Source organism: Sphingomonas sp. SUN039, assembly GCF_024758725.1.
Taxonomy (GTDB): domain Bacteria; phylum Pseudomonadota; class Alphaproteobacteria; order Sphingomonadales; family Sphingomonadaceae; genus Sphingomonas_O.
The window spans coordinates 1939754-2167767 of the sequence record NZ_CP096972.1 but is presented as its reverse complement, the minus strand read 5'-3'; the positions used below and the strand labels follow the sequence as shown (position 1 = coordinate 2167767).

Below are 228014 nucleotides of genomic sequence, written 5' to 3'. Positions count from 1 at the left end.
GATGAGCGGGTACTGAGGATGGCCCTCGACGCAGAAACCTTCGACGCGCTGATCGACATGATCCAGCGGTTTGTGGCGGAGAAACTGCGTCCGCGTGAAGCCGAGGTGGCCGAGAGCGACGATGTCCCCGCCGATCTGGTTGCGGGGATGAAGGAGATGGGCCTGTTCGGCCTGTCGATCGCCCCCGAATATGGTGGCCTCGGCCTGTCGATGCTCGAAGAGATCAAGGTTGCGATCGAGCTGGGCAAGACCAGCCCCGCGATGCGTTCCACCTTCGGCACCAATGTCGGCATCGGGTCGCAGGGGCTGGTGATGGCGGGAACGCCCGAGCAAAAGGCGCAGTGGCTGCCCCGGATTGCGACAGGCGACATCATCACGAGTTTCGCGCTGACCGAACCCGACATCGGGTCCGACAGCGCGAACGTCAAAACCCGCGCCGTCCGCGACGGCAACCAGTGGAAGCTGACCGGGACCAAGCGCTACATTACCAATGCCGACCGTGCCTCGCTGTTCACGGTGATGGTGCGGACCGGCGAGGAGGGCGCGCGCGGGGTGTCGGCGTTCCTCGTACCTGCGGACTCGCCGGGCCTGACCATCGGCGCGCCCGAAAAGAAAATGGGCCAGCAGGGCGCGCATGTCTGCGACGTCAATTTCGACAATGTGCCGGTGCCGCCGGAGAATATGCTCGGGGCCGAGGGCGAGGGCTTTAAGGTCGCGATGCGCGTGCTCGACCGCGGGCGGCTGCATATCGCGGCGGTTTGCGTGGGCGCGGCCGAGCGGCTGATCGCGGATTCGGTCGCCTATGCCAATGAGCGCATTCAGGGCGGCAAGCCGATTGCCCAGCACCAGCTGATCCAGGGCATGATCGCCGATATGAAAACCGAATGCCTCGCGGCAAAGGCACTGGTGCTCCAAACTGCGGCAGCGAAGGATGCGGGCGAAGGCGTGGTCATGGAAGCCGCTGCGGCCAAATATTTCGCGTCCGAAATGGTCGGCAGGGTTGCGGACAAGGCCGTCCAGATTTTCGGCGGCGCGGGTTATGTGGCCGATTACGGGATCGAGCGCTTCTACCGCGACGTCCGGATTTTCCGGATCTACGAGGGCACGAGCCAGATACAGCAGCTGATTATCGCCCGCGAGACGTTGAAGCGCGGCGGGTAGGGGAGAAAGTCATGGACACCAGCAAACTCTTCCGCCTCGACGGGCGGGTCGCGCTCGTCACCGGCGGGTCGCGCAATATCGGCAAATGGATTGCCGAGGGCTTCATCGCGCAGGGGGCGAAGGTCTATATCTCGTCGCGCAAAGCCGATGCGTGCTTTGCCACGGCCGAAGAACTGGGGCCGAACTGTATCGCACTGCCGCAGGATGTGTCGACCGTCGCCGGGTGCAAGGCGCTCGCGGCGCAGTTTGCCGAGCACGAGAGCAAGCTCGACATCCTCGTCAACAATGCCGGTGCGGCTTGGGGCGGGCCATTCGACAGCTTTCCCGAAAGCGGCTGGGACAAGGTCATGGACCTGAACGTCAAATCGCCGTTCTTCCTGACGCAGGCGCTGTTCGAGCCGCTCAAGGCCGCCGCCTCGCCCGCGCAACCGGCCAAGGTCATCAACATCACCTCGATCGACGGCCAGCGGCTGAACCCGTGGGAGACCTACAGCTATCAGACGTCGAAGGCGGCGCTGATCTACATGACCAAGGTGCTGGCGGCGCGGCTGGTCAAGGACGGCATCAACGTCACGTCGATTGCACCGGGGGCCTATCCGTCGGAGATGAACCGGGCGGCACGCGACCACGGCGAGGAAGTGGCCAAGGGCATTCCGTCGCAGCGGCTGGGCGTGCCCGAGGATCTGGCGGCGGCGGCAATCTATCTCGCGTCGCGCGCGGGAGATTATGTGGTCGGCGATACGATTACCGTCGACGGCGGGCTGGTGCACGGGGCGACAGGGACGTCGATCGACGCTTAAGAAGGGCGCACCACCAGAAATTTCAGCGTCGCGGTTGCAATCGGCTTGGCCTCGTCCTCCTGCCAGGCGGTCGCCGCGACATTGGCGATGCGGCGGCCCATCCGGACGATCCGGGCAGAGGCGTGCGCGTCCTCCATCTTGCCGCCGCGCATGAAGTCGACCGTGATGCCGACCGGCTTGATCGCCGCGCCTTCGTCGAGCGCATCCATGACCGCGACCCAGGCAGCGTAGTCGAGCAGGCCGCCGATCGCCCCGCCATGGAGGAACCCCGGTCGACCCGCGACGCCCTCGCCCGGTGGCATTGTCACGACGATGCGCCCGCTCTCACGCACCTGCGTGAGCCCGAGCGTGCGGGCATAGGGCGAAGCGAACTCAGCCATCGGTGAACATATAAGTACCGGCGACATGCGCGAGCGGGCGGGCCGGGTCGCCGTCGTGCGCCTCGCCCCGGACAAAGGCGATGCTTTTCGTCACCTTGTAGCATTCGCCGCGCCCATAGACGGTTTTGCCGGGTCCGGCGGGGCGAAGGTAATCGACGCGCAGGTCGAGTGTCGCTTGCGGGCGGAATTTCTTCGTCGCCAGCCACACCGAGATGCTCGTCGCCGAATCCATCATCGTAATGATCGGCCCCGACGCGATGATCCCCGATGCGGCATCGCCGACCAGGTCGTCGCGGTACGGCAGGCACAGCTCGCACCAGTCGTCGCCGTGCGCGCTGTACTGCGTGCCGAGCAACCCGTTGTGGTTGCGACCGGTCATCATCGCGATCAGCATCGCAGGATCGAAATCAGGGGTCATCGCCGGACTCTAAGCACGGCTTTACGTTTGCGTAAAGCGACCGCGTCGCTAAAGTCGGCGGCAGGAGAGAGCCATGCACCCCTATCGCCATGCCGCCGCCACGCCCGACAAGGCGGCAGTCATCGTTGCCGAAACCGGCGCGGTCACGACTTATGCCGAGCTGGACGCGGCGTCGAACCGGGTCGCGCAGTTCTTTCGGTCGAAAGGGCTGGAGGCGGGCGAGCGGGTCGCGTTCTTCCTGACCAATGTCCCCGATTATTTCGCGCTCGCCTGGGGCGCACAGCGGTGCGGGCTGCGGTTCGTGTGCATTTCGTCGAAGCTGACGGCGTCCGAAGTCGACTACATCCTGAGCGATAGCGGGGCGAAGCTGCTCGTCGCGGGTGCGCCGCTTGCCGAGACCGCGAGCGCGCTGACAACCGAAATCGAGCGGCTAAGTCTGGGCGGCGACGTCCCCGGTTTTGCACGGCTCGAAGCGCTGCTTGCCGCGCAGCCCGCAACGCCGGTCGCCGACGAGACGGCAGGGGCGGGGATGCTTTATTCGAGCGGTACGACGGGGCGGCCCAAAGGCATCTTGTCCGCGATGCCCGCCGATCCTGCCATCGACCATGCAACCCCGCTGGCGATGCTCGCGCACGGGTTTTTCGGGCTGGGGCCGGACAGTGTCTATTTGTCGACCGCGCCGCTCTATCACGCCGCACCGCTCGGCTGGACGATGACGGTGCACAAGCTGGGCGGCACTGTCGTGCTGATGTCGAAGTTCGATGCCGAGGCGTCGTTGAAGTTCATCGAGCAGTATAAATGCAACTCAGGCCAGTTCGTCCCGACGCATTTCGTGCGGATGCTGAAACTGCCCGAAGAAATACGCGCCCGCTACAACGTCTCGTCGCTGAAATGCGCGATCCACGCCGCCGCTCCCTGTCCCGTGCCGGTGAAGCGCGCGATGATCGACTGGTGGGGGCCGGTGATCGACGAATATTATGCCGGGACCGAAGCGAACGGATTCACGGCGATCAAGGCGGCGCAATGGCTCGAACGGCCGGGATCGGTCGGGACCTGCATCGGTGAGGCCAAGCTGCATATCTGCGACGAGGACGACGTGTCCGTCGGACCCGGCGTCGAGGGAACGGTGTATTTCGAGGGGCCGCGTCCGTTCGAGTACCACAACGACCCGGAACGCACGGCGGCTAGCCGCAACCGGCACAGCTGGACGACGCTCGGCGATGTAGGGCGGGTGGATGAAGCGGGCTATCTGTTCCTGACCGACCGCAAGAGCTTCATGATCATCAGTGGCGGGGTGAACATCTATCCGCAGGAGATCGAGAACCACCTCGTCACGCACCCCAAGGTTGCCGATGTTGCGGTGATCGGTGCGCCGCATGACGATCTGGGTGAGCAGGTCGTGGCGGTGGTGCAGCCGCTCGACATGGCGGACGCAGACGATGCGCTGCGCGACGAACTGATTGCCTATGCGCGAACCGCGCTGTCGGGCGTAAAAACCCCGCGTCGCATCGATTTCATGGCAGAGCTGCCGCGGCATGACACCGGCAAGCTCTACAAACGGCTGATCAGGGACGCCTATTGGGCGAAGGAAGTGCAATGATGGCGGACGGGCCGATCAATGCGTTGGAAGCGTCGCTCGCGATAGAACACACTGGCCCGGGCCTATGGGCCGCCGTGGCATCGCCGCAGTATGAAGCGAATAGCGGGATGTTCGGAGGGTGGACGGCAGCGTTGTTGCTGAAAACGATCCTCAGCGAAGCCGAGTCCGCGGGTTCGGCGTCGGCGATGACGGTCAACTTCGTCAATCGCGTCGTGCCGGGCGCTCGGCTGGAGGTACGAACGACCCGGCTTGGCGGTGGTCGATCGCTGACGCACTGGCGGTGCGATGTGCTTTCGGAAAACAGTTTGCTGGCGACTGCCGTTGTGGTGCTCGCCGACCGTAAAGAAAGCAGCGTGCATACCGAAGTGACGATGCCGGCGGCCCCGCCGCCCGCGTCGATCCAACGCGCCGTCCTTCCCGGCACGTTCGCCTCGGTCGTCGAAGTTCGTCCTACGCTGGGCGACGATCTCTTCAATCAGACGACGACGCGGTCGCTGAATTGGGAACGCGACGGTTCGGGGCGGCCGATGGATGCTGTGCAGCTTGCCTTCCTTTCCGATCTCGGTGCGCCGCGTATCTTTTTCGTCAGTGACGGCCCGCGTCCCTCATCGACGATCACGTTGTCGATCTATTTCCACGCGACCAGCGAGGAACTGGCCGCCTGCAGCGACGACTACATCTTGTGCGACATGGTCGGAACACGGGCAAATGCCGCGACCATTGCTTCCAGGAAAGACATGTGGGGGAGGAACGGCGCGTTGCTCGCAACGTCCGAGCAGCTTTGCTGGTTTAGGTAGTAAGATGCTGGCCCAGCACTGGGGCGACGAGGAGAAATTATGACCGACCGCGTTTCGACCACCGTCACCGGCCATATCGCCGATGTCCGCCTGACGCGCGTGGACAAGATGAACGCTCTCGACCCGGCGATGTTTCGCGAGATAGGCGCGGCCATCGACGCGTTGGCAACCCGCACCGACGTCCGCTGCGTCGTGCTGTCGGGCGAGGGCAAGGCGTTCTGTGCGGGGCTCGACATGGCGAGCATGGCGGCGGGCGGATCGGGCACCGCGCCGGACCGCAACGATCAGGGGTCCATCCTGCCGCAGCACGTCACCTGGGGCTGGCGGCAATTGCCGATGCCGGTGATCGCAGCGGTCCACGGCGTCGCGTTCGGCGGGGGGTTCCAGATCATGTCGGGGGCCGACATCCGCATTGCCGCGCCGGGCACGCGCTTTGCGATCCGCGAGAGTTATTGGGGGCTGGTCCCCGACATGGCGGGGTTCCCGATCTGGCGCGGGCTGGTGCGCGACGATGTGCTGCGCGAGCTGGTCTATACTGCGCGCGAGTTCGACGCGGACGAGGCTCTGCACCACGGGTTCGTTACGCGGATTGCGGACGATCCGCATGCCGCCGCGATGGAACTGGCAGCGGTGATTGCCGCGAAAAGCCCGCACGCGATCCGGGGTGCGAAACGGCTGTGCAACGCCGCGCACGACCTCGATCCGCGCGCGATGCTGGAGATGGAAACCGCCGAACAGATTGCGGTGATCGGCAAGCCCAATATGATGGAGCAAGTCGCCGCCAACATGGGCAAGCGCGCGGCGGTCTTCGTCGATTAGCGGAACGGGTTCGAAAACCGCGCATCCGTGGTTAGCGTCGTATCGGTCAGGGTCCGCATGAAGGCGACCAGCGCGGCCTTGTCCGCCGCTGACAGGTTCAGCCGTTGCGGCGCGCCACCCGGTCCGCGCAGCCGGTTGTCGAGCGCGGGGCCGGCCTGCACCCCGCTGTTATAATGTTCGACCACTTGATCCAGCGTCGAAAACCGGCCGTCGTGCATGAACGCGACCGACAGCGCGATGTTTTTTAGCGACGGCGATTTGAACAGGATCGTCTCGCCCGCGTCGAGGCCGTTGCTGTCCGAATTGGCGTTGAGCGCAAAGGTCGGCGGGACGTGGCAGGCCGCACAGCCCGCGCCGCCGCCGCCTTGTCCGGTGATGAACAATTGCCGCCCGCGATCTTCCTCCGCCGTGAAACCGGGCAATGTGACGCCCAGATTGCGGTTTGGCCCCGTCGCGCTGAACACACCCGCATAGGCGGTGTCCCAGCGGCTGGCCGACGAGATCATCGCGCGTTCGAACTGGGCGAGCGCGAATTGCATACGGGCTTCACTGATCGCGGAATCGCCGAACGCAAAGGTGAACAGGTCGGCGTAATAGGTCGTTGCGCGCATTTTAGTGAGCAGCGCGGCGATGCCGCCGTTCGCGGGCGTGAACCCCATTTCAATGGCGTTCTGGATCGGCTGGCTGGCTTGGGCCTCGACGGAGGCGGCGCGCTTGTCCCAGAACATCGTACCCGGTCGGTAATAGCGGACATTGCCGAGCCGCGTCGCATGCGCGGTGGTGAAAGTGCCGCCCGCAAAGCCCGCGCTGAACCGGACATTGTCGTCGAACCCGTTCGCCTGCTTGTGGCAACTGGCGCAGGAGATGGTGTCGTTGAAGCTGAGCTTTTTGTCGTAAAACAGCACGCGGCCCAGCGTGGCGATGCGGTCGGTGATCGCGTTGTTGCCGGGCGTGTTGTCGAGCGCGACAACAGTGCCGTCGTAATAGGCGGGCAGCGCAGGCGCGGCATAGTTCAGCGGTGCGGCGAAATCGATGTTCAGCACCGCAGTGACGGTCGCGGGGGTGGTTGGTGCAGCCGGTGCGGCAGGGGCAGCCGGTGTGACTACGGCGGTTGCAGCGGCGGCAGTCGTGCCGCTGCTGTCGCTGCCGCCGCAAGCGGCCAGCATCAGCGGCAGCGCAAAGCCCAGCCAGTTCGGTTGTGGTTTCACCATCGGCGCTCGCTCCCCCACGCATGTCGGGGCAGGGCACCGACCGCTGTTACGGCAGTGCTGGCAACAGCCACATGAACGCAAGATTTATTTCGGTCGCGTCACGACGCCGCCGTTGCGCTATTCCGGGACGGCGATCCTGAATTCGGCCAGCTTGGCGACATATTCTTCGGGCAGCGCCACTGCGCCGGTCTTGTCGGTATAGACGGTCGCGGTGTCGCAAGTCGCCACGCAGACGCCGTTCTGGAACGCCGCCGAAAACACCGTCCACGACCGCGTACCGATGTGGCCGATGCCGCTCGCGATGGTAACGGGTTGGGGGTGGTGCCCCTCCGCCAGATAGTTGATCGAGACGCCCGCGATCAGCCAGCGGACGTCGCGGCTGGCGCGGACCATCTGCAGCGAACTGGTGAACCGCCCGCGCCCCTCCTCGAACAACCCCGCCATCGAGACATTGTTGATATGCCCCAGCATGTCGAGATCGGCCCAGCGCGTCTGGACTTCGGCGGTAAAGGGATAGGCGCCGGCATCGCGCCGCCATGCTTCGGGTCGGGACATGTTGGCGCGGGTGGCAGATGCGGGAGCGGGGTGCAAGTGTGGGGGCTACGGCTTATTCCAACCTTGATAAACTTGAACCGCTCCGATGATCGCCAACACGATTGTTAGCCAAGCCATTCTCTTCTGTTCCGCCACACTGTCCCGATGTCGCCTGTCTTCCAGCTCGTACTGAATAACTTTGGAAACAGCTTTTGGCGTCGCGATGTAGCGACCGTTTTCAGACGTGAGTTCACCAGAGTCTCGAAGCGAGTCCAGAAGCAGTTTGTTGTACCGATACATGGCCATTCCGCGAGGGTGCATCGCCCAACGCAGCCCGTAAGTGTCTTCCATCAATTCCATCACCGTTTTTCCGCCCTCTTGACCGGTAAACTGATCGATGAAGGTTTGCAGTACGTCGATTTGATCTGATCGAAGCAACAGTTTGCGCGAATAGATCAGGCTTAATGTCCGCTCAATCAGCAGCTTGCATTGCGGGATTCGAAACCAGTAGTGCCAAATAAATTCAACTGGCGAGGAGTAAACGATCTCTAATTCACCCATGTACTGATGAATTCTGACCGGCATCGCCGATAGCTCGGACAGAGAGATCGTCGCAGGCTCCGGTTCAGCGAAACGACTAACCCATCGGCCTTCTAAATCATCAACGAGCAGCTGGTCCGCTAGAAAGGCACGATCATCGGCTTCTGCGCCGAACATCACGGAATAATAGTCTCGAGCACGAACTCGTGGCCAATCAGATAGCGGTATTCGTTCTGGTGCCGGTTTCAGGAGCGCAATCGATAGCGCGCGTTTCAAATTCCCGACACTCGACATCTTCGCGCCCGCCCCCAAAACTCGCAGCACGTTTTACGTCAGATTTGGAGAGTGTAGAAAGGATTTATCGTAGCCGTGCTCTCCGGTCGCCGCTCGCACACCCGTTGACCCCCGCCGATTCCGCCGCTATGCGCGCCCCTTCGCGGACGGCCCTGGCCATCTGCGATAAAGCATACGCTTGAACATTACCGATGCGTGTGGGGACCGGAAACGGGGGCTTTGGCCCTCCTTTCGCGGTCCTTTGCGTCATTTGCGCTTTGCCTAACCGCTCCGCGTGCATCGGTAGAGTAACCGCCGGAATTTGCCGGTAACAAAAAGGTGAAGGGCTTCATGCCGACGATCAACCAGCTGGTCCGCAAGGGCCGCGACCCGCAGAAGGCCAAGTCGAAGGTCCCTGCGATGGAAGCCAACCCCCAGAAGCGGGGCGTTTGCACGCGCGTTTATACCACGACCCCGAAAAAGCCGAACTCGGCGCTGCGTAAGGTGGCCAAAATCCGCCTGACCAACGCGCGCGAAGTCATCAGCTATATTCCGGGCGAAGGGCACAACCTGCAGGAGCACAGCGTCGTGCTGATCCGCGGCGGTCGCGTCCGCGATCTTCCCGGCGTCCGCTACCATGTGCTGCGCGGCGTGCTCGACACACAGGGTGTGAAGGACCGCAAGCAGTCGCGTTCGAAGTACGGCGCCAAGCGTCCGAAATAAGCCAAAGTAAGCGCCGGACACGTTCCGGACCACGCTGAAGATACAAAGGAATTTGAAATGGCACGTCGTCGTCGCCCAGAAAAGCGCATCATCCTGCCCGATCCCCGGTTCGGGGACATCACCCTGTCGAAGTTCATGAACAACCTCATGCTCGACGGTAAAAAGGCGGTTGCCGAAGGCATCGTCTATACCGCGATGGAAACCGTCGAGCAGCGCGCCAAGCGCGAGCCGATCGGTGTGTTCCATGACGCGCTCAACAATGTGAAGCCGGGCATTGAAGTCCGCTCGCGTCGCGTCGGCGGTGCTACCTATCAGGTGCCGGTCGAAGTGCGTGCCGAGCGTTCGCAGGCGCTGGCAATCCGCTGGCTGATCTCGGCCGCGCGCAACCGCAGCGAGACGACGATGGCCGCGCGCTTGTCGGGCGAGCTGATGGATGCCGCCAACAACCGTGGCAATGCGGTGAAGAAGCGCGAAGACACGCACCGCATGGCCGAAGCCAACCGCGCCTTCTCGCACTACCGCTGGTAACAGCGGCGGGGTCGAAAGCGCCGCTGATAGTCATTATATCGGGGTAGGCCGGATTGTCCGGCCCCCCAATCTTCGAGGAAAACGTCATGGCCCGCAGCCATCCGCTCAGCATGTATCGCAATATCGGCATCATGGCGCACATCGACGCCGGCAAGACGACGACGACCGAGCGGATCCTCTATTACACCGGCAAGTCCTACAAGATCGGCGAAGTGCATGAAGGCACCGCGACGATGGACTGGATGGAGCAGGAGCAGGAGCGCGGGATCACGATCACCAGCGCCGCGACGACGTGTTTCTGGAACGATCACCGCATCAACATCATCGACACGCCGGGCCACGTCGACTTCACTATCGAAGTCGAGCGTTCGCTGCGCGTCCTCGACGGCGCGATCACCTGTTTCGACGGCGTTGCCGGTGTCGAGCCGCAGTCGGAAACCGTGTGGCGCCAGGCCGACAAGTACAAAGTGCCGCGCATGTGCTTCGTCAACAAGCTCGACCGCACCGGCGCGAGCTTCGAACGTTGCGTCGACATGATCAAGGACCGTCTGGGCGCGCGCACGGCCGTCCTGTATCTGCCCATCGGCATCGAGGGCGGGTTCAAGGGGCTGGTCGATCTGGTCGAGAACCGCGCGATCGTCTGGCTCGAGGAGTCGCTTGGCGCGAAGTTCGAATATCAGGAAATCCCCGCCGACCTCGCCGATGCGGCCGCCGTGGCCCGCAGTGAGCTGATCGAACTTGCCGTCGAGCAGGACGACGACGTGATGGAGGCGTATCTCGAAGGCAATGAGCCCGATGTCGCGACGCTCAAGGCGCTGATCCGCAAGGGGACGATCAGTTCGGCCTTCGTGCCGGTGCTGTGCGGCTCGGCGTTCAAGAACAAGGGCGTCCAGCCGCTGCTCGACGCGGTCATCGATTATCTGCCGTCGCCGCTCGACGTGCCCGCCATCAGCGGCATGAAGCTCGACGGCGTGACCGAAGATTCGCGTGCGGCCGATGACAATGCGCCGTTCTCGGCGCTGGCGTTCAAGATCATGAACGATCCCTTCGTCGGCACGCTGACCTTTGCCCGCATCTATTCGGGCAAGCTGGAAACCGCGTCGTCGGTCCAGAACAGCGTCAAGGACAAGAAAGAAAAGGTCGGTCGCATGCTGCTGATGCATGCCAACGACCGCGAGGACATCCAGGTCGCGTACGCGGGCGATATCGTCGCACTAGCGGGTCTGAAGGACACGACGACCGGCGATACCTTGTGTTCGCAGGCCGACCCGATCATCCTCGAGCGCATGGAGTTCCCCGAACCCGTCATCGAGGTGTCGGTCGAACCCAAGACCAAGGCCGACCAGGAAAAGATGGGCGTCGCGCTCAACCGTCTGGCGCGCGAAGACCCGTCGTTCCGCGTGTCGACCGATCATGAGAGCGGCCAGACCATCCTGAAGGGGATGGGCGAGCTTCACCTCGAAATCATGGTCGACCGCATGAAGCGCGAATTCAAGGTCGAGGCAAATGTCGGTGCGCCGCAGGTCGCCTATCGCGAATATCTCGCGAAGAAGGTCGACATCGACTACACCCACAAGAAGCAGTCTGGCGGTTCGGGCCAGTTCGGGCGCGTGAAGTTCACCGCGACCCCGGGCGAGCGCGGCAGCGGCATCATCTTCAACGACGACGTCAAGGGCGGCAATATTCCCAAAGAATATATCCCCTCGGTCGAAAAGGGGATGCGCGAGACGGCAGCATCGGGTTCGCTGATCGGCTTCCCGATCATCGACTTCGAGATTTCGCTGTACGACGGCGCGTATCACGACGTCGACTCGTCGGCGCTGGCGTTCGAAATCTGCGCACGTGCCGCCATGCGCGAAGCCGCGCAGAAAGCGGGCATCAAGCTGCTCGAGCCGATCATGAAGGTCGAAGTTGTGACCCCGGAGGATTATCTGGGCGACGTCATCGGCGACATGAACTCGCGGCGCGGGCAGATCCAGGGCACCGATTCGCGCGGCAACGCGCAAACGGTCGAGGCCATGGTGCCGCTCGCCAACATGTTCGGCTACGTCAACACATTGCGCTCGTTCACCCAGGGCCGCGCGCAATATTCGATGGAATTCTCGCATTATGACGAGGTGCCGACGCACGTCGCCGACGAGGTGAAGGCGAAGCTGGCGTAATCATAATTTTGTCACTATGGGGTCCGCCGCACGCGGTCTCCCCGCAACAAGTTTAGCACACGAAGGTAGGAAAAATGGCGAAAGCAAAATTCGAGCGGACGAAGCCGCACTGCAACATCGGCACCATCGGTCACGTCGATCACGGCAAGACCTCGCTGACGGCTGCGATCACCAAGATTCTGGCGGAAAGCGTCGCGGGCAACGCGGCGGTCGACTTCGCCAACATCGACAAGGCGCCCGAAGAGCGCGCGCGCGGCATCACCATTTCGACCGCGCACGTCGAGTATGAGACCAACGACCGTCACTATGCCCACGTCGATTGCCCGGGCCACGCCGATTATGTGAAGAACATGATCACGGGTGCCGCGCAGATGGACGGCGGTATCCTCGTCGTCTCGGCGACCGACGGCCCGATGCCGCAGACCCGCGAGCACATCCTGCTCGCCCGTCAGGTCGGCGTGCCGCAGCTCGTCGTGTTCATGAACAAGGTCGACTTGGTCGACGACGCCGAGATCCTCGAACTCGTCGAAATGGAAATCCGCGAGCTGCTTTCGAAGTACGATTTCGACGGCGACAACATTCCGGTCATCCAGGGTTCGGCGACCTGTGCACTCAACGGCACCAACGACGCGATCGGCAAGGACGCCGTTCTCAAGCTGATGGCGGCGGTCGACAGCTGGATCCCGCAGCCTGCGCGTCCCCTCGACAAGCCGTTCCTGATGCCGATCGAAGACGTGTTCTCGATCTCGGGCCGCGGCACCGTCGTCACCGGCCGCGTCGAGCAGGGCGTGGTCAAGGTCGGCGAAGAAGTCGAGATCGTCGGCCTGAAGGACACCAAGAAGACGGTCTGCACCGGCGTCGAAATGTTCCGCAAGCTGCTCGATCAGGGTGAAGCCGGCGACAACATCGGCGCACTGATCCGTGGCGTCGGCCGCGAGGAAGTCGAGCGCGGGCAGGTTCTCTGCAAGCCGGGCTCGATCAAGCCGCACACCGAGTTCCAGTCGGAAGTCTATGTCCTGTCGAAGGAAGAGGGTGGCCGTCACACGCCGTTCTTTGCGAACTATCGTCCGCAGTTCTACTTCCGTACGACCGACGTGACCGGCGAAGTCGTGCTGCCGGCCGGCACCGAAATGGTGATGCCGGGCGACAACGTCCAGCTCGGCGTCAAGCTCATCGCGCCGATCGCGATGGAGCAGGGCCTGCGCTTCTCGATCCGCGAAGGCGGCCGCACCGTCGGTTCGGGGGTTGTCGCTTCGATCACGAAGTAGTAGTTACGAATCAGAGCCGCCCGGTTGTCTTGAAGCAGCTGGGCGGCTCGACTGTTTTTGAAGGTCCGCAACAGCGGACAGGCTCTTTCGCATCGGTGAGATCATGGAAACGCAGAATATCCGTATTCGTCTGAAGGCATTCGACCATCGTGTGCTCGACCAGGCGACCGGCGACATCGCCGACACTGCCAAGCGCACCGGCGCGCTCATCCGTGGTCCGATCCCGTTGCCGACACGCATCGAGAAGTTCACGGTCAACCGCGGCCCGCACGTCGACAAGAAGTCGCGCGAGCAGTTCGAGGTCCGCACCTACAAGCGTCTGCTCGACATCGTGCAGCCGACGCCGCAAACGGTCGATGCTTTGATGAAGCTCGACCTCGCCGCTGGCGTTGACGTAGAGATCAAGCTGGCCTAATGGCCCGCCTCCGCAGCGGTCACTTCGGTGATTCGTCGCGAGCGAGATAAGGGATACCGCCGGGCTTGCCCGGGCCGCGTCCCCGTCCTCCCTAGCTTCGGCCAAGGGAAAGCCCGGACGGGGCACGTTTTGTAAAATGGGCAAGCCAAGCGCGCGGGAAGCGATTTTCCGTGCGCCTCTGACGTAAGGAGAATGCCGGTGAGAACCGGAGTGATAGCCAAGAAGATGGGCATGACCCGTCTGTTTCAGGACGATGGGCGCCATGTGCCCGTGACCGTCCTGGCACTCGAGAATAATCAGGTCGTTTCGCACAAGACCGCCGACCGTGACGGTTATGTCGCGGTCCAGCTGGGTGCGGGCACGGCCAAGGCCAAGAATGTCGCCAAGCCGCAGCGTGGCCATTTCGGCAAGGCCGAAGTGGAGCCGAAAGCGCGCCTCGTTGAATTCCGCGTGTCCGAAGACGCATTGGTCGAAGTCGGTGCGGAAATCGCTGCCGACCATTTCGTCGCGGGCCAGCTCGTCGACGTGTCGGGTCATACGCAGGGCAAGGGTTTCCAGGGCGGCATGAAGCGCTGGGGCTTCGGCGGTCTGCGCGCCACCCACGGCGTCTCGGTCTCGCACCGCTCGCTCGGTTCGACCGGCCAGCGCCAGGATCCCGGCAAGGTGTTCAAGGGCAAGAAGATGGCCGGACACATGGGTGACAAAGAGCGCACCCAGCAGAACCTCGAAATCGTCTCGACCGACGTCGCGCGTGGCCTGCTCTTCGTGAAGGGCTCGGTTCCCGGTCACAAGGGCACCTGGCTGACGGTCAAGGATTCGGTGAAGGTCGCGCGTCACGCCGACGCACCGTATCCTGCGTCGATCCGCAGCAAGGCGCATGACGAAGAAGCAACGACTGCCGAAGTCGAGCCCGGTGCCGTCCATGAGATGGAGCCGCTGCCCGGTGACGATGCGGTTGCCGCAGGTGTTATCGCTTCGAACGAACACGGCGCTGGTCAGGTCGATGCACAAATCGATGGCGACACCACGAGCCAGGAGGGCTGAACGTGAAACTGAAAGTTCAATCCTTCGACGCCAAGGCGAAAGCCGCTGACATCGAACTTAACGACGACGTGTTCGGTGTCGAGCCGCGCGCAGACATTCTGCACCGGGTCGTCACCTGGCAGCTCGAAAAGCGTCGCGCGACCGCGCGTCCGACCCGTGAGCGTGCCGACGTTGCGCGCACCGGCAAGAAGTTCGGCAACCAGAAGGGTGGCGGTACCGCCCGTCACGGTAACCGTCGCGGCCCGACCTTCATCGGTGGCGGTAAAGCGCACGGTGCCCGTCTGCGCGACTTCAACCCGTCGCTGAACAAGAAGGTTCGCGCGCTGGGCCTGAAAATGGCGCTGTCGAGCAAGGCCAAGGACGGCAAGCTGATCGTCATGGACAGCCTGACCATCGCCGACGGCAAGACCAAGGCGCTGGCGGCAGGTTTCGCCAGCTGGAACGCGACCCGTGCGCTCGTCATCGACGGCGATACGGTCGACGCCAGCTTCGCCCATGCTTCGGCGAACCTGTTCATGATCGACGTGCTCCCCGCCGTCGGTGCCAATGTGTACGACATCCTGAAGGCCGACACGCTGGTCCTGACCCGCGCGGCCGTCGAAAAGCTGGAGGCGCGTTTCAATGGCTAAGGCTGCCGCCACAAAGGCCGTCGAACTGCGTCACTATGACGTGATCGTCGCGCCCTACATCACAGAAAAAGCCACGATGGTCAGCGAGCACAACGCGGTTGTGTTCAAGGTCGCGAACTCGGCGACCAAGCCGCAGATCAAGGCGGCGGTCGAGGCGCTGTTCAGCGTCAATGTGCTGAACGTGAATACCATCGTCCAGAAGGGCAAGACCAAACGGTGGAAGGGCGCGCCCTACACCCGGTCGGACTTCAAAAAAGCCATCGTTCGTCTGGCCGAAGGCCAGTCGATCGACGTGACCACGGGAATTTAACGCCATGGCACTGAAGCATTATAACCCGACCAGCCCCGCACGCCGCGGCCTGATCCTCGTCGACAAGTCGTCGCTGTGGAAGGGCAAGCCCGTCAAGGCGCTGACCGAGGGCAAGCACAAGACCGGCGGCCGCAACAACAAGGGCCATGTGACTTCGCGCGGCATCGCGGGCGGCCACAAGCAGCGCTACCGGATCATCGATTTCAAGCGCCGGTTGTGGGACGTCGAAGGCACCGTCGAGCGGATCGAATACGATCCCAACCGCACCGCCTTCATCGCGCTGGTCAACTACGGACCGAACACCGATGGCCGTGCGGGTGACAACGTCGCGTACATCATCGCGCCGCAGCGGTTGGCCGTCGGCGACAAGGTGATCGCGGGCAAGAAGACCGACGTGAAGCCGGGCAATGCGATGGAACTCGGGCAGATGCCGGTCGGCACCATCGTCCACAACGTCGAGATGAAGCCCGGCAAGGGTGCCCAGATCGCGCGTTCGGCCGGCACCTATGTGCAGGTCGTGGGTCGCGACCGTGGCATGGTCATCGTCCGCCTCAACTCGGGCGAGCAGCGTTACATCCATGCGAACTGCATGGCGACGGTGGGCGCGGTGTCGAACCCCGACAACGCCAACACCAACCTCGCCAAGGCCGGTCGCAACCGCTGGAAGGGCATTCGCCCGCTGACACGCGGTGTCGCCAAGAACCCGGTCGATCACCCGCACGGCGGTGGCGAAGGCCGGACCTCGGGCGGTCGTCACCCGGTTACGCCGTGGGGCAAGCCGACCAAGGGCGCGCGTACCCGCAACAACAAATCGACCGACAAGATGATCATCCGGTCGCGTCACGCCAAGAAGAAGAGGTAGTCATGGCCCGCTCAGTCTGGAAAGGTCCGTTCGTCGACCTCCATCTGCTGAAAAAGGCAGAAACCGCGCAGGATACGAACGCGCGTTCGCCGATCAAGACCTGGTCGCGTCGCTCGACGATTCTGCCGCAGTTCGTCGGCCTGACCTTCAGCGTTTATAACGGGCGCAAGTTCGTGCCGGTCAGCGTCAACGAGGACATGGTCGGCATGAAGCTCGGCGAGTTCGCGCCGACGCGCTACTTCCCCGGCCACGCCGCCGACAAGAAGGGCAAGCGCTGATGTCCAAGCCTAAATCCCCCCGTCGCGTTGCGGAGAACGAGGCGCTGGCGACGGCGACCGCGATCCGCGGTTCGGCGCAGAAGCTGGGTCTCGTCGCCGCGCTGATCCGTGGTCGCAAGGCCGGCGACGCGATGAACATCCTGCAATTCTCGACCAAGGGCATGGCGGTGGACGTCCGCAAGTGCCTCGCCTCGGCGATCGCGAATGCGGAAAACAACCACAATCTCGATGTCGACAGCCTCGTCGTGTCGGAAGCGTCGGTCGGCAAGGGCCTCAGCATGAAGCGCTTTGCGACCCGCGCGCGGGGCCGCTCGGCCCGCATCGTCAAGCCGTTCAGCCGTCTGCGCGTCGTCGTTCGCGAAGTTCAGGATCAGGAAGCCTAATATGGGTCAGAAATCCAACCCGATCGGGCTCCGGCTCCAGATCAACCGCACCTGGGACAGCCGTTGGTATGCCGATGGCGCCGATTATGGTCGCTTGCTGCTCGAAGATCTGAAAATCCGCACGTTCATCTTCAAGTCGATGCCGCAGGCCGCGATCTCGAAGGTGGTCATCGAGCGTCCGGCCAAGCTTTGCCGCATCTCGATCTATGCAGCCCGCCCCGGTGTCATCATCGGCAAGAAGGGCGCGGACATCGAAAAGCTGCGCAAGACGATCGGCGCGATGACTTCTTCGGATGTCTCGCTCAACATCGTCGAAATCCGCAAGCCCGAGATCGACGCCAAGCTCGTCGCGCAGGGTGTTGCCGACCAGCTCGAGCGCCGCATCGCTTTCCGCCGCGCCATGAAGCGTGCGGTGCAGTCGGCGCTGCGTCTGGGTGCCGAGGGCATCCGGATCACCTGTGCGGGCCGTCTCGGCGGCGCGGAAATCGCGCGCACCGAATGGTACCGCGAAGGCCGTGTGCCGCTGCACACGCTGCGCGCGCACGTCGATTATGCCGAGCATGAAGCACACACCGCCTACGGCGTGTGCGGCATCAAGGTGTGGATTTTCAAGGGCGAGATTCTGGGTCACGACCCGCTCTCGCAGGAGCGGCTGATGATGGAAGCGCAGACTTCCGGCGTCCGTCCGCAGTCCGACCGTCGATAGGCTGAACTGACATGCTGCAACCGAAAAAATCCAAATTCCGCAAGACCTTCAAGGGCAAGATTCACGGCGACGCCAAGGGCGGCACCGAGTTGAATTTCGGCTCTTACGGGTTGAAGGCCATGGAACCCGACCGCATCACCGCGCGCCAGATCGAAGCTGCGCGTCGTGCGATCACGCGCCACATCCGCCGTCAGGGCCGGTTGTGGATCCGCGTGTTCCCCGATGTGCCGGTGACGTCGAAGCCTGCCGAAGTCCGCATGGGTAAGGGCAAGGGTGCGATCGAATATCATGCCGCGCGCGTGAAGCCGGGCCGTATCCTGTTCGAACTCGATGGCGTGCCGGGTCCGCTCGCCGCCGTCGCGTTCAGCCGCGCCATGGAAAAGCTGCCGATCAAGACCAAGGTTGTGGCCCGTCTCGGCGACTTCTCGCATCTGGGAGCCAAATAACATGGCCAAGATTGCCGATTTGAAGGTCAAGACCGACGACGAGCTGCTCGCCGATCTGACGCAGTTGAAGCGCGAAGCGTTCAACCTGCGTTTCCAGGCCGCGACCAACCAGCTCGAAAAGCCGAGCCGTGTCCGCGAGGTGCGCCGCACCATCGCGCAGATCAAAACGCTTCAGACCGCGCGCGTCGCGGCTGTCGCGAAGTAAGGAAGCCAGGACGATGCCAAAGCGCGTTCTCACCGGCGTCATTGTCTCGGACAAGGGCGAAAAGACCGTGGTGGTCAATGTCGAGCGGAAGGTGAAGCACCCGCTGTACGGCAAGATCATCCGCCGGACGAAGAAGTATCACGCCCATGACGAGGGCAATGCGTTCAAGCTGGGCCAGACCGTCCGCATCGAAGAGTGCGCGCCGATCAGCAAGCTGAAGACGTGGAAAGTCATCGACGGTGGCGGCGTGGCCGACACCGGCGTCGAGGATAACGCCTAATGATCCAGATGCAGTCCAATCTCGACGTCGCGGACAACAGCGGCGCGAAGCGCGTCCAGTGCATCAAGGTGCTGGGCGGGTCGAAGCGGCGCTTTGCCGGCGTCGGCGACGTGATCGTCGTGTCGATCAAGGAAGCTGCCCCCCGCGGCAAGGTGAAGAAGGGTGACGTGCACCGCGCCGTCATCGTCCGCACCGCCAAGGACATTCACCGCGCCGACGGGTCGACGATCCGTTTCGACGGCAATGCCGCCGTGCTGGTCAACAAGAACGAGGAGCCGATCGGCACCCGTATCTTCGGGCCGGTGTGCCGCGAGCTGCGCGCGAAGAACTATATGAAAATCATTTCGCTCGCGCCGGAGGTGCTGTGATGTCGGCGCTGAAGATCAAAAAGGGTGACAAGGTCGTGGTCCTGTCCGGCAAGGACAAGGGCAAGCACGGCGAAGTGACCAAGTCGATGCCGCGGGATGGCAAGGTTATCGTGTCGGGTGTCAACATCGCCACGCGCCACCGCAAGGCGAGCCAGGAAAATCCGCAAGGCGGGTTGGACCGGTTCGAAGCACCGATGCACGTGTCGAAGGTTGCGATCGAAGACCCCAAGACGGGCAAGCCGACGCGCGTCCGTTTCGAGGTTCGCGACGGGAAAAAGGTTCGGGTCGCCGTGCGGTCCGGGGAGCTGATCAATGGCTGAGTCGAAATACAAGCCCCGCATGCAGAAGCTCTATGAAGAGCGCTACATCAAGGCGATGACCGAAAAATTCGGGTACACCAACCCGATGCAGGTGCCCAAGTTGGACAAGATCGTCCTGAACATGGGCGTCGGCGATGCGACGCAGGACAAGAAGCGCGTCGATTCGGCGGCCAAGGAAATGGAAGCGATCGCGGGCCAGAAGCCGGTGATCACCAAGGCCAAGCTGTCGATCGCCCAGTTCAAGCTGCGCGAAGGCATGCCGATCGGCTGCAAGGTGACGCTGCGCCGCGAGCGGATGTACGAATTCCTCGACCGGTTCATCACCATCGCGCTGCCGCGCGTGCGCGATTTCCGCGGGCTGAACCCCAAGAGCTTCGACGGTCGCGGCAACTATGCCTGCGGCATCAAGGAACAGCTGATCTTTCCGGAGATCAGCTACGACCAGGTCGACACGACCCGGGGTATGGATGTGATTGTCGCGACGACGGCACGGACCGACGACGAGGCGCGCGAGCTGCTTCGCCTGTTCGGCTTCCCGTTCCCCCTCGACGAAGAACAGAAAAAGGCGGCCTGAGCGATGGCAAAGAAGAGCTCGATCAACAAGAACGAGAAGCGCAAGGCGCTGGTGAAGCAGTACGCGCACAAGTTCGCCGCGCTGCGTGCGGTCGCCGACGACAAGAACGCCGACGACAACGACCGCCTGATGGCGCGTCTCAAATTGTCGGCGCTGCCGCGCAACGCCAATCCGACGCGTGTCCGCAACCGGTGCGAGATCACCGGCCGCCCGCGCGCCTATTATCGCAAATTCCGGCTCTGCCGCATTCAGCTGCGCGATCTTGCCAACAAAGGCATGATCCCCGGCGTCACCAAGTCGAGCTGGTAAGGAAGCAAGATGGCTTTGACCGATCCCCTGGGTGATATGCTCACCCGCATCCGCAACGGACTGCAGGCGAAGAAGGACAGCGTACTGACGCCGTCGTCGAAGCTGCGCGTCCGCGTGCTCGACGTGCTCCAGCGCGAAGGTTACATCCGTGGCTACACTTCGGAAGAAGTTGCAGGGCACGCGGGTATCCGCATCGAGCTGAAATATTTCGAGGGCCAGCCCGCGATCCGTCACGTGGCACGCGTCTCGAAGCCGGGCCGCCGTGTCTATTCGGGCAGCAAGGAATTGCCGCGCGTCCGCAATGGCCTCGGCATCACGATCGTCTCGACGCCGCGCGGCGTGCTCTCCGACGCGGAAGCGCGCGAGCATAATGTCGGCGGCGAAGTCCTGGCGGAGGTATTCTGATGAGCCGCATCGGCAAACGTCCTGTCCCCGTTCCCGCTGGCGTCACCGCCACGATGGACGGCGGCATCATGTCGGTGAAGGGGCCCAAGGGCACCCTGACGCTGACGATGCGCGACGAAATCACCTATGGCATCGAGGACGGCAGCATTTCGGTGCAGCCGGCCAACGCCACCAAGGCGGCTCGCGCATTCTGGGGCATGCAGCGCACGTTGGTGCAGAACCTCGTCACCGGCGTGACAGACGGCTTCACCAAGACGCTCGAAATCACCGGCGTCGGCTATCGTGCCAATGCACAGGGCAACAAGCTCAAGCTGCAGCTCGGCTATTCGCACGACGTCGATATCGACGTGCCGGGCGACCTCGACGTCAAGACGCCCGACCAGACCACGGTCATCATTTCGGGCAACGACAAGCAGCGCGTGGGTCAGCTCGCCGCCGAAATCCGCCGCTGGCGCAAGCCCGAGCCGTACAAGGGCAAGGGTATCAAATACCGCGGCGAGTTCATCTTCCGCAAAGAAGGTAAGAAGAAGTAATGGCCAAGCTCGATCCTTTTGCGAAACGCCGCCAGCGCGTCCGCACCAAGTTGCGCGCCAAGGGCACGGTGCGTCCGCGCCTGTCGGTGCACCGTTCGGGCCGTCACATCTACGCCCAGATCATCGACGATGCGGCGGGCAAAACCGTTGCTGCGGCGTCGACGCTGGAAAAGGACGCGCGCGGCTCGACCGGCGCGACTGTTTCGGCAGCGACGGCGGTCGGCAAGGCTGTCGCCGAGCGTGCGAAAGCCGCCGGCATCACCAGCGTCGTGTTCGATCGTGGCGGTTTTCTGTTCCATGGCCGCGTGAAAGCGGTGGCCGAGGGTGCCCGCGAAGGCGGATTGGAGTTCTAAATGGCTGACGAAACCGAAATTCAGGCCGCTCCCGAAGCGGATGCCGCAGCAGCACCCGCCGAAGCACCGCGTGGTCGCGGTGGTCCGCCGCGTGGCGGGCGTGGTGGCGGCCCCGGCGGCAATCGCGGCGGCAATGATCGCAATCGTGCGCGTCGCGATGGCGGCGGTCCGCGCGATGACGGCGGTGAAGAGCTGATCGAAAAGCTGGTTCACATCAACCGCGTCTCGAAGACGGTGAAGGGCGGCAAGCGCTTCGGCTTTGCTGCGCTCGTTGTGGTCGGCGACGGCAAGGGCCGTGCAGGCTTCGGCCATGGCAAGGCGCGCGAAGTGCCCGAAGCCATTTCGAAAGCAACGGCGGCTGCCAAGAAAAAGATGATTCGCGTTCCCCTTCGTGACGGACGTACGCTGCACCACGACGGCAACGGCCATTTCGGTGCCGGTCGCGTGACGCTGCGCTCGGCGCCGCAGGGCACCGGCATCATCGCGGGTGGCCCGATGCGCGCCATCTTCGAATCGCTGGGCGTGGCCGATGTGGTGACCAAGTCGGTCGGCACGTCGAACCCGTACAACATGATCCGGGCGACCTTCGAAGCGCTGGGCGAGCAGACCAGCCCCAAGAGCGTCGCACAGCGTCGTGGCAAGAAGATCGCCGACCTGCTGGGTCGCGGCGGTTCGCAGACGGCGGAAGCCGATGCTGCGGCAATCACAGAGTAAGCTGACATGGCAACTATCAAGATCAAGCAGACGGGTTCGCCCATCCGCCGCACCAAGGACCAGCGCGCAACGCTGATCGGCCTTGGCCTCAACAAGATGCACAAGGTTTCGGAGCTGAACGACAGCCCCGAGGTCCAGGGCATGATCCGCAAGGTGCGGCACATGGTCGAGGTGCAGGGATAATATGCCTTGGAGGCGCTTGGGCTGCTAATTTGGCCTGCGATTGAGTGGCTGGTCCAAGTTCTTCCGAGATGGGCATTAATCGTATTTCTAGTGGCCTTGGCGGTTGCGATGCATTTCGCGCTCAAATCGGTCCTCTAGATTTTAACAGCGCGACAAAAGCGAAAGCGAGTGCACGACATGAAACTGAATGAAATCAACGACAACGCCGGTGCCCGTAAGAGCCGTATGCGCGTGGCGCGCGGCATCGGGTCGGGCAAGGGCAAGACCGCCGGTCGCGGCCAGAAGGGCCAGACCAGCCGCTCGGGCGTCAGCATCAATGGCTTCGAAGGCGGCCAGATGCCGCTCCACATGCGGTTGCCGAAGCGTGGCTTCAACAACATCTTCGCCAAGGACTATGCCGAGGTGAATCTGGGCATGCTCCAGAAGATGCTCGATGCCGGCACCGAGTTCGACGGCGTGATCGACCATGAGGCGCTCAAGGCCGCAGGTGTGGCGCGCGGCGGCAAGGATGGCGTGCGTATCCTCGGCAAGGGCGCGTTCTCGGCCAAGCTGAGCTTCAAGGTTGCCGGCGTGTCGAAGGGCGCGCGCGAGGCCATCGAAGCTGCCGGCGGTTCGGTCGAAGTGATCGAAGTCGTCGCGGCTGCCGACAAGGCCAAGGCTAAGCACCGCACCGTCCAGAAGGCGAAAGCCGCGGACAAGGAAGCGAAGAAGGCGGCGGCCAAGGCCTGAATCCGTGCGGGCGGTTAGACATCGTGTCTTGCCGCCCTATATGACGCGCTGAGCTTTCAGGAACACTACGTCTTATGGCATCCGCAGCCGACCGTATGGCCAGCAATATCAGCCTCGGCAAATTCGCCCAGGCCACCGAACTCCGCAAACGCCTGTGGTTTACGCTGGGCGCGCTCGTCGTGTTCCGCTTCCTCAGCCATGTCCCGCTGCCCGGTGTCGATCCGCGCGCGCTGGCGACGCTGTACGACACCACGCGCGGCGGCGTGCTCGACTTTTTCAACAATTTCTCGGGCGGTGCGCTCGAACGCATGAGCGTGATCGCGCTGGGCGTGATGCCCTATATCACCGCTTCCATTGTCGTGCAGCTCTCCACCTCGCTGTCGCCGCAACTCGCCGCGATCAAGAAAGAGGGCGAGAGCGGACGCAAGCGGCTCAACCAGTACACCCGCTATGGCACGGTCTTCCTGACCGCGATCCAGGGTTGGTTCATTGCGGTTGGCCTTGAAAACTGGGGCGCGACGCAGGGCATGTCTGCCGTCATCGAGCCTGGCCTGCTGTTTCGCATTACCTGCGTCGTGTCGTTGATCGGCGGGACGATGTTCCTCATGTGGCTGGGCGAGCAGATCACCAGCCGCGGCATCGGCAACGGGGTCTCGCTGATCATCATGGCGGGCATCGTCAGCCAGTTGCCACGCGCGCTGGTCAATCTGTTCGAGGGCGCCCGCACGGGCACGATGAACCCATTGCTGATCCTCGGCATTCTCGTGCTGGCGCTCGGGCTGATCGCGTTCATCTGTTTCATGGAACGCGCGCAGCGCCGCGTGCTGATCCAGTATCCCAAGCGCCAGACTGCGCGCGGGATGATGCAGGGCGACAAGAGCTTTCTGCCGCTCAAGATCAACACCTCGGGCGTGATCCCGCCGATCTTTGCGTCCTCGCTGCTGCTTATGCCGCTGACGGTCGCGCAGTTTGCGGGCAAGAGCGTGGCGGGTGAAAGCACCGCTGGCGACATCATGCTTCAGATCACCAGCCTGCTTCAGCACGGCTCGCCGCTGTACATGGCGCTTTATGGCGCGGGCATCATTTTCTTCAGCTTCTTTTACACCGCCGTCGTCTTCAATCCCGAGGAGACCGCCGAGAATCTGAAGAAGTATGGCGGCTTCGTGCCGGGCATCCGGCCGGGCAAGGCGACCGAGACCTATCTCGACTATGTGCTGACGCGCATTACCGTGATTGGCGCGGCCTATCTGACGCTCATCTGCCTGGTGCCGGAATTCATCACCTCGCAGTTCGGTATCGCACTGGCGCTGGGTGGCACCAGCCTGTTGATTGTGGTCAACGTCACGATGGATACTGTGACGCAGATCCAGAGCCATTTGCTCGCGCATCAATACGGCGACCTGATCAAGAAGGCGAAGCTGAAGGGTGCGCGGAACCGCTAACGGGCGGGCCGGGATTTGGGGGAGTTGCGGGCGATGAACATCATTCTGCTTGGGCCCCCGGGGGCAGGCAAGGGCACGCAGGCCCAGCGGCTCGTCGACGGGCGCGGCATGGTCCAGCTATCGACCGGCGACATGCTGCGCGCCGCGCGCGACGCGGGCACGCCGATGGGGCTGCAAGTCGCGGAGATCATGAAGTCGGGCGCGCTGGTGTCCGACGAGATCGTTTCGGGTCTGATCGACGAGAAACTCGGGTCGATGACCGAAGCGCAAGGCGCGATCTTCGACGGGTACCCCCGCACCGCCGAACAGGCCGCATCGCTCGACGGCATATTGGCCGCGCGCGGTCGTACCCTCGACCACGTCATCGAGCTCGAGGTCGATGAGGATGCGCTCGTCGATCGCATCACCGGCCGCTACACCTGCGCGAAATGCGGCACCGGCTATCACGACCGTTACGCCAAACCGAAGGTCGAGGGCGTCTGCGACACTTGCGGCTCGACCGAGTTCAAGCGCCGTCCCGACGACAATGCCGAAACGGTGCGGACACGCATGGCCGAATACCGCGCCAAGACCGCGCCGATCCTGCCGATCTATGAAGCGCGCGGGCTGCTGAAGCGGATCGACGGTATGGCCGATATCGATCATGTGTCGGCGGCGATCGGAGCGATCCTCGGATGAGGGTTGCGCTGCTCGCTTTGGCAGCGCTCGCAAGCCCCGCCGTGGCGGAGGTCAAATCGGTAACCGATCAGGGCTTTTCGCTCGAGACAAAGACGGTCGTGGCCGCTTCTCCGGCACGGGTGTGGGCGCAACTGATCCAGCCGAAACTGTGGTGGCAATCCGCGCACACCTGGTCGGGCAGCGCGGCAAACATGGCGCTCGATCCGCGTGCGGGCGGGTGTTTCTGCGAGAGGTGGAAGGGTGGCGAGGCCGAACATGGCCGCGTAATCTTCGTCCAGCCGGGCAAGACGCTCCGCTTGTCCGCACTGCTCGGGCCGATGCAGTCGATGCCGGTGGCAGCGGTATTGACCTTTACATTGGCACCCAAGGGCGAAGGTACCGAAGTTGCGCTGGCTTTTGCGGCGAGCGGAACCTTCGGTATGGATCCGCGCAAATTGGCACCGGGCGTCGATGGTGTGCTGTCGGGCCAACTCGCAGGTCTCGCCGCCTCCTTGCGGAACTAGCCGCGCCTGCTAGCCTTACGTTATAGCCCCGACTCAAAGAGGGCGTGCGGGTCTGTACAACCAGCGAGCAGAGGGGCAGGCCATGGCCGTACACGATCACGTCGATTTGGGAACGTTCGTCGAGGGCGTCAAAAAGCGCAATCCGGGTCAGCCCGAATTCGTCCAGGCGGTGACCGAGGTCGCCGAGGACATTTTCGACTTCATGGCGGACAAGGAAAAATACCATAGCGCGCAAATCCTGCGCCGCATCGCCGAACCCGACCGCGTGATCAGTTTCCGCGTCTGCTGGCAGGACGATGCCGGCAACATCCGCGTCCAGCGTGGCTGGCGGGTGCAGAACAACAATGCCATCGGCCCATATAAGGGCGGCATCCGTTTCCACCCGAGCGTGACCGAAAGCGTGCTGAAATTTCTCGCGTTCGAACAGACGTTCAAGAACGCCCTGACCGGCCTCCCCATGGGCGGCGGTAAAGGCGGGTCGAACTTCAATCCCAAGGGCAAGTCCGATGGCGAGGTCATGCGCTTCTGCCAGTCGCTGATGACCGAACTCTATCGTCACATCGGTGCGGACGTGGACGTGCCTGCTGGCGACATCGGCGTCGGGGGCCGCGAGATCGGCTATATGTTCGGCCAGTACAAGCGGATCACCGGCGAGTTTACCGGCGTGCTGACGGGCAAAGGCCTCGAATATGGCGGCTCGCTTATCCGGACCGAGGCGACCGGTTATGGCGCGGTCTATTTCCTCGCCAACATGCTCAAGACCAAGGGGCATGATCTGGTCGGGAAGACCGCCGTCATCTCGGGGTCGGGCAATGTCGCAACGCATGCAGCGGAAAAGGTCGTGCAGCTCGGCGGCAAGGTGCTGACGCTCAGCGATAGCGAGGGCTTCATTCACGATCCGGCAGGTCTCGATCAGGAAAAGATCAACTGGGTCAAGGCGCTCAAGAATGTGCGGCGCGGGCGGATCAAGGAATATGTCGACGAATTCCCGGGATCGAGCTTCACGCCGGGCAAGACCCCATGGGGTGTGCCGTGCGACGTGGCGCTGCCCTGCGCCACGCAGAACGAATTGCTCGGCGACGACGCCAAGCTGCTCATTGCCAATGGCTGCATGGCGGTCAGCGAAGGTGCGAACATGCCGACCGATCTGGCGGGCGTACACGTCTTCAAGGACGCCAAAATCCTGTTCGCCCCTGGCAAGGCGGCGAACGCGGGCGGCGTCGCGGTGTCCGGTCTCGAAATGAGCCAGAACTCCGCGCGCATCTCGTGGAAAGAAGAGGAACTCCAGCGCCTGTTGCTCGACATCATGGAGGGTATCCACAGCCGCTGCCTCGAATACGGCACCGACGCGACCGGCCACTGCGACTATGTGAAAGGCGCCAACATCGCAGGGTTCAAAAAGGTTGCAGATGCGATGCTGGCGTACGGGGTCGTTTAGCACGGATTTATCCGTGCCGACTCGCTTGACAGTCCACCGGCGCATCCGTATCGGCAGCCACTTCCCGAAACCCGTTTACCGGCGAGTGCTTTTGCGCGCGCCGCGTTTTCGTCGTTTCGTGGAAATAACGCTTTGAGATGGGACGCTTGCCTAGGCATCCCGTGGAGCTGAGGAAGTTATTGGATTATGGCACGTATTGCGGGGGTCAATATCCCCACCAACAAGCGGGTGCATATCGCCCTGACCTACATTCACGGCATCGGAAATTCCAAGGCGCGTGAGATCACGACGAAGCTCGGCATTGCCGAATCGGCGCGCGTTCAGGACCTGACCGATCAGGAAGTGCTGCAGATCCGCGAAGCGATCGATGCGGGCTATACGGTGGAGGGCGATCTGCGCCGCACCGTGTCGCAGAACATCAAGCGCCTGATGGACCTCGCCTGCTACCGGGGTCTCCGCCACCGCAAGGGCCTGCCGGTCCGCGGCCAGCGCACGCACACCAACGCGCGCACCCGCAAGGGCAAGGCCAAGCCGATTGCCGGCAAGAAGAAATAACCCTGACGGGCCGCACGGCTCTCGGGTCTTTCAGAAAATTAGGACAGCACTAAAATGGCTCAGGCACCACAGCGCATCAAACGGCGCGAACGCAAGAACATCACCTCCGGCGTCGCGCATGTGAACGCCAGTTTCAACAACACGATGATCACCATCACCGATGCTCAGGGCAACGCGATCAGCTGGTCGTCGGCCGGCATGATGGGCTTCAAGGGCTCGCGCAAGTCGACCCCGTATGCGGCGCAGGTCGCGGCCGAGGATGCGGGCAAGAAGGCCGCCGAACACGGCGTCCGCACATTGGAAGTCGAGGTCAAGGGCCCCGGCTCGGGCCGCGAAAGTGCGCTCCGCGCGCTGCAAGCCGTCGGTTTCAACATCACGAGCATCCGCGACGTGACGTCGATCCCGCACAATGGCGTGCGTCCCTCGAAGCGTCGCCGGGTCTGACCTGACCGCGATGCTCGAAGACGCAACCGATCGTTTCGAATACCCGGCTGACCCGCTGACGAGCGCGTCGCCCAACCCCAAGGGGAACACCGTGGCCGTCAATTCCAAGAACTGGCAGGAACTCAAGAAGCCCGTCGCGCTCGACAAGAAGGCGGGCGGGGACAGCAAGCGCCGCGCGACGTTCATCGCCGAACCGCTCGAGCGGGGCTTCGGCCTGACGCTGGGCAATGCGCTGCGCCGCGTGCTGCTGTCGAGCTTGCAGGGGGCCGCGGTCACCAGCATCAAGATCGAGAATGTGCTGCACGAGTTCAGCTCGCTGGCCGGTGTGCGCGAAGACGTGACCGACATCGTGCTCAACGTGAAGCAGATCGCGCTGCGCATGCAGGGCGAGGGGCCGAAGCGTTTGCAGCTGTCGGCGACCGGCCCTGCCGACGTCACCGCAGGCATGATCGCGATGTCGGGCGATATCGAGGTGATGAACCCCGACTTGCTGATCTGCCACCTCGACGAAGGCGCGACGCTCAACATGGAGCTGACCGCCGACACGGGGAAGGGCTATGTCGCGGCGGCGAGCAACCGCCCGGCCGACGCGCCGATCGGCCTGGTGCCGGTCGACGCGCTCTACTCGCCGGTCAAGCAGGTCGCCTACAAGGTGGAAAACACCCGCGTCGGGCAGGAGCTCGACTACGACAAGCTGACGCTGACGATCGAAACCGACGGCACGATCACGCCCGAGGACGCGGTGGCCTATGCGGCGCGCATTTTGCAGGACCAGCTGAGCCTGTTCGTCCACTTCGACGACAGTGCGGCGGTGAGCCAGTCGCCGATCATCGGCATGGCGGCACCTTCGGCAGGTGCCGGTGGCTTCGGCGGCGGTGCGCCCGCGAGCGAGAGCGACACCAACCAGCTCAACCGTTACCTGCTCAAGAAGGTCGACGAGCTGGAACTGTCGGTGCGCAGTGCCAACTGCCTGAAGAACGACAACATCATCTATATCGGCGATCTGGTCGGCAAGAGCGAGGCAGAGATGCTGCGCACGCCGAACTTCGGGCGCAAGAGCCTGAACGAGATCAAGGAAGTGCTGTCGAGCATGGGCCTGCGTCTGGGCATGGACATCCCCGGATGGCCGCCGGAGAACATCGAGGACATGGCGAAGAAGCTGGAAGCCGAGCTGATGGGCTGAGCGAAGCTCAGACCATCAGTCGGTTCCAGCGAGCCGGCCTAACAGAAAGGGCGCGTTACCTCTTGGTAACGCGCCCTTTCTGTTAGGACTCGGCCGAGCCCGGACGGCGCGGCGAAGTCGCCGCGACCGACGACAACGCGGGCTTTGCCCGCGTCTCCCCATTACTTTTCACAATTCGCCAACTTGTATCAAAATCTGACCCGTGTCAGATTTTGACTCACGAGTCGGGGGTATGTGTTGAGCGATTTGTTTCGTCCGGAAGCTGTCGAAAATCGCGCCAATCGCCTGTACGGCGAAATCGTCATTACCCAGCCGCCATCGACGCGCTATCTCGTCGCGGCGCTCGTATTCATCTGTATCCTCGCCGCATCTTGGCTCGTGATCGGTAGTTACGCCCGCATCGAGACGGCTCCCGGCATTCTCGTTACCGACACGCCCTCGCCGCGGATTGTCGCGCCGCAAGCTGGAATCCTGACCGCGCTGAACGTTGCGGAGGGGACGACGGTCAAGGCGGGCGACACGCTGGCCGTGATCAGCATCGACCGCCAGTCGGAGGGCGGGCGCGGGGCAGCCAGCACCGGGATGGCCGCCGTCGATGCCCGTATCGGTCTGGGGGCAGAGCAAGTCCGCCTCGGGATGCAACGCAGCGAAAGCGAGCGCGCGCGTCTCGCCTCGGTGATCGCCACTGCCGAGGCGCAGGCGACGAGCCTCGACGGACAGGTCGCGCTGCAACGCGATATCGTTGCCTCGAACAAAGCACTCTACGAGCAAATGGCCCCGGTCCTCGAACGCGGCTTCGTCAGCAAGATCGAGTTCGAGCGCCGCCGCCAGACCTGGCTTGCGTCGCAGCAGACGCTGGCGACGCTTACCCAGCAGCGCGAAGCGCAGCGCGCGCAGGGCGTGCAAGCGCAAGCGCAGCTCGCCCAGATTGGCAGCGAAGGCGCGCAGCAAGCCAATGAGATCAAATCGTCGCTGCAAGCACTTGCCCAGCAAAAGGCCGAACTGGAGGGGCAGAAATCCTATATCCTGCGTGCGCCCGTCGCGGGTCGCGTCACGGCACTGCAAACCAACCTCGGCAGCACCGCGCTGCCCGGGACGGTATTGATGACCATCGTCCCGCTTCACGCCGCGATGAAGGCGGAAATCTATGCGCCCAGCCGCGCCATCGGTTTCGTCCAGCCGGGCGAAGAAACCCGGCTGCTCTACGACGCCTTCCCCTATCAGCGGTTCGGCAGCTTCAAGGGCGTCGTCGCGTCGGTCTCGCGCATCGTCATCGACCCGCGCGAGGCCAACATCCCGGTCAAGCTGGAGGAGCCGGTCTACAAAGTGACGGTGGTGCTCGACCGTCAGAGCGTGGAGGCATTTGGACAAACCCTGCCGCTGCAACCCGGCATGGCACTCACCGCCAATATCGTCCTTGAGCGCCAGTCGTTCCTCGACTGGCTGCTGACGCCGCTGCGCGCGGTCAGGAACCGCAGCTGATGGCCAAGCTCGCCGACATGCTCGAAATCGGTGGGCCCCGTCGCACACCTTATTACCAGCAAAGCGAAGCGAGCGAATGCGCGCTGGCGTGCCTCGCGATGGTCGCGACCTATCACGGCTACAAGACCGACCTGACCGCGCTGCGCCAGCGTTTCTCGCTGTCGTTGAAGGGCGCAACGCTCAAACAGGTCATGGCCACGGCAGAAGCCATCGGCTTCAACGCGCGGCCACTGCGCGGCGAGATCGAGGATTTGGCGGGCCTCGCGCTTCCCGCGATCCTCCACTGGAACCTCAATCATTTCGTCGTGCTGACCAAGGTCAGCCGCACATTGCGCGGCCCGCGTTACCATATCAACGATCCGGCGCGCGGGGTGCTGGCACTGACGTACGACGAGATGTCGCGGCATTTTACCGGCGTCGTGCTCGAACTCCTCAAGGCGGAGAGCTTCCAGCCCAAGGTCGAAACGACTAGGCTGAAAATCACCCAGCTCTGGACCTCGATGTCGGGGTTCTGGCCGACGATCCGGCAAGTCGTGCTGCTGTCGCTGGTGCTGCAACTCGCGGCGCTCGCCACGCCATTCTACATGCAATTGGCGATCGACACGGTGTTCCCGAGTTTCGACCGCGACTTGCTCTTGATGCTCGCCATCGGCTTCGGCGGGCTGGCCCTTATCAATTTCCTGACCGGCTGGTTACGTTCGCTGGTGCTGGTGACGCTGAACAATGCGTTGTCGTACCAGATCATCGTCAACCTGTTCCGCCACCTCCTGCGGCTGCCGCTGGCGTGGTTCGAAAAGCGCCACGTCGGCGACATCATCTCGCGCTTCGGCTCGACCGCGCCGATCACGAATTTGCTGTCGCAGGGGATGCTGGCGGCGTTCATCGACGGGATCATGGCGATTGCTACGCTGTCGCTGATGTTCGTCTATTCGCCGGTGCTGAGCATGGTCGGCATTGCCGCGCTCGCGCTCTACGCGGCGCTCAGGATCGCATTCCTGCAGGCGATGCGGCTGAGCAACCTCAACGTCATCACCGCCAACGCGCGCGAGAACAGCCTGTTTATCGAATCGGTGCGCGGGATCGCGGCGATCAAGGCGTTCGGGCAGGAGGGCAACCGCCAGCGGCTGTGGCAACAGGCCAAGGCCGACGCGGTCAATGCGTCGATCAAGCTGGGGCGCATGTCGGCGGGGTTCGACGCGGGCAACCAGTTCGTGATGGCGGCGGAGCGGGTGGTGTTCGTCTATCTCGCGATCGGCATGGCGCTCGATGCGAAGCTGTCGGTGGGCATGATCTTCGCGTTCCAGGCGTACAAGGACCAGTTCATCGGGGCGGGCACGCGCCTGATCGAACAGGCGATGAACTGGAACATCCTGCAGATGCATTTGCAGCGCATCTCCGACATCGCGCTGTCGCGGGCGGAGCCGGGCGACACGCGCGCTGCGCCGCTGCCGGTCGAGGGGCAGACAGCGGCCAGCCCGCGCCTCGAACTCCGCAACGTGCACTTCGCCTATGCGCCGGGCGAGCCGCCGATCCTCAAGGGCGTGAACCTGATCGTCGAGCCGGGCGAGTCGGTGGTGCTGGTCGGCCCGTCGGGCGGGGGCAAGACGACCCTTCTCAAGATCATGATGGGCTTGTTCGAGCCGACCTATGGCGAGGTGCTGATCGACGGGGTGCCGCTCAAAAGCTACGGCCTCGGGCGCTGGCGCGCGCAATGCGGCTCGGTGGCGCAGGACGATGCGCTGTTCGCGGGGTCGCTGGCCGACAATATCGCGTTCTTCGATCCCGACCCCGACATGGCCCGCGTGCGCGAGGTCGCGCGCATGGCCGCCATCGCGCCCGACATCGAGCGGATGCCGATGCAGTACGACACCCTCGTCGGCGACATGGGATCGGTGTTGTCGGGCGGGCAGAAGCAGCGCGTCCTGCTCGCGCGGGCGCTTTATGGCGCGCCGCTGGTGTTGTTCAGCGACGAGGGGACGGCGCATCTCGACCCGGACAGCGAGCGGGCCGTGGCTGATGTGCTCGCGCAGCAGACGATGACCCGCGTCACTGCCGCCCACCGTCCGGGCGCGGTCGGCGGAACCGCACGCATGGTGATCGTCGCTCAGGGACAGGCGCAAAATATGCAGTCGCCCAGTCCTTCACCCGATCCCGCCCCGGCGCAAGGTGCCAAGCCGGGGAGCAAGGGAGTGTTGGCACCGACGCAAGCGAAGGAGTAACATCATGACGATGACCACATTGCGCGAACTGACCTATGCCGAAACTGCGGCGGTATCGGGGGGATCGTACGAGAACCCTTGGGGTGATGGCCCGGATGGCCCCGATGGAAATCCGCGTCGTGACTTCTTTTCGGAATTAATGCGGCGCGTGTTGCTGGGAGGCGACGGCGGCGACGGTGGTGATGAAATCGTCGTGACGGCGCCGCATTACTCGGGTGGCGGCGGTGCCAGCGGATCGTTTGTGCCCGGCGACTCGTTAGGGCCGAATAACCTCGACCGTTTCCTCGACCACAGGTTCAGCTCTGTGTTCGATTGCCAACTCACCGCATTGCTCAATAACGGGCCACACCTTGGATACGACCAAAGCGTGTTTGACTGGCAGCCCGGAGACATTGTTGTCACCGCTCCGTATAGCTCAAGGGAAATTGGCATCGCTCACGCAATTACTGACCGATACGTCAACGAAAGGGTGGCAACCTTCGCCTATTTTGCTGGAACGCAAGGCCTAGAAATCGGAGCAGCACTCCGAGCCGCAGGCATGAGCGCCGACATGGCAGCGGGTTTCATAGGGGTTGGCGTGGCCGGAGGTGCCACGACCGATGTTGTCAGTCTGCTTCCAAGGCTTCGTGAGGTATGGTCTCAAGCTCTGTTTCCTTACATTGCTGCGGATGTCCATGCTCACCCTGAAACGTATGGATCATGGATGATGAATCCGATTACAGGAGAAGTATTCGATGGGAACTCTGCGCCTTATAATCCCGATGATTGATATCTGATTACCCGATATCAAATGAAATGGAGCCTAGAAATGCGTCTAAATCGTATAGCGAGATTTGTGATATTATCGTTTACGATATTTGCAATTTCTAGGTTTCTATTTTTTAGACAGATCGGTTTTAACGAATTTGAGATTTGGTTTGTTATTCCATTTATGTTTGCTGCTGCACTGGCATTTAGGTCGCAATGATATTAATTGAATTCGGCGACAGTCTACCAAATTCCGCAATTACAGTAGAAATTGCGGTGACACTTCACTTAACTCCCAACTCTAACCAGCCTCCCTGGCTCCTCCTCCTTCGCCCCTCGACATCGAGGTGATGAACCCCGATTTGCTGATCAACGCCACGCCGAGGGCGCGACGCTCAACATGGAGCTGACCGCCGACACGGGAAAGGGCTATGTTGCGGCGGCGAGCAACCGCCCGGCCGACGCGCCGATCGGCCTGGTGCCGGTCGACGTGATGCAGGTCGCCCTGTCCCCCGGACAGGGCTGAAACTGCCGGGGGCAGTTTCACCTGCATCACTACTCGCCGGTCAAGCAGGTCGCCTATAAGGTCGAGAACACCCGCGTGGGCCAGGAACTCGATTACGACAAGCTGACCCTGACGATCGAGACCGATGGCACGGTGACGCCCGAGGACGCGGTGGCGTACGCGGCGCGAGTGGCCGGGCCGTCCTGTCCCCCGGACAGGACTGAAACAGCCGGGGGCTGTTTCACCCGGCCACTCTGCAGGACCAGCTGAGCCTGTTCGTCCACTTCGACGACAGCGCAGCGGTCAGCCAGTCGCCGATCGTCGGCATGGCGGCAAGCGGCAGCGGCATGGGCAGCAGCGGCTATGGCAGTGCCCCTGTGAGCGAGAGCGACACCAACCAGCTCAACCGTTACCTGCTCAAGAAGGTCGACGAGCTGGAACTGTCGGTGCGCAGCGCCAACTGCCTGAAGAACGACAACATCATCTATATCGGATGAGGCAGGTGCGGGCATCCCCCGGAGGCCCGCAGCCCCGTCCGGGGGACGGGGCGACCTGCCTCATCTGGTCGGCAAGAGCGAAGCCGAGATGCTGCGCACGCCGAACTTCGGGCGCAAGAGCCTGAACGAGATCAAGGAAGTGCTGTCGAGCATGGGGCTTCGTTTGGGCATGTGTTGCGGGTCGCCATGCACCCCGTGCATGGCTGCGACTGCCGGGGGCAGTCGCACCCGCAACACCCCGGATGGCCGCCGGAGAACATCGAGGACATGGCGAAGAAGCTGGAAGCCGAGCTGATGGGCTGAGCGAAGCTCAGACCGTCAGCCGGTTCCAGCGAGCCGGCCTAACAGAAAGGGCGCGTTACCGACAGGTAACGCGCCCTTTCTGTTAGGACACGGCCGAGCCCGGACGGCGCGGCGCTCACGCCGCGACCGACGACAACGCGGGCTTTGCCCGCGTCCCTCTTCTAGCAAAGAAGATGAAGCCAAGCCCCGGATCAAGTCCGGGGTGACGAGTTAGGGTGGATCAAATCCGGGGTGACGGGGTGAGGTTGGATCTCGCCTCGTCGCTTCCGCCTACCGACTGACCGGCGTCCCACCCCCGCTCGCCGCCGCAGCCACGGCGATGATCGCGGCGAGGCCGCCGAGGCCGAGCGCCAGTCCGGTCTTGCCGCCTTTGGCCGCCGTCGAGGGCGGGGTGCCGCCGGGGCCGCTGTGGGCGCGGCGTTCGGTAAGCTTACCCTTGTCCCGCACCTGCCCAGTCGGGGTGTCCAACCGGCGTTCGGTTACTCTGCCTCTGCCCCTGTCGTGGTCGCGCATCTGCCCCGTTTCGATATCGACGGAGGGGGGCGCATCGACATGCGGGCCGCCGCCGGGGCCGGTGCTACCGGCCTGCTCCGTGGTAGGCGGGGTGCGGTCGCCGGGCGGGGACGGGGGCGGTGCCGACCGTGATGTCGTGCTGTAAGGTTTGTCCCTTTCCTTCGGACCTTTGCCTACTTTGGTTTTCGCTGTTTCAGGTGGGGTACCGCTGGTGCTGCCGTTGGTTTGGCGTTCGGTTGCTTTCCCGCTACAGCCAGGACGATAGGGGTTCGAGCATCCCTTGTCGCGCATCTGCCCGGTTTCAACCGCGAAGGCGGGGCTTGACCCCACCGCTCCCAGCGCGACAACTGACAACGCGATTGTTGCCAGCGCCTGTTTCACTATCTGCTTCATCCCCGCCTCCTTGGTGATATGCCGTGTTCGATTGGCCCTAGACTTCGGCGCGGCGCGGCGGCGGGGATAGGCCCATATCTATGGGGGGTGACATTTGGGGGTGCGCGCGGTTTACGACCGGTTTTCACGGGCAGCCCGCGCTATGGATTCACGCGCCGCGAGTGTGGCAATGGCAGGGGCCATCGCGCTGTTCGCCACCGTCACCGCGCCCGACATCCGCCCGTTCGGGGCTGTGCGCGTCGCGCCCGAATCGATGGCATATTTCCCCGGCAACAACATCGGCCAGCCGGTGCCGCCCGCCGAGGGGCAGGCGCAACTGGCGCGCAACGTGCCAGCACAAGGACAAGCGCACGAACTGCGGCAACTCCATTTCCCGTTGCCGACCAGCGACGGGGCCGCGCTCTACCTCCCCGCCGCGCCCGACGATGCGGCTTTGTGGGTCAATGGCATGGTCGGCGGCGATGCGGTGCCCGCCACCTATTTCGGGCCGGGGTTCGGGCCGCACCGGATGGCGCTCGACATTTCGGCGTCGCGGCTGAGCTTCGAGGATAACCGGGTCGATATCTTGTCGGCGCAGGGGTGGAATACGGGCCGCAAGCCGGTGATCTACGCCATTCCGGCGCGCACCGGCCCCGCCTTTGCCGCAATGATGACGCAGGTCGAAACACGGCTGTGGCAGGGGGCGGTGGCGTTCGGTGCTGTCGGGCTGCTGCTGTCGCTGGTCGGGTTGCTGCTGCTGCGGAGCCGCGCGCTCTACGCGGGCGGGGCGCTGTTCTCGCTGGCGTTGCTCGATCAGGCGCTGGGGGTGCTGCCGTCGGGGCTGCGGCTGGCGCTGGCGGTCGCGGGGGTCGGCGTATTGCTGTGGCGTGCGGGATGGCAACACCGGGCGCTGGGTGGTCCGCTGATTGCGGCAACCGTGGCTGTGGTCGCGGGGGCGGCGCTGCTCGCGGGCTGGGGCGGGTCGCTGGGGGTGCTGTGGGGTAGCAATGTCGCGCTGTGGCCGCTGGCGGGCCTCGCGCTGCCACTGCTGGCGGTTGGCGAGGGGCGGCTGGAGTGGGCCGATTTCATCGCCGCGCGCGCCAAAATCCGCGAACAGGCGGTGGTGATCGCGCAACAGGCCGATGCCTTGCAGGAAACCATCCGCGCGGCGGCCATCGGCGAGGAACGCCAGCGGTTCGTGCGCGACATGCACGACGGGGTCGGCGGGCATCTGCTGTCGCTGTTGATGCGGGTCCGCGCCGACGATGCCGACCGCGACGAAGTGGCGCACGAGCTGGAAAGCGGGCTGACCGATTTGCGGCTGATGGCCGATTCGCTCGACCATGTCGGGCACGACCTCGACGAGGCGCTGGCGGCGTTCCACCGCCGCGCGGGGCAGCAACTGGCGTCGGCGGGGCTAGGGTTCGACTGGTCGAAACCGCAGGATTTGAGCGGCTTCGAGATGGACGCGCGCGCGGTGCTGAGCCTCTACCGGATCATTCAGGAAGCGCTGTCGAACTGCATCCGCCACGCGCGCGCGACGCGGTTCGGGGTCGGGTTCGAGCTGGTGGACGGGGCGCTGGCGGTGACGATCGAGGACGACGGGGTCGGCTTTGCGGCGGGCGCGGTCGAGGAAGGGCGCGGGCTGGGCAATATCCGCAAGCGGGTGGAAAAGCTCGGCGGGAGCGTAGTGTTCGGGGCTGGTGTAGAGGGCAAGGGGTGCCGGATTTTGGTGCGGGTGCCGGGGAGTGGACGCTAAGTTCGCTCGCAAAGGGTTTGCTCTTCGCCGAGCGCCAGCGAGGTGCTCATTCGAGCGTTAGCGAGAACACTTCGCATGCGGCGAGAGACCTCGCTGGCGCTCGGCTGGGCTTCTCGCTGACGCTCGAAGAGGAGGTTGGCGCATGGCCCTCGCCTTTCCCCCTACCCGTCCAGCCACCCGTTCTGCACCGCCTCGAACACCGCTTCGCTGCGCGACCGGACCTGCATCTTGCGGTAAATGCGTTTCACATGGTCGCCGATGGTATGGACCGACAGATCGAGCGCGGCGGCGGCGTCCTGATACGACAGGCCCTTGGCGAACATGGTCAGCACGTCACATTCGCGCGGGGTCAGGATGTTGTCGGGCTGATCCGACGAGGCGGGTTTGCTGGGCGCGACGAGGCTGAGCAGATGTGCGGCGGCCTGCGGGCTGATTGGGCAGCCGCCGTGGACGAGCGCGCGGATGTCACGGAGGATTTGTTCGGGCGGGGTATCCTTGAGCAGATAGCCGCTCGCGCCGAATTCGAACGCGAGCATCACGCTGGCGCGGTCGCCGAGCACCGTCAGGATCAGTGCCTTGCCGCCGGTCTCGGCAATGAATGGCGGGATGAATTCCAGCCCGTTGCCGTCGGGCAGGCGGATATCGACGAGTGCGACATCGACTCTTGCGCCGGGCAGCGCGGCGTGTGCCGATGCAACATCGGCGGCGGCAAAGACCAGCTCGAACCCTTGGGCTTTCTCGAACATCCGCGTGTAGAATTTGCGCGCCGGGGTGTCGTCCTCAAGGATGGCGACGCGGATGACGGGCAGGGTGTCGCTCGCGTTGTCGGTCATCGGGCTTTGGTCCGGTCCCAGCAATTGGCGTATTGCTGGTCGCTGACGTCGACCCACAGCCGCGTTTTCGGCGCGATGTCGCTGTACGTCGCAATCGCCCCGCCCGCGCCGTCATGATATTCGAGGATACGCCATCCTGCGCCGAACTGGCCGGTGCAAAACCGGTCGGCATCGCCGCGTGTGGCGAAACTGCTGGCGGCGACGGGTGGGGTGCTGCGGATTTCGCCACCGGGGCTATAGCCTTGACCGAGGCCTGCTTTCTCCAACCCGCCGGGGGTGCGCTTGCCGGGTTTGTAGCACGCCATCGGCAGCGGTGCGGTGCACAACCGGTCGCCCTCGAACGGGTTGCAGGGTGCCTGGGTCTTGTCGAGGAAGCACGACAGGAACGACACATCGGGCGCGGCGATCTTGCTGCGGAATTCGGTAAACGTCGTGCCGCGCGTGACTTGCGGACGCTGGCACACGACGAGGATCGCGACATCGACGGCGGTGTCGTCATCGACCTCGAAATCGACCGCGTCGGGCCGGTCGGCGCGGTTGAGGAAATCGATGAAATTTCCTTTATAGTCGGCGCGCGGATTGGGCGTGAGGGCTTCGAGCGGCACCGACACGATCTCGCCGGTTGTGGCAGCATCGGGGTTCGCCGCTTCCTTCTTGAGACCGTAATAATAGGCGTTCGTCTTGCCGAACCCTGCGGTGAACTCGTGCTCGTCCATATTACCGAGCCGCAGCACATCATTCACCGACCCACCCGTGGTGCGGAGCCGGACGATGATTGCGCCCGACACGATGTCGCGCGGCACGTCGAAATGGTCGATCAGCACCCGATCGGACCCGACCTCGTCATAATCGCGCAGCTGCACCGCGCCCGATTGTGCGGCGGCGATGCTTTCGAGATAGGCATTGGGTAGCCGGGCAGGGCGGATGCGCGCAGGTTCGTTACCGGTAGAGGCGAAGCTGTCCTCGTGTCCGCCAGTGCGGACGATCCGGCTGAGCCCGCGCGGACAACGGACAGCGTCGGCCTGTCCCGTTGCCGTTCGCGGTGCCTCGTCCGGTTGCGGACCGACCGGGCTGCAGGCTGAGCCCATCGCCAATAGTGCCGGACCGAAGACGAGTCGTAGCTGCCATCGTCCGGACAGTGTGTGTGAACGCATTGCCCCTCAATTCGCCGTAAGCGCTATGCGGAATGCGGCATTTTCACAAGCAGGGCCGGTGTGCGCGAAGACGTGAGCGACATCGTGCTCAACATGGAGCTGACCGCCGACACGGGGAAGGGCTATGTTGCTGCGGCGAGCAACCGCCCGGCCCCTTCGACGCCGCCTGCGGCGTCGCTCAGGACAGGCTATGCGCCGATCGGGCTGGTGCCGGCCTACGATAAAGGACGCGTTGCGAAAGCAACGCGCCCTTTATCGTTGGACTCGGCCGAGCCCGGACGGCGCGGCGCACACGCCGCGACCGACGACAACGCGGGCTTTGCCCGCGTCCCTTTCTCAGAAAAGAAACAAGAAGCTGGACCCCGGATCAGAGTCCGGGGTGACGGGCAGGGGGGGCGATCAAGTCGAGGGCGACGGCGTTAACACCAAAAAAAGGGCCGCCCAACCGGACGGCCCCTCTTTACCTGACGTGGCGAAACTTCAGCCCGATGCTTCCATCGAATGCTTCAGGTCGCGCATCTGGTCGTGGCCAGTGCGGACCGACCCGAAGGCGCTCTGGATCGCGGTCTTGGTTTCGGGCGACAGGTCTTCGTCCTTCAGCGCGTCCTGGAACTTGTGAAGGATATGGTCCTCGCCGCGCTCGACCTCGTTGACGATTGCCTTGTCGTCGCGGCCGGTAACGGCGGCTTTCAGGTCGAGGAAAGTGCGGTGCATGCTGGCGAGCACGGTGCCGTCGTCCTCGGGGTTGCCGCCCAAGCGGGTCACTTCGCCCTGCAACTGGGTGACGATGCTGCGACGCTCGCTGGCGCGGGCGGTGAACAGGTCGGCGAAACGCGGGTTGTCGGATGCCTTGGCCGCTTCGGTATAGCCGTCGACGCTGTCGAGCGTCGTCGCGATCAGCGAATTCAGGGTGCGGATGTCGGTGCTGGTGTCGAACATGATGGACTCCGTGACAGGGGGGTGCCGGTTGAACGCCGCGAGCCGCACGAAGGTTGCGGCACCCGCCCGATTTCCGTGTCCTGCGATCGCACGGCGAACCGGTTTGGCACTTTTCGCTTGACAGCGTGACGCTCATATGGAACATCACGAACATCACGAACATCACGAACATCACGAACATCACGAACATCACGAACATCACGAACATCACGAACATCACGGCATCGGGGGCGGACTGGCGGACTTGGGTGATCATGGCGGAGTGGGTGTTGGGGTCGGCGCGTCAAGAAGGCCCTCACCCTCACACCGCCAAGGGGCGGCGGGTCCCTCCCTCTCCCCATAAGGGAGAGGGCTAGGTTCGGTTCGGGTTGGGGGCAGTGCTCGCCCCTCCACCGGCTTCGCCGGTCCCCCTCCCCTGCGTCTTCGCGCAGGGGAGGATTTGAGGATTGCGCTGGTGGCGGCGACTGTGGAGGAGGCCCGCACCGTCATGGTCGAGGGGCCTTCCGGCATTCTTGCTTGTGCGCGGACGGGCGAGATTCGCGAATGGTCGCCGGCGCGGCGGACGATCACGTTCGCGAGCGGGGCGCAGGCGTTTCTCTATTCGGGGGCGTCGCCGGAGGGGTTGCGGGGGCCGGAGCATGATTTTGCGTGGTGTGACGAGCTGGCCAAGTGGCGGCATCCGCAATCGAGCTGGGACAATCTGTCGTTCGGGCTGCGGCGGGGGAGTTGGCCGCGCGCGCTGATCACCACAACGCCACGCGCGGGGACGGTGCTGGGGGCGATCCTCGATCTGCCCGATACGGTGCGGACGGGCGGATCGACGCGGGCGAATGTGTATCTGCCCGACGCTTATGTCTCCGGCGTCGAGGCGCGGTACGCGGCTGGGCGCGCAGGAGCTCGACGGGGTGTTGCTGGCGGACGTGGAGGGGAGTTTGTGGCCGGCGGGGTTGATTGAGGGGGCGCGCGTGCAGGTGCAGGGACTGTCCCCGCTTGGGGATTGTCCCTTGTCTTTGGCGTTGGGTCCGGAACAGGGGACAGTCCCCAAGGGGGAACAGTCCCCGGCAGCGTTTCCGGCGTTCTCGCGCGTCGTCATCGGCGTCGACCCGCCTGCCAGTGTGTCGGGGACGTGCGGGATTGTGGTGTGCGGGCTGGACGCGTCCTCGCGCCGGGTCGTGCTGTGCGATGCCTCGGTGACGGGGCGGTCCCCCCGAGGGGTGGGCGAGGGCGGTGGCAGCGGCGGCGGCGACCTGGGGCGCGGACCGCGTTGTCGTCGAGCGCAATCAGGGCGGGGACATGGTGGTAAGCGTGTTGCGCGCGGCGCAGGCGAATTTGCCGATCCGCGCGGTTCATGCCTCACGCGGGAAATCGGCGCGGGCCGAGCCGGTGGCGGCGCTGTTCGAAAACGGGCGCGTGGTTTTCGCCGGCGTGTTTCCCGAACTGGAGGCCGAGCTGTCGGGGATGCAGATCGCGGGGGGCTATGCGGGGCCGGGGGTTTCGCCGGATCGGGCGGACGCGATGGTGTGGGCATTATGGGCGTTGTTGCTCGAGCCGGTCGCGATGCCGCAGGTGCGGACGCTGTGAGCCGCGCGCGTTGACTTTGCGGGGGCGCGCGCTATGAGCCGCGCCTTCCGGCGGATCCACCGCCCGGTCTGGGTTACCTGATACGGGCCCTTAACGAACGAAAAGGACTAATCATCATGCGCCATCGTGTCGGCGGACGTAAGCTCCAGCGCACTTCTTCGCATCGCACGGCCATGTTCCGCAACATGGCGGCGGCGCTCATCAAGCATGAGCAGATCACGACGACGCTCGCCAAGGCGCGCGAGCTGCGGCCTTATACCGAGAAGCTGGTGACGCTGGCCAAGAAGGGCGGCCTGTCGAACCGGCGTCTGGCGCATGCGCGGCTGCTCGACGACACGCAGCTGGTGAAATTGTTCGACGTCATCGGCCCGCGCTATGCCGAGCGTGCGGGCGGTTATTGCCGCGTGGTGAAGGCGGGCATCCGCGCGTCGGACGCCGCCGATATGGCGATCATCGAATTCGTCGACCGCGACGTGTCGGCCAAGGGGCAGGACTCCGGGCCGGTGATGGGCGACGACGCGATGGAAGACGCCGCTTAAGCGAGACGGCTTGCGGCATCGCACGAGGAAACATAGGCTCCGGGAATCATCCGATTCCGGAGCCTTTCCTTTGAAACCTGTCCTGCTGGCGGCACTGGCCGCGCTGTTGTCTTCCCCGCTGATGGCTGAAACCCCGCTGGCCTATCCCGAAACCGCGACCGTCGATGTCGTCGAGACCGCGTTCGGCGAGAAAGTCGCCGATCCGTATCGCTGGCTCGAAAACGACGTCCGCACGGACGCGAAGGTGCGCGACTGGGTGACGGCGGAGAACAAGGTCACCGACGCCTATCTGGCGACCCTGCCGGGGCGCGAGGCGTTCAAGACGCGGATGCAGGCGCTGTACAATTACGAGCGGATGGGGACGCCGCGGAAGGCGGGCGCGCGCTATTTCTATTCGCATAACAGCGGGTTGCAGAACCAGTCGACCCTGTGGGTGCGCGACGGGCTGGGCGGGGCGGGGCGGTTGCTGCTCGATCCCAATCTCTGGGCGAAGGACGGGGCGACCGCGCTGGCGGAATGGGCACCGTCGGACGACGGGCGGTATCTGGCCTATGCCGTGCAGGACGGCGGCACCGACTGGCGCACGTTGAAGGTGATCGATGCGGGCACCGGCAAGGAGCTGGCCGACCGGATCGAATGGGTGAAATATTCGGGCATCGCGTGGAAGCCCGACGGCAGCGGGTTCTTTTACTCGCGCTTCGATGCGCCGAAGGAAGGCGCGAAGTTTCAGGCGCTGACCACGAATCAGCAAGTCTGGTTCCACCGCATCGGCACCGCGCAGGATGCTGACGCGATGGTCTATGCGACGCCCGACCGGCCCAAGCTCGGCCACGGCGCGCAAGTGACCGACGACGGCAAATATCTGGTGATCAGCTCGTCGCAGGGGACCGATCCCAAGGTCGAGGTGACGGTCGCGCCGCTGGCCGCGACCGCGACGGGCGCGGGCGTCGGCACGCCGCGCACCCTGGTGGCGGGCCTCGACAATAATTGGGAATTGGCGGGGACGGTCGGCTCGAAGTTCTGGTATGTGACCGACAAGGACGCGCCCAAGGGGCGGGTCGCGCTGGTCGACGTTGCCGCGCGCGCGCCGAAGTTCAAGGCAGTGATCCCCGAGACCGCCAATACGCTGGTCGGGGCGTCGCTGATCGGCCAGCGGCTGGTCGTCGCCTATCTGGGCGATGCCAAGTCGGAGGCCGAATTGTTCGAGCTGACCGGCAAGTCGCTGGGGCGGGTACCGCTGCCCGACATCGGCACGGCGGCGGGCTTCGGCGGGCGCACCGGGGACAGCGAGAGCTTCTACACCTTCACCGGCTTTGCGACGCCCGCGACGGTCTATCGCTACGACAGTGCGACCAACCGCAGTACGCCGGTGTTCCAGCCCAAGCTCGCCTTCGACCCGGCCGCGTTCGAGACGCAGCAGGTGTTCTATCCGTCGAAGGACGGCACCAAAATTCCGATGTTCGTCGTGCGGAAAAAAGGGCTGACCGTCCCCGCCTCGACGCTGCTCTACGGCTATGGCGGGTTCAACATTTCGATGACGCCGGGGTTCAGCGCGACGCGGCTGGCGTGGCTGGAGGCGGGCGGGGTGCTCGCCATCGCCAATCTGCGCGGCGGCGGCGAATACGGGAACGCGTGGCACGAAGCGGGGAAGCGCGCGCAGAAGCAGAATGTGTTCGACGATTTCATCGCGGCGGGCGAATGGCTGGTCGCGCAGGGGATCACGACCAAGGCGCAACTGGCGATCCAGGGCGGCTCGAACGGCGGGTTGCTGGTGGGGGCCGTGGTCAACCAGCGGCCGGACCTGTTTGCGGCGGCGCTCCCCGCTGTGGGCGTGATGGACATGCTGCGCTTCAACCGGTTTACGGCGGGGCGCTACTGGACCGACGATTACGGCGATCCGGGCGTCGAGGCCGACTGGAAAGTGCTGCGCGCGTACTCGCCGCTGCACAATATCCGTGAGGGGACGGCGTACCCTGCGATCCTGGTGACGACCGCGGATACCGACGACCGCGTGGTGCCGGGGCACAGCTTCAAATATGCCGCGGCGCTGCAAGCGGCGAAACTCGGCGACCGTCCCCAGCTGATCCGCATCGAGACGCGGGCAGGACATGGCAGCGGCAAGCCGACCGACAAGATCATCGAAGAAGCGGCCGACCAATGGGCGTTCATTGCCAAGTGGACGGGGATGAGACTTGAGCGCCCGAGCGTAACGAGCGGGTTGCCGAAGCAACCCGGGAGTTAGGCGAAGCGAGCGCGAAAGCCGGACGGCCCCGGGCCGCGCCCGGGGACCGACGACGCGGGATTAACTCCCGCGTCGGCTCTTGCCGCAGACCGTCAGCCGACTAAGACGATGGTAATTGCGGGGGAGCTTGGGTGAAATACCAATGGCATGAAATCCGGGCGCGCGCCGCCGTCTTCTCCGAACGCCACGCCGCTGACCGATACGAAAACGGCGACACCCAGACATTCTACAACGAGTTCTTCGCCATTTTTGGCGTCGATCGCAAACAGGTCGCAGTTTACGAGCAGCGCGTGAAAAACCTGCCCGGCGACAAGCAGGGCCGCATCGACCTGTTCATGCCCGGCACGCTGATCGTCGAGCAAAAGTCGGCAGGTCTCGATCTGCGCCGCGCCAACAACCAAGCGTTGAATTATCACGACGCGCTGCCGGAAGCCGAGCGCCCGCGCTACATCCTAACCTGCGATTTCCAGAACTGGCACTTGCTAGATCTTGAGACATCGCGCGAATGGCGATTCACGCTGTCCGAACTGAAAAAGCACGTCGAGGCGTTCGCGTTCATCGTGGGCGTTCCGACCCGACAATTTCGCAACCAGAAGCCCGCCAATCCCAAGGCCACGAGGCTGCTAAGCGATCTTCACAGCAACCTCGCCGAACAGGGATACAGCGGACACAAGCTCCAGCTGCTGCTTGTCCGCCTTTTGTTCATCCTGTTCGCCGATGACACCGGCATCTGGCCGAAGGACCAATTCCTCGTGCTGCTCGAACAGCGGACGTCTGCCGACGGGCGCGACCTCGGCCGCTGGCTGATCGAATTGTTCGATGTGCTTGATACGCAGCCAGAGGATCGGCAGGCTGGTATCGACGCCGATCTCGCCGCCTTCCCGCATATCAACGGCAAGCTGTTCGAGGAGCGCATCGGCACGGCGGTGTTCGACAATGCGACGCGCAACATCCTGCTCGATGCCAGCGCGTTTAACTGGGGCGGCGTCAGCCCGGCCATTTTCGGCAGCCTGTTCGAAGGTGTCATCGATAAGGTCACCCGGCGCAAGCAGGGCGCGCACTACACGCCTGAAGAGGCGATCCTGAAGGTGATTGGCCCGCTGTTCCTCGACGACCTTCATACCGAATTCGAGGCATTGAAAGCGCGCAAGGACGGCGGGCGGGAACGTGCGCTTAACGTTTTTCACGAGAAACTGGCATCGCTGACTTTTTTCGATCCGGCGTGCGGCGCAGGCAATTTTCTTGTCGTCGCCTATCGCGAGCTGCGCGAACTGGAGGGCGCGCTGCTCAAGGAAATTCACCCGCCCGCGACCCGCCTCGCTTTCGGGGTCGAGGAAATTTCGAAGATCAATGTCGATCAATTCTATGGCATCGAGATCGACGAGTTTCCCAGCCAGATCGCCCAAGTCGCGCTGTGGATGGCGGACCATATCGCCAACACCAACCTTGGCGAGATTTATGGCGAGACGTTTGCGCGAATCCCACTCGTTACCGCGCCGAACATCCGGAAGGGCGATGCGCTGGAGATCGACTGGGCCGACGTTCTACCGCCTGAGCGGTGTTCGTTCGTGTTCGGGAACCCGCCCTTTATTGGTGCGAAATACCAGTCTGAGGAACAGCGGGCGCAGGTGCGACAGATCGCCAAGCTTGGAGGGAGCGGGGGGACACTCGATTACGTTGCGGCGTGGTTCTTGAAATCTGGCACGTATGTTGCGGGGGGGGTACTGCCCGCATCGCCTTCGTCGCGACCAATTCGATCTGTCAGGGCGAGCAGGTGGCCCAGCTCTGGCCGAAGCTGTTCAACGAACGTCGTCTGGAAATCGCCTTCGCCCATCGCACCTTCGTCTGGCCGGGCCGCGCGGCGGTGCATTGCGTCATCGTCGGGCTGGCGCACCGAGGGGACGAGCCGACGGAAAAGCGGCTGTTCAGCTATGTCGCAGGCAAAGGCGATCCTATCGAAACACGAACTGACTGGCTCACCGCTTACCTTCACCCAATCGGTGCAACCTTTCGACATCAGACGGTCGCAGAGTCATCGGTGGCTTTGAACGGGGCGCGAAAGATTGTTATCGGCTCAAAGCCGATAGACGGTGGCTACTTGATATTCGACCCGGTCGAGCGCCAGCGGTTGGTTAATGCCGAGCCGGAGGCTGCCGTGCATCTCCGGCCTTACGTAGGGTCGAAGGAGTTCATAAACGGTGGTGGACGCTGGATATTGGCGTTGCAATCCGTTGCACCAAGCGAATGGCGTAACTCGCCAACCATTCGTGAGCGTGTTTCCCGCGTGCGAGCATACCGGCGCGGCGAGATTCCGAGCAAGGGAAAGGACGAACGAAAGCAGGAAGCTGGTACCTCGGCATCTGCCTTAGCAGATACGCCTACCGCCTTTCACGTAACCGTCATCCCGGAGCGCCCCTTTCTCGTAATCCCTGAAGTCTCCAGCGAGCAGCGGCGTTACATTCCCATGGGATGGGCTGAGCCTCCGACTATTCCTAGTAACAAACTGAAGCTGTTGCCGGATGCCACTCTTTGGGAGTTCGGCGTGCTTACGAGCGCGATGCACATGGCTTGGACTGATCATATTGGTGGGCGACTGAAGAGCGACTACCAATACGGGATAGGTCTTAACTACAATACTTTTCCTTGGCCCACTGCGTCGGACGCCCAACGTGCAAAGATCGAAGCATTTGCACAGCAGGTATTGGATGCGCGCAGGCTGGCTAAGAATGCCACTTCTTCGCTTGCCGACCTCTACGATCCGCTAGGGATGTCGCCAGAACTTTTGTCAGCGCACCGGGCACTCGATGCAGCAGTTGATAAGCTCTACGCCCCAAAAGGCTTTGCCGACGACCGCGCACGGGTCGAGCATCTGTTCCGCGAATATGAAAAGCTCGTGCTGCCGACCGCCGCCGCGCCCGCCGCCAACCGCCGCACCAACCGCCGTGTGGCGCGAGAAAATGGGATCAGCGGCTAGGCTCAGCGAAGGCGCAAACTCTTGTCGCTGGAGCGCATCATCTCGCTGGGGCTCGAAGAAAAGGGACAACTTAACATCATAGAACTCAAGCGCGCATTTCCCGTCGCATACCGCCCCGTAAGTCGTCTAGAGTCTGTTTCGGTTAGGTTGAAGCGCAAGGGACTGTCCCCGCTTGGGGACTGTCCCTCTTCACCGTGGCAGGGGACAGTCCCCAAGTGGGGACAGTCCCCGATTCCACTAAACTGCAATCTACTCTAGAACCTCCATGATGCGGGCGCTCGACATAGCGGTGGCGGGGTGCGGGCCCGGCGGGTTGGCGGCGGCGTTGCTGCTGCACCGCGACGGGCATCGCGTCACGATGTTCGAGCGGTTCGACGCGCCGCGCCCGATCGGGTCGGGGCTGATGCTGCAGCCGACCGGACTGGCCGTGCTGCACCGCCTCGGCCTGCGCGACGCGGCGGTGGGGTGCGGGGCGCGGATCGACCGGCTGGTCGGGCAGGCGGGCATGCGGACGGTGCTCGATGTGCGCTATGCGGCGCTCGGGTCGGGTGCGCATTTCGGGGTCGGCATCCACCGCGCGGCGCTGTTCGGCGTGCTGCACGAGGCGGTGGGTGCAGCGGGGATCACGGTCGAGACATCGCGGACGATAACCGCCAGCACCGAACGCGGTGGCAAGCGCTGGCTCGGCTTTGAGGGCGGCGCGGAAGCGGGGCCGTTCGACCTGGTCGTCGACATGTTGGGGTCGCGGACGCCGCTGACCGCCGATACCGGGCGCGATCTGGCCTATGGGGCGCTGTGGGCGACGCTCGACTGGCCGGAAGACGGGCCGTTCGATGTTCACGCCTTGCAGCAACGCTACCGCGCGGCGAGCGTCATGGCCGGTGTGCTGCCGGTGGGGACGGTGCCGGGCTCGGGCGCGGCAAAGGCGGCGTTCTTCTGGTCGTTGCGCGCCGACCGGCTGGCGGGCTGGCGCACGGCCGGGCTCGAGGCGTGGAAAGCCGATGCGGCGGCGCTGTGGCCGGAGACTGCGCCGCTGCTCGCGCAGATTGGCGATGCCGGACAGCTGACCTTTGCGCGCTATGCCCATTGCACGCTCGCGCGGCCGGCAGCGCGCGGGCTGATCCACCTCGGCGATGCGTGGCATTCGGCCAGTCCGCAGCTGGGGCAGGGGGCGAACATGGCGCTGCTCGACGCCTGGGCGCTGGCGCTGGCATTGCGCCGCGAGGGCGACCCCGATGCGGCGATCATGCGCGCGGTCGCGCTGCGGCGGCGGCATGTACGGCTCTATCAATGGCTGACCGCGCTGTTCACGCCGGTGTACCAGTCGGATAGCCGGGTGCTGCCGTTCGTGCGCGACCGGCTGGTCGGGCCGCTATCGAAGCTATGGCCCGCCACCCGCATCCAGGCGGCGATGGTCGGTGGGCTCGTCGGCAATCCGCTGGGGCCGCTGGAGCTGGCGGCGTGAGGGTAAAGATTTCCTTTCATTTCGCTGACGGACCAATTCAGCATCGCGACAACGCGACTCGACGATAAGGCGATTACAGGGCACCATCTTGGCGGCCCCGCAAAAGGAATACGAAGATGTTGAAGCTGCGTTCAGTCACCGCAGGCGCGATTGCCACCGCGATGCTCGCGACTTCGGTCACGCCCGCGATGGCGCAGGGTTATCCCGGCGGATACGGCGGCGGTTATGGCCGTCCGACCTATGGCGGCGGTTATGGCGGCGGCTATCGTCGTCACCGCGACCATGACGACACCGGCGCGATCGTTGCCGGTGTGATCGGCGTGGGCATTCTTGCCGCGATCATCGCTTCGGCCTCGTCGAACAAGACCCGGTCGACCAATGGCGGCTATGCCACCAACAGCGGCTACGGCAACATCCGCACCGACGACGCGGCGGCGGATGCCTGTGCCAGCGCGGCCGAGCAGCAGCTCGGCGGGAGCGCGCGGGTCAGCGCCGTGACGGCGGTCGACCGCGTGTCGGACGGCTATAACGTGCGCGGCAATGTCGATTACGGGCGGGGTAGCTCGTCACGCAACGACAGCTGGCGGAATAACGGCAATTATGACCAGCGCAGCTTCAGCTGCTCGGTCCGCTACGGCAACGTCGCGCGCGTCGATTTCGGCGGGTAACGCGCGACAACGCCATTCTGGCAGATGACAGCGGGACATGGCTTCGCTACGCGAAGCCATGTCCCAGCCTTCTTCCATCCTTATCGTCGATTTCGGTAGCCAGGTTACCCAGCTCATCGCGCGCCGCGTGCGCGAGGCGGGGGTTTATTGCGAGATCGCGCCGTTCAACGCCGCCGAGGCCGCGTTCGACCGGATGCAACCTGCGGGCATCATCTTCGGCGGCGGACCCGCTTCGGTCACGCATGAGGGCAGCCCGCGCGCGCCGCAGCGGTTCTTCGACGCGGGCATTCCCATCCTCGGCATCTGTTACGGCCAGCAGACGATGTGCGCGCAGCTGGGCGGCAAGGTCGGCAGCACCGAAAGCCGCGAGTTCGGGCGTGCGTTTTTGCAGGTCGATGAGAGCTGCGTGCTGTTCGACGGCCTGTGGAAACCGGGCGAAAGCCATCAGGTGTGGATGAGCCACGGCGACAAGGTCGAGGCGCTGCCGCCGGGGTTCCGCGTTGTCGCCACGTCGGAACGCGCGCCGTTCGCGGTCGTCGCCGATGACGCGCGGCGGTTCTATGCGACGATGTTCCACCCCGAGGTTGTCCATACCCCCGACGGGGCGAAGCTGATCGCCAATTTCGTGCGCCACGTCTGCGGCTGCGCGGGCGACTGGACGATGGCCGGGTATCGCGCAGCCAAGATCGCCGACATCCGCGCGCAAGTCGGCGACAAGCGCGTGATCTGCGGCCTGTCTGGCGGCGTCGATTCGGCGGTCGCGGCGGTGCTGATCCACGAGGCGATCGGTGCGCAACTGACTTGCGTCTATGTCGATCACGGCCTGATGCGGCTGGGCGAGAGCGAGCAGGTCGTGGGTCTGTTCCGCGAGCATTACGGCATCCCGCTGGTGCATGTGAATGCCGAGGTGCTGTTCCTGAACGGCCTGAAGGGGCTGACCGACCCCGAGGCCAAGCGCAAGTTCATCGGCAAGACCTTCATCGACGTGTTCGACGACGAGGCAAAAAAGATCGGCGGCGCGGACTTCCTCGCGCAGGGGACGCTTTATCCCGATGTCATCGAGAGCGTGTCGTTTACCGGCGGGCCGAGCGTCACCATCAAGAGCCATCACAATGTCGGGGGCCTGCCCGAACGCATGAACATGGGGCTGGTCGAGCCGTTGCGCGAACTGTTCAAGGACGAGGTCCGCGCGCTGGGCCGCGAACTGGGCCTGCCCGAAGTGTTCGTCGGGCGGCATCCCTTCCCGGGGCCGGGGCTGGCGATCCGCATTCCGGGCGAAGTGACCAAGGAACGCTGCGACGTGCTGCGGAAAGCCGACGCGATTTATCTAGAGGAAATCCGCAATGCGGGGCTCTACGATGCGATCTGGCAGGCGTTTGCGGTGCTCCTGCCGGTGCGGACGGTGGGCGTAATGGGCGACGGGCGAACCTACGAGAATGTGTGCGCTCTGCGGGCGGTGACGAGCGTAGATGGCATGACGGCGGATATCTACCCCTTCGACGCGGCATTCCTGTCACGGGTTGCAACGCGGATCGTCAACGAGGTCGAGGGGATCAACCGCGTGGTGTACGATTATACGAGTAAGCCGCCGGGGACGATCGAGTGGGAATAGCGCAGACTCGAAATCGCGCGGGGCGCGATTTCGGCTTCGCTATTCGGCGCGGCGACGCGCCAGAGGATGAAGCGTGGGCGTAGTTCTTTTTGGCATCCCCAATTGCGACACCGTGAAAAAGGCACGGACGTGGCTCGACGCGCGCGGTCTGACCTATGCGTTCCATGATTATAAGAAGCTCGGCGTGGATGCGGCGACGCTGAACCGCTGGGCGGATGTGGTCGGGTGGGAGGTTTTGCTCAATCGTGCCGGCACGACTTTCAAGAAACTGCCCGATGCCGACAAGGTGGACATCGACCGGGCGAAGGCCATCGCGCTGATGGTCGCCAATCCGTCGATGATCAAACGGCCGGTGGTCGAAGGAGCGGGGCCGTTGCTGGTCGGCTTCAAGCCCGATGAGTGGGCGACAGTATTCCCCGCCTGAACCTTAGCTAACACCCGCATTCAGGCCTGCGCCAGCGAGGTGTAGCTATCCCGTTCTTTCGTGGCCCTTTGCCACGCAAAGGAGATGGGAAATGGTACGCAAGTTCCTGTACGCTGCCGCCCTTGCCGCCGCGACGGTGGTGGGTGCGGCCTCGCCCGCCGCCGCGCAAAGCTATGGCGGCGTCACGCTGACCATCGGCTCGCGTTACGGCGGATACGACAACGGCTACGGCTATCGCGACGACCGGCGTTACTACAACGACCGCGCCTATGACTGGCGCGCGCGCGAACGTTGGGAACGTCGTCTGCGCTGGGAACGCGAGCGGGCGTGGCGCGAACGGGCGCGGCGCGAATATCGCTGGCATCAGGGCCGCGACCGCGACTGGGACCGGGGTCGCGACTGGGATCGCCGGGGCTACTGATCGCTGCCGGTAACAAGTGAGTCGGGCCGCTCTCGTATCGCCGGGGGCGGCCCTTTTCTCTGTCCCGGCGCACCGACTTTGCTTGACCCGCGCGCTGTCGCGTGGCTTGGCGGGGGTATGGAACGCTCTGCTACCGATATCATGCAGGACGCGGTCGTTGCCGCTGTCCTCGACGCCATTGTCGCCTGGAAGGCTGCCTCGGGCGGGCTCGCCAATGCGCTCGCGCGCGATCTGGGGGCAGTGCACCAGAACACGACGCTCGCCGACTTGCCCAAGGAAGTGCAGGCCGCGATTACGGGCAGCACGCGCGCAGCGTTCAACCGGCTGCTGAAGGAAGGCTATACCGTCGCCAAGGGCGGGCCGCCATCGCGCACGCCGCCGACGGGATCGCGGCCGCCGCGCACCGACGGGCCGCCGCGTGGCCCGCGCGGACCCAATCGCGGCCCCGGCAAACCGCCGATTGTCGAGACCAAACGTCCCCCGCGCGGTGGCGGGCCAGGCGGCGGGGGACGTGGCGGTCCCCCGCGCGGGCGCTAGAGCGTGGCAAGGCAGCTGATTTCTTCGGGGTCGCCGTTCGAGGCCGTCGTCGGCTATTCGCGGGCCGTGGTGCAGGGCGACTGGTGCTTTGTCGCCGGGACGACGGGCTATGATTATGCGACGATGACGATGCCCGCCGACGTCCGCGATCAGGCGCGGAATGCGCTGGGCACGATTGCGAAGTCATTGGCCGAGGGCGGGTTCGCGCTGACCGATGTCGTGCGCGCGACCTATTATATTGCGGACGCCGCGCATTGGGATGTCGTCGGGCCAGTGCTGGGCGAGACGTTCGGCACGATCCGTCCGGCATCGACGTGCATTGTAACCGGCCTTGTCACCCCCGAGATGAAGATCGAGATCGAAGTCACGGCATTCAGAGGGTAGCATCATGGTCAAGGCAGTGTGGAACGGCGTGACGATTGCCGAAAGCAACGACACGGTGGTGGTCGAGGGCAATCATTATTTCCCGCGCGCGAGCGTCGATGCGGCACTGCTGACCGACAGCGCGACCACGAGTGTGTGCCCGTGGAAGGGCACCGCGCGCTATCACAACATCGTCGCGGGCGGCGCGACGAACGTGGATGCGGCGTGGTATTACCCCGATCCCAAACCGGCGGCAGGCGAGATCAGGGACCGGATCGCGTTCTGGAAGGGCGTGCAGGTCGGGTGACGCGGCAGTTCTGACGCGCTAGACCGCACCTATGTCCACCACTTTCACGCTCGACACCTCGACCAGCCGCGCCAACCCGACGCCCGCGCCGATGAAGCGGCTGACGATCCCCGCGATCCGCGCGCGCAAGGATGCGGGCGCGACGGCCGAGCCGCTGGTCATGCTGACCGCCTATACGGTGCGGATGGCGCAGTTGCTCGATCCGCATTGCGACATGTTGTTGATCGGCGATTCGCTGGGGCAGGTAATTTACGGACTGCCTTCGACCTTGCCGGTGACGCTCGACATGATGTGCGCGCACGGCGCGGCGGTGGTGCGGGGCAGTTACCACAGCGTCGTCGTCGTCGATATGCCGTTCGGCAGTTACGAGGGGTCGCCGCAACAGGCATTTGCCAGCGCCAGCCGGGTGATGGCGGAAACCGGGTGCGCCGCGATCAAGCTGGAGGGCGGGCAGGCAATGGCCGAAACCATCGCCTTTCTGTCGGCGCGCGGCATTCCGGTGATGGCGCATGTCGGGCTGACGCCGCAGGCGGTGAACCAGCTCGGCGGCTATGGCGCGCGCGGACGCAGCCAGGCCGAATATGCGCGCATCCTCGACGATGCGAAGGCGGTGGCGGACGCCGGTGCCTTTGCCATGGTGCTCGAGGGCGTGGTCGATACGCTGGCCGATGGGGTGACCGCCAGCGTCGATGTGCCCGTCATCGGCATCGGCGCGTCTGCCCAATGCGACGGGCAGGTGCTGGTGACAGAGGACATGCTTGGCCTGTTCGAACGCACCCCACGCTTTGTGAAACGCTATGGCGACATGGCCGGGTTCGTCGGCGACGCGGCAGCCGCCTATGCAGCGGACGTGCGCGCGCGGGCGTTCCCGACGGCGGACCAGATCTATGTCGCGAAGCGCAAAAGCGACGCCTAATCAGGGTCTAGCCGTGCCGCGTGTGCGCCGCTAAGGCAGCACATCGATTTTCCCCTGAAAGGGCACAGACTTGGCGCTCCCGCCGCAGACCAACGAAGCATTCCTGCGTGAAGTCGACGAGCAAGTCCGCCTCGATACCGCCGCACGGTTCTGGAAACGCTGGGGCCGCATCCTCATCGGTGCGGTCGTGGCCGCGTTGCTCGCGTTCGGCGGCTATCTGTGGTGGCAGAGCAACCGCGCGGCATCGGCGGGCGTCGAAGGCGAGCAGATGTCGCTCGCGCTCGACGATCTGGCAGCCGGCAGCACGGCCAAAGCCGAAGGCGAGCTGGCCAAGCTCAAGGACTCCTCGGTGCTCGGCTATAAGGCTGCGGCACGGCTCGCGCTTGCCGGAGCCAAGCTGGCGAAAAACGACGCCAAGGGCGCGGCTGCCGATTTTGCCGCCGTCGCTGCCGATACGTCGCTCGCCCAGCCCTATCGCGACCTTGCGACCGTGCGGCAGGTCGCGGCCTCGTTCGACACGATGAAGCCCGAACAAGTCGTGGCGAAACTCAAGCCGCTGGCGGTGTCGGGCAAGCCGTTTTTCGGCAGCGCGGGCGAGATGACCGCAGTTGCGTATATGAACATGAACAAGCCGCGCGAGGCCGGGGCGATGTTCGCCGCGCTTGCAAAGGATGAAGGCGTGCCCGAATCGATCCGTTCGCGCAGCGTTCAACTGGCAGGCGTATTGGGCGTCGATGTGACACCGGCGGGCGCGAAAAGCGGGAACGACAAATGATGAAGACCAACCGACGCGCCCTGCTGCTGGCTCCGGCCCTGATCGCGCTGCTCGCGACCGGCGGCTGCGGCATTCTGAACAAGGGCAAGCCCAAAACTGCCGTGCTCGGCGAGCGGGTGCCGATCCTGACCAGCGAAAACGATGCGGCGGTCGAGCCCTCGATCGCCGATGTGCAGGTGCTGCTGCCCGCCGCTGTCGTCAATGACACCTGGAGCCAGCCGGGCGGTAATTCGGCGAAGGCGATGGGCCACCTCGCGCTCGGCGGGTCGCCGTCGCGGGCGTGGGAAGCGCGGATCGCGGGCGTGACCAAATCCGAGCGGTTGGCCGCCGCGCCGGTCGTGTCGGGCGGGACGCTCTATGCGATGGATACCGCCGCAACGGTGCATGCCTTCGACGCCGCGACCGGCGCGAAGCGCTGGAGCGTGTCGCTAGGTAGCGACGGCAAGAAAAAGCTCGGGCGCATCGCGTTCGGCGGCGGCGTCAGCGTCGATGGCGCGATGGTCTATGCGACCAACGGGCTCGGCGATGTCGCGGCGCTCAATGCCGCCAATGGCGCGGTCGTATGGAAAAAGCGCCCCGGCGGACCGTTGCGCGGCGCACCCTCGATTGCGGGTGGCAGCATCTATGCGATGAGCCAGGACAACCAGATTTTCGCGCTGTCGACCGCCGACGGCTCGACGCAATGGACCGAAGCGGCGGCGGTGCAGACCGCGGGCGTGTTCGGCGTTGCGGCCCCCGCCATCGCGCAGGCAACGGTAGTGTCGGGGTATTCCTCGGGCGATCTGGTCGCTTATCGTTACGAGAACGGGCGGACATTGTGGGGCGACGCGCTGTCGCGAACCAGCGTCAACACCAGCGTGTCGACGCTGTCGGACATCGACGCCGATCCGGTGATCGATCAGGGCCGCGTGTTCGCCATCGGGCAGGGCGGCCGCATGGTCAGCCTCGAACTCGTCACCGGCCAGCGCATCTGGGAACTCAACATCGCGGGCATCTCGACGCCGACGGTTGCGGGCGAATGGGTTTTCGTGGTCACCGACGAAGCCAAGCTGCTGTGCGTCGCGCGCGCGACCGGCAAGGTGCGCTGGGTCTCGCAGCTGCAGCGCTATCGCAAGAACAAGGCGAAGAACGGACCCGTAAGCTGGACCGGACCGGTGCTCGCTGGTGAGCGCCTGATCCTCGCCAGTTCGGAGGGCGAGCTTGCCTATGTCTCGCCCGCCGACGGCAAGGTCGCGGGGACGCAGAACCTCGGCGCGCCGGTGTTCCTGCCGCCGGTCGTCGCCAATTCGACGCTGTACATCCTCGACAATTCGGGTCGCATTTCGGCGTTCAGATAATGAGCAAGCCGACCGTCGCCATTATCGGTCGGCCCAACGTCGGCAAATCGACGCTGTTCAACCGGCTGGTCGGCAAGCGCGTGGCGCTGGTCGACGACCGGCCGGGGGTGACCCGCGACCGCCGCGAGGGCGATGCCCAGTTGCTCGGCCTCGAGTTCCGCATCGTCGATACGGCGGGCTTCGAGGACGAGGATGCCGCGACCTTGCCGGGGCGGATGCGCCAGCAGACGCAGGCCGCGGTCGACAGCGCCGACGTCGCGCTGTTCGTGATCGACGCCCGCGCGGGGATCGTCCCGCTCGACGAGGAAATTGCCCGCTGGCTGCGGAGTTCGAAGACGCCGGTCGTGCTGATGGCGAACAAGGCCGAGGGCAATGCCGGGAACGCGGGCGTGTACGAAAGTTTCGCGCTCGGTTTCGGCGAACCGGTGCCGTTCAGTGCCGAACATGGCGAAGGGCTGGCCGATTTGTTCGAGGCGCTGTTGCCGCTGGTCGATGCGGCGACGGAGAAGATCGAAAGCGACAAGGGCCGGGGACAGTCCCCCGGGCAGCGGGTCGAAACCGGGACGGAAGCCCTGGGGACTGTCCCCTCTCTCGATGATGAAGGCCACGATGCCGATCTGATCGACGAGGATTATGACGACGACGACGCGCCGCTGAAGCTCGCGATTGTCGGGCGACCGAATGCGGGCAAATCGACTTTGGTCAACAAGCTGCTCGACGAAGAGCGGATGATTACCGGTCCCGAGGCCGGAATCACCCGCGATTCGATCAGCATCGATTGGCAGTGGCACGACGGCGAGCGCATCCGTGACGTCCGCCTGATCGACACGGCGGGTCTGCGGCGGCGCGCAAAGGTCGACGACAAGCTCGAAAAGCTGTCGGCAATGGACACCAAGAATGCGATCGACTTTGCCGAAGTAGTCGTCGTGCTGCTCGACGCGACGCGCGGGCTCGAGGCGCAGGATCTGCGGATCGCCGACCAGATCTACGAGGAGGGGCGCGCGATGATCTTCGCGCTCAACAAATGGGACACGGTCGATAACGGGTCGCCGCTGTATCAGGGCATCCGTGCCGCGCTCGACGACGGGTTCGCGCAGGTGCGCGGCGTGCCATTGCTGACCCTGTCGGCGCTGTCGGGTAAGGGACTCCACCTGCTGATCAAGGTCGCCTTCGAAACGCGTGCGGCGTGGAGCAGGCGGGTCTCGACCGGACGGCTCAACCGCTGGTTCGAACGCGCGCTGGAGGCGAACCCGCCGCCTGCGCCGGGCGGACGGCGGATCAAATTGCGCTATGCCACGCAGATCAAGTCGCGGCCGCCGAGCTTTGTCATTTTCGGGACGCGCGTCGATGAACTGCCCGAAAGCTATCGCCGCTACCTCGTCAACGGCCTGCGCCGCGAGCTCGATTTCGGCGCGGTGCCGATCCGGCTGACGTTCCGCGCGCCGAAGAATCCGTTCTCCGACGGCAAATCGACAGGGCGGTAACGCTCCCTTTACCCGTTTATTCCTAGTGTCGGCGCGGCAGGGCAGGGGACCGCTTTTGCCGGAGTGCACGACGTGTCAGACGCGCCGATCATCGACTGGGAAGTTTTTCAGCAGGCCCGCGCCGAGCTGGGGGCGGACTTTATCCGCATCCTCGGCTATTTCCGCGAGGACGGGACCAAGTCGGTCGCCGCGATCGAAGCGGCGTTACGTGCGCGCAACGCTGTCGCGCTGGTCATCCCGGCGCACACGTTGAAAGGTGAGGCGCGCCAGTTTGGTGCCGATGCGCTGGCCGACCTTGCCGAGGACATCGAAGCCGAAGCGCGCAAGTGCGTCGAGTGGCGGCAGTCGCCCGACGGACTCATCACCGAAGCCGTCCGACTGCGTCCGCTGTTCGAGGAAACGCTGGCGGCGTTCGATACTGAGGTGAATCCGCTGGTCGAACGCCGCGGGTTCGGACGTCGCGAAGTCGTGACCAACCAGGGGTTCGGACGGATTTAAGGCCAGATTTGGCGGGTGTGCCAAGGGATTGTCTCCTCTTGGGGACAGTCCCCGCAGTCCAGAGGGGGACAGTCCCCGCCGGGGACAGTCCCCAAGTTTAGCCCTCCGTAGGCTTCGACTGGAGCTGGATGTAATTCTCGATCCCCATCTGGCGGATCATGTCGAACTGCTTTTCGAGCGTATCGACATGCTCTTCCTCGCTTTCGAGGATTTCGGCGAACAGATCGCGGCTGACGAAATCGCGGACGCTTTCGCAATGGACGATCGCTTCGCGGAGGGGCGGCAGTGCCTCTTCCTCGAGGGCAAGGTCGGCCTTCAGCACCTCCTCTACACTCTCCCCGACGCGCAGGCGCCCGAGCAGCTGGAAATTGGGCAGACCGTTGAGAAACAGGATACGTTCGGCCAGCTTGTCGGCGTGCTTCATCTCGTCGATCGATTCGTGCCGCTCGAATTCCGCGAGCCGCGCGACGCCCCAATTGTCGAGCAGGCGATAATGCAGCCAATACTGGTTGACCGCCGTCAGCTCGTTCCTGAGCGCGATGTTGAGATGCTCGATGACTTTCGGATCGCCGTTCATGGCACACGCCCCTTTTATTTCGATGGGTCTAGCCTACCGCGGGCCAGCGCTGCTTTCCAGCCAGAAAATGGCGGAAATCTGCGATTTTTCTGCTATTGCGACTAGCAAGCAATCGCGCGTTCGGCGTCGATGATTTCGCGCGCGAAGGGCAGGCACTGGCCGCAGCGGACCTGGCAGCCGAGCTTGCGATACGCGCAGCGCGGGTTCGCCGAGCCGTCGCGCGCGGCAGAGCGCACGTCCCGTTCGCGAATCGCGTTGCAGATGCAAACAACCATATGTGTTTGCTACTGCGATTGCGAACGGTTCGCAAGTGTTTTTGCGAATGCGTCTCAATCCATGAGCGCGGGGAAGAAGCCCTCATGCGCGGCACGCAGATCGGCAAGCGTCACGCTTTGCGATCCGCCCCGGTCGATCAGGTCGAAGGCGACCGCGTCGCCGCCCGTCGTGCCGATGGGGACCGAGAATAAATTGGCCGCCGTGGCGCGGGCGCGGACAGCGGCTCCGTCGCGCGTGGTCACGACATAACGGCCCTGATCCTCGCCGAAGAGCAGCGCACAGGGATCGGGGATTTGCGGGACGACCGGCATGGTCATGCCGATATTGCCGGCGAGCGCCATCTCGGCGACCGCGACCGCTGCACCGCCGTCCGAGCAATCGTGCACGGCAGTGACCAATCCCTTGGCGATCAGGTCGCGGATCAGCTCGCCCGCGCGGCGCTCGACTTCCAGATCGACCGGGGGCGGCGCGCCCGCCTCTGCCCCGTGGATTTCGCGCAGCCAAACCGACTGGCCGACATGGCCGGTGCTGTGGCCGATCAGCACGACGTCCTCGCCCGCTGCCTTGAACGCAATTGTTGCGGATTTCGACCAGTCGGCGAGCAGACCGACAGCGCCGATGGCAGGCGTCGGCAGGATCGCGCTGCCCCCGCCGGTGGCTTTGCTCTCGTTGTACAAGCTGACATTGCCGCTGACGATGGGCGTATCGAGCGCGATACAGGCTTCGCTCATCCCGTCGAGGCAGCCGGTGATCTGCGCCATGATTTCGGGGCGCTGCGGATTGGCGAAATTCAGGCAATTGGTGACCGCCAGCGGCGTCGCCCCGACCGCGCAGAGATTGCGATAGGCCTCGGCGATGGCCTGTTTGCCGCCCTCATAGGGGTCGGCAAAGCAATAGCGCGGCGTGCAGTCGGTGGTGATCGCCAGCGCCTTTTGCGTACCGTGAATCCGCACGACCGCTGCGTCGCCGCCGGGGGGCTGGACCGTGTCGCCGCCGACCTTGGGGTCGTATTGTTCCCAGATCCACCGCCGCGACGCGATGTCGGGGCTGGCCATCAGCTTGACCAGGTCGCCGACGATATCGGTCGATGCGGGCAGGTCGGGGAGCGGCGCGACCTGCGCCCATGCCGCATATTCGGCCTTGCTCGCCGAGGGCCGGTCGTAGAGCGGGGCGTCGTCGGCGAGGGGGCCAAGCGGAATATCGGCAACGACTTCGCCGTGGTGATCGAGCACCATCCTGCCGGTATCGGTGACTTCGCCGATGACCGCGAAATCGAGCTCCCATTTGCGGAAAATGGCTTCGGCGAATGCCTCGCGGCCGGGCTTCAGGACCATCAACATGCGTTCCTGCGATTCCGACAGCATCATTTCGTAGGCTGTCATGCCGGTTTCGCGCTGCGGCACGGCGTCCATGTTCAGCCGGAGACCGACGCCGCCCTTCGACGCCATTTCAACGCTGGAACTGGTCAGGCCCGCGGCACCCATGTCCTGAATCGCAACGATGGCATCGCTCGCCATGAGTTCGAGGCAGGCCTCGATCAGCAATTTCTCGGTGAACGGATCGCCGACCTGCACGGTCGGGCGCTTGGCGTCGGCATCCTCGCCGAAGTCGGCGCTCGCCATGGTTGCGCCATGTATGCCGTCGCGGCCGGTTTTGCTGCCGACGTAAACGATGCTGTTGCCGACGCCCGATGCCGCCGAATAAAAGATCTTGTCGGTATCGGCGATGCCCACCGTCATCGCGTTGACGAGGATGTTGCCGTCATAGGCAGCGTGAAAATTCACTTCGCCGCCGACCGTCGGCACCCCCACGCAATTGCCATAGCCGCCGATGCCGCGCACCACGCCTGCGATCAGGTGCTTCATCTTGGGGTGGTCGGGCCGTCCGAAGCGCAGCGCGTTCATATTGGCAATCGGCCGCGCGCCCATGGTGAACACGTCGCGCAAAATGCCGCCGACGCCGGTCGCCGCACCCTGATAGGGCTCGATGTACGAGGGATGGTTGTGCGATTCCATTTTGAAGATCGCGGCCTGCGGTTTGCCCTCCGGCCCGGTGCCGATGTCGATGACGCCCGCGTTTTCGCCCGGGCCGCAAATGACCTGCGGGCCGGTGGTCGGCAGCTTCTTCAGGTGGATGCGCGACGATTTGTAGCTGCAATGCTCGGACCACATCACCGAAAAAATGCCGAGTTCGGTGAGGTTCGGCTCGCGTCCCATCGCGTGCAGAACACGCTCGTATTCTTGCGGGGACAGGCCGTGTTCGGCAACGATGTCGGGCGTGATCGCGGCAGCGGGGTCAATCATGCGAGCGCCTGTAGCGGGCGCAGGCGCGCTAGCCTAGGGCCTTCACCCAGCCGACCTTCGGGTCGTCGAAATCGATCACCTGGCCGAGTTCGTAGACGTCGCGATGGCCATAGGCTGCGAGGTTGATGAAGGTCTGGATGTTCAGTGAAACCGGGGCCGCCTTCATCGCGACCGGGCGACGGTTGTTCGAGAAGTTGTTGTTGCAATAAATCAGCACGGGTCGTGTCCGGTCGGCCAGTATCGCTGCCAAAGCCTCGGCCGTGAAGTCGGTCAGCGGCAGGTTGATTGCGCCGGCAATATGCCCCCGGGCAAATGCCTCCGCCGAACGCGCGTCGAGGATCACGTCGTCGCCCGATTGCGCCATCGCCTTGAACCGGTCGAGCGTGACCAGCCGTTTGGCGCGCAACGGGCGGACATTGCGGGCGAGTTGTTCGAACCCGGCATAGTCGATCTGGCGTGCGGTGGTCATGACCGACGTGGGGGCAGGCGCAGCGGCGGCAACGGCTAGAACGAACAGCAGCATGGCGGCACTCCCGTGCACCCGGGTATCGCGCGCGTTTCCTGAAACGGGGCTGAACGGCGGGGCGCGACGGGTAACGAGCCGCCAATGAAAAAGGCCGGGGCGAACCCCGGCCTCAACGATGTCGAATTTCGGAAAGAGCCTAGCTCAAACAATCCTGCTTCGGATGGCCGGGGCGGGTCAGCGAGATCGCATCGCCCTTGACGATCAGTTCGACCCCTTCGGCGACCAGCGGCTTGCCGGCCTCTTCGGCTTTCAGCATTGTCGTCGCGCCGGCCTCGTCCTTGAGATTGGCGGTCAGGTCGCCGGCGAACAGGTTGACGGTGACGACGCTGTCGTCCTTGCAACGGTACTGCTTGCTCGACTTGACGGCGGGCGGCAGCTCGACCTTGGCGACGGGCGCGGCGGCGTTGGTTGCCTCCGCATTGGCCGTTTCGGCAGTGTTGGCGGGCTTGCTGTCGCACGCAGCGAGGGCAAGGGCAGCCGCAAGTGCGGCAAGGGCGGGACGCAGTGACATAGACGCTTTGAGTGCGCTGTCATGCTGCGCCGCGTCAAGAGCGAAAGCGTTATTCTATGCCGTAAAATCCGCCGCTTCGGGAATTCGGCCGAACGCGATGCTGGTGCCGATGCGGTCGGCGCGACCGCCGCTCTGCGGGCCGAGCATGACCGCGTTGCGCCCGAAGCGGGTGTTGAGCCGATCCATCGCGCGGCTGAGCGCTTCGGTGCGGAGGCTGCGCGCGAGTTCGTGACCGGGATCGAGCCGTTCGAACAGCGAACCCTGTTCGCCGCCGACGGGTGACAGGCCCGCCAGCGTGACACCCACCATCCGCAACCGGAAGCCGCCGGGCCGCGCGCCCGCGACCTCGACCAGTTGCGGCCAGAGCGCGTCGAGGCTCGCGAGGATGCGAAAACTGTCCTGCGTCGCGGGCAGCTTGATGCTCGCATGCCATTTGCCCCGAACGCCATTCGCATCGGGTTCGAAGCGGACGTGGAGAATGAGCAGTGCCGCCGTCATGTTTTTCGCGCGCAACCGGCTCGCGGCCTTGAGCACCAGCCGCCGCGCGACCAGCCGCGCGCTTTCGCGACCGCGGTTCTTCGGGGCAAGGACATGGCTATGGCCGACGGTGCGCTCCTGCGTTGCCTTGTCGGGCAGGTCGACGCCGTGGAGGGCATACCACAACCGGTCGCCGTCGCGCCCGCCCCAGGCGGTGCCCGCGTCGAGCGGACGGCGCGCGCAGAGTTGTTCGATGTCGTTGACGCCCGCTTTGGCCAGCCGCGCCTTCATCTTGGCACCGATCCCGGCGATGGCGGTGAGGGGCAGCGAATACAGCCGTTGCGGCAGCTCATGGGCCTGCAGCACCACCAGCCCGTCGGGTTTCATCATATCGCTGGCGAGCTTGGCGAGCACGCGGTTCGGCGCGATGCCGATCGAACAGCGCAGCCAGTCGCCGACATTGTCGCGGATACCTGCCTTGATCCGCGCCGCCAGTGCGCGGACCCCGGCCTCATCGTTCTCGTTGTCTAGCAACCGGCAGGCGACTTCGTCGATCGAGCAGACCTTGGTCACAGGAATGTGCCATTCGATCTCGGCGATAATGCGGTTGTGATACTCGACATAGAGTTCGTGGCGCGGCGACACGACCTGGATGTCGGGACAGCGTTTGCGTGCCTCCCACACTGGGGTGAGCGTCGAGATGCCATAGGCCTTGGCTTCGTAGCTCGCCGCAATCGCCACTGTCGTCTCGACCCCGGCGGGCGCGATGATGACCGGCTTCCCGCGCAGCTCGGGCCGCACCTGTTGCTCGACGCTCGCGAAATAGGCGTTCAGGTCGAGGAACAGCCAGCGCAAGGGGCGTGGGGGAAGGTTCATGATTGGGAACGTATCACGAACACGACGAGTCGCGAAGCCGCGTGTTCGGCCCTGAAAGGCGGACTTGCTTGCCGCGCCGCGCGGTCGTGCTAACCCGCGTCGCATGACCATCGTTTCCGACCCGCTCGCGCTTATCGGCAATACCCGTCTCGTCCGGCTGAAGGGCGCAAGCGACGCCACGGGTTGCGAGATCCTGGGCAAATGCGAATTCGAAAATCCGGGCGCGTCGATCAAGGATCGCGCCGCGCTCTATATCGTCGAGGATGCCGAACGCTCGGGCGCGCTGAAACCCGGCGGGACGATCGTCGAGGGGACGGCGGGCAACACCGGCATCGGCCTCGCGCTCGTTGCCAATGCCAAGGGCTACAAGACGATTATCGTCATGCCCGAGACGCAGAGCCGCGAGAAGATGGACACGTTGCGCGCGCTGGGGGCCGAACTCATCACCGTGCCCGCCGCGCCCTATTCGAACCCCTGCCATTTCGTGCACCAGTCGCGGCGGATTGCCGACGAAACGCCGGGCGCGGTCTGGGCCAACCAGTTCGACAATATCGCCAACCGTCGCGCGCATATCGTCGGCACGGCAGAGGAAATCTGGGAACAGACCGGCGGGCGGATCGACGGGTTCACCTGTGCAGTCGGGACCGGCGGGACGCTGGCCGGGGTCGGACTGGGGCTGAAGGCCAAGGACGAGAACATCCGGATTGCGCTGACCGACCCGCACGGTGCGGCGCTCTATAATTATTATGCGTGCGGCGAACTGAAGGCCGAGGGGAGTTCGTTCGCCGAAGGGATCGGGCAGGGGCGGATCACCGGCAATCTGGAGGGTGCCCCCATCGACACCCAGTTCCGCGTGTCGGACGAGGAGGGGCTGGAACAGGTGGCGGCCCTGCTGCGCGACGAGGGGCTGTGCCTGGGGCTGTCGAGCGGGATCAACGTGGCGGGCGCAATCCATCTCGCGCGCGAACTGGGACCGGGGAAGACGGTGGTGACGATCCTGTGCGACACGGGGTTCCGCTATCTGTCGTCGCTCTACAATGCGGAGTGGCTGCGCGCGAAGGGGTTGCCGGTGTTTCCTTGGCTCTAACGCAGATACGACGATAGTAAATAGTTTGCGATATCTCAGAAGATATGACATCATATGAGATATGTATCGATTTGTCCTTGATACCGATGTTATCGTTGCCGCCCTGAGAAGTGCGATGGGCGGCAGCAATGCGTTGCTGCGCGAAATCGCACATCAGCGCGCCGTGCTATTGCTCACTCCACCCTTGTTCCTGGAGTACGAGGCTGTCCTGAAGTGCGCTGAACAGCGACTTGTCCACGGATTGAGTATGCCGGAGATCGATCGTTTCCTTGCCGCGCTGGCGAGCAGTTCCGAAGCGGTCGACGTCGATTTTCAATGGCGGCCCCAGCTTTCGGATGCGAATGACGAAATGGTGCTGGAGGCAGCGATAAACGGGCGCGCCGATGCGCTCGTCACCCATAATGTAAGAGACTTTGCTGCGGGTGCCGCACGGTTCGGTATCCGTGTTTTGCGGCCTGGCGACATTTTGAAGGAACTGCGATCATGACCAAGGCATCTTATCCCTTGAAACTTCCCGCCTCGATCAAGGCGGCTGCTGCGCGTCTTGCCAAGGAAGACGGCGTTTCGCTTAACCAGTGGATTTCGGTCGCGATAGCCCAGAAAATCGGCGTGGTGGAAACGGCGGCCGATTTCCTTGCGCGGCGGGCGGGCGACGCGCGTCCTTCGGATTTGCTCCCGTTTCTTGACCGGGCCAAGCGCGGCGCGCCCATTGCGAGTGACGAGGCCTGATCGGTAGGTCTGCCCCCTTGGCGCGCCTGCCGATCCGCACTAGATTTGTGACCTATGGTTGAAACGCGCACCAGCGAGCGGTTGCCGCCGGACGAGCCGGGACAGCGGATGCAGCGCGTTCGTGTCGGCGTGACGGGGCTTGCCGCGATCGTGCTCGTCGTGCTGCTGGCGACGGCGATTGCCAGCGGGGTCCGCCGTACCGCTGCCAACGAAACCGCCGCAACCGCGCCGCCGCCGGTCGTTGCGGCGATTGCGACGCCGTCGAACACTGCTGCGCCCGATCCCAATGCCGAGCCGCTCGCCCAACTGGGTGCGGCACCGGGAGGGGCAGCGGATACCGCGGCGCCTGCAAACGGGAAAACAAAGTGAATCGCGCGTGCGACTCGACGGATAGGGGCGCGGTGCGATTCGTAAATCCTTGTGCCCGGAGCGCCGATTTCTTAGAACATCTGCGGAACACGACCTGAGTTTTTGCTTTTACGCCCATTTTTACCCAAAATTGCCCATTGCTGCCCATCGACTCACTTGATACGTCTTGCTCCACAAGGGCGGGGTTCACCTGACGCGAGTCGAGTCGAACCCGGAGGCGACGATGGTCGTTTCCGGGCACGGGGCGGTTTTGCCGGTGGCCTGTCCAAGGGGACGGCAATTGAGCGGCGAACGGGTTTTGTATCAGGGCTATGCGTTGCAGCCGGTCGACAAAAAGGGTCGGCTGGCGATCCCCGCGTGCCTGCGCGAAGCGCTGCTCGAAAATTCCGACGAACGCGTCCTGATGATCGCCGACGAGGCCGACCTGCCGTGCATGGTTGCCTATGACAAGGGCTGGTCCGCCGCGCTGAAGGCGCAGGTCGCGGAAGACCAGAAGATCGCGCGCGACCTGCATGGCAAGGGACCGGCGCGCGCTGCCGACCGGCTCAAGAATTTCGGCAATGTCGATTCGGTCGCCTTCGACGACGCAGGGCGCTTCATCCTGCCCGACTTCGTTGCCTTCGACCTCGGCCTGACCGACTATGCCTTTTTTACGGGCGGCGACGAGGTGTTCCACATCTGGAACCCGCGCCGCCTGATCGCCGACCCCAATGTGCCCGAGGGCACGCACAAGCGCTGCCTGTTCGAAATGAACAAGAAGGGCGCGGCGCTGTGACCGCCCCGCATACCCCCGTGCTGATCGACGAGGTCCTCGCCGCGCTATCCCCCGCGCCCGGCGAAACCCATGTCGACGGCACCTATGGCGCCGGCGGGTACAGCGCCGCGATCCTGGCGCGCGGGAGCCGGGTCATCGCTTTCGACCGCGACCCCGACGCGGTTGCCGCCGCCGTGCCGCATGACGGGCTGACCCTGATCGCCGACCGATATTCGACGATGGATCGCGCCGGTGAGGTCGATGGCGTCACGCTCGACCTTGGCGTGTCGTCGATGCAGCTCGACCAGCCGGTGCGGGGCTTTTCCTTTCAGGCCGACGGTCCGCTTGACATGACGATGGAGCGCACCCGCCCCAACGCCGCCGACTATCTGAACACGGCGGGCGAAGGCGAGATCGCCGACACCATCTATGCGCTGGGCGACGAACCCAAGTCGCGGCGCATCGCGCATGCCATTGTCGATGCGCGGCCGCTGTCCACCACAATGGACCTTTCGCGCGCGGTGCGCCGCGCGGTCGGCAACAAGCCCGGTGAAAAGAAAGACCCGGCGACGCGGACATTCCAGGCGATCCGCATGCATGTGAACCGCGAACTCGGCGAGCTCGAGGACGGACTTGCGGCAGCGGAACGCATCCTGAAGCCGGGCGGGCGGCTGGCCGTGGTGACGTTCCACAGTCTCGAAGACCGGATCGTCAAGACCTTCCTGCGCCGCCGTTCGGGCGCGACGCCATCGGGCTCGCGGCATTTGCCGCAGGTTGCAAGCGGACCGCTGCCGACGTTCGAGCGGGTGGCGAAACCGGTGCGTTCGTCCGATGCCGAAGTGGCGCGCAATCCCCGTGCGCGCTCGGCAACGCTGCGCAGCGCGCACCGCACTTCCAATCCGGCCTGGGTTACCGACGCCAAGACTACCGACGAAAGGGCAATGTCATGATCGCACAGCGTTTCCGTGCGCTCGGCTGGGTGGCGGGCATCGCGTCCGCCTCCTGCGGGCTTTACCTGATTTCTCTGCAAGTCGCCGCCGAACGCGCCAAGCTCGAGGCCGTCGACGCGCGGATTGCCGCAGCGCAGCGCGACATGCGCGCGCTCCAGACCGAACTCGGCACGCGCGCCAATCTGCGCCAGTTGCAGAAATGGAACGACGATGTGCTGTCGCTCGCGACCCCGCGCGCCGCGCAATATCTGACGAGCGAAGCGCAGCTGGCCGGGCTGGAGCCGGGGATCGCCGGCAGTGCTGACCGCGTTGCCGCGCCGCAGGCGGTGATGGTTGCTGCCGCGCCTTCGACGCCGAAAGCGGCCATGCCCGCGCCGGTACGGGTCGCCCGCGCCGAGACGCCACCTGCTGCCGCAGTCTCGCCGATCCGCCGTGCCAATTATGTGCCCGCCGAAGCATCGCCCCGGATCGAGCGCGTCGCGATGATCGACCGCGCAGTCATCGGGCGCGGGACGCTCGGCGATCTCGTCCGCACTGCCGCAGAGGAGCGCCGTAAACGCCCGTGACCACGCTCGTCGCCCAGCCCGCACGCATCCGCAATCCCGGCGAAAGGACGCTCGCCCTCGCCACGACCCACCAGCGGCTGATGTTGCTGATGCTGTTGTTTGCGGCGGGTGCGCTGGTCGTTGTCGCCAGGATCGCCTGGATGGGCGTGTTCGCCGGCGAGGTCCGCGCGCGGATTGCCGACAAGGCCATGGCGCGCGGCGACATCGTGGATCGCAACGGGCGGGTGCTGGCGCGGACGATCGAAGCCTGGTCGATCGGTATCCACACCGACCGGTTGCTCACCTCGCCCGAGACGCTGGCGCAAAAGCTGGCCGAGCTGATGCCCGAAAAGACGGCGGACGAATATCACGCGATGATCCGCACCCGGCAGGCTTCGAAAACGCCGTTCACCTATCTGCGCCGGCGTGCGATGCCCGAGTTGGTCGCCGCCGTGAACGCGCTCGGCGAACCCGGCATCGGCTATGCCCGCGAGCCCGAGCGGCTGTATCCGCAGACGACGCTTGCCGCGCATGTGCTCGGCTATACCGATCTGGCGGGCAATGGCGTCACCGGCATGGAACGGGTGCTCAACACGCGCCTGTCCGATCCGTCGACCCGCGGCATCCCGACCGCGCTGGCGATCGATGCCCGCGTGCAGGCGGTGATGGAAAGCGAACTTTATGCCGTGATGGTCGACCAGCAGGCGGTCGGGGCGGGCGGCATCGTGCTCGATGTGCATACCGGCGAGATCGTGGCGATGGTGTCGCTGCCGGTGTTCAATCCGAACAAGCCCTCGGGCGAGAAGAACGACGCGCTGTGGCGCAACGCGATGACCCAAAGCGTGTATGAGCTGGGCTCGACGTTCAAGCCGATCACGGTCGCCAATGCAATGGATTCGGGCGTCGTGACGTCGATGGCCAAACGCTATGACGCGACGGCGCCGATCAGCGTTGGCGGGTTCAAGATCCACGACGACCATCCGATGGGCCGCTGGCTCAACATCCCCGAGATGCTGATCCATTCGTCGAACATCGTGACCGCGCGCGTCGCCGACCAGCTGGGGCAGGAACGCACCGCCGCGCTGTTCCGCAAGCTCCATTTCGATGCGCGGCCCGATGTGGAACTGAAAGAGCGCGGCACGCCGATCTGGCCCGACTATTGGGGCCGCACGACAGTGATGACGGTCGGTTACGGCCATGGGATGGCAGTCACGCCGCTGCATCTCGCCAGCGCCTATGCCGCGCTGGTCAACGGCGGCATCTGGCGGCCGTCGACCCTGATGAAAGTCGCGCCCGGCAAGGCACCGCACGGATCGAGGGTGTTCTCGCAAGCCACCAGCGACCGGATGCGGCAATTGCTCCGCATGATCGTGACCGACGGTACGGGGCGGAGCGCCAATGTCGCGGGCATGCGCGTCGGCGGGAAGACCGGGACGGCCGAAAAGGCAAGCGAAGGCGGCTATGCCAAACACTCGATCGTCGCGACCTTTGCCTGCGCCTTCCCGATGGACGCGCCGCGCTATGTCGTGATCGGCATGGTCGACGAGCCAAAGGGGTCGGCGATCAGCCACGGCCAGCGCACGGCGGCCTTCACCGTCGCGCCTGCGGTCGGGCGGATCATTGCGCGCGCCGGACCGATGCTCGGCATCGTGCCCGACGACAATCGCGATATCGATGTCAGCGAACTGACCCCGCTCGTCTGGAAAGCGAAGGGCGACTGAGAGTGGAACTGGGCACTCTCCTCGGCACAGACGCGTCGGGTGCCGTTACCGGCTTCGCGCTCGACCACCGGAAAGTCGCGCCCGGCACGGTTTTCGGCGCGTTCAAGGGCGCGCGCTTCAACGGCGAGGATTTCATTCCGGCAGCAGTTGCCGCCGGTGCCATTGCGGTGGTGACCCGGCCCGGCGTGCCCGTCGACGGCGCAGTGGCGGTGTACGCCGACGAGCCCCGCCGCCGGTTCGCCCTGCTTGCCGGACAGTTTTTTGCGCCTTTCCCGGCTACTTGCGTGGCGGTCACGGGGACCAATGGCAAGACATCCACTGTCGAACTGACCCGTCAGCTGTGGCGGATGGCGGGGCATCATGCCGCGAGCATCGGCACGCTGGGCGTCACGACGGCGGGCGAGACGGTGACCACGGGCTTGACCACACCCGATGTCGTGACGTTCCTGTCGAACATGGCGGGGCTGGCGCGCGAGGGCGTGACTCATGCTGCGTTCGAGGCATCGAGCCACGGCCTCGACCAGTATCGCACCGAAGGGCTGCCGGTGCGGGCGGCGGGATTTACGAATCTGTCGCGCGACCACCTCGACTATCACGGCGATATGGCCGCGTATCTGACGGCCAAGCTGCGGCTGTTTTCCGAAGTCGTCGATGGCGACGGCACGGCGGTCGTCTGGCAGGACGACGAGGCATCGGACCGCGCCATTGATCTGGCGCATGCGCGCGGGCTGAAGCTGATCGGCGTTGGCGCGCGGGGGGCGACGATCAAGCTGATCGACCGGACACCGGGTCGGCTCGGCCAGACGCTGACCCTGGGATATGAGGGGAGCGAGATCAAAGTCTCGCTGCCGCTGATCGGTGCCTATCAGGCCGCGAACGCGCTGATGGCAGCGGGACTGGTGATCGCGACCGGCGGCGATGCCGGCCAGACGCTTGCCAATCTGTCGCGGGTCCAGGGGGTGCGCGGGCGGCTGGAACGCGCATGCATCACGCCCAAAGGCGCGCCGGTCTATGTCGATTACGCGCACACGCCCGATGCGCTGGCGGCGGCAATTTCGGCACTGAAGCCGCATGCTATCGGGCGGTTGATCCTGGTGATGGGCGCGGGCGGCGACCGCGACGCGGGCAAGCGGCCCGAAATGGGCCTGATTGCCGAAGCGATGGCCGACCGCGTGATCGTGACCGACGACAACCCCCGCCACGAAGATCCTGCGCTGATCCGCGCCGCGATCCTGTCGAAAGCACCCGAAGCCACCGAAATCGCCGACCGCCGCGCCGCCATCGCCGCCGCCATCGCCGAAGCCGGGGCGGAAGACATCGTGCTGATCGCGGGCAAGGGGCATGAAACCGGCCAGAAAGTCGGCGACCTCGTCCTGCCGTTCGACGACGTCGAAGTGGCGCGGGAATGCGCGCTGTGAGCTTGTGGACCGCCACCGCCATTGCCGCCGCGACCGGCGGCACCGCATCCGCCGACTTCGCCGCCACCGGCGTCGCGTTCGACAGCCGCGAGATCGGGCCAGGCGATTTGTTCGTCGCGATGCCGGGGACCGATTTCGACGGGCACCAGTTCGTCGACGGGGCGTTCGGGCGTGGCGCGGCGGGCGCGATCGTCTCGCAGCCGGTCAGTCATCCGCATGTTTTGGTCGCCGATACGGCGGCCGCACTGAATGCCCTCGGGGTCGCAAGCCGGGAGCGGAGCAAGGCGAGGGTCGCTGGAGTCACGGGATCGGTCGGCAAGACCGGCACGAAGGAGGCCCTCGCTGCTGCCTTGGCGCGAACGCCGGATGTGCGTGTCCATCGCTCGGTCAAAAGCTACAACAACCATACCGGCGTACCGCTGAGCCTCGCCCGGATGCCCGCCGACAGCGATTACGCGGTGTTCGAAATGGGCATGAACCACGCGGGCGAGATCGCGGCGCTGACGCGGATGGTCCGCCCGCATGTCGCGGTCGTGACGACAATTGCCCCTGCCCATATCGAATTCTTCCCGACCGGGCTTGATGGCATTGCCGATGCCAAGGGCGAGATTTTCGAGGGGCTGGAACCGGACGGCACGGCGGTGATCCCGTTCGACAGCCCGCAACGCGACCGCCTGATTGCGGCGGCCACGCCCCATGCCGCGAGGATCGTCACCTTCGGATTGGGTGACGGCGCGGACGTCCGCGCGCGCGATGTCATCGCCAATGCCGGGAGCAGCACGGTGACGGCGACGCTGCCGGGGGTCGAGCTATGCTTTACGGTCGGGCAGGCAGGGGCGCACTGGGTGTCGAACGCGCTCGCGGTGCTCGCTGCCGTGCAAGCACTGGGGGCAGACCTCGGTGCTGCGGCGCTGGCTCTTGCCGATATGGAGCAGCTGGCCGGACGCGGTGCGCGGCTGGATGTGCGCGTGGGGAGCGGCACCGCGCTGGTTATCGACGAAAGCTATAATGCCAACCCCGCCTCGATGCGCGCGACGCTCGATGTGCTGGCAAGCGAACCGGGTCGCAAGATCGCGGTGCTCGGCGCGATGCGCGAACTGGGAGCGGAAAGCGATGCGCTCCATGCGGGCCTTGCCGGCGATGTCGTGGCAGCGGGCGTCGATTATGCACTGCTCGTCGGCAGCGGAATGGAACCGCTTGCCAGCGCGCTTGAGGGCAAAGCCGAAGTGCGCCATGTGGCCGACGCGGCGACCGCGGACGCCGCCCTTGCCAGCCTGATCGCCCCCGGGGATGCGGTCCTGATCAAGGGATCGAATTCGGTCGGGCTGTCCGCGCTCGTCGCGTCGCTGAAATCAAGGACGGCCTAGCCGATGCTCTATGTTCTCGCCGACTGGCTCGGCTTTCCCGGCATCCTCAACCTGCTGCGTTACCTGTCGTTCCGCACGGGCGGCGCGGTGGCGACGGCGCTGGTGCTCGGGCTGATCATCGGGCCGCGCTTCATCGGCTGGCTGCGGGTCAAGCAGGGCAAGGGGCAGCCGATCCGCGACGACGGGCCGCAATCGCACCTCGCCAAGCGCGGGACGCCGACGATGGGCGGGCTGATGATCCTGACCGCGCTGGGCGTGTCGAGCCTGTTGTGGATGGACCTGTATAATCCGTACGTCTGGGCGTGCCTCGCGGTGACGTTCGGCTTCGGGCTGATCGGGTTCCTCGACGATTACGACAAGGTGAAGAAGAACAGCCACAAGGGCGTGTCGGGCAAGGTCCGCCTGATGGGCGAATTCGCGATTGCGGGCCTCGCCGCTTGGCTGATCACGTACAACAACGGGACCGAGCTGTACCTGCCGTTCGTCAGCAATTTCCACCTCAACCTGGGGCCGGTCTACATCGCGTTCGCGGCCATCGTCATCGTCGGATCGGGCAATGCGGTGAACCTGACCGACGGGCTCGACGGTCTTGCAACCATGCCGGTGGTGATCGCGAGCGTCGCTTTCATGCTGATCGTCTATCTCGCGGGTAACGCCAAGTTTGCCGGTTATCTGGGCATCCCGCATGTGCCGGGCGCGGGCGATCTGGCGATTTTCTGCGGCGCGATTGTCGGGAGCTGCCTCGCTTTCCTGTGGTTCAATGCGCCCCCGGCGGCGGTGTTCATGGGCGATACCGGGAGCCTTGCGCTGGGCGGCGCGCTCGGCGCGATTGCGGTGACCGCCCACCACGAGATCGTGCTTGCGATCATCGGCGGGCTGTTCGTGCTCGAGGCGGTGAGCGTGATCGTCCAGGTGTTCTGGTACAAGCGCACCGGACGCCGCGTGTTCCGCATGGCACCGATCCACCACCATTTCGAACAAAAGGGCTGGGCCGAGGCGACGGTGGTGATCCGGTTCTGGATTATTTCGTTCGTGCTCGCGCTGGCGGGCCTCAGCACGTTGAAGCTGCGGTGATTACGTCGCGGTCTTGGCGCGGCAAACGCTATGCGGTGCTCGGGCTGGCGCGCAGCGGTGCGGCGACGGTCGAGGCGTTGCTGGCGAGCGGGGCGGAGGTTGTTGCGTGGGATAGCGATGCGGGACGGCGTGATGCGCTCAACCCTCTCCACTTTGTGGAGAGGGCGGCGGAGCGAAGCGAAGCCGGGAGAGGCCCGATGTGGCCACAACATTCCTCTCCCGATGCTGGCGCATCGCCCTCTCCACAAAGTGGAGAGGGTTTGTCTTTCGCCGACCCGCTCACCCTCGACCTCAGCGGTTTCACCGCGGTCGTCGTCTCCCCCGGCGTCCCCCTCAACCGCCACCCGATCGCGGGTCACGCCGCGAAATACGGCGTCCCCGTCATCGGCGACATCGAACTCTTCGCGCAGGCCCGCGCCGAACTGTCGCCGCACAAGGTCGTCGGGATCACCGGCACCAACGGCAAGTCGACGACAACCGCGCTGGTCCACCATATCCTGCAGACCGCAGGCGTCCCAACGACGATGGGCGGCAATATCGGCCTGCCGATCCTGGGGCAGGAGCCGCTGCCGGCGGAGGGCGTCTATGTGCTCGAACTGTCGAGCTACCAGATCGACCTGACCTTCACGCTCGACTGCGATGTCGCGGTGCTGCTCAACGTGACGCCGGATCATCTGGACCGGTATGAAAGTTTTGAAGCCTATGCTGCGAGCAAGGTGCGGCTGTTCGAGATGCAGTCGGTGGGAAAACCGTCAATCGTTGGCGATGAACTTATCGCCCATCATAGCATCGTTATCGACCGGTCGGCGCGAGACCTTTGGGGGTGCGACAATGAATACCCCTTCCCCAATCAATACGAGTGGCCAGCCCTTCAAGGCCCGCACAACGGACAGAATGCAGATGCGGCGATGTGCGTCGCTTCGCATCTCGGTTTGAGTAAATCAGACATCGAAAAGGGCCTCCGCACCTACCCCGGCCTTCCGCACCGCATGGAGCGCATCCGTGAGCGGGACGGCGTCCTTTACGTCAACGACAGCAAGGCGACCAATGCCGACAGCGCCGCGCCCGCGCTCGCGGCTTATCCCGCGGTGCGCTGGATCCTCGGCGGGCAGGCGAAGACGGCGGAGCTCGACGCGTGCGTGCCGCATTTCGGGCATGTCCGGTCGGCCTATACCATCGGCGCATCGGGACCGATGTTCGCCGACCTGCTGCGCCCGCACATGAAGGTCGACGAGAGCGGCACATTGGCCGCCGCCGTCCAGCATGCCGCGCGCGATGCGGTCGCGGGGGAGACGGTGCTGCTGTCGCCCGCCTGCGCCAGTTTCGACCAGTTCCGCGATTTCGAGGATCGCGGGGACCAATTCCGCCAGCTCGTGGAGGCCCTGTAAATGGCTGTCGTCGCCCGCACCAATGGCGCCCGTCTCGGTCGCACCGACAATTCGTCGTTCGGCATGTGGTTCTGGGAAATCGACCGCGTGCTGCTCGTGCTCGCGTTCGTGCTGATCGCGGTCGGCTTGATTGCGGTCGCGGCGGCCTCGCCTGCGGCGGCACAGCGCTATTCGGGGGGCAGCACCATCGTGCCGCCGCTCACCTATTTCTGGAAACAGCTCGGCTGGGTTGCGGTCGGGGTGCCGGTCATGGTCGGTATTTCGATGCTGCCGCGCGATCAGGCACGGCGGCTGGCGCTCGGTGGGGCGGCGTTCTTCTCGGTGCTGCTCGCCTTTGTGCCGATCCTGGGGTCGGAGGCCAACGGGGCGCAGCGCTGGATCGGTTACGGTTTTGCCCGCGTCCAACCGTCGGAGTTCCTCAAACCCTGTTTCGTCGTGGCGCTGGCGTGGATGCTGAGCCTGCGCGCGCAGGACAAGACGCTGCCGGTGATCCCGCTGTCGGGCGTCATCACCGCGACGATTGCGCTGTTCCTGATGAAGCAGCCCGACTTCGGCCAGACCATCGTGTTCTGCACGATCTGGCTGGCGCTGCTGATGTTGTCGGGCGTGTCGTTCCGGATCATGGGGGCGCTGGCGGGCCTCGGCGGGGTTGGTGTGGTCGCGGCGTATCTGTTCTATCCGGTCGCGACGCAGCGCATCGACAATTTCCTGTTCAAATCGGGTGACACTTTCCAGATCGACAACGCCTATGCGACGCTGACGGCAGGCGGGTTCTTCGGCACCGGCCCGGGCGGCGGCGAACGCAAGTTCGGGCTCCCGGAAGCGCAGACCGACTATATCTTCAGCGTGATCGGCGAGGAATTCGGGCTGATCGCGTGCATGGCGGTGACTTTGTTGTTCGTGGCGATTGCGGTGCGCGTGTTCGTGAAGCTGCTCGACGAGGACGACCCGTTCATCGTGCTGGCAAGCGCGGGGCTGGCGGTGCAGCTGGTCGTGCAGGCGATGATCAACATCGCGGTCAATGTCGGCCTCGCCCCGTCGAAGGGGATGACCCTGCCGTTCATCAGCTATGGCGGCTCGTCGATGATCGCCTTGTGCTTCGGCTTCGGGCTTTTGCTCGCGCTGACGCGGCGGAACCCGTATCTGAAGCGCAGTCCCTATGTCGTGAAATGGAACGGGCGTTGAGCATTACGAAGCACTTCGTTCTCGCGGCCGGCGGCACCGGCGGACATATGGTCCCGGCGCATGCGTTGGCGGCGGAGCTGACCGCTCGCGGGCATCATGTCGCGCTGATCACCGATGCACGGGGTGCCAAGATTCCGGGGCTGTTCGACGGGGTGCAGACGCACATCCTGCCCGCCGGTCGCCTGACCAAAATCCCGACAAGCTGGGTACCGGGGGTGCGCGCCATCCTGTCGGGCCGGACGATGGCGAAGCAGCTCTACAAGAGTTTCGAGCCGTCGGTCGTCGTCGGTTTCGGCGGATATCCGGCGTTTCCGGCGCTGGCGGCGGCGTTCGGCATGGGCATCGCGACGGCGGTGCACGAACAGAATGCGGTGCTCGGCCGCGTCAACCGGCTGGTCGGCGGGCGCGTCGACATCATCGCGACGTCCTATCCCGATACCGCGCGGTTGAAACCGGCGTGGAAAGACCGCGTCCACCTCGTCGGCAATCCGGTGCGCGAAAGCGTGGTGAAGCTCGGCACGCAGGAATACCCGCCGCTCGACGAGAACGGCATTTTCCGCGTGCTGGTGACCGGCGGCAGCCAAGGTGCGACGGTGCTGTCGCGGGTGGTGCCCGAAGGACTGGCGATGCTGCCCGTGGCACTTCGCCGCCGCTTGCAGGTCGTGCAACAGGCGCGCGCCGAAGATGTCGAGCGCGTCCGCGCCGCCTATGCCGCGCGCGATATTCCGGCAGAGGTCCATACCTATCTGACCGACCTGCCCGAACGGCTCGCATGGGCGCATCTGGTCATCGGGCGCGCAGGCGCATCGACGATTTCAGAGCTGACGGCGGCAGGCCGGCCCGCGATCCTCGTGCCGCTGCCCTCCGCCATGGACGACCACCAGACGGCGAATGTGCGCGAAATGGTCGCGGCAGGCGGCGCGCGGGCGATTGCGGAGGAAGACTTCACGCCGGTCGAACTCGCCAAGCAGATGCAGAAGCTCGGCCTCGACGCGGGCGGGCTCGCTAATGCGGCGAAGCGCGCGCTGACCTGCGGGCGGCCGAACGCAGTGCGCGATCTCGCCGACCTGATCGAACGCATCGGTCCGGCCGTCGACGGACCTGCACCGGTCAAGTTGAAGGAAGCCTACGCATGAAGGGTGTCGCAACCGACATCGGCACGATCCACTTCGTCGGCATCGGCGGCATCGGCATGTCGGGCATTGCCGAGGTGATGCACAACCTTGGCTACAAGGTGCAGGGGTCCGACGTGGCCGAGGGCTATGTGATCGAGGGACTGCGGAAACGCGGTATCGCGGTCGCCATCGGCCATGCGGCGGAGAACCTCGGCGATGCGGCGGTGGTCGTCACCTCGACGGCGATCAAGCGCGCAAATCCGGAAGTCGCGGCGGCTTACGAGAACCGCATCCCCGTGGTGCGGCGCGCGGAGATGCTCGCCGAACTGATGCGGCTGAAATCCACCGTGGCGGTCGCGGGCACGCACGGCAAGACAACGACGACGAGCATGATCGCGGCAATGCTCGACGCGGGCGGGGTCGACCCGACCGTTATCAACGGCGGCATCATCAACAGCTATGGCTCGAACGCGCGTCTGGGCGCGAGCGACTGGATGGTCGTCGAGGCCGACGAGAGCGACGGCAGCTTCCTGCGCCTCGATGGCACAATTGCCGTCGTCACCAATATCGATCCCGAACACCTCGACCATTATGGCGACTTCGATGCGGTCAAGGATGCGTTCGTCGAGTTCGTCGAGAACGTCCCCTTCTACGGCGCGGCAGTGCTGTGCCTCGACCACCCCGAAGTGCAGGCGCTGCTGCCGCGTGTTCGCGACCGGCGGATCGTGACTTATGGCTTTTCCGCTCAGGCCGATGTGCGCGGGGTCAATGTCGTGCCGGGGGCGGGGGCCAACCGTTTCGAGGTCATTATCCGCAGCCGCGACGGATCGACGCGCAGCATTGAGGACATCGTGTTGCCGATGGCCGGTCGCCACAATGTCCAGAATGCGCTGGCGGCGGTCGCGGTGGCGATCGAACTCGGCCTCGACGATGCGACGATCCAGCAGGGTTTTGCCGCATTCGGCGGGGTCAAGCGGCGCTTCACCAAAGTCGGCGAGACCGGTGGGGTCACGATCATCGACGATTACGGCCATCATCCGGTCGAAATCCGTGCCGTGCTGTCGGCGGCACGCGAAGGCGCGGAGAACCGCGTGATCGCCGTCGTGCAGCCACACCGCTATTCGCGCCTCGGCGGGCTGATGGACGAGTTCGCGCAGGCCTTCAACGATGCCGACCAGGTGCTGGTGGCACCGGTCTATGCGGCGGGCGAAACGCCGGTCGAGGGCGTGAGTGCCGAGGCGCTGGTCGAACGGTTGCGCGCGCGCGGGCACCGCGCGGCGGCGACGGTCGAGAGTGCCGAGGCGCTGGCGAAGCTGCTCGCGGAAGAGGCCGTCGCTGGCGACCTCGTCGTATGCCTCGGCGCGGGCGATATCACGAAATGGGCGGCGGGCCTTGCCGCCGGCATCGAAGGTGCGCGGGGATGAGTGCGATCTGCCTCGCACCACCGCCGACGCGCGGCCGCGTGACGCTCGAAGCGCCGCTCGCGCCGCTCCTCTGGTTCAAGTCGGGCGGCCCCGCCGAGATGCTGTTCGAGCCGGCGGACGTCGCCGACCTGCAAGGCCTTCTCCGCGACCTCGACCCGGTAACGCCCGTGATGGCGCTTGGTCTCGGGTCGAACCTTATCGTCCGGGATGGCGGGTTGCGCGGCGTGACGGTGCGGCTGGGCAAGCCGTTCGCCAAGGTCGAGCGCCTCGATGCGACGACGCTGCGCTGCGGCGGCGGCGCGTCGGGCATTCTCGTGTCGAGCACCGCGCGCGATCACGGCATCGCGGGCCTCGAGTTCCTGCGTTCGATCCCCGGCACGGTCGGCGGCTTCGTGCGGATGAACGGCGGGGCGTACGGACGCGAGTTGAAGGACGTCTTGATCGATTGCGACGTCGTGCTGCGTTCGGGCGAACTGGTGACGCTGGCGGCGAGCGAGTTGCACTACACCTATCGTCATTCGGAGTTGCCCGGACAGGCCGTGGTCGTCGCCGCACGGTTGCGCGGCATGCCCGGACAGCCCGAAGCCATTCAGGCCGAGATGGACCGCATTGCCGCCGCGCGCGAGGCGTCGCAGCCGTTGCGGTCGAAGACCGGCGGTTCGACCTTCAAGAACCCGCCGGGTGAAAAGGCCTGGGCGCTGGTCGACGCGGCGGGCTGTCGCGGGCTGATGGTCGGCGGCGCGCAGGTCAGCGAAAAGCACACCAATTTCCTGATCAACACCGGCACCGCGACCAGCGCCGATATCGAAGCGCTGGGCGAAGAAGTGCGCGCGCGGGTGAAGGCGCAGTCGGGTGTGACGCTCGAATGGGAAATCCAAAGGGTCGGAAACAAGTGAAGGTCGTCGTTCTTATGGGCGGCTGGTCCGCCGAGCGCGAGGTGTCGCTCGTCACAGGGAAAGGCGTGGCCGAGGCGTGCGAACGGCTGGGGCATGAGACGGTCGCGCTCGACATGGATCGCAACGTCGCGACGCGGCTGGCCGAATTGAAGCCCGATGTCGTCTTCAACGCACTTCACGGCACGCCGGGCGAGGACGGGTCGGTGCAGGGGATGCTCGACCTGATGGGCATCCGCTACACCCATTCGGGGCTCGCGACTTCGGTGATCGCCATCGACAAGCAGTTGTCGAAACAGGCACTGGTCCCGCACGGTATCCGGATGCCCGGGGGGCATGTCGTCAAGTCGGAGAGCCTGTATCTCGGCGATCCGCTTCCGCGCCCCTATGTGCTCAAGCCCGTCAACGAAGGGTCGTCGGTCGGCGTCGCCATTGTGACCGCGCAGGGGAATTACGGCGACCCCATCGGCCGCGATGTTGCGGGGCCGTGGCAGGAATTCGACGAATTGCTCGCGGAGCCGTTCATCCGGGGGCGCGAACTGACGACGGCAGTCCTCGGCGACCGCGCGCTGGCAGTCACAGAGCTGAAGCCCAAGAGCGGCTTCTACGATTACGATTCGAAATACACCGACGGGCTGACCGAACATATCTGTCCGGCCAACATCCCCGAAGCGATTGCCCAGGCCTGTCTCGACATGGCGTTGAAGGCGCACCGCGTGCTCGGCTGCAAGGGGACATCGCGGTCGGATTTCCGCTGGGACGACGAAAAGGGTGTCGAGGGATTGTATCTGCTCGAGGTCAACACCCAGCCGGGGATGACGCCGCTGAGCCTTGTGCCCGAGCAGGCCCGCCATATTGGCATGGGGTACGACGAGCTCGTCGGCGCGATTTTGGAGGATGCACGATGAGCGGAAACGCACCGATCAAGCGCGGGGCCGCGACCAAGCGCAAGCCGGTCAAGGTCGTCAAGTCCGGCAAGCGCAAACCGTCGCTGTTCGCACGGCTGGTGGCTCAGGTGCCGCTGAGCGCGCGTACAGTCGAGCGTGCAACGACGGCCATTGTGCTGACTGTGGCGGCCGGCGGGATTTCGGCAATCGCGATGATGCTCGACGTGCCGCACAAGGTCGGCATGGCAGCGGGCGATGCCGTCGGGCGCGCAGGCTTTTCGGTCAAGCATATCGACATCGTCGGGGCCGACCGTATGGACCGCACCAGCGTCTATGCCGTCGCGCTCGATCAGCTGTCGCTGTCGATGCCGCTGGTCGATCTGGAGGGCGTCCGCCAGAAATTGCTCAAATACGGGTGGGTTGCCGATGCGCGCGTGTCGCGCCGCCTGCCCGATACGCTCGCCATCGAGATTGTCGAGCGCAAGCCCGCCGCTGTCTGGCAGCACGCGCAGCAACTGACCCTGGTCGATGCCAAGGGGGTGCCGCTCGAACAGGTCAGCCTGAACGCGATGCCGAACCTGCCGCTTGTCATCGGCCCCGATGCCAATGTGCAGGCGACCGCGCTGACCGCATTGATGAACCATGCGCCGCAACTGAAGCCCGTGCTCGACGGGGCGATGTGGATCGGCGACCGGCGCTGGGACCTGAAATTCCAGTCGGGCGAGACCTTGCTGCTCCCCGAGGGCGAAGCGGCGGCGGCCGCCGCGCTCAGGAAATTTGCCGAACTCGACGGTGCACAGCGCCTGCTCGGGCGCGGCATGGCGCGTTTCGACATGCGGAATCCCGACCAGATGGCGGTGCTGCCGGGGGCCAAAAAGGCGACGGCGGCGACCGAAAGCCGCGCTGGCGACAAACCCGCGAAAATCGGCCCCATCGACCCTGCCCGTACGACCTGAGGAGAATCCCCATGGCCCAACCGCGTCCCGACCGTCTCATCACCGCACTCGATATCGGGTCGTGGAAAGTTTCCGCGCTGATCGCCGAGCGGGGCGAAGAGGGCGAAATCAACGTGCTCGGTACCGGCCAGCGCGAGAGCAAGGGCGTGCGGCGCGGCTATATCGCCGACATGGACGCCACCGAGCGGTCGGTGCGCGAGGCAGTCGAACAGGCCGAACGCATCGCAGGGACCAATATCGAGGACGTCTGGGTCAGCTTCTCGGCGGGCGGGCTGGTCAGCAATCTGGCTTCGGTCGAAGTCGAGCTGGGCGGGCACCGGGTCGAGCAGGAGGATATCGACAATCTGCTGACGCACGGCCGCAATGCTATCGATCCCGAGGGACGGATGGTGCTCCACGCGCAACCGACGCTGTACACGCTCGACGGGCTGAAGGGCGTGAAGAAGCCGCTGGGGCTGCACGCGGATACGCTGGGTGTCGATATCCATGTCGTCGCGGCCGACGGGTCGCCGGTCCGCAATCTCGACTTGTGCGTGCGCTCGGCGCATCTCGAAGTGAAATCGATCATCGCGTCGCCGGTTGCGACCGGCATGGCGTGCCTCAGCGACGAGGAGCGCGAATTGGGGGTGGCGCTGGTCGAAATCGGTGCGGGGCTGACCAATGTATCGCTGTTCGCGGGCGGCATGCTGGTCGGCCTGGCGTCGATCCCGTTCGGCAGTGCCGACATCACCGACGACATTGCATCGGCCTTCGGCACGCGGCGGCAGCAGGCCGAGCGGATGAAGTGTTTCTATGGTTCGGCAACGACTTCCCCCCGCGACAACCACGACATGATCGAGGTCGCGCCGATGTCGTCCGAGGACGACGCAGGCGAGGCTGGACGCATCACCCGCGCGCAGCTGATCTCGGTCATTCGCCAGCGGCTCGACCATCTCGTCGGCGAGATCGCCCGCGAGCTGAAGGAGCTGGGCTTCGGCGGTCCCGTCGGACGCCAGGTGGTGCTGACCGGCGGCGGCGCAGAGCTGAAAGGCCTTGCCGATTACATGCAGGGGGCGCTGGGCCGCGCCGTCCGCCTCGGGCGACCGCGCGGGCTGAACGGCCTGCCCGAAGCGCATAGCGGCACGGGTTTCGCAACGCTCGCCGGTCTGATCCACTATGCAGCGTCGGACCCGATGGACCTGCGCTCGATTGCGTCGGACCAGATGGTGACGCGCGCGGCGGGCGGCGGCCTGATCAAACGGCTGATGGCGGCTTTTCGCTATGGCTACTGAAAAAACCCGCTTGCGCGTTAACGCTTTTGGTGATTCAAGAAGGAATCGTGTTGAGCACAAGGGGTTGGGGGCAAAATGCAACGCTTCCACCATATATAAGGGGACCAGTCGATGAGCATCGAATTCATGCCGCCCGAAGTCGATGAGCTTCGTCCGCGTATTTCCGTCATCGGCGTCGGCGGTGCGGGCGGCAACGCCATTGCCAACATGATCGCGTCGAACGTGCAGGGGGTCGACTTCATTGTCGCCAACACCGACGCACAGGCGCTGAACACCAGTGCCGCCGAACGGCGCATCCAGCTGGGCCTCAAGATCACGCAAGGTCTGGGCGCGGGCTCGCGGCCCGAAATCGGCAAGGCGGCCGCTGAAGAGACGCTGATCGACGTCGAAAAGGCGCTCGAAGGCGCGCATATGTGCTTCATCGCGGCAGGCATGGGCGGCGGCACCGGCACCGGTGCAGCCCCGATCATTGCCAAGGCGGCGCGCGACAAGGGCATCCTGACCGTCGGCGTGGTAACCAAGCCCTTCGCCTTCGAAGGGTCGCGGCGCGGCAAATCGGCGGAGGCGGGGATCGCCGAGCTGCAGAAGCATGTCGATACGCTGATTGTCATTCCCAACCAGAATCTGTTTCTGATCGCCAATCCGTCGACGACCTTCAAAGAGGCGTTCCAGATGGCCGACGAAGTCCTGCAACAGGGCGTGCGCGGCATCACCGACCTGATGATCATGCCGGGCCTGATCAACCTCGACTTCGCCGACGTCCGTTCGGTGATGGGCGAAATGGGCAAGGCGATGATGGGCACCGGCGAGGCATCGGGCGACAACCGCGCGATCGAAGCTGCCGAAAAGGCGATCGCCAACCCGCTGCTCGACGGCGTGTCGCTGAAGGGTGCCAAGGGCGTCATCGTCTCGATCGTCGGCGGCGAGGACATGCGCCTGATGGAAGTCGACGAAGCGGCGTCGCACATCAAGGAACTGGTCGATCCCGACGCGAACATCATCTGGGGTTCGGCGTTCAACAACGATCTCGAGGGCAAGATCCGCGTCTCGGTCGTCGCCACGGGTATCGAGGCCGATGCTGCGACGGCACCCGAGCCTGCGCGCGTCTTCGCCTTTCCGGGCCTGAAGCCCAAGGCACCGGTGATGACGCTGAAGCCGGTCGAAGAGCCGGCCGCCGAAGCCGAGCCTGAAGCCGCTGTAATGCTCGAAGCGCCGGAGCCGCTCGAACTGACCGACATGGCCGAACCCGTCGAAGATACGCTCGACGAGCCCGTTGTCGCCGAACCGGTCCGTTTCGAAGACGATGCGGTGGCGACGGTCGAGACGGCCGCTGCCGACGAGGGCGAGGAATTGCTGCTCGACCAGGAAATCGCGTCGAACCCGATGCCCCAGACGTCGGGTGGTAGCCGCTGGCTGACGCCCGATCCAGCGGCACAAGCTGCCACTGGAACGCAGGCACCGGCAGGCGCGACCTTGTTCGAGCGGATGTCGAACATTGCGCGCACCGCGATCAAGCCGGAAGAGACCGAAGCCAAGGCGGATCCGCTCGACATCCCGCGCTTCCTCAACCGCCAGAACAACCAATAGCTTTCAGGTGAAAGGGACTGTCCCCACTTGGGGACTGTCCCTCTTCGCCTTGGCAGGGGACAGTCCCCGGTAAGGTTTTGCGCCGGTTTCGTCCCTTTGCAGGGGCGGACCGGCGCAACTGCGTTCGGGGACAGCGCGGTTGCAACTTGCCGCGCTGTGCGGGGGGCATTAGCTGCGTAACAATATGACATGCCTGCCCGCCGTGTCGCGACGGCTGCTCTCCGCCGCGTTTTTCGTATCGACGGCCGTCGTCGGCCCGGTCTCGCCCGTCTGGGCGCAAACGCTTGTGCAGCCGATTCCCGATCCGAACGATCCGGTCGAGCGGCTGGGGCGTTACATCCGCGTGCTCGCGGGCAGCCCGCGCGATATCGATGCGCTGCTCGGCGCGGGACAGGCAGCGCTCGACGTCGGCGATGCCAATGCGGCGCTGGGTTTCTACGCCCGTGCCGAAAACATCGCCCCGTCGAGCGGGCGGGTGAAGGCAGGGCTGGGGTCGTCGCTGGTGATGATCGAGCGGCCCGACGACGCGTTGCGCCTGTTTGCCGAAGCGGTGTCGATGGGCGTGCCCGAAGCGGCAGTCGCGCGCGATCGCGGCCTTGCCTACGACCTGCGCGGGGACAGCCGGCGGGCGCAGCGCGACTATGCGCTGGCGATGACGCGCCAAGGTTCTCTGGGCCGCGACGACGAGCTGGTGCGGCGTTACGCGCTGTCGCTGGGCATTTCGGGCGACCGGGCAGGGGCGATGGCCATGCTCGATCCGCTGCTCCGCAAGCAGGATCAGGGGGCGTGGCGCGCGCGGGCGTTCATCATGGCGATGAACGGCGATGTGTCGGGCGCAAATGGAGTTGCGCGCCAGTTGATGGTCCCGGCGATGGCGAATGCCATGTCGCCGCTGCTGTCGCGGCTGGCCTCGCTCAACCCGGCAGAGCGCGCGCATGCCGTGAATTTCGGTACGGTGCCGACCGACGGGACGCAGCTGACCGTGCAGACGGGAGATCCGTTTCTCGGCGCGGTGCCGCCATCGCCCTCCTCGTCGCTGTCGTCGGCCGGGGGACTGGTTTCGGCGCAGGGGCTGACGCGTCCGCCGGTCGTGTCGGGCGACAGCGGGTTGATCCCGGCAGGCGAACCGCTCGGCCCGCGCGCGGTCGATACCCGGCCGGTGCGCGTGGCGCAGGCGGATTCGTCCGCCCCGCGTCGCCGGCCGGGTGGCGAGGTGGCGACATCCGCGCCAGTCCTGCCGCAGATCGACAAACCGGCCCCGGGCTTTTCGACCGAAACCGAGCCGGGCGTTGCGCGGGGGCGCGTCGGCGGGCGGATTGGCCCGGTCGATCCCGCACGCCTGCCGCCCGAGGCGCGGGGCGATACGGGGCAGGTAGTGCGACTGGCCGGCAAGACCCTGCCACCGCCCGATACCGCGCGTCCGCTGGTCGGCCCGCCGTCTGCCGGACAGGTCGCGCTTGCACCTGCGATGCCTACAGCAACGGTTGCCACGCCGCCCGAGTCGGTCACCGCGACTCCGATCCCTGCACCCATCGCGCCGGTCCAGATCGCCAAGGCCGAACTGCCGCCGTCATCGGTGGCGACAACCGGTCCGGCATTCGAAACGCCGCCCGTGATCGGCCCGCCTGCTGCAACGCTGTCGGCAACGCCGTCACCCGTCGCAACGCCGTCCGTCACGACCCCGATTGCGACCGATCCCGTTCCCCAACCGGCCGCTGCACCGATCCCGACCTCTTCGACGACGCCGGTTTCGCGCCTTGCGGGCCTCCTCGACGGCATCGAACGCGAGACCGAATCGACCGTGGTGCTGCCAGGTGCAGCCGAACTGCGTGCCGCGCGGGCTGCGGCGAAAAAGAAAGTGGCGCAACTCGCCGCACAGACGGCTGCCGAGGAAGCCGAAAAGCGCGAGGCCGCCGAAAAAGCGGCTGCCGCCAAGCGCAACCCGCCGCGCCTCTGGGTCCAGGTCGCAACCGGGCGCAATGACAGCGGCCTAGGCATCACGCTGAAACGCATCCGGTCGGACAATGAGGCGGCAATGAAGGGCCTGTCAGGCTGGTCCGCGCCCTATAAGGCGACCAACCGCATTCTTGTCGGCCCGATGAAGTCGGCGGCGGCGGCGCGCGAACTGGTCGGCAAGCTCGCCAAGAACGGGGTCAGCGCGATGACGTTCAGCAGCGACGCCGGCGAGGAAGTCGAGAAAATCGGCAAATGAAGCCGCTGGCGATGCTCGCGAGCGATTCGGCGCTCAGTCGTGGCCGCCAGCATTTCGAGGTCACCGGCGAGACGCGCGGTCCCCGCACCGCGTTCCAGCGCGACCGCGACCGCATCATCCATTCGATCAGTTTCCGGCGGCTGCGGCACAAGACGCAAGTGTTCGTCGCCCCCGACGGCGACCATTTCCGGGTGCGCCTGACCCACAGCCTGGAGGTCGCGCAGATCGGGCGGACGATCGCCCGCGCGCTCGGCCTCGACGAGGATCTGACCGAGGCCCTGTGTCTTGCCCATGACATCGGCCACCCGCCGTTCGGCCATGCGGGCGAGGATGCCCTGAAAGCGGCGATGCAAGATGTTGGCGGTTTCGACCACAACGGCCATACGCTACGGGTGCTGTCGCAGATCGACAGTCCCTATCCGCGCTGGCGCGGGCTGAATCTCAGCTGGGAGGCACTGGAGGGGCTGGCCAAGCACAATGGCCCGGTCGCGACGCCGGGCTGGGCACTGGCGGAGGTCGATGCCGGGTTCGCGCTCGACCTGACCGGCCAGCCAAGTCTCGAGGCACAGGTCGCGGCGGTCGCCGACGACATTGCGTACGACAACCACGACATCGATGATGGCTTGCGCGCGGGATTGCTCGATTTCGACGAACTGGCCGCGCTGCCGCTGGTCGCGCGCGGCTGGGCGGCGGTGCTGCGCCGCTATCCCGATGTCCCGCACCGGCGGCTGCGTGCCGAACTGATCCGGCAACAGATCGGGACAATGGTCAACGACGTGATCGACGAAACCCGCGCGCGGACGGCAGCGGCAGGGGTGACCAGCGTCGCCGATGTCCGCGCGGCGAGCATGGCGCTGTCGGGCTTTTCGCCGACCATGGCCGAGGAGGAGCGCGCGCTCAAGGCGTTCATGTACGCCAAGCTCTACCACCATCCTCGCCAGACCGAAGTCGCCGATCGCGCGCAGGAACTGATCGCGGGGCTGTTCGCCGCCTACCGCGACGATCCGGCGCGGTTGCCCGAAGAATGGCGCGAGAGCCTCCCCGAAGCCGACCCCGCCCGCAGCCGCCACATCGGCGACTTCATCGCGGGGATGACGGATCGCTACGCGATTGCGCGGTATCGGGAAGTGGTGGGGGATGTGGAGATGCCGGAGGGGTTTTGAGGTCCGCACGACCTATCGCCGCCGCCGCGACAGTTTGGCCGTAAAGAACCGCACGACATCGGCATTGAAGCGCGCATGAAACGCGGTGCGATCGAAGCCCGCCGCGCTCCCGCAGATTTGCGGAACGATGGACGGGTCGGCGCAGGGAGCGAGAAAATCGAAATGCCCGGCACCCGGTACAGCGTGGAAATCCGGTCGGCGCGGAAGCGCGGCGCGGACAGCATCGGCATAATGGGGCGCGGGAAGGATATGGTCGTCATCCGCGCGCCAGAGCTGCACGGGAAGCCTGACTTTTGAAAGGCCTGCGCGATCGAAAGCGAAGCCGAGCGCGGGCGCAGCGACGACGATTGCCTTGATCCGCGGATCCCCGGAAGCGGCCGGTGCCGCCGAGGCGGTCGGTCGTTGTTGCCTGAGCAGCATACAGTCGAAGAAGGCGGGATGTTGCGCGCAATGATCGGCAAGGCGCGACAGATCGGGCCGTCCGCCTGCGGCGACCAGCACCGTAAAGCCGCCCGCCGAAAAACCGAAGGCACCGATGCGGTCCCTGTCGATGACGGCATGCCCCTGCCAGTCGTCGAGCATGTAGGTAATCAAGGCGCTGAGTGCCGGTGGACGGGCGGCGATCTGGGTCGCCCGGCTGTTATCGCGCCAGTTGTCGCCCGGATGGGTGAGCGCCGCGACGATAAAGCCCGCGCGAGCGAGGGCCGTCGCGGTGTCGACATGGCTCGCGAAATCGCCGCCGGTGCCGTGCGACATTACGATCAGCGGATAACGTCCGTCGGGCGCTTTGCTGCCGACAACCACGTCCTGGGCATAAAGACCCATGCGTTGACGGGACGGCGTGCCCGAAGCGGGATACCAGATTCCGACTTCGGTGCCGTCGGGCATGGCGCGGCGCTCGAAGCCCGCTTGCTGGCCTTGGGCAGGAGCCTGTGTCGCAGTCAGGACGAGGAGCGCCGTGACGAGGGTACGTGTAAACATGTCGAACTCCGTTTTGACGATATGAGCTACGCATGCTGCGGCAGCTTGCCGAAGCCCGATTACGCGAATGGGCGAAGCGGTTCGCGAACGGGCGATTAGACTTCGCGCGGCATGCGGGTCGGGCTATAGGTGGGCTCGTGACGCAGGCAGCCACCCTCGACCGGGCACCGTCTCGCCCGCTGGTCTCGGCGTTATACTGGATCGGCGGGGCAATCCTTGTCGGCGCGGTCCTTGCGGCCTTGGGACCGTTCGGCACTTATTTGAACGACGGTGCGGGTCGTCGGCTGGGCTATTGGGTCGCCTCGACGCTGCTCGGCGTCATGCTGTACGGAACGGCGTTCAGGATCGCCAAATCGCGGGTTCCTGCCGGTTCGATCGCGTGGTGGCCGGTATTGAGCGGTGCCGCGCTGCTCGCGAGCATCCCGCAAACCCTGTTCACGCGAGCCGCAGCCTTCTGGCTCTGGCCGGAGCTTGCCCGCCTGTCCTTGCCGTTTTGGCTCTGGTTCGCGCAGACCGCGACCATCGGCCTGCTGGCAATGCTGGGAGCGGCGTTGTGGTTGAGGCGGACCGGCGCATCGTCATCAAAGACATCGCCTGTTCCCGTGCACGACGCGGTATCGCCCGCCTTGGAAACGAACGTGCTCGCGCTCCAGATGGAGGACCATTATGTCCGGGTGCATCGACCGGGCGGGTCCGAACTGCTCCTGATGCCGCTGTCGCAGGCCATCGGCGCCACCCGGACCAGCGGCCTGCAAATCCATCGGTCGTGGTGGATTGCCGAGGAAGCAGTTGTCGCGGTCGAGGGAACGCCGCGCTCGATGCGCGTTCGTCTGTCGAACGGCGTGGTGGCCCCCGTGGCACGGTCGGCGGTTATCCGCCTCAGGGCAGCCGGATGGATCGGGAACAGCGAAGGGCGGTGACCGTTGGTGCGTTGAGCGACCGGAACTGTTCTGCGAGGTCCGCGCATGACCGATTACTCCACTGCCGCTAATCGCTTCGGTTTCGGGGTTCGCCCCGATGACGCGCCCGTCGGCGATGCGCGCCGTGCCCTTCTCGCGCAGTTCGACCGCTTCGATGTCCGGCCCGCCGCCTTTGCCTCGGCACCCACGCGCGCCACCGTCGCGCAAGGGCTGGCCGATTATCTCGAGGAAACGCGCGCCTATCGGCAGCAGGTGGCGATGCTCGGGGGTGGGCCCGGGAACCGGGCAGGTACTGCCAAGGCCGCGCGCGCCGACACTATGGCGATGGATGCGGGTGGCGCGCCCACCGGCGAGAGCGTGCAGGCGGCGCTGAAGGCGTCGCGCAAATATGCGGGACAGGTGGCACGCAGCGAATATATCGCGCTGGTCGGCGCGCGCGCTAATGCCGCGCTGACCAGCCCCGCGCCGTTCGTCGAGCGGATGGTGCATTTCTGGGCGAACCATTTCGCGATCTCGATCGACAAGCTGCCGGTGATCGGCATGGGCGGGCTGCTCGAGGTCGAGGCGATCCGCCCGCATGTGCTTGGACGTTTTGCCGACATGCTGCTCGCGGTGGAGACGCATCCGGCGATGCTGCTCTATCTCGACCAGGCGCAGTCGATCGGGCCGACCAGCCGCGTGGGCACCGCCGTCGCGGCGCGTGGGCGGCGCAAGATCGGGCTGAACGAGAACCTCGCGCGCGAAATCATGGAACTGCACACGCTGGGCGTGCGGACGGGCTATACCCAAGCCGATGTCACCGAGTTCGCGCGCGCGATGACCGGGTGGAGCGTCGCGGGCATCACGCGCGGGCCGATGGCGCGCTTTGCGGAAGGACAGCCGGGTGCGTTCCTGTTCGCGCCCGCGCTGCACGAGCCCGGCTCCCGCACGATCATGGGGCGGCGCTACGACCAGGACGGCGAGGGACAGGCACGTGCCGTGCTTGCCGATCTGGCGGCCTCGCCCGCGACAGCAACGCATATTGCGACGAAGCTGGCGCGGCATTTCACGGGCGACACGCCCCCGCCCGCGCTGGTTGCGCGGCTGTCGGACGCTTTCCTGAAAACCGGTGGCGATTTGCCCGCGCTGTACCGCATCCTGATCGACGCGCCCGAAACTGCGGCGACGGGGGCCAAGTTCAAGACACCGTGGGACTGGTCGATCTCTGCCTTGCGCGCGGTCGGCACGAAGCAGGTCGAGGGACAGGCGGTCGCGGGCCTGATGAATCAGCTCGGCCAGCCGGTGTGGAAACCCGGTTCGCCCGCAGGCTGGGACGATCTGGATGCAAGCTGGGCCGGACCCGATGCCCTGCTGCGCCGGGTCGAGGCGGCGTCGCGGCTTGCAACCCGGGCCGGGGGTGCGGCGTTCGACCCGAGGGCGCTGGCCGCAAAGGTCTTGCCGGGCGGCGGCAGCGCGGCGACACTGGCGGCGGTCGGGCGTGCGGAAAGCCCGGTCGAGGGATTGGCGCTGGTGCTGGTCGCGCCCGAATTCATGCGGAGATAGGCGATGTCGGAACTGATGATCGGAAGGCCCATTGGTCGTCGCCGCGTCCTCGGCTCGGGGCTGGCGGGTGCCGGGTTGGCGACATTGCCCGGGATCGCCTTTGCGGCGGCCCCGACCGAGCGGCGCTTCGTGTTCGTCATCCAGCGCGGCGCGGCGGACGGGCTGAATATCGTCATGCCGACCGGCGATCCGGGCTTTGCGGCAGCGCGCGGGAGCCTGGCGGTTCCGGGCGGGGCGAAGCTCGACACGATGTTCACGCTTCACCCGGCGATGGTCGAGACGGCAAGGATGTTCGGCGACAAGCAGGCGCTTTTCGCGCACGCGGTCGCCTCGCGATACCGGGATCGTTCGCATTTCGACGGGCAGAATGTGTTGGAGACGGGCGGCACCCAGCCGTACCAGTTGAAGGACGGCTGGCTGAACCGCTTCCTCGCGCTGTTGCCGAAGTCGCACGCCGAAGCGATTGCGATTTCTTCGACAGTTCCGGCGGCGTTGCGGGGGCGTGTCGAGGTCGCGTCCTATGCGCCGTCGGCGTTGCCCGACGCGCCCGACGATCTGCTGATGCGGGTGTCGGCGATGTATGCGGCGGACCCGCAACTCCATCCGCTGTGGCAGCAGGCGATGGCGACGCGGTCGATGACCGGCGATCTGAGCGATGCAGGCGGCAAGAACGCGGCGGCGACTGGTGCGCTCGCGGCGCGGTTGCTGATGGGACCGACGACGCGGATTGCGATGATCGAGACCGGCGGCTGGGATACCCATGCCCAACAGGCAGGGCGGCTCAATGCACAGCTGAAGGGCCTCGATGCGCTGCTCGCGGCGTTGAAGACCGGGTTGGGGCCGCAATGGGCGAATACGCTGGTGATCGTCGCGACCGAATTCGGGCGGACGGTCGCGGTCAATGGCACCGGCGGCACCGATCACGGCACCGGCTCGGCGGCGATGCTGCTCGGCGGCTCGGTGGCGGGCGGGCGCGTGGTGGCGGACTGGCCGGGATTGTCGAACGCGAATTTGTTCGAGGGGCGCGACCTGAGACCGACGCTCAGCCTCGACACGCTGATCGGCGCGGCGCTGGCGCAGCACTACGGACTCGACCCGGTGCGCGTGCGCGCGGCGCTGTTCCCCGACGAAACCGGCGTAAAGTTCGGCGAGACCTTGATCCGCGCCTGACTGGTCGGTCGGTTAAGTCGCGCGAAAGCATTCCGTCGCCGTCCCCGAAGTGTTACGTTCTGCCGATACTTCCCGGGGGAGAGTCGGCGCATGTCTGCGATCTTGAATCGCCTGACCCATTTTGCGAACTGGCTGGGCGACCGCTGGCCGTGGTTTGCGCGGGCAGTCAATAATTTCGCGATCAACGACGTCGTCAATTCGACGCGGAACCGCCCGCATCCGTGGAGTACCGCCAGCGACTATATCAGCTGGAAGGGGCTGACCGACCGGAGCTGGTCGGCGCGCCACCTGCCGCCGCGCGACCTGCCCGACCTGCCCGAAGTCGAAGCGGTGGCGGCGCTGTTCGCCAAGACCGGACCCGACCAGGTCGAATGCCCGAAATCGACGTGCCTGTTTCCCGCCTTTGCCCAGTATCTGACCGACGGCTTTATTCGCACCCATGTCCAGGATCCGGAAGACCGGCGCAAGACCACCTCGAACCACGAGATCGACCAGAGTCCGCTCTATGGGCGCACGGAGGAACAGACCCGCGTGCTGCGGCTCGGCTCCGAGCAGCAGGGGCAAAAGGGCCGCCTGTTGTCGCAGATCGACGCCGAGGGCGAGGAATGGCCGTGCTTCCTGTATCTGGTCGACGGAGAATCATTCGACCCGCGCTTTCTCGATGGCGAGGGCAGGCCCGTGCTCGATGCACCGCTGGGGATCAGCCACGCGTCGACCGATCAGAAGCGGACCCTGTTCGCCGTCGGTGGCGACCGCGCCAATGCGACCGCGCAGGTGTCGATGATCAACGCCCTGTTCCTGCGCGAACACAACCGGCTGGCGGGCAAGATCGAGGCCCAGCATCCCGGCTGGGACGACGAGCATGTTTTTCAGGTGGCGCGCAACATCGTCATCGTGATGTTCATCAAGATCGTCGTCGAAGAATATATCAACCACATCGCGCCGACGGGCCTGAAGCTGCGTGCCGACCCTGCGTGCGCGTGGAGCGCAAGGTGGAACCGGCCCAACTGGATCACCGCCGAATTCAGCCTGCTTTACCGTTGGCACTCGCTGGTGCCGGAGAAGACGGTGTGGAACGCGACGCCGGTCGACGCGTGGATGTTCCAGCTCAACAATGCCCCGTTGCTGGGGGCCGGCCTCGCCAAGGCGTTCGAATATGTCGCCGCGCAACCGACAGCGGCGCTGGGGCTGGGCAACAGTGCCGATTTCCTCGTCGGGGTGGAAAAGAACGCCGTCCTGCAGGCGCGGACCAATCGCATCGCGTCGTACAATGATTACCGCGCGCTGGTCGGCATGAAGCGGGCGGCATCGTTCCGCGACGTCACCCGCGACGAAGCGCGCCAGCGCGCGCTGGCGTTGCTCTACGCCTCGCCGGACGAGCTCGAATTTTATGTCGGGTTGTTCGCCGAGGACCGCGTTGCGAACTCGCCGCTGCCCGGCCTGATCCTGAAAATGGTCGCGATCGACGCGTTTTCGCAGGCGATGACCAATCCGTTGCTCAGCAAGCATATCTACGGCGATCCGGTGAACAGCGTCGCGGCGTTCACGCAATGGGGGCTCGACGAGATCAGAGCGACGGGGTCGCTCGCGGATATCCTCGGGCGCAACAGCAATTGGGACGCGAAAGCGCCGGTCGCGATGACGCGGGCGGACTGGGTGCCGGTTTGAACTGGTGCTAAGGTCAGCCCATGAAAATCATGTTGTTCGGCGCGTCGGGATTGGTCGGTGGTTTGCTGGCGCCATTACTTGCAAGCCATGACCTGATCGTCGTTGGTCGTCGCGCATCCGGCATCGGCAAAGAGCGGGTGGCGCGCATCGAGGACTGGCCGGGCGTCATTGCCGAAATGCAGCCCCACGTCGTAGTTTCGACGCTCGGCACGACCATCTCAAAGGCGGGGTCGCGCGATGCGTTTGCGGCGATCGATCACGACGCCGTCGTCGCGGTGGCGACTGCGGGCCGGACGGCGGGGGCGCGGCAGTTCATAATGGTGTCGTCGGTCGGGGCCGACGCGCGATCGTCGGCATTCTATATCGCAACCAAGGGCCGCGCCGAGGCCAGTGTGACGGCGCTGGGTTATGAGCGGCTCGACATATTCCGCCCCGGCTTGCTGGTCGGGGAGCGGACGGGCGATCCGCGCTTTGCCGAACGGCTGGCAATCACGCTCAGTCCGCTCACTAACGCGCTGACGCCGCGCCAGTTCGACCGGTACCGCGCCATAGCGGCAGCGGACGTCGCGTCGGCCATGGCGCGCGCGGTCGGCGCGGCAGGATCCGGCGTCCATATCCATCATAACCGCGAGATGCTGGAGTCGCCGCGCAATCTCGCCTAAGCGCGCCGCATCATGACGCTTTACAAGAATTTCACCGCGCAGCTCGGTGCTGCGCTCGACCGGGTGGCGGCGGTGGCGGATGCGCCGCGCGGCAATGTGACGGTCGAGCCGCCGCGCGATCCTTCGCACGGCGACCTGTCGACCAATGCCGCGATGGTGCTGGCCAAGGGCGCGGGCATGGCCCCGCGTGCGCTGGCAGAAATGCTCAAGCCCGAACTGGCGGCGGTCCCCGGTGTGACCTCGGTCGAGATCGCCGGGCCGGGGTTCATCAACCTGCGGCTGGCCGACGATATCTGGCGTGACGAACTGGCGGCGGTCCATGCGGGCGGCGCGGACTATGGCCGGTCTGACCTTGGCGAGGGCAAGATGGTCAACATCGAATATGTCTCCGCCAACCCGACCGGGCCGATGCACATGGGCCATTGCCGGGGCGCGGTGGTCGGCGATGCACTGGCGACCTTGCTCGAATGGGCGGGGCACCGCGTCACGCGCGAATATTATGTCAATGACGCAGGCGGCCAGGTCGACGTGCTCGCGCGGTCGGTGCACCTGCGGTATCGCGAGGCGCTGGGCGAGGACGTCGGAGATATTCCCGAGGGGCTGTATCCAGGCGATTACTTGGAAGCGGTTGGTCAGGGGCTAGCAAGGGTCGTTGGCGATAAACTTGTTGGCAAGCCTGAGAGCGAATGGCTTGCCGATTTTCGTGTCGCAGCGGTCAAGGCCATGATGCAGCTCATCCAGCATGACCTCGGCCTATTGGGCATTCGTCATGACGTGGTTTCGTTCGAGTCGGACGTTCAGGCCGCCAAAAAGCCCGAGGCAGCCGAAGCCAAACTGCGCGAGATGGACCTCGTTTACGACGGCCAGCTCGAAGCGCCGAAGGGAGAGATCGACCCCGACTGGGAACCGGTCACGCTGCCGCTGTTCCGTTCGACCGAATTCGGCGATGACCAGGACCGCCCGATCAAGAAGTCCGACGGCAGCTGGACCTATTTCGGTGCCGACATGGCCTATCATTTCCAGAAATCGGAAACGGCGGACGCGCTGATCGACATCTGGGGCGCGGACCATGCCGGGACGGTCAAGCGTATCCGTGCCGCGGTCTCTGCGCTTACGGGCGGCAAGCCATTCGATGTGAAGCTGATCCAGATGGTCCGGCTGCTTCGCAACGGCGAGCCGGTGAAGATGTCGAAGCGCTCGGGCAATTTCGTGACGCTCGCCGATGTCGTGAACGAAGTCGGCAAGGACGTCGTCCGCTTCACGATGCTGACGCGTAAGGCCGATGCGCAAATGGATTTCGACTTCGCCAAGGTGGTCGAAGCGTCGAAGGACAATCCGGTATTCTATGTCCAGTATGCTCATGCGCGGATCAAATCGATCGGGCGCAAGGCGGCAGAGGCGGGCGTGGCGGCGGACGTCGGGGCGGTGGCGAGGCTCGATGCCGAGGATCTGGAACTGGTCAAACTCGCCGCGCAATTCCCGCGAATCGTCGAATCGGCAGCCCTTTCGCGCGAGCCGCACCGGATCGCGTTTTACCTGTACGACCTTGCTGCGGCCTTCCACGGCTATTTCAATTTGGGACACGAGCGCGCGGATCGGCGGGTTGTGGTGGTTAACGACCGTCAACTAAGTGCGGCGCGCCTTTTCCTCGTCGATGGTATAGGGCAAATTATCCGTAACGGACTGTCGATCATGGGGGTGGCAGCCGTCGAAGAGATGTAAGCCGGGAGATTACAGTTGAGCGATATCGAACGCGACGCCGCGACCGACGAGGACCGGCTGCCCTGGCTCGAGGCGGTCGATGACGAGGACGCCGACGAGGGTGTCTCGCCGGGCAAGATGATGGCGCTGATCGTGGCGGCGCTGGTTGCGCTGGGCATCGTTATCGGCGGCGTGTGGCTGATGCGCTCGAAGGGCCCTGCCAATGCGACCGACCCGACGCTGATCGCGGCGGCCGAAGGCGATTACAAGGTCAAGCCCGATGCACCGGGCGGCATGAAGGTCGAAGGCAAGGGCGACAGTGCGTTCGCAACGTCCGAAGGGGCCGAGGCAACCGGCAAGATCGATACCAATGCGCTGCCCGAAGCGCCGGTGAAGGGCGTCAAGGGCGTGACTGTTGCTGACGCCGCCGGCAAGCCGTCGGCGAACACGACGGTTGCCGTGCCCAAGGCGGGTGGGCAACTGGTTGCCAAAACCCCGGTCGTGGTCGCGCCGGTGCGGACCGGCGCGGGCGGCACGATGGTGCAGCTCGGGGCGTTCGGTTCGGAGGCGAAGGCCGGGACTGCGTGGAGCACGCTCGCCAGTAAATACGCCTATGTCGCACCGCTCAAGCGCCAGATCGTTGCTGCCGAAGTCGGCGGATCGACCGTGTACCGCCTCCGCGCCGAAGCAGGCGGCCAGGCTGCGGCGGTATGCCAGAAGCTGAAGGCGGCAGGCGAGAACTGCATCCAGGTCAATTGACGCGAACGATTGCCGGGGTATGCCGGTCGGCATGACCCCTGCGATTTTCGGCCTGTCCGGGCCGGTCCTGACCGATGACGAGCGCGCGTTTTTCGCCGAGGCGAAACCGGCGGGATATATCCTGTTCAAGCGCAATTGCATCGATCGGATGCAGTTGCGCGCGCTGACCGACAGCTTGCGCGCGCTGGAAGGCCGCGATGACGTGGCGATCCTGATCGATCAGGAGGGGGGCCGCGTCGCACGGATGCAGCCGCCCGAATGGCCTGCGTTTCCGGCAGGGGCCGCGTTCGATGCGCTCTACGATGTGGCACCGATTTCGGCGCTGGAGGCAGCGCGTTCCAACGGGCAGGCGCTAGGGCTGATGCTGTCCGAGGTGGGGATCACCGTCGATTGCCTGCCGCTACTCGATGTGCGCGTCCCCGAAACGCATCCCGCCATTGGCGACCGGGCGCTGGGCAGCGATCCGGTGCGGGTGGCGTCTCTGGGGCGGGCCGTCATCGACGGGTTGAGGTCGGGCGGTGTCGTCGGCGTGGTCAAGCACATGCCGGGGCAGGGCCGCGCGCAGGTCGACAGCCACTACGATCTCCCCGTCGTCGAAGCGAGCGAAGCCGAGCTGGCGAGCGATCTCAAGGCCTTCCAGCAGTTGCACGACGCGCCGATGGGGATGACCGGACACATCATGTTCCCGGCTTGGGATACCGAACGCTGCTCGACGCTGTCACCGGTGATCGTCGGCGAGATCATTCGCGGGCGTATCGGCTTCGACGGGCTGCTGATGAGCGACGACCTCGATATGAAGGCATTGAAGGGCGATGTCCCGTCGCGCGCGGCGGGGGCTGTGGCGGCAGGGTGCGATCTCGCGCTCAATTGCTGGGGCCGGATGGACGAAATGGTCGGGATCGCGAACATCCTTCCCGCGATAACGGATATCGGCCGCGAACGGCTGGCGCGCGCGATGGCGACGATATCGCCGGTCGACGATTTCGCCGCGCTGCCCGATCTGATCGCCAAACGGGACGAACTACTTGCGCTCGCCTGACGAGGAGGGGCTCACCCTCGACCTCGGGGCATGGGAGGGGCCGCTCGACCTGTTGCTCGCACTCGCCCGGTCGCAGAAGGTCGATCTGCGCGCGATCTCGATCCTCGCGCTGGTCGACCAGTATCTCGATTATGTGAAGCGCGCGGGCGCAGCGCATCTCGACCAGGCGGCGGATTACCTCGTGATGGCGGCGTGGCTCGCCTATCTCAAATCCTGCTTGTTGCTGCCCAGGGCCGAGCAAGCCGACCCCAGCCCTGAGGAACTCGCGTGGCGGCTGCAACAGCGGCTGATGCGGCTCGATGCGATGCGCGAGGGCGGCGCGCGGCTGATGGCGCGCGACCGGCTCGACCGCGATGTGTTCCTGCGTGGCGCGCCCGAGGGGCTGGCGACCGATCGGCATGTCCTGTGGCAGGCGTCGCTCTACGACCTGATCGCGGCTTACGGGCGGGTGAAGGCGCGGACGGCACCGGTGCTGCATCAGGTCAGCCGCCGTCCAGTGATGACGCTCGATGCGGCGATCGCGCGGGTCGAGGCGCTGGTCGGTCGAATGCGCGACTGGACCGCAATTGCCGCGTTCATGCCGAAAGACTCGGATCCCGATTTCCGGCGTTCGGCGCTGGCCTCGACGGTGGTGGCGATGCTCGAACTTGCGCGGCGCGGGACGCTCGACCTTCGGCAGGATGCGCCGTTCGGGCCGTTGCTGGTGAAGGCGGCATGACGGGGCCGGACGATCTGACGCGCGCGGTCGAGGCGCTGGTGTTTGCGAGCGAAGTGCCGCTGGCAGCGGACGATATCGCGCGGCGGCTGGAGGTGGATGACGTCGGCGAGGCGCTGGCGGCGATCTCCATGCGCCACGCCGGACACGGCATCGAACTGGTCGAGCGCGGCGGGCGCTGGCATTTCCAGACCGCCGCCGACCTCGCGCATTTGCTGCGCGAAACCCGCGAATCGGCGCGCCGCTTGAGCCGCGCGGGGGTCGAGACGCTGGCGATCATTGCCTATCATGAGCCGGTCAGCCGCGCCGAAATCGAAGCGATCCGGGGCGTGCAGATATCGAAGGGCACAATCGACGTGCTGATCGAGGCAGGCTGGATCGCGCCTGCGGGGCGAAGGCAGTTGCCGGGCCGTCCGTTGACCTATGCGACGACGGCTGACTTCCTGTCGCATTTCGGACTTGGCGACCGGCGCGACTTGCCCGGTATCGACGATTTGCGTGCGGCCGGACTGCTCGATCCCATGGGCGACGACTGGGATTTGGGCGAAAACGACGTGGAACTGGAAAGCGCGGACGAGAGCGACTAGATAGCAGTCAACTTACGGAGTTTGCACGATGGGCCTCTCGCTTCCGCATATCCTGATCTTCGCGGTCATCGCGATCCTGCTGCTCGGCGGCGGGCGCTTTTCGAACATGATGGGTGACGTCGCCAAGGGCGTGAAGAACTTCAAAAAAGGCATGGCCGAAGAGGACGGCAGCACGCCCGTCAAACCCGCCACGCTGATCGAGGGCAAGACTGCCGCCGACATCATTGCCGAGCATGAAGCGACCAAGGCAGCTGCGGCGGCAAAGGACGCGTCGGTCTAATCTCCCGCCGTCGACCGATTTAAGGACCGGCGTACCCCATGTTCGATATCGCGCCGTCAGAGTTCATGCTGTTCGCGCTGGTGGCATTGATCGTCATCGGTCCCAAGGATTTGCCCAAGGCGATGCGTGTCGTCGGCCGCTTCGTCGGTAAGGCGCGCGGCATGGCCAGCCAGTTCCGCAGCGGGTTCGACGCGATGGTGCGCGAGGCCGAGCTGGAGGAAATGGAGAAGAAATGGAAAGAGGAAAATGCGCGCATCATGGCCGAGCATAGCGCGCTGACCGATTTTTCGACGCCGACACCCGCCGTTGACCCGGTGCCGGAGCCGCCCGCGCTTCCGGCACCTGCGCCGACCGAAGAGAAGTCGGCATGAGCGAGGCCGATCCCGATATCGATGCCTCGAAAGCGCCGCTACTCGACCATCTGATCGAACTGCGCCGCCGCTTGCTGTGGAGTTTCGCCGCGCTTGCCGTCGCCTTTGCGGTCTGCCTGTATTTCGCACGCGACATTTTTGCGGTGCTCGTCCACCCGCTGCTCGTCGCGGGGCAAAGCAAGCTGATCTATACCCAGATTTTCGAGGCGTTTTTCGTCGAGCTGAAAGTCGCGTTTTTCTCGGCGATCATGCTGGCATTCCCGGTGATCGCTAACCAGCTGTGGCTGTTTATCGCGCCCGGGCTCTACAAAAAGGAAAAGCGCGCCGCGCTGCCGTTCCTGTTTGCAACACCGGTACTGTTCACGATGGGGGCGTGCCTCGCCTATTTCGTCGCGATCCCGCTGGCGTTGCATTTCCTGCTCGGCGCGAATTTCCAGGGGATGGTCGGCGGGGTCCAGCAAGAGGCACTCCCGGCCGTTGGCAACTACCTGACCTTCGTCATGCAGTTCCTGTTCGGCTTCGGCCTGTCGTTTTTGTTGCCTGTGCTGCTGATGCTGCTCGAGGCGGCGGGCATCGTCACGCGGTCGCAACTGGTGGCGTCGCGGCGCTATGCGATTGTCGGAGCGTTCGGGATCGCGATGGTCCTGACCCCACCCGACATCGGATCGATGCTGTTGCTCGCGGTGCCTTTGTGCATTCTTTACGAACTGACCCTGATCGCGACCTGGTTCACCGAACGGTCGCGCCGGAAAATCGCAGAACCGGCCTAGCCCCAAAAATTTTGGGTCCGGAGCACCGACCGTGGGGGGCATGGTCGGTGGTCCGGACCCGTGACTGGGACGGCGAGAGCGGGGGGGCAAAAGGTCGCCGTCCGAGGTAAGAAACGGGCGACCCGAAAAACGGTTCCCGCGATCTGCAAAAAAATTCAGTCGTCGGCAAACGGCTCGATAATCGGAAAACCGATGGCATAGCGGCCGGTCGCGGCGTCATAGTCGAGCGAAGACCGCAACTGGCGCGCAAGGGCATCGACGATCCGCAGCGAAGCCTCGTTACCCTCGGTAATGCGCTCCGCGAGCGAGGTGGCCGAGATCGACAACCGTGCGGTTCCGGCGGCCAGTCCTTCGACCGCTTCGATGGCGATGGCGGTGCCGGGATCAGTGAACAGGGCCATTTCGGTAATCTCGGTGAACAGGAAAGCGATGGGCATCGCCGTGTCCTGCGAGACGGTCAGCGCTGCCGCCGCAACCGTAACCACGGGGACAGACCCGCCCTGTGCGGCATTGGCGCGGAAATTGGCGACAAGTTCGCCGATCAGCGATTTGACGTCGATACCGAGGTTTTTTTCGAGCTCGGCAAAATGGTTGCGGTGGACGATGGCGAGCGCATCGACGCGGCGCTGGATCGCGGCATAGGCGCGCTGCGCTTCGGACCCGACAGTGCTGCGCGCATGCAGGCTGATCAGGCTAGCGATGACCTGAAGGTTGTTCTTCACCCGGTGGTGGACCTCGCGGGTGAGTTTGACCTGGTCGGCGAGCGACTTCTCCAAATCGCGCTCGCGGTCGGCAAGCCGGTCGGCAAAGGCAGTGAAGCTGGTTTCGAGCTCGCGGATTTCGGTAGCGGGTGTGGCGGAAAGTATCAGGCGCGACGATCCCGGTTCATAACTGCCGACAGCCGCGCGCAACGCCTTGAGCGGGCGGACGAGAAAGCGATCGACGACATAATAGCCGACGATGACGGCTGCGGCCCACATCAGGATCGGCAGGAGGGCCAGCAACGCCTCAGTCGCGCCAAAGGGTGCAGCGGGCACCGTCATGGTCAGCGCCAGCGCATCGATCCCGACAGGGACAGTGGCCGATTCGTAGCGCGGGATCACCGCTGTTCCCAGCGTATCGGCCAGGTCGATCATGCCGTCGTCGGCGTCGAGCGTCATCCGGTACGGCAAGGTCAGGCCGCTGGGCCGGGCGAACCCGTAAAGCCGCTTGGCACTATAGCGGGCGATGGCGACATTCGATCCGCGGGCGGACGGCACGACGATGTCGAGGGTGTCGCCGCTCCGCCGCAACACGGGGCGGGTGTCCGCGAGTGCCACATAGGGTCGGGTGTTCGGGATTCTGCGGCTGGCACACAGCGGCGTCGATGCCGGACCGAACAAGGCGACGGGCACATGGCGCAGCGGATTGGTCGCGAGCAGCGCATTCAAGCGGGCGCACGCTTCGCGACTGTCAAACGTGGAATCGAGCGCGTCGGCCGCCGTCCGCAGGGCGACGATATCGGAGGTCAGTTCCGCGCCCAGCTTGCGCGCCGCCTCGGTCGTTGCGACCTGGACGTCGGCGCGGCGCTGCGCATCGGCGGTGCGGGCAGATTGCAGCGAGGCGATGAGCGCGATGGCACCCAGCGGCATCAGCGCGAGGCTGAGAACGAGAATCAGCTTCTGGCTGGTCGACAGGCGGGTGAAGGCCGCCGTCCATCCTCGTCGGCTGCCAGATTGCATCGACGAGGCCGTCAGTCGAGCCGTCGTAACAGGTCGAGCATCTCGTTCGGAATATCTTCGTCGACGGTCGCGCGGAATGCGTTGCGTAGCGCCACGCCGACGTCGCCCGACGCAGCCTTCGGCGCAGACGACGCTGCGCGCGCAGGCGTTTTATCGGGGGAATTGTCCAGCGCTGTCGGTCCTGTTGGTTCTGCCACCTGCCACCCTGTTGCACCGACGGTTTCGGACGCCGTAACTGTTGCCGAACTCGTCATTAATCTCAACGCCCGTCGCGACGAAATTTTGCTTGTCGCCGCATGAAACCAAAATGTCGCTCGTTGGTTCCATGGCAAGCGGGAATTTCGCAACCGTAACGGTCCGGGGCGTTCCGGGGAAATTGGGGTTGCAAAGGCCCGCGACTGTCCGACACTGTCGGATGCCACGTGCAAAGGACGATATCGATCATGGCCCTAGGTCAACAGCTTGCCCCCCACCTCCCTTTCGTCCGCCGTTATGCGCGGGCCCTGACCGGCAGCCAGAAACATGGCGACGCCTATGTGCGTGCGACGCTGGAGGCGATTGTCGCGGCTCCTGACGAATTTCCCGCCGACGTCGATGCCCGGCTGGGACTGTATCGAACGTTTCAGGCGATTTGGGAATCGGCCTCGGTCGATGTGGCCGACAGCGATGATCCGGAGGGCGACCGCAGTACGCTTGCCCGGGCGCGCCTGTCGCGGATGACGCCGCGCTCGCGCCAGGCGTTGCTGCTGACCGCGATGGAGGGTTTCACGGCGGAAGACACCGGCTATCTGATCGGCGCCGACCGCGCCGAAGTCGACGAGCTGGTTGCCGATGCCCTGTCGGATATCGAATCGCAGACCCGGTCGAGCGTGCTCATTATCGAAGACGAGCCCATGATCGCGATGGATCTCGAAACCATCGTCCGCGATCTGGGCCATGAGGTCGCGGGCATTGCCGTGACCGCCGACGAGGCGGTGGCACTTGCCAAATCGGCAAAGCCCGGATTGGTGCTGGCCGATATCCAGCTCGCAGACAATAGTTCGGGAATCGATGCGGTCCGCGACATCCTGACCGAATTTCCGGTGCCGGTGATCTTCATCACGGCCTTTCCCGAGCGACTGCTGACCGGCGAGCGACCCGAGCCGACATTCCTGATCACCAAACCGTTCCAGCGTCCCACGGTGAAAGCGGCCATCGCGCAGGCTCTGTTCTTCGACGAGGCGACTGTTCCGGCAGCGTGATGGAACCGGTTGCGGGGCGGACGCGTTACAGCCTCCAATCGGGAGCGAAACAAAATGGACGATAGCCAACCCATTCACGAAACCGCGACCGAAGCGCGCGCTGGCACCGGACCCGGTGTCATGCGCTATGTTTTGATGGTTTCGCTCGTCCTTGTGGTGGCCGCACTGGCCATTGTCGTGGCCACCGGCTGGATGAGCTGATGATGGAAATGCGGAAGCCCGATTCGGGCTTCGACCGGGAAGCCGAGCGGATTGCGCTCTCCGACGACGAGTTCAAGGCGGAGCTGGCACTGGTCGTTCCGCAATTGCGCGCGTTCGGCCGGTCGCTGTCGGGCAACCGCGACCTCGCGGACGATCTGGTCCAGGAAACGCTGATGAAGGCTTGGGCCGCGCGCGCGCGCTTTCAGGCGGGCACGAACATGCGCGCCTGGACCTTCATCATCCTCCGCAACCTGTTCCTGTCGCAGATGCGCCGCTCGCGCTTTACCGGTGAGTGGGACGATCTGACTGCAGACCGGTTGCTCGCGGCACCGGCGGGACAGGACCGGCAAGTCGAGTTGGGCGATGTCCAGCGCGCACTGCAGCATCTGCCGCAGTCGCAGCGGGAAGCCCTGATCCTCGTCGGTGCCGGCGGGTTTGCCTATGAAGAGGCCGCCGAAATTTGCGGCGTCGCGGTCGGGACGATCAAAAGCCGCGTCGCGCGCGGGCGGGTCGCACTCGAGGCGCTGATGACCGGCAACGAACTCGAATCGCGGGCAAGCTACGAGCGCGGCCCGCACAGCGCGCTCGACACGATCATGGCCGAGGTCGAGCACCTGAGCCAGCCGCAGAACGGCTGACCGTCCGTTCGAGTTCGCGCAACAGCGCCAGCATGTCATCGGGTAGGGCACCGGGTGCCGAAAACGCCCGGCGCAAGGCGCTCCCCGTACCATCGACCGGATGCGGTGCCGCGATGGCGACCGGAACGATCGTGGGCACAACCGGCTTGTCGATGTTTGGGTGCAGTTCCATGATATCCGGATAACGCGCGCCCCGCGCCAAGGTTTCCATGAGGGAGGGTCGATTGCCGCAAACGGACATGTCGGCGGTGGACGACGCGGTCGCGCGTGCCGAAGCGGCGTCGCCGTTCCTGCGGCAACTGATCGTTACACATGCCGACATTGTTGCGGCGGCGCGGGTCGATCCGGACGCGGCGCTCGCACTGGCGGCTGAACCGGGGGAGGGCGATACCGCCCGGCAATTGCGCCGGATGCGCGGACGGCATTTGCTGGCTATTGCGCTCGCCGACTTGTCGGGGGCGTGGCCGCTCGAAACATCGGTCGGTGCCCTCAGCGATTTCGCCGACCGGGCGCTCGACATCGCCATTGCCGAGGCGATCCGGGGCCATGTCCCGGATGCCACGGTGCAGGGGCTGGCGGTGATTGCGCTCGGCAAGCACGGCAGCCGCGAGCTCAACTACAGTTCCGATATCGATCCGATCTTCATCTACGATCCCGCAACATTGCCCCACCGGGCACGCGAGGAACCCGGCGAGGCGGCGGTGCGGATCGTGCGCCGCGTGGTCGACCTGTTACAGACGCGCGACGGCGACGGCTTTGTGTTCCGTGTCGATCTCCGTCTGCGTCCGGCATGCGAAGCGACGCCCATCGCGCTACCGGTCGATGCCGCTGTCGCCCATTATGAATCGAGCGCGCTGGCATGGGAGCGTGCGGCATTCATTCGCGCGCGCGCAGCGGCGGGCGATGTCGGTCTGGGGCAGCGCTTTCTCGACACGATCCAGCCGTTCGTTTGGCGGCGCAGTCTCGATTTCGGGGCCATCGGCGACCTGCGCGCGCTGACCCGCTCGATCCGCAGCCATCACAAGGGGCAGATGTTCGGGCCCGGCTACGACCTGAAGCGCGGACGCGGCGGCATCCGCGAAGTCGAGTTTTATGCGCAAATCCACCAGCTGATCCACGGCGGGCGCGATCCGGCGTTGCGCGACGGGGCAACGCTTCCGGCATTGTCTGCGCTGGCCAAGGCCGGGTGGATCGGCGGGGATGAGGCTGCGATGCTCGGCGACGCTTACCGCCTATACCGGACCATCGAGCACAGGTTGCAGATGATCGACGACCGCCAGACGCACAGCCTGCCCGTCGACCAGGCGGCACTCGACGATGTGGCACGGCTGCATGGCCTTGCGGCTGGCGACGAGCTGCTCGACCTGTTGCGCGGACCGGTCGCCGCCGTCGGTGAGGCCTATGATGCCCTCGACGGCGAGACAGAGGGGAGGCCGACATCCGATACTACCGGCGGTGCGGAGCTTGCCGGCTTTGCCGACCCTGAAGCAGCGGCGGCACGGATCGAGCGCTGGCGATCGGGAGGGGTGCGGGCGATCCGCAGTCCTGCAGCTGTCAGTGCGTTCGAGGAATTGCTGCCGGACATCCTCGCCGATCTGGCCCGTGCGCCCGATCCCGATGCGGCATTGGCGCGGCTCGACATCGTGCTCGGACGGCTGTCGAGCGGGATCAACCTGTTCCGCCTGCTCGACGCACAACCGGCGGTGCGTGCATTGCTCGTCGATATCCTGAGCCACGCGCCGACGCTCGCCGATGCGCTGGCGCTCCAGCCTGCGCTGATCGACCGGCTCATCGACCGGACCGCGTTGGGACCGGTGCCTGGCACTACCGCCCTGGCTGTCGAAATGGCGTCGGGGCGGGCGACCGACACCGAAACGCTGCTCGACCGTGTCCGCCATATCGTCGGCGAATACCGCTTCGCGCTCGGCACCCAGATTGTCGAGGGTGCCAGCGACCCTATCGATGTCGCGGCAGGATACGGGCGGCTGGCCGAAGCCGCCATTGCCGTGGTCGCCGACCGCATCATCGCCGATTTCGAGGCGGCGCATGGGCGCGTTACGGGATGCGAGTTCGTCATCTTCGCGCTGGGGCGGATGGGCGGTGGGTTGCTTACCCATGCCTCCGACCTCGATCTGGTCTATTTGTTCACGGGCGATTTTTCGGGCGAGTCCGATGGTGCGCGTCCGCTGGGGGCAACGCATTATTTCAACCGGCTCGGCCAGCGACTAACGGCGGCGCTGTCGGTGCCGACGGCGGCGGGCGGGCTGTACGAGATCGACACGCGGCTGCGTCCGTCAGGGACGCAGGGGCCGCTGGTGACGACCGTCGAATCCTTAGCCCGATACCAGCGCGAGTCGGCGTGGACATGGGAGCATATGGCGCTGGCTCGGGCACGGCCCGTTTATGGATCGGCGGCGGCGCGAGCGGCGCTGGCCGACATCGTCACCGCCACGCTGCGCCAGCCGCGCGATCGGGCGGTGCTGCTCGCCGATGTCGTCAAGATGCGTGGCGACATCGCAACGCATAAGCCGCCCGCCGGACCATTCGATGTGAAGCTGGGCACCGGCGGTCTGGTCGATCTCGAATTCGCCGTGCATTTTGCTCAACTGGCGAACGGCGCCGGGCTGTCGCCGGATTTGCGTGTGGCGATCGACGCGCTGGCAGTGACAGGACTGGTCGAACCGGCGCTGGGCGAAGCGCATGATTTGCTGACCCGGTTGCTGGTGACCCTTCGGCTCGTCGCCCCCGATCTCGGCGAGCCAGTGCCTGCCAGCCGCGATCTCGTTGCGCGGGCGTGCGGGGCGACCGAATGGCCCGATCTGCTTGCCCGACTCGACGTGGCACGGCAGTGCGTATCGCGGCACTGGAATGCCGTGCTGACCGAAGCGGGAGACGCGTGATGACGGATGTTGGATCGATGGCTCCCGACGCGGCTTTCGACCTTGCCGATGGCACGCGGTCGAGCATTGCCGCCTATCGCGGCAAACCGCTGGTGCTGTATTTCTATCCCAAGGACGACACGCCCGGCTGTACCAACGAAGCCAAGGCGTTCAGTGCGCTGATGCCAGATTTCGCGAAGGCCGGGGTCGCCGTCGTTGGCGCGTCGAAGGACAGCGTGAAAAGCCACGCCAAATTTATCGCTAAATACGATCTGAAGGTGGCGCTGGCCGCCGATGCCGACGGCAGCCTGTGCGAGGCGTTCGGCACCTGGGTCGAAAAATCGATGTACGGTCGGCAGTATATGGGCATCGAACGGGCGACATTCCTGATCGAGGCCGATGGACGAATCGCAGCAGTGTGGCGCAAGGTCAAAGTGCCCGGACATGCCGAATCGGTGCTTGCCGCAGCGACCGCGCTGACAGCGTAGTCAGGCCGCGACTCGACGAATTTCCGTTTGTGCAATCAATTCGTCGCGCGACGGGTTCGACCCGACGCGCACCGATTGATCGCCCGCTACAGTTCGTCCAGCCACAATGCTGAAGCTGAAAGTGCCACCGGGCCAAATCCGGAAACGCCGACAGTGACGAGTTGTTCCAGCCTACCCTTAAAAATGGTCGCGGGGGATTGAATGAATTCGGGTCGCTTTTTCGGACAGGACGGTTTTGTGTCCGCGCTCCGCACGAAACTACGCACGAAATTCCGGTCACGCGATCTGTTTTTCCATGACGGCAGCACGATGCGCCGCGTCCATGTTTCGACGAAAATCCAGGTCGCCGGTGCAACTGCCGGTGCGACGACCCTGACGCTTGCCATGCTTTCGATCGCACAGCTTGCGGTCAGCGCGCCTGCCGTGGCCGGGGCCATGAGCGCCGCCGTGTCGCGCGATGCCGCCGTTGCCCGGATGAATGCCAAGGTCGCGTCGATGGAGGCCGAGATGGCGACCATCCGCACCGCCGCCGCCGATCATGCCAAGCGCCTTGAACAGCGTCAGGCGATGCTCGACGCCATGGTAACCGGCAAGGGTGCGATGCCCGCGTCGGTGCCCGCGACAGCGACGCCCGCATCGCCCGTGCTGGGTGCCGTGCTAGCCCCGCTCGCTTCGGCTGAGGGGCATCAGAACCAGCTCGCCGGTCGCCTCGCGGCGGCAACCGATGCGCGCTATCAGGCGACGGCATCGGCGCTCGGACGGCTCGGCATCGATGCCAGCCGTTTCCATCAGGTGGCGGGAGCCATGGGTGGCCCGTACGAGCCGATGCCCAGCGGTGGCACGGCCCCGGCGGCCAAGGGTCAGCCCGACCCCGCGTTCCGTGCGCTGTTCCAGTCGTGGAAGCGCCTCGAGCAGCTTCAGCAGGGCATTGTCGCCATTCCGTCGCAGCGTCCGGTCGATGCGGTGACGTTCACCAGCGGCTTCGGTGTCCGTAGCGATCCGTTCCGCGGCGGTGCCGCGATGCACGCTGGCGTCGATATTCCCGGACCGATGGGCACACCGATTTATGCGACCGCCGATGGTGTGGTGGCACGCGGCGAATGGGCGAATGGCTATGGCAACCTCGTCGAACTCGACCATGGCAAGGGCATCCAGACCCGCTACGGCCATCTCTCGGCGATCCTCGTCCAGCCCGGCACGCGGGTGACGCGCGGCCAGCTGATCGCGCGCATGGGATCGACCGGGCGTTCGACCGGTTCGCACCTCCATTATGAAGTGCGCCTCGACGGCCATGCGGTGAACCCGATGCCGTTCCTGCAATCGGCGAGCTATCTCGTCGCGATGCAGACACGCGGCAATGTCGCGGTGGGCGGTCCCAAGGGCGAGTAGCTTGCCGCAGGCCTGTCGCGGGCCTATCTCTCTGGCATGAACACCGTCGATCTTACCGAAGCCGCCGCGCGCCGCGTGGCGACTATCGCCGCCAAGCAGGGCAAACCTGCGCTGTTGCGCCTGTCGGTCGAAGGCGGCGGATGTTCGGGTTTCCAGTACAAGTTCGGCCTGGCCGATGCCCCCGATGCTGATGACAGCATCGCGACGCGCGACGGTGTGTCGCTGGTGGTCGATCCGGTCAGTCTCGATCTCATTGCGGGTGCCGAGGTCGATTATGTCGAATCGCTCAGCGGGGCTGCGTTCCGCGTGACCAACCCCAATGCGGCGAGCGGGTGCGGCTGCGGGTCGAGTTTCTCGATCTAGTGCGGATCGCCACTTATAATGTGAATGGCATCAAGGCGCGGCTGCCGCGCCTGATCGAATGGCTTGGCGAGCAACAGCCCGATGTGGTCTGCCTGCAGGAACTGAAATCGAGCGACGAGACGATCCCCGTCGCCGACATCGAGGCCGCCGGTTATCGCGGCATCTGGCGCGGTCAAAAGGGCTTTAACGGGGTTGCGATCCTGTCGCGCGGCGATGCGCCGGTCGAGGTGCAAAAAGGGCTGGAGGGCGAGCCCGAGGACGAGCACAGCCGCTATATCGAGACCGATGTGATGGGGGTCCGCATCGCCAGTATTTACCTCCCCAACGGCAATCCGCAGCCGGGACCGAAGTTCGATTACAAGCTGCGCTGGATGGACCGGCTGAACGCCCGCGCGGCGGAACTGCTGGCGCTGGAAATGCCGGTGGTGCTGGCGGGCGACTACAACGTCGTCCCGACCGAAGCCGACATTTGGTCGCCGAACGGGCTGGCGGGCGATGCGCTGGTCCAGCCCGAAAGCCGCGCCGCCTTCCGGCGACTAAGCGCACAGGGGTGGACCGACGCGCTCAAGACGCGCCATCCAGCGGCGAAGATGTGGACGTTCTGGGATTACCAGATGAACGCCTGGCCACGCGATGCGGGCTTCCGCATCGATCACCTGATGTTGTCGCCCGAAGCCGCAGACCGGTTGGTGGATGCGGGTGTGGACCGGGAACATCGGGGCCGCGAAAAAGCGAGCGACCATGCACCGACTTGGGTGGTGTTGAGGTGACTGTCGTTCAGCTCATCATTCTCGCCGTGAGCGCACTTGTGGTCGTCTGGCCCCAGCTTTTTGCTGACCGCTTTCGTCAACAACATGATGATCGTCTAGCCGAACTGAAATCAGGTGCGCCCGAAACATTCTTTGAAGAACGGCGTGCGCTTGAAGCCTATCCGCCGCTCGGCAAGCCATCCATTTGGCGAACGCTTGGCGGCCTGTTTTTCATCGGAATGCTAATTTACCTGATTCTGTACCGTCGCTAATTGACCTCCTGCTGCTCTGCCAGCTCTGCCGCCGTCTCATCAAACGCCTTCCACGCCGCATTCGCAAGCGCGCCACCCACACTGACCCGCCGCACCCCGACTGCTGCCAGATCGGCGACGCGCATCCCCGCGTTCATGATCAGGACGTTGAGCGGCTTCGGCGCGACGGCACGGACTTGTGCGGCGATCTCGTCGATGTGGGTCACGCCGGGCGCGTAGAGACAGTCGGCACCCGCCGCAGCATAGGCGACGAGGCGGTCGACGGCTTCTTGGGCGGTCGACAAGCCCCACAACCGCCCCTCGGTACGCGCGACCAGCATCACGTCCTCGCCCGAAGCATTGATCGCGGCGCGTGCTGCGGCAATGCGTTCCACGGCGAGGTCGAGCGGGTAAAGCGTGCCGCCGTGCTGGTCCTCGACCGACAGCCCGGCAACGCCTGTGGCAATCGCGCGGGCCACATTGGCGGCGACATCCTCGGGCGCATCGGCAAAGCCGTTCTCGAAATCGGCGTTCACGGGCAGGTCGGTCGCGCCTACCAGCATCGTCAGGTGATCGAGACATTGTTCGAAATCGATCTGGTAGTCGGTCAGCCCCAGAGCCAACGCAGCGGCCGAACTTGACGAGGCAATCGCCGCAAAGCCGAGCTTTTCCAACCGTCGCGCGCTGCCGATGTCCCATGGGTTGGGCAGGACGAAACAGCCTGTTGCATGAAGTGCGCGGAACGCCGCGCGGCGGGGTGCCCAGTCGGTCATGTCAAAGCGCCTTTTCGTAGATGCGATAGACCTTGTTGACCTTGCCCCCGACGGCTTCGCCGACCGAGCGCATAGGCCCGTTCGACGACAGCACCCAGCCGAATTCGCCGCGTTGTGTGCCGTATCTGGCGACAGCGTCGCGGCGGATGAATTCGATCAGCATCATGGCGAGCTGGCTGGCGACGCGTGACGCCTGATATTTCTTGAGTACCCCCATCAGGGGCACGCGCATCGTGCGCGACTGCGGTTTTCGCAGCCACCAGAGCAATTTGGCCCAGTTGAACGGCAACAGGTTGCCACCGTATTTTATCAGTTCCTCGTTCATGTCCGGAATGGTCATCATGAAGGCAGCGGGCTCGCCCTCGATTTCGGCGATACGGATGAGGTCGTTGAAAACCAGCGGCTTCAGCTTTTTGCCCGCATATTCGATCTCTTTCGGCGTGAAGGGTACGAAGCCCCAATTGTCGCTCCACGCATCGTTGAGGATGCCGATGATGATCGCGGCCTCGGCGTCGAATTTGCTTTTGTCGACGCGGCGGATGTTGATGCGCGGACTGCGCTCGCCCGATGCCACGACCCGGTTGACGATTTCGGGAAACCCGTCGGCAATCGGCAGGGCGTAGGTGAACAGGTCTTGCACCCCGGCATAGCCTGCCCCCTCGACCCAGCTCTGATAGGGCGCGGCGTTGAACGCCATCATCACGGTGGGCGGATGGTCGAATCCCTCGATCAGCAGCCCGACCTCGTCCCAATAGGAAAAGCTGAACGGCCCCATCGATTTGGTCATTCCCTTGGCGCGGAGCCAATTTTCGGCAGCGGAGATCAGGGCTTGGGAGGTTGCGGCATCCTCGGCCTCGAACCAGCCCCACATGCCGGTGCCCGGCCCCATGCCCTGCTCGACCGGCTGCGACAGCGCGAGATGGTCGATATGCGCGGAAATGCGGCCCGTGACGCGGCCCCCGGCTTCGGCGAGAAACAATTGTGCTTCGCCGTGCTCGAACCAGGGGTTCTTTGCCGGGACCAGCATCCCGTGCACTTCGCTCTTCAACGGCGGCACCCAATTGGGATCGTTCGCGTACAGGCGATAGGGCAGTTCGACGAACGCCTTACGGTCGGCGGCGGTCGTGACGGGGCGGATATCGACCAATTCGAAAGTCTCCGGTTGCGCGGGGGACAGCCTTTGCGGGGCGGCGCGCGGATGGCAACATTGGCAATGCCCTACTGGCAATGCCATGCCACAGCCACTATTTCAGGGCATGACAGTGAAATCCATGGACAATGCAACGATCCTCGACAGGGCAATTGATGCCCCTGACACGCTCGCCAGCGCACGGGCGGCGCGTCTGCGCCTGCCCGACGATACGGCGATGCTGCGGACGGCGGCGGAAATCGCGCGCGACCTGCAGGTGGCAAAGCCCGTAGTTTACTGGGCGGATTTCCTGGGATCGGCGGTTGTTGGCTATGCGGCGCTTTATGGCGCGGTCGTGCTGGGCGGGGGCTGGGCCGTGATGGCGGGCATCCTGGCGGTGCTTGCGCTGTACCGGGCGATGAGCTTCATCCACGAAGTCACCCATATCAAGCACAGTGCGCTGCCCGGATTTCGCCTCGGCTATAACCTCGTCATCGGGGTGCCGTTGCTGATCCCCTCATTCATGTATGAGGGCGTCCACAACCTGCACCATACCCGGGTGCGTTACGGCACGGTCGACGATCCCGAATATCTGCCGCTCGCGCTGATGAAGCCATGGACCTTGCCGGTGTTCGTCGCTGTTGCAGCCCTCGCGCCGGTCGGGCTGTTGCTGCGCTATGCGGTGCTGAGCCCCCTGTCGCTCGTCATTCCACCGCTGCGCGCGGCGGTGGTGGCGCGCTATTCGGGACTGGCGATCAATCCTGCGTTCCGCCGTCGTCCGGCCGAGGGCGAGGCGCGGAGCTTGTGGGTGCGGCTCGAAATTGCGTGCAGCCTCTGGGCGATTACGCTGCTCGCGCTGGTTGCGACCGGCACGATGCCGCTGGCGACATTCGGGGTCGTGCTTGCCATCGCGTCGGGCGTTGCGGTGCTGAACCAGGTTCGCACGCTGGTCGCCCATCTGTGGGAGAACGATGGCGAGCCGATGACGGTGACGGCGCAGTATCTCGACACGGTCAACGTACCGCCGCCCGCGCTGTTGCCCGCGCTCTGGGCCCCCGTCGGCTTGCGCTACCATGCGCTGCATCACCTGATGCCGAGCCTGCCCTATCATGCGCTGGGCGAGGCACATCGTCGGCTGACGGCGGCACTTGATGCAGAGTCGCCCTATCACAAGGGCAGCTATGCGGGGTTGCCGGGCTTGGTGGGACGACTGGCGGCCAGCACGAAGGGCCGACGTTAGCATCGATATTGACATTTGATGCGTGATGCGTGATGCGTGATGTCATGCGAACGACAGTCTCAATCGATGACGATGTTCTTGAAGTGGCGAAGTCGGTAGCTGAGGCCGATCGCCGTACAATCGGTCAGGTTCTTTCCGATTTTGCCCGGAAGGGAATGGCACCCGAGCCGCAAACCGCGCAGTTTCGTAATGGCATCAAGCTGATGCCCGTCCGGCCCGGTGCCGGACGCGCGACACTGGCGCTCGTCAATCGCCTGCGAGATGAAGTGGAATGAGTCGGGCCTTGCTCGACGTTAACGTCCTGCTTGCGCTTCTCGACCCGATGCACATCGACCACGAGCGGGCTCAGGACTGGTTCGCCGATGCGAGGTTCGACGGATGGGCCACCTGTCCCATCACCCAAAACGGGTATCTGCGGATTGCAACCCAGCCGGGCTACACAAATCCGGTGTCGGTTGCCGATGCCATCGATTTGCTCGACCATTTTACTTCGCAATCGGCGCATGAATTCTGGCCGGCGAGCGGGTCGTTGCTTGATCGGGCCTTTTGCGACGTCCTCAAGATTCCGTCGCACCGCCACATGACCGATACATATTTGCTCGCCTTGGCCCGACATCACGGCGGTCGATTGGCGACGCTGGATCGACGGTTGAACATCAATGCTGTGGCCGAAGGCTCGCAGCATCTGACGATAATCGGTTAGCCTATTCCTCCGTGCGGATCAGCACGGCCTCACCGAGCGCGAGGAACAGCACGAACGGTCCCCATGCGGCCAGCAACGGCGGATAGGCACCGAGATTGCCCATCGCCAGCCCGAAATTGTCGGCAACGAAATAGGCAAAGCCCAGCGCCATGCCGATGACGGCGCGCACGAACAGCTTTCCCGAGCGCGCGAGCCCGAAGGCGGCGACGGCTGCCAGCAGCGGCATGAGGACGGTCGACAGCGGACCCGATATCTTGTGCAGCAAATTGGCCTTTAACGATGCCGTCGGTCGCCCTGCGATGTCGAGGTCGTCGATAGCGGTACCCAGTTCGGTATAGGAGAGCCCCAGCGGGTCGACCGACGACAGGGTGAACTGGTCGGGACGCACCCCTTGCGCGACGCGGACCGTGCCGAGCGCTTTGCGCGTTCCCGCCGCCACGTCGAACACGCGCGTGTTGTCGAGTTCCCAGCCACCCGCCATCGGTTTGGCGCTGTCGGCCTCGACCAGCGATTTCAGGACACCGCCCGACCGGTCGTACACCGACACGTTGGTCAGTCGCGTCCCCGCGCCACGCCCGTTGGCAATATCGGCATGGATCAGGTCGTCGCCGTCGCGGACCCAGACGTTGGTCACGCCGCCGCGCGCGTCGGGGATCGGCCCGAATTCGACCGCCTCCCATTTCGACAGCGTCGCCGAGGCCCGCGAAACAATGCGCTCGTTGAACACGAAAGCGACGACGGCGACGAACAGGCTGGCCACCATGAACGGGGCCAGCACCTGATGCGCGGAGAGGCCGGCGGCCTTCATCGCAATGACCTCGCTGTTCTGGTTCAGCTGCATGAACGCGATCAGCGTGCCGAGCAGGACCGAGAACGGCAGGAACCGCTGGATGATGCCGGGCGCACGCAGCGAGATATATTGCAGGATCTGCGCCTGTCCGTTGCCGGGATGCGCCAGAATCTTGTCGCTCTCCCCGAGCAGGTCGAGCGCCTGCAGCACCAGCACGAGCAGCGCCAGCACGGCGAAGCTGCGCGTCAGGAACAGCTTGGCCATGTAGATGGTGACGGTGCGCGAAGGGAAGAAATCGGGCACGGTCAGTTCTTCTTCGCGAACAGGTTGCGGACTGCCTTTATGGCTTTGCCCGCAACCCGGTCGAGCGCGCCGATCGGCTGGCCCCCGGGGACGAACGCAATCGTGTAATACATCCACAGGATCAGGCCGGCGAACAGCGCGAACGGCACCCAGAGCGCCACGAACGGATCGACCACGCCCAGCGCGCCGCCCAGACCTTGCGCATATTCATTGATCTTGTGGTAGGTGACGACCATTACGATGGACACGAACACGCCGAGCGCCGACGTCGAGCGCTTGGGCGGCACCGCCAGCGCAATGGCGAGCAGCGGCAGCAGGAACATCATCATCACTTCGGCGATGCGATAGTGGAAATTCGACCGCGCCTCGTTGCGAAGCGCGACCGGGATCGCGGTGTTGCCGCCGGTTTCGACGAGTTGCGGCAACGTCATCTCGGTTTCCTTCTCGCCGCGCTTGCGGAACGCCTCCATTTTGGGGAGGTCGATCGGCAGGTCGTGCGCGGTGAAGGTCAGGACGCGGGGTGCGCGAAAGCCCGGCTGGTCGTGCACCAGCGTGCCGTTCGAAAGACGCAGGATGATGACGTCCTTGTCGTCGGTGGCAAGGAACTGGCCCCGCTCGGCCGCAACCGACAGCGATTTCCCGCCGCCCTGCCGTGCCATGACGAAGATGCCCGAGAGGTTACGCCCCTCGTCGGCGCTCTTGTCGATCCGCAAGGTCATGTCCTTGCCGAGGCGGTTGAACTCGCCGACCTTGATCGACGCGCCGAGCGCCCCCGAGCGCAGTTCGAAGCGCAGTTCCTCATAGGCAAAGCGCGCAACGGGCTGGACATAGCCGACGATGCCCAGATTCACCGCCGCCAGCGCGATGGTGTAAAGATAGGGGACGAACAGCATCCGGTTATACCCCTGCCCGACGGCTTGAAGCACATCGAGTTCCGAAGACATCGCCAGCCGCCGGAATGCCAGCAGGATGCCGAGCAGCAGACCGATCGGAATGCCGAGCGACAGATATTCGGGCAGCAAATTGGCAAGCATCCGCCAAACGACGCTGACGGGGCCACCTTCGGACGCCACGAAATCGAACAGGCGCAACATCCGGTCGAGTACCAGCAGCATCGCGGCGATGACCAGCGAGCCGACCAGCGGCAAAAGGATCAGGCGCGCCAGATAGCGGTCGGTGGAGGAAAAAAGGGTCACACAGTTCCGAGTATCGGGAGCACAGGTGGCATCCCTATCAAGCTGCGGCGCGTGTTTCCAGCGCCCTTGTCGGCACCCGTGTCGGCACATCGCTCAGGGTCGCGTCGATGGCGACCCCCAGTGTCCCGATCGTGAACGGTTTGCGCAGCACCCGGTCGTGTCCGAAGGCGTTGGCGCTGGCAATGTCGCCGGTGAAGCCGGTGACGAACACGACCTTCAGATCGGGGCGGAACGTCCGAAGCGCGGCGGCGAGCTCGGGGCCGGTTTGCCCCGGCATGAGAACGTCGGAGACCAGCAGGTCGATGTCGGGGTGGCGGCGCAGCTGCGCCGCAGCGTCGTCGGGACCGAGGCAAGCGACCGGCACATGGCCGAGTTCGTGCAGGGCATCGACCGTTGCGGTCAGGACGCGGCGGTCGTCCTCGACGACGAGGATCTTGGCAGGTCGGGCGGGCCGCCAGTGCACGATATCGGCAATGTCCGCGTCGGCGGCACCGGCCTCGCCGAGATGGCGCGGCAGATAGAGCGAAACCGTCGTGCCGGTCCCGACAACCGAGTCGACCGTTACGGTCCCGCTCGATTGGCGGGCATAGCCGAACACCTGACTCAGCCCGAGTCCGGTACCCTTGCCGGTTTCCTTGGTGGTGAAGAACGGCTCGAAAATCCGGTCGAGGACCGCGCGCTCGATGCCCGTCCCGGTGTCGCTGACCGCGATCCGGACATAGTCGCCGGGGGCTAGTTCGGCGATTTCGCTGCTTCCCACGGTTACCTGCGCGGTCGCGACAGTCAGCGTCCCGCCGCCTTCCATCGCATCGCGGGCGTTGACCGCGAGGTTGAGCAATGCATTTTCGAGCTGGTGGCGGTCGGCGAAAATCGGCCAGTCTCCCGCCCGGGCAAGGTGCCGGACCGCAATGCGTTCACCCAACGTCCGGTCGAGCAAATCGGACATCCCCCCGATCAGCGCATCGGCATCGGTTGCACTCGGCAGCAACGGTTCGGCGCGGGCAAAGGCGAGCAGCCGCTTGGTCAGTGCTGCGGCACGGTTCGCCCCCTCCATCGCGCTGTCGAGGTAACGCCCCGGATCGCCCTTGCCGTCGTCGATCCGGCGTTTTGCGAGTTCGACCCCGCCGAGCACAACGGCAAGCATATTGTTGAAATCATGCGCGATACCGCCGGTCAGCTGGCCCACCGCATCCATCTTTTGCGCCTGCCGCAGTCGCGCCTCGGCAGCTTCGCGGGTTGCCATTTCGTCGACAAGGCGTTCGTTCGCAGCGCTGAGCTCGGCTGTGCGTTCGGCAACCGCCTCCTCCAGTTCTTCGCTGCGTGCCTCTTCGCGACGTCGGCGTTGCGCCGCGCGCAGGCCGACGAAGGCGAGCAGCGCTGCACCCGCCACCAGCACGATCCCGATGACCGACACGATCGTTGTCAGGGTGTTCGACCGGCCGGTGCGCGCGTCGGCAGCCGTCGTGCGGCGACCGAGCACCGCCCGCTCATGGCCGATGACCGCTCCGGTGAGCGCATTCAACCGGTCGAGCGCGGGCGAGGTGCGGATGCGGTAGTACGTTGCCAGCGCCTCGCTGTTCTGCCGATAGCTGGTGCGGATCGCGGTTTCGGCGAGTTCGGCACCACGCGCCTTCCATGCCTTGCGAAGGTCGGCAACCCGGACCTGCTGTGTCGCATCGTCGCGTGCTGCCGCTTCCAGCCGGTCGAGCAGCACGCCCGAATTGTTCCAGTTATCCGAATACAGTGTGCCGAGCGCACGGTCGCCGCTGATGACGAAGCGACCCAGCGCCGCCTCGCTGCGCGCCATGGTCGCGTCGAAGGTGGCCGCAAGAATAATCCGTTCCGAACTGGTCGATTGCAGGTCGAGTGCGGCGTCGCGGGCGCGGTTGGCGCTGGCGAGCCACAGGACGAGCGCAACGATAAGCGCGGCCATGCCGCTGGCCGCGAGAGCCAGCCACAACCACGAGCGCCAACGCCCGGTTTCCACTACCGCCTCGTCCCGCATCACCAACGAGTGTAACGCCTGCCGACGTGCGGCGATAGAGTCAGCTGATCGCGCCCGATGCCTGTCCTGCCGCTTTGAACGCTGCCAGAATGGACTTGACCTGTTCGGGTGTATGTTCCGCCGACAGCGAGCAGCGCAGCAGGAACATGCCGTTGGGCGTCGCAGGGGGGCGCGCTACGTTCACATAAACGCCCGCGTCGAGCAGCGCTTCCCAGGTAACGACCGCCTGTTGCTGGTCGGGCAGCATCACCGCAATAATCGCCGACTGCGCCGTTTCGGTGCCGAGCGTATAGCCCATCGCGCGCAGGCCCGCATGGACCGTGCGGGTGTTTTCCCACAGATGCGCGCGCTTGTTGTGTGCGAAGCGCAGCTTGCGGATCGAGCAAGCGGCAGCCGCGACGACGCTGGGCGGCAGCGACGCGGTGAAGATGTACGGCCGCGACACGAAGCGCAGCACCTCGAACTTGGGATGGTTCGACACGACGAAGCCGCCGACCGTGCCGACGCTTTTCGAGAAGGTGCCGACGACGAAGTCGATATCGTCCTCCAGCCCCAGCTCCTCGTACACGCCGCGCCCGTTGGGGCCGTAAAAGCCCATCGAATGCGCTTCGTCCGACATGATCATCGCGCCGTGCTTCTTGGCGACCGCGACCATTTCGACCAGCGGCGCGATGTCGCCGACCATCGAATAAACGCCTTCGAGGATGACCAGCTTGTGTGCCTCGGGCGGAATGCGGCCGAGCCTTTTGTCGAGGTCTTCGACGCTGTTGTGGCGAAAGCGCACGACTTCGGCATTGCCCATCGCGCAGCCGTCATAGATCGACGCATGGCTGTCGGCATCGAGGACGATGTAATCGCCCCGCCCCGCAATCGCCGACACGAAGCCGAGATTGGCCTGATAGCCCGTTGAAAACACCATCGCGTGCTTGGTGTCGTAGAATTCCTTCAGCGCCTCTTCGACGTCGCGATGGTCTTTATAGGTGCCGTTGAGCACGCGGCTGCCGTTGGTGCCCGTTCCGTATTCATCGAGCGCGGTCTTGGCCGCCGCGATGACGTCGGGATCGAAGGTCATGCCCATATAGTTGTAGGTGCCGACCAGGATCGTCTCGCGGCCCCGGATGATCGCGGTCGTCGGCCCCTTGATCTCGTCCATCACGATCCCGAACGGATCGCGCACACCCGTTGCGGCCAAGGCCTCGCGCTCCGCGATCAGCGGGTCGAACTTCGAGAAGAGATCGGTCACTTCTTCAGCTTCTCGACCGCATCGACAAGCTGGCCCACCGTTTCGATTTCCGCCTGCATGTTCATCGTGATCATGATGTCGAATTCGTCTTCGATCGCGGCCACGAAATCCATGACCGTCAACGAATCCCATTCGAGGTCGTTCTGGAATGTCGTCGCTTCGGTCAGCGCCACCCCCTTTTTGTTGAAGGGTTCGATCTGGGCGGCGACGGTGTCGTAGATGGCGGTGCGGTCGGTCATTCGCGGTCCTTAACGGCTTGCGGGCGGCGTTGCCAAGCGATTGCGGCGGGAGTCGGGCAGGTCTAGCATTCGGGCAATCCGATTGTCTCTGGGGGGAACCGACCATGACCGATGCACCGCGCAGCTTTCCCGCCGATGCCATCCATCTCGTCCGCACCAGCCAGCAGATCGGGTTGAGCCTGTCGCAAATGGCCGACCAGAAAGCGTCGATCCTGATGGGGGCTACCTTCGTCGTCTTCACGATCTCGGTGAACCAGGCGGCGCGCGGGCCGGTGTCGCCCGCGCTTGTCGTACTGGCGCTGTCGGCATTTGTCTCGGCGGGCCTTGCGGTCTTCGCGATCATGCCGTCGATAGGCGGCGGCAAGGGTGGGGGCGGGGCACCGAACATCCTGTTCTTCGGCCATTACACCGCACGCAGCGAGGACGAATTTGCCGACGAGGTGTTGACCCGTTTGCGCGACCCCGAGACGATCTACCGCACGATGCTGCGCGACATCTATCAGAACGGGCAGGTGCTCCAGCACAAGAAGTACAAATACTTGGGGGCTGCGTACCGGGCGTTTCTGGTCGGACTGGTGCTGACTTTGGCGGCGGCGGTGGGGCAGTGGCTCGGATTGCTATAGCCACCCCGCCTCCCGATACCACGCCGCCGTCGCTGCCAGCCCTGCTGCCGTCGCGATCTGCGGGGTCCAGAGATCGGCGGGCGGGCGCCGGACCGGCTCGATCACCCAGTCGGGATGGCAGAAATAGGCGGCGCGGTCGGGCGTGAGCTTGGCGTTGCCCCGCCGCAGCAGCCCGTCGAGCGCGGCTCCGGCGCGGACGAGGGGGCGGGGCAGGGGTATCGTCGCGACCTTGCGCCCCACCGCCGAGCCTATGGCGCGGGCGAAGTCGGCATGGCTCCAGCCGCCGGGCAGCCCGTCATCGCCCTCGTAAAAGCTGTGGGGCTCGGCACTTTCCACCAGCGCCACGACCAGCCGCGCCATATCGTCGGCATGGATCACCGACATGCGGCCCTTGGGCGGGAGCGGCACGATCCCCCATTTGGCGAGACGAAACAGTTGCAAATTGTCGGTATCGCCCGGACCGTAGATCGCTGGCGGGCGGACGATGCGCCAGTCGAGGGCGGAGGCCACGACGGCATCCTCGGCGGCGCGCTTCGACGCACCATAATTCGATAGCTGCGGTTCGCGCGCGGCGAGCGAGGAGACATGGACGAAGCGTTTGCCCGTGGCCGCCGCGAGCATCCCCACTGTGCCCAGCCGGTTAGCGCGGTCGAAGGTCGCGGCATCGCCGTTCACTACGCCGGCCACATGGATGATGGCGTCGGTCCCTTCGCAGAGCGTTGCCAAAGATGCCGCATCGCCGAGTGATCCCGCAATCCACTCCACGCCCTCACACGGTGGCTGCGGCTTGCGGACCAAGGCGCGGACCTCGTGGCCCGCCTCGCGCGCACGGCGCAGGACGTGTCCGCCGAGGAACCCCGTCGCGCCGGTGAGCGCAATGATCATAGCAGAACCATGTGATCGCGGTGGACCATCGCCGCGCGCGGGGTGTGGCCGAGCACGCCTTCGATATCCACACTTTTCAGCCCCGCGACCTTGATCGCCTCGTCCGAGTCATATTCGGACAACCCGCGTGCGATGGCGGTGCCGAGCGGGCCGAGGATGTCGACCACATCGCCCCGCGCGAATTTGCCGGTTACGCCCCGTGCGCCGGCGGGCAACAGGCTCGCCCCCTTCGCCAGCGCGCTCGCGGCCCCGGCATCGACCTCGATCTCGCCCTTCACCGTCAAGCGCCCGGCCAGCCAAGCCTTGCGACTGCGGGCGCGTTTGTCGGCCACGAACAGCGTCCCCGCGCCCGCCGCCACGCGCGCCAGCGGGTGGGGTTCGGTACCCGAGACGATCACCAGATCGACGCCGCTCGACGTCGCGATCCGGGCGGCGGCGATTTTCGACGCCATGCCGCCCGATCCCATGCCCGATTGCGAGCCGCCGGTGGCAAACCCCTGAATCCGCGCGTCGATCCGCTCGACCCGCGCGATGCGGGTGGCGCTCGCGTCCTGCGACGGGTCGGCGGTGTAGAGGCCGTCGACATCGGAGAGCAGCACGACGGTCTGCGCCCCCGCCACCTGCGCGATGCGCGCCGCGAGCCGGTCATTGTCGCCAAAGCGGATTTCTTCGGTCGCTACGCTGTCGTTCTCGTTGATGACGGGGACGACGCCCAGCGACATCAGCCGGTCGAGCGTCGCGCTGGCGTTCAGATAGCGCCGCCGGTCCTCGAGATCGTCGAGCGTGACCAGAATCTGCGCGGCGGTCAGCCCGCGCGCGCCGAGCAATTCCGCCCACACCCCAGCCAGCGCGATCTGCCCGACGGCGGCCGCCGCCTGGGCATCCTCCAGCGACGCCCGCCCGCCCTTGGCCAGCGCCAGCCGCCGCGCGCCCAGCGCAATCGCGCCCGACGAGACGATGGCGACCTGTTGCCCGTCGGCGTGTCGGCCCGCGACATCGGCAACCAGTCCCGCCAACCACTCACGCCGCACCGCGCCGCCCGCGTCGACGAGCAGCGACGAGCCGACCTTGACGATCAGGCGGGAGGGGGCAGCGGCCATGCGCGGCGGTTAGCGGGGGCAGGGGGCGGGGGCAACATTGGGGGATGCAGTGCCGCCCGCAACTTCGGATTCGCTTGTATCGGCGGTTCGGCTATCGTCGCCGGACGGAGAGATTTAACGATATGAGCGATTTCGATTTTGCGCTGGGCGAAAATGCGGACATGATCCGCGACACGACGCGGCGCTTTGCTACCGACCGCATTGCCCCGCTGGCGGCGGAGATCGACGCCAATGACCGCTTTCCGCAAGAGCTTTGGCCCGAGATGGGCGCGCTGGGCCTGCACGGGATTACCGTCGGCGAACACGATGGCGGGCTAGGTCTGGGCTACCTCGAACATGTCATTGCCTGCGAGGAAGTCGGACGCGCCTCGGCGTCGGTCGGCCTGTCCTATGGCGCGCATTCGAACCTGTGCGTCAACCAGATCGCGCGCTGGGCGAACCCTGAGCAAAAGGCAAAGTACCTGCCGCAGTTGATCAGCGGCGACCATGTCGGCAGCCTCGCCATGTCCGAAGCGAACGCAGGTTCGGACGTCATGTCGATGAAATTAAAGGCGGATGCGGTTCAGGGCGGCTATGTTCTCAACGGCACGAAATTCTGGATCACCAATGCGGCCTATGCCGACACGCTGGTCGTCTATGCCAATACGAGCGCGGGCGGGCGTGGGCTGACGACCTTCCTGATCGAAAAGGACATGGACGGGTTCGCCATCGGACAAAAGATCGACAAAATGGGGATGCGCGGTTCGCCGACGGCGGAGCTGGTCTTCACCGATTGCTTCGTCGGCGAGGAGCAGGTGATGGGTCCGCCGAACGGGGGCGCAGGGGTGCTGATGTCGGGCCTCGATTACGAACGCACTGTGCTCGCGGGTATCCAGTTGGGCATCATGCAGGCCTGCCTCGATGTGGTCCTCCCCTATGTCCGCGAGCGCAAGCAGTTCGGCAAACCCATCGGCGCGTTCCAGCTGATGCAGGCCAAGGTCGCCGACATGTATGTCGCGCTCAATTCGGCGCGGGCCTATGTTTATGCCGTGGCGAAATCGTGCGACGCGGGCCGCACGACGCGTTTCGATGCCGCAGGAGCGATATTGCTGGCGAGCGAGAACGCGGTGCGTGTCGCGGGCGAGGCAATTCAGGCATTGGGCGGCGCGGGATATACGAAGGACTGGCCGGTTGAACGCTATTACCGCGATGCCAAGCTGCTCGACATCGGGGCGGGCACCAATGAGATACGACGGATGCTGATCGGCCGCGAGCTGGTGGGGGCGGCGTGAGCGCGCCGGTACTGCCCACTGCGTATAACGCCGAGGACGATGCGTCGAAGGTGCGCGTCGCGCACAACCGCGCGCTCCGCGACGCGCTATGGGCAAAGGTTGCCGAGGCCGCGCTGGGCGGGAACGAGAAATCGCGTGAGCGCCATGTGTCGCGGGGGAAGCTGCTCCCCCGCGAACGCGTGGAACGCCTGCTCGATCCGGGATCGCCGTTTCTGGAGATCGGCCAGCTCGCCGCCAACGGCATGTACGAAGGTGATGTCCATGGCGCGTCGCTGATCGCGGGCATCGGCCGCGTGTCGGGGCGGCAGGTGATGATCGCCAGCAACGATTCCACCGTGAAGGGCGGCACCTATTACCCGATGACGGTGAAGAAGCACCTTCGCGCGCAGGAGATTGCGCTCGAGAATCGGCTGCCGTGCATCTACCTCGTCGACTCGGGCGGGGCGAATCTGCCGTTTCAGGCCGATGTCTTCCCCGACCGCGACCATTTCGGGCGCATTTTCTTCAACCAGGCAAATCTGTCCGCGCGGCAAATCCCGCAGATCGCGTGCGTGATGGGCAGTTGCACCGCGGGCGGGGCGTACGTCCCCGCCATGTCCGACGAGACGGTGATCGTCCGCAACCAGGGGACGATTTTCCTCGCCGGGCCGCCGCTGGTGAAGGCGGCGACGGGCGAGGAAATCAGTGCCGAGGATCTGGGCGGCGGCGACATGCACGGGCGCAAATCGGGCGTGGTCGATCATGTCGCGGAGAACGACGAACATGCGCTGACGATCGTGCGGGATATCGTCAGTCACTTGGGTAACCCGCCCGCCGCACCGACTTCCCTGAGCTTGTCGAAGGGCTCTTCTTCTTTCGTAGGGGGCTTCGACAAGCTCAGCCAAGTCGGGTTGAGAGAGCCAAAGCCGCCGCGTTACGACCCCGAAGAGCTCTACGGCATCATCCCCGACGATGTCCGCGCGCCTTACGATGTGCGCGAAGTCATTGCACGCATTGTCGATGCGTCGGAATTCCACGAGTTCAAGGCGCTCTACGGCACCACGCTCGTCTGCGGCTTCGCGCATATCTGGGGGATGCCGGTCGCGATCCTAGCCAACAACGGCGTGCTGTTCAGCGAGAGCGCGGTCAAAGGGGCCCATTTCATCCAGCTCGCGCAGCAGCGAGGGGTCCCGCTGCTCTTCCTCCAGAACATCTCGGGCTTCATGGTCGGCGGCAAATATGAGGCGGAGGGGATCGCCAAGCATGGCGCGAAGCTCGTCACGGCCGTGGCGACGGCAACCGTGCCCAAGATCACCGTGCTGATCGGCGGCAGCTTCGGCGCGGGCAATTACGGCATGTGCGGGCGGGCGTATTCGCCGCGTTTCCTCTTCACCTGGCCCAATGCGCGGATCAGCGTGATGGGCGGCGAACAGGCGGCGAGCGTGCTGGCGACCGTCCACCGCGATGCCGAACGCTGGACGCCCGAGGAAGCCGAAGCCTTCAAGGCCCCGATCCGCCAGAAATACGAAGACGAAGGCAACCCCTATTACGCGACTGCGCGGCTGTGGGACGACGGGATCATCGACCCGGCGCAGACAAGGGATGTGCTGGGGCTGGCTCTGGGGGCGGCGCTGAATGCGCCGGTCGAGGAGGCGCCCCGGTTCGGGGTATTCCGGATGTGAACGATTTTCGATCTCAGATCGACGGCTTAAAAAATGCTGCCAAACCTTGGCTCTTTTCGGTCGATTGGCCGGAGCATGTCGCTGTCAATTCGGAAGCAATCCGTGCCGCAGTTTTTGCTGGCGAGGCAACGAAAAAAACGAGCGTGGATATATTCTTGGTGCGCGAAGATAACCGGTTTCTGAATCTTGCAAAGATTGGAAAGTCTTGGCGCGCTGCGTCAGGCGAATGGGCTGGAAACGGCTCGATAATAGATTCGGAAATCGTGCGGACGGATCATGCTGGTCGTCCGATGGCGCCAAAAAAGGGAATTGTGCGACTCCTGCCGGGAAACGGAGCGGCAGAGTTTTCGTGGAGAGACGCCTTGGATATTGGGCTACACTTCGTTGAACTTGGGAATCTGCCGTTGGGTTTTGCCTGGTGGCGGGCTGAACTCGTCAAATGATCACCTCCCTCCTCATCGCCAATCAGGGCGAAATCGCCTGCCGGATCATCCGCACCGCACGCGCTTCAATTCCTCCCCTGCGCTACGCTGGGGAGGAATGCCACCGCACCCGACAAACCAGATCGGTGTATTTCGCTTGACAGATTTTTATGTTCTTGATATGTTCATTGCACCGCATCTATGTCCTCGCGTCACCCGAGAGAATCGAAAACTATGCCTGACCCGGTGAAGCTAGTGAAGTTAACGCACGCAAATATGCCGTTTTCGTCGAGTCGTCCGGCGGCGGAGGAATTGCATTGATCCAATCCCTCCTCATCGCCAATCGGGGCGAAATTGCTTGCCGGATCATCCGCTCCGCGCGGGCGATGGGTATTCGCACGGTCGCGGTTTATTCGGATGCCGATGCCAGGGCGCTGCATGTGCGGCAGGCGGATGAGGCGGTGCATATCGGCCCCAGCCCGGCGCGCGAGAGCTATCTGGTGGGCGAGAAGATCATCGCCGCCGCGCTCGCCACTGGGGCGGAGGCGATTCATCCGGGCTATGGCTTCCTGTCCGAGAATGCCGAGTTCGCGCAGGCGGTCATCGACGCGGGGCTGGTCTGGGTCGGCCCGCGCCCCGCCAGCATCACCGCGATGGGGCTGAAGGATGCGGCCAAGAAACTGATGGCGGCGGCGGGCGTGCCCGTCACCCCCGGCTATATGGGCGAGACCCAAGACCCGGCGTTCCTGAGCGAACGCGCCGCCGAAATCGGCTATCCCGTGCTCATCAAGGCAGTCGCGGGCGGCGGCGGGAAGGGGATGCGGAAGGTCGAGGCGGCGGGCGAGTTCGCCGACGCGCTCGCCTCTTGCCAGCGCGAGGCCACCGCCTCGTTCGGCAACGCGCATGTCCTGATCGAAAAATACATCCAGCGCCCGCGCCATATCGAGGTGCAGGTGTTCGGCGACACCCACGGCAACATCGTCCATCTGTTCGAACGCGACTGCTCGCTCCAACGCCGCCACCAGAAAGTGATCGAAGAAGCCCCCGCGCCGGGCATGGACGAAGCCACCCGCGAACAACTCTGCGCGGCGGCGGTCAAGGCAGCGAGGGCGGTCGACTATGTCGGCGCAGGCACGATCGAGTTCATCGCGGACGCCAGCGAAGGCCTGCGCGCCGACCGCATCTGGTTCATGGAAATGAACACCCGGCTGCAGGTCGAACATCCGGTGACCGAGGAGATCAGCGGCGTCGATCTGGTCGAATGGCAACTTCGCGTGGCGAGTGGGGAGGCATTGCCGCTGCGGCAGGACGAGCTGAGCATCGACGGCTGGGCGATGGAGGCGCGGCTATATGCGGAGGATCCGGCGACCGGCTTCTTGCCCAGCACGGGGCGACTGGACCGCTATTGCCTGCCCGACGAAGAAATCCGCGTTGATTCCGGCGTTGAGGAAATGTCGGTCGTGTCGCCGTTTTACGATCCGATGATCGCCAAGCTGATCGTCCATGCGGCTGACCGCGCTGGAGCGGTCGATGCGCTCGTCGGTGCGCTTGAAGGCACGGCTGTCTGGCCGGTCAAATCCAATGCAGGATTTCTCTACCTTGCCGCCGATAGCGAGCAGTTCCGCAATGGCGATGTCACGACGAATTTCATCGCGGAGCAGGGCGACGCGTTGATCCCGCCGACCGAGCCAGACGCTGAAATACTGGGCCAGGCGGGACGGCATTTGATCGAGGCGTATTCCGACAAGTCCCGACATAGTCGCGACAATGAGTTGCTCGAAGGCTTCCGCCTCAACCGTTCGAGAGACACGACGCTGGTTCTTCAGTCGCAGGGAACCAACCATGTGCTTGCCAAGGTTCCGGATTTTGGCGGCCACACCTATTCATCGGGTGCCGGCCCAGACTTGGCGCTGGTGACGAAGTTCGGTCAGAGCTTTGTCATCGGGCTGCCGCGCTACAGTGCGGGCGGCCACCACGCCCACGACGGCGACATCCTCTCGCCTATGCCCGGTCGCATCATCGCGGTCGATGTTGTGGCGGGGCAGGCGGTGACCAAGGGCCAGAAGCTGCTCACGCTCGAAGCGATGAAGATGGAGCATACCCTCACTGCGCCGTTCGACGGGACGGTGGCGGAGCTCAACGCGACGGCGGGCGCGCAGGTGCAGGTCGAGGCGCTGCTGGTGCGGATCGAACCGGTCGACTGACGCAGGCCGCTACCCCAGCGCCGCCTTCACGAAATCGGCGCAGCGTTCGCCGATCATGATGCTCGGCGCGTTGGTGTTGCCGCTGACGACTTGCGGCATCACACTGGCATCGGCGACATAGAGTCCTTCGACCCCGCGCACCCTCAATTGCGGATCGACCACCGCCTCGGCATCCGATCCCATCCGCGCCGTCCCGACCGGGTGATAGACGGTGTCGGCGCGGTTGCGGATGATTTCGATCAGCGCGGCATCTTCGGTGACGCCCGCCGTGTGGCGATCGCGCCCGCCGTGGCGCGCCAGCGGTGCGCTTTCGAGGATGCGGTTCATCAGCTTCATCCCCGCGAGAAGGGTCTGCACATCGCGGTCGTCGGTCAGGAACGCCGGGTCGATCAGCGGCGCAGTAGCGGGGTCCGGTCCCGCCAGCCGCAGCGTCCCGCGGCTGTACGGGCGCAGGACGCAGACATGGCACGAAAATCCATGCGCCTTGACCTTGGTCCGGCCGTGGTCCTCGAGCAGCACGGGGACGAAGTGGAACTGCACATCGGGCACGTCGATGTCGGGCCGGGTTTTCGCAAAACCGCCCGCCTCGGCATAGGGGGTGGTCAGCGGCCCGCTGCGTTTCCGCAGCCACTCGAAAATGCCGAGCAGCGACTGGAAATTGCCGCGCAGGGTTTGCCCGAGGAAATACATGCCCGGCGTCTCGTACCCCGAGACATAATCGATATGGTCGTGCAAATTGCTGCCGACGGCAGGCCGGTCGACGAGCACGTCGACCCCGTTCGCCCTCAGATGGTCGGCAGGGCCGATGCCCGAGAGCATCAGCGTTTGCGCCGTGCCGAACACCCCGCCCGCGAGCACAATGGCGCGGCGCGCGCGGACCTGGCCTGCCGTCCTGCCCCGGCGGGTGTGGACGGTCGTGGCGCGATTGCCCTCGAAGCCGATGCGCTCGACCAAGGTATCGGTCATGACGTGCAGTCGTCCGGCATTCCGCGCCGGTTCGACATAGGCCCGCGCCGCCGACCAGCGTTCGCCGCCCTTTTGCGTCACCTGATACATGCCGATGCCTTCGAACTGCGCGCCGTTGAAATCATTGGTGCGCGGGAACTGCAGCGAGGCCGCGGCCTCGATGAATTCGGCGCTGCCCGGATGCGGGTAATGCTGGTCCATCACGTTCAGCGGGCCGGTGGTGCCGTGGTAAGCGTCGCCGCCGCGTTCGTTGTGCTCGGCGCGTTTGAAATAGGGCAGGACGTCGTCATATCCCCAACTGGTCGCGCCCATCGCCGCCCAATTGTCGTAATCCCATTTACAGCCGCGGATATAGACCATGGCGTTGATCGCACTCGATCCGCCGAGGCCGCGTCCGCGCGGCTGGTAGCCGATGCGACCGTTCAGACCCGTCTGCGGCACGGTTTCGTAACGGTAGTTCGATTTGTCGGGAATGAAGGGCATCATCCCCGGTGCCTTGACCGGGAAGATGTTGTTGTGGCCGCCGCTTTCGATCAGGCAGACGCTGTATTTGCCGCCTTCGCTGAGCCGTCCGGCGGCAGCACTTCCGCCCGATCCTCCACCGACGACGACGATGTCATATTCTTCGCTGTCCGCCACGTCTCTCGTTCCTCCCAGCGGCGCAGGATCATGTCCGACGTCTCGCGCGATCCGTCATGGCTCCAGCCCGGCGGGCCGACCAGATACATCAGCTTGGCGCGCCACGGCGCGGTCCACAAGTCCCGCAAAATGCCCGCCCATTCGTGGAAGACGTTCCACAGAAGGTTCCAGCTGCCCAGTTGCTTCACGAGTCCGTAGCGGATTTGCTCGTCATCCCGCTCGCTCGCGAAGCTGCCGAAAAATTTATCCCAGACCATAAAAACGCCGGCATAATTCTTGTCGAGGTAGCGCGGATTGACCGCGTGGTGGACGCGGTGGTGCGACGGGGTGTTCATCACCGCCTCGAACCAGCGCGGGCAGCGACCGATGACCTCGGTGTGAATCCAGAACTGGTAGATCAGGTTGATCCCTCCGCAGAGCAGCAGCATCGGTACCGGAAAGCCGAGCAGCAGCGGCCAGAGGCGGAAGACGAAGCTGACCGCGATGAACCCGGTCCAGGTCTGTCGCAGCGCCGTCGACAGATTGTAATGCTGGCTCGAATGATGGTTGACGTGGCTCGCCCAGAACCAGCGGATGCGGTGCGCCGACCGGTGGAAGATGTAATAGTTGAAATCGTCGAGGACGAAGCACGCGATCCACGCCCACCAGACGTAGGGGATGTCGGCGATGCGATGGGCATTGAGCCAACCCGACATCAGCAGGATCAACCCCGCCGTCAGCCCGCCTGCAATCGTGCTCCCGAGGCCCATCGCCAGCGAGGTCAGCGTATCGCGCGCCTCGTACCGTTCGCGAAAGGCGCGGCGGACGACCAGCATCTCGATAAAGACCAGCGCGACGAACGCGGGGACCGCGTAGTCGACGGGGTTGGGGAATTTGGTCATGCCGCTATCCGCCGCAGGTTCGCCGCCCACACGCCTGCTTGATCGCCCAGATCGAGCGTGACTTTCCCCAGCGACAGAAACCGGTGGTCGAGCCGCGCTTGTCCGGCATCGCGCAATGGCTGCGCGACGAAATGCGCGCCGTGGCGACGGATCAGCATGAAATTGTCGTGCGCGTCGCGGACCAGCGCGGCTAGCCCCGCGCGGTCGAGCGCGACATCAGCGACGGCAAATCCCTGTTCCTCGGCAAGCCGCACCGCCTCGTCGCGGTCGATGCGCGCGTCGCCGCCGAGGCCCAGCCAATGCGCTGCGCCTGCGAGCAGCAACACGCCCACCAGTGAGCCGAGGAGCAGCAGCCAGTTCATTTCTTCGCGGCGAGCATATCGATCAACGCCGCAACCGGGGTCAGGTCGTAGCCCGCGCCATTGGCCTTTTCGTGCAAGGTCGCGGGCGCGTCGCCCGCCTTGGCGCGCGCCAGCGACCACAGCAAAGTCGAGCGCGTACCTGAGCGGCAATAGGCGAGCGTCTTGCCTGCCGCGCCGTCGAGCGCAGCCTGCATCGCATCGACCTGTGGCTGCGAAAAGCCGCCGTGTCCGACGGGGATTGCCACATAATCGAGACCCGCTGCGCGCGCGGCGGCTTCGATCTCGGCTCCTTGCGGTTCGTCGGGCGATTCGCCGTCGGGGCGGTTGTTGACGACCAGCGTCACCCCCTGCGCCGCCGCCTCGGCGATCTGCGACGCGTCGATTTGCGGCGCGACCAGAACGCGGTCGTCGAGTGTGCGAAACATTTTTGCCTCTCCCGAAATCAATACTGCCGCACGACGGCGAGGAATGCATCCCCATAAGCGTCGAGCTTGCGCGCGCCCACCCCGCTCAGCCGCCCGAGTTCGCCGAGCGTCGCGGGCCGCGCCGCTGCGATCTCGCGCAGGGTCGAATCGTGGAAGATGACATAGGGCGGTACACCGGCCTCGGCGGCAAGGTCGCGGCGACAGGTGCGGAGCGCCTCGAATAGCGGATCGCCGACCGGGTTGGCCGCGCCCTGCTCACGGCGCTTTTGCCGGACGGTCTTGGGCGGGACCGCGATCTCAAAGCTCGCTTCGCCCTTCAGAATGGCACGCGCCGAAGGACCGAGTTCGAGACCGCCATGTTCGGTCTGGCCGAGCGCATCGCGCAGGAGGAGCGCGCGGGCGACGGGCTTGATCAGCGCGGCCTCCTCGCCTTCGGCAATGCCGAAGACCGACAGCCGGTCATGCCCGGCTTTGGTGACCTTCTCGTTCGCCTGTCCGGTCAGCACCGCCTCAATGTGGCCGACGCCGAACATCTGACCGGTGCGATAGACTGCCGACAACAGCTTCTGCGCGAGCTGCGTCAGGTCGGTGCGCGCGGGCGGCGACAGGCAATTGTCGCAATTGCCGCAATTCTCGGGTGGGCTTTCCCCGAAATGGCGAAGCAGCACCGCGCGGCGGCACCCGCCGGTCTCGACCAGTCCGCCGAGCGCCGCCAGCCGCGCGCGTTCGCCGGGCAGCCGGTCCTCCTGAACTTCGCTCAGCCGTTGCCGCGCCTTGGCGAAATCGTCCGCGCCCCAGAAAAGATGCGCGACCGACGGGTCACCGTCGCGGCCCGCGCGGCCGGTTTCCTGATAATAGGCCTCGATCGATTTCGGCAGTCCTGCGTGCGCGACGAAGCGCACATCGGGCTTGTCGATGCCCATGCCGAACGCAATCGTCGCGCACATCACCATGTCTTCGGATGCGACGAACGCCGACTGGTTGCGTGCGCGCACGGCGGGGTCGAGGCCAGCGTGATAGGCGCGCACCGGGCGGCCGGTCGCCGCGCCCAGCGCCTCGGCCATCTTCTCGGTCCCGGCACGCGACTGGACATAGACGATGCCGGGGCCGGGGGTCGCGGCAACGAGATCGGAGACCTGCTTGGTGGTCCCCTGGCGCGGCGACATGGCGTAGCGAATGTTGGGCCGGTCGAACCCCGCCAAGATCAGTCCGTCGTCGGGAATGCCGAGCTGGGCGAGGATGTCGTCGCGCGTGTGCGCGTCGGCGGTGGCGGTGAGCGCGAGACGCGGGACATGGCCGAACCGGTCGAGCAACGGGCGCAGCAGGCGGTAATCGGGGCGGAAATCATGCCCCCATTCGCTGACGCAATGCGCTTCGTCGATGGCGAACAAGGCGAGCGGTGCGCGGTCGAGCAGGTCGCGGAAACCCCCGCCCGACGCGCGTTCGGGCGCGACGTAAAGCAGGTCGAGCGCGCCCGACTTGAACCGCTCGATGGTTTCCATCTGGTTGGTATCGACGCTGGTCAGTGTTGCGGCGCGGATGCCGACCGCTTCGGCGGCGCGCAGCTGGTCGTGCATCAGTGCGATCAGCGGCGACACGACGACGCACGTGCCGGGGAGTGCCAGCGCAGGCACCTGATAACACAGCGACTTCCCCGCGCCCGTGGGCATCACCGCGAGCGTATTCGCCCCCGCCATGACGCGGTCGATGACCTCGGCCTGACGACCCCGGAACTCGCTGTAGCCGAAAGTGGAATGGAGGATGTCGAGGGGGGAGGGCATTTGATGGCCCTTACGCATGCGGGGCGGGTGGCGTCGAGCGATTGCGTGAAAGCCTCTCCGCAAGGCCTTGCTGGAAATTGCCTCAAGCGGCGCTAACCGGCGGCCACATAAATCCATGCCTCGACAACTGCGTCAGCGGTGGCGACCGTGACGGCGACGCGGCGGTAATCCGCGCCTTCGAACGCGTCGAGCCGTGTCCAGTGCCGGGGCAAATCGGCCGAGGTGAAGACCTGAACCTCGACGATACCGCCAGCGGGGTCGAGGACGAGTGCCGGATAGCCGCCGTCTGCCGCCCATCCTGCGTTGACGAGACGCCCTCGGACGGTTCCGCGCGCCCAGCTTCCAGACATTCCGTCGAGCTGGTGATGGTTGGGCTTGCCCGGTGCCAGCGTGCCGTAAACCGCAAGGCGCGTATCGACGGCGGTCACCGCAGTTTCGCGATACCCAGCCCGTCGGCCTTGGCGCGATCCTTTACCGATTCCTCGCTGCGGGTCAGCGCTTTGGCGATCGCTTTCAGCGCCATGCCCTTTTTCGCCAGCAGATGCAGCTTCTGGATCTCGGCGCTGGTCCACGGCTGGCGGTGGCGCTCGAACTTGCCCTCGGCCATTATTTCGGCTTGCGGAAGCGGTAGGCGAACTGGTCGGTCTTGCCGCGGATCGCGGGTGAAAACACGCTGTCGGTGTGCGGATCGGCGCTTTGCCGCCAAATGTTCACCTCGCCGTCGAACTTGAACCCGGCCTTTTCGATTTCGGTGCGCGCAAAGGCGGGATCAATGCGGTGGAGCTTTTCGGGGGCTTCGCGCGCCGATCCTGCTGCGGCGACATGATCGACGACGATCAGCGCGCCGCCGGGCTTCAGTGCCTTGAACAGCGCCGCCGTTGCCTTGTCGGCGGTGTCGGCGGGGAAGGGGGCAAGGAAAAGGTCGTGGTAGTTCTGGACGGTCACGATGACATCTACAGGTTCGGGGATGGCGGGCGCGCCGAACGACGAGCGCAGCGGTTTGACGTTCGAAAGCGCCTTGGCAACAGCGTCCTGATCGGTGCCGTAAGCCGCACGGAATGCGATGAATTCGGCAGGCTGAAACGCATAGACCACGCCTTTCGGCCCGACGACGCCAGCCATGACGCGCGTGGCGTAACCGCCGCCCATGACGAAATCGACGACCTTCTGGCCCGGCTTGATGCCCGCAAACTTCATCAGCTCGCCAGGTTTGCGCGCGGCGTCGCGCGCCTTGTCGGCGTCGGGGCGGGTCGGGCTGGCGAGCGCGGCGGCGACGGGATCGGGCTTGGGTGCGGCGTCGAGCACCAGCGGGGCGGCAAGGGCAGTGGCGAGTAACGCAACGACGAGCTTGTTCATGGCAGTCCTCCTGCCGGCTTCGTCCGGCTTGAGCGTCAGCCTACACCGGAGACCATTCGCCCTCAACCTCGCCCGCTGCGCGCGCCACTTCTTCGGGCATCGGGATGGCGTCACTCAGCCGGTCGAGCACCACTTCGATCCCCGTGCCCGCTGCGCCAGACATCGGCATGATTTCACACCCGGTGGCGCGTTTGAGCTTGGCCGTAATCGCCTTGATCTCTTTGGCGTCGAGCGCATCGACCTTGTTCAGACCGATCACCTCGGGTTTGTCGGTCAGACCCGCGCCATAGATGTCGAGTTCCTTGCGGACGGTGCGCCACGCCTTGACCGGGTTGTCGCCGGTCGCGTCGATGAGGTGGAGCAGCACGCGGCACCGCTCGATATGGCCGAGAAACCGGTCGCCGATGCCCGCCCCGTCCGCCGCGCCCGCGATAAGGCCGGGGATGTCGGCGATTACGATTTCACGGTGGTTATGCGTGGCGACACCCAGTTGGGGACGCACCGTGGTAAAGGGATAGGCGCCGACTTTCGCCTGCGCGTTCGTGACGGCATTGATGAAGGTCGATTTGCCCGCATTGGGCAGGCCGAGTAGTCCAACGTCCGCCAGCAGTTTCAGCCGCAGCCACACCCAGGCTTCCTCGCCCGGCCAGCCGGTACCGTGCTGGCGCGGCGCGCGGTTGGTCGAGGTCTTGTAGCTGGCATTCCCGCGCCCGCCGTCGCCGCCGCGCAGGAAGACGCGGCGCTCGCCCGCCTTGGTGAAGTCGGCGAGGACGTGCTCCTTGTCCTCGCTCAGCACCTGAGTGCCGACGGGGACACGGATGACGAGGTCCTTGCCGCCGCCGCCGGTCATGTTCGAACCCGCGCCGCCCTTGCCGCGCGGCGCACGGAAATGCTGCGTGTAGCGGAAGTCGATGAGCGTGTTCAGGCCGGGGATGGCCTCGATGACGATATCGCCGCCCTTGCCGCCATTGCCGCCGTCGGGGCCGCCGTACTCAATGAACTTTTCACGCCGAAACGCGACCGCGCCGGGGCCGCCGGTGCCCGAGGACATGTAGATTTTGGCTTGGTCTAGGAAATGCATGTCAGGCCGCCGCCATCCGCGCGATGACGCCGGGCGACGCCATCAGCTGCTTGTACGCGATGTCGCGCGCGGCCTCGCGGGGAAGGCCCAGCGCGTCGGCCATCGGCTTGCCGAGCAGCGCATCGCCGAGTGCCATGAGCACCAAAGTCAGCGTGTCCTCCTTGATCAGCCCGTCCTCATTGTCATCGGCGAGTTCGTCGACGAGGTTGTGAATCGCCGACAATATCGGATCGAGCGCGTCCTTGTTGCCCGACATGATCATCCAGGTCGCCAGCGCACCCGCGCCCTGCTGGTCGAAGGCATCGAAGGTCATGTCGACGATCAGGCGCGGGTCGGCCTCGCCGCGGCGCGCGCTCAGCACCGTCTCGGCAATGCTGTCGCACACCGATTCGGCGAGCATCGCGGCCAGCGCCTTTTGCAGGCCGAGCGCCGACCCGAAATGATGAAGCACGTTCGCATGGGTGCGGCCGACTTTGGTGGCGACGGCCTTGAGCGTCACCGCCTGCGGTCCTTCGGCGATCAGGATTTCGCGTGCCGCCTCCAGCGCGGCCGTGCGGCTTTCGTCGGGAGACAGGCGTTTACGCTCGGTGGAAATGACTATTGACATGAATGTAAGTAAGCTCTATTCAACGCTCGAACCGGAGCCATTAGCATGACGACCGCCAGCGTAGCCACCAAAACCCCCGCCGACCTGACGATCACCCCGCGCGACCGCCGTTTCGGGCGCGATCTGGCGCAGAAACGCTGGTGGCTGAACGGCGATCCGGTGGGGTCGGCATTTCACAACGCGCTGTCGATCACGTTCCCGAGGGGGGAGGCGTTCTTCGTCGAATCGGTCAAGGCATTCCGCGACGGCACGCCGCCCAAGCTCGCCGCCGAAATCCGCAGCTTCATCACGCAGGAAGTCATGCACAGCCGCGAGCATGTCTCGTTCAACAAGCGGGTCAGCGACGCGGGTTACAAGATCGACCATCTCGAACAGGTCGTCGTCGACACGCTGGCGCTGACCAAGGGGCGGCCCGAGATTCTCAACCTCGCGGTCACGATGGCGCTGGAGCATTACACCGCGATCATGGCACAGATGATGCTGGCCGACGACAAGATGTTCGCAGGGGCCGACCGCGAGCTTGCCGATATGTGGCGCTGGCATGCGATCGAGGAGATCGAGCACAAGGGCGTCGCCTATGACACTTGGCTGCACGCGACGCGCGACTGGAGCAGAGGCAAGCGCTGGAGGGTCAAGTCGATGATGATGACCATTGTCAGCTTCAAATTCTGGACCAAGCGCTGGGCGGGAACGCTCGACCTGCTGTCGCAGGACGGGATCACCGGCGGGAAGGCGAAGGCGCGGCTGGCATGGTATCTGTTCGGTGCGCCGGGGATCATGCGCCGGCTGTTCCTGCCCTGGGCGGCGTTCTTCCTGCCGGGCTTCCACCCGTGGAACCACGACGACCGCGCGCTGATCGGCAAATACGACAGCGACTTTGCCGCGGCCAACTTGCCGCAGGTGGCGCTGGCGGCGTAACGATCGGGGCATGGACGCCCCGACGCTGACGACCGAACGCCTGACCCTGCGCGGCCTGACGATGGCCGACTGGGAACCCTATGCGACGATGTGGGAAGACCCGCGGGTGACCGCGTTCATCGGCGGGCAGCCGCGTCCGCGCGATGTCGCCTGGCCCAAGTTCGGGCAGGCGGCGGGAATGTGGGCGCTGACCGGCTATGGCAATTGGGCAGTGATCGACCGCGCCGACGGGGGCTTCCTGGGCATTGCCGGCCTGTCCGACTTCAAGCGCGGGATTGCCGAACTCGAAGGCTATCCCGAAGCGGGCTGGGCGTTCGCCGCCGACAGCTGGGGCAGGGGCATTGCGAGCGAGGTCATCGCCGCCGTCACCGGCTGGGCCGATGCGGCGGGGATCGCCGAGACGCGCTGCATGATCGACCACGGCAACATCGCCTCGGCCAGGGTTGCCGAACGCTGCGGCTACGCTCCGTTTGCCGAACTCGAGGGCGACCGTCGTGCGTTCAGGCGGCGAGCCGCATCGGTTCGAGGTCGAGGCTGAACCCGACGCAGGGCAGCATCGCGTCGCGGGCGAGGCAGTAGCGCAGGTCGGTGGTGCCGGTCGCCGCGAAGCCGAGCTTGCGGAGCACGCGACCCGAGGCAGGGTTCTCGACGAAATGCCCCGACACCAGCCGGTCGAGGCGCAGCGTGTCGCGCGCCATCGCGATGACGGCGCGGCCTGCCTCGGTCGCAAAGCCGCGACCCCAGTGCGACGGCACGATCCAGTAGCCCAGCTCGACGTCGTGCCCGTCGGGAGCCAGCCCGATCCCGCCGATCAGGCGCGGCGCATTACCGGTCCGCTCGTAGATGAGGAGGTGCGCGTCGTCGGCAGCGCGGGGCCGGTCGAGCCAGGCGCGGGCATGGTCGAGCGTATAGGGCCAGGGGAGCCGCGCGAGCGTATAGGCGACTTCCTCGCGCGCGATCGCCGCATAAAGCTCGGGCGCGTCCTCGGTCCAGCCGGGCCGCAGCAGCAGATTTTCGGTTCTTATGAACACTTTAACTCTCCTTGACCGCGCCAGTAGCGGTGCTTTGTGACACCGCGCTGACGTTTCGAGGGAGTTAGTCTTTCAGGGGAGGAGGGTAACCCTTGCTCCCTCACGACCTGCCTTAGCTGGTCTTCGGGTCACCCTTGAGGCGACCCGTATTCCGGACCGCCGGTTATTCCGCTGCTGTCGCAATCGGCATATCGACCGAGACATACTTTCGGCCGAGCTTGCCAAGGTGGAATGCCACGCGGCCTTCGACGAGCGCGAACAGCGTGTGGTCCTTGCCACAGCCGACATTGCGGCCCGGCCACACGCGGGTGCCGCGTTGACGGACGAGGATGTTGCCGGCCAGCGCATGCTCGCCGCCGAACTTCTTGACGCCGAGACGACGACCGGCCGAATCGCGACCGTTGCGCGTCGAACCGCCAGCTTTCTTATGTGCCATCTCGCCTTACTCCGCGCTTGCTTCGACAGGTGCCGCGTCGGCCTTTTCAGCCTTGGGCTTCGCTGCCTTCTTGGGGGCCGCCTTCTTTTCCTCGGCCGCGCCGACGCTCACGATCTGGAGGATCGTGTGCTGCTGGCGATGGCCGTTGCGACGGCGATAATTGTGGCGACGCTTCTTCTTGAAGACGATGACCTTGTCGGCCTTGGCCTGCGCGACGATCTCGGCAGCGACGGTCAGGCCGCTTTCGCCGGTCGAGGTGAACAGGACGTCGCCCAGCGTGATGCGCGCACCCGCTTCGCCGTCCATGCGGTCGACGACGATCTTGTCTCCAGCGGCAACGCGATACTGCTTGCCGCCCGTGCGCACGATGGCGAACATGGCTCTACTTTCAAGTCAAAGAGTGTTGCCCCGAGGAGCGAACCCGCCGGGAAAGCGGTGCCGATACGGACGGGCAGGGCGGCTGTCAAGAACGACGTTGGGCATGGCTCCTCAATTGCCGGAGAGCAAAGGTCACAAAGGTCACACCTGAAACACGTTTCCGGCGGTGCCCGAATCGGTCGTGCACCGCGCCTTTCCAGATTGAAAGGGAACATAGAGGAAACAAAATGTGTAGGAAAGCGCTTTCTTCGTGTCAGGCAGCCAGCTTCAGCCGTTCCAGTTCCTGCGCGAATTCGAAGCGCAGCTGGTCGCGCTCGTGCTCGGGCAGCCAGTTGGCCATTTGCGGAAAGACGATCTGCCACATCCGCGCCTTGCGCTCGGTCCATGGCATGCGTTCGGCGGTGCGCGCCATGTCCAGCAGCACGAGCAGTTTTTCGCGCACCCTGTCCGGGTCGGGCAGGATGTCGGGTGCTTTGGGGTGCGGGATCAGGTTCTCGGAATCGCCGAACAGGCTGTGCTGCGCGTTGAACGGGTTATGGCCGTCGGGATTGCCGAACAGGTCAGTCATCGCCGTCTGCATCGCCTCCCTCGACCGGTGCCGGAAAGCCCAGCTCGGCGCGGGTCAATGTATCGGCCAGCGTGTCGTTCAAGACAAGATCGGCGGCGTCAAAACGGTGGATAAGTTCTATGAATAGAAGGGTGGCAAGCTTGATATTTCCCCATTAGTAACGCCGCTCAACAAAGTGGCGCGACATGGCACAAGTTCGACCAATTTTTCAGCCTGTGACCGCAGGTCATCGGCATGTGCATCAGTTGACCTCTCTGGTCGGTGAGCCTTGGATGACAGAACTACTTTTGTCTTCGGCATTCGCCAATGCGGCAGGCGTAGGTGCCGTTTCAGCGGTGCTGGCGCCGGTCGCCGGGCAGTGCCAGGCCTTTATTGGCGTGAGAAACGGCTCGACCACCGCGCAGGCGCTAGCTGCACTGTTACGGCTCGGTGTGACCTTGTACGGCGTGGACACGGCCACCCGGAGCCGCATCTTCCATCCCAAACTCTTTTTGGCAAAGGGCAACGCTCGGGCGCGGGCGGTTATCGGCAGCGCGAATCTCACGCACGCTGGCCTGTTCAATAACATCGAGGCTGGCGCCGACCTCGAGCTCGATCTGAACAGTCAGTCAGACAACGACTTTGTCGATAGCTTTCTCAACGGCTTTCAGGACCTTGTAGCTAACCACCCGGTTCATTGTTTCCCGATCATCTCAGGTCGCCAGATAATCGATTTGATGAGGCAGGGCTTGCTGGAGGACGAGCGAAACCCGAAGACGCAGACCGCTTACGGTGCAGGCAAACAGGGACCTCAGACAAGTAAGCTACCGATTAGCCTTCCGCTAACCCCTGCCCCAAAGAAGAAGCCCCGGAAGCCGAAGCCACCCATTATGGGCGGCGGCGCGCTCACTGTCTTCGCCCCACCGACATTTGGTCAGTTGGTTTGGGTAAAACCAAGCCTCCCATTTTCGGACTTGCAGCTCAATCAGAGCAGTAATGTTCCAGGGGTGCTGAGATTGACGCAGGCGGGATACCAAGTGAATGGCCAGACAATCGACCAGAAGACATACTTCCGCAACCAAGTCTTTTCACAACTGATTTGGGTGTATGATGCCGCCAAACAGAAAGATGTGGCAGGCGTTCCAATTTCACTGATCATCGCGGGTGTGTATGTAGGCGACTTCGACCTGTCTCTGAGTCACAAACCGACGTGGGCAGCAGGCCAAGGAAACTATACAACTGGCCTACACTGGGCCAGTGCGACCAGTCACATAAAGCAGCCGGGGTTAGTCGGTCGCTCGTTGAGGCTATACCAGCCTTTCAATCCGCAAGCCCGCTTTGTGATTGAGATCAATTAGGCGTCAAGCGCCTCGGTAGACGTGCGGTGCCGTCGATCGCGGAGCTTCCGCCACCCCTCCAGCGCGCTCGCTTGCTTCGCCGCCGATATGCCGAGAGCGCCGAGAACTGCGTTACCCTGTCGTTCGAGCGTCTCGTGCGTGGGGCGGGTGCGGATGGAAGTATCCAGAGCCTCAATATCTATGTCCGCATTCGCAGGCAGTGGGATCATGAGCCTCTCGATCTCGGACGGGATCAGCTCCAGCACGCCCCCACCGTAGTGGCGGCCTTCCAGCTCTGCGCTGAGTGCAGTCAGCGGATTGAGGAAGCAGCCAACGAGCCGCTCGCCCGCGACGTCGGTGGTGCGGATGCGGTAGGCCGTGTCCGTTGTGTAGGCACCGACACGGTTGAGGATCAGGCGAGGGGTGTTGTGCGACCGTTTCAACATACCAATTTCGGTCGAGTAGACCGATGGCACTTTGTACCACGGCGCTCGGATGCGACACTTGTAGCGGGTGTGCAGGCTCTCACGCTCCCCTAACTCGATGTATCGGCGCGGCCCACTTTTCATCTTAGCTGGAGCATCGTCGAACCACAGGAAATTGGTTGGGTTACCCTTCTCGGCATTGGCGGCGTGTTGCCTCTGGTCGTAGATCACGCCAGGACAGTGTTCGCTCCGACCAAACATTGGGTGGGCGTACTTTCCGAGTCCGTACGTCTCGACGACCTCATCGGAGACAAGGAAGAACTTGTTCGCACCAGTCACGATACCGACGTCGACTCGCGCGATATCTTCAAACCGGTGGACGTCGGGGTGGCGCTCCAACTCATCGAAAAGGTCCCGCGTCTCAAGGTCAAGCAGCGCCCGAGTCCATTTTCCGGCGACCGTCTTGCCGTTGATCGACTGTGGCGCGGCGAAGAGTTCCGCCGGGGAGCGACGAAGAAACTCGCGACCGCGCACCGGAACCATGCCGAGTCCCTCGGCCTTCTGCCTCGGCCCACTGCGCTTCTCAGCCATCAGGATCACCGCGCCCTGCAAGGTGCCGTCGAACCACAGTTCTTCGGGATCGACGATGACGAGGCGGCGGCATTCTTTGCCGAGGTACCTACGCAATGATTGCGCGTGTGTAACGTGAATGATCTCTGCAGGGACGACCATCGCAAGTCGCCCACCTGGGCGGAGCAACGACATCGATGCCAAGATGAACGGAACCCACGCATTGGTGTGCTTTGTAAACTTGAGGTCGAGCTGATCGAAGATGCGACCAGCACGCGCCTGAAACGCAGGTGGGAGAAACTGATACCGAACGAACGGCGGGTTACCGACTACGGCGTCGAACCGCTCGCCGCCCTCTTCCATATTGCCAATTGCCCAAGCAAGAAAATCACTTGCGCGGACATCGACGTTCGGAAGACCGGCTTCATTCGCCTTCTGCGAAGCCTTGCGGGCTTCAGCCGCATCTAGCTCGAAGCCAATGACCTTGGCCTCGCCGAAACCGCCCACATCACCCATCGCCTGGAAAAAAGCACCGTTACCGCAGCTCGGTTCTAAGACCCGCTTTGGCTCCAAGTCTCGGACCCATCGAGAAATGAAAGCGGCGAGGTCAAGCGGCGTATAATAGCCACCCCGCAGTTTTTGGGCAGTCTGGTCCTCGATGAACTTCACCACCACTTATCCTGAAAACTGGGCTTGCAAACGCCTACGGTCGACGATTCAGCGATGCAATCAGTTTCGAGGAAAGTCCGTCCATAATGGAGCGAGATGTCACGCCGACAAAGCCCGCACTGTTACGCTAGCAGTGTGACTCGCGCACACGCCCTGTCCCGATATGCCCCGTCCCCCGCGCAACAATCCACCGTCCGCGCCGCACCTGTGTCTCCCCGGCAACACAGTTCTTGCAATCGATGCAATCCGTTCGACACTTTATTGCAATCGATGCTTGTCCCCCGCATTTAGCCGTATCGGCCTCAACGGGGGCACGACATATATTCGGGGATGGCCAAAATGATTTCCTATCGCGCGCTGATGCTCGCTTCGCTTTCGGCTGCGGCCATGGTTTCGGCTCCGGCCTTCGCCCAGACACCGCAGGCCACGCCGCAGGCGGCCGAGGAAGCGCCCGCCGGACAGGACATCATCGTTATCGGCACGCGTCGTACCGATCGTTCGGTGACCGATTCGGCGTCGCCCATCGACGTGATCGGCGCGACCGACCTGGCCGCGAGCCCGCAGGTCAACATGCTCGACACGATCAAGAACCTGGTGCCGTCGTTCTTCGTGCCGCAGAACACGATTTCGGACGCCTCGACCTTTGTGCGCGCACCGTCGCTGCGCGGGCTGGGTGCCGACCAGATCCTCGTGATGATCAACGGCAAGCGCTATAACCGCTCGGCGCTGGTCAATGTGTACACCGGTGCCGACACGGCGCTGTCGTTCGGCTCGCAGGGGTCGGATATCGGCAACATCCCGACGATCGCGATCAAGAACCTGCAGGTTCTGCGCGACGGCGCGACCGCGCAATACGGCGCCGACGCGCTGGCGGGCGTGCTCAACTATGCGATCCGCAACGACGAAGGTTTCGAGGCACAGGGCCTGTACGGCAAGACCTATCGCGGCGACGGCGTCAGCAAGATCCTGTCGGGCTATGGCGGGCTGAAGATCGGCGACCGCGGCTTTATCAGCCTGGCCGGCGAATGGTACGACCAGGGCCAGACCAGCCGCGGCGTGACGCGCGCCAGTGCGATCACCATCCAGGCGAACCTGCCCAATGTTGCGGTGCCGAACCCGGCGCAGATCTGGGGCACGTCGCCGGGGACCGGGTACAAGCTGTTCCTCAACGCCGCGGTCGACGTCGGCGCGCAGAGCCAGATCTATTTCACCGGCAATCTGGCGCACAGCGACACCAACCAGAGCTTCAACTATCGTCCGTCGCAGACCAATGGCGGCTTCGTCCGCTTCGATGGCACGTCGAACTCGACGGTGACGCTGAACCGCAACGGATCGTTCAACCCGATCTTCCTGACGGCGTGCCCCGCCGCCAGCGTCGCGACCTGCCCGACCGGCGGGTTCGTCAACGACGCGAACACGTTCAGCTTCGCCACGGTCTATCCGGGCGGTTTCACGCCGCGCTTTATCGGCGTGGTCGACCAAGCCTATGGGACGCTGGGGTTCAAGGGCAAGTCGGACAGCGGCTTTACCTATGACATTTCGGCGTCGCTGAGCCGCAACTCGCTCGACCTGTCGATGACCAATTCGCTGTCGGCGTCGTTCGGTCCGCAGAGCCAGACGAGCTTCAAGTTCGGCAAGCTGATCCAGGGCGAAACGGTGCTCAACGCCGATTTCACCTATCCGCTCGAAGTCGGCTTCGACAGCCCGATCACGCTGTCGGCGGGTGCCGAATATCGCCGCGAACGTTATGAAAAGACGGTCGGCGATGTGCAGTCCTATGCCGCTGGGCCGTACGCTTCGCAGACGCTCTACAACCTCGTGACCCCGGCCGTCGGCGCGACCCCTGCGGTTTACACCGCCGCCGGCATCACCGCGACCCAGAGTCCTGCCGCGAGCGGCTATGGCGGCGTCAGCCCGAACTTTGCGGGCGCGGCGACGCAGTCGAACTGGGGCATTTACGTGGGGGCCGAAGCCGATGTGACCAAGGCGCTGACCATCGGCCTTGCGGGTCGTTACGAGAACTACAACACCTTCGGCGGCGTCGTCGTCGGCAAGGCGAATGCGCTGTGGCGCGTGTCCGACGCGGTCTCGCTGCGCGCGACGGTCGGCACCGGGTTCCACGCACCGTCGCCGGGCCAGAACAACACCCAGGTCGTGACGACGAACTTCCTCGGCGGCAACCAGGTGCAGACCGGCACCTATCCGACGACGAGCGCGATCGCGCAATTCTATGGCGCGGGGTCGCTGGCACCCGAACGTTCGACCAACTTCGGCGCGGGTATCGTGCTGAAGCCGACGAGCCGCCTGTCGCTGACGGTCGATGGCTATATCATCGAGATCAAGAACCGCATCGGCATCTCGCAGAACTACACGGTGACCGCGGCGAACATCACGGCGCTGCCCGCGCTCGCGACGGTCGGCCTCGGCGGTGTCGTCAACTACTTCACCAACGGCTTCGATGTGTCGTCGAAGGGGATCGAGGCGGTCGCCAACTACCGCACCGAGCTGATGGGCGGTCCGCTGAACTTCACGCTGGCGTACAGCTACAACAACCTGAAGTCGAAGAACATCAAGCTGACGACGACCGGCACCCAGCTGGTCAGCCTGCAGCAGCAGTACAACATCGCCAACCTGGCTCCCCAGCACCGCATCACTGCGTCGGCCGGGTGGCAGGTCGGCGGTTTCTCGGTCAACGCCCGTGCCAACTATTATGGCAGCTGGTCGAACGCGCTCGAGTATAACCTGGTGGCCCCGGTTGCCGGTGCGACCACGGCGCCGCCGTCGCAGATCTTCGGTGCCAAGACGCTGTTCGACCTCGACGCGAGCTACACCTTTGCCGATCATTTCACGCTGACGGTGGGCGCGAACAACCTGTTCAACGTCTATCCCGACAAGATCGCGGCATCGCCGGTGAACCCGATCTACGCGCTGTCGGGCGGGCTGAACGACGGCCAGGTCTACCCGCGTTCGGGCGGACCGTTCGGCATCAACGGCGGGTTCTACTACGTCCGCCTTCGCGTGAAGTACTAAGGCCGTTTGCGGCCGTGGCTAGCGGCGCTAGCCACGGACACGCATAGGCCCGGACGGCGGGCGCGATAGCGACCCGACCGACGACGTGGCTTTGCCACGGCGGACTTAACTCAAACGAACCACGAAAAGGGGACATCCACCCGGATGTCCCCTTTCTTGTGCGTCACCGCACCACGATCGCCGCATCCGCATCGCCCGCCGCCAGCGCGTCCATCTGGGCGAGGATAAGGTCGCGGGTCAGATACCGGCCATGGTCGCGCATGTCGTGGCGCTCGATGATGGGAAAGGTCGACAGGATGTACTCGGCATCCGCTTTCGACAGGCCATAGAGGTGGAAATACAGCGCATCGAGCCTCGCGCGGCGTTGCCGCCGGTCGGCGTCGTCCCAGACAAAGGGCGGCAGCACCGCCCCGTCGCCATCGACATACCCCATGTCGCGCGCGAACGGGGCCATGTCATGCGCGGTATAGGTGAGGTGCAGCACCTCGCGCGCGACGATTTGACGCGCGCTCATCGCACCGAAGTTGCTGTCGTAAGCGGCAGGCGGGATGACGGGGAGCTGTTCGACAATGTACCAGTTGACGTGCTGGCCCTGCACTTTCTGGCGCACGACATAATCGAGCGCGAAAGCATTGAGGTTGGCGAGCACCAACGCACTATCGACCGGATCAGGCAGCAGTAAAACCGGGAGCGTGTTTCCATAACCGGCAAAAGGGACCATCGATGCGATCATGGTTCGCATGTTGGTTGGGGCGGTGACGTCCTTGAACCCGATGCACCAGCGTTCGACACCGCCTTCGGAGACGTTGGCGGCGTCCACCCAGAACTGCGGGTCGGGCAGCCAGTCGGGGTCGGCGTGTTGTTCGGGTGTGGCCGATTCGGGCTGGCCGGGTCGATGAAGATTGTCAGCGTTGACGGTGACGCTTGCGGCACGGTGATCGAAGGCCTGAACCATCTTTCCTTCGTAAAGCGGCACTGCCTCCGCCGTTCCTTTGTTCATCCGTCCGCCCGCGACCGGATACCAGCCGTCCGCTTCCAGCTCAGCCCGGCTGCGGAACAAATGACTGTCGTTGGTCATGTCGAACATGCGGAGATAGCGCACCGGCCACAGACTGACGCTCGCCTTCTTTTGCGCCGGTCCCCCCAGCAGGTCGCCCACAACGGCGCGAGGATCGGGGGCCGCCGACTTCTCCTCGGCCTGCTGATGCTTCACCAGCACCGGCAGCCGCGCATAGATGGCCGTGGTCAGGTCGGCGTCGCGGACGGTGCGGAACACGGGGGCCGTGCCGGTGTTCGGATTGACGGCGGCGAAATCGGCGGGGGCGAGCGGGAAGGTTGCATCGGCCAGCGCCGTGTCGTTGGTCGTGCCGAGAAAAAACCCGCACTGTGCCGCCGCAAAGGTCCGCTGTGCCCCGCCAAACACCAGCGCGCAGAATTTGAAGCGGCTATCGACGTCGGTGAAAAATTCGGGAAGGCCGGGGGCTGGACGATTGGCATAATCGAGCAGCGCGCCCAATCGCCCCGTCGTGCTGATCGACCGGAAAAACGCGCTCGCGCCCAGATCGCCGGCAATGCCGCTGGGCACGAGCAGGCCGACGATGCCGCCGGGATTGACCAGCCGCTGCGCCGCCTCGACGAACAGCGAATACAGGTTGGTGTCGCCGCGCCCGAGCAACGGGTATTGACCGTCCCGAAGATTGGCCATCCGGCTGGCGAGCGCCGCCATCTCGCTGGCCCGGTCGTATTGGTCGGCCAGCGGATCGCCATTGCTTTTCAGCGCGGCGACCATCCGCGTCCGGTCGGCGGCGCGGGTGGCGCGGGCAATGTCGGGGCGACGGCTGGCGAACCATTCGACCTCCTGCATTTTCATCCGGTCCCACGGCGGATTGCCGATGATCGCGTCGAACCCGCCGCGCCGCTGGCTGGGCGAACGCCAGTGCTGCCACACGGTCGGAAAGGCGAGTTCCCAATGGAGGAAATTGGCATCGGCGGCGATGCCGACCGCCTTGATCAACGGCCCCAGCGCGGCATCTTCGTCCGCACCGGGAACGCGTGTCGTGCCGATGCGGCCATAGCACATGTCGAGCACGGCATCGGGTTCGCCCAGATCGCCGTCGAGCAGGGCGTCGAGCGCCGACCCCTTGCGCTTTAAATCCCAGGCAAGCCGGGTCAGCCGCATCGCTTCGTCGGTGTCGTTCGTCCGCGCCGCCTCTTTTTCGACGGCGCGCGCTTTTTTGCGGGCGTCGTCGGCGGTCCCCTCCAGCCATCGATAGCCCTGTAGCAGGCTGAAATAGCGTTCGAGCGGCGCGATCTTGGCGCGGGCTGCATCGAAATTGCGGGCGGATTCGTGAACCTCGCCGATGTCGGCGTCGGTAATCTCCTCGACCTGCTGCATCTCGGTGATCGCGCGTTCGGCGGCGGACAGCTCGTCGCCCTTGAACAACCCGCCGCGTTCCAGCCGGTCCATGCCCGACGCCACCCATTCCCCGAACAGACTGTCGCCGCACCGCAGATGGTGGTCGAGGAAGCTGAGCGGCGCACCGACCGTGAACGTGTGCAGCCACAGCGACAATTTGGCCAGTTCGACCGCCATCGGGTTTTTATCGACGCCGTGGACGACGCGTTTCAGGATGATCCGGCGGACGAGCTGCCGGTCGATCAGTTGCGCGTCCTCGACACGCCAGCCATTGGCGTCGGCCTGTTCGCGGATGCGCGCGCGGATGCTCTCCAGCCGGTCCAGCAAGGGCGAGCGATAATCGCCGAAGCCGACCAACGCCGCCGCATCGGTCGTCGCCAGCATCACCTGATCGGCGAGATAATCGACGAGGCTGACGAGGAAATGGCCCGACCCCATCGCCGGATCGCAGATCCGCAGGGTCAGGAAAGCGGTGGCGGGATCGTAACCAGCGACGGCAGCGAGCGGGAATTCGGGATTGTCCTTCGCCTGTTTGGTGCGCGCCTTTTCGCCGACGACATTGGCGAAAATCGCGCGCTTTTCATCGAGCAACGGCCCGATGGTGCGCCGGATGACCAGCATGACCAGCTCTTCGGGCGTGTAATAACTGCCCGACGTTTTGCGCGCGAAAGTCTGCGGACGGGCGACGATGCGTCCGTCGAGTTCGGCAAGATCGAATTCCAGCAGCCGTTCGTACACGCTGCCCAGATGCTGGACCGACAGGTCGCGGTAATTGATGAGGCGGGGGGCGTCGCCCGTTGTTTCGCGCGAGAGGGCGTCGAGCAGGGGCGCGAAATCGACATCAGGGATCAGGCTGCGGTCGAGCAGCGGCGAGCGGCCATCCTTGAACAGCCCGCCATTATACGGCGGCAGGCCGATACCCCGGTCGCCGACATCGATCTTGTGCCACAAACTCCGCAAGTCGCGGTCGTTTTCGGGGTGCTCGCTCAGCCCCTCGCGATTGTCGATGGCGAACGCCACTTCCTTCCGCATTTCGCGCAGACCGTCGCGTCGCTGGCGGGTCGGCAACAGGTCGCGGTCCTCGGCATAAAGCACGAACAACAAACGGTAGAGCCACGTCAGTGCCGCTTCGCGCAACTGCCCGAAATACGCCGTATCGGGGACGGCGGGGCGCTGAGGATCGTTGGCGGCAAGCGCGCCCGCCAGCGCCGGAAACACGGAGCCGAACACCTTGTCCGCCAGCGCATCGGTGACGCGCGCCTCGAAACTGCGGCTGTCCTCAAGCGCGCGGGTCAGCGGGGTCTTGCCAGTGAGGGTAGGCACAAAGGCGGCGCGTGCGAAGAAAATCAGAAACAGGCGGAGCTGCTCATCGTCGGTCATCGCTTTGGTCAGGTCGATCTCGACATAGCCCTCCAGCCGCGAGCGGTGTTTGTGATCGTAAAGCCGCCACAATCGCCCGTTGGTCAGGATGCCGAAACGAATGCCGCCGTTCGACTGGACATCGACAGTGCCGAGGTAGCGCAACACCTGTGTCGAAGGTGCGCCCGCGTGGCCGGGTTCGGATTTGTCGAGCGCAATATCCCACGCCTTGGCTTCGACGATGGTCGCCCCTTGGGCATAGCGTTCGGTGACTTTGGTGCTGCGCGTGGCGACCGATTTTGCGGCGGCATCCAGAAACAGCAGATAGTCGGGAACGTCGCTGCGGCCCTTCTGGTTTGCTTTCTCCTGAACGCTGAATTCCCAACCGAGCAGGGTCAGCATTTTGTCGATCAGGTCGCGCTCGGTATTGGCTTCGCTAGGGGCAGCGCGGTGGTCGAAATCGTCGATCAGCGGGGAAATGACAGTGCGGATATCGGCAAGTCGCGCGTCGTTCAGGTCTTGCCACGCCGATGTGGTCCGGACCCCCTCGTCCAAGAAATACTCGCTGAACAACGCCCCCGACATGGTGACAAGCTATGTCGGTGCGCGGGGGTAGGTGCAAGCGCGGTTTAGTGCTTGCGCGCGGCCTTAACCGGGTAGCGTACCCCGTCGAATGCGTCGAACATCCCCGCGATGCCGGGATGCTCCACCGGTTCCTCGCTGTCGTCGGGCACCAGATTTTGCTGGCTGACGTACGCGACATAGCTCGACTCGGCGTTTTCGGCGAGCAGGTGATAGAAGGGCTGGTCCTTGCGCGGGCGGATCGCCTCGGGAATGGACTCATACCATTCCTCGCTGTTCGCAAAGACCGGATCGACGTCGAAAATCACGCCGCGGAACTCGAAATGGCGGTGCTTCACCACTTCGCCCAGCCCGAACCGGGCCTTGGCGACGGGTGGGGCGATCTGCTTGCCGCTATGCTGCGATGCAATGTTCATAACGTCAATTTAAGGGCTTCGCCGCAATAGACAAGCATCCCCTTGGCAAGTCGCAGCACGGACGCTATGCGCCGCGCTTCGATTTCGCCGGTGCGCTGTTCCCCAGCGCGTCCGACCTCTGCGGAGAGGTGGCTGAGTGGTCGAAAGCACCGCACTCGAAATGCGGCGTGCCCGTGAGGGTACCCAGGGTTCGAATCCCTGCCTCTCCGCCAATTCCTCTCGCCTTGCGGTGGATGTGCGTCGAACGAGGCTTGTCGCGAACCCCGGGAGTCTTTGTTGTCCGGATCGCAGGCGATCCGTTGGGGGTTCGAATCCCTGCCGCTCCGCCAATTTCCTCAAATCCTGACCGTCGTTTACGGACAGCGTGGATCGCCGGGGCAATTCGGCAGCCGCGCGAGGGCCTCTGCCGTCGGTTCGCCTGATCCGGTCCCGCGGATCGGGCCGCCGGTGCCGGTCCCCGACACCACCAGCGCGCCGTCGCTGGCGATGCGGAGTGTCGTCGAACAGGCGAGCGCCATGCCCTTCAGCTCGCTGCACGCGAGCCACATCTGCGGCTTGCCCGCCAGACTCACCCGGACGCGCTTGCTGGTCAGGTCCCAGGCGAACACGCGGCCCGACGCGTTGCCGGTCTTGGTCAGGAGAAAGGCGCGCGACGCCTTGAACAATGGCTTGCCATCGCCGTCGTAAACGACCGCGGCGGGCACGCTGAACTCGACATTCTGGTCGAGCCCGCCGACGAACTGGACGATTTCGAGCGGGTAGGACTGGGCGGCGAGCGGCGTTACGGGAAGCGTGGCAGTCGCGAAAACGGCCAGGCTGGCGATGGTGTTTTTCAACCGGTTTCTCCCCCTCGACGATGGCGTCGCCGCAGCGTAACCTTTCGCTACATTCGCGGCAAGCGATGGGGGACAGCCGATGATCGACGAGATCGCCACATTCATGGCCGACGACGACAACGACAAGCTCCTCAGCGTCAAGGAGCGCGAGCGGTGGTACAAGCAGATCACCATCGGGGCAGCGGGGTTTTTCCTCGCGGTGTCGCTGGCCGCGATCAATGCGATTTCGGCAACACGCGGATCGGTGATCGTCGTGCAGTCGCCGCAACAGGTCACGCTCTACCGCGACGGCGATGGGGCCAAGGCGGTGCTGACGCTGGCGGTGCGCGTCGCGATGATCAACGCGGCGGATTCGTCGAATGGCGATGTCCTGATGGATGCGCGCCTCACGCCGGTCCCCGGCGGCCCGGTGTTCGGCTATGGCGGCACGATGAAGCCTGTGTTCACCGATACACCCGATGCCGACAAATGCGATGTCGGCGCGCGGTGCGTCGCAATGAAGGGCTTTCTGGCGATCGAACAGACCGACGAAATCATAGACGTGCCCGGTGGTTCGGTGCGGGGGCCGTATCTCTATTATCCCATCGTCGAATGGAACTGCGGCGAGGCCAAGGGCAAGCCATCGGCATCGTGCAAGCAGTTCGCCAATTTCGACACGGCGGTGGATACGCTCGCCGCCAAGCCGCTGTCGGTCAGGATCGACATCGACCTGTTCCAGGACGGCAAGCGGCAAATCTATTGCACCGCGTCCGCGCTCAATGCCGGTTATCTGAAGGAAAAGGGCTGGACGGCGATGAGCTGCGAGACCGCCAAGGTAACGGGCGCGCCGTGGTTCTAACGGAACAGCAGGAACGGCCTTAGCGTCAGGCGGAACTGGAAGCCGCGGTCCTGCAGGTCGCGACTGCCGACAGGCACGGCATCGACAAGCGCGCGGGCATAGGTGACGCGTGCCGAGATCGCCTCCGACGGCACCCAGGCCAGCGACGCGCCGACGCTGCCGAGGCGGTCAGGGACCGGCTGCGGATCGCGACGGTTCCGGAGCAACGCGCCGTCGGCAAAGGCCGAGAGCGAGAACGCGCCCCAGTCGGTCCCCCTGGCATCGCGGCCGCTGCGCGACAGGCTGAAGGGTTGTGCCAGTTCGACCGAGCCGACCACGCCGGTATCGACCAGCGCCAGCGTCTCGCGATAGCCGCGCACGGTGTATTCGCCGCCGACCGACAGCCGCTCGCCCGAATAGAGCAGACCGTCGGCCCATTGGCCGGTGAGGCGCAGGCGTAGCTCGAGGCCACCGGGGGTCAGACGGCGCGCATGGCTGAGCTGCGCGAGGTAGGACCGGAAGTTGGGGTCGGGCGAGGCGACGCCGGGGATTGTCGAGCGGGTGCCCGACAGCCCTTGCGTCAGCGTGAAAGACAATGCCGTTACCTTGCTGATGCCGCGTTCGACGAAATCGGCGGTCAGCCGCATGACCGTCAGCCGCGAGCGTCCGTCGACCGAGCCGGGGCTGAACGAGAAGGGCTGACCGAGCAAGAAGGTTTCGGTTTCGCGGTGGCCGATGCGGACACCGAGGCTGAGGCTGCGCGCGGCGCGCCACTGGCCGGGGCCGCGCGGCGTCAGCGGCTCGCCGATAACCCGCCAGGCGAGGCCGCCCTCGATCCCCACATCGCGCGCGCGGATGTCGAGCGGGACCAGCGGGCGGTCGACCACCGACGCCTCGTTGAGCGAGGCGCGCAGCGACAGCGACAGGCGTGGCGTGATGAAGGGCGTTTCATAGCTGCCCGAAACATCGGGGCGTTTGGCGGTCAGGCCCGCTTCCATGCTGAACACATCGCCGGAGGCGAACAGGTTGCGGATGTAGCCGCCCACCGCGACGCGCGTTCCCCCGATGGCGGGCGAGCGGCTGTTGCCGTAACTGACATAGGCGTCGGCGCGGCGGGCGGGATCGACGGTCAGCGCCAGCCCGGCCTCGCCCGGACGTGCGCCTGGGACGAGGTCGGCCTTGATTGTCGAAATCGCCGGGTCTTCGGCCAGCAGGCGAAAGCTGCGCTCGACCGCGACCGCATCGAGCGGGACCGATTTTGCGTCGCGCATCCGCGCGATGGCATAGCCCGCCGACAGGCCCTTTGCCCCGCCCGCGCCCCAGCGCACATCGGTCGCGCCCGACAGACGGCCGTGGACGAGCGTGAGGCGAAGGATATCGCCATTGAGGGAGGGGGCGGGGGCGGTGTCGGCGATCAGGACGCCCGAGTTGATATAGCCGTTGGCGGCAAAGGCGAGGTTGATCGACTGGACCAGCGCCGCCACCCGGTCGAGCGTGATGTCTTCGCCGATCAGCCGGTTGGCGGTGAATTGCTGCCGGACCCAGGCAGCATCGAACCCGCCGGGACCGGGGACGGCGAGCGTGAGCCCGAGCAGCGGGTCGGTCACGGGTTGCCAGCCGGGTTTGGGGAGCGCGGTGCCGGGAGCCTCGGCAGCAACCGCGATGTCGCGAAAGCGCACGGTCGCGCCGCCCGAAGGTGCCGAAGCGGCGGTGGGCGACGCGGGCGCGGGCAGGGCGTCGCCCGGCTGCGAATAGGCGGGCAGCGGCGGCGGCACGGCATCCGGCCCGGTGCGTTGTTGTGCGGTAACCGGCGTTCCTGCCAGCGCCATAACTGCCCCGAACGAAACGCCGCTCAACCGCATCGGGACAGCAGCTGTGTGTTGAAGGAAATCGTGGGGCCGAGCGGCACGGGGCGCGTGTACGGCACATAGGGGCCGGTGATGCGGGTGCTCAGCTGGCTGACTCCGCCGGTGCGCGCTGCCGCGCACTGGCCGCGTAATACCGAAGACGCGTCGAGGAACGACAGGTCTTCGGCTTCTGCCCCGGTCGACAGGTCGCCGACTTCGGAATCGACGATCAGCGCGCCGTCGACCGACAGCTGGTTCACCCGGTCGGCCGAGCGGATGTAGAAGTTCGAGCTGATCAGCACGTCCGCGCCGAACGCCTGCCCCTTGGCAAGGATCGACCCGCCGTCGGACAGGATCAGAAAAGGGCTGGCGATGGTGATGATGCCGCCGGTGCCCGGTCCCGAAGAAGTGGTGATGAAGCTTGCGGGGCCAGACCGCGCGCGCAGCAGCAGCGTGGAGGTGGCGGGCATCAGGACCGTGATGTCGCCCGCTGCACCGGTCGCGGAGTCAGTAGAAATACTACCGCCGTCCAGCAATCGCAGGTCGCTGCTTTCAATCAGGATCGACCCTGCCGGGCCACCACGCTGCGACCGGTTTTCGCTGGCAATACGCGACCCCGTTCCCTGAACAATCATTTGCCCGGCCTTGATGCCGATCGCGCCGGCCGTCCCGGGGCTCAGCGACGAGGTTTCGATGCTGCCGCCATTTATCAGGTTCAGTGTGTCGGCGACGATGGCTATCGACCCCGAAGTTCCCGAAACGGTGCCATTGGCCGCCGAGGCGATCTCCGCACCGTCGAGTGTGATCGATCGCGCCGTGATTCCGATCTGCCCCGCCGTACCGGCGTTGAAAATGCTCGTGCTGATCGCGGCGCGCGTGGCAGGCGCGGCAAACAGCGTACCGGTTGTAATGGCGATAGAACCGGCGTTGCCCGTGGCTTGGGCGTTGGCTTGCGACGACAAGATGCGTCCCGTCGGGTCGAGACGGATATCGGTCGCGTTGATCACGATGTTTCCGGCATTGCCTGACGCGCTGGTCGTCGACTGGATCGCGCCGAGACTGCCGAGGCGGATCGTGTTCGCCCTGACGTCGATCACGCCGGCGGCACCACTCGCGGTGGTCTCCGACACGATACTGCCGTCGTTGATGATCGTCAGCGAGTCGGCATCGAGATCGACGAGGCCCGCCGCGCCTGCGCCATAGGTCGATGTGTTGATCAGGCCACCGTCGAGGGTGATATTGCGCGCTGTCACCGTTACCAGTCCGGCATCGCCGGTGCCGACCGTCGCCGATGAAATCTCTGCGCGCGACGCCACTGTCAACGTGTTGGCACGCACGGTAACCGTCCCAGCAAATCCCGCACCGCCGCCGAGCAGGTCGGAAGAGATCATCGATCCCTGGCTCAGCGCGACCGTTGTCGCATCCACGACAACATCGCCGCCGATGCCTGGTCCCAGTGTCGATGTCGCGATGAGCGCGCCGTTGGTCAGCGCGATCGATGCGGCACGAACGGCAATGTCGCCGCCGTCGCCGGTGCCGCTGGCTGCCGACGTGATAAACGAATCGTCGAGCGTCAGCGTATCGACCTGCACCCCGACGGCACCGGCCCGACCAGGGCCAAAGCTCGAGGACGTGACAATCGAGTCGCGTGTCAGTCGCAGCAGATTGCCGGTCACGATCACTGCGCCCGCATCGCCGGTGGAACCGACCTCGGCTTCCGACGCGATCCTGCCGTTGTCGAGCCCGATCTGCGGCGCGGAAATATCGATCAGGCCCGCATCGCCGCTGCCGAAGGTCGAAACGGCGATCTCGCCACCGTTGAACACCGCCAGACGTGCGGCATCGATTTCGATGGCCCCTGCGTTACCGGTCGACCCGATTTCCGCTTCCGAAGCGATCCGTGCATCCGATATGGCTATATCGCCGGTGGCGCGGACGATGACGTTCCCGGCGTTGCCGCTGCCAAAGGTGGAGGACTCGATCGCTGCACGCGTTCCGAGCGAGACCGTCGTCGCATCGATCGTGATCGACCCTGTCGCGGCGCTGCCGAATGCGGAGGACGTGATGAGCCCGCCACGGTCGATCGTCAGCGCGCCGGTGCGGACGATGACGTTCCCTGCGTTGCCGGTTGCGGTATTGGCCGACTGCGAACTGAGCGACGCGCCGCGCGTGATCTGAAGGCTGTCGGACGTGATGCTAATGGTTCCAGCGTCGCCGCGTCCGAATGCCGTCGAGGTGATCGACCCTGCGTCGATCAGCACGGCACCCGCGTTGATCGTCAGCGCACCCGCCGCGCCAAGACCGTAACCGGAAGTACCGATCAAGCCGCCGATAGCGTTTACCGATCCTGCATTGATCGTCAGCGCCCCGCCTGCACCGGACGCACCCGGCAGCGTGCGCGACCCGATGAAACCGACATTCGACACCGTGACGCGCGTCGCGCCGATGGAGACATCGCCGCTGCGCCCTGCGCCCGCTGCACTCGACCCCAGAATTCCGCCGGTGACATCGACGGTCTGCGTGGTGACGGCAACCGGTCCGGCGGCGGCGCTGCTCGAAGCAAACGAGCCGACATAGCTCTGCGCGTCGACCGTGAGGGCGCCGCTGCGAAGCTGAAGCCCCCCGCCAGCGCGCGAATCGGAGTTGCTATACAACGCGCTGCCGACGATGTTGGTGGTCGCCGCAAAGGTTCGGACAAGGCCGTTCCGCACCGCGCCGGGCTGGCCGACGACGTTGCTGCCCGAGACCAGCAACAGCCCGTTGCCGAACGGATTCGTCACAGTCTGCGTCGGCGAGATCGACCCGCTGCCACTGCCCACCGCGGCGAAGTCGACCGATCCCGCGACGATGGCCGACCCGAAGATGCCGATGTTGGCGGCGCTGAGCGACAGGCTCGTGGCCGTCGGGACAAAGCGCCCACTTGCCGAGCCATTTACGGTGATATTGCCCTGGGTACCGAGGAATCCGAACGCGCTTGGCGCGGCGACCGACAGCACCGACCCGCCGGGGGTTGCGACCGCAAAACTGCCGCCATCGGCGAGGCGCAGCACCCCTGCGGTCGAGAAATGCGCGGCATTGGGCACCGCGACCGAGGCGTTCGCGCCGAACACGATACCTGCCGGATTGACGAACCAGAAGCTCGCGTTCGGCATTCCCTGTGTCGCAAGAGCGCCGTCGATGGTCGATGCCGCGCCGCCGGTGACGCGGTTGACGATATGCGCGATACTTGCCCCGTCGTTCGCGGCGCGCGTCCACAGCGCAAGGTCGCCGGTCGCCAGCGAGAAGTTCGTGAAGCTGTGGAACAGGTTGTTGCCGACCCGCGTCCCGCCGTCGATGACGGTCGTGGTGCCCAGCGGCGTCGCGGTGGTGCCGGTGGTTGCCGCTGCCGCCGTGTCGGGCACGATGGCGGTTTGCGCGAGGGTCGGTGCCGCACTTCCCGCCAGCAGCGCGGCAAGGACCAGCCGCCTCACCGCCAGCCCCCGAGCAGGATGAACGCCGCCCATATCCCGGGCTGGGCATTGGTGCCGCCGCCTGCGATCATCGCGAGCTGGGCGTTGCGGAGCGCCTCTGCCTTGCCCGCACCTTGGCGATAGCGGCTGTAGAACCCCTTCATCAGCGCGACCGTGCCGGTGTCGTTGACCGACCACAAAGAGGCGAGCGCGCTTTCCGCGCCCGATTGCACCGCTGCCCCCGCCAGTCCCATGCTCGCCGCGTCGTCGCCGACCGCGGTTTCGCAGGCGCTGAGCACCAGCAGATCGAGCTCGTCGCCGCGCGTCCGGTTCGCGCCGATCAGGCCGCGCAGGTCGGCGAGCGGGATCGCCTCGCCGTTCGCCACGATGAACGAGCGGTCGGAGCGTCCGTTGAAGGCGGCGTGCGTCGCCAGATGCAGTACATCGACACGGCCCCGCGACAGCGCCGCGCGTAAATCGGCCTCGCGGAAATCGGCGATGACGCGCCCGCCGGGGCCGGCGGCGACGCCTGCCTCGTCCGCTGTCCCCTCGAGTTTGGCGAACACCCCCGAGGGGAGCGTGACTTCACGCTGGAGCGAGGCGGCGACCACGCTCAGCGCGCGATTGCTGCGGTCGCTGCCAGGCTGCGAATAGGCCAGCGCGGGGGCGACGGCGAGGCGGGTGCGCTCGATCAGGAACTTGCCCTCGCTGTCGGTCAGCGCGGCAAAGGGCAGCGCGCGGAGCGCGCCGTCGGGGATGACGATCAGCGTGCCGTCGGCGCGCAGGCGGCTTTCGACGGGTTTGATGAGGAGGTCGTAGAGCGCGCGACCTGAGGTTCGCCATTCCTCATCGGTGCCCCGGCTGGCCGAGCCAACCATATCGTCGACCAGCCGCGCGACGGCTTCGCGCGACGTCGGCGAGCCGCTCGGCACCCGCACATAGGTCGAGGCACCGCCGCTGCCCCCCGCCACGACAAGCAACTCGACCCGGTCTTCGAGCAGGATCGGATAGAGTAGCACTTCGCCGCTGCGCAGCTTGGCCGGATCGACCGGGTCGCGCGAGGGCACGCAATTCGACCCGAAGGCGTTCTGGAGTTCTGCCTGCCGGTAGGCCTCGACAATGCGTTGGGCAGAGGCGATGCGCGCCTGCTCCTGCGCCCCGCCGGTATCGGCCAGTTGCACAGCCACGGCAGCTTCGAACACCGGCTTCATGCGGGTGCTGAACACCGATTCCTCGGTCAGCGGATCCAGCGCGGGGATCAGCGGCCGCACCGATTCAAGCGCGCGATAGGCCTGCAAGGTCAGTGCCGCACGCCGCGCCGGATCGGCTTCGGCCAGCAGCAACAGCCAGGTCGGCATCATGGCAGGCTGCGCACGTTGCCCTTCCAGGAATACCGCGCGCTGGAACGCCGCTGCGGCTGCGGTGCGGTCGCCACGCGCGAGCGCGAGGCGTCCGGTAACAGCGGCAGCAAATGCCCGGGTGCCGGGATCGCCGCCGAGCGCCGCAACGGCCGCGGAAATCGTCGCCGCATCCGTGCTGCCCGCATCGAGGGCCGCTTCGGCAAGGCGCACGGTCAGGTCGCCGCGCAGCGCCGGATCGGCAATGCTGCGTGCGTCGTCGAGGCCGCGCAGCGCGACAGGAACGACACCGCTCCGCAGCCGCCGTGCCGTACCCGGCATGGCGGCAGCCTGTGCGAGCCCGAACCGCGCCAGCCGCAGCGAGGCACGCGCGGCCAGCGCGGGGTCTCCCGCCGTCCGCGCCCGGGCGACCGCACAGTCGAGCGCGGCGCGCGCGGCGAAGCGGCCTGCCAGACGCAGGAAACCCGGGCGGGCGACCGCAGCGCACACATCGTCCGCAGCATCTTCGACCACGGCCGGTTCGGGCGCGGCAGGGGCGGCTTGCTGCGCCCCGCGCGTGCCTGCGCCGGCCGCCGCGTCACCTGATAGCGCGGCAAGGCCGAGCCGGTAGGTCGCCTGTGCCGCAAGACGCCTATCGCCAGCCGCCAGGGCATAATGTGCGGCGGCAAACAGAAAGGATTTGGCCTGCGTCTGGTTACCGTCGGGAGCCGTCCGCAGCGCTTCGCCGGCAGCGGCGCAATAGCGTGCGCGTTCGGCGTCGCCGGGGATGTCGGAGCCAGCCATCGGCATCGCCAGCCAGGCAATGCCGCCACCGGCCGATGCCGCCGCCGTCGCATTTCTCAGCGCAGCAGTATCAACGGTCGGAGCCAAGGAGCCGGGCGTGCAAATCGCATTGGGGGTCGAGGTCGCAGCGGGTGCCGCAACAGCGGCGACCGGAAGACTCAGGGCTATCGCCAAAAACACTGCGAAGCGCTTGATAATCCAGCCCCCTTTGTATCCAAACGTAACATGCGGCAGGGAAGGGGTAAAGGTGCACGACCTGGACAGGTTTCGGTCGCTGACGATGGCAGTCTGCCGATATCGATTTTGTTATTGTTGCAACAGTATCGTATGCCCCGAGACATGAACGAGCAATTGGCCCGTAGCGGGCTTCACCAGCAAATCGGCTTCGCGCTGCGTCAGGCCAGCAGCGCGGTCTGGTCCGACCTTGTCGCCACCCTCGCGCCTTTCGACTTGCGGCCGCAGGTCTATGCGACCTTGCTGATCGTCGAGGCCAATGCCGGGTGCAAGCAACAGGATATCGCCGATGCGCTGGGTATCCATCGCCCCAATCTGGTCGCGCTGGTCGACGATCTGGTGGCACGCAATTTGATCGAGCGCAGCGTCAATGCCGCCGACCGGCGTTCCTATTCGCTGGTGCTGACCGACGAAGGCAAAGCGCATCTCGATGCGGCGCGCGCCGCACATAAGGTCCACGAGGGGCGCATTGCCAAGGCGCTCGGTTCGGCACCGCACTCCGGCCTGATCGACGCACTCACCAATTTGGCCAAGATCGGCACGCCCCGCTGAACTTCGCGCTCGATTCGTTATAGCGAATACGTTATTGCGGACGCGGAGAGGGCAAAACATATGACAGCAACGGCGTCCGGGGCAGCGGGCAACGACCCCATCGGGATCATCGACAGCCGCGGCCTGTCCCGGCTGCAAATCGCGGCCATCGCGCTGACCATCGGCCTCAACGCCCTCGACGGGTTCGACGTCCTGTCCATCAGCTTTGCCTCGCCCGGCATTGCCAAGGAATGGGGCATCGACCGCGCGGCACTGGGGCTGGTGCTGTCGATGGAATTGATCGGCATGGCGGTCGGCTCGATCCTGCTCGGCGGCGCGGCAGACCGCTTCGGTCGCCGGCCGACGATCCTGGGCTGTCTGGCCGTCATGGCGACCGGCATGTTTATGGCAACGACCGCGCACGATGTCGTGACCTTGTCGGTGTGGCGGGTGGTGACGGGGCTAGGCATCGGCGGGATGCTCGCCGCGATCAACGCGGCGGCAGCCGAGTTCACCAACGCCCGCCACCGTGCGCTGGTGCTGGCGCTGATGGTGATCGGCTATCCGCTGGGCGCGGTGATCGGCGGCTCGATCGCGGCGCTGTTGCTCAAGGGCGGCGACTGGCGCGCGGTCTTCGAATTCGGGGCGATGGTGACGGCAGGGTTCATTCCGCTCGTGTGGTTTTTCATGCCCGAAACCATCGCCTGGGAAGCGGACCGGCAACGCCCGGGCGCGCTCGACCGGATCAATCGCACGCTGGCCCGGATGCGGCACCCCGCGGTCGCCGCGCTGCCGCCGCTGCGTCCAACGGCGGGCAAGGCGTCGATGGCCGAGCTGTTCGGACCGATGCTGCGCGCGTCGACCATCCTGCTGACCATCGCTTATCTGGCGCATATCACCAGTTTCTACTTCATCCTGAAATGGGTGCCCAAGATCGTGGTCGACATGGGGTTTGCGCCGTCGTCGGCAGCGGGCGTGCTGGTCTGGGCCAATGTCGGCGGCGCGATCGGCGGCGGTCTGTTCGGGCTGCTGGCGAGCCGGGTCGGGTTGAAGCGGCTGAGCCTGATCGTGCTCGCCGGATCGGCGGTCATGCTCGCGGTGTTCGGGCGCGGGCAGGCCGATCTGACGCAGCTTGCGACGATCTGTGCCGTCTGCGGGTTTTTCACCAACGCGGCGGTGGTCGGGCTCTATTCGATTACGGCGCGGGCCTTTCCCACGCACGTCCGGGCTTCGGGGACAGGGTTTGTCATCGGCGTCGGGCGCGGCGGCAGCGCGCTGGCACCGGCGGCGGCAGGCGCGATGTTCCAGGCAGGCGCGGGCCTCGAGATCGTGGCGCTGACGATGGCATGCGGGTCGCTGATCGCGCTTGCCGCCATCGCGCGGATCAAATTGGCCGATTAGATATTGACTATAACTATCAGGTCGGGCTAGCTGACCGGCAACGAGGAGAGAGGTATGGCCGACGCAGGCACGCCGCGCGAATTCACGCGGCTCAATCCGATGACAGGCGAGGTCGCCAGCCGTGCGCCCGCGATGAGCGCGCGCGACGCGGTTGCGGTGGCGGATGCGGCTGCGGCCGCTTTCCCGGCATGGGCAGCACTCGGCCCCAATGCCCGCCGCGCGATGTTGCAAAAGGCCGCCGATACGCTCGCCGCGCGCAGCGACGACATTGTCGCCGCCATGAAGGCGGAGATCGGCGCGACGACCGGCTGGGCGATGTTCAACATCGGGCTGGCCACGAGCATGTTGCGCGAGGCGGCCGCGATCACCACCCAGATTTCGGGCGAAGTCATTCCGTCGGACAAGCCCGGGTGCCTGGCGATGGCGATCCGCGAGCCGGTCGGCGTCATTCTCGGCATCGCGCCGTGGAACGCGCCGGTCATCCTCGGCGTCCGCGCCGTCGCCACGGCCCTCGCGTGCGGCAACAGCGTGGTGTTCAAGGCCTCCGAACTGTGCCCGCGGACGCACGAGATCATCATTGAGGCGCTCGGGCAGGGCGGGCTGCCCGAGGGGGTCGTCGGGGTCGTCACCAACGCGCGCGAGGATGCGGGCGAGGTCGTCGGCGCGCTGATCGACCATCCGGCGATCAAGCGTATCAACTTCACCGGGTCGACCGCGGTCGGCAAGATCATCGCGAAACGTGCCGCCGAGCATCTGAAGCCCTGTCTGCTCGAACTGGGCGGCAAGGCACCGTTGCTGGTGCTCCACGATGCCGACCTCGACGAGGCCGTCAAGGCAGCCGCGTTCGGCGCGTTCATGAACCAGGGCCAGATATGCATGTCGACCGAGCGGATCATCGTCGTCGATGCGGTCGCCGATGAATTCGCGGCTAAGTTCAAGGCCAAGGCCGCAAGCATGGCTGCGGGCGACCCCGCACTCGGCAACACGCCGCTGGGGGCGGTCGTCGATCCGGCGACCGTCGCGCATGTCGAAGCGCTGATCGCCGACGCGTGCGAGCAGGGCGCGACGCAACTGACTGGCGGCGCATCGCAGGGCGTGGTGATGCCCGCGACGGTGATCGACAAGGTCACGCCCGCGATGCGGCTCTATGGCGAGGAAAGCTTCGGCCCCGTGGTCGGCATCATCCGTGCGAAGGACGAGGAAGACGCGATCCGTATCGCCAATGACAGCGAATACGGGCTATCCGCCGCCGTCTTTACCCGCGACGTCGCGCGCGGCCTGACCGTCGCCCGGCGGATCAAATCAGGCATGTGCCACGTCAACGGCCCGACCGTGCACGACGAGGCGCAGATGCCCTTCGGCGGGGTCGGCGGATCGGGTTACGGCCGGTTCGGCGGCAAGGCCGGCATCGACAGTTTCACCGAGTTGCGCTGGATCACGATCGAGACGCTCCCCGGCCATTACCCCATCTAAAGGACAGATCATGACCGCCCAATCCCCTATCGAGCGCGCTGAAGCCGATACCGTGGCTTATGAAATCCGCGACAATGTCGCCTGGGTGAAGTTCAACCGCCCCGAAAAGCGCAACTGCATGTCGCCCAAGCTCAACCGGCGCATGGGCGAAGTGCTCGACGAGCTCGAATTTCGCGACGATTTCGGCGTGCTGGTGCTGAGCGGCGAAGGCAGTGCCTGGTCGGCGGGCATGGATTTGAAAGAATATTTCCGCGAGAACGAGGCGAAAGGGCTGGGGGCCACGCGCGGCGCGCAGCGCGAAGCCTATGGCTGGTGGCGGCGGCTGCGCTGGTACCAGAAGCCGACGATCGCGATGGTCAACGGCTGGTGCTTCGGCGGCGGATACGGCCCGTTGTTCGCGTGCGACCTCGCCTTTTGCGCCGACGACGCGCAGTTCGGCCTCAGCGAAATCAACTGGGGCATCCTGCCGGGCGGCGGCGCGTCGAAGGTGGCGGTCGAGCTGCTGAGCTTTCGCCGCGCGATGTACCACGCGATGATGGGCGAAAACGTCGACGGCAAGACCGCCGCCGATTGGGGCCTGGTCAATGAATCGGTCCCGGCAGCGCAGCTCGAAGCGCGCGTTGCCGAGGTTGCCAAGGTGTTGCTGGGCAAGAATGCGGTAGCGCTGAAGGCGACCAAGGACGCCATCCGACGCGTCCGGATCATGTCGTACGACGATGCCGAGGACTATCTGATCCGCGCGCAGGAAGCCGCCAACAGCTATGACAACGAGGGGCGCAAGGAAGGCATCAAGCAGTTCATCGACGACAAGACCTTCAAGCCGGGCCTGGGCGCTTACGACCTGAGCAAACAGGGGGCCTGAACCCGTGATCGACCCGGTCGCGACGCATGGCCGCGCCCGCGCCGGACGGCTCGCGCTCGTCGATCTCGACAGCGGGCAGCGCTGGCGCTGGGCCGAACTCGATGCGGCGTGCAACCGCACGGCGCACTGGCTTATCGAGCGGCTGGGGGCCGCGAGCGGCGCGCGGGTCGCGGTGATCGGGCGCAACTCGGCAGCGCATCTCATCCTCCAGTTCGGCTGCGTGCGGGCGGGGGCGATTTTCGTGCCGCTCAACTGGCGGCTGGCGGTGCCGGAGATCGCTGCACTGATTGCCGATGCTGCGCCCGCCATCGTTCTAGCCGATGCCGAGTTCGCGACCGACGGTGTGCTGGATCTCGCCACGTTCGAGACGCTGGTCGCAGGCTACCCCGCCGCGCCGCCTGTTGCCGAAGCACGTCGCGCGTGGGAGGCCGCCTCCACCCTGCTCTACACCTCGGGGACCAGTGGCAAGCCGAAGGGCGTCATGGTCAGCGAGGCGAACGCGCATTGGGGCGCGGTAAATTTCATGCTCGGCAACCATGTGTCATGCGACAGCATATTCCTGTGCGACATGCCGCTGTTCCATACCGCCGGTCTGTTCGCCAATGCGCGGACGCCGATCCTTGCCGGGGCGACGCTGCTCGTCTCGCGGGGGTTCGATCCTGAGCGGACGCTTGCGCGGCTGGCCGATCCGGCGCTTGGCGTCACGCATTATTTCTCGGTCCCGCAAATGGCGCAGACCTTGTGGAACGCGCCCGGCTTTGCGCCCGAGATGCTGTCGCGGCTGCAGGTTTATGCCACCGGCGGCGCACCCAATCCCGCGGCCCAGATCGCACGGTTCGTGGGCGCGGGCATCCCGATGTCCGACGGGTTCGGCATGTCGGAAACCTGCTCGAACTTCGGCATGCCGGTCGACGATCCCGAGGTGCTGGTCGCGAAAGCCGGATCGATCGGCCTCCCCTATGTTTCGGTCGAGGCGCGCATTGTCGATGACGATGGCACCGACATGGCCGACGGCGCGACGGGCGAACTCTGGCTGCGCGGGCCGACGATCACATCGGGATACTGGAACCAGCCCGCGCTGACGGCGGCGGCGCTTACCGATGGCTGGTTCCGCACCGGCGACGCGGCGCGGCGCGATGCCGAGGGCTATTACTTTCTCGTCGACCGCAAGAAGGACATGTTCATTTCGGGCGGCGAGAACGTCTATCCCGCCGAAGTCGAGGCCGCGATCGCCGAACTCGCCGATGTCGCCGAATGCGCGGTCATCGGCCTGCCCGACGCGCGCTGGGGAGAGGTTGGGCAGGCCTATGTGATTGCCGTCGCGGGACGCAGCGTTAGCGACGCCGAGATCATCGCGCATTGCAAGGTTCGGCTCGCCGGGTTCAAAGTGCCGAAGTCGGTTGTCGTGACCGACAAGATTCCGCGCACGGCATCGGGCAAAGTGCAAAAGCATGTGCTGCGCGCGCAGGCATCGGAGGGGAGCGGGGAATGACGATCACGCGGCGCGATGCGCTCACGGCAACGGCCGGCGCGACATTGGCTGCGGCCACGCTGGCCCGTCCGGCCGATGCCGCCGAACCGGTCGCACCCGGCCTCGAATTCGTGTTCGCCGCCGAAGTCACGCTCGGCTCGCCGGTCGAGCTCGGCACCAGCGGCGGCGCGCGCCAGCGCTTCGTACCGATCACCGGCGGGACCGTGACCGGCCCGCGCCTGACCGGCATCGTCATGCCCGGCGGCGGCGACCGTCAGGCAATCCGTCCCGACGGGCTGACGACCATCCGCGCGCAATATTTTCTGAAAGCCGCCGACGACACGGTGATCGGGATCGACAATCCCGGCGTGCGGGTCGCCGCGCCTGACATCATCGCCCGGCTGACCGCGGGCGAGGACCTCGACCCGTCGCTTTATTATTTCCGGACGACGCCGGTCTTCGACGTGGTCGACGGCCCGCACGGCTGGCTGCGGCGCTCGGTGTTCGTCTGCCAGGGCATTCGCCACCCCAAGACCGTGGCGCTGCGCGTCTTTCGGGTCGGCTGACGCCGGGTTTACGAACGCGTTCCAGTCTCGGCCAGCCAGGCCCGGATGCTTTCGCCGTTGCCTCCGAGCGGCGGGGGTGGCGCAACGCTTTCCGGTCGGTCGGCAGCGCGATACCCCAGTCCCGTGATGCGCCCGCGCGCGCCGGGGGGCAAATGCGCCGGATCGAAATTGACCAGATCGCCTCGCCCCGATTGTTCGAGCATCGCCACAGCTTCGCCGACACCCCGAACCATGCCGCAAGGGATTCCGGCGGCGTTCATCGACCGCTCCCATTCGCTCGCCGGTTTGGCTTGCAGCGCGAGCGTCAGCTCGGCGGCCAGTACCGTGCCGTGTTCGCGGCGACCATCGGCGGTGGCGTAACGCGGGTCGGCGAGCCAGTCGTCACGACCGATGTGGCGGGCGAGCGCCGCAAACTGGTGGGGCTGGACGACGCCGAGCGACAAGTGCCGCCCGTCGCCCGCGACGAACACCCCTGCGGTCGGCTGGCCCGAAAAGCCGACATTGCCCGATCGCGGCAAGCCGGTGCCGGTGACAAGGTGCGGCACCACGGCCGACGACATGAAGGCGAGCGTCGCGTCGAACATCGCCACGTCGAGGCATTCGCCGCCACTGCCCTGCATGCGCCGATAGAGCGCCGCGAGAATCGCGAACGCCGCGGTCTGGCCGGTCAGCGTATCCACGATGGGAAAGCCCACGCGGATCGGCGCTTCGCCCTCGTCGCCGCTCAGCATCATCATGCCGCTGGTGGCCTGCACGATATTGTCGATGGCGGGCCAGTCCTGCTGCGGACCGGTCTGGCCGTAGCCCGACACCGAGCAATAGACGATGTCGGGATTATAAGCCCGCACCGCGTCATAGCCGAAGCCCAGCCGCGCGATTACGCCGGGCCGGAAGTTTTCGAGCAGCACATCGGCCCGCGCCACGATCTCGCGCGCGGTCGCCGCGTCCCCCGCATCCTTCAGGTCGAGGACGATCGACTCCTTGCCCACGTTCGCGCCGATGAACGCCGGCGACATGCCGTCGAAGCGGCGGTCGGCACCATAGGTGCGGAAATTGTCGCCCGACGGCGATTCGATCTTGATGATCCGCGCGCCGAGCAGCCCGAGCAGATACGAGGCATAGGGCCCCGCCATGACGTGGCTGAAGTCGGCGATGACGATGTTGTCGAGCGGACGGGTCATGTCCGGCAACTCACATTGCCGCCGGGACCGATGCTTGCACGCGCGGCCCGGAACGCGGCCATGGCGTCGATCCCCGACGCCGACAGCCGCTGCGCGTTGCGCTCTGCATCCGCCAGATAGCGGGCATCGAACGCGGTCTGATCGGCGGGCGCGATGGCATGGATCTGCATGTTCTTGGCGCGGGCCTCGGCAATCCCGGCACCGAGCGATTTTTCGATCTCGCTCGCGATCGCCGCTTCCCACACCGCAACCCCGCGCTCCAGAACCAGTTGCTGTTCGGGCGACAGGCGGTTCCAGCGCGCCGTTCCCATGGCCCGCGCCGGATAGGCGCCACGCGGGATCCGGAGGGTCGTATAATGATGGGCCACCTCGGCGAAGTGTAGCGATTTGATCGCATCCTGTCCGGCCGCGACCCCGTCGACGACGCCCTTCGCCATCGATGAATAGACCTCGCCCATCGGCATGTTGACGGTGTCGACTCCCATCCCGCCGAGCACCACGCCCAGCTCTCCGGGCACGCGCAACCGCAAGCCCTTGAGATCGCTTAGCCGCGTGACCGGACGGTCGCGGGTGACAAGGCCGGGCATACTGCCGCCCTGGACAGCGAGCACTTTCAGCCCCTTGAGTTCCTCGGCGATGCGGGGCGAAGCCGCCGCGATGCAGCGATACAGCGCGACCTGCTGCGGGATGGTCGTAACCCCACTGTAAAAGCCCGCCTGCGTGCGCAGCAATTGCGCGCCGCCCTTGGCATAGATCGGGGTGACGAGGCCGATATCGGCGACGCCGTGCCGCAATTCCTCCATCGACATATCTGCGGACAACACCGCCCCCGACCAGCGCGGCACGATCTTCAGGCTGCCGCCCGAGGCGCGTTCGACATAGGCCATCCAGATCTGGTCGGCGCGGCTGAACGGGTGGTTGGGCGAATAGGGCGTAGAATAGCTGAGCTGCGTCACGCCCGGTGGCAGGGGTTTGGCGCAGGCCGCAAGCAGCAGCGCGAGCAGGAGGCCGAGCACCCTCATGCCAGTCCCGCCTTGGCAAGGAACTCCGCCACGGTCGAAACCATGCGGTCGTGATCCCATTTCTTGGCATCGACCATATCGGCGTCGAGCATCAGCACCGGCGTCCCTGCGGCTTCCAAGGCCTGTGCTGTCAGCTTGGTCCCCGATTGCGACAGCCGGTTGTCGGGCGGCACGAGCATGATGGCCGCGTCGATCCCGCAGCGTGCGGCTTCGGCGACCATCCACCCGCTCATCCAGGGGGGCAGGTGGAGCACCTCGTTCATCGAACAGATGCGGCTGGCGAGCGCATCCATCGGTCGCCCTTTCAGCTCGCGGATATACTGCGGTCCCGCGAACGGCATGTACATCGACCAGACGAACACCGCGCCGAGCCGTGCTTCGAGCGCCTGGTAAAAGCCCGGATCGTGCCAGACGCCCGCACCGATCCACATCAGCCGAATGCGCTCGTTCGACGCCGCTGCCTCGCCAGCGGCCACGCGCGCGAACACTTCGTCGCGAAACCGTTTGGCATGCGCGACCGCCCAGTCGCTGCCGCGGTGCCATTGCGGGATCATGGTGTTGGGCATCTGGTCGGCAATAGACACCGGCGACGGGCGCGTCCGCCCGATCAGCTGGGCGGCCTCGTGGATATAGCCTTCCTGCACATTGATCTGTTCCATCAGGTGCATGAACTTCGCCTCGTCGAAACGCCGCTCGGTCTTGCGTTCGAGCAGCACGATCAGGTCGCGCATCTCGGCAACCATCAGCGCGATCCGGTCGGGCTGGAACACCTCGTCCCAATCGCGGTTCGATTTGGCGAACCAGTTCGCATCCTGCACATCCCAGGCGGGCGCTTCCATCGGGAAGAAGTCGGTGCCGAGTGCCTCCGCCCATTGCGCGAAGACATGCTGGATACAGTCGCAGGTCAGCCGCGCGACAAGCACCGTCGGCGTCGGCAATCCGCCCCAGGGCGCGGTCGCGGGGTCGTTCGCGAGCGTGCAGGCAAGGCCCAGCGAGCAATAGCGGCACGAATTGGCCGGATAGCCCTTCGCCGCCATCACGTCGAAATAGCGGCTCGAAAGCTGCTTGGCCGAGATATAGGCCGACCACCATTGGTTGGTGACGATGGGGATATCCATCGCATGGAAAATCTCGTGCGGGGTGTCGGCCTGCACGACCGCGAAGGGCTCGCCATCGTCGACGACGCGCCGCTTCAGGTCGGCCCCGAACGCCTTTTGATAGGCGTTGGCATCCGCCGTGCATGCCAGATCCTTGCGGCTGCGCTGGCCGGTCTCGACACTCATTTGAACACTCCGGAAGCATGCAACGCGGCGATGGTTGCGTCGTCGAGTCCCGCGATCCCGCGCGCGACGGCATCGCAATGTTCGCCCATCGACGGCGCGCGATAGGGCGTGAAAGCATCGCGCGAAAAGGCGATCGGCGTCGCGATATGGCCGAAGGGGCCAAGCACGGCATGGTCGAGCTGCACCAGTGCACCGCGCCCGCGCAGCTGCGCGTCGTGGTCGATCATGTCCCCGGCATCCTGCACCACCCCCGCCGCGATCCCGGCGGCTTGCAGTTCGGCAACGGCAGCATGGTCTTCGCGGGTGGCGGTCCAGGTGGCGATGTCGCCACCGGTGACCGCGTCCAGCCTCGATTTGTCGGTCCCGTCGAACAGCGAGATCGCGATCCAGCGGTCTTCGCCGAGCGCCGGAAAGACGTCCTGCAGCACCGCATGCGCATCGGCATTGCCTGTGCGCGCCGGTCGTTCGCCGCGCTTGGCGGCGACCAGCGCGTCGCGCATCTGCTGTACGCTGATTTCGTACATCGACGCGTCGATATGGCAGCCGCGCCCGGTCTCGCGGCGATGTTGGAGCGCGGCCGCGACGCCCGCCGCCATCGCATAGGGCACGATGACGTCGCCATAGGGCACGGCGCCGGGGATCACCGGATCGCGGTCGGGCCAGCCGGTCAGGAAGGTCCGCCCCGACAGCGCGCCGCCGGTACCGTCGACGCCCCATTCCTTTGCCATCGGGCCGGTCTGGCCGAACACGCTGCCCGAAACCATGACGATGCCGGGATTGCGCGCGGCAAGGCTGTCATAGTCGAGGCCGAGCTTGGCCATCGTTCCCGGCGAGAAATTCTCGACGACGACATCGGCCCAGTCGATCAGCGGATCGATGAGGCGGCGGGCATCGGGCTGTTTGAGATCGAGCGACACGCTGCGTTTCGAGGTGTTGAGGTGCGCGAACCACGGCTTGTCGTCCCAATTGCCCGGTTGCGACACCGATACCTGCACGTCGAGCCGCGCGAGATCGGGGCGCGTCCGGCTCTCGATCTTGACGACATCGGCACCGAGATCGCCCAAGGTCTTGGTCGTGATCGATCCGACCAGCGCCCAGGCGAAATCGAGCACGCGGACGCCGGACAGCGGGCCGGGCCGTGTGCCGCTGTGGACGGCCGGGGCAGCAGCGGTGCTGCCCTTCCGCCAGCCGAGAAAGCGTTCGGGCAAGCCGTCGGCGGTACCGAAAAAACTGCGTGCGGCGAGATGCGGATCGGCGAGCACATCGGCGGGTTCGTTGGCGACACAGGCGTTGATGCCGCGCCTCAGCCCTTCGGTGGCAATCTCAGCCTTGGTCCGCGTCGCAAAAAAGGCGGTGATCGCCGCTTCCCAAACCGCACGCGTTTCGGCGGGTAGTGTCGAGCGGTTGTAGGCGAGCCAGTCGGTGCCGCGCATCGGATTGTCGGCACCGACATCGTCCATCCAGTCGCTCAAGCCCTGATTGGCGGGCGCGCCGAGCCGTCCGGTCATCAGCGAGTGGAAGCACCAGCCATCGGCGAGTTTCCAGATGCACTTCACCGTCGCCTTGCCATAGGCGAGCGCCCCGCCGACGCGCGCAAGCTTGCGCCGGTCGAATTGCCAGACCAGCACCCCGTTGAAATTTCGGCTGAACGCGACCTGCTGGATCGAGACATCGACATGCTGGCCGCGCCCGTGCGTCCCGCGTGCATAATGCGCGGCCATGGCCCCGGCGGCGGCGGCCATATCGGCGTGGAAGGTGCAGGCGTCGAGCGCTTCCTTGACCGGGCGACGGTCGGGATCGCCGGTCACGCGCAGCGCACCACCCATCGCCGAAGCGACGAACTCGCCCCCGCGCCAGCGCGAATGCGGGCCGCCGCTGCCAAAGCTGGTGACCGAAACATGGACGGCGTTGTCGGGAACGATGATGCCCCGGTCGTCCAAAAGGTCGAGCCCCAGATCATCGATGACGAACGACGCGCCATCGATGCCGCCGCCGATTTCGGCACCGAGCGACGCCAGAAAGCGCGCGAGCGGGCGGTCGGCCATGCCGCCCAATGCGGCGACGCGGTGTCCGGCAAGTGGCCTCATGCCAGCGACGCCAGAAAGGCGGCGATGTCGTCGCCCGCGCCGTCTGTCGCGTCCCAGCGGCGGCGGGTCAGTTGCAACACGGGGATACCGTCCGCGTCGAGTGCCGCGACCTGTGCGGGGAGTTCCCACAGCATCGCTTCCTCTTCCTCGATCAGCCAGATGACGACCGCTTGCGCCTGTGCCGCTGCAACATCGGTGCGCAGCACGGCGGCATGGTCGCGGAATGCCCGGGCGCTGCGGGCATGGTCGCGGAGCTGCGCCGCAATCGCCGTTGCCGGATCGTCGCTGTTCGTTGCGACAGCCGGTCCGGCATCGTCGACGACATCGGCCAGCGTCGGCCCGACCGGGTGCCAGCCAGCAGCCGCTACGCGCAGGTGCAGGCGCAAATCGGGCTGCGGTGTTCCGGCCAACAGGCAGGTCCGGCGGTCGCTCGCGGGTGCAGCGGCGCCGGTCCGCTGGGCATTCGCCGCCGCAATGCCGCGTTCGAGCGCGTCCTCGTCGATGCCGAGCTGTTCGGCCAGTTTCCTGACCGCATGCACCGTGCGCGCCGCACTCGACGCGCGCTCGACCCGGGCGATGTCGAAGATCACGGCCTCCGGGCCGCCCAGTTCGCCGCGCCGCTGAAGCTCGCGGATGTAATAATAAAGCCGCTGGGTGCTGTCCTCGCCGCGCGTGAACACCACGGTGTCGAGGTCGTCGAACGCCCCGGTCGCCCAGCTTTCGAGGATCGATTTATGCCAGGGCGCAAAGCTGGATTCGAGCCAGCGGTCGGCGACCGGCGTCGGTGCATCGACATCCCACGGCAGATGCCCGCGATAGTCGCCGCGCGCGAGCAGGACATCGAGCGGCACATCGGCACCCACTTTGGCGATCCCGCTCATCCGGCCAGCACCTTGGGCAGCCAAAGCGCAATTGCGGGGAAGATGCCGAGCAGCGCGAGATGGAACAGATCGGCCCCGAGGAACGGGACCACGCCCTTAAAAATACGGTTCAAATGCACGTCCTTGGCGATGCCGTGGATGACGTAGAGGTTCATGCCGATCGGCGGATGGACAAAGCCGATCTCCATCGCGCGGACGAGGAAGATGCCGAACCAGATCGGCGACAGGCCCATCGACTCGATGATCGGCAGCATGATCGGCGTCGTCAGCAGCATGAGCGCGAGCCCGTCGAGCACCGAGCCGAGCAGCAGCAGCACGACGGCAATGACGACGACGGTCCCGAGCGTGCCCAGCCCGAGGCCGCCGATCCACAGACCGATCGTGTCGGCGAGGCCGGTGACGCTGACGAAGACCGAGAAAATCAGGGCGCCGATGACGACCGCAAAGATGAGGCCGCTGGTCCGCAACGTTTCTTCGAGTGCCGTGCCAAGGCTGGCGAAGGTCAGCCGCTTGCGCCACGCCGCGATGGCCAGCGCGCCGGTGACACCGACCGCAGCGGCTTCCGATGGCGCGAACCAGCCAATGGCGATGCCCGCGATCACGAAGATCATCAGCGCCGTGATGTCGGCGACTTTGGCGAGCGCTGCGCCGCGCTCGCGCCAGCTGGCGCGAACGCTCGGCGGGGCGATCGACGGTCGCCAGCGCACCAGCAGCGCAATGACGATCAGGTAGAACAGCATCTGTGTCACGCCGGGGATGATCGCCGCCGTGAACAATTTGCCGATCGATTGCTCGGAGATAATCCCGAACACGATCAGCGCGCCCGACGGCGGGATCATCTGGCCGAGCGTGCCGCCCGCCGCGACCGACCCGGTGGCGAGCGCGTCCGAATAGCCGCGCTTTTTCATTTCGGGCAGGGCGACGAGGCCGATGGTTGCGGCAGTGGCGAGGCTCGATCCGCTGATCGTGCCAAAGGCGGCGCACCCCCCGACCGACGCCATCGCGAGGCCGCCGCGGCGATGCCCGATCAGCTTGGCCGCCGCGTCGAACAGGTCGCGACTGGCGTTCGCGGAGAAACACAGATGCGCGATCAGCAGGAACAGCGGCAGCGTCCCCAGTTCGTAGCGGGTCAGCGTTTCGAAGGCGACCACACCCGACTTGATCAGCGCCGGTTCGAAGCCGAGCACGATAGCGAGCCCGCCGAATCCGACCAGCCCCAGCGCGACGCCGATCGGCATTCCCGCGAGCAGCAGGATGAACAGCACGGCCATGCCGACCATCCCGGTTTCGGGCGTTGCATAGGTCATGTGCGCCTGCCCATCACATCGCGGAGGAACAGCAGCGCCACGCATGCGACCGCGAGGTTCGCGACGATCCGCAGCGGCGCATAGGGAATGGCGAGCAGTTCGCTTGCCTCTCGCGCCTGCCACAGGTCCGCCGACAGCCAGACGCCCCCGGCGAGCAGCGCGACGAAGAAGGCGGCCGACAGCAATGCGGTGGTGCGCGCGAGCACGTCCGCCAGACGCGGCCCCATGCGCTCGGTCAGCAAGTGGACGGTCGCATGTGCGCGCGCGGCAGTGGCGGCGATCAGCGCCACCGATCCCGACACCAGCACGGCCGCCTGCACGACCTCGATCGATCCGTGCAACGCAACGCCGATATAACGACCGATGACGGCAATCGCGTCGGTAGCGGTGGCGAGCAGCAGCGCGCCGCCGCCGATCCAGGTGAGAAGTCCGTTCAGCCGAGCCATGCAACCTCTCCGTCCCATGTCGCGACCAGCGGCGAAAGTCCCGCGCGCGTGCCGATATCATGGAGATAGGCGATGATCGTGTCGACGCGGGTGCCGCCGGCAATGACCGGCCTCCCCGGTGCCTCGACCGTCACCGGCATGATCCCGGCGCGCATCGCGCCGTTGGTCCAGTCGATCACGCCCATGAACGCGTTGACGGCTTCGGGATGGAAAGGCGCGAGGGTGTAGGCCGGATCGGGTTCGAAGCCGAACAGCGTCTTGCGCCGTGCGACCCAGGCCTCGCGTGCGGGGTCGTCCTGCCCCGGCGACAGCGCGGTGGTGACGACGCAGCCATTGCCGAGGCCGTGGAAGACGGGCTTGCCGCGATAGAATTCGACACCGCGGACGATATGCGCGTGATGGCCGATAACGACATCCCCCCCGGCATCGATCGCCAGCCGGGCCAGCTCGCGCTCATAGGGCGCAAGGCGCGCCGGGGTGTGCACGATCCCCTTGTGCAGGGCGACGATCTTCAGTTCTGCTTCGATGCCCGACAGATCGTGCTTCAGCCGGTCGGCGACATCCGCGCCGATGCGCGACAGCGGGGCCGAGGGCGCGATTGCGCTCCCGTCCTCCGTCTCGATCCGCAGCCAGTTGCACCCGGCGCGGGTCTCCGTCGCCCAGGCGTTCTCCGGGCCGACGCAATTATAGCTGAAGACCGCGACACGCGTATCGCCGAGCCGGGTCAGGGCCGGTGCCGAGGCCGCGACCAGATCGGCACCGGCGCCGGTGGCCGCGATACCCAGTGACGCCAGTCCGGCGCGCGTGTCGGCGATCCCGCGCCCCCCGCAGTCGGCGATATGGTTGCCCGCCAGCGTCAGCACCCCGAACCCCGCACGTTGCAGCGCGGCCAGATTGGCAGGATCGGCACCGGGCGCAGGCACATCGCCCGCCAGCACGCTCGGCGCGTCGGTGTGCGGCACTTCGAGATGGCCGATGGTCAGATCGGCGGCGCGTGTCGCAGGCGCAATCCCGGTCAGCCAGTGGTCGGGATCAGGCGCGTCGAGCACGATGTCGCCGGTCAGCATCATCCGCGCCATTGGCACCGCCGCGTGGTTCTGGCTAAAGGAATGCGGATCCAGGGGGAGCGCGACGGAAGAAGATGAAGACGGCCGAGGCACGCACGACCACCGAAGTTGCCGACTGGCTGCGCGAAGGCATCCGCCGCGGTCGCTACGCGCCCGGGCAGCGCTTGATCGAAAGCGACATCAGCAAGGGCACCGGCGCACCGCGATCGAAGGTGCGCGAAGCGTTGCAGCGGCTGGCGAACGAAGGGCTGGTCATCCTCGAGGAGTTTCGCGGTGCGTCGGTCCGCGCGATGAGCATCGACGAAGCGCGCCAGATCTACGGCGCGCGCATTGCGCTCGAAAGCTATGCGGCGGGCGAATGCGCGCGCCTCGCGAGCGACGAACAATTGCTCGAACTGGCGCGGTTGCAAGACGCGATGAACGCGCTCGAAACCACCGGCGACCATGACAAATTCGCCGCGCTCAACCGCGACTGGCACGCGCAGATCATCACGGGCGCCAACAATGCGCGGATCGCGACCCTGTTGGGGACGCTCAATATCCAGATCTACCGCTTGCTGTTCTCGACCTTTTACAGCGCGAAACGCATCGATGCCGCCAACGCCGATCATCGCGTCATCACGACGGCGATCGTCGAACGCCGCGCCGGGGACGCCGAACGGGGAATGCGTGCGCATATCGAACAGGGTTTCCTCGCCTTGAGAGAGATCGACGCCATCTACCCTGCCTGATCGTAGGTCAGAAGGTCTTGCGGACGCTGACCGCGAACAGCCGCCCAATCGGATCGGCTGCCGAGGCATCGTATCCGCCACTGCCGTTCACGCTGGGCGCGATGTTCACATAGGGCGGGGCGATGTTGAACAGGTTGCGGACCTCGACCCCGAAGACGAACGGCGTCGCGCGGTCCCCGATCTTCCACGTCAGGTTCAGGTCGATGGGCGTATAGCTTTTGACCGACTGGTTCGGCGTCACGGCGGTGTTGGTATAGCCGTTCAGGTGCGTCGCGCGCAGCATCACACCGAACGGGCCCTGTTCCCAGTTGATGCTGGCCCGCGCCTTGAACTGCAGCGGCTGAAAGATCTGGTTGAGCTGGCTGATCACCGGCGCGGTCGGCGTCTGCGCGGTGTTGTAAGCGGTCAGATACGTACCGCTGAGGTTGAAGCCGAAGGTTCCGGAGTTTTCGGTCCGCAGGGTATAATTGGCCTGAAAATCGATACCGCGCGTCACCGAGCTCGCCAGATTCTGGCTGCGCCCGTCGACATAGACCGTGACGTTAAGCGGATTGCCGCCGGGGAACGTTCCCGACACGGCAAGTCCCTGGGCGACTAGCGCCGCGACCGCCTGTCCGGCGGCGGCCCCCTGAACGATCAGGCCGGTGCCGTCATATTGCGAAGCGCGGGTCAGCACCGCGAGATCGGACAGCAGCGCGACCACCTGGTTACGGTAGTCGACGTTGAAATAGGTCAGCGACAGCCGCAGGTCGCGGACCGGCTCGATGTCGGCCCCGACCGACCAGGTCGTAGCGCTTTCGGGATTGAGTCCGAGGTTGCCACCCGAGCGGGCAACGCCGACGATAGGAGCGCCGCCCGCCGGATTCTGGTAGTTCTGGACGAACAGCTGGTTGGTGTTGCCGTAGATCTGGGGCAGCGTCGGTGCGCGGAACGAGGTGCCGTAACTGCCCCGGAACATCAGGCCCTGAACCGGCGACCAGTTGACGCCGAATTTCGGGTTCACAGTCTTGCCGACATCCGAATAGCGGTCCTGCCGCACGGCGGCGTTGAGATCGAGCTTGCGGAAGCCGGGCACTTCGTTCTCGCTGCCGAACAGCGGGACCAGCAATTCGGCATAGAGCGAGTCGACGCGGCGTCCTCGTGTCGTAAACACCACCGTTGTGCCGGGATTGCCCCGGGCAATGCCCAGATCGACGCTGAATTCCTGACCTTCGTATCCGACCGCGACTTTCACCTCGCCGCCCGGCAGCCGGAACAGCGGCCCGTTGAGCCGCGCTTCATAGCCGGTGAAATTGCCGATCGTCGGATTGATCGAAATCTGGTTGTAGATGCCTGAAATCGTCGCGGCCGACGTGCGATTCAAGCCATAGGGATCGAAGGCAGTCGCGGCGGTCGCACTGGCCAGCGCTGCCGTGAGCGCCGTGTTGTTGACGCCGAACAGCGACGAAGAGTTGTCGTCGGTGCGGCCCTTGCCGATCAGCGCCTCGAACTGGAAATCATGCGGCAGCTTCACGCGGATGCCCGGCGTGACCTGCCAGCTTTCGCCGTGCCCGAACGACACGTTGCGCGGCAAATCTGCGGACAGGTTGTAATTGACGGTGTAGCTGGTGCCAGTGAACCCGGCCGGCCGCACGAAGAACGCATTGGTCTGCGGTACGGTCAGCGCCGCGTTCACATAGGCCGGATTACGCCGGAATGTGCGCTTGCTGTAGAACGCATCGGCGAACACCGTCAGCCAGTCGGTCAGGTCGAAGCTGAAGGTCGCGTTGACCGAATTATAGGCCTGTTGAGGGATCAGATCCTGTCCCTGCAAATCGTCGCAACGGTTGCTGGTGCCCGCGACCAGGCTGCCCGCGTTTGCCTGTGTCACGCCGCCGACGGGAATTGCGTAGTTGATTCCGCCCGCCGTGATCGTACCGGGCGCGCAGCGGGTGCTGCTGTAGTCATTGCCCCCGAACGCGGTCTGGTTCGACCGGAAGAAGCCGCGGTCGGCCCCGTCGAGGTTCGATTTCTCGACATGCTCGAACGCGACCATCACCTGGCCGCGATCCCATTTCTTGCCGAGCGCGGCACCCATGGCGTATTCGTGATAGGCGCCGTCGCCCGCCACACCCGCGCGCGCGAAGGCTTCTGCGCCGTCAAGGCTGCGACGCGGGATCAGGTTGACGACGCCCGCGACCGCGTCCGACCCGTAGATCGCCGAGGCACCGTCGGCGACGACTTCCACGCGTTCGACACCCAGCGTCGGTAACACCGACGGATCGATCGAACGGCTGTTGCTGGTGACGCGGTGGCCGTCGATCAGGATCAGCGTTGCGTTAGGCCCGATGCCGCGCAGGTTTATCGAGTTGCCATAGACGATGTTGCCTGCGCCGCCCGACTGGCCGCGCGAATTCTCGCTGACGCCGAGGTCGAAGACTTGCGGCAGTTCCTTGATTGCGCGGTCGAGCGTAACACGGCCCGATTCGACGAGCTCGGCACGACCGAGCGACACGACGCTGCTGCCGACGGGCGCTTCGCCCCGGACGCGGCTGCCGGTGACGATGATTTCACTGTCGGTGGGCTCGGCCGAAGGCTGCGGCTGATTCTGTGCCTGTGCAGCACTCGTCAGCCCCGTCGTCGCAAGCAAAGCTGCTGCCAGATACCGCATCGCCATCCTCCCTTTATTGTTATGCATAGAACCTATCAATCGTCCACGCGATTGTCAACGATCCATGCGCGCGGGCAAATCGAGCGTGGCACTGTGGATCGTCCAGCCCGGCGCGGGCGTCTGGCGGATTTGCTGAAGGTTGCGCTGGCGGGGGTCGGCACCGGTCAGAGCAACGCGCAGTCTTGCGCCCGCCTGAATGACGCGCGAGATCGGGGTGAGCGCGAACCGCAACTGCGCGGGCTTGCCCGGCACCATCGGTCGCGCATCGGTCTTCAGCCCGGAATTCCACGGGGTGCCGAGCGTGTCATAGGGCGCCTTGGCTTCCTTGCGTTGCGCGGCGGATAGCCGCCCGAACGAGACGACATCGGCGCTGCCGTCGGCGGCCACAACCTCCAGATAGGCGAACAGCGGCGCATCGGTCTTGTCGACGCTCGCGATGACATCGATGACCGGGTAGCCGATCGACGTCATCGGAGCCGGCAGCGCCGCACCCGTCCAGTTCAGCCCGTGTTCGCCCTGCGGCGTCACCCAGAAAGCGAATTGTTCGGCCGGAGGCAGGGTGTAGTCGGTCGTGAAATGCCGGGTACCCGCAGCACCGGGGCGCGTATCCAGCGTGCCCGCCGCAGTCAGATAATAGGTCCTGTGCGGCTCGCCGACGCCGGGCAACGCGTTGCTGCGAACCCATTTCTGCGCGGCAGGCCTGCCCTCCACGGCATAGGTCGCGCGCGGCTCTCGCTCGATGCCGTTGTCCACGCCCTTCAGATAGTGATCGAAGTAGCGGACGACTTCGCCTTGCAGGTCGAAATCGTCGGGCGGATTGCAATGCCCGCCCGGCGCGGCGATGAACTTGCCGCCGAGGGTGGCCGCTGCCTGGAGCACTTGTGCGGTGGGTTCGTCGCGCCAGTTGCTCCAGAAATAAGTGGCGATCCCCGCTTTCTTGATCGCGCCGACGTAGGTATAGACCGCGACTTCGTTCCAGAACGGGTTGCCGGTCAGCGGCGATACGCTGTCGCGATAGGGCATGCCGTACCACAAGGGTCCCATCGGGGTGTTGCCCGCATGCTGCGCGACGGCGGCCTTCAGCAGGGTGCCGTCATCGCCATCGACCGGCAGGCTCATCAGGTCGTCGGACAGCGGTTCGTCGGCGCGCGTGTTGAACTGCGCAGTGATGCCGCCGCGCCGCACGAAACCGTATTTGTCGATCTCGCTCGCGCCGACGAACACGGCCTTCAGCGAGGGCGGGGTGGTGGTCGCGACCTGGAACGTCGTACCGCCGAGGTACGAACACCCCATCATGCCGACCTTGCCGGTCGAAAAGGGCTGCTTCGCCAGCCATTCGATCAGGTCGCGCCCGTCGAGCGCTTCGGTCCGGTCCTGGAATCCGCGCCGCGTCCCGAACGAAGCGCCCTTGCCGCGAATATCGGCGACGGCGACGACATAGCCCGCGCGCAATAGCCCGACGATGCTGGTGCGCGGCGTCAGCGCGGTCTCGACGATCTTGCCGTCCGCATTGCGGAACCGTGCGCGATACGGGGTAAAGGCAAAGATAACCGGTTTGCGGCCGGGCGTGGCCACACCGTCCATAGCAGGCTGGTAGATATTCATCGCCAGCCGTGTGCCGTCGCGCACCGGCACATAGATCGAGGTACGGACATGCGGCGGCGCGGCGATCGCGACGGGCGGGGCGACTTCCTGGGCGAGTCCACTGGTGGCGAAGCTCGCCAGCGCGAGCGCGGCGGCGGCGCGCCTCATTTCACGCCCTTCCACTTGAGCGTGAAGGCCTTGTCTTTGCACAAGATGCAGTCGGGGCCGCTGAACATGCGCCCCGCCTTAGCATCGCCCTTCAGCTGCCAGTCGAGCCACGCCGCACCGATCTGCGCGAAGCGCCCGCCGCCAGGCTCGCGATAGGTACCGCCATGGCCGATACCCGCGCCCCACAGCCGCATCGCCCGGATGCCCTCGACGCGGTCGAAATCGGCGTTCGAATTCTTGAACGCGACGTCGCGTTCGTCCCCGCTGATCCACGCCACGGGCAGGTGCAGGCGCTTCAGGTTCTCCTTGGTGGCGTCGGCCCCATCGAGCGGCGGCGCGCCGTCGGGAAAGGTCCCGCTGTTCCACACGATCAGCGTCTTGAATCGCGTGTCGTTCGACGCGGCCCAGATTGCCTGCAGCCCGCCGCACGACTGGCCCATCACCGCCAGCCGCGACGGATCGAGCCGTCCGTAGTAGCGGCTGCCGGGGCGCGCATTTTCCTTCAGCGCCCATTCAAGGCCGTCGATCAGCTGCGGCGCCTTGGTCTCCTGCTTGCGGCTGCCCGGCGGTGCGGGCGGCGGCGGAGGCGAGCCCGGCGGGGTGCGCGACTGGTTGGTCGCGAGCCAGTCCGGCCCGACCGGCCCGACCGCCACGATCGCATAGCCATGGCTGGCGATTTCGGTCAGGAAGAACTGGAACCGGTTGCCGGCATTCGCGCACGCGCCATTGCCCCAGACGATCACCGGCAGCTTACCCGCCGCTTTCAGGTCTCGCGGCGCATAGATCGTATGCGTCGGCAAGCTAGGCTCGCTCCGCATCTCGGCCTTGAACCGACCGGTGCCACCGACCGCCACCTGTCGCCTGGCTTCGGCAATTGCCGCAGGCGTCATCACCATGTTGGTGGTCTGATCGACCGGCGGCGTCTGTGCGGCGGCAAGCGTGGGCAGCAGGGTAGCGAGCAGGAGGAGGTGCTTCATGGGTTAGAACTCCGTTGCGATATCGACGCGGCGACGCGAAGGTTCGACAAGGCCGTCGGTCCCTTCGAGGTCGATGGCTTTGGGATCGAAGCCCGTCCGCACGGCGATCTGCGTGCGGGCGATGCCCATCAGTTCGAGCGCCCCGGCTACCTTGTCGGCGCGTTCGCGGGCGATGGTGCGGCTTTCGGGGACATCGGTGCGACCGGTCACGGCATAGCCGGTCACGACGATGCGTTTCGGCCTGGCGGCGCGGATCCAGGTGATTGCCCGGTCGAACAGCCAGTCGCTGAGCTGGTAGGTCAGGAAGCTCGAGTTGACGTCGTAGAACAGGTGGAACGTCGTTGCTGCATAGGGCGCTGGCGGCGCAATACGGGCTTCGCTGAGCGGACGCACATTGCGGCGCGGCAGGACAAAGGGGCGGCCCTTATACCCCTCCGCCAGCAGCATGTGGCGCGGGCAGGGCGCGTTGAGCACCGACACCCGCACCGGATCGAGCACCACCCCGCCGCACGGATCGCCCGGCGTCTTGCTGGCGATCCCTTCGACCAGTACCGCGCGGTTCCAGTCGGGCTTGGTCGGCGAGGGCGACACGTCATAGCGGACCCCGCTCCCGGGATCGTCGGCCAGCCAGCACCCCGATTTTTTGCCGGCATCGGTGTCGCGATAGATCGGGCAGGCGGTAAAGCTGATATCTGCGGCCCCGGCCTGGGTCGCCACCAGCGCCAGCAGGGCGACGAGCCGCTTCACAGCGCGCGCATCAGGTTGACCAGGTCGACCTTTTCCTGCTCGGTATAACCGATCGCATAGCGCCGGTCGTAATAGTCGATCACCCCGCGCAGATCCTTTGCCGAACCGTTCGAGAAATAGGGCGCGCGCGCCGCAAGGCCCCGGTTCGACTGCAACGTAATCCTGCCGACATCGGCGCATTTGCCGCTCGTCAGCGCAAAACCCGGATCATGGGTCAGGATGGCGCGACCATAGAATGGGTGGGGCTTGCCGGTGCACGTGATCCGGAACAGCGGCAGGTGCGGCTGCGGGTCCGCAAAGGGCAAGGTCGTGGTGCCGAGGTCGACCTGTCCCGGCGCGACGTCGTTCCCCATCTGCGACATGTTGTGGCAGAAGGCGCAGGCGTTGCGGACAGGGTTGCCGAAGCCTACGGGCGCGTTGATCCCCGCCGAATCGGTGATCAGGAAGGTGCGCTCGCGAAACGACCGCGCCCCGCGCGCGACCGACTGGCGGAAGGCGAGTTCCTGTGGGTCGAGCTTGGCCTTGTCGGCGTCGGACATTTTTTCCCAGGCGGCATATTCGCTCCACACTGCATTGCCGATGCTGCCGAGCTTTCCGGGCGTTTCGCGCTGGAGCGTTTCGGGTCCGCCCGCCGCTCCCGCTTCGTTCAGGGCGTAGGTGCCGACACGGCGTTGCGCGGTGAAAATGCGGCGCTCGAAATCGACGATCTTTGCGACATCGGCGGCATCCATGCGCTTGGCGAACTGCAGATGGGTGATGTCGGCATCGTGCAACTGCGCTTCGAGCGACAACACCCGGCGGTCGGCCATGAAATTGCCCGCAGCGGGCTTGTGCGTGTCGGGGTCGAGCGGCAGCGGCATCCCGGCCTTGGGATCATAGGCAAAGCCCATTGCTTCGAGATATTTGATGTTCGCGACCGGGCGCGGGCGGCGATAGACGCTGAGCTTGCCCTTGGCCGGACCATATTGCCCCGAATTGCAGCCATTGGGATCGCGCACGACCTCGATCTGGAAGTCCGCTCCCTTCACCGGCCATGGCCGCTCGATCCGGATCAGCCCGTAGTCGAGCAGCAGCGAATGCGAGGCGCGGTCGCCCTGCGGCAAGGTCGGGCAGTTCGATCCGTCATAGCCGAGGAATAGCGGATCCTTGCCGCCGGTCGCATCCCAGCGTTCGCGGGCGCTCGCCACTGACAGGCCCATCGCGTCGGCGGGCTGGTGGCAGGTCACACACGCCCGCCCGCCCGGCACGCGCGGCTCGAAGAACGGATGCCCCTTGGTCGCCATCGGCCCGCCGTCGAGCACGAGGCCGAGCACACCGTCGGGATTGGCATAGCTGAGCGCTGCCGGAAACACCCGACCCTCGCCGGGCGACCACCAGCGGTCGGGCGGCGTCGACGCGCCGGCGAGCAGCGCTGCGCCCTCAAATGCCATCATGCCGATCCAGGCTGTCGAGCGCGTCACGTATGCCATCCTCACCCAACGGTCGTTGCCGTATTTGTTGTAGCTTATAACAGTTTTGTTGGATCGTCAACAATCGCGCGACGGCGGCCCAGCACCACGGCGATGATAGTGCCGGTCACCAGGGCGAGTGCCAGCATAACCATCGGCTGCACCATGCTGCCCGTGGTTGCCACGACCCAGCCGATCGCGGCGGGGACAACAATGCCGTTAAGATTGCCGATCAGGTTGATCGTCGCGATGGCGCGCGGGTCGCGGCCGAAGTTGAAGGCGGTCGGGATTGCCCAGTAGATTCCCTGTGCCGCGCCGAGGCCGAAGCATCCCGCAACGAGCAATGCCAATCCCGCCGCATTAGGTCCGGCCACTGCGGCGGCCACGAATCCCGTGGCCGCAATCCCGGCGGCAAGTGCCACATAGCCGGTGCGATTGCCGCTGAGGTCCGACCGCCGCGCGCCGACGATCATACCGGTTCCGATGGCAATCCAGGGCAGCGCGCTCAGCACCCCGACCACCAGAGTGTCGGTGGTTCCCGCCGCCTTGATCGCCGTGGGCAGCCAGAAGATGATCGCGTTCGCGCCGCCGACCAGCACAAACCACAGCACCGCGCACAACCACAGCAGCGGGTTGGCGAGGTGGGCGAGATAGGATGTTTCGCCGGCGGTCTGCGCGCTAGCGGCCGGTTGTGCGCCCGCGACCCAGCCGCGCTCGTCGTCCGATAGCCAGCGCGCCTGGGCAGGCCGGTCGACGAACCAAAACCATGCAGCGATGCCGCCGAGCATCGTCGCCGCGCCTTCGATGAAAAACATCACGCGCCAGCCCTCGATCCCGGCCAGCGATACTTTCATCAACGCGCCCGACAGCGGCCCGCCAACGATCACCGACGCGGGAATGGCGAGCAGGGTCAGGCCGATCGAGCGGCTGCGATAGGCGGGTGGCAGCCATTGGCTGACATACCAGACGACGCCTGGGGCAAAACCGCTTTCGAAGACGCCGAGGAGGAAGCGCAGCGTGTAGAATTGCATCGGAGTCTGGATGAACGCCATCGCCGCCGCCACCAGCCCCCAGCACGCCACGCTGGCGCCGATCCAGCGGCGCGGCCCGATCCGCCGCAGCACGGCCATGCTCGGCAACTGGCACAGCAGATAGCCGACGAAAAAAATGCTCGCGCCGAGGCCATAGGCCTTGGGGCCGAGGCCGATATCGTCGTTCATGTGCAGCGCGGCGAAGCTGACATTCACGCGGTCGATCGAACTGAGGACGATGAGCACCGCAAGCGGCGCAACGACGTGCAGCCGTACCTTTGCGTAGATCGTATCGCCGTCGGCCATGCATCGCTCCCGTTGACTTTAACGGCTAGGGAAGTGAAATGGATTGTCAACAATCGAGTATGCAATGGCCGATTACGATCCCCTGGCACCCGAAGATTTCGACACGCCGCACCGCGTGTTTGCCGACCTGCGCGCGCGCTGTCCGGTCGCGCACAGCGAGGCGTTCGGGGGCTTCTGGATGCTGACGCGCCATGCCGATATCAGGGCCGTGCTCGACGATCCGCTCGAATTCACGACGACGGTCCGCAACGTCGTGCCGGGCAGTGCCGCGACCCGCCGACGTCCGCCGCTGCATCTCGATCCGCCCGAACAGACGCCGTACCGACGCGCCATCGACCGCGCGCTGGGGCCGCGCCGGGTGGCGGCCATCGTGCCGGTCGTCGAACATCATGCGCGCGCGCTGCTGGGCGATTATGTCGCGGCAGGGGGCGGCGATCTGGTCGAAGGATATGGCAGCCCGCTGCCTGCGCTCGCGCTTGCCGACTGGTTCGTGCTGACGCCAGCGCAGACGGAACGGCTGTGGCGGACCGCGCAGAAATTCGTCCGGGCCTGGGAAGCGTTCGATGTCGCGGCGGTCGAGGTCGCCAGCAATATTCTCTACGAAATCGCGCGCGAACTGGTCGCGGCGCGGCGGCTCGCGCCGCTCGATCCCGACAGCGATCCGGTCACGTCGCTGCTCGAGGCGCGGGACGCGGACGGCGCGCCGTTGCCCGACGACATGCTGGTCGGCTGTGTGCGACAGATCCTCGTCGTCGGGCTGGTCGCGCCGCCGGTGTTTCTGGGCAGCGTCGCCGTCCACCTCGCGCGCGATCCGGCGCTGCAGGCGCACTTGCGCGCCGATCCGGCGTTGATTCCGGCGGCGACCGAGGAGTTTCTGCGGCTCTACACACCCTATCGCGGCTTTGCCCGGACGTCGCGCAGCGGCCTCGACCTGCACCGGGTGCATGTGCCGGTCGGCGAGCCCATCGCGCTCGCCTATGCCTCGGCAAACCGCGACGAAGCGGTGTTCGAAGCCCCCGACGAATTTCGCCTGAACCGTGCCAATATCAACGAGCATCTCGCCTTCGGTCGCGGGCCGCATCGCTGTGCCGGCATGGCGATGGCGCGGACCATGTTGCAGGTCGCGATCCGCGAGCTGCTTGCTGCCACCACGACGATCCGGCTCGACGGTGCCCCGCGCATGAGCGGGATGCCCGAGGTCGGGCCGGTCTTCGTGCCGTTGCAGGTCGGCTGATGCGGACGCTTGTTCTTGCCGGAGTCCTGGCGTTGCTGCCGGTCGCGGCTGCGCCGCAATCGCCGCAACTGCCCGCACCCGATACGCTCCCCGGGGGTGCGCGCTGGACGGCCGAAGTGCCGCCGAACTGGAACGGCACGCTGCTGTTATGGAGCCGTGGCTATTCGTCGAACGTCGGCAATCCCGAGGCCGCACCCAAAGCGATCCGGGCCGAGCTGCTGGCGGCGGGCTATGCGCTGGCGGGGTCGGACTATGGGTCGGGCGGATGGGCGCTGGCGGAGGCGATCCCGGCCCAGCGCGCGACAATTGCCGCGTTCGCCGCCCGCCATGGCAAGCCGCGGCGCATCATCGGCTGGGGCTATTCGATGGGCGGGCTGGTGACGACGGCGCTGGCCGAACAGCGCGTGCCCATCATCGATGGCGGCGCGGCACTGTGCGCCTCGATCGGCGGCGCGACCGGCATGATGAACATGGCGCTCGACGGGGCGTTTGCGTTTCGCACTTTGGTCGCGCCCGACAGCGATATCCGTGTGACCGGAATCGACGACGACCGGGCAAATGGCGCGCGCGTCGATGCGGCGCTCGCGGCCGCGATTTCATCACCGCAGGGGCGGGCGCGGGTCGCGCTGGCCGGGGTGCTGGCGGGATTGCCCGGCTGGTCGAATGCGAGCGCGCCCGAACCTGCACCCGCCGATTACGCTGCCCAGGTAGTGCAGATGGCGCGCAGTTTCACGATGGGGGTGTACCTGCCCCGCGTCGATCAGGAACGTCGCGCGGGTGGCATTTTCTCGTGGAATACGGGCGTGGATTATCGCGCGCAGCTTGCACTGTCGGGGCGGCGGGCACTGGTGGCGCGGCTTTACCGCGATGCGGGGCTCGACCTGGACGGGGATCTGGCGCGCCTGAACGCCGCGCCGCGCATCGCTGCACAACCGGGGGCCGTCGCCTATATGATGCGCAACTACACGCCGACCGCGCGGCCGCATGTCCCGCTGCTGGCCGTGCAAAAGGTCGGCGATGGTGCGACCTCGCCGTCGTTGCAGCGCGGCTATGCCGAGGCAGCGCGGAGTCGTGGCGTGCAAAGCCTGTGGCTGCGCGAAGCCGGGCATTGCAACTTCACCGGCGCGCAGGTGCTGGCGAGCATCCGCCACGTCGAGGCGCGCCTCGCGACCGGGCGCTGGCCCGCGCGTCCGGCTGGGTTCGTTACCCACACCCCGCCACCGATGCTACGTCCCTGCGTTAGCGGTGGCCGCTGCCGTTAGGGTTTCGCCGGAAACTGTTTGCGGACGATCGTCCAGTCCTTCGCCGTGCATAGTCCGCAGGATTTGCCGACGAACCAGCGCGCGGCGCGGGCGTCGCGCTTGAGCTGCCAGTCGAGCCATGCCACCCCCATCCGCGCCCAGTCGCCGCCATTGGCGAGCTGGAACGTGCCGCCATGGCCGACCGCGCGATTGGCGTAGAACAGCGGCACATGCGCGATCCGGCCTGCATCGTCGGCGGCGTTGGGATAGGCGATGTCGGTCGGTCCGCCGATGAAATAGGCGACCGGCGTGTGGAGCTTTTTCAGGTCGTCCTTGACGATATCGACGCCGCTGACGCCGGTATTGGCGCGGGTGTAGACGCCGGTGTTGAAGCCGACCACGGTATCGATGCGCGGATCGGCCCCGGCAGCGAGCGCCTGCAACCCGCCGCAGCTATGGCCCATGACGGCGACGCGTGTCGTATCGATGTGCCCGGACAATGGATTGGCGCGGTCGGCGTCGGCGCGCACGGCCCAGTCGATGCCGTTCAGCAACTGCGCGACCGTGGTTTCGTCGGGCGTGCGACGCGGCGGAGCCATCGGCGTACCGGCGGGCGGCGGCGGCGGACCTTCGCTCAGCACGATGCGCGCGATCAGCGGGCGTTCCTCGCGCGGCGCGCCATTGGCGACGACGACATAGCCGTGGCTGGCGACCTCGCGCAGGAAATGGCTCGCGCTCAGCCCGTTATCGCGACAGCCGCCATTGCCCCACAACACCAGCGGCAGACGCGCGCGCGGCAGGCTGGCGGGGCGGTAAATCGTGTAGCCCGGCGCGTCGCTGCGCGATTCGGCAATGGCGGGGAACGGGCCGGTGCCCGCCGCTGTACCGATTGCACCGGTCGGCTTGATCGCGATCACAGGGGGCGGCGCGGGCTGCGCGAGCGCTGCGGACGACACCAAAAGCAAGGCCAACCGGGCTATCCGCATTTTAGTTCTCCTGCATAACAGCTATTGTGAACAATCGCGTTGACGGGTATGGGAGCCATCAAAGCTGGTCAACAGCTTCGTTGGGGAGTCCTGAATCATGACGGCATCGCGCACATCCTTTCGTCGGCAGCTGACGCGCTCGGTCGCGCTGACGGCGCTCGCGCTGGCCGGCGGGGCGCACGCGCAGACACCGTCGGCGGATACCGACGCCGAGGCAGATAAGGATATCGTCGTCACTGGCACGATCATCCGCGGCGCGGCACCGGTCGGTTCGTCGATCATCTCCGCCAATGCCAACGACATTGCCAAGACCGGACTGCTGACCACCAGCGATGTGCTCAAATCGATTCCGCAGGTCACCGGTATCGGGCCGGGCGAGTCGACCACCGGCACCACCGCGAACAATTCGAACCTCAACATCAGCCGCGCCAACGGTCTCAACATCCGCGGCCTGGGCGTGCAGGCGACGCTGACGCTGCTTAACGGCCGCCGCCTGCCGCAGGGTGGCGCGGGCGCGCAGCTGTTCGACCCCAATTCGATTCCCGCCATCGCGCTCGGTCGTATCGACATCGTCGCCGACGGCGCATCGGCCACCTATGGATCGGATGCAGTCGCAGGCGTCGCGAACCTGGTCCTCAGGACCGATGTCGAGGGCGTGGAAGCGCGCGCCCGCTATGGCTTTGCGCGCGATTATGCCGTCGGCACGGCCAGCGCGGTCGTCGGGCATAAATGGGACAGCGGCCGCTTCATGTTCGCGGCCGAATACAGCCAGAACGACCAGCTGCTCCAGTCCGACCGGCCCGAATATTTCAGTTGCAACCAGCTCGCCTCGGGCGGCACCAACAATTGTGCGTTCGGCGGCGCGCCGGGGAATATCGTCTATGGGACGACGCGTTTCGGGTTGCCCGCGGGCAGCGGCGTCGGCGTGACCGAGGCGCAGCTGTCGGCAACCCCCAACCGCCTCGAATCCTATGTCTATACGACCGCGATTCCCGCCAACCGCCGGTTCAACGCGGTGTTCGCGGGGCGGCAGGAAATCGCCCCCGGCTTCGACCTGTGGGCGGAAGGATTCTATTACGACCGGCGCGGCGAATTCTACGCAGGCTCGCCGGGCACGGGGTCGAACGGCTCGATCCCCGCGACGGTCGCGGTGCCGAGCACCAATCCCAATTTCGTCCGCATCGCCGGGCGCAGCACGACGTCGCAGAACGTCGAATATTCGTTCTTCAACGACATCGGCGACGGTCGCATCGCCAGTACCTATGAGAGCGGATACCAGACTGCGCTCGGGTTCGACGCGGGGCTGGGGGGCAGCTGGCACGTCGACGGCTATTACGAATATAACTATAGTTCCGGGCAGGTGCTGCGGCGGAACGAACTCAACACGGCGCTGCTGACGGCGGCGCTTGCCTGCACCGGCACGGTGTGCATCAATCCCTATGGTTCGGGCAGCGCGGCCAACCGCGCCGCCGTGCAGACGCTGCTCGGCTACACCCAGTTCCTCTACGACTATGGCTCGCATGTCGTGAATGCAAAGATCGACGGCACACTCGCGACGATCGGCGGCGGCGACATCAAGCTGGCGGTGGGCGGCCAATATCTTGCCGAGGTGTTCGGCGTGCTCAACACCTCGAACAGCGGCGCTGGGCCGACGAGCCTGTCCGACGTGCGCGTCACCTCGAACTACCGCAACCGGCGCAACGTGACCTCCGCGTTCGCCGAGGTGATCGTGCCGCTGTTCGGCAGCGCCAATGCGGTACCCGGGATCGACCGGCTCGAATTGAACGTCGCGGGCCGCTGGGACCGTTATAGCGATGCAGGATCGACGACCAATCCGAAGGTCGGCATTCGCTGGGATCCGGTCGGTGGCCTCACTTTCAGGGGCAGCTTCGGCAAATCCTTCCGGGCCCCAACGCTGCAGGACAGCGATCCGTTCGGGTCCGCCTCGCTCGGGTCGAGCACGACAGTTGCGGGCGCGGGGCGTAACGTGCTGACCTTGCTCGGCGGCAATGCCGGGATCAGGCCGGAAAAGGCGACCACCTGGTCGTTTGGCACCGAAATCAGGCCCGAAAGCCTGCGTGGTTTCACCGCCTCGCTCAACTATTTCAACATCGACTATACCGACGTGATCGACACGCCGGGCAACAGCGCGGCGGTGTTCAGCGACCCCGCGCTCGCGCCCTATGTCATCATCAACCCAACGGTGCAGCAGATCAACGATCTGGTCGCGACGCCGATTGCCAACGGTGTCTATCGCCCGGTGACTGCCTTTGCGCTGTTCACCGGCACCGGCGCGTCCAACGTCTATGCGATTGCCGACGGGCGGCGGAACAACACGGGCCGCATCCAGATGAAGGGCCTCGACTTCCAGCTGAACTACCAGTTCGGCAGTGCTATCGGCGACTGGACGCTGGGGGCGAGCGGCACCTATGTCTTCAACTACAAGGTGACGGCAGTGCCCGGCGCGGCCGTCGTCGAGCGCGTGAACCAGGCCAATTATCCGCTGCGTTTCAAGACGCGCGCGACGGTCGGCTGGCGCTCGGGCGGGTTCGGCGTGAATGCCTTCGTCAACTACACCAACGCCTATCGCGTCGTGGGACAGGTTTCGAACGCACAGTTCACGCCCGCCATCGTCGCACCCGCGATCCAGGACGAACCGGTTGGTGCCTATACAACGGTCGATGCAACCCTGTCGTACAGCTTCGGCGACGGCAACCGGTTGCTCGACGGTCTGACCTTGTCGGTCTCGGCACAAAACCTGTTCGACCGCGCGCCCCCGTTCGCGCGGGTCTCGAACTCGCAGGAATATGACTCGGCCAATGCCAGCGTGCTGGGGCGCATGGTCGCTTTCGAAATCCGCAAGCGGTTCTGACCCTGGATCAGTCTTCGACGACGAACTCGATCAAATTCCCGGCGCAGTCACGCAGGAAGCAGCCCGCGCCGAACTTTTCGCGCACGACCATCGCCACGTCGGCGCTCTTGGCTTCGACCTCGGCCAGGAACGCGTCGAGGTCGGCGATCCGGAAGGCAACATGCTTGTTCCCGTGCGTCTGCAGGTCGCGGGGCGGATAGCGGCGGTCGTCGGGGAGCGATGCCGCACCCGGCACTTCGAACAGCTCGAAGCGCAAGTCGCCTTTGCGGACGAACGCGGCGTTTGCGTTCGCGGCGTCAATGGTGAACCGGCGTTCCAGCTCGAAGCCGAGCACATCGCCATACCAGGCAATCGCGGCATCGAGGTCGGGCACGCTGACCCCGCCGTGGTGAAAGGCGAACTCAGGCACGACCGGTTCTGACAATCATCCGGTGTGGCCGCCCAGCGTATCGGCGAACCAATCGGCGATATAGTCGCGGCCGAACGCCATATTGTCGGCACCGACATGCTCGACGCCCCCTTCGCGGGGCGTAAATATCTTGAGCTCGGCGCGCGGCGATCCGGTCAGCTGGGTATAAGCCTGATGGGCATATTCGACGCCGATCTGGCGGTCGTTCGCGCCGTGCGTGACGAGGAAGGGCACGTGGATCCGGTCCAAATGGCCGTTGAGGTTCATGTCGGCGGTCTTCGCGTGGAAATCGTCCATGTCGGTCGCGCCGAATACCCACATCACATGCGCCCAGTAATGCGGCACGGGGTTTTCGCCCTCGCGGCGCAAGCGCTTTTGCTGCACCTCGGCCCAGTTGTGGTTCGCGCCCCAGCAGGCGCCGCTGGCAAAGCGCGGTTCGTAAGCGACCGCACGCGGCGCGTAATGACCGCCCAGGCTGATCCCCGTCATGCCGATACGCTCGGCATCGACCTCGGGCTGGGTTTCGAGCCAGTCGACCGCCTTCGACGCCCATTGTTCGCTATAGGGCGTCGCGGGCAGGTTCTGGAGGCGGATCGCCTCGCCGGTTCCCGGCTGGTCTACACACAAGGTCGAGATGCCGCGCCGGGCGAGCGCGTGCGGCAGCCACGACCAGTAGAGCAGTTCCTTGTTGCTATCGAGGCCGTTGCAATAGACGACGGCGGGCTTGCGGCCCTCTCCGGGCGCGCGGGTCCACAGTGCCGCCATCGTTCCCGTTTCGAGCGGGATTTCGACGCGTTCGCAGTTGAGCTTGCCGAGCTTGCTGCCGCGTTCAAAGGCGTCGAGTGCGCGCCGGTAGGTTTCGAGGCGGCCGGGTGTGCCGTGCGCCTGCATCCGTTCGCCGTTGAGCAGGTAGAGCGCGGCGCGCTCCAGCTTTTGCCCGGCAGAGAAGTTTCGTCCCTTTGCCTCGTCCTCGTCGGCCAGTCCGATCAATGTGTCGGCCTTGGCCATCCACGCCTTCATGAACCCCTGCGTCCCGGCGTCGGCGCTCTCGGTCGCGGCTTCCTTGGCGGCGGCGATGATATCGACGATCTCGCCGACCTGCGCCCCCGATTCCATCGCAATCGCGACCGACAGGTTCCAGATGTAGTTGGGAAAGGGTTCGAACAATGCCATCGATTACGGTCCTGTGCGTTTGGCTGTCGGCATAGGCGCGCGCACGACCATCCGCCAAAACGATTGTTTCGATGACCGTCTATCCACCGCTGCGATGGTCAGCTCGCCTGTGCGTGCGCGATTTCCTCGAGCGACTTGCCCTCGTTGCGCGGGGCCCAGACATAGCCGATGAGGCCCGATGCGACCAGAAAGCCCGTCAGGATCCATGCCAAAGTCGTCATGCTGTTCGACGCGAGCGCCGGGACCGCGAGGCTCCAGATGCCCAGACCGATCCGCACGATGGCAAAGGTCAGACCCTGTGCGGTCGAGCGGATTGCGGTCGGGAACAGTTCGGCGCTCCATAGCTGGAAAAAGCTCTGCGCGCCAAAGCCGCCCGCAACGCCCATGATGACGATGTGGACGATCACGACCGGCAACGTGAAACCGAATATCGCGAGCAACGCCATCCCCGCGACATGCATCGCCGCCGATATGCCGAACAGGGTGCGCTGGTTCATCCGGTCGGACAGGGTCATGAAGACCAGCAGGATCGAGACGATACCGATCCCGAAATAACCGGCGGGTACCACGGTCTCTGCCCATTGCGGCAGGTTGTTCTGCTTGATGAGATAGGGCGTGAAAAAGCCGTTATAGCCCGCCCACAGGTTCCACAGGCCGTACATCGCGATCAGGTAGAACATCGACTGGATGTAGCGCGCCGAGAACAGCTCGCCCCAGGCGATCCCCTTCGTACCGCGCGCGTCGCGCGATGCCTCCCAGCGCTGAGACTCCTGCATCCGCGAGCGCAGGAAAGTAAGCGCGAGCGCGAGAACCGCGAGATGGACGAACAGCCAGCGGATACCGTCGATCCCATAGGGTTTCAGGAAATAGGCCGCGACCAGCACCACCACTGGCCCCAGATACCACAGAACCTGTGCGACGCCCGAATGCGCGCCGCGCCGGGTGTCGGGGGCCTGTTCAGCGATCAGCGACCAGCTCGCGGGGATGTCCGCCCCGACCGCAAGGCCGACGAGCAGGAAGCCGGTGATCAGCATCCACGGTGCCGACGCAAAGATCAGAAACAGCATCCCGAACGCGTAGAACAGCATATCGTACTGGTAGATCTTCTTGCGCCCGTAACGGTCGCACAGCCAGCCGCCGATGACCGCACCGATCCCGGCAGAAATGGCATTCGCACTGAACGCGCCGATCAGGCCGATGAAGCTGTCGGACAGGCCGTAGATCGCCTTCCAATAAGCGAGCGCCACCGATCCCGCGACGATGCTGCCTGCGTCGATATAGTTGGCGAGGCCCGCCAGGATCGTATTGCGCCAGTTGCCCTGTTGCCCGCTCATAGGTCCCCCCTCACCAATATGTTTTCGTCGATCTGGTCGATTCGCGTGACGCCGGTCAGCGCCATGGCGACGCGCATCTCCGCTTCGATCAGCCCGAGCATGTGCGCGACGCCGGTTTCGCCCTTCGCCGCGAGCGCCCATGCCCAGGCGCGCCCGAGCAGCACGCCCTTTGCGCCCAGCGCCAGCATCCGCACGACGTCCAGTCCCGAACGTACCCCGCCGTCGGCGAGTATGGTCAGCTGGTCGCCGACCGCATCGGCGATCGGCGGCAAGGCGCGCGCGGTCGAGGGCACGCCGTCGAGTTGCCGCCCACCATGGTTCGACACGACAATGCCGTCCGCGCCGAGGCGCGCCGCTTCGCGGGCGTCGTCGGCATCGAGAATGCCCTTCAGGATCAGCGGCCCGTTCCATTCGGCGCGGATGAAATCGAGATCGGTCCAGCTGACCGCAGGGTCGAAATTGCCGCGCATCCACGCGAAGAAATCTTCAATACCAGTGCGCCCCTGCAGCACCGGCGCGACATTGCCGAGGCTATGCGGGCGTCCCATCAGCCCGACATCCCATGCCCAGCTCGGACGCATCGCCCCCTGCCACGCCCGCCGCACCGCACCGCGCCAGCCGGGAGCTCCGGCAAGACCGGTGCGATAGTCGCGATAGCGGCTGCCGGGCACGGGCATGTCCACAGTGAACACAAGGGCGGAACACCCCGCCTCGCTGGCTTGGGCGAGCAACTCGCGCATGAAGCCGCGGTCGCGGATCATGTAAAGCTGGAACCAGAAGGGTTGCGTGGCCGCCTTCGCGACCTCCCCCAGCGAACAGGCCGAAACCGTCGACAGGGTGAACGGCACGCCTGCCGCTTCCGCCGCGCGGACCGCCTGACACTCGCCCCGTCGTGCGTTCAGGCCCGCAAGTCCGATCGGCGCGAGCGCGACCGGCATCGCGAGCTCCTGTCCGAACAACTCGGTCGACAGGTCGATGCTAGACACGTCGCGCAGCACCCGCTGGCGTAACGCAATGTCGCGCAGATCGGCGGTGTTCCGCGCCAGCGTCGTCTCGGCATAGGAGCCGCCGTCGACATATTCGAACAGGAAGCGCGGCAGGCGCTGGCGGGCGAGGTCGCGGTAATCGGCGATCGAAGCGGCGGTCATGCAGCGCGCTCCCGCCAGCGTGCCGAATAGGCGGTCAGATCGACGTCGAGCGGCGCAACCCGGGCAAGCGCGCCCTGCGGCTTCAACGACGGGTCGATCAGTCGCAGCGCGCCGAACGACACGTCGTTGTGCGCGTTGGCGGTGTACACGACGAGGTCGGGGCGCAAGCTGGCAAGCGCACGCACGAATACCTGTGCATCGGCGAACCGCCCCTCGACGAGCAGCCGTTCGCGTGTGCCGATCAGGTCGAGCGACGTCGCGGTGACGAGCGCAGCATAGAGGCAGGCCGCAGCGCGACGCGCGAACCAGTCGTCGGGGCGGTTGTGCCAGCCGCCCCCGGTTTGCGGGAACGGGCCGCATCCCGGCGCGAGTGTCGGCAGCACCATCGCGTCGGCAGCAAGCACATCGGGCACGGCAGCGATGAGCGCAGGCTGGTCGGGCACGATATCGACACGGCGCGTGTCGAGTTCGATCAGCGTCTCGATCTCGCGTCCCCCCATCCAGCGCGCGGAGGGGACCGGCCGTGCGTCAGGATCGACGTTGACGAGGCAATCGCGCCCCTCGGGCAGCACCGTGGCATCGCCGGTCAGGCGCATCGCGACGAACCAGGTGCCGGTCGACAGCACCGTCGCCTCATGGTCGGCAATTTCCGCAAACCCGCGCGCCGCGAGCAGTGCGGCGTTTGAATCGTGCAGACCTGCATGGACACGGACCTGCGACGACAGACCGGTGCGGCTGGCGAGGTCGGGTCGCACTGTGCCTATCGCATCTCCTGCTTTGGCGACCGGCGCGAACTGCGCTGCCCAGCCCCGCCGCTTCGCGAGCATCGACCAGTCGTTCGCCTGCGGATGCCAGAGGTCGCTGTGGCACCCGAGCGTCGTGACCTCGCGGACCGCCACGCCCGACAGCCACCATGCCCAATATTGGGCATAGGGCATGAGCGTCGCGCCCGCGAACGCGTCGCCGTGCAGTTCTTCGAGCCAGTGGAGTTGCGCGCCGAGGTTGAGCCCGGCGGGCAGCGCGGGCGAGCCGGTGTCGGCAAAGGCGTCGCGTTGTCCCGCATAGTCGTAGGCGGCGGCTTCGGGCAGGGACTGCTCATAGTCGAGCGGCGGGAACGCAAGCGTGTCATCGCTCACCACCGCGAACGCCGCGCCGTGGGTGACAGGGATGATCGCCTCCACCGGGTGCGCCGCGAAACCAGCGAGTGCAGCTTCGAGCCAGCGTTCGACCCCCGCCGTATCGAGCGCGGCATATCCCGGTCCCGCCACCGGTTCGTTGGGGCGCGTCACACGATCGAGGCAGCGGCCGTCGCGCGTCCAGACGCTCGCTTTCGCGAGCGTCTTGCCGACGTCGACGACGATGACGCACCCGTCTCCCAACCATCCGCTCCATGAAGTGATTTGAGCGAATATTAGCGAATATGATTGCATTGCGCCAGTGCAAAGTTTATGGCGGCGGCATGGCTACCGTCACAACCCGCCCGACCCGAACTGCCACCCCCTTCGCTGTCCCCGCCAATCGCTGGGACGACGGGGTCGCTGCATCGAAATCGCCCGAAGCGCTGCTGCTCTACCGCTCGAATCTGCTCGGCGGCGACCTGACGGTCACCAATTTCGGGGGCGGGAACACGTCGGCGAAGCTGGCGGGCATCGATCCGCTGACCGGCGCAGCAGTCGACGTGCTGTGGGTCAAAGGGTCGGGCGGCGACATCGGCTCGATGGCACTCGACGGGTTTGCGACGCTCTATCAGGACAAGCTGCGCGCGCTCGAAGCGCATTATGCGGGGCCGCAGGACGACGACAAGATGGTCGGCTTCCTGCCGCATTGCACGTTCAACCTGAACAGCCGCGCGGCGAGCATCGATACGCCGCTGCACAGTTTGCTGCCGTTCGCCCATATCGATCACGTCCATCCCGATGCGCTCATCGCCCTGGCGGCGTCGGCGGGAGGCGAGGCGGCGACACGCGAAATCTGGGGCGGTGCGGTCGGCTGGTTGCCGTGGAAGCGACCGGGCTTCACGCTCGCGGTCCAGCTGCGCGACCATGTCGCGGCGAACCCGGGCCTGCGCGGCGTCATGCTCGCCGGGCACGGGATCATTTGCTGGGGCGACAGCGCGAAGGCCTGTTACGACAACACCGTCGGCTTGATCGCCGATGCGGCGCGCTATCTGAACGGCAAGCTCGCCGACGGCCCCGCATTCGGCGGTGAGGCAGTTGCGCCACGGGAAGATCGGGCGGCCGTCGCGGCGGACCTGATGCCCCGACTGCGCGGCCTGATGGGCGGCGCTCGGCGCAAGGTCGGACATTTCGCCGACGATGCCGAGACGCTGGAGTTCGTGGGCTCGCATGACTTCGCGCGGCTGGCGGCGCTGGGCACGAGCTGCCCCGACCATTTCCTTCGTACCAAGATCGCGCCGCTGACGCTCGACCCGGCGCGCCTCGGCGATGAAGCCTATCTGGCGGCCGAGCTCGATGCCTATCGCGCGGGCTATGCCGCCTATTACGCGCGCTGCAAGCGGCCCGACAGTCCCGCGATCCGCGACGCGAATCCCGTCGTCGTCCTCGTCCCGGGGGTCGGGCGCATGACGTTCGCCGCCGACAAGACGACCGCGCGGCTCGCCGGCGAATTCTATCTCAACGCCATCAATGTGATGCGCGGCGCGGAGGCGTTGAAGGCATTGGGTGGCGGCTATATCGGCCTCGACGAGCAGGAAGCGTTCGACATCGAATATTGGCTGCTCGAGGAAGCCAAGCTCCAGCGGATGCCTGCACCCAAGCCGCTCGTCGGGCGGATCGCGCTGGTGACCGGTGGCGCGGGCGGCATCGGCGCGGCAACGGCGGCGCGGCTGATGGCCGACGGTGCCTGTGTGATGCTGCTCGACCGCGACGAAGGTGCGCTCGACGCGGTCCGCGACGGCTTCGCCGAGCGCTTCGGCAAGGACGTCGTGCGTTCGGCCGTGTGCGACGTGACCGACGAGGTACAGGTTGCGGGCGCGTTCGAGGCATGCGCGCGGGCGTTCGGCGGACTCGACATCCTGGTGGCGAATGCCGGGATCGCGTCTTCGGCACCGCTGGAGGAAACGACGCTCGCGCTCTGGCAAAAGAACTATGACGTACTCGCACAGGGTTATTTCCTGACCGCGCGCGCCGCTTTCCCGTCGATGAAGCGTATGGCGGACCAAGGCGGGGCAAGCATCGTCTTTATCGGGTCGAAGAACGCCTTGGCCGCAGCAGTAGGGGCCAGCGCCTATGCAAGCGCCAAGGCGGCGGCGAACCATCTCGCGCGCTGTCTGGCGCTCGAAGGCGCGCCGCATGGCATCCGCGTCAACGTGGTCAATCCCGACGCGGTCATCCGGGGGAGCCGTATCTGGGACGGCGACTGGCGCAAGGAACGCGCGGGCGCGCACGGCATCGACGCGGGCGAAGAGCTCGAGGCGCATTACCGCGCGCGATCGCTGCTGAAACGCGATGTCCTTCCCGAAGACATCGCGCAGGCCGTCTATTTTCTCGCGAGCGACATGTCGGCGAAATCGACCGGCAACATGATCAACGTCGATGCGGGCAACGCGCAGGCGTTCGTGCGATGAGCGCGCCGCTCGCCGCCGCGCAGATCGCCGAGAGCAACGCGTCGCTGCTGGCGGGGCTGGAGGACGATTACGCCAGCCTCGGGCGCAGCCTCGACCGGCGGGGGATCGATGTTGATGCCGTCAAGGCACGCGTCGCCGGTTTTTCGGTCGCCGTCCCGAGCTGGGGCGCGGGGCGCGGCGGCACGCGTTTTGCGAAATTCCCGATTGCAGGCGAGCCGACCGACATCCACGAAAAGCTCGAGGACTGCGCGGTCGTCCATCAGCTGTGCACGGCGACACCGCGCGTGTCGCCGCATTTTCCGTGGGACAAGGTCAGCGACTATGCAGCGCTGCGTGAGGAAGCCGCCGACTACGGACTCGGCTTCGACGCGGTCAATTCGAACACCTTCCAGGACCAGCCGGGGCAGGCGCACAGCTATGCGACCGGGTCGCTCGCTTCGACCGACGCCGCAACGCGCGCGCAGGCGGTCGAACATAATATCGAATGCATCGAGATCGGGCAGCGACTGGGCGCGCGCGACCTGACCGTCTGGGTCGGCGACGGCACCAACTTCCCCGGCCAGCAGGATCTGGGACGCAGCCTCGACCGCTATCTCGACAGCGCGGCGGAGGTCTATGCGGCGCTGCCCGGCGGCTGGCGGATGCTGCTCGAACACAAGATGTATGAGCCCGCCTTCTATTCCTCGGTGATCAGCGACTGGGGCAGCTCGATCCTCGCCGCGCAGACATTGGGACCGAAGGCGAAATGCCTTGTCGATCTCGGCCACCACGCGCCGAACGTGAACATCGAACAGATCGTCGCGCGGCTGCACAGGTTCGGCAAGCTCGGCGGGTTCCATTTCAACGACAGCAAATACGGCGACGACGACCTCGACAGCGGCAGCATCAACCCGCACCAGCTGTTCCTCGTCTTCAACGAACTGCTCGAGGCCGAAGCGAATCCGCGCGAGGGTTTCGATCCGGCATATATGATCGACCAGTCGCACAATGTGACCGACCCGATCGAAAGCATGATGTCGTCGGCCGATGCGATCGCGACGGCCTATGCCAAGGCCTGCCTGGTCGATCGCGCGGCGCTCCGTGCGGCGCAGGAGGCGAACGACGCGATGCTCGCCTTCCAGACGCTCCGTGCCGCCTACAAGACCGACGTCGCGCCGATCCTGGCGCGGGTCCGCGTCGAGGCGGGCGGGGCGGTCGACATGATCGCCGCTTATCGTGCGAGCGGCTATCGCGCGCGCAAGGCGCAGGAGCGCAAGCCCGTCGGCCTTGGCGCGGGGATCGTGTGAACGCGCCGGTCGCCATGCACGCCAGCGAACGCGAGGCGCGCATCCTGAGCCTTGTCGCCGAGCGCGGCTTTGTCAGCTTCCGCGAACTTGAGCGCCAGCTCGACGGTTCGCCCGCGACGATCCGGCGCGACCTCGAACGGCTGGCGGGCGAGGGCAAGATCGAGCGGCTGCGCGGCGGGGTGAAGACCGTCGAGGCAAATGCGCTCGCGCCGGGGTTCCAGCTCGCGGGGGTACCGTTCCACGAGAATATCGCGCGGCATCGTACTGAAAAAGCGGCGATCGGCCATGCCGCCGCTGCGCTGTGCGAGCCAAGCGAAGGCGTGATGATCGACGGCGGCTCGACCACGCTGCAAATGTGCCCGCATCTCGCGGGCCTTAACCTGTCGGTGCTGACGAATTCGCTGCACATCGTGGCGGCGCTGCTCAACCAGGCGGGGACGCGCGTGCTCGTGCCCGGCGGCGCGGTGTTTCCCGACCAGTCGATCATCCTCTCGGTCTTCGGCGAGGACGCGATGCCGCGTTTCCATGCGCCCAAGCTGTTCATGGGGGCAGCGTCGATCGGCGCGGCGGGGCTGATGCAGGCCGATCCGGTGCTCGTTGCCGCCGAGCGCCGCCTGATCGATCGCGCGGAGCGCATCGTGGTGCTGGCCGACGCCAGCAAGTTCGCGGGCGCGTCGGGCAGCGTCGTCTGCGGACTGGAGGAGATTTCCGTACTGGTCACCGACGCGCGGCTGCGCGCCGACGACCGCAAGCGGCTCGAAGACAAGGGCGTCGAGGTCATCGTCGCCTGAAAATACGGGAGAGAGACATGCAAAGGGCTGTAAAACTGGCGCTGCTCGCGGCGTCGTCGATGCTGGCAACGGGTGTTGCCGCCGATCCTCTGGCCGACGGATTCCGGTCGCCGCCGCAAAGCGCGCGGCCCCGGGTCTGGTGGCACTGGATGAACGGCAATGTGACCAAGGACGGTATCGCCAAGGACATGGCCTGGATGAAGCGTATCGGCATCGGCGGATTGCAGAACTTCGACGCCAATCTCCGGACGCCGCAAATCGTCAAGGACCGGCTGGTTTATATGACCCCTGCCTGGAAAGACGCGTTCAGGTTCACCGCCACCGAGGCCGACCGGCTCGGGCTGGAACTGGCGATTGCGGCTTCGCCCGGCTGGTCCGAAACCGGCGGGCCGTGGGTACCCCCGGCGGACGGACTCAAGAAGCTGGTCTGGAGCGAGACGCAGATTGTGGGTGGCAAGCCATTCAAGGGCAAACTCGCCCCGCCGCCGCAGACGACCGGGCCGTTCGGCAACATTGCCCCCGCCACTGGCATCGAAGAGATGATCAGCGGTGAAAGGGCTGCGGCCCCGCCGCAGCACTATGGTGAGGTGCGGGTGCTGGCATGGCCGGTGACCAGCGCAAGCGCGCTGATCCCGGTTGCCGCACAGGACGGGAGCGGCAAGGCGCTTGATATCTCGCGCCTCGCGGATGGCGATCTGGCCCAGGGCGTCGATATTCCGCGCGGCAGCAGCGGTGCCAACCCGGTCGTCACGCTCGACTATGGAAAACCGGTGACCGCGCGCAGCGTTTCGATGTTCGCGCCCGGCGCAGCGATGATGTTCGTCGGTGCACTCTATTCGCCGCGCCTCGAAGCCAGCGACAACGGCACCGACTGGCGGCAAGTCGCCGATTTCGAGACAGCGCAGGTACCGGTCACGACCGCCATCGCGCCCGTTACCGCACGCTATTTCCGGGTCGAGTTTTTCCGCAAGAAGGGGCTTGGTATCCAGCTCGGTGCGGCGGCGCCGGGCCTCGCCATGGGCGGCGACATCTTTTCGAGCATGGGCGCGGCGATGATGGCCAAGCCGATGACGATCGGCGATCTGCGACTGACCGGCGATGCGCGGATCGACCGCTATGAGACCAAGGCCGGTTTCTCGCTGTCGCAGGATTATTACGCGCTGACCGCGCCCGCCGATGGCGCCGCCGGGATTGCCCCAGGCGCGGTGCTCGACCTGACCGACAGGCTGAAGGCAGATGGGTCGCTCGACTGGACTCCGCCGCGCCTGGCCAATGGGGGGAACTGGCGTGTCGTCCGCTTCGGCTATTCGCTGCTCGGCACTACCAACCACCCGGCCCCGCCCGAGGCCACTGGCCTGGAGGTCGACAAGTTCGATGGCGCGGCGGTGCAGCGCTACCTCGATCACTATATCGGCATGTACAAGGATGCCTCGGGCGGCCAGCTCGGCTCACGGGGCGTCCGGGCAATCCTGACCGACTCGATCGAAGTCGGCGCGGCGAACTGGACACCGCAGATGATCGCGCAGTTCAAAAAGCTGCGTGGGTATGACCCGGTGCCATGGTTCCCGGCGCTCACCGGGACGCTTGTCGGCACGCGCGCGCAGTCGGACGCGTTCCTCTACGACTATCGCCGTACCCTCGGCGATCTGATGGCGTCCGAGCATTACGGCACTGTTGCCCGCGTCGCGCATGCGAACGGCCTGTCGGTCTATGGCGAGGCGCTGGAGGACAAGCGCCCCTCGCTCGGTGACGACATGTCCATGCGCCGCCACGCCGATGTGCCGATGGCGGCGATGTGGACTCACAGCCGCGAAGAAGGGCCGAAGAAGACCTACCTCGCCGACATCAAGGGTGCTGCCTCGGTTGCGCATATCTACGGCCAGAATCTGGTTGCGGCGGAATCGCTGACTGCCTCGATGAACCCGTGGAACTATGCGCCGAGCGATCTGCGGCCGGTGATCGATCTGGAATTCGTCACCGGGGTCAATCGCCCGGTGATCCACACCTCGGTCCACCAGCCGGTCGATGACAAGGTCCCGGGGCTGTCACTGTTCATCTTCGGCCAGTATTTCAACCGGCACGAAACCTGGGCCGAGCTTGCCAAGCCATGGGTCGATTACATGGCGCGGACGTCATTGCTGCTTCAAGAGGGACGCAACGTCGCGGATGTCGCCTATTTCTACGGTGAGGAAGGCCCGCTGACCGGGCTTTACGGCGAACAGGTCGTTGCCGATGCGCCCAAGACCCACGCCTATGACTTCGTCAATTTCGATGCGCTGGTCGGCGCGCTGGCGAACGAGGGCAATGAACTGGTTACCCCCGGTGGGGCGCGGTACAGGGCGCTTTACCTCGGCGGCTCCTCGCGGATGATGACGCTCGCCGCACTCAAACGGATTGCCGCACTGGCCGAGGGCGGCGCGACGATTGTCGGTAAAGCACCTGAAGGCAGCCCGAGCCTTTCCGGGGATGCGGCAGAATATGCGGCATTGGTCGCGAAGCTTTGGGCACCGCGTTCGGATGTGCTGACTCTCAACGTCGGCAAGGGGCGGGTGATTGGCACGAACAATATCGCCGAGGCTCTAGGGTCAATCGGCGTAGCATCGGACTTCGCCTTCACCGGTGCCGAGGGTGCGGAGGTGCCGTTCGTCCACCGCAAGCTGTCGGATGGCGACGCGTGGTTCCTCGTCAACCGCAAGAACCGCGCCGAGTCCATCGAGGCCCGCTTTCGTGTCACCGGCAAGGTGCCCGAGCTATGGCACGCCGATACTGGCACCAGCGAGCCAGTCAGCTACCGCACCGAAAACGGCCAGACCGTGATCGCGCTCGACCTAGCGCCGGAAGAGTCGGTCTTCGTGGTGTTCCGCAAGCCTGCCGTCGCCGACTCGCTGATGCTCAAGAAGCTCGTGCCGAGCGAAGTCGGACAGGTGGCCGGTCCATGGACAGTCACGTTCGAGGCGGGCCGGGGCGCGCCAGCTTCGACCACGATGACGTCGCTTGCGCCGCTCGAAACCAACGCCGATCCCGGAATCAAATATTTCTCGGGTGTCGCCAGCTATGGGAGCACATTTACCGCGCCCAAGGGCTGGAAAACGGGTCAGCCGCTGTGGCTCGATCTCGGGAAGGTCAAGGAACTCGCCGAGGTCCGCGTGAACGGCAAGCTTGCTGGCAGCGCCTGGCATGCGCCCTACCGGATCGATGTGTCGGCTTTCGCCAAGCCCGGAACCAACCAGCTCGACATCCGTGTTGCCAATCTGTGGGTCAATCGCCTGATCGGCGATCAGCAGCCGGGGGCAACGAAGGTGACCTACACCTCCATGCCGACCTATCGCGCCGACGCGCCGCTGCGCCCCTCGGGGTTGATCGGACCGGTGACTTTGGTCGGCGAACGATAGATCCGATAAATGATTTTGGAGCCGGAATAACGATTTTACCTATGGATCGAGCGCGGCCAAAGTCTCCTGGATATGATCGGGTAGATAGCAGCTATCGATCCTTTAGGTTCGATCCATCCTGCTGCCGTAGCTAACCCGATCACAACAATCGACGCCAAGCGTCGGCATAAAAGGGGAGATCGGGATGACCAAGGCACAGAAGGCGTTGCTGCTCGCGGGGACTGGCCTGTTCGCGGTGGCACAGCCCGCGTTCGCACAGACACCTCAAGCCGCATCGGCGGACGGCGCGACCGAGGACGTCATCACCGTCACCGCGCGCAAACGCGAGGAAAACCTGATCGACGTGCCGCTGCCCGTCAGCGTCGCCACCGCCGCCCAGCTCGCGCGCGACCAGATCTACAACGTCACCGACCTGCAGCGGATCACGCCCGCGCTCGAGATCAGCCAGACTTCCGGCGGCGAAACCAACGGCGGCGGACGCCTGCGCGGTCTCGGCACCGGCGTGTTCAACCCCAGCGTTGCCCCATCAGTGGCGCTCGTCGTCGACCAGGTGCCGGTCGGCAACCTCAACTTCCCGCAAATCTTCGACCTGGCGCAGGTCGAGGTTCTGCGCGGGCCGCAAGGCACGCTGTTCGGCCAGGGCGCATCGGCGGGCGTCATCAACATGACGACCGTCGCGCCGACCACCGACCGGATCAAGTCATCGGTCGCGGTCGATTACGCCAACAAGGGCACCGGCGGCTCCGAAGTGGGTGAACTTGTCCTGCGCAGCGCGATCAACCTGCCGCTCGGCGATGACGCAGCGATCCGCGTAGCGGCACAGTACAAACGCGAAACCGGTCTCCAGCGCAGCAAAACAACCGGTCGCGAGAATGTCATCGAGGATTACGGCGTCCGTGCGCGCGTACTGCTCAGGCCCAGCGAGCGGGTGACCGTCAACCTGATCGGCGAATATGCCAAGGAAGTGCAGGACGGCCAGACCTTCTTCGCTATCGCGATTGCGCCCAATGGCACGACGCCCTTCGGCCCTCCCGGCGGAACCATCGGTGGTATCTCGACAGGTGCCTACACCAGCCCGACGGGCTGCAACGTCGTGATAACGCAGCGGGCCGAGGAATATTGCGAAGACATCCCGACTTTCATGACGCTGAACACCGGCGGCATTTCGGGCATCATCGATTGGGAACTTAACGATAATCTGACGCTCACATCGGTTACCGGTTATCGCGAGCGCGGCTTCACCCAGTATACGCGCGATTTCTCCCGCCTGACCGGCGCGCCGGCCGCGCGGCAGGAGAAAGCGCAGGAGGACAGCCGCGGCTTCAATCAGGAACTGCGCTTGGCCTACACGGGGAGCAGCCTGGATGTTGTCGGGGGCGTTTACTACAACGACTTCCGCTTCAACCGAAAGCCGCTCGGCGCCGGACCCTATGCGTTCGGCAACAACCTTCAGGGCAACCGCACGGGATTCAGCGTTTGCACGGCAGCGGGCTTCTTCTGCCCGGTGCCGACGAGCTTCACTATCGAGCAGACGACCAATCGGACAATCGCGGTATTTACCGATGCCACGCTGAAGCTTGGCGATCAGTTCAACATCTTTGGTGGCCTGCGCTATTCGGACTACAAAAACCTGACGCTCACCGGCGTAAACACGCTTGTCCCGACAACGGCCTTCACGACGACCGACAGCAATCTGTCAGGCCGCATTGGCGTCAGCTATCGTCCGAATGCCGGGACCAATATCTATGCGTCCTATTCGCGTGGCTACAAGCCGCCGGCCGTCGGCTCCAACCCGGCGGGGGCGCTGTTCCAGCTGCTGCCCGAATCGGCCGATACGTTCGAACTCGGCGCGAAGTTCGGGATCAGCCGCTTCCAGCTCGCCGCCAACGTTTTTTACACCAAGCTCAAGAACTTTCAGAGCCAGACGAGCGTCTTTGTCGGCACTGCGCTGGTGTCGCAGCCGCTGAACGTGCCGAGCGTCACGTCGAAGGGCTTCGAGCTAACCATCCAGGGCCGCATTCTGCCGGGCCTGTCGGTCAACGGGGGTTATCAGTATAACGATATCACTTTCCCGACCGGCTATGTCGGCGACGACGGCGGCAATCTGGGCGGTACCCAGTTCCTGAATGCGCCGAAGCACAAGTTCACGTTGTCGACCGATTATGCGGTGCCGTTCGGCGACACGGTCGAGGGCTTCCTGAACGCCAACCTCGTTTACAAGAGCGAAGTGCTGCTCGCCTCGCGCGCCGACCCGCGTTACCGTTTCCCGGCACACGAGTTGATCAACCTCGGCATCGGCATACGCGGGCGCGGCGAGGCGGGATGGTCGGCATCGATTTTCGTCCGCAACCTGACCAAGTCGCGCGAGCCGACTGCTTTTCTTGCCAGCACCTTTGCCGGGCAAGCCGATGGCGGCATCCGCGCTTGGCCGGTGGCGGGCCTGACCGCGCGGGTCGTTGGCGTGCGGGCCGGGTTCGACTTCTAGGACCATGGAGATCGACCGCCGCACCGTCCTCGCCGCCGGGGCGGCGCTCGCCGCAGCCCCGGCCTTGGCCACCACTCGCGGCGCGCGCCGCTTTCCAAAGGGCTTCCTCTGGGGGGCCGCGACTGCGGCGCACCAGGTGGAGGGGAACAACGTCAACAGCGATTGCTGGTGGCTCGAGAATACCAGGCCCAGCGTTTTCGCCGAACCCTCGGGCGACGCGTGCAACAGTTTCGCGCTGTGGCGCACCGACATGGACCTGGTCCAGCGCATGGGACTCGGCGCCTATCGCTTCAGCCTCGAATGGGCGCGGATCGAGCCGGAGCCGGGACGTTTCTCGATCGCGATGCTCGACCATTACAAGGGCATGATTGCGGGGTGCCGTGCGCGGGGCCTCGAGCCGTTCGTGACGTTCAACCATTTCACCACCCCGCGCTGGTTTGCGGCGCGCGGCGGATGGATGAATGCACAGGGACCGGAACTGTTCGCACGCTTCTGCGACCGTGCTGCGCGGCACCTGGCCGACGGTATCGGCCACGCAACGACGCTGAACGAGCCGAACCTTGCGGGCGTGCTTGGCGACATCCTGCCTGCCGGGCTGCTCGATGCCGACAAGGCGATGGCGGAGGCGGCAGCGAAATCGCTCGGCGTGCCGCTGTTCCTCGCAGGTAACGCTTTATGGGTGCCCGACGCGGCGCAGGTGAAGGCGCATCTGCTTGCTGCACACAAGGCGGGGCGCGCGGCGATCAAGGCGGTGCGCGGCGACCTGCCCGTCGGCGTCAGCCTCGCCATGCTCGACGAACAGGGCGGGCCGGACACGCTCGCGCCGGCGATGCGCGAGAAATATTACGGCGACTGGCTGCGCGCCGCGCGCGGCGACGAGTTCGTCGGCGTCCAGAATTACGAGCGCAACGTGTGGAGCGCGACGGGCAAGCTCCCGCCCCCCGCGAACGCCGTCCGCAACATGATGGGCGGCGAAGTCTATGCGCCGTCGCTCGCGGGTGCTGTCCGTCACGCCTGGGACGTCGCGCGCGTGCCCGTGTACGTCACGGAGCATGGCGTCAGCGCGACCGACGACAGCGTCCGCGCCAGACTGATCGGCGACGCCCTAGCCGAACTGCATAAGGCGATCGGCGACGGTGTGCCGGTGAAGGGTTATCTCCACTGGTCGCTGCTCGACAATTTCGAATGGGTGTTTGGCTATAAATTCAAATTCGGCCTGCACAGCGTCGATCCGGTGACGTTCAAGCGGACGCCGAAACCGAGCGCTGCCGTGCTCGGCCGGATCGCGCGCGCACACGCGGTCTGACACTATGGGCGTCGTGTTCGACGATCCCGTAGTGCAGATGGCGCTCGACAGATATGAGGCGCGCCGCACGGCCGATATCGCGAAGATGGCGATGCTCGGGCGCGAACGCGGCATGGCGGTGCGCGACGAGTTCCTGTTGCCGGTCGGGCCCGAGGTCGGCTGGCTGATCCACGCCCTCGTCATCGGCAGACAGCCGCCCCGCATCCTCGAACTCGGCACGAGCTATGGCTATTCGACGCTGTTCCTTGCCGACGCGGCGCGCGCCGTCGGCGGGCAGGTCGTCAGCATGGATGTTGCCGGTTACAAGCAGGACTTTGCCAGGGCGGAACTAGCCAGCGCCGGCCTCGACGGGTTTGTCGAATTCCGCTGCGGCGATGCGGTCGCGATGACGGCAGCGGACAGCGGCAGCTTCGACCTCGTGCTGATCGATATCTGGAAAGAGCTTTACGTCGCCTGTTTCGACGCCGTGCTACCGAAGCTCGCCCCGGGCGGCGCCATCCTCGCCGACAACATGCTGCGCCCCGAGCACGATCGCGCCCACGCCGATGCCTATCGCGCTGCAGTGGCAGCGGCGCCCCAACTATCGAGTGTGCTGCTCGACATCGGCAGCGGGGTAGAACTGAGTATCAACTCCCGTCGGTAATTGCCGTCCCGCCATCGACGACGAGCGTATGGCCGGTGACGAAGGCGGCGGCGTCGAAAGCCCGGTGATCTCGCCGAGCAACGCTCGCTAGGCGGCTTCCGCGCGCAGCATCGCTTCGACCTTGCGCCTTGCACGAGTCCCGCCTGCGTCGATCCCGAGCGAAAGCGGCTTGGCAGCCCAGAAGTCCTCACCCTCCAGATTTTCGTACGCCGCCTTGATGATCGGCTTGTCCTCCTCGTCGAAGGCCTGCGCGAAGAGCTGGCGGAGGAAGGCATCGGTCTCGACCGATTCGAGGTCATGGCCGCGTGTCGTCGCCCAGAAATAATGCGTCGTTGTCGCACTCGCGGGCGTCAGGATGTGCGCCTGATGTGCGATTACGCCGCCGTCGCGCAATGCTCCTGCCGGGCAAGCGCCGATTTCGAGGTGCATCGAGGCGGGCGCGTTCCAGCGCATGTCGAGCCAGTGGTCGCAATCCATCTCCGGCGGGTAGATACCGAATGTGTGCGGCGGAGCCTTCACCCCCGGCATCCACCAGTCAGAGTGTAGGGTCGTCCCTTCGTCCCTGACCGCGTGACGACCGGCGAAGATCACGCCATTTCCGGCAAAGCTGCCCTTGTGGACGAACTCGATGTGCGACAGGTCCATGAGATTGTCGGTGCCGAATTCATAGGGTGCCTCAAGCAGCGTGTAGCCGCGTACCACGCGTACGTTTGGGCCGTCGGCAACGACCGAGAAATCGGGGATGAGCGATGCGTCGGCAGTCTCGCGTGAACCACCCCACAACCAGACGATGCCGTCCCGCTCGATGCATGCCCAGCTGTCGACGCGGGCCGCGGGCGGGATCTTCCCCGAAAACGGATTGCGGACACATTGCCCCGCAGCGTCGAAGGTCAGGCCGTGATAGGGGCATATGACGCCCTCGTCCGCCTTGGTGCCGAGGCTCAAGGGTGCAAAGCGGTGCGGGCAGCGATCGGCGAGCGCGGCGACGCCGTCGGCGGTCCTGAACAAAACGATGGCGCGGTCGAAAAGGCGACGACCGAGCAGCCCGTCTCCCAGTTCCTCGCACCACGCCGCCATGTACCAGACATCCTTGAGATAAGTCGTCATCATCAACTCCCGTCGGTAATCGTCGTGCCGCCATCGACGACGAGCGTGTGGCCGGTGACGAAGGCGGCGGCGGGGGAGGCGAGGAACAGCGCGGCGTTGGCGATGTCTTCGGGCGTCCCGGCGCGACGCAGCGGCGTCATCTGCATCCTGCGCGCCATGAAGGCTGCATCGGCGAGCAGCGGGGCCGAGAGCGGCGTCGCGATAAAGCCGGGCGACATCGCGTTGACCCGCACACCCTTCGGCCCCCATTGTACTGCAAGGTTGCGGGCGAGCTGCGCAACGCCCGCCTTGGCCAGCGCATAGGCGTTGATCGCGGCATTCCCCCGCAGCCCTGCAATGCTCGCGACCAGCACGGCGCTCGCACCCTCGCGTACCGCCATGTGGGGCAGGGCCTTGTCGAGCAGGCGCACCTGACTGCGCAGGTTGATCGCCATAACCCGGTCGAAATCCTCGCCCGACCAGCTGCCCGGTATCCCGGTGATACCCGCATTGGCCACGACGATATCGAGCGCCCCGTGTGCCGCGAGCGTGCCGGCGACGAGCGCGTCGAGTGCGGCCTCATCGGTCACATCGCAGGCGATGCCGGTGCAGCCGAGGTCGTGCGCGGCGACGCGGGTGTCGTCCCCGTCCTCGCTCGCGATGACGACCGTTGCGCCCGCGACCAGAAAAGCCGCCGCAATCGCGCGCCCGATGCCGCGCGTCCCTCCCGTAACCAGCGCGACCTTTCCGTCGAGCCGGAAGGGGTCAGTCATCGAAGATCGCGACCGCGCGTGTCCATCCGGCGGATGCGCCCTTGATCTTGTGCGGGAAGCAGCTGACGGTGAAGCCGTTCCCCGGCAGCGCCTCCAGATTGTGCAGCTTTTCGAGGTGGCAATAGCCGATATCGCGGCCTGCCTTGTGCCCTTCCCAGATCAGCGACGTGTCGCCGGTCTCCGCCACCTTTTTCGCGGTGTGCGCGAACGGCGCGTCCCAGCTCCATGCGTCGGTGCCGGTCACGCGGATGCCACGCGACGTGAGATACATCGTCGCTTCATAACCCATGCCGCAGCCGCGATTGACGAAATCGGGGTCGCCGACCGCTTTGCCTGCCGCGGTATTGACGAGGACGATGTCGAGCGGTCGCAGGTCGTGGCCGATGCGCGACAGTTCGGCCTCGACCTCTTCCGCGGTCACGACATGGCCGTCGGGCAGATGCCGGAAATCGAGCTTGACCCCCGGGCGGAAGCACCAGTCGAGCGGCACCTCGTCGATCGTGATCGCCCGCTCGCCGCCATTCATGGTCGGATGGAAGTGCCAGGGCGCATCGAGGTGCGTCCCGTTGTGCGTGGTCAACGTCACCCATTCCGCCGCCGCGAACCCCGCGCCGTCGGGGGTCTGCTCTTGGGTGACGCCGGGGAAGAAATGCCCGAGTTCGCCGATCGTGTCGCCATGCGCCTGATAAGTTATCTTCGGGCGCATGAACGGCGGGTCGGTGACGACGTCGTTTTCGAGCAGGATCGACAGGTCGACGAAGCGGCGGGTCATGGGCGTGGTCCTTCAGTCGAAACATGCCGCACGAGGCGCGGCCTGAGCAAGACGATCAGCACGAACGACAACGCCATCGCGCCGGTGACAATGAGTTGCAACGCGGTGCCGAGATGCGCTTCGCCGAATACATACTGGCTGAGCGCCCCGACCAGCGCAGGCCCGAGCGTGAAGCCGATGATGCTGATCGTCAGGATCGCAACCGCCGACAGCCGCGAGCGGAGCGCGGGCGGCGCGATGAGCTGTACCGTCGTGTTGACGATGGCGTTGCACGGCGCAATGCACAGCAGCAGCACCGCCAGCGCAACGAAGAAGCGGTCTGCACCGGTCACGCCGAACGCGAACCAGGCTGCGGGCACGGCCAGCGCAACGGGCAGCAGCCCGACACCGAGAACGGCATCGGTCGCGCCGCGCGCCGAACGCCAGTCGCTGATTATCGCATAGAGTCCCTGTCCGGCAAAGGCGGCGACGAGCAGCAGCGTGCCAAGCATCGCGCCGGTCCGGAACGGCGGCACGCCGTGCACGCGCTGGACATATTCGGGAACCCAGGCCGTGACGCAGCCGAGCGCCATTGCCGACGATCCTGCCAAGAGCAGCACGAGGGCCAGCAGGACCGCATGATCGCGCATGAACGGCCAGAGCCGCTCCCGTGACCCGGTAGGCGGCGCGTGCAACTTTCGCGGGTCGTGGAGCAGCGGGATCAGCGCCAGTCCGGCGATCCCCGGCAGGCCGATCAGGATCAGCGCGATCCGCCACGGCGCGAACGCGCCGACCAGTGGCCATGCTGCAAACGCCCCGGCACTCCCCGCCGCGAGGATCGCCCCCGCGGCAGCAACCCCGATTGCCGAGCCGACCTGAAAGCCGATCCCCTGCATCGCCATCGGCTTGGTGAGGGCGTGCGGCGGAAAGCTGTCGGCGATGATTGCGTGCGAGCACGGGGCCATCCCGGCCTCGCCGCCACCGACGAGCATCCTCAGCACGAACAGCATCGCAAATCCGGTCGCGAAACCGCACGTAATCGTCGCCAGCGACCAGAGCAAAAGGCACACGCCGAGCACGCGCGGGCGCGAATAGCGGTCTGCGGCCCAGCCGATGGGCACGAGGAACAGCACGTAAAAGCTCGTGAACGCCGCACCGACGAGCAGGCTCGCCTGAAAATCGCCGATACCGAAGTCGCGCTTGATCGGCCCGATCAGCATCGCAATTGCCATGCGGTCGGCCATGGCGATGGCGGTGACGATGAAAATGACGATCGTCGACCGCCAGGCGATGGCGCTCGAAGGATAAGCGGTGACCGTCCCTGCCATCTGCTAACGCATCGGCACGGAGAGGCCGCGCGCGTCAAGGTCGGCGATCAGTCCGGCTTCGCGGTCCAGCGCGCGCCGGACCGACGGTCGCGCCAGCATTGCCGTGTGGTGGCGGGAGATATGGGGGTAAGGCGCGGCGTCGAACCCTGCGCCGGTGATCCGGAACCACACCCAGAACAGATAGATGTCGAGTGCCGACCACCCGCTGTCGAGATACCAGTCGTGCGCTGCGAGCCGCGCCTCGATTCCGGTCATGTGGAACGCTATCGTTTCGCACCCCTTCGCGCGGACGTCCGCGATTCCTTCGGGCAGCGCGGTGAACATCTGCGGCATACGGATGCGTGTCACCAACGGGTGCAGGTCGCCCGAAAAGCGCGCCAGCTCGGCGATCAGCCGCGCCTCGTCGAGCGCATCGGCGGCAGGCGGCAGCAGCTTCGCATCGGGATAAGCACGCGCGAGATAGTGGAGGATCGCCGTGTTTTGCGCGAGCGCCCGCCCTTCGACGATGAGAGCCGGGACTTTCCCCGACGGATTGACCGCCAGAAATTCCGGAGCGCGATGCTCGCCCGCCATGAAGGCGACGAGCCGCAGCTCATAGGGCTGCCCGATTTCCTCGAGCGCGATCAGCGGCACCCGCGCACAGGAATGCGGCGCGAAATAGAGTGTCGGTGCGGTCTGGGTCATGTCTTGCATTCCCCGTTTGCCGGCACCAGCTCGACTGGCAGCGATGCAAGCGCGTGCAGGGTGTTGTTGAGCCGTCTGACCGGCGCACCGGCAAGGCGGATTTCGGCGACGCGCGGTACAAGCGCTGCAAGTAACGCTTCGGCTTCCATCCGCGCAACCATCTGGCCGAGGCACTGGTGAATGCCAAAGCCGAAACCGACGTGCCCGCTTGCCGAACGCGCGATGTCGAACCGGTCGGCACGCTGCCACTGGCGCGGATCGCGGTTTGCCGCGGCAAGGAAGAGCAGAACCTTCGACCCTTCAGGGATCGTCTCGCGTTCGACGCCGATATCGCTGCTTGTGGTCCGGAAAAAGGTTTGCACCGTTCCGCCCCAGCGCAATGACTCCTCGAACGCCTTTCGGGCGAGCAAAGGATCCTCCCGGAGCTTTCGCCATTGCTCGGGATGTTGCGCAAAGGCGTACAGCATATTGCCGATGCCGTTGACGGTCGTATCGACCCCGGCGGTGAGGAACGAGCGCACCAGCCGTTCGGCTTCCGCCTCGGTGCACTCTCCCCGGTCGGCAGCGGCATAGACGAGCGCACCCCAGCCGCCGGGACGCAAATGTTCGCGTCGGCAGCTGTCCATGACCCAGGCGGTCGCTTCGGCTGCACGCGCCATTGCGTCGTCGTAAAGCCGGTTGCGTGGCCCAAAGGCGTTGAACGCGGTTGCGCCATAGGGAATCAAATGCTCGCGGCCCTCTTCGCGCAAGCCGATCAAATCGGGAAAGACCGACAGCGGAAAGGCTTCGGCGAGATCCGCTACCGCATCGACATGTCGCCGCGCCACGAGCCGTTCGACCAGTGCTTCGGCCTTGGCGCGCCAGCCGGGCATCATGTCCCGCAACGAGGCCAGAGACGCGACCTTGTTCATCAGCCCGCGCGTACGGTCGTGGAGCGGTGGATCGGCTTCGAGCAGCAGCGAAGGGGGTCGCCACGGCGCTTCGGTGGCAAAATCCGAAAGACCGACACCGCGTGCCGATACATAGGTCGGCCAATCCTTGAGCGCAGCAACGACCTCGCAATGCCGTGCCATCGCAAAACAGCGAATGGGTTCGAGGTAGACCACCGGTCCGGCATCGCGCAGCGCATCGTGATGCGCATAAGGATCGGCCAGGAACGCCTCGTCGAACGGATCGATCGCGAGGCGCGGGATCGCCACCCCTTAGGCGACCTCGAACAGGCGCGGGTTGGGTACTGCTTTCGGCATCGTTTGCGGGCCGCCGACGCCGATGCCCCATTGGTCCATAACCATCGGCGCCGGCGTGTGGACCTTCGCCTCCCAGATCGCGTCGTCGACGTCTTCGAGCTCGGCGGTGTATTCGACCGCAAAGCCGTTCGGCGTCACGAAATAGCTGAAGGTGTTGTTCCCCGCTGTGTGACGCCCGGGGCCCCAGACCACATCGAATTTGGCGAGCTTCAGATTGTGGATGCCGCGCATCATGCCGTCGACCCCTTCCATGTCATAGGCGACATGGTTGAGGCACGGCGGTCCGGGCAGGATCGCGATGCGGTGATGCGCCGCATTGCAGCGCACGAAGCTCATGAAATCGCCGAGCCAGTCGCTGAGTTTGAAGCCGAGAACATCGACGAACCACTGGGTCAGCGCCTTGTGGTCGGGCGAGTGGAGGACGATGTGGCTGATCTTGACCGGCACCCCGTCCCAGCGCGCGACATCGGTCTTCGGCCCCGGCGCGACGTCGGCCGAAATGCCGAACTGCAGCCCGTCGTGCGAGAAGAAGCGGAAGCCATAGCCGCCGCCCGGCGACTTCAGTTCGTGGGGCTCGCGGCTGACCTTGCACCCGTCGGCGACGACGCGGGCGTGGAGCGCATCGACATCGGCGCGGCTGTCGGCAGCGAGCATGATCAGGTCGACACGGTTGACATCGCCCTGGCGCAACCTGGCGACGTGGTGTTCGTCGTGCCCCTTGGTCTTGAACCACAGCTGGTCGTCGTTCGACGGTACCGGTTCGAGGCCCCAGGTGTCGGTGTAAAAGGCGCGTTCGGCCTCAAGGTCGGTCACGCTGTAGCCGACATAACGGATTTCGCTGACGCGGGTCATGATACTGATCCTCAGATGGGTTGCGCGACAACGCCGAACATTTCGCGCGTCGCTTTGGCCTGGTCGATCATCGGGCCTTGCCCGAGCTGGCCGTGACACATCGCCAGACTTTCGGTCACGATATAGCGGCACCGGTCATAGCGGCGTGCGCTAAAAGCGGCGAAGGCGGTTTCGGCATCGTCATGCGTCGCGATTTCCTCGGCAATGACGAGGGCGTCCTCGATCGCCATGCCCGCGCCCTGTCCGAGATGCGGTGTCGTCGCATGGACCGCGTCGCCGAGCAGGACGACACGGCCGCTATGCCATGGCCCCTCGACCAGCACCCATTCGAGCGGGCGATAGACGACTTCGTTGTCATCGACGATCGAAGCGCCCAGCTCGGCGATGCGCGGTGCGACACCGGTCAGCTTGCTCCGCATCGCCGCCGCAAGGCCGTCCTTCGGATAGAAGGGATTGCCGGGCTCGGGCGTGGTCACGAACATGTACATCAGGTCGTCGGACAGCGGCACAAGGCCTGTTCCGGTCGCGCCTTCATAGGCTTGCAGACAGCCGACGTCTTCGGTGCGTGCGAAATTGTAGCGCCAGACCGACTGTCCGGTGAATTCGGGACGCGGCGCGTCGGGAAATATCTGCTCGCGCGTCCGCGAATACAGGCCGTCGGCACCGATGACCAAGTCGAAGCGCGCCTGCTGGCCATCCGAAAAGCGGACATCGACACCGGCGCCATCGTCGTCGAGCGATTCCGCCGTCACGCCGAGCCGGATGTCGGCGCCCGCCGCCTTCGCGCGGTCGCCGAGTACCTTGTGCAGCGCGGTCCGGCGGATACCGATCTGGGCGGGGAGCCCGTCGACGAGTTTCGGCGAAGGGATTTTGGCGACACGCTTGCCGCTCGGGATGTAGACCTCGACTTCGTCGAACCCGAACCCGGCCGCCAGATAGTCGTCGATGATGCCGAGCTGGTGCATCGCGCGCACGACATTGGCCTGCTGGATGATGCCGACGCCATACACGGCCCAGTTCGGATCTTTTTCGAGGATGGTCACGCGGTGGCCGTCGCGCCCTAGCGCAATCGCCGCTGTCAGGCCGCCGATGCCGCCGCCGATGATGAGGATATTCTGTTGCTTCACGCCATGCTGGATAAGGCAGGCACAGCTATTCGTAAAAACGATTATATGGATACGAAGCTATCCGTTCGCTGTATCGCCCACGGCGTCGCGGAGCGCCCCGATCAACCAGCGAATACCCGGATCGTCGGTGCGCGTGCGGTGGAACTGGATGCGTTCCTCCATCATCGGAAAGTCGAAGGGAAGCGGCGCAAAAGCGAGCGGATGCGCGGCGCTGGCATGGCGGGCAAGGCGCTCGTGCATCACCGCAAGCCGAGACGTGCCGACCAGCAGGTCGGGAACGACCGTAAACGACGCGACGGTCACCTCGATGCGTCGCATGACGCCTGCCTGACGCAGCTGATGTTCGGCAAAGGAGGCGCGGAACAGCCGGCCGATTTCGACCGCGACATGTCCCGCATCGGCGAAGTCCTCGATCGTCAGCTCGCGCGCGAAAACCGGATTGTCGCGCCAGCCGACGACGACATGACGTTCCGAAAACAGGTGCTCGGACGGATGCTCCATCGACAGATGTTCGGCGGGCACGACAATCGCGTCGAGCTCGCCGGCGTGGAGCATCTGCGCGAGCGTGTCCGACGGCGGCGTGATGTCGAGCTGGACGCCGGGAGCCTCGGTCGCGAGGCGGCGCAGCAGCGGCGCAAAGGCGACCGTGGTGATGAAGTCCGACGCCCCGATACGGAAGAGCCGCCGGGAATCGGCCGGCTCGAATGTGGGCGACGACGCGATCATCGTGTCGGCACCCGCGAGCAAGGTCTTGAGCATCGGCTGCAGGCGCAACGCGTGCGCGCTCGGGATCATGCGCTTTCCGTCGGCGATGAGAATCGGGTCGTTGAAAAACTGGCGTAGGCGCGCAAGGGCGGCACTGACGGCGGGCTGGCTGAGATACAGGCGCTCGGCGGCGCGCGAGACGTTGCGCGTCTCGAGCAGCACGTCGAGCGCGACGAGCAGGTTGAGGTCCAGACCCTTGAAACGCATTGCAGGTCCATAACAAAGACTGCTGGATTTCGATAGTAACAAACGATTTTGTTTATGGCGGTATCGGTCCCATGAGATAATTCATGAGAGTAGCAACAAGGCGGGTGCCGATACGGTTGGGCGGTGCAATGCTGCTGGCACTGGCGCTAACCGGCGCAGGCAGGCCGGTTCCACAGGCTACGTCGGCGACTTGGGTCACGCTCGGTACGAGCGGGGGACCGGTATCTAACCCGGCGCGCGCGCAGCCTGCCAACCTCCTGCAGTGGCGCGACCGGAACTGGCTGGTCGACGCGGGTGACGGTGCTGCCCAGCAACTTGCGAAAGCGGGCGTTCCGCTTCACCGGCTCGATGCCGTGTTCCTCAGTCACGTCCACCTCGACCACACAGGCGGTTTGGCGGCAATCATCGGACTGCGGTATCAGCTGCAGGTCCGGGGCAAGCTGCAAATCTACGGACCTCCGGGAACCCGTGCGATCGTAGCGGGGATCGTCGCGTCGCTGAAGCCGTTTGCCGACGCGGGCTATGGCTTTGGCGATCCGGTGACCTTGCTTCCCGCCGATACGGTCGACGTGCACGAGCTCGCCGCGGGCGAGACGCTTCAGGTCGGCGATGCCCGTGTGCGTGTCGCGCAGAACAGCCATTACAGCTTCGCGCCCGGCAGCGCCGAGGATGCCGCTTCCAAATCCTATTCCTATCGTTTCGACCTGCCTGGCCGGTCGATCGTTTACACCGGCGACACCGGGCCGAGCGCCGCCGTGGAGGCGCTGGGCGCGGGTGCGGACCTGCTGGTCGCCGAATTGATCGACCTCGACAGTGTAACCGCACAGATGCGGGCAACGCGTCCCGACATGCGGCCAGAACAATTCGCCGACATGCGCCGACACCTGTCACAGCATCATCTGACGCCTGACCAGATCGGGGCGATGGCGCAGGCGATGCGCGTTCGCAAGGTGGTCGCGACGCATCTCGCCGTCGGACGTATCGGCCCGCGAGACCTTGCGCGATATGTGGTGACGATCAAGCGCACGTTTGCGGGCGACGCCGCGGTTGCCCGCGATCTCGAACGCTTTTGACGAGGGAGAGCATTTTGAGCCTGACACTGGAGCTGGCATCGACCATCGTCGACGCGACGCTGGGCGAGGCGCGGGCGCGGGGCTTTGCGCCGCTGTGCGCAGTCGTCCTCGATCCCGGCGGTCATGCCCTCGCCCTCAAGCGCGACGACGGCGCGTCGATCTCGCGGCCCGAGATTGCGACGGCAAAGGCGGCGGGTTGCCTCGGCATGGGGTTCGGCGGACGCGAGATTGCGCGGCGGGCGCAGGCGATGCCCGGTTTTTTCGCGGCAATCGGGCAGGTATTTCCAAAGGGTATCGTGCCGGTGCCCGGCGGCGTCCTGATCCGCGATGCAGAAGGCATCCTGCTCGGCGCGGTCGGTGTCAGCGGGGACACGTCGGACAATGACGAGATCGCGGCGCTTGCGGGGATCGCCGCCGCAGGGCTGCACGGAGACACCGGCGCATGACCCGCACCCTCTTTCACGACGTGATGATCTTCGACGGCAGCGGCAACGACCGCTTCCCGGGCGAGGTGCTGGTCGAGGGCAATCGTATCGCCGCGGTCGCGCGCGGCGATGAACGCCTCGAACGGACGGATGTCGACCTGATCGATGGCAAGGGCGGCACGCTGATGCCCGGCATGGTCGAGGCGCACGCGCATCTGACCTGGCCGACCAACGTCGAACGCGTGATCAATACAATGCGGCCGCTGCCGATCGAGCAGCACGTGCTGGTCACGGCGCAGAATGCGCGCATCACGATCGACCATGGCTTCACCAGCGCCTATTCGGCGGGGTCATTGGGCGAGGCGATCGAACCGGCGTTGCGCGACATGATCGATGCGGGCGCGATGCCGGGTCCGCGCCTGCGCGCCTCGGCCCTCGAAAAGGGCGCCGAAGGAGTCATCGGTGTGCCCGCCGGCCACGATCCGACGCACCAGCGCGATATCCCGCATTTGCGCGATTATGTCGCCGCGAAAAAGGCGCAAGGGTGCGACACGATCAAGTTCCTGATGTCGTCCGACGACGCGTTCCAGCAGGGCGGTTCGCAGACGTTGATGTATTCCGAAGCGGAAGCGCAGGCGGTCGGCGAGGCGGCGCGCGAAGCGGGTATCTGGCTCGCCTGCCACGCGCAGGGGGCCGAAGCCGTCAAGCGCGCGCTGCGCGCCGGATTCCGCGCGATCTACCACTGCACCTATGCCGATGAAGAGGCGCTCGACCTGTTCGAGGCGAAGAAGGACACGACCTTCACTGCGCCCGCCGTCGGCCTGCTTTGGGCGCGCGCGCACGAGGCGCAGGACTTCGGGATCGACAAGGCGGAGGCCGAACGGCTCGGCGCGCTGCGCGGGATCGAACTCGGGCAGCAGGTGATCCCCGAGATGAAGCGGCGCGGCATCCGCGTGCTTCCCGGCGGCGACTATGGTTTCCCCTATAACCCCGTCGGCCGCAACGCGCGCGACCTCGATCATTTCGTCAGGCTGTTCGGCTTTTCGCCGAAGGAAGCCCTGCGCGCGGCGACGAAGGAGGGCGGCGAACTCATGGGGCTCGATGTCGGGCTCGTGAAACAGGGCTGGCTCGCCGACCTGCTGCTGATCGACGGCGATCCGACGACAGATGTCGCGATCCTTCAGGACAAGGCGCGGATGCCGGTGGTGATGAAAGACGGCGCGTTTCACCGCCGCCGCGTTTCGCATTGACGCCACGGCTGCGCCAATAGCAGCTATCGATGCTGTGCGATTGATGTCGACACCGCGCCGGCGCAACAGGTGCCCGCGTCGGCAGGCGACCGGCGGGGAGGGTGAAAGATGGCGAGCGGGCGGGCGACGCGACAACCGACCTTCATGACCGGACTTGCGCTGCTGTTTCCGATCACCCTGTCGGTGATGGCGGCGCTGTTCGTCGCGCCGATCGCACCGAAGATCGCCGAGACCTACGGACCGACCGGCCTCTACACGCCCGACGAACTGGGGCGTTACATCGGCTGGATCATCACCGTCCCGTCGCTGTGCGTCGCGCTGTTCTCGATTCCGGCGGGCTGGCTCGGCGACAAGGTCGGACGCTACCGGCTGCTGGTCGTCTCGATGGCGATCTATGTCGTCGTCGGAGTCATGCCCTATTTCCTTACCGACCTCGGCCATATCCTGTGGAGCCGCATCGCGGTCGGTGTGGTCGAGGCGATGCTGATGACGCTGTCGACGACGCTGATTGCCGATTTTTTCAAGGGGCAGGCGCGCAACCGCTGGCTCGCGGCCCAGACCGGAACCGCCTCGACCTTCGCCATCGCCGCGATCCTCGTTGCGGGACTTGTCGGCGCGGCGCGCTGGCAGAACGTCTTCCTGCTCTACCTTGTCCCCGTCGTCTTTCTCGTCCTGGTGCTGCGTTTCGCCTGGGAGCCCGAAGAGTCGGAGCACCTTGCGAACCGCGACCGGCAGGGGCGGTGGAGCGATATTCCATGGGGACCGATGGGCCTGATCTGCGTCATCACCCTGTTCGGCTCGGTGATGTTCTACACCGTCCAGATCAAGCTGCCCGACGCCTTCAAGGACCTGGGCGTCGTGCTCCCCGGCGGCGGCTACGACGCGGCGCGGGGCGGCATGATGACGGCTGTCGCCAGCCTGTTCGTGCCGGTCGGAACGCTTTGCTTTTTCTATCTCTCGCCGCGCCTGAGCCTGAAGGCGATGTTCCTCGTCGAATTCGCGCTGCTCGGCACCGGCTTCCTCCTGATGTCGGTGCTCAGGGATCCGTGGATGTTCACGCTTGCCGCCGGGCTCGACCAGATCGGCGCGGGAATGCTGCTGCCGACATTGCTGACCTGGGCGGTCGCGCAGCTGCCGTTCGAGGTTCGCGGGCGGGGCACGGGCATCTGGAATGCCGTCTTCGCGCTCGGGCAGTTCGTGTGCAACAATCTGGCGATGCCCTTCATCATGGGCTTCACCGGCGGTATCCTGCCGTCGCTCGGCGTGCTCGGCTGGATGTGCCTTGCTGCCGCCGCGATTGCGCTCGTCGCGCCGCTCCGCACCCCGGCACCGCTTGCGACATGAGCGGACGGCTGTCGGGCAAGATCGCGGTCGTCACCGGCGCGGCGAACGGTATCGGCGCGGGCTGTGCCGATGTTTTCGCGCAGGAGGGCGCGACCGTCATCGGCATCGACCGCGGCGATTGCGACCTGACCGACGAGGCCGCGACCGACGCCTTCTTCGCGCAGATCTGCGACGGGCACGGTCGCATCGACATCCTCGTCAACGCCGCTGCCTTTGCGGTGTTCGAGTGGATCGAAACGTTGAGCTACGCCGACTGGCAGCGCACGCTGACCGGCGAACTCGACATCGTTTTCCTGCCGACCCGCGCGGCGTGGCCGTATCTCAAGGCAAGCGGGCGCGCGTCGGTGATCAACTTCGCCTCGGCAAACGCCTACCACGCCCTCGAGGGGTCGGCGGCGCTCGCGCATTGCGCGGGGAAGGGCGGGGTGCTGGCGATGACGCGCCAGCTGGCGATGGAGGGCGCGCCGCACGGCATCCGCGCGAATACAATCTCGCCGGGTTTCATCGTCACGGCGGCAACGCAGCGGCACATGGATGCGGTGCCCGGGTTCGCCGACCGGGTGCTGGCGAAAAACATGGTCAAACGCCTCGGCGCGCCGCAAGACATCGCCTGGTGCGCGACCTGGCTGGCGTCGGACGAGGCGGGCTATGTGACCGGTGCAGATATCAGGGTCGATGCAGGGGCGACGGCATGGTGAGTCCGATCATCGTTACAGGTGCCGGCGGTTTCGTCGGAAGAGTGCTGCTCGAAAGCCTTGTTGCCGAGGGGCGCGCGGTCGTGGGGGTCGATGTCGCGGGCGGCGGCATTCCGCCGGGCGTGCGCGCCGTGGCGGGCGATATCGCCTCGCCGGAACTACGGACCGAGGTCTTTCGGGACGGGTGCGCCGCGCTCGTCCACCTCGCAACCGTACCCGGTGGCGCGGCGGAGGCGGACCCTGCCGCTTCGCGACGGATCAACATCGACGCGATGTACGATCTGCTCGACGCCGCAAAAGTGGCGGGTTCATGGCCGCGCGTCGTTTACGCCAGCTCGATCGCGGTGTTCGGCGATCCGCTCCCCGCTGCCGGGGTCGACGACGCGACACCGCTCGCCCCGAAACTGGTCTATGGCGGTCACAAGGCGATGATGGAGATCGCGGTCGCGACGATGCACCATCGCGGCGAAATCGAGGGCGTCAGCGTCCGCCTTCCCGGCATCCTTGCGCGACCGAAGGGGCCGAGCGGCATGAAATCGGCGTTCATGAGCGACCTTTTCCACGCCCTGCGAGAAGGGCAGTCGTTCGTCTGTCCGGTGTCGCCGCACGCCACGATCTGGGCTGAATCGGTCGGACGTTGCGTCGCCAATCTGCGCCATGCGCTGACGATGGACGCGGGCGTAATGCCGAGGACACGGGTGGTCACGCTCCCTGCGTTGCGCGTCACGATGGCAGCGCTCGCCGCCGAGATCGCGGGCCAGTGCGGCGTTTCGACAGATCTGGTCTCTTACAGCCCCGACCCTGGACTAGAGGCCGCGTTCGGCGCGCACCCGGAGCTGCGAACGCCCGCCGCCGACGCGTGCGGCTTTGCACATGACGGCGACGTCGCTAAGCTCGTGGCGAGCGCGCTTGAGACGATTGCGCGCCGCTGAGGAGAGCGACGTGCGGTTTCAACGGCTCGACCTGAACCTGCTTGTCGCGCTCGACGCGCTGCTTGCCGAAGGGAGCGTCAGCCTCGCCGCCGACCGTTGCTGCCTGTCGCAATCGGCGATGTCGTCGGCACTGGGGCGGTTGCGCGACTATTTCGGCGACGATCTGCTCGTCGTGCGCGGGCGAAAGATGGTCCTGACCGCGCGCGCCGAGGAACTTGTCGAGCCGGTGCGCGCCGTCCTCGAACAAATCCGCACGACGATCGCAACGACCCAGCCCTTCGATCCGGCGAGTTCGGACCGGCTGATCCGGATCATGGCGTCCGATTATACGACCGAAGTGCTGCTCGCTTCGGCGCTGACCGGGATCGAGGCAATCGCCCCGAACATGCGTTTCGAAATTCAACCGATGAACGACAGCCCAATCGAGACGCTCGAACGCGGCCTGATCGATCTGCTGATCACCATCGACTATGCGATCTCGACGGGGCATCCGAGCCGGATCCTGTTCGAGGACGATTACGTCATTGTCGGCTGGGCGGAGAATCCGGCCATGGCCAGGCCGATGACGCGAGAGGCCTATTTCGCCCTTGGGCATGTCACCGCGCGCTTCGGGCGTGCCCGCGTTTCGGCATTCGAGGACTGGTTCATGCGCCGCCAGAAGCAGCCGCGCCGTGTCGAGGCGATCGCGCCGACGTTTCTGTCGATGCCGGGTCTTGTCGTCGGGTCGAACCGGATTGCGACGATGCACCGCCGCCTCGCGACGCGGCTCGTGCGGCACATGCCGCTCGTCGTGCGCGAGGCGCCGCTCGACATCCCCCCGATCCGTCAGGCGGTCCAGTGGCATCTCGCCAACAGCAACGACCCGGGGTTGCGCTGGATAACCGAGCGGCTGGTCGAGGCGGCGCGCGTCGGCGATGCCGTCGATGCGGTCGCGGATGCGAAGGTCGCCGAGCCGTCCGGCGGACATGAAGACATCGGCGAGCAGTTCAAGACCTATGCGGGTCAGTCGCGCGCCTGAGCATCGTCGAAGGTTGTGCGGGCATGGTCGATGTCGCCGCGCCGGCTATGCACCCAGTCGAGCAACCGACGTGCCTGACCGACAAGATCGTGACCCGATGCAGTGAGGGCGTAGCTGACTTTCGGCGGCACATCGGCTGTCGCATGACGCGACACGAATCCGTCGCGCTCGAGGACGCGGAGCTTGGCGGTCAGCACGCGTTGGGAGATGCGCCCCTCCGACGACAGCCGCGCGATCGCGCGGCGCAGTTCGGCATGGCGAAAGGTGCCGATCGCCAGCGCGAACAGGATCAATGTCGTCCAGCGGTCGCCCAGCAAGGCAAAGACGTGGCGCGCCGGGTCGTCCGGATAGTGGCCGTGCGCGCGCATGTCTTCGGCGAGCGCTGCCAGCCCATGATGCAATGCGCCGTCGATGCCGCCCAGATCGATCATGGGAACAAAAAAGTGCCGTCTTCCCGCCTGCGTTGGCCGGGTTATGCAGCGTGGCGGGAGAGCTGCCAATGCACGATACGACACGCTTCGACGGCAAAATTGCCATCGTCACCGGTGGCGCGGGCGGGATCGGTGCCGCGACCGCGCGGCTGCTGACCGCGCGCGGCGCCAAGGTCGCGATTGCCGACATCGCCTTTACGGCCGCGCAGGCACTGGCGGGCGAGCTTGCAGGTGCCCGCGCAGTGGCCCTCGATCTTGAGCAGGAATCCTCGATCTCCGCGATGATCGCCGATGTCGCCGCGCACTATGGCCGGATCGACATATTGGTGAACAATGCCGCGCTGCTCGGCCCCGACATCGCGAAGGCCGATGGCAATGTCGAGGACATGGCTACCGACCTCTGGGACCGCACCTACCGTATCAACGTGCGCGGAACGATGATCGCGAGCCGTGCGGCGCTCCCGCATTTGCGGGCGACGCGCGGCAACATCGTCAACACCGTCAGCAGCCTCGCGCTGCAGGGCCATATCATCCAGGCCGCCTATAGCTCATCGAAAGCCGCGATCATCCAGATGACCCGCGCCATCGCCGCAAGCCATGGCAAAATCGGCGTGCGCTGCAACGCCGTCGCGCCGGGGATGACGATGACGCCTGCGTTGAAGGAAGCTTTTCCTGCGGAACTGCGCGCCGTGGTCGAAGGCGAAACGCTGCGCGACCGACTGGGCGAGCCCGAGGATATCGCCGAGGCCATTGCCTTCCTCGCGTCCGATGCAGCGCGCAATATCACCGGCCATACGATCGAATGCGATGGCGGCGGCACCAGCCACGTCCCCGGCCTCGCCGGCTTCCGCGCCTTTTTCGGAGAACAGGCATGAGCAATTACGACATCGTCGTCATGGGCGCGGGGCATAATCAGCTCGGCGCTGCCGCCTATCTCGCCAAGGCGGGAAAGAAGGTGCTTGTGCTCGAGATGAAGCCCTTCATCGGCGGCGGCGCCGTGACGCTGGAGCGCACCGCGCCGGGCTTTTTCCATAACAAGCATTCGGCGATGCACGGGATGATCCAGGCGAATCCGCTGCTAGTCAACGACGAGCTCGGGCTGAAGTCGAAATACGGCCTCGAATATTTCTATCCCGAAGCGCCGATGGGGCTGTTGCTCAAGGATTTTCGCCACTTCCTGACCTATGTCGATCTCGACAAGACCTGTCAGGAAATCGCCAAATATTCGCAAAAGGACGCCGACGCCTATCGCGAGCTGGTCGTCTGGGGCGGGCGCATGATGCCGATGCTGCTGCAGGGCATGTTCAACGTGCCCATTCCGATGGGGCCGTTCGTCGCGATGATGGAATCGAACGAGGACGGGCGGCGGATGCTCGACCTGATGATGCGCAGCCCCCTGCAGATCGTCGACGAGCTGTTCGAGACCGAAATCCTGAAAATCCACCTGCTGAAGTGGGTCTCTGAAGGGATACTGCAGTTCCCCGACGATATGGGGACGGGCTTCGGCATGATCTTCATGATCCTGCTGGTGCATTTCTATCCCGTCGGTTTCCCGACCAAGGGCAGCGGTTCGCTGAGCAAGGCGCTCGCCGATTGCATCACCGACCATGGCGGCGAAATCCGCTGCAACCACAAGGTCGATTCGGTGATCGTCGAAAGCGGCCGCGCGGTGGGCCTTCGCACCGACGAAGGCGAGGAGTTCCGCGCCAGGGACGCGGTCGTTGCGGGCATCCATCCGGCACGGCTCGACAAGTTCGTCTCGGGCCTCGATGCGGATCTGCTGGCGCGCGCTGCCCGCATGAAGACCGCGCCCTATACCTTGTTCAAGGTCGATGCGGCCCTCGACCGGTCGGCGGCGGCGCTGTCGTCGAAGATACCGACCGAACTCGCCGAGAGTGCTGC

Annotated in this window: 222 protein-coding genes, 1 tRNA gene and 3 pseudogenes (2 of these 226 running past the window's edge); 147 read left to right on the top strand and 79 right to left on the bottom strand. The window is 65.4% G+C overall.

Translation table 11 applies throughout. The features are described 5' to 3' along the window. The 3 genes in view from M0209_RS10640 to M0209_RS10630 are tightly spaced (at most 11 nt apart) and all read left to right on the top strand, a layout consistent with a single transcriptional unit that may run on beyond the window. Positions 1-16, top strand: partial view of an acyl-CoA dehydrogenase family protein gene (locus M0209_RS10640; protein ID WP_258888247.1) — the 3' end only. 1115 nt of this gene lie to the left of the window's left edge; the window shows 16 of its 1131 coding nt (coding positions 1116-1131); the start codon falls outside the window, past its left edge; it ends in the stop codon at positions 14-16. A gap of 2 nt (positions 17-18) precedes the next feature. Continuing rightward, positions 19-1161 (top strand): acyl-CoA dehydrogenase family protein, encoded by a 1143-nt coding sequence (locus M0209_RS10635; RefSeq protein WP_258888246.1) that lies wholly within the window; start codon positions 19-21, stop codon positions 1159-1161. An 11-nt stretch (positions 1162-1172) separates the two neighbouring features. Continuing rightward, complete coding sequence (locus M0209_RS10630) at positions 1173-1961, top strand: SDR family oxidoreductase (RefSeq protein ID WP_258888245.1); 789 nt, start codon at positions 1173-1175, stop codon at positions 1959-1961. Here M0209_RS10630 and M0209_RS10625 read toward each other — a convergent pair. Both M0209_RS10625 and M0209_RS10620 read right to left on the bottom strand, forming a co-directional pair. Next, positions 1958-2341, bottom strand: coding sequence for a PaaI family thioesterase (locus tag M0209_RS10625; protein WP_258888244.1), 384 nt, complete (start codon positions 2339-2341; stop codon positions 1958-1960). The genes M0209_RS10630 and M0209_RS10625 overlap by 4 nt on opposite strands. Beyond that, the gene (locus M0209_RS10620) at positions 2334-2759 is read right to left on the bottom strand and encodes a PaaI family thioesterase (RefSeq protein WP_258888243.1); all 426 of its coding nucleotides are present in this window, start codon (positions 2757-2759) and stop codon (positions 2334-2336) included. Before M0209_RS10620 ends, M0209_RS10625 begins: the two co-directional genes overlap by 8 nt. Positions 2760-2832: 73 nt before the next feature. Here M0209_RS10620 and M0209_RS10615 point away from each other — a divergent pair, with 73 nt between their 5' ends. Genes M0209_RS10615 through M0209_RS10605 form a run of 3 tightly spaced genes read left to right on the top strand, consistent with a single transcriptional unit; the run spans position 2833 to position 5975 of the window. Beyond that, positions 2833-4359, top strand: coding sequence for an acyl-CoA synthetase (locus M0209_RS10615; RefSeq protein WP_258888242.1), 1527 nt, complete (start codon positions 2833-2835; stop codon positions 4357-4359). After that, the gene (locus tag M0209_RS10610; protein WP_258888241.1) at positions 4356-5156 is read left to right on the top strand and encodes an acyl-CoA thioesterase II; all 801 of its coding nucleotides are present in this window, start codon (positions 4356-4358) and stop codon (positions 5154-5156) included. Before M0209_RS10615 ends, M0209_RS10610 begins: the two co-directional genes overlap by 4 nt. 39 nt (positions 5157-5195) lie before the next feature. After that, a complete protein-coding gene (locus M0209_RS10605) occupies positions 5196-5975 on the top strand; it encodes a crotonase/enoyl-CoA hydratase family protein (protein ID WP_258888240.1) in 780 nt (259 codons plus the stop codon). Here M0209_RS10605 and M0209_RS10600 read toward each other — a convergent pair. The 3 genes from M0209_RS10600 to M0209_RS10590 all read right to left on the bottom strand — a co-directional run bounded on the left by M0209_RS10600 (position 5972) and on the right by M0209_RS10590 (position 8437). Then, the gene (locus M0209_RS10600) at positions 5972-7186 is read right to left on the bottom strand and encodes a cytochrome-c peroxidase (RefSeq protein WP_258888239.1); all 1215 of its coding nucleotides are present in this window, start codon (positions 7184-7186) and stop codon (positions 5972-5974) included. The two genes, M0209_RS10605 and M0209_RS10600, sit on opposite strands and share 4 nt — an antisense overlap. Positions 7187-7303: 117 nt before the next feature. Further along, a complete protein-coding gene (locus tag M0209_RS10595; RefSeq protein WP_258888238.1) occupies positions 7304-7741 on the bottom strand; it encodes a thioesterase family protein in 438 nt (145 codons plus the stop codon). A gap of 45 nt (positions 7742-7786) precedes the next feature. After that, positions 7787-8437: a hypothetical protein gene (locus tag M0209_RS10590; RefSeq protein ID WP_258888237.1), complete on the bottom strand. Its 651-nt coding sequence runs from the start codon at positions 8435-8437 to the stop codon at positions 7787-7789. A gap of 447 nt (positions 8438-8884) precedes the next feature. Between M0209_RS10590 and rpsL the strand changes: the two genes are divergently transcribed. The 36 genes and pseudogenes from rpsL to M0209_RS10410 all read left to right on the top strand — a co-directional run. Next, positions 8885-9256, top strand: coding sequence for a 30S ribosomal protein S12 (rpsL, locus tag M0209_RS10585; RefSeq protein ID WP_258889621.1), 372 nt, complete (start codon positions 8885-8887; stop codon positions 9254-9256). Between the two features lie 57 nt (positions 9257-9313). Further along, the gene (gene rpsG / locus M0209_RS10580; RefSeq protein ID WP_258888235.1) at positions 9314-9784 is read left to right on the top strand and encodes a 30S ribosomal protein S7; all 471 of its coding nucleotides are present in this window, start codon (positions 9314-9316) and stop codon (positions 9782-9784) included. A gap of 86 nt (positions 9785-9870) precedes the next feature. Continuing rightward, entirely contained in the window at positions 9871-11946 is a 2076-nt protein-coding gene (gene fusA / locus M0209_RS10575; RefSeq protein WP_258888234.1) for an elongation factor G, read from the top strand. Positions 11947-12020: 74 nt separating this feature from the next. Continuing rightward, the gene (gene tuf, locus M0209_RS10570) at positions 12021-13214 is read left to right on the top strand and encodes an elongation factor Tu (protein WP_258888233.1); all 1194 of its coding nucleotides are present in this window, start codon (positions 12021-12023) and stop codon (positions 13212-13214) included. Between the two features lie 103 nt (positions 13215-13317). Then, positions 13318-13629 (top strand): 30S ribosomal protein S10, encoded by a 312-nt coding sequence (gene rpsJ, locus M0209_RS10565; protein WP_123153485.1) that lies wholly within the window; start codon positions 13318-13320, stop codon positions 13627-13629. Positions 13630-13827: 198 nt separating this feature from the next. Continuing rightward, the gene (gene rplC / locus M0209_RS10560) at positions 13828-14673 is read left to right on the top strand and encodes a 50S ribosomal protein L3 (protein WP_258888232.1); all 846 of its coding nucleotides are present in this window, start codon (positions 13828-13830) and stop codon (positions 14671-14673) included. Positions 14674-14675: 2 nt separating this feature from the next. Then, positions 14676-15302: a 50S ribosomal protein L4 gene (rplD, locus tag M0209_RS10555; RefSeq protein WP_258888231.1), complete on the top strand. Its 627-nt coding sequence runs from the start codon at positions 14676-14678 to the stop codon at positions 15300-15302. Beyond that, entirely contained in the window at positions 15295-15612 is a 318-nt protein-coding gene (locus M0209_RS10550) for a 50S ribosomal protein L23 (protein ID WP_258888230.1), read from the top strand. Before rplD ends, M0209_RS10550 begins: the two co-directional genes overlap by 8 nt. A 4-nt stretch (positions 15613-15616) precedes the next feature. Continuing rightward, complete coding sequence (gene rplB / locus M0209_RS10545) at positions 15617-16474, top strand: 50S ribosomal protein L2 (protein ID WP_258888228.1); 858 nt, start codon at positions 15617-15619, stop codon at positions 16472-16474. Between the two features lie 2 nt (positions 16475-16476). Next, a complete protein-coding gene (rpsS, locus tag M0209_RS10540; protein ID WP_258888227.1) occupies positions 16477-16752 on the top strand; it encodes a 30S ribosomal protein S19 in 276 nt (91 codons plus the stop codon). Next, the gene (gene rplV, locus M0209_RS10535) at positions 16752-17135 is read left to right on the top strand and encodes a 50S ribosomal protein L22 (RefSeq protein WP_258888226.1); all 384 of its coding nucleotides are present in this window, start codon (positions 16752-16754) and stop codon (positions 17133-17135) included. The genes rpsS and rplV overlap by 1 nt, the downstream gene beginning before the upstream one ends. Before the next feature lies 1 nt (position 17136). Beyond that, a complete protein-coding gene (rpsC, locus tag M0209_RS10530; protein WP_258888225.1) occupies positions 17137-17841 on the top strand; it encodes a 30S ribosomal protein S3 in 705 nt (234 codons plus the stop codon). Between the two features lie 11 nt (positions 17842-17852). Then, entirely contained in the window at positions 17853-18287 is a 435-nt protein-coding gene (rplP, locus tag M0209_RS10525) for a 50S ribosomal protein L16 (protein WP_258888224.1), read from the top strand. A 1-nt stretch (position 18288) separates the two neighbouring features. After that, positions 18289-18492 (top strand): 50S ribosomal protein L29, encoded by a 204-nt coding sequence (rpmC, locus tag M0209_RS10520; protein ID WP_258888223.1) that lies wholly within the window; start codon positions 18289-18291, stop codon positions 18490-18492. A 13-nt stretch (positions 18493-18505) separates the two neighbouring features. Continuing rightward, complete coding sequence (rpsQ, locus tag M0209_RS10515) at positions 18506-18772, top strand: 30S ribosomal protein S17 (protein ID WP_258888222.1); 267 nt, start codon at positions 18506-18508, stop codon at positions 18770-18772. Next, the gene (gene rplN, locus M0209_RS10510) at positions 18772-19140 is read left to right on the top strand and encodes a 50S ribosomal protein L14 (protein WP_121152704.1); all 369 of its coding nucleotides are present in this window, start codon (positions 18772-18774) and stop codon (positions 19138-19140) included. Before rpsQ ends, rplN begins: the two co-directional genes overlap by 1 nt. Continuing rightward, complete coding sequence (gene rplX / locus M0209_RS10505; RefSeq protein WP_258888221.1) at positions 19140-19460, top strand: 50S ribosomal protein L24; 321 nt, start codon at positions 19140-19142, stop codon at positions 19458-19460. Before rplN ends, rplX begins: the two co-directional genes overlap by 1 nt. Beyond that, on the top strand, positions 19453-20034 hold the full coding sequence (rplE, locus tag M0209_RS10500) for a 50S ribosomal protein L5 (RefSeq protein ID WP_258888220.1): 582 nt from the start codon (positions 19453-19455) through the stop codon (positions 20032-20034). Before rplX ends, rplE begins: the two co-directional genes overlap by 8 nt. 3 nt (positions 20035-20037) lie before the next feature. Next, positions 20038-20343, top strand: a complete 306-nt coding sequence (gene rpsN / locus M0209_RS10495) for a 30S ribosomal protein S14 (RefSeq protein ID WP_258888219.1) — start codon at positions 20038-20040, stop codon at positions 20341-20343. Positions 20344-20352: 9 nt separating this feature from the next. Further along, a complete protein-coding gene (rpsH, locus tag M0209_RS10490) occupies positions 20353-20748 on the top strand; it encodes a 30S ribosomal protein S8 (RefSeq protein WP_258888218.1) in 396 nt (131 codons plus the stop codon). Next, on the top strand, positions 20748-21281 hold the full coding sequence (rplF, locus tag M0209_RS10485) for a 50S ribosomal protein L6 (protein WP_258888217.1): 534 nt from the start codon (positions 20748-20750) through the stop codon (positions 21279-21281). The genes rpsH and rplF overlap by 1 nt, the downstream gene beginning before the upstream one ends. Next, entirely contained in the window at positions 21281-21634 is a 354-nt protein-coding gene (gene rplR, locus M0209_RS10480; protein WP_258888216.1) for a 50S ribosomal protein L18, read from the top strand. The genes rplF and rplR overlap by 1 nt, the downstream gene beginning before the upstream one ends. Then, positions 21635-22348 (top strand): 30S ribosomal protein S5, encoded by a 714-nt coding sequence (gene rpsE, locus M0209_RS10475; protein WP_258888215.1) that lies wholly within the window; start codon positions 21635-21637, stop codon positions 22346-22348. A gap of 6 nt (positions 22349-22354) precedes the next feature. Then, the gene (gene rpmD, locus M0209_RS10470; protein WP_258888214.1) at positions 22355-22531 is read left to right on the top strand and encodes a 50S ribosomal protein L30; all 177 of its coding nucleotides are present in this window, start codon (positions 22355-22357) and stop codon (positions 22529-22531) included. Between the two features lie 177 nt (positions 22532-22708). Further along, complete coding sequence (gene rplO / locus M0209_RS10465) at positions 22709-23260, top strand: 50S ribosomal protein L15 (protein WP_258888213.1); 552 nt, start codon at positions 22709-22711, stop codon at positions 23258-23260. 74 nt (positions 23261-23334) lie between these two features. After that, positions 23335-24702 carry a preprotein translocase subunit SecY gene (secY, locus tag M0209_RS10460; RefSeq protein ID WP_258888212.1) on the top strand — a complete coding sequence of 456 codons (1368 nt, stop codon included), beginning with the start codon at positions 23335-23337 and terminating at the stop codon, positions 24700-24702. A 33-nt stretch (positions 24703-24735) separates the two neighbouring features. Beyond that, entirely contained in the window at positions 24736-25380 is a 645-nt protein-coding gene (locus M0209_RS10455; RefSeq protein ID WP_258888211.1) for an adenylate kinase, read from the top strand. After that, a complete protein-coding gene (locus tag M0209_RS10450; protein WP_258888210.1) occupies positions 25377-25883 on the top strand; it encodes an SRPBCC domain-containing protein in 507 nt (168 codons plus the stop codon). Before M0209_RS10455 ends, M0209_RS10450 begins: the two co-directional genes overlap by 4 nt. Before the next feature lie 82 nt (positions 25884-25965). Further along, entirely contained in the window at positions 25966-27321 is a 1356-nt protein-coding gene (gene gdhA, locus M0209_RS10445) for an NADP-specific glutamate dehydrogenase (RefSeq protein ID WP_258888209.1), read from the top strand. Between the two features lie 186 nt (positions 27322-27507). Next, positions 27508-27876: a 30S ribosomal protein S13 gene (rpsM, locus tag M0209_RS10440; RefSeq protein ID WP_258888208.1), complete on the top strand. Its 369-nt coding sequence runs from the start codon at positions 27508-27510 to the stop codon at positions 27874-27876. 54 nt (positions 27877-27930) lie between these two features. Further along, on the top strand, positions 27931-28320 hold the full coding sequence (gene rpsK / locus M0209_RS10435) for a 30S ribosomal protein S11 (protein WP_258888207.1): 390 nt from the start codon (positions 27931-27933) through the stop codon (positions 28318-28320). Positions 28321-28411: 91 nt separating this feature from the next. Beyond that, positions 28412-29503 carry a DNA-directed RNA polymerase subunit alpha gene (locus M0209_RS10430; protein WP_258889620.1) on the top strand — a complete coding sequence of 364 codons (1092 nt, stop codon included), beginning with the start codon at positions 28412-28414 and terminating at the stop codon, positions 29501-29503. A 237-nt stretch (positions 29504-29740) separates the two neighbouring features. Then, positions 29741-30985 carry an HlyD family secretion protein gene (locus M0209_RS10425; RefSeq protein ID WP_258888206.1) on the top strand — a complete coding sequence of 415 codons (1245 nt, stop codon included), beginning with the start codon at positions 29741-29743 and terminating at the stop codon, positions 30983-30985. After that, on the top strand, positions 30985-33204 hold the full coding sequence (locus tag M0209_RS10420) for a peptidase domain-containing ABC transporter (RefSeq protein ID WP_258888205.1): 2220 nt from the start codon (positions 30985-30987) through the stop codon (positions 33202-33204). Before M0209_RS10425 ends, M0209_RS10420 begins: the two co-directional genes overlap by 1 nt. Positions 33205-33208: 4 nt before the next feature. After that, a complete protein-coding gene (locus tag M0209_RS10415; RefSeq protein ID WP_258888204.1) occupies positions 33209-33973 on the top strand; it encodes a hypothetical protein in 765 nt (254 codons plus the stop codon). Positions 33974-34289: 316 nt separating this feature from the next. Then, a pseudogene (locus M0209_RS10410) lies at positions 34290-35256 on the top strand (DNA-directed RNA polymerase subunit alpha); the annotation flags it as partial. A gap of 270 nt (positions 35257-35526) precedes the next feature. On the opposite strand, the gene M0209_RS10405 reads toward M0209_RS10410, so the two are convergent. Beyond that, entirely contained in the window at positions 35527-35703 is a 177-nt protein-coding gene (locus tag M0209_RS10405; RefSeq protein WP_258888203.1) for a hypothetical protein, read from the bottom strand. A gap of 601 nt (positions 35704-36304) precedes the next feature. Here M0209_RS10405 and M0209_RS10400 point away from each other — a divergent pair. After that, positions 36305-37900, top strand: coding sequence for an ATP-binding protein (locus M0209_RS10400; RefSeq protein ID WP_258888202.1), 1596 nt, complete (start codon positions 36305-36307; stop codon positions 37898-37900). Between the two features lie 161 nt (positions 37901-38061). On the opposite strand, the gene M0209_RS10395 is transcribed toward M0209_RS10400, so the two are convergent. From M0209_RS10395 to M0209_RS10385, 3 genes are all read right to left on the bottom strand, one after another. Then, positions 38062-38733, bottom strand: a complete 672-nt coding sequence (locus M0209_RS10395) for a response regulator transcription factor (RefSeq protein WP_258888201.1) — start codon at positions 38731-38733, stop codon at positions 38062-38064. Beyond that, positions 38730-39887: a hypothetical protein gene (locus M0209_RS10390; RefSeq protein WP_258888200.1), complete on the bottom strand. Its 1158-nt coding sequence runs from the start codon at positions 39885-39887 to the stop codon at positions 38730-38732. Before M0209_RS10390 ends, M0209_RS10395 begins: the two co-directional genes overlap by 4 nt. A 480-nt stretch (positions 39888-40367) precedes the next feature. Beyond that, positions 40368-40826, bottom strand: coding sequence for a PA2169 family four-helix-bundle protein (locus tag M0209_RS10385; protein WP_258888199.1), 459 nt, complete (start codon positions 40824-40826; stop codon positions 40368-40370). Between the two features lie 454 nt (positions 40827-41280). On the opposite strand from M0209_RS10385, the gene M0209_RS17380 reads away from it, so the two are divergent. From M0209_RS17380 to M0209_RS10290, 19 genes and pseudogenes are all read left to right on the top strand, one after another. Next, complete coding sequence (locus M0209_RS17380) at positions 41281-41781, top strand: terminase large subunit domain-containing protein (RefSeq protein WP_309547063.1); 501 nt, start codon at positions 41281-41283, stop codon at positions 41779-41781. Further along, positions 41699-42407, top strand: a pseudogene (locus M0209_RS10375) (ATP-binding protein); the annotation flags it as partial. The gene M0209_RS17380 and the pseudogene M0209_RS10375, both read left to right, overlap by 83 nt. A 116-nt stretch (positions 42408-42523) precedes the next feature. Continuing rightward, positions 42524-42946 carry a 50S ribosomal protein L17 gene (rplQ, locus tag M0209_RS10370; RefSeq protein ID WP_258888198.1) on the top strand — a complete coding sequence of 141 codons (423 nt, stop codon included), beginning with the start codon at positions 42524-42526 and terminating at the stop codon, positions 42944-42946. Between the two features lie 121 nt (positions 42947-43067). Then, positions 43068-45188 (top strand): prolyl oligopeptidase family protein, encoded by a 2121-nt coding sequence (locus tag M0209_RS10365; protein ID WP_258889619.1) that lies wholly within the window; start codon positions 43068-43070, stop codon positions 45186-45188. Between the two features lie 131 nt (positions 45189-45319). Beyond that, a pseudogene (locus M0209_RS10360) lies at positions 45320-46843 on the top strand (DNA methyltransferase); the annotation flags it as partial. Positions 46844-46872: 29 nt separating this feature from the next. Continuing rightward, positions 46873-48162, top strand: a complete 1290-nt coding sequence (locus M0209_RS10355) for a type IIL restriction-modification enzyme MmeI (RefSeq protein ID WP_309547062.1) — start codon at positions 46873-46875, stop codon at positions 48160-48162. A gap of 265 nt (positions 48163-48427) precedes the next feature. Further along, positions 48428-49627, top strand: coding sequence for an NAD(P)/FAD-dependent oxidoreductase (locus tag M0209_RS10350; protein WP_309547061.1), 1200 nt, complete (start codon positions 48428-48430; stop codon positions 49625-49627). A gap of 116 nt (positions 49628-49743) precedes the next feature. Beyond that, the gene (locus M0209_RS10345) at positions 49744-50295 is read left to right on the top strand and encodes a hypothetical protein (RefSeq protein ID WP_258888195.1); all 552 of its coding nucleotides are present in this window, start codon (positions 49744-49746) and stop codon (positions 50293-50295) included. 37 nt (positions 50296-50332) lie between these two features. Then, complete coding sequence (gene guaA / locus M0209_RS10340; RefSeq protein WP_408988197.1) at positions 50333-51907, top strand: glutamine-hydrolyzing GMP synthase; 1575 nt, start codon at positions 50333-50335, stop codon at positions 51905-51907. A 73-nt stretch (positions 51908-51980) separates the two neighbouring features. Beyond that, positions 51981-52331, top strand: coding sequence for an arsenate reductase (locus tag M0209_RS10335; protein WP_258888194.1), 351 nt, complete (start codon positions 51981-51983; stop codon positions 52329-52331). Between the two features lie 91 nt (positions 52332-52422). Further along, a complete protein-coding gene (locus tag M0209_RS10330) occupies positions 52423-52752 on the top strand; it encodes a hypothetical protein (protein WP_258888193.1) in 330 nt (109 codons plus the stop codon). Positions 52753-52869: 117 nt separating this feature from the next. Continuing rightward, entirely contained in the window at positions 52870-53289 is a 420-nt protein-coding gene (locus M0209_RS10325; protein ID WP_258888192.1) for a hypothetical protein, read from the top strand. Positions 53290-53292: 3 nt separating this feature from the next. After that, positions 53293-53673 carry a RidA family protein gene (locus tag M0209_RS10320; RefSeq protein ID WP_258888191.1) on the top strand — a complete coding sequence of 127 codons (381 nt, stop codon included), beginning with the start codon at positions 53293-53295 and terminating at the stop codon, positions 53671-53673. A 4-nt stretch (positions 53674-53677) separates the two neighbouring features. Continuing rightward, complete coding sequence (locus M0209_RS10315) at positions 53678-53959, top strand: DUF427 domain-containing protein (protein ID WP_258888190.1); 282 nt, start codon at positions 53678-53680, stop codon at positions 53957-53959. A 31-nt stretch (positions 53960-53990) separates the two neighbouring features. Next, positions 53991-54875, top strand: a complete 885-nt coding sequence (gene panB / locus M0209_RS10310; protein ID WP_258888189.1) for a 3-methyl-2-oxobutanoate hydroxymethyltransferase — start codon at positions 53991-53993, stop codon at positions 54873-54875. A 70-nt stretch (positions 54876-54945) separates the two neighbouring features. Then, positions 54946-55650 carry a tetratricopeptide repeat protein gene (locus tag M0209_RS10305; protein WP_258888188.1) on the top strand — a complete coding sequence of 235 codons (705 nt, stop codon included), beginning with the start codon at positions 54946-54948 and terminating at the stop codon, positions 55648-55650. After that, a complete protein-coding gene (locus M0209_RS10300) occupies positions 55650-56987 on the top strand; it encodes a PQQ-binding-like beta-propeller repeat protein (protein ID WP_258889616.1) in 1338 nt (445 codons plus the stop codon). Before M0209_RS10305 ends, M0209_RS10300 begins: the two co-directional genes overlap by 1 nt. After that, complete coding sequence (gene der, locus M0209_RS10295) at positions 56987-58471, top strand: ribosome biogenesis GTPase Der (protein WP_258888187.1); 1485 nt, start codon at positions 56987-56989, stop codon at positions 58469-58471. The genes M0209_RS10300 and der overlap by 1 nt, the downstream gene beginning before the upstream one ends. 72 nt (positions 58472-58543) lie before the next feature. Beyond that, on the top strand, positions 58544-58969 hold the full coding sequence (locus M0209_RS10290; protein WP_258888186.1) for an Hpt domain-containing protein: 426 nt from the start codon (positions 58544-58546) through the stop codon (positions 58967-58969). Positions 58970-59066: 97 nt separating this feature from the next. On the opposite strand, the gene bfr is transcribed toward M0209_RS10290, so the two are convergent. From bfr to M0209_RS10260, 6 genes are all read right to left on the bottom strand, one after another. After that, positions 59067-59546, bottom strand: coding sequence for a bacterioferritin (gene bfr, locus M0209_RS10285; protein ID WP_258888185.1), 480 nt, complete (start codon positions 59544-59546; stop codon positions 59067-59069). Between the two features lie 101 nt (positions 59547-59647). Continuing rightward, complete coding sequence (locus tag M0209_RS10280; RefSeq protein ID WP_258888184.1) at positions 59648-59821, bottom strand: bacterioferritin-associated ferredoxin; 174 nt, start codon at positions 59819-59821, stop codon at positions 59648-59650. 54 nt (positions 59822-59875) lie between these two features. Further along, positions 59876-62125, bottom strand: coding sequence for a phosphoribosylformylglycinamidine synthase subunit PurL (gene purL / locus M0209_RS10275; RefSeq protein ID WP_258888183.1), 2250 nt, complete (start codon positions 62123-62125; stop codon positions 59876-59878). Positions 62126-62153: 28 nt separating this feature from the next. Continuing rightward, a complete protein-coding gene (locus M0209_RS10270) occupies positions 62154-62648 on the bottom strand; it encodes a rhodanese-like domain-containing protein (protein ID WP_258888182.1) in 495 nt (164 codons plus the stop codon). A gap of 139 nt (positions 62649-62787) precedes the next feature. Next, positions 62788-63162, bottom strand: coding sequence for a hypothetical protein (locus M0209_RS10265; RefSeq protein ID WP_258888181.1), 375 nt, complete (start codon positions 63160-63162; stop codon positions 62788-62790). Between the two features lie 54 nt (positions 63163-63216). Then, a complete protein-coding gene (locus tag M0209_RS10260) occupies positions 63217-64515 on the bottom strand; it encodes a type VI secretion protein ImpB (protein WP_258888180.1) in 1299 nt (432 codons plus the stop codon). Positions 64516-64618: 103 nt separating this feature from the next. On the opposite strand from M0209_RS10260, the gene M0209_RS10255 reads away from it, so the two are divergent. From M0209_RS10255 to M0209_RS10150, 22 genes are all read left to right on the top strand, one after another. Next, positions 64619-65602 (top strand): cysteine synthase A, encoded by a 984-nt coding sequence (locus tag M0209_RS10255; RefSeq protein WP_258888179.1) that lies wholly within the window; start codon positions 64619-64621, stop codon positions 65600-65602. Positions 65603-65663: 61 nt separating this feature from the next. Continuing rightward, a complete protein-coding gene (locus tag M0209_RS10250) occupies positions 65664-66089 on the top strand; it encodes a putative toxin-antitoxin system toxin component, PIN family (RefSeq protein ID WP_258888178.1) in 426 nt (141 codons plus the stop codon). Further along, positions 66086-66331, top strand: coding sequence for a type II toxin-antitoxin system HicB family antitoxin (locus tag M0209_RS10245; protein WP_258888177.1), 246 nt, complete (start codon positions 66086-66088; stop codon positions 66329-66331). Before M0209_RS10250 ends, M0209_RS10245 begins: the two co-directional genes overlap by 4 nt. Before the next feature lie 54 nt (positions 66332-66385). Then, positions 66386-66700: a hypothetical protein gene (locus tag M0209_RS10240; protein WP_258888176.1), complete on the top strand. Its 315-nt coding sequence runs from the start codon at positions 66386-66388 to the stop codon at positions 66698-66700. Between the two features lie 280 nt (positions 66701-66980). Next, positions 66981-67475 (top strand): division/cell wall cluster transcriptional repressor MraZ, encoded by a 495-nt coding sequence (locus tag M0209_RS10235; protein ID WP_258888175.1) that lies wholly within the window; start codon positions 66981-66983, stop codon positions 67473-67475. Then, a complete protein-coding gene (rsmH, locus tag M0209_RS10230) occupies positions 67472-68404 on the top strand; it encodes a 16S rRNA (cytosine(1402)-N(4))-methyltransferase RsmH (RefSeq protein ID WP_258888174.1) in 933 nt (310 codons plus the stop codon). Before M0209_RS10235 ends, rsmH begins: the two co-directional genes overlap by 4 nt. Then, positions 68401-68970: a hypothetical protein gene (locus M0209_RS10225; protein ID WP_258888173.1), complete on the top strand. Its 570-nt coding sequence runs from the start codon at positions 68401-68403 to the stop codon at positions 68968-68970. Before rsmH ends, M0209_RS10225 begins: the two co-directional genes overlap by 4 nt. After that, a complete protein-coding gene (locus tag M0209_RS10220; RefSeq protein ID WP_258888172.1) occupies positions 68967-70670 on the top strand; it encodes a penicillin-binding protein 2 in 1704 nt (567 codons plus the stop codon). The genes M0209_RS10225 and M0209_RS10220 overlap by 4 nt, the downstream gene beginning before the upstream one ends. A 2-nt stretch (positions 70671-70672) precedes the next feature. Continuing rightward, on the top strand, positions 70673-72088 hold the full coding sequence (locus M0209_RS10215; RefSeq protein ID WP_258888171.1) for a UDP-N-acetylmuramoyl-L-alanyl-D-glutamate--2,6-diaminopimelate ligase: 1416 nt from the start codon (positions 70673-70675) through the stop codon (positions 72086-72088). Further along, positions 72085-73455, top strand: a complete 1371-nt coding sequence (gene murF, locus M0209_RS10210; protein ID WP_258888170.1) for a UDP-N-acetylmuramoyl-tripeptide--D-alanyl-D-alanine ligase — start codon at positions 72085-72087, stop codon at positions 73453-73455. Before M0209_RS10215 ends, murF begins: the two co-directional genes overlap by 4 nt. A gap of 3 nt (positions 73456-73458) precedes the next feature. Next, positions 73459-74529 (top strand): phospho-N-acetylmuramoyl-pentapeptide-transferase, encoded by a 1071-nt coding sequence (gene mraY, locus M0209_RS10205; protein WP_258888169.1) that lies wholly within the window; start codon positions 73459-73461, stop codon positions 74527-74529. Further along, positions 74526-75917, top strand: a complete 1392-nt coding sequence (gene murD / locus M0209_RS10200; protein ID WP_258888168.1) for a UDP-N-acetylmuramoyl-L-alanine--D-glutamate ligase — start codon at positions 74526-74528, stop codon at positions 75915-75917. The genes mraY and murD overlap by 4 nt, the downstream gene beginning before the upstream one ends. Further along, complete coding sequence (locus M0209_RS10195) at positions 75918-77102, top strand: FtsW/RodA/SpoVE family cell cycle protein (protein ID WP_258888167.1); 1185 nt, start codon at positions 75918-75920, stop codon at positions 77100-77102. It abuts the gene before it with no gap. Continuing rightward, positions 77099-78238: an undecaprenyldiphospho-muramoylpentapeptide beta-N-acetylglucosaminyltransferase gene (gene murG / locus M0209_RS10190; RefSeq protein ID WP_258888166.1), complete on the top strand. Its 1140-nt coding sequence runs from the start codon at positions 77099-77101 to the stop codon at positions 78236-78238. Before M0209_RS10195 ends, murG begins: the two co-directional genes overlap by 4 nt. Continuing rightward, positions 78235-79641: a UDP-N-acetylmuramate--L-alanine ligase gene (gene murC, locus M0209_RS10185; RefSeq protein ID WP_258888165.1), complete on the top strand. Its 1407-nt coding sequence runs from the start codon at positions 78235-78237 to the stop codon at positions 79639-79641. Before murG ends, murC begins: the two co-directional genes overlap by 4 nt. After that, positions 79638-80537 (top strand): UDP-N-acetylmuramate dehydrogenase, encoded by a 900-nt coding sequence (murB, locus tag M0209_RS10180; protein WP_258888164.1) that lies wholly within the window; start codon positions 79638-79640, stop codon positions 80535-80537. The genes murC and murB overlap by 4 nt, the downstream gene beginning before the upstream one ends. Continuing rightward, positions 80507-81442 carry a D-alanine--D-alanine ligase gene (locus M0209_RS10175; protein ID WP_258888163.1) on the top strand — a complete coding sequence of 312 codons (936 nt, stop codon included), beginning with the start codon at positions 80507-80509 and terminating at the stop codon, positions 81440-81442. The genes murB and M0209_RS10175 overlap by 31 nt, the downstream gene beginning before the upstream one ends. Beyond that, a complete protein-coding gene (locus M0209_RS10170) occupies positions 81439-82377 on the top strand; it encodes a cell division protein FtsQ/DivIB (protein ID WP_258888162.1) in 939 nt (312 codons plus the stop codon). Before M0209_RS10175 ends, M0209_RS10170 begins: the two co-directional genes overlap by 4 nt. Before the next feature lie 11 nt (positions 82378-82388). After that, entirely contained in the window at positions 82389-83648 is a 1260-nt protein-coding gene (gene ftsA / locus M0209_RS10165) for a cell division protein FtsA (RefSeq protein ID WP_258888161.1), read from the top strand. A gap of 111 nt (positions 83649-83759) precedes the next feature. Continuing rightward, entirely contained in the window at positions 83760-85235 is a 1476-nt protein-coding gene (ftsZ, locus tag M0209_RS10160; protein WP_258888160.1) for a cell division protein FtsZ, read from the top strand. 184 nt (positions 85236-85419) lie between these two features. Next, positions 85420-87447 carry a tetratricopeptide repeat protein gene (locus tag M0209_RS10155; RefSeq protein ID WP_258888159.1) on the top strand — a complete coding sequence of 676 codons (2028 nt, stop codon included), beginning with the start codon at positions 85420-85422 and terminating at the stop codon, positions 87445-87447. After that, on the top strand, positions 87444-88610 hold the full coding sequence (locus M0209_RS10150) for a deoxyguanosinetriphosphate triphosphohydrolase (protein ID WP_258888158.1): 1167 nt from the start codon (positions 87444-87446) through the stop codon (positions 88608-88610). Before M0209_RS10155 ends, M0209_RS10150 begins: the two co-directional genes overlap by 4 nt. Positions 88611-88622: 12 nt before the next feature. Here the strand turns inward: M0209_RS10150 and M0209_RS10145 are convergent, their stop codons facing one another. Then, a complete protein-coding gene (locus tag M0209_RS10145; RefSeq protein WP_258888157.1) occupies positions 88623-89591 on the bottom strand; it encodes a dienelactone hydrolase in 969 nt (322 codons plus the stop codon). Between the two features lie 137 nt (positions 89592-89728). Here M0209_RS10145 and M0209_RS10140 point away from each other — a divergent pair, with 137 nt between their 5' ends. The 13 genes from M0209_RS10140 to tatC all read left to right on the top strand — a co-directional run bounded on the left by M0209_RS10140 (position 89729) and on the right by tatC (position 101775). Further along, positions 89729-90511: a LytTR family DNA-binding domain-containing protein gene (locus M0209_RS10140; protein WP_258888156.1), complete on the top strand. Its 783-nt coding sequence runs from the start codon at positions 89729-89731 to the stop codon at positions 90509-90511. A gap of 45 nt (positions 90512-90556) precedes the next feature. Continuing rightward, positions 90557-92053, top strand: a complete 1497-nt coding sequence (locus M0209_RS10135) for a DUF1800 family protein (RefSeq protein WP_258888155.1) — start codon at positions 90557-90559, stop codon at positions 92051-92053. Positions 92054-92056: 3 nt separating this feature from the next. Continuing rightward, positions 92057-93223, top strand: coding sequence for a DUF1501 domain-containing protein (locus M0209_RS10130; protein WP_258888154.1), 1167 nt, complete (start codon positions 92057-92059; stop codon positions 93221-93223). 90 nt (positions 93224-93313) lie between these two features. Next, on the top strand, positions 93314-94891 hold the full coding sequence (locus M0209_RS10125; RefSeq protein WP_258888153.1) for a peroxidase family protein: 1578 nt from the start codon (positions 93314-93316) through the stop codon (positions 94889-94891). Positions 94892-94911: 20 nt separating this feature from the next. Beyond that, positions 94912-95553 carry an NAD-dependent epimerase/dehydratase family protein gene (locus tag M0209_RS10120; RefSeq protein WP_258888152.1) on the top strand — a complete coding sequence of 214 codons (642 nt, stop codon included), beginning with the start codon at positions 94912-94914 and terminating at the stop codon, positions 95551-95553. 12 nt (positions 95554-95565) lie between these two features. Then, complete coding sequence (gene argS / locus M0209_RS10115) at positions 95566-97275, top strand: arginine--tRNA ligase (protein WP_258888151.1); 1710 nt, start codon at positions 95566-95568, stop codon at positions 97273-97275. 15 nt (positions 97276-97290) lie between these two features. After that, positions 97291-98013, top strand: coding sequence for an SPOR domain-containing protein (locus tag M0209_RS10110; protein ID WP_258888150.1), 723 nt, complete (start codon positions 97291-97293; stop codon positions 98011-98013). 31 nt (positions 98014-98044) lie between these two features. Continuing rightward, positions 98045-99052 carry a glycoside hydrolase family 3 N-terminal domain-containing protein gene (locus tag M0209_RS10105; protein ID WP_258888149.1) on the top strand — a complete coding sequence of 336 codons (1008 nt, stop codon included), beginning with the start codon at positions 98045-98047 and terminating at the stop codon, positions 99050-99052. Continuing rightward, a complete protein-coding gene (locus M0209_RS10100) occupies positions 99039-99770 on the top strand; it encodes a ScpA family protein (RefSeq protein ID WP_258888148.1) in 732 nt (243 codons plus the stop codon). The genes M0209_RS10105 and M0209_RS10100 overlap by 14 nt, the downstream gene beginning before the upstream one ends. Next, complete coding sequence (gene scpB / locus M0209_RS10095) at positions 99767-100354, top strand: SMC-Scp complex subunit ScpB (RefSeq protein ID WP_258888147.1); 588 nt, start codon at positions 99767-99769, stop codon at positions 100352-100354. The genes M0209_RS10100 and scpB overlap by 4 nt, the downstream gene beginning before the upstream one ends. Before the next feature lie 28 nt (positions 100355-100382). Next, positions 100383-100634: a Sec-independent protein translocase TatA gene (locus M0209_RS10090; protein ID WP_258888146.1), complete on the top strand. Its 252-nt coding sequence runs from the start codon at positions 100383-100385 to the stop codon at positions 100632-100634. 38 nt (positions 100635-100672) lie between these two features. Next, complete coding sequence (tatB, locus tag M0209_RS10085) at positions 100673-101005, top strand: Sec-independent protein translocase protein TatB (protein ID WP_309547060.1); 333 nt, start codon at positions 100673-100675, stop codon at positions 101003-101005. Continuing rightward, positions 101002-101775: a twin-arginine translocase subunit TatC gene (gene tatC, locus M0209_RS10080; protein WP_258888145.1), complete on the top strand. Its 774-nt coding sequence runs from the start codon at positions 101002-101004 to the stop codon at positions 101773-101775. The genes tatB and tatC overlap by 4 nt, the downstream gene beginning before the upstream one ends. A gap of 155 nt (positions 101776-101930) precedes the next feature. Here the strand turns inward: tatC and M0209_RS10075 are convergent, their stop codons facing one another. Continuing rightward, positions 101931-103496, bottom strand: a complete 1566-nt coding sequence (locus tag M0209_RS10075) for a sensor histidine kinase (protein ID WP_258888144.1) — start codon at positions 103494-103496, stop codon at positions 101931-101933. A gap of 11 nt (positions 103497-103507) precedes the next feature. After that, positions 103508-103750, bottom strand: coding sequence for a hypothetical protein (locus M0209_RS10070; RefSeq protein ID WP_258888143.1), 243 nt, complete (start codon positions 103748-103750; stop codon positions 103508-103510). 189 nt (positions 103751-103939) lie between these two features. Here M0209_RS10070 and M0209_RS10065 point away from each other — a divergent pair, with 189 nt between their 5' ends. From M0209_RS10065 to M0209_RS10055, 3 genes are read left to right on the top strand one after another with little or no spacing between them, the layout of a single operon-like run. Continuing rightward, positions 103940-104737 (top strand): response regulator, encoded by a 798-nt coding sequence (locus M0209_RS10065; RefSeq protein ID WP_258888142.1) that lies wholly within the window; start codon positions 103940-103942, stop codon positions 104735-104737. A 54-nt stretch (positions 104738-104791) separates the two neighbouring features. Continuing rightward, positions 104792-104938, top strand: coding sequence for a hypothetical protein (locus M0209_RS10060; protein WP_258888141.1), 147 nt, complete (start codon positions 104792-104794; stop codon positions 104936-104938). Positions 104939-104946: 8 nt separating this feature from the next. After that, positions 104947-105576, top strand: coding sequence for a sigma-70 family RNA polymerase sigma factor (locus M0209_RS10055; RefSeq protein ID WP_408988196.1), 630 nt, complete (start codon positions 104947-104949; stop codon positions 105574-105576). On the opposite strand, the gene M0209_RS10050 is transcribed toward M0209_RS10055, so the two are convergent. Next, on the bottom strand, positions 105533-105748 hold the full coding sequence (locus M0209_RS10050; RefSeq protein ID WP_258888139.1) for a hypothetical protein: 216 nt from the start codon (positions 105746-105748) through the stop codon (positions 105533-105535). The two genes, M0209_RS10055 and M0209_RS10050, sit on opposite strands and share 44 nt — an antisense overlap. A gap of 67 nt (positions 105749-105815) precedes the next feature. Here M0209_RS10050 and M0209_RS10045 point away from each other — a divergent pair, with 67 nt between their 5' ends. The 6 genes from M0209_RS10045 (at position 105816) to M0209_RS10020 (ending at position 111716) form a co-directional block, all read left to right on the top strand. Further along, complete coding sequence (locus M0209_RS10045; protein ID WP_258888138.1) at positions 105816-108476, top strand: bifunctional [glutamine synthetase] adenylyltransferase/[glutamine synthetase]-adenylyl-L-tyrosine phosphorylase; 2661 nt, start codon at positions 105816-105818, stop codon at positions 108474-108476. Further along, on the top strand, positions 108476-108943 hold the full coding sequence (locus M0209_RS10040; protein ID WP_258888137.1) for a peroxiredoxin: 468 nt from the start codon (positions 108476-108478) through the stop codon (positions 108941-108943). The genes M0209_RS10045 and M0209_RS10040 overlap by 1 nt, the downstream gene beginning before the upstream one ends. 237 nt (positions 108944-109180) lie before the next feature. Beyond that, a complete protein-coding gene (locus tag M0209_RS10035; protein ID WP_258888136.1) occupies positions 109181-110332 on the top strand; it encodes a peptidoglycan DD-metalloendopeptidase family protein in 1152 nt (383 codons plus the stop codon). A gap of 36 nt (positions 110333-110368) precedes the next feature. Beyond that, complete coding sequence (gene erpA, locus M0209_RS10030; RefSeq protein WP_258888135.1) at positions 110369-110695, top strand: iron-sulfur cluster insertion protein ErpA; 327 nt, start codon at positions 110369-110371, stop codon at positions 110693-110695. Beyond that, positions 110695-111465, top strand: coding sequence for an exodeoxyribonuclease III (locus tag M0209_RS10025; RefSeq protein ID WP_258889615.1), 771 nt, complete (start codon positions 110695-110697; stop codon positions 111463-111465). The genes erpA and M0209_RS10025 overlap by 1 nt, the downstream gene beginning before the upstream one ends. Positions 111466-111491: 26 nt before the next feature. Further along, positions 111492-111716 (top strand): hypothetical protein, encoded by a 225-nt coding sequence (locus M0209_RS10020; protein ID WP_258888134.1) that lies wholly within the window; start codon positions 111492-111494, stop codon positions 111714-111716. Here M0209_RS10020 and M0209_RS10015 read toward each other — a convergent pair. Then, positions 111713-112468, bottom strand: coding sequence for an isocitrate lyase/phosphoenolpyruvate mutase family protein (locus tag M0209_RS10015; RefSeq protein WP_258888133.1), 756 nt, complete (start codon positions 112466-112468; stop codon positions 111713-111715). The genes M0209_RS10020 and M0209_RS10015 overlap by 4 nt on opposite strands. 1 nt (position 112469) lies before the next feature. Continuing rightward, positions 112470-113702: an N-acetyltransferase gene (locus M0209_RS10010; protein WP_258888132.1), complete on the bottom strand. Its 1233-nt coding sequence runs from the start codon at positions 113700-113702 to the stop codon at positions 112470-112472. A 37-nt stretch (positions 113703-113739) separates the two neighbouring features. On the opposite strand from M0209_RS10010, the gene M0209_RS10005 reads away from it, so the two are divergent. The 3 genes from M0209_RS10005 to M0209_RS09995 are packed head-to-tail and all read left to right on the top strand — an operon-like array spanning position 113740 to position 115540. Further along, complete coding sequence (locus M0209_RS10005; protein ID WP_408988232.1) at positions 113740-114837, top strand: fatty acid desaturase family protein; 1098 nt, start codon at positions 113740-113742, stop codon at positions 114835-114837. 44 nt (positions 114838-114881) lie between these two features. Continuing rightward, entirely contained in the window at positions 114882-115112 is a 231-nt protein-coding gene (locus M0209_RS10000) for a hypothetical protein (protein ID WP_258888130.1), read from the top strand. Further along, on the top strand, positions 115109-115540 hold the full coding sequence (locus M0209_RS09995) for a TA system VapC family ribonuclease toxin (protein ID WP_258888129.1): 432 nt from the start codon (positions 115109-115111) through the stop codon (positions 115538-115540). Before M0209_RS10000 ends, M0209_RS09995 begins: the two co-directional genes overlap by 4 nt. A 1-nt stretch (position 115541) precedes the next feature. On the opposite strand, the gene lptG is transcribed toward M0209_RS09995, so the two are convergent. From lptG to M0209_RS09970, 5 genes are read right to left on the bottom strand one after another with little or no spacing between them, the layout of a single operon-like run. After that, a complete protein-coding gene (lptG, locus tag M0209_RS09990; protein ID WP_408988231.1) occupies positions 115542-116594 on the bottom strand; it encodes an LPS export ABC transporter permease LptG in 1053 nt (350 codons plus the stop codon). 41 nt (positions 116595-116635) lie between these two features. Beyond that, positions 116636-117829, bottom strand: a complete 1194-nt coding sequence (gene lptF, locus M0209_RS09985; protein ID WP_258888128.1) for an LPS export ABC transporter permease LptF — start codon at positions 117827-117829, stop codon at positions 116636-116638. A 37-nt stretch (positions 117830-117866) separates the two neighbouring features. Beyond that, a complete protein-coding gene (locus M0209_RS09980; protein WP_258888127.1) occupies positions 117867-119834 on the bottom strand; it encodes an ATP-binding protein in 1968 nt (655 codons plus the stop codon). Positions 119835-119874: 40 nt separating this feature from the next. Further along, complete coding sequence (gene spt / locus M0209_RS09975; RefSeq protein ID WP_258888126.1) at positions 119875-121077, bottom strand: serine palmitoyltransferase; 1203 nt, start codon at positions 121075-121077, stop codon at positions 119875-119877. Then, complete coding sequence (locus tag M0209_RS09970) at positions 121074-121316, bottom strand: acyl carrier protein (protein ID WP_258888125.1); 243 nt, start codon at positions 121314-121316, stop codon at positions 121074-121076. The genes spt and M0209_RS09970 overlap by 4 nt, the downstream gene beginning before the upstream one ends. A 104-nt stretch (positions 121317-121420) precedes the next feature. Between M0209_RS09970 and M0209_RS09965 the strand changes: the two genes are divergently transcribed. Beyond that, complete coding sequence (locus tag M0209_RS09965) at positions 121421-121939, top strand: Pycsar system effector family protein (protein WP_258888124.1); 519 nt, start codon at positions 121421-121423, stop codon at positions 121937-121939. Here the strand turns inward: M0209_RS09965 and M0209_RS09960 are convergent. Continuing rightward, a complete protein-coding gene (locus M0209_RS09960) occupies positions 121934-122824 on the bottom strand; it encodes an NAD(P)-dependent oxidoreductase (protein ID WP_258888123.1) in 891 nt (296 codons plus the stop codon). The two genes, M0209_RS09965 and M0209_RS09960, sit on opposite strands and share 6 nt — an antisense overlap. Continuing rightward, the gene (gene proB, locus M0209_RS09955; protein WP_258888122.1) at positions 122821-123924 is read right to left on the bottom strand and encodes a glutamate 5-kinase; all 1104 of its coding nucleotides are present in this window, start codon (positions 123922-123924) and stop codon (positions 122821-122823) included. The genes M0209_RS09960 and proB overlap by 4 nt, the downstream gene beginning before the upstream one ends. A 122-nt stretch (positions 123925-124046) precedes the next feature. Here proB and M0209_RS09950 point away from each other — a divergent pair, with 122 nt between their 5' ends. The 5 genes from M0209_RS09950 (at position 124047) to M0209_RS09935 (ending at position 129482) form a co-directional block, all read left to right on the top strand. Further along, positions 124047-125195: an acyl-CoA dehydrogenase family protein gene (locus tag M0209_RS09950; protein ID WP_258888121.1), complete on the top strand. Its 1149-nt coding sequence runs from the start codon at positions 124047-124049 to the stop codon at positions 125193-125195. Next, positions 125192-126856, top strand: a complete 1665-nt coding sequence (locus tag M0209_RS09945) for a carboxyl transferase domain-containing protein (RefSeq protein WP_258888120.1) — start codon at positions 125192-125194, stop codon at positions 126854-126856. Before M0209_RS09950 ends, M0209_RS09945 begins: the two co-directional genes overlap by 4 nt. Continuing rightward, on the top strand, positions 126853-127299 hold the full coding sequence (locus M0209_RS09940; RefSeq protein ID WP_258888119.1) for a hypothetical protein: 447 nt from the start codon (positions 126853-126855) through the stop codon (positions 127297-127299). Before M0209_RS09945 ends, M0209_RS09940 begins: the two co-directional genes overlap by 4 nt. Then, positions 127296-127439, top strand: coding sequence for a biotin carboxylase N-terminal domain-containing protein (locus M0209_RS17415; protein ID WP_408988195.1), 144 nt, complete (start codon positions 127296-127298; stop codon positions 127437-127439). The genes M0209_RS09940 and M0209_RS17415 overlap by 4 nt, the downstream gene beginning before the upstream one ends. Before the next feature lie 156 nt (positions 127440-127595). Further along, on the top strand, positions 127596-129482 hold the full coding sequence (locus M0209_RS09935) for an acetyl/propionyl/methylcrotonyl-CoA carboxylase subunit alpha (RefSeq protein ID WP_258888118.1): 1887 nt from the start codon (positions 127596-127598) through the stop codon (positions 129480-129482). 9 nt (positions 129483-129491) lie between these two features. On the opposite strand, the gene M0209_RS09930 is transcribed toward M0209_RS09935, so the two are convergent. The 10 genes from M0209_RS09930 to M0209_RS09885 all read right to left on the bottom strand — a co-directional run bounded on the left by M0209_RS09930 (position 129492) and on the right by M0209_RS09885 (position 137580). Continuing rightward, positions 129492-131087 (bottom strand): GMC family oxidoreductase, encoded by a 1596-nt coding sequence (locus tag M0209_RS09930; protein ID WP_258888117.1) that lies wholly within the window; start codon positions 131085-131087, stop codon positions 129492-129494. Next, complete coding sequence (locus M0209_RS09925; RefSeq protein ID WP_258888116.1) at positions 130982-131968, bottom strand: sterol desaturase family protein; 987 nt, start codon at positions 131966-131968, stop codon at positions 130982-130984. Before M0209_RS09925 ends, M0209_RS09930 begins: the two co-directional genes overlap by 106 nt. Then, positions 131965-132330, bottom strand: coding sequence for a hypothetical protein (locus tag M0209_RS09920; protein ID WP_258888115.1), 366 nt, complete (start codon positions 132328-132330; stop codon positions 131965-131967). The genes M0209_RS09925 and M0209_RS09920 overlap by 4 nt, the downstream gene beginning before the upstream one ends. Then, the gene (locus M0209_RS09915; protein ID WP_258888114.1) at positions 132327-132755 is read right to left on the bottom strand and encodes a TIGR01244 family sulfur transferase; all 429 of its coding nucleotides are present in this window, start codon (positions 132753-132755) and stop codon (positions 132327-132329) included. Before M0209_RS09915 ends, M0209_RS09920 begins: the two co-directional genes overlap by 4 nt. Before the next feature lie 17 nt (positions 132756-132772). After that, entirely contained in the window at positions 132773-134536 is a 1764-nt protein-coding gene (gene recQ, locus M0209_RS09910) for a DNA helicase RecQ (RefSeq protein ID WP_258888113.1), read from the bottom strand. Positions 134537-134628: 92 nt separating this feature from the next. Next, positions 134629-134964, bottom strand: a complete 336-nt coding sequence (locus M0209_RS09905; protein WP_258888112.1) for a gamma-glutamylcyclotransferase — start codon at positions 134962-134964, stop codon at positions 134629-134631. After that, a complete protein-coding gene (locus M0209_RS09900) occupies positions 134961-135143 on the bottom strand; it encodes a hypothetical protein (protein ID WP_258888111.1) in 183 nt (60 codons plus the stop codon). Before M0209_RS09900 ends, M0209_RS09905 begins: the two co-directional genes overlap by 4 nt. Further along, positions 135143-135892, bottom strand: coding sequence for a class I SAM-dependent methyltransferase (locus M0209_RS09895; RefSeq protein ID WP_258888110.1), 750 nt, complete (start codon positions 135890-135892; stop codon positions 135143-135145). The genes M0209_RS09900 and M0209_RS09895 overlap by 1 nt, the downstream gene beginning before the upstream one ends. A 40-nt stretch (positions 135893-135932) precedes the next feature. Then, the gene (gene obgE / locus M0209_RS09890; RefSeq protein WP_258888109.1) at positions 135933-136973 is read right to left on the bottom strand and encodes a GTPase ObgE; all 1041 of its coding nucleotides are present in this window, start codon (positions 136971-136973) and stop codon (positions 135933-135935) included. Between the two features lies 1 nt (position 136974). Further along, positions 136975-137580, bottom strand: coding sequence for a TetR/AcrR family transcriptional regulator (locus tag M0209_RS09885; RefSeq protein WP_258888108.1), 606 nt, complete (start codon positions 137578-137580; stop codon positions 136975-136977). Positions 137581-137625: 45 nt separating this feature from the next. Between M0209_RS09885 and M0209_RS09880 the strand changes: the two genes are divergently transcribed. Beyond that, complete coding sequence (locus M0209_RS09880) at positions 137626-138498, top strand: metal-dependent hydrolase (protein ID WP_258888107.1); 873 nt, start codon at positions 137626-137628, stop codon at positions 138496-138498. A 10-nt stretch (positions 138499-138508) separates the two neighbouring features. Next, positions 138509-139036, top strand: a complete 528-nt coding sequence (locus M0209_RS09875) for a GNAT family N-acetyltransferase (RefSeq protein WP_258888106.1) — start codon at positions 138509-138511, stop codon at positions 139034-139036. On the opposite strand, the gene M0209_RS09870 is transcribed toward M0209_RS09875, so the two are convergent. The 4 genes from M0209_RS09870 to M0209_RS09855 all read right to left on the bottom strand — a co-directional run bounded on the left by M0209_RS09870 (position 138999) and on the right by M0209_RS09855 (position 140911). Further along, a complete protein-coding gene (locus M0209_RS09870) occupies positions 138999-139529 on the bottom strand; it encodes a GNAT family N-acetyltransferase (RefSeq protein ID WP_258888105.1) in 531 nt (176 codons plus the stop codon). The two genes, M0209_RS09875 and M0209_RS09870, sit on opposite strands and share 38 nt — an antisense overlap. Positions 139530-139692: 163 nt before the next feature. Next, positions 139693-139965, bottom strand: coding sequence for a 50S ribosomal protein L27 (gene rpmA, locus M0209_RS09865; protein WP_258888104.1), 273 nt, complete (start codon positions 139963-139965; stop codon positions 139693-139695). A gap of 6 nt (positions 139966-139971) precedes the next feature. Beyond that, positions 139972-140343: a 50S ribosomal protein L21 gene (gene rplU / locus M0209_RS09860; protein ID WP_258888103.1), complete on the bottom strand. Its 372-nt coding sequence runs from the start codon at positions 140341-140343 to the stop codon at positions 139972-139974. 253 nt (positions 140344-140596) lie between these two features. Continuing rightward, positions 140597-140911, bottom strand: a complete 315-nt coding sequence (locus M0209_RS09855; protein WP_258888102.1) for a hypothetical protein — start codon at positions 140909-140911, stop codon at positions 140597-140599. Positions 140912-141183: 272 nt separating this feature from the next. Here M0209_RS09855 and M0209_RS09850 point away from each other — a divergent pair, with 272 nt between their 5' ends. Continuing rightward, on the top strand, positions 141184-142248 hold the full coding sequence (locus tag M0209_RS09850; RefSeq protein ID WP_258888101.1) for a phospholipase D family protein: 1065 nt from the start codon (positions 141184-141186) through the stop codon (positions 142246-142248). Here M0209_RS09850 and M0209_RS09845 read toward each other — a convergent pair. Further along, positions 142245-143891, bottom strand: a complete 1647-nt coding sequence (locus tag M0209_RS09845; protein WP_258888100.1) for a class I SAM-dependent methyltransferase — start codon at positions 143889-143891, stop codon at positions 142245-142247. The two genes, M0209_RS09850 and M0209_RS09845, sit on opposite strands and share 4 nt — an antisense overlap. Before the next feature lie 339 nt (positions 143892-144230). On the opposite strand from M0209_RS09845, the gene M0209_RS09840 reads away from it, so the two are divergent. Next, positions 144231-146921 (top strand): TonB-dependent siderophore receptor, encoded by a 2691-nt coding sequence (locus tag M0209_RS09840; protein ID WP_258888099.1) that lies wholly within the window; start codon positions 144231-144233, stop codon positions 146919-146921. A gap of 163 nt (positions 146922-147084) precedes the next feature. Here M0209_RS09840 and M0209_RS09835 read toward each other — a convergent pair whose 3' ends face one another. Together M0209_RS09835 and hspQ are read right to left on the bottom strand one after the other, a co-directional pair. Further along, the gene (locus M0209_RS09835) at positions 147085-151251 is read right to left on the bottom strand and encodes an Eco57I restriction-modification methylase domain-containing protein (protein WP_258888098.1); all 4167 of its coding nucleotides are present in this window, start codon (positions 151249-151251) and stop codon (positions 147085-147087) included. Positions 151252-151325: 74 nt separating this feature from the next. Further along, a complete protein-coding gene (hspQ, locus tag M0209_RS09830) occupies positions 151326-151694 on the bottom strand; it encodes a heat shock protein HspQ (RefSeq protein ID WP_258888097.1) in 369 nt (122 codons plus the stop codon). Positions 151695-151816: 122 nt separating this feature from the next. On the opposite strand from hspQ, the gene M0209_RS09825 reads away from it, so the two are divergent. Next, positions 151817-151906 (top strand) — tRNA-Ser (locus M0209_RS09825). Positions 151907-152047: 141 nt separating this feature from the next. Here M0209_RS09825 and M0209_RS09820 read toward each other — a convergent pair. Continuing rightward, positions 152048-152530 (bottom strand): hypothetical protein, encoded by a 483-nt coding sequence (locus M0209_RS09820; RefSeq protein ID WP_258888096.1) that lies wholly within the window; start codon positions 152528-152530, stop codon positions 152048-152050. Positions 152531-152609: 79 nt separating this feature from the next. Here M0209_RS09820 and M0209_RS09815 point away from each other — a divergent pair, with 79 nt between their 5' ends. Next, positions 152610-153368 carry a hypothetical protein gene (locus M0209_RS09815; protein ID WP_258888095.1) on the top strand — a complete coding sequence of 253 codons (759 nt, stop codon included), beginning with the start codon at positions 152610-152612 and terminating at the stop codon, positions 153366-153368. Here M0209_RS09815 and M0209_RS09810 read toward each other — a convergent pair. The 3 genes from M0209_RS09810 to M0209_RS09800 are packed head-to-tail and all read right to left on the bottom strand — an operon-like array spanning position 153365 to position 160871. Then, positions 153365-155203 carry a ShlB/FhaC/HecB family hemolysin secretion/activation protein gene (locus M0209_RS09810; RefSeq protein WP_258888094.1) on the bottom strand — a complete coding sequence of 613 codons (1839 nt, stop codon included), beginning with the start codon at positions 155201-155203 and terminating at the stop codon, positions 153365-153367. The two genes, M0209_RS09815 and M0209_RS09810, sit on opposite strands and share 4 nt — an antisense overlap. Next, positions 155200-158664 carry a filamentous hemagglutinin N-terminal domain-containing protein gene (locus M0209_RS09805; RefSeq protein WP_258888093.1) on the bottom strand — a complete coding sequence of 1155 codons (3465 nt, stop codon included), beginning with the start codon at positions 158662-158664 and terminating at the stop codon, positions 155200-155202. The genes M0209_RS09810 and M0209_RS09805 overlap by 4 nt, the downstream gene beginning before the upstream one ends. Further along, a complete protein-coding gene (locus M0209_RS09800; protein WP_258888092.1) occupies positions 158661-160871 on the bottom strand; it encodes a CHAT domain-containing protein in 2211 nt (736 codons plus the stop codon). The genes M0209_RS09805 and M0209_RS09800 overlap by 4 nt, the downstream gene beginning before the upstream one ends. Positions 160872-161123: 252 nt before the next feature. On the opposite strand from M0209_RS09800, the gene M0209_RS09795 reads away from it, so the two are divergent. From M0209_RS09795 to M0209_RS09770, 6 genes are read left to right on the top strand one after another with little or no spacing between them, the layout of a single operon-like run. Beyond that, positions 161124-161570, top strand: a complete 447-nt coding sequence (locus tag M0209_RS09795) for a MarR family winged helix-turn-helix transcriptional regulator (RefSeq protein ID WP_258888091.1) — start codon at positions 161124-161126, stop codon at positions 161568-161570. A 60-nt stretch (positions 161571-161630) separates the two neighbouring features. Next, positions 161631-162950 (top strand): MFS transporter, encoded by a 1320-nt coding sequence (locus M0209_RS09790; protein ID WP_258888090.1) that lies wholly within the window; start codon positions 161631-161633, stop codon positions 162948-162950. 54 nt (positions 162951-163004) lie between these two features. Beyond that, on the top strand, positions 163005-164423 hold the full coding sequence (locus M0209_RS09785) for an aldehyde dehydrogenase (RefSeq protein ID WP_258888089.1): 1419 nt from the start codon (positions 163005-163007) through the stop codon (positions 164421-164423). Between the two features lie 10 nt (positions 164424-164433). Then, positions 164434-165285, top strand: a complete 852-nt coding sequence (locus M0209_RS09780; protein ID WP_258888088.1) for a p-hydroxycinnamoyl CoA hydratase/lyase — start codon at positions 164434-164436, stop codon at positions 165283-165285. Between the two features lie 4 nt (positions 165286-165289). Beyond that, complete coding sequence (locus M0209_RS09775) at positions 165290-166777, top strand: AMP-binding protein (protein ID WP_258888087.1); 1488 nt, start codon at positions 165290-165292, stop codon at positions 166775-166777. Further along, a complete protein-coding gene (locus M0209_RS09770; RefSeq protein WP_258888086.1) occupies positions 166774-167322 on the top strand; it encodes a DUF3237 domain-containing protein in 549 nt (182 codons plus the stop codon). The genes M0209_RS09775 and M0209_RS09770 overlap by 4 nt, the downstream gene beginning before the upstream one ends. Before the next feature lie 8 nt (positions 167323-167330). On the opposite strand, the gene M0209_RS09765 is transcribed toward M0209_RS09770, so the two are convergent. From M0209_RS09765 to M0209_RS09730, 8 genes are read right to left on the bottom strand one after another with little or no spacing between them, the layout of a single operon-like run. Next, positions 167331-168503, bottom strand: coding sequence for a CaiB/BaiF CoA-transferase family protein (locus tag M0209_RS09765; RefSeq protein WP_258888085.1), 1173 nt, complete (start codon positions 168501-168503; stop codon positions 167331-167333). Then, a complete protein-coding gene (gene dctP, locus M0209_RS09760; protein ID WP_258888084.1) occupies positions 168500-169525 on the bottom strand; it encodes a TRAP transporter substrate-binding protein DctP in 1026 nt (341 codons plus the stop codon). The genes M0209_RS09765 and dctP overlap by 4 nt, the downstream gene beginning before the upstream one ends. After that, complete coding sequence (locus tag M0209_RS09755) at positions 169522-170808, bottom strand: 2-hydroxyacyl-CoA dehydratase subunit D (RefSeq protein ID WP_258888083.1); 1287 nt, start codon at positions 170806-170808, stop codon at positions 169522-169524. The genes dctP and M0209_RS09755 overlap by 4 nt, the downstream gene beginning before the upstream one ends. Next, a complete protein-coding gene (locus M0209_RS09750) occupies positions 170805-172895 on the bottom strand; it encodes a CoA transferase (protein WP_258888082.1) in 2091 nt (696 codons plus the stop codon). The genes M0209_RS09755 and M0209_RS09750 overlap by 4 nt, the downstream gene beginning before the upstream one ends. Then, complete coding sequence (locus M0209_RS09745) at positions 172892-173776, bottom strand: 2-hydroxyacyl-CoA dehydratase family protein (RefSeq protein ID WP_258888081.1); 885 nt, start codon at positions 173774-173776, stop codon at positions 172892-172894. Before M0209_RS09745 ends, M0209_RS09750 begins: the two co-directional genes overlap by 4 nt. Further along, positions 173773-175083 carry a TRAP transporter large permease gene (locus M0209_RS09740; protein ID WP_258888080.1) on the bottom strand — a complete coding sequence of 437 codons (1311 nt, stop codon included), beginning with the start codon at positions 175081-175083 and terminating at the stop codon, positions 173773-173775. Before M0209_RS09740 ends, M0209_RS09745 begins: the two co-directional genes overlap by 4 nt. Continuing rightward, positions 175080-175529 carry a TRAP transporter small permease subunit gene (locus tag M0209_RS09735; RefSeq protein ID WP_258888079.1) on the bottom strand — a complete coding sequence of 150 codons (450 nt, stop codon included), beginning with the start codon at positions 175527-175529 and terminating at the stop codon, positions 175080-175082. Before M0209_RS09735 ends, M0209_RS09740 begins: the two co-directional genes overlap by 4 nt. Continuing rightward, positions 175517-176608: a CapA family protein gene (locus M0209_RS09730; RefSeq protein ID WP_258888078.1), complete on the bottom strand. Its 1092-nt coding sequence runs from the start codon at positions 176606-176608 to the stop codon at positions 175517-175519. The genes M0209_RS09735 and M0209_RS09730 overlap by 13 nt, the downstream gene beginning before the upstream one ends. Positions 176609-176670: 62 nt before the next feature. On the opposite strand from M0209_RS09730, the gene M0209_RS09725 reads away from it, so the two are divergent. Beyond that, the gene (locus M0209_RS09725; protein WP_258888077.1) at positions 176671-177327 is read left to right on the top strand and encodes a GntR family transcriptional regulator; all 657 of its coding nucleotides are present in this window, start codon (positions 176671-176673) and stop codon (positions 177325-177327) included. A 7-nt stretch (positions 177328-177334) separates the two neighbouring features. Here the strand turns inward: M0209_RS09725 and M0209_RS09720 are convergent, their stop codons facing one another. From M0209_RS09720 to M0209_RS09695, 6 genes are read right to left on the bottom strand one after another with little or no spacing between them, the layout of a single operon-like run. Then, complete coding sequence (locus M0209_RS09720) at positions 177335-179977, bottom strand: TonB-dependent siderophore receptor (protein WP_258888076.1); 2643 nt, start codon at positions 179975-179977, stop codon at positions 177335-177337. Between the two features lie 54 nt (positions 179978-180031). Beyond that, complete coding sequence (locus tag M0209_RS09715) at positions 180032-181729, bottom strand: CocE/NonD family hydrolase (protein WP_258888075.1); 1698 nt, start codon at positions 181727-181729, stop codon at positions 180032-180034. Continuing rightward, on the bottom strand, positions 181726-182706 hold the full coding sequence (locus M0209_RS09710; RefSeq protein WP_258888074.1) for a hypothetical protein: 981 nt from the start codon (positions 182704-182706) through the stop codon (positions 181726-181728). Before M0209_RS09710 ends, M0209_RS09715 begins: the two co-directional genes overlap by 4 nt. A gap of 3 nt (positions 182707-182709) precedes the next feature. After that, the gene (locus M0209_RS09705) at positions 182710-183453 is read right to left on the bottom strand and encodes a hypothetical protein (protein ID WP_258888073.1); all 744 of its coding nucleotides are present in this window, start codon (positions 183451-183453) and stop codon (positions 182710-182712) included. Next, positions 183450-184913, bottom strand: a complete 1464-nt coding sequence (locus M0209_RS09700; protein WP_258888072.1) for a hypothetical protein — start codon at positions 184911-184913, stop codon at positions 183450-183452. Before M0209_RS09700 ends, M0209_RS09705 begins: the two co-directional genes overlap by 4 nt. A gap of 44 nt (positions 184914-184957) precedes the next feature. Beyond that, positions 184958-186238, bottom strand: a complete 1281-nt coding sequence (locus M0209_RS09695) for an MFS transporter (protein ID WP_258888071.1) — start codon at positions 186236-186238, stop codon at positions 184958-184960. A gap of 64 nt (positions 186239-186302) precedes the next feature. Here M0209_RS09695 and M0209_RS09690 point away from each other — a divergent pair, with 64 nt between their 5' ends. Beyond that, positions 186303-187472 (top strand): cytochrome P450, encoded by a 1170-nt coding sequence (locus M0209_RS09690; protein WP_258888070.1) that lies wholly within the window; start codon positions 186303-186305, stop codon positions 187470-187472. Beyond that, positions 187472-188734, top strand: coding sequence for an alpha/beta hydrolase (locus tag M0209_RS09685; RefSeq protein ID WP_258888069.1), 1263 nt, complete (start codon positions 187472-187474; stop codon positions 188732-188734). The genes M0209_RS09690 and M0209_RS09685 overlap by 1 nt, the downstream gene beginning before the upstream one ends. On the opposite strand, the gene M0209_RS09680 is transcribed toward M0209_RS09685, so the two are convergent. Then, on the bottom strand, positions 188731-189699 hold the full coding sequence (locus tag M0209_RS09680) for a hypothetical protein (protein WP_258888068.1): 969 nt from the start codon (positions 189697-189699) through the stop codon (positions 188731-188733). The two genes, M0209_RS09685 and M0209_RS09680, sit on opposite strands and share 4 nt — an antisense overlap. Before the next feature lie 97 nt (positions 189700-189796). Here M0209_RS09680 and M0209_RS09675 point away from each other — a divergent pair, with 97 nt between their 5' ends. Then, entirely contained in the window at positions 189797-192571 is a 2775-nt protein-coding gene (locus tag M0209_RS09675; protein WP_258888067.1) for a TonB-dependent receptor domain-containing protein, read from the top strand. A 7-nt stretch (positions 192572-192578) separates the two neighbouring features. Here the strand turns inward: M0209_RS09675 and M0209_RS09670 are convergent, their stop codons facing one another. From M0209_RS09670 to M0209_RS09650, 5 genes are all read right to left on the bottom strand, one after another. Next, complete coding sequence (locus M0209_RS09670) at positions 192579-192980, bottom strand: VOC family protein (protein WP_258888066.1); 402 nt, start codon at positions 192978-192980, stop codon at positions 192579-192581. Between the two features lie 15 nt (positions 192981-192995). Beyond that, a complete protein-coding gene (locus M0209_RS09665) occupies positions 192996-194153 on the bottom strand; it encodes a S9 family peptidase (protein ID WP_258888065.1) in 1158 nt (385 codons plus the stop codon). A 98-nt stretch (positions 194154-194251) separates the two neighbouring features. Next, on the bottom strand, positions 194252-195487 hold the full coding sequence (locus M0209_RS09660) for an MFS transporter (RefSeq protein ID WP_258888064.1): 1236 nt from the start codon (positions 195485-195487) through the stop codon (positions 194252-194254). Next, the gene (gene lldD, locus M0209_RS09655) at positions 195484-196635 is read right to left on the bottom strand and encodes an FMN-dependent L-lactate dehydrogenase LldD (RefSeq protein ID WP_258888063.1); all 1152 of its coding nucleotides are present in this window, start codon (positions 196633-196635) and stop codon (positions 195484-195486) included. The genes M0209_RS09660 and lldD overlap by 4 nt, the downstream gene beginning before the upstream one ends. Further along, the gene (locus tag M0209_RS09650) at positions 196632-198014 is read right to left on the bottom strand and encodes an FGGY-family carbohydrate kinase (RefSeq protein ID WP_258888062.1); all 1383 of its coding nucleotides are present in this window, start codon (positions 198012-198014) and stop codon (positions 196632-196634) included. Before M0209_RS09650 ends, lldD begins: the two co-directional genes overlap by 4 nt. An 80-nt stretch (positions 198015-198094) precedes the next feature. Here M0209_RS09650 and M0209_RS09645 point away from each other — a divergent pair, with 80 nt between their 5' ends. The 7 genes from M0209_RS09645 (at position 198095) to M0209_RS09615 (ending at position 210124) form a co-directional block, all read left to right on the top strand. Further along, positions 198095-200221 (top strand): bifunctional rhamnulose-1-phosphate aldolase/short-chain dehydrogenase, encoded by a 2127-nt coding sequence (locus M0209_RS09645; RefSeq protein WP_258888061.1) that lies wholly within the window; start codon positions 198095-198097, stop codon positions 200219-200221. Continuing rightward, positions 200218-201507 (top strand): L-rhamnose catabolism isomerase, encoded by a 1290-nt coding sequence (gene rhaI / locus M0209_RS09640; protein ID WP_258888060.1) that lies wholly within the window; start codon positions 200218-200220, stop codon positions 201505-201507. The genes M0209_RS09645 and rhaI overlap by 4 nt, the downstream gene beginning before the upstream one ends. Then, positions 201504-202298: a DeoR/GlpR family DNA-binding transcription regulator gene (locus M0209_RS09635; RefSeq protein WP_309547059.1), complete on the top strand. Its 795-nt coding sequence runs from the start codon at positions 201504-201506 to the stop codon at positions 202296-202298. The genes rhaI and M0209_RS09635 overlap by 4 nt, the downstream gene beginning before the upstream one ends. A 17-nt stretch (positions 202299-202315) precedes the next feature. Next, on the top strand, positions 202316-205690 hold the full coding sequence (locus M0209_RS09630) for a glycosyl hydrolase (RefSeq protein WP_258888059.1): 3375 nt from the start codon (positions 202316-202318) through the stop codon (positions 205688-205690). 184 nt (positions 205691-205874) lie between these two features. After that, positions 205875-208175: a TonB-dependent receptor gene (locus M0209_RS09625; RefSeq protein WP_258888058.1), complete on the top strand. Its 2301-nt coding sequence runs from the start codon at positions 205875-205877 to the stop codon at positions 208173-208175. A 4-nt stretch (positions 208176-208179) separates the two neighbouring features. Continuing rightward, positions 208180-209481, top strand: coding sequence for a family 1 glycosylhydrolase (locus M0209_RS09620; RefSeq protein WP_258888057.1), 1302 nt, complete (start codon positions 208180-208182; stop codon positions 209479-209481). Between the two features lie 13 nt (positions 209482-209494). Further along, positions 209495-210124, top strand: a complete 630-nt coding sequence (locus M0209_RS09615; protein WP_258888056.1) for an O-methyltransferase — start codon at positions 209495-209497, stop codon at positions 210122-210124. An 87-nt stretch (positions 210125-210211) separates the two neighbouring features. On the opposite strand, the gene M0209_RS09610 is transcribed toward M0209_RS09615, so the two are convergent. From M0209_RS09610 to M0209_RS09570, 9 genes are read right to left on the bottom strand one after another with little or no spacing between them, the layout of a single operon-like run. Then, positions 210212-211231, bottom strand: coding sequence for an aromatic ring-hydroxylating dioxygenase subunit alpha (locus M0209_RS09610; protein ID WP_258888055.1), 1020 nt, complete (start codon positions 211229-211231; stop codon positions 210212-210214). 2 nt (positions 211232-211233) lie between these two features. Continuing rightward, a complete protein-coding gene (locus M0209_RS09605) occupies positions 211234-211983 on the bottom strand; it encodes an SDR family NAD(P)-dependent oxidoreductase (protein ID WP_258888054.1) in 750 nt (249 codons plus the stop codon). Beyond that, complete coding sequence (locus M0209_RS09600; RefSeq protein ID WP_258888053.1) at positions 211976-212755, bottom strand: cyclase family protein; 780 nt, start codon at positions 212753-212755, stop codon at positions 211976-211978. The genes M0209_RS09605 and M0209_RS09600 overlap by 8 nt, the downstream gene beginning before the upstream one ends. Next, positions 212752-214062 carry an MFS transporter gene (locus M0209_RS09595; RefSeq protein WP_258888052.1) on the bottom strand — a complete coding sequence of 437 codons (1311 nt, stop codon included), beginning with the start codon at positions 214060-214062 and terminating at the stop codon, positions 212752-212754. Before M0209_RS09595 ends, M0209_RS09600 begins: the two co-directional genes overlap by 4 nt. A gap of 3 nt (positions 214063-214065) precedes the next feature. Continuing rightward, positions 214066-214746, bottom strand: a complete 681-nt coding sequence (locus M0209_RS09590; protein ID WP_258888051.1) for a glutathione S-transferase family protein — start codon at positions 214744-214746, stop codon at positions 214066-214068. After that, positions 214743-215945, bottom strand: coding sequence for a cytochrome P450 (locus tag M0209_RS09585; RefSeq protein ID WP_258888050.1), 1203 nt, complete (start codon positions 215943-215945; stop codon positions 214743-214745). The genes M0209_RS09590 and M0209_RS09585 overlap by 4 nt, the downstream gene beginning before the upstream one ends. Before the next feature lie 3 nt (positions 215946-215948). Beyond that, positions 215949-216845, bottom strand: a complete 897-nt coding sequence (locus M0209_RS09580) for a VOC family protein (protein WP_258888049.1) — start codon at positions 216843-216845, stop codon at positions 215949-215951. 11 nt (positions 216846-216856) lie between these two features. Next, a complete protein-coding gene (locus M0209_RS09575) occupies positions 216857-217972 on the bottom strand; it encodes an FAD-dependent oxidoreductase (RefSeq protein ID WP_258888048.1) in 1116 nt (371 codons plus the stop codon). A gap of 57 nt (positions 217973-218029) precedes the next feature. Beyond that, the gene (locus M0209_RS09570; protein ID WP_258888047.1) at positions 218030-218944 is read right to left on the bottom strand and encodes a LysR family transcriptional regulator; all 915 of its coding nucleotides are present in this window, start codon (positions 218942-218944) and stop codon (positions 218030-218032) included. 83 nt (positions 218945-219027) lie between these two features. Here M0209_RS09570 and M0209_RS09565 point away from each other — a divergent pair, with 83 nt between their 5' ends. The 7 genes from M0209_RS09565 to M0209_RS09535 all read left to right on the top strand — a co-directional run bounded on the left by M0209_RS09565 (position 219028) and on the right by M0209_RS09535 (position 225681). After that, positions 219028-220017, top strand: a complete 990-nt coding sequence (locus M0209_RS09565; protein ID WP_258888046.1) for an MBL fold metallo-hydrolase — start codon at positions 219028-219030, stop codon at positions 220015-220017. A 14-nt stretch (positions 220018-220031) separates the two neighbouring features. Next, positions 220032-220463, top strand: coding sequence for a heme-binding protein (locus M0209_RS09560; protein WP_309547058.1), 432 nt, complete (start codon positions 220032-220034; stop codon positions 220461-220463). Then, positions 220460-221692 carry an amidohydrolase family protein gene (locus tag M0209_RS09555; RefSeq protein ID WP_258888045.1) on the top strand — a complete coding sequence of 411 codons (1233 nt, stop codon included), beginning with the start codon at positions 220460-220462 and terminating at the stop codon, positions 221690-221692. The genes M0209_RS09560 and M0209_RS09555 overlap by 4 nt, the downstream gene beginning before the upstream one ends. 144 nt (positions 221693-221836) lie before the next feature. Beyond that, positions 221837-223036, top strand: coding sequence for an MFS transporter (locus M0209_RS09550; protein ID WP_258888044.1), 1200 nt, complete (start codon positions 221837-221839; stop codon positions 223034-223036). Next, a complete protein-coding gene (locus M0209_RS09545) occupies positions 223033-223734 on the top strand; it encodes an SDR family NAD(P)-dependent oxidoreductase (protein ID WP_258888043.1) in 702 nt (233 codons plus the stop codon). Before M0209_RS09550 ends, M0209_RS09545 begins: the two co-directional genes overlap by 4 nt. Further along, a complete protein-coding gene (locus tag M0209_RS09540) occupies positions 223728-224663 on the top strand; it encodes an NAD-dependent epimerase/dehydratase family protein (RefSeq protein ID WP_258888042.1) in 936 nt (311 codons plus the stop codon). The genes M0209_RS09545 and M0209_RS09540 overlap by 7 nt, the downstream gene beginning before the upstream one ends. Positions 224664-224673: 10 nt before the next feature. Further along, positions 224674-225681, top strand: a complete 1008-nt coding sequence (locus M0209_RS09535) for a LysR family transcriptional regulator (protein WP_258888041.1) — start codon at positions 224674-224676, stop codon at positions 225679-225681. On the opposite strand, the gene M0209_RS09530 is transcribed toward M0209_RS09535, so the two are convergent. Continuing rightward, complete coding sequence (locus tag M0209_RS09530; protein ID WP_258888040.1) at positions 225666-226112, bottom strand: helix-turn-helix domain-containing protein; 447 nt, start codon at positions 226110-226112, stop codon at positions 225666-225668. The two genes, M0209_RS09535 and M0209_RS09530, sit on opposite strands and share 16 nt — an antisense overlap. A gap of 68 nt (positions 226113-226180) precedes the next feature. Between M0209_RS09530 and M0209_RS09525 the strand changes: the two genes are divergently transcribed. Together M0209_RS09525 and M0209_RS09520 are read left to right on the top strand one after the other, a co-directional pair. After that, entirely contained in the window at positions 226181-226987 is an 807-nt protein-coding gene (locus tag M0209_RS09525; protein ID WP_258888039.1) for an SDR family NAD(P)-dependent oxidoreductase, read from the top strand. Further along, positions 226984-228014: the 5' portion of an NAD(P)/FAD-dependent oxidoreductase gene (locus M0209_RS09520; RefSeq protein ID WP_258888038.1), read on the top strand. The gene runs 556 nt beyond the window's last position; only the first 1031 of its 1587 coding nucleotides appear in the window; its start codon is at positions 226984-226986; its stop codon lies beyond the right edge, outside the window. The genes M0209_RS09525 and M0209_RS09520 overlap by 4 nt, the downstream gene beginning before the upstream one ends.

Excerpts from the sequence above, each read along its gene's own strand:
- fusA (WP_258888234.1), top strand. The coding sequence starts at position 9,871 with ATGGCCCGCAGCCATCCGCTCAGCATGTATCGCAATATCGGCATCATG.
- M0209_RS09605 (WP_258888054.1), bottom strand. The coding sequence starts at position 211,983 with ATGACTGACCCCTTCCGGCTCGACGGAAAGGTCGCGCTGGTTACGGGA.
- dctP (WP_258888084.1), bottom strand. The coding sequence starts at position 169,525 with ATGAGGGTGCTCGGCCTCCTGCTCGCGCTGCTGCTTGCGGCCTGCGCC.
- M0209_RS10620 (WP_258888243.1), bottom strand. The coding sequence starts at position 2,759 with ATGACCCCTGATTTCGATCCTGCGATGCTGATCGCGATGATGACCGGT.
- M0209_RS09785 (WP_258888089.1), top strand. The coding sequence starts at position 163,005 with ATGGCCGACGCAGGCACGCCGCGCGAATTCACGCGGCTCAATCCGATG.
- tatC (WP_258888145.1), top strand. The coding sequence starts at position 101,002 with ATGAGCGAGGCCGATCCCGATATCGATGCCTCGAAAGCGCCGCTACTC.
- M0209_RS09750 (WP_258888082.1), bottom strand. The coding sequence starts at position 172,895 with ATGAGGCCACTTGCCGGACACCGCGTCGCCGCATTGGGCGGCATGGCC.
- obgE (WP_258888109.1), bottom strand. The coding sequence starts at position 136,973 with ATGCATTTCCTAGACCAAGCCAAAATCTACATGTCCTCGGGCACCGGC.
- M0209_RS10625 (WP_258888244.1), bottom strand. The coding sequence starts at position 2,341 with ATGGCTGAGTTCGCTTCGCCCTATGCCCGCACGCTCGGGCTCACGCAG.
- M0209_RS09895 (WP_258888110.1), bottom strand. The coding sequence starts at position 135,892 with ATGAACAAGCTCGTCGTTGCGTTACTCGCCACTGCCCTTGCCGCCCCG.
- M0209_RS09630 (WP_258888059.1), top strand. The coding sequence starts at position 202,316 with ATGCAAAGGGCTGTAAAACTGGCGCTGCTCGCGGCGTCGTCGATGCTG.
- murB (WP_258888164.1), top strand. The coding sequence starts at position 79,638 with ATGAGTGCGATCTGCCTCGCACCACCGCCGACGCGCGGCCGCGTGACG.
- M0209_RS09920 (WP_258888115.1), bottom strand. The coding sequence starts at position 132,330 with ATGAACTGGCTGCTGCTCCTCGGCTCACTGGTGGGCGTGTTGCTGCTC.
- M0209_RS09960 (WP_258888123.1), bottom strand. The coding sequence starts at position 122,824 with ATGATCATTGCGCTCACCGGCGCGACGGGGTTCCTCGGCGGACACGTC.
- M0209_RS09795 (WP_258888091.1), top strand. The coding sequence starts at position 161,124 with ATGAACGAGCAATTGGCCCGTAGCGGGCTTCACCAGCAAATCGGCTTC.
- M0209_RS09880 (WP_258888107.1), top strand. The coding sequence starts at position 137,626 with ATGACGACCGCCAGCGTAGCCACCAAAACCCCCGCCGACCTGACGATC.
- M0209_RS10225 (WP_258888173.1), top strand. The coding sequence starts at position 68,401 with ATGATCGCACAGCGTTTCCGTGCGCTCGGCTGGGTGGCGGGCATCGCG.
- M0209_RS10270 (WP_258888182.1), bottom strand. The coding sequence starts at position 62,648 with ATGCTGCTGTTCGTTCTAGCCGTTGCCGCCGCTGCGCCTGCCCCCACG.
- M0209_RS10175 (WP_258888163.1), top strand. The coding sequence starts at position 80,507 with ATGGGAAATCCAAAGGGTCGGAAACAAGTGAAGGTCGTCGTTCTTATG.
- M0209_RS10390 (WP_258888200.1), bottom strand. The coding sequence starts at position 39,887 with ATGCGTTCACACACACTGTCCGGACGATGGCAGCTACGACTCGTCTTC.
- M0209_RS10615 (WP_258888242.1), top strand. The coding sequence starts at position 2,833 with ATGCACCCCTATCGCCATGCCGCCGCCACGCCCGACAAGGCGGCAGTC.
- M0209_RS10130 (WP_258888154.1), top strand. The coding sequence starts at position 92,057 with ATGTCGGAACTGATGATCGGAAGGCCCATTGGTCGTCGCCGCGTCCTC.
- M0209_RS10590 (WP_258888237.1), bottom strand. The coding sequence starts at position 8,437 with ATGTTCGGCGCAGAAGCCGATGATCGTGCCTTTCTAGCGGACCAGCTG.
- M0209_RS10605 (WP_258888240.1), top strand. The coding sequence starts at position 5,196 with ATGACCGACCGCGTTTCGACCACCGTCACCGGCCATATCGCCGATGTC.
- erpA (WP_258888135.1), top strand. The coding sequence starts at position 110,369 with ATGAACACCGTCGATCTTACCGAAGCCGCCGCGCGCCGCGTGGCGACT.
- guaA (WP_408988197.1), top strand. The coding sequence starts at position 50,333 with ATGGCTTCGCTACGCGAAGCCATGTCCCAGCCTTCTTCCATCCTTATC.
- rpsQ (WP_258888222.1), top strand. The coding sequence starts at position 18,506 with ATGCCAAAGCGCGTTCTCACCGGCGTCATTGTCTCGGACAAGGGCGAA.
- M0209_RS10195 (WP_258888167.1), top strand. The coding sequence starts at position 75,918 with ATGGCTGTCGTCGCCCGCACCAATGGCGCCCGTCTCGGTCGCACCGAC.
- M0209_RS09590 (WP_258888051.1), bottom strand. The coding sequence starts at position 214,746 with ATGACCCAGACCGCACCGACACTCTATTTCGCGCCGCATTCCTGTGCG.
- M0209_RS10600 (WP_258888239.1), bottom strand. The coding sequence starts at position 7,186 with ATGGTGAAACCACAACCGAACTGGCTGGGCTTTGCGCTGCCGCTGATG.
- M0209_RS10170 (WP_258888162.1), top strand. The coding sequence starts at position 81,439 with ATGAGCGGAAACGCACCGATCAAGCGCGGGGCCGCGACCAAGCGCAAG.
- M0209_RS09735 (WP_258888079.1), bottom strand. The coding sequence starts at position 175,529 with ATGGCTCGGCTGAACGGACTTCTCACCTGGATCGGCGGCGGCGCGCTG.
- scpB (WP_258888147.1), top strand. The coding sequence starts at position 99,767 with ATGACGGGGCCGGACGATCTGACGCGCGCGGTCGAGGCGCTGGTGTTT.
- M0209_RS09620 (WP_258888057.1), top strand. The coding sequence starts at position 208,180 with ATGGAGATCGACCGCCGCACCGTCCTCGCCGCCGGGGCGGCGCTCGCC.
- M0209_RS10050 (WP_258888139.1), bottom strand. The coding sequence starts at position 105,748 with ATGGAACTGCACCCAAACATCGACAAGCCGGTTGTGCCCACGATCGTT.
- M0209_RS10365 (WP_258889619.1), top strand. The coding sequence starts at position 43,068 with ATGGCTGAAACCCCGCTGGCCTATCCCGAAACCGCGACCGTCGATGTC.
- M0209_RS10300 (WP_258889616.1), top strand. The coding sequence starts at position 55,650 with ATGAAGACCAACCGACGCGCCCTGCTGCTGGCTCCGGCCCTGATCGCG.
- hspQ (WP_258888097.1), bottom strand. The coding sequence starts at position 151,694 with ATGAACATTGCATCGCAGCATAGCGGCAAGCAGATCGCCCCACCCGTC.
- M0209_RS09915 (WP_258888114.1), bottom strand. The coding sequence starts at position 132,755 with ATGTTTCGCACACTCGACGACCGCGTTCTGGTCGCGCCGCAAATCGAC.
- M0209_RS09565 (WP_258888046.1), top strand. The coding sequence starts at position 219,028 with ATGAGAGTAGCAACAAGGCGGGTGCCGATACGGTTGGGCGGTGCAATG.
- M0209_RS09690 (WP_258888070.1), top strand. The coding sequence starts at position 186,303 with ATGGCCGATTACGATCCCCTGGCACCCGAAGATTTCGACACGCCGCAC.
- M0209_RS10125 (WP_258888153.1), top strand. The coding sequence starts at position 93,314 with ATGTCTGCGATCTTGAATCGCCTGACCCATTTTGCGAACTGGCTGGGC.
- rpsJ (WP_123153485.1), top strand. The coding sequence starts at position 13,318 with ATGGAAACGCAGAATATCCGTATTCGTCTGAAGGCATTCGACCATCGT.
- M0209_RS09770 (WP_258888086.1), top strand. The coding sequence starts at position 166,774 with ATGACGATCACGCGGCGCGATGCGCTCACGGCAACGGCCGGCGCGACA.
- rplQ (WP_258888198.1), top strand. The coding sequence starts at position 42,524 with ATGCGCCATCGTGTCGGCGGACGTAAGCTCCAGCGCACTTCTTCGCAT.
- M0209_RS09850 (WP_258888101.1), top strand. The coding sequence starts at position 141,184 with ATGACAGAACTACTTTTGTCTTCGGCATTCGCCAATGCGGCAGGCGTA.
- M0209_RS10145 (WP_258888157.1), bottom strand. The coding sequence starts at position 89,591 with ATGTTTACACGTACCCTCGTCACGGCGCTCCTCGTCCTGACTGCGACA.
- M0209_RS10610 (WP_258888241.1), top strand. The coding sequence starts at position 4,356 with ATGATGGCGGACGGGCCGATCAATGCGTTGGAAGCGTCGCTCGCGATA.
- M0209_RS09660 (WP_258888064.1), bottom strand. The coding sequence starts at position 195,487 with ATGAGCGGGCAACAGGGCAACTGGCGCAATACGATCCTGGCGGGCCTC.
- M0209_RS09625 (WP_258888058.1), top strand. The coding sequence starts at position 205,875 with ATGACCAAGGCACAGAAGGCGTTGCTGCTCGCGGGGACTGGCCTGTTC.
- tatB (WP_309547060.1), top strand. The coding sequence starts at position 100,673 with ATGTTCGATATCGCGCCGTCAGAGTTCATGCTGTTCGCGCTGGTGGCA.
- M0209_RS09685 (WP_258888069.1), top strand. The coding sequence starts at position 187,472 with ATGCGGACGCTTGTTCTTGCCGGAGTCCTGGCGTTGCTGCCGGTCGCG.
- M0209_RS09680 (WP_258888068.1), bottom strand. The coding sequence starts at position 189,699 with ATGCGGATAGCCCGGTTGGCCTTGCTTTTGGTGTCGTCCGCAGCGCTC.
- M0209_RS10150 (WP_258888158.1), top strand. The coding sequence starts at position 87,444 with ATGAAGCCGCTGGCGATGCTCGCGAGCGATTCGGCGCTCAGTCGTGGC.
- panB (WP_258888189.1), top strand. The coding sequence starts at position 53,991 with ATGTCCACCACTTTCACGCTCGACACCTCGACCAGCCGCGCCAACCCG.
- M0209_RS09665 (WP_258888065.1), bottom strand. The coding sequence starts at position 194,153 with ATGGCATTGTTCGAACCCTTTCCCAACTACATCTGGAACCTGTCGGTC.
- rpsN (WP_258888219.1), top strand. The coding sequence starts at position 20,038 with ATGGCAAAGAAGAGCTCGATCAACAAGAACGAGAAGCGCAAGGCGCTG.
- M0209_RS10350 (WP_309547061.1), top strand. The coding sequence starts at position 48,428 with ATGATGCGGGCGCTCGACATAGCGGTGGCGGGGTGCGGGCCCGGCGGG.
- M0209_RS10255 (WP_258888179.1), top strand. The coding sequence starts at position 64,619 with ATGACCATCGTTTCCGACCCGCTCGCGCTTATCGGCAATACCCGTCTC.
- mraY (WP_258888169.1), top strand. The coding sequence starts at position 73,459 with ATGCTCTATGTTCTCGCCGACTGGCTCGGCTTTCCCGGCATCCTCAAC.
- M0209_RS10060 (WP_258888141.1), top strand. The coding sequence starts at position 104,792 with ATGGACGATAGCCAACCCATTCACGAAACCGCGACCGAAGCGCGCGCT.
- rpsS (WP_258888227.1), top strand. The coding sequence starts at position 16,477 with ATGGCCCGCTCAGTCTGGAAAGGTCCGTTCGTCGACCTCCATCTGCTG.
- rplO (WP_258888213.1), top strand. The coding sequence starts at position 22,709 with ATGAAACTGAATGAAATCAACGACAACGCCGGTGCCCGTAAGAGCCGT.
- M0209_RS10595 (WP_258888238.1), bottom strand. The coding sequence starts at position 7,741 with ATGTCCCGACCCGAAGCATGGCGGCGCGATGCCGGCGCCTATCCCTTT.
- M0209_RS09730 (WP_258888078.1), bottom strand. The coding sequence starts at position 176,608 with ATGGCGCGGATGATGCTGACCGGCGACATCGTGCTCGACGCGCCTGAT.
- M0209_RS09755 (WP_258888083.1), bottom strand. The coding sequence starts at position 170,808 with ATGAGTGTCGAGACCGGCCAGCGCAGCCGCAAGGATCTGGCATGCACG.
- M0209_RS10075 (WP_258888144.1), bottom strand. The coding sequence starts at position 103,496 with ATGCAATCTGGCAGCCGACGAGGATGGACGGCGGCCTTCACCCGCCTG.
- M0209_RS09555 (WP_258888045.1), top strand. The coding sequence starts at position 220,460 with ATGACCCGCACCCTCTTTCACGACGTGATGATCTTCGACGGCAGCGGC.
- M0209_RS09720 (WP_258888076.1), bottom strand. The coding sequence starts at position 179,977 with ATGCGGTATCTGGCAGCAGCTTTGCTTGCGACGACGGGGCTGACGAGT.
- M0209_RS10265 (WP_258888181.1), bottom strand. The coding sequence starts at position 63,162 with ATGTCACTGCGTCCCGCCCTTGCCGCACTTGCGGCTGCCCTTGCCCTC.
- M0209_RS17415 (WP_408988195.1), top strand. The coding sequence starts at position 127,296 with ATGATCACCTCCCTCCTCATCGCCAATCAGGGCGAAATCGCCTGCCGG.
- M0209_RS09885 (WP_258888108.1), bottom strand. The coding sequence starts at position 137,580 with ATGTCAATAGTCATTTCCACCGAGCGTAAACGCCTGTCTCCCGACGAA.
- M0209_RS10000 (WP_258888130.1), top strand. The coding sequence starts at position 114,882 with ATGCGAACGACAGTCTCAATCGATGACGATGTTCTTGAAGTGGCGAAG.
- M0209_RS09980 (WP_258888127.1), bottom strand. The coding sequence starts at position 119,834 with ATGCGGGACGAGGCGGTAGTGGAAACCGGGCGTTGGCGCTCGTGGTTG.
- M0209_RS10135 (WP_258888155.1), top strand. The coding sequence starts at position 90,557 with ATGACCGATTACTCCACTGCCGCTAATCGCTTCGGTTTCGGGGTTCGC.
- M0209_RS10005 (WP_408988232.1), top strand. The coding sequence starts at position 113,740 with ATGGACAATGCAACGATCCTCGACAGGGCAATTGATGCCCCTGACACG.
- M0209_RS10015 (WP_258888133.1), bottom strand. The coding sequence starts at position 112,468 with ATGACCGACTGGGCACCCCGCCGCGCGGCGTTCCGCGCACTTCATGCA.
- M0209_RS09740 (WP_258888080.1), bottom strand. The coding sequence starts at position 175,083 with ATGACCTATGCAACGCCCGAAACCGGGATGGTCGGCATGGCCGTGCTG.
- M0209_RS09570 (WP_258888047.1), bottom strand. The coding sequence starts at position 218,944 with ATGCGTTTCAAGGGTCTGGACCTCAACCTGCTCGTCGCGCTCGACGTG.
- M0209_RS09970 (WP_258888125.1), bottom strand. The coding sequence starts at position 121,316 with ATGACCGACCGCACCGCCATCTACGACACCGTCGCCGCCCAGATCGAA.
- M0209_RS09855 (WP_258888102.1), bottom strand. The coding sequence starts at position 140,911 with ATGACTGACCTGTTCGGCAATCCCGACGGCCATAACCCGTTCAACGCG.
- gdhA (WP_258888209.1), top strand. The coding sequence starts at position 25,966 with ATGGCCGTACACGATCACGTCGATTTGGGAACGTTCGTCGAGGGCGTC.
- M0209_RS09530 (WP_258888040.1), bottom strand. The coding sequence starts at position 226,112 with ATGATCGATCTGGGCGGCATCGACGGCGCATTGCATCATGGGCTGGCA.
- M0209_RS09550 (WP_258888044.1), top strand. The coding sequence starts at position 221,837 with ATGACCGGACTTGCGCTGCTGTTTCCGATCACCCTGTCGGTGATGGCG.
- rplB (WP_258888228.1), top strand. The coding sequence starts at position 15,617 with ATGGCACTGAAGCATTATAACCCGACCAGCCCCGCACGCCGCGGCCTG.
- rpmC (WP_258888223.1), top strand. The coding sequence starts at position 18,289 with ATGGCCAAGATTGCCGATTTGAAGGTCAAGACCGACGACGAGCTGCTC.
- rpsL (WP_258889621.1), top strand. The coding sequence starts at position 8,885 with ATGCCGACGATCAACCAGCTGGTCCGCAAGGGCCGCGACCCGCAGAAG.
- tuf (WP_258888233.1), top strand. The coding sequence starts at position 12,021 with ATGGCGAAAGCAAAATTCGAGCGGACGAAGCCGCACTGCAACATCGGC.
- argS (WP_258888151.1), top strand. The coding sequence starts at position 95,566 with ATGACGCTTTACAAGAATTTCACCGCGCAGCTCGGTGCTGCGCTCGAC.
- der (WP_258888187.1), top strand. The coding sequence starts at position 56,987 with ATGAGCAAGCCGACCGTCGCCATTATCGGTCGGCCCAACGTCGGCAAA.
- M0209_RS10105 (WP_258888149.1), top strand. The coding sequence starts at position 98,045 with ATGACCCCTGCGATTTTCGGCCTGTCCGGGCCGGTCCTGACCGATGAC.
- M0209_RS10055 (WP_408988196.1), top strand. The coding sequence starts at position 104,947 with ATGCGGAAGCCCGATTCGGGCTTCGACCGGGAAGCCGAGCGGATTGCG.
- M0209_RS09995 (WP_258888129.1), top strand. The coding sequence starts at position 115,109 with ATGAGTCGGGCCTTGCTCGACGTTAACGTCCTGCTTGCGCTTCTCGAC.
- M0209_RS10455 (WP_258888211.1), top strand. The coding sequence starts at position 24,736 with ATGAACATCATTCTGCTTGGGCCCCCGGGGGCAGGCAAGGGCACGCAG.
- M0209_RS10240 (WP_258888176.1), top strand. The coding sequence starts at position 66,386 with ATGGTTGAAACGCGCACCAGCGAGCGGTTGCCGCCGGACGAGCCGGGA.
- M0209_RS09745 (WP_258888081.1), bottom strand. The coding sequence starts at position 173,776 with ATGAGCGGGATCGCCAAAGTGGGTGCCGATGTGCCGCTCGATGTCCTG.
- rplN (WP_121152704.1), top strand. The coding sequence starts at position 18,772 with ATGATCCAGATGCAGTCCAATCTCGACGTCGCGGACAACAGCGGCGCG.
- M0209_RS09540 (WP_258888042.1), top strand. The coding sequence starts at position 223,728 with ATGGTGAGTCCGATCATCGTTACAGGTGCCGGCGGTTTCGTCGGAAGA.
- M0209_RS09925 (WP_258888116.1), bottom strand. The coding sequence starts at position 131,968 with ATGACCAAATTCCCCAACCCCGTCGACTACGCGGTCCCCGCGTTCGTC.
- M0209_RS10090 (WP_258888146.1), top strand. The coding sequence starts at position 100,383 with ATGGGCCTCTCGCTTCCGCATATCCTGATCTTCGCGGTCATCGCGATC.
- M0209_RS10450 (WP_258888210.1), top strand. The coding sequence starts at position 25,377 with ATGAGGGTTGCGCTGCTCGCTTTGGCAGCGCTCGCAAGCCCCGCCGTG.
- rpsH (WP_258888218.1), top strand. The coding sequence starts at position 20,353 with ATGGCTTTGACCGATCCCCTGGGTGATATGCTCACCCGCATCCGCAAC.
- secY (WP_258888212.1), top strand. The coding sequence starts at position 23,335 with ATGGCATCCGCAGCCGACCGTATGGCCAGCAATATCAGCCTCGGCAAA.
- M0209_RS09875 (WP_258888106.1), top strand. The coding sequence starts at position 138,509 with ATGGACGCCCCGACGCTGACGACCGAACGCCTGACCCTGCGCGGCCTG.
- M0209_RS10010 (WP_258888132.1), bottom strand. The coding sequence starts at position 113,702 with ATGGCATTGCCAGTAGGGCATTGCCAATGTTGCCATCCGCGCGCCGCC.
- M0209_RS10345 (WP_258888195.1), top strand. The coding sequence starts at position 49,744 with ATGTTGAAGCTGCGTTCAGTCACCGCAGGCGCGATTGCCACCGCGATG.
- ftsA (WP_258888161.1), top strand. The coding sequence starts at position 82,389 with ATGGCCCAACCGCGTCCCGACCGTCTCATCACCGCACTCGATATCGGG.
- M0209_RS09600 (WP_258888053.1), bottom strand. The coding sequence starts at position 212,755 with ATGACCCGCCGCTTCGTCGACCTGTCGATCCTGCTCGAAAACGACGTC.
- rplV (WP_258888226.1), top strand. The coding sequence starts at position 16,752 with ATGTCCAAGCCTAAATCCCCCCGTCGCGTTGCGGAGAACGAGGCGCTG.
- rpmD (WP_258888214.1), top strand. The coding sequence starts at position 22,355 with ATGGCAACTATCAAGATCAAGCAGACGGGTTCGCCCATCCGCCGCACC.
- M0209_RS10155 (WP_258888159.1), top strand. The coding sequence starts at position 85,420 with ATGACATGCCTGCCCGCCGTGTCGCGACGGCTGCTCTCCGCCGCGTTT.
- M0209_RS09645 (WP_258888061.1), top strand. The coding sequence starts at position 198,095 with ATGGCTACCGTCACAACCCGCCCGACCCGAACTGCCACCCCCTTCGCT.
- rplF (WP_258888217.1), top strand. The coding sequence starts at position 20,748 with ATGAGCCGCATCGGCAAACGTCCTGTCCCCGTTCCCGCTGGCGTCACC.
- rpsM (WP_258888208.1), top strand. The coding sequence starts at position 27,508 with ATGGCACGTATTGCGGGGGTCAATATCCCCACCAACAAGCGGGTGCAT.
- M0209_RS10315 (WP_258888190.1), top strand. The coding sequence starts at position 53,678 with ATGGTCAAGGCAGTGTGGAACGGCGTGACGATTGCCGAAAGCAACGAC.
- M0209_RS10280 (WP_258888184.1), bottom strand. The coding sequence starts at position 59,821 with ATGGTTGTTTGCATCTGCAACGCGATTCGCGAACGGGACGTGCGCTCT.
- M0209_RS09695 (WP_258888071.1), bottom strand. The coding sequence starts at position 186,238 with ATGGCCGACGGCGATACGATCTACGCAAAGGTACGGCTGCACGTCGTT.
- rpsK (WP_258888207.1), top strand. The coding sequence starts at position 27,931 with ATGGCTCAGGCACCACAGCGCATCAAACGGCGCGAACGCAAGAACATC.
- recQ (WP_258888113.1), bottom strand. The coding sequence starts at position 134,536 with ATGCCCTCCCCCCTCGACATCCTCCATTCCACTTTCGGCTACAGCGAG.
- M0209_RS09950 (WP_258888121.1), top strand. The coding sequence starts at position 124,047 with ATGAGCGATTTCGATTTTGCGCTGGGCGAAAATGCGGACATGATCCGC.
- rplR (WP_258888216.1), top strand. The coding sequence starts at position 21,281 with ATGGCCAAGCTCGATCCTTTTGCGAAACGCCGCCAGCGCGTCCGCACC.
- M0209_RS10635 (WP_258888246.1), top strand. The coding sequence starts at position 19 with ATGGCCCTCGACGCAGAAACCTTCGACGCGCTGATCGACATGATCCAG.
- M0209_RS09840 (WP_258888099.1), top strand. The coding sequence starts at position 144,231 with ATGATTTCCTATCGCGCGCTGATGCTCGCTTCGCTTTCGGCTGCGGCC.
- M0209_RS09675 (WP_258888067.1), top strand. The coding sequence starts at position 189,797 with ATGACGGCATCGCGCACATCCTTTCGTCGGCAGCTGACGCGCTCGGTC.
- rpsG (WP_258888235.1), top strand. The coding sequence starts at position 9,314 with ATGGCACGTCGTCGTCGCCCAGAAAAGCGCATCATCCTGCCCGATCCC.
- rplU (WP_258888103.1), bottom strand. The coding sequence starts at position 140,343 with ATGTTCGCCATCGTGCGCACGGGCGGCAAGCAGTATCGCGTTGCCGCT.
- M0209_RS10400 (WP_258888202.1), top strand. The coding sequence starts at position 36,305 with ATGGATTCACGCGCCGCGAGTGTGGCAATGGCAGGGGCCATCGCGCTG.
- M0209_RS10260 (WP_258888180.1), bottom strand. The coding sequence starts at position 64,515 with ATGAACCTTCCCCCACGCCCCTTGCGCTGGCTGTTCCTCGACCTGAAC.
- M0209_RS10045 (WP_258888138.1), top strand. The coding sequence starts at position 105,816 with ATGTCGGCGGTGGACGACGCGGTCGCGCGTGCCGAAGCGGCGTCGCCG.
- M0209_RS10550 (WP_258888230.1), top strand. The coding sequence starts at position 15,295 with ATGGCTAAGGCTGCCGCCACAAAGGCCGTCGAACTGCGTCACTATGAC.
- M0209_RS10325 (WP_258888192.1), top strand. The coding sequence starts at position 52,870 with ATGGAACGCTCTGCTACCGATATCATGCAGGACGCGGTCGTTGCCGCT.
- M0209_RS09610 (WP_258888055.1), bottom strand. The coding sequence starts at position 211,231 with ATGACGACTTATCTCAAGGATGTCTGGTACATGGCGGCGTGGTGCGAG.
- M0209_RS09790 (WP_258888090.1), top strand. The coding sequence starts at position 161,631 with ATGACAGCAACGGCGTCCGGGGCAGCGGGCAACGACCCCATCGGGATC.
- purL (WP_258888183.1), bottom strand. The coding sequence starts at position 62,125 with ATGATTGACCCCGCTGCCGCGATCACGCCCGACATCGTTGCCGAACAC.
- rpsE (WP_258888215.1), top strand. The coding sequence starts at position 21,635 with ATGGCTGACGAAACCGAAATTCAGGCCGCTCCCGAAGCGGATGCCGCA.
- M0209_RS10630 (WP_258888245.1), top strand. The coding sequence starts at position 1,173 with ATGGACACCAGCAAACTCTTCCGCCTCGACGGGCGGGTCGCGCTCGTC.
- M0209_RS10250 (WP_258888178.1), top strand. The coding sequence starts at position 65,664 with ATGTATCGATTTGTCCTTGATACCGATGTTATCGTTGCCGCCCTGAGA.
- M0209_RS10040 (WP_258888137.1), top strand. The coding sequence starts at position 108,476 with ATGACGGATGTTGGATCGATGGCTCCCGACGCGGCTTTCGACCTTGCC.
- M0209_RS10395 (WP_258888201.1), bottom strand. The coding sequence starts at position 38,733 with ATGACCGACAACGCGAGCGACACCCTGCCCGTCATCCGCGTCGCCATC.
- M0209_RS09580 (WP_258888049.1), bottom strand. The coding sequence starts at position 216,845 with ATGACCCGCGTCAGCGAAATCCGTTATGTCGGCTACAGCGTGACCGAC.
- M0209_RS09815 (WP_258888095.1), top strand. The coding sequence starts at position 152,610 with ATGATCGACGAGATCGCCACATTCATGGCCGACGACGACAACGACAAG.
- M0209_RS10385 (WP_258888199.1), bottom strand. The coding sequence starts at position 40,826 with ATGTTCGACACCAGCACCGACATCCGCACCCTGAATTCGCTGATCGCG.
- M0209_RS09765 (WP_258888085.1), bottom strand. The coding sequence starts at position 168,503 with ATGACCCGTCCGCTCGACAACATCGTCATCGCCGACTTCAGCCACGTC.
- M0209_RS09545 (WP_258888043.1), top strand. The coding sequence starts at position 223,033 with ATGAGCGGACGGCTGTCGGGCAAGATCGCGGTCGTCACCGGCGCGGCG.
- ftsZ (WP_258888160.1), top strand. The coding sequence starts at position 83,760 with ATGAGCATCGAATTCATGCCGCCCGAAGTCGATGAGCTTCGTCCGCGT.
- M0209_RS09725 (WP_258888077.1), top strand. The coding sequence starts at position 176,671 with ATGAAGACGGCCGAGGCACGCACGACCACCGAAGTTGCCGACTGGCTG.
- M0209_RS10330 (WP_258888193.1), top strand. The coding sequence starts at position 52,423 with ATGGTACGCAAGTTCCTGTACGCTGCCGCCCTTGCCGCCGCGACGGTG.
- rpmA (WP_258888104.1), bottom strand. The coding sequence starts at position 139,965 with ATGGCACATAAGAAAGCTGGCGGTTCGACGCGCAACGGTCGCGATTCG.
- proB (WP_258888122.1), bottom strand. The coding sequence starts at position 123,924 with ATGGCCGCTGCCCCCTCCCGCCTGATCGTCAAGGTCGGCTCGTCGCTG.
- rplP (WP_258888224.1), top strand. The coding sequence starts at position 17,853 with ATGCTGCAACCGAAAAAATCCAAATTCCGCAAGACCTTCAAGGGCAAG.
- M0209_RS10420 (WP_258888205.1), top strand. The coding sequence starts at position 30,985 with ATGGCCAAGCTCGCCGACATGCTCGAAATCGGTGGGCCCCGTCGCACA.
- M0209_RS09525 (WP_258888039.1), top strand. The coding sequence starts at position 226,181 with ATGCACGATACGACACGCTTCGACGGCAAAATTGCCATCGTCACCGGT.
- lldD (WP_258888063.1), bottom strand. The coding sequence starts at position 196,635 with ATGACCGCCGCTTCGATCGCCGATTACCGCGACCTCGCCCGCCAGCGC.
- M0209_RS09710 (WP_258888074.1), bottom strand. The coding sequence starts at position 182,706 with ATGAAGCACCTCCTCCTGCTCGCTACCCTGCTGCCCACGCTTGCCGCC.
- bfr (WP_258888185.1), bottom strand. The coding sequence starts at position 59,546 with ATGAACGGCGATCCGAAAGTCATCGAGCATCTCAACATCGCGCTCAGG.
- M0209_RS10065 (WP_258888142.1), top strand. The coding sequence starts at position 103,940 with ATGGCCCTAGGTCAACAGCTTGCCCCCCACCTCCCTTTCGTCCGCCGT.
- M0209_RS10415 (WP_258888204.1), top strand. The coding sequence starts at position 33,209 with ATGACGATGACCACATTGCGCGAACTGACCTATGCCGAAACTGCGGCG.
- M0209_RS09715 (WP_258888075.1), bottom strand. The coding sequence starts at position 181,729 with ATGAGGCGCGCCGCCGCCGCGCTCGCGCTGGCGAGCTTCGCCACCAGT.
- rhaI (WP_258888060.1), top strand. The coding sequence starts at position 200,218 with ATGAGCGCGCCGCTCGCCGCCGCGCAGATCGCCGAGAGCAACGCGTCG.
- M0209_RS10120 (WP_258888152.1), top strand. The coding sequence starts at position 94,912 with ATGAAAATCATGTTGTTCGGCGCGTCGGGATTGGTCGGTGGTTTGCTG.
- murC (WP_258888165.1), top strand. The coding sequence starts at position 78,235 with ATGAAGGGTGTCGCAACCGACATCGGCACGATCCACTTCGTCGGCATC.
- lptG (WP_408988231.1), bottom strand. The coding sequence starts at position 116,594 with ATGGCCAAGCTGTTCCTGACGCGCAGCTTCGCCGTGCTGGCGCTGCTC.
- M0209_RS10070 (WP_258888143.1), bottom strand. The coding sequence starts at position 103,750 with ATGACGAGTTCGGCAACAGTTACGGCGTCCGAAACCGTCGGTGCAACA.
- rplE (WP_258888220.1), top strand. The coding sequence starts at position 19,453 with ATGGCTGAGTCGAAATACAAGCCCCGCATGCAGAAGCTCTATGAAGAG.
- M0209_RS09780 (WP_258888088.1), top strand. The coding sequence starts at position 164,434 with ATGACCGCCCAATCCCCTATCGAGCGCGCTGAAGCCGATACCGTGGCT.
- M0209_RS10245 (WP_258888177.1), top strand. The coding sequence starts at position 66,086 with ATGACCAAGGCATCTTATCCCTTGAAACTTCCCGCCTCGATCAAGGCG.
- rplX (WP_258888221.1), top strand. The coding sequence starts at position 19,140 with ATGTCGGCGCTGAAGATCAAAAAGGGTGACAAGGTCGTGGTCCTGTCC.
- M0209_RS09900 (WP_258888111.1), bottom strand. The coding sequence starts at position 135,143 with ATGGCCGAGGGCAAGTTCGAGCGCCACCGCCAGCCGTGGACCAGCGCC.
- rpsC (WP_258888225.1), top strand. The coding sequence starts at position 17,137 with ATGGGTCAGAAATCCAACCCGATCGGGCTCCGGCTCCAGATCAACCGC.
- M0209_RS09965 (WP_258888124.1), top strand. The coding sequence starts at position 121,421 with ATGACCGATGCACCGCGCAGCTTTCCCGCCGATGCCATCCATCTCGTC.
- M0209_RS09595 (WP_258888052.1), bottom strand. The coding sequence starts at position 214,062 with ATGGCAGGGACGGTCACCGCTTATCCTTCGAGCGCCATCGCCTGGCGG.